This window comes from Ichthyenterobacterium magnum (assembly GCF_003610635.1).
GTDB classification, from domain to species: domain Bacteria; phylum Bacteroidota; class Bacteroidia; order Flavobacteriales; family Flavobacteriaceae; genus Ichthyenterobacterium; species Ichthyenterobacterium magnum.
The window spans coordinates 403,701-634,386 of record NZ_RAQJ01000001.1; the positions used below are offsets into that span (position 1 = coordinate 403,701).

The window sequence follows — 230,686 nt, forward strand, 5'->3', positions numbered from 1 at the left end:
TGAACAATGAGTATGGACCATGGGCAAGAGCAAGCTTTGATCCCGATATTTCTGATGACCCAGAAAACACAAAAGCTTTCTTCAGCAAACGACATAGAAATTTTATAAACCAAAGAGCTGGAGATTTGGATAATAATATAAACACCGTAAAAGAAGAAGGTGTTGTAGCTATGATTAACGATATAATTAGATTAACAGAACCTAAGCAATGAATGATTAAATTCTTTAGACGAATAAGATACAACCTAATGGAAACAGGAAAGACAGCGAAATACTTTAAATACGCTATTGGTGAAATTGTACTTGTGGTTATTGGTATTTTAATTGCACTTCAGATTAACAACTGGAATGAATATAGAAAAGATAGAAATAGAGAACAAGCTATCTTAAAGAGCCTTCAAACAGACTTTAAAACCAATATCATCAACTTAGATAACGCTTATCATAGTTTTTCAAAAGCCTATGAGGCATCAGCAAATTTACTCGAAATTATTAGATCTGATAATAGTATTAATGGCTCAGAAGTAGAAAAATTATTAGATGATATTATTAATAAAACCAAATCATTAGATATAATTACCGGATCATTAGACGAAATGCTCAATACTGGATCCATCAACTTAATAAGAGATACTAATTTAAAAAATCAATTATCTAATTGGTCTTATTTTAAAACCGATACAGAAGATGACATTATAATATATAGAGACTATTTATTCGATTTCTTTATTCCTTCATTAACAAATAAAGCACTTTTAAGAAATATGGAGGTTCCAAATTTTTTTGAAGACGATTTAAATTTAAAAATAATTGCTAAATCTAATTTCAAAATTAATTATACTAATACAATCAGGACAGTTGAATTTGAAAATCAACTTTACAATAACACCTTAAATTATATGTATACGCTTAACTCTTACAAGGTGTTTAAGCATTATTTAACTGACACTTTAAAACTAATTGAATCTAATATAAATGATTAAATGTTTATAAAACAAAAAACCCAACACAATGTGTTGGGTTTTTCAATTCCTAAAAAGATAGGAATTTATTTATTTTCAGAATGACAATCATTGCCAAACGTCACTTAGCTATTAGCCTCCAAAGTCATCAAATCTGATGTTTTCATCATCAATACCAAAGTCTTCTCCCATTTTTTGAACCGCTTGATTCATTAATGGTGGTCCACAGAAATATAGCTCAATATCTTCTGGCGCTTCATGTTTAGATAAATATTGATCGATTACAACTTGGTGGATAAATCCAACAAAACCATCTCCAGCTTCATCATTTATATCTGTTTTAACTTTCCAGTTATCTTGTTCCATTGGTTCTGATAATGCCAAGTAGAATTTAAAGTTTGGAAAATCTTTTTCTAATGCTCTAAAGTAATGTATGTAAAACAATTCAGCTTTAGAACGTCCTCCATACCAATAGGTTACTTTACGTCCAGTTTTTATAGTTCTAAACAACTCGTATAAATGTGAACGCATTGGTGCCATACCTGCACCACCACCAACGTATAACATTTCTGCTTCAGAATCGTTGATAAAGAATTCTCCGTAAGGTCCAGAAATGGTTACTTTATCTCCTGGTTTTTGATTAAAAATATACGATGATGCTACACCTGGATTAACATCCATCCAACCGCCTTTAGCACGATCAAAAGGTGGTGTTGCAATACGAACATTTAACATAATCTTTCTTCCTTCTGCTGGATAAGAAGCCATAGAATAAGCACGCTCAACAGTTTCTGAATTCTTCATTACTAAAGGCCAGAGTCCAAATTTTTCCCAATCTGGTTTAAATTTATCTGGTTCTCCTGGATGGTCTTCAGGATGCGCAGTAACATCCATTTCTGAATATTTAATTTCTGTTTCTGGAATTTCAATCTGGATATAACCTCCAGCTTTATAACCCATATCTTCAGGAATTTCTACTATAAACTCCTTAATAAATGTAGCCACGTTATAGTTAGATACTACAGTTGCTTCCCATTTTTTAATTCCAAAAATTTCTTCTGGAATAGTAACTTCCATATCCTGTTTTACTTTTACTTGACAAGATAAACGTGCTCCGTGTGCTAACTCTTTTCTTGTAAAGTGAGGTGTTTCTGTTGGTAATGCTTCACCACCTCCAGAGGTTACATGGCATTCACATTGAATACATGTTCCACCACCACCACAAGCTGATGGTAAAAATATTTTTTGAGCACCAAGAGTTGATAATAAGGTATCTCCTGAAGCAACTTCAATTTCACGTTCACCATTAATTAAAATCTTTACAGGGCCTGATGGTGATAATTTTTGTTTTACAAACAATAACAAGGCTACCAATAATAAAGTTACTAGTAAAAAGGCTGCTATAGTTGCAATGATTGTTCCTGTTGTACTTGCTGCTAATATCATGTTATTCATTTGCGTTTATTGTGTTAGCTATCACTTTTTCTTCAGACGTTTTAACAGAGTTTACACTGAGCGCAGTCGAAGTGCTCAACGTGACATCTTCTATTGATTCTTTTTCTAACAAAGCTGTTTTCTCTTCAGTTGTAGCTTCTTCATCTCCACCTGTTAACATACCTCCAAAACTCATAAAACCAATGGCCATTAATCCTGTAATGATAAATGTAATTCCTAAACCTCTTAATGCTGGTGGCACATTACTATATCTAATTTTTTCACGAATTGCTGCAATTGCTAAAATTGCTAAAAACCAACCAATTCCCGAACCAACTCCATAATTTAAGGCTAAACCTAAAGTTGCTATTTCACGAGATTGCATAAATAATGAACCTCCTAAAATGGCACAGTTTACTGCAATTAATGGTAAGAAAATACCAAGTGAGTTATATAATGATGGTGAAAATTTCTCAACAATTATTTCTACTAATTGTACCATGGTTGCAATGGTAGCAATAAACATAATAAATGATAAGAAACTCAAGTCGTATGCTGCATACTCTTCTCCAAGCCAAGATAAAGCTCCAGGTTGAAGTATGTATTGATCTAACAACCAGTTTAAAGGTACTGTAATAGCTAATACAAATATTACAGCAGCTCCTAAACCAACAGCTGTTGATACTTTTTTAGATACAGCTAGGTAAGAACACATTCCAAGAAATGTGGCAAATACCATGTTATCTATAAATATTGATTTGAAAAATAATTCTAAATGTTCCATATATTTTTAGTTTTCAGTTTCAGTCTTAGTTTACAGTATTAACTGTTTACTGCAACTGCAAACTGCATCCTGATTAGTCTTCTATTAAAGCTTTATTTCTACTACGTTGTACCCAAATAATGATTCCTACAACTATTAGAGCCATAGGCGATAATAACATAAATCCGTTATTCTCATAACCAATACTGTATAATCCAGTTTTTTCAATTGGATCTCCTAAAACAGGAATACCTAATAATGTACCTGATCCTAATAATTCTCTAAAGAATCCTACTATAATTAATATTACACCATAACCAAAAGCGTTTCCAATTCCATCAAGGAATGAACGCCATGGTCCGTTACCTAAAGCAAAAGCTTCAAAACGTCCCATAATAATACAGTTAGTAATAATTAATCCAACAAATACTGAAAGTGTTTTACTTAGTTCGTAAGCAAAAGCTTTCAATACTAAATCCACAATAATTACTAATGTTGCTACGACAATAAGTTGTACAATAATTCTAATTTTTGAAGGAATTATATTTCTCATTAAAGAAATCACTACGTTTCCTACACCTAATACAAACAATACTGAAATTGCCATTACGATAGATGCTTCTAACTCTGCTGTAATCGCTAAAGCGGAACAAATACCAAGTACTTGAATTGTAATTGGATTATTATCTGCTAATGGATCTTTTATTAAAGCTGCATCTTTTTTTGAAAGTAAGCCCATAGTATTAATTTTTTAAAGTTTTGAAATAAGGTACATAAAGCTTTAAATCGCTTCTAATCATTGCAGACACACCATCACCTGTGATAGTTGCTCCTGCAATAGCGTCAACCTCGTTATCTGTTTTGTCATTATTTTTTGGATCGGCATTTCCTTTAGCTACATTAATACCTTTAAAAGCACCATTGGCCATTAAATGTTCTCCAATAAAATCGTCCATAAAGAAACGTTGCTTAATGTTTGCCCCTAAACCAGGTGTTTCTCCTTTATGATCAAAATAAGCACCTTGAACTACCATATTTTCATCCATAGCAATGTAAGCCCAAATTGCATCCCAAAGCCCTTTACCTCGTATTGGAGCTATGTAAAATGTTTTACCATCTTTTTCTCCTACAAATAAAGGCAACTGCCTAGCTTTACCAGCTTTTGCATTTGCTTGTTCTTTTTTTACATCTATTAAGTAAGCCTCATCGTTAGCTGTTGCTTTTCCGTTTTGGATTACCAATTGTTGCTTAATGTATTTTTTAAACAATTCTGGAGCTGCATCTGTAGACACAAAATTTGCGCTTGTACCTTCATTTTCATTAATACCCATTGCATAAAGAATGTTTTGTTGCTTTTCTAAACGCTCATTCTCAGAAATTCTAGGTTTTAATGACGATGCTAAAAATGCTAATATAAAACCAACAATGATTACCATACCTATGGCAAAGATTATTGTGTACGAATTTTTATCTGTTCTCTTTTCCATCGTTATGCAACTTTAGCTTTTAAACGTTTCATTCTCTTCTTAACATTACCTTGTACAACGTAATGATCGATTGTTGGAGCAAACACATTCATTAATAGAATTGCTAACATTACGCCTTCTGGGTATGCTGGATTAAATACACGAATCATGATAGAAATAAATCCTACTAAGAAACCATATATCCATTTTCCTTTATTTGTTTGTGATGCTGTTACTGGATCTGTAGCCATAAATACAGTACCAAAAGCAAAACCACCAATTAATAGATGCTGCCAAAATTCTGTACTCATTAATCCATAAAACTTACTCGTTTCTGTTATCCAACCTGAGCTTACAACACCATTAAAGATTAATCCCATTACTAAAGCTCCAATAACAGATGAAAGCATAATTCTCCAGCTTCCTATTTTTGTAAAGATTAAAAATAAACCTCCTAATAAGATTAGTAATGTTGATGTTTCTCCTACAGAACCTGGAATGATTCCGTAAAACATATCCATTATCTCATAACCTGCAGCTTTATTTTGTGCCAAGCTTCCTAAAATAGTTTCTCCAGAAATTGCATCAAGATTTTCTCCAGCTGCAATTAATTGGTCTCTCTCAACTGCACCATGAACCCATACTTTATCTCCAGACATCCATGTTGGATACGCGAAAAATAAAAAGGCTCTAATAGTTAATGCAGGATTTAAGATATTCATTCCTGTACCTCCAAAAACTTCTTTACCAATAACAACTCCAAAGGCAACTGCTACTGCAAGCATCCAAAGCGGCGTATCTATTGGTACAATTAAAGGCACTAACATACCTGTTACTAAATAACCTTCTTCTACTTCATGACCTTTTAATATAGCAAATATGAATTCGATTCCCAATCCAACTCCGTAAGACACAATTACCAACGGTAGAACTTTCCATAAACCAATAACTAAGTTATCCCAGTTCCAAAATGCTGAATCAAAAAATCCACTAGCATTCCCTATTTCTCCTAAAGCTAAATGATGTTGGTAACCAGCGTTAAACATACCAAATATTAAACATGGTATTAATGCCATGATTACTGTATTCATTGTACGTTTTAAATCGTCTGCTACTTTTATATGAGTACCATTATGTGTGGTCTCATTTGGCATGTATAAAAATGTAAAGATAGCGTTGAAGCCTGGAAGCCATTTCTTATCTTTATTCTTTTCTTTAAACTTATGTAAGTTACTTTTTAAACCCATCTGTTTTATTTTTCATTTCGTTCCTTAATGAATTATTTATTACATTTTTCAATTTTTCATCTAAAATTGAAAATTATCCAATTTCTTTAAGCATTAAGTCTAAACCTTCTCTAATTATTTTTTGATGTGGTTGTTTAGATACACATACAAATTCTGTTAATGCAAAGTCTTCTGGTGCAACTTCGTACATTCCTAAAGCTTCCATTTCGTCTAAATCTTTATACATACAAGCTTTTAAAATTTGCATTGGATATATATCTAACGGAAACACTTCTTCGTAAGTTCCTGTTGTTACAAAAGCACGATGCTCACCATTTGTATTGGTATTTAAATCGTACTTTTTATTTGGAGACATCCATGAGAATGTTAATGCTCTAGATGTAGATATTTTATTAAAAACTGGTTTATTCCATCCAAAAAACTCATAATCATCTCCTTCTGGTATTACAGAAATTACATTACTATAATAATCTAAGTTTCCATCTGGTTTCACTTGCTTTCCAGACAATACATTACCAGATATAATTCTAGCATTTGCATCTTTGTCTATACCATTATCGTAAACCATTGTAGCGACTTCGCTACCAATTTTTGTTTTAAAGTATCTTGGTTTTTTAACCAAAGACCCTACAAGTGCTACAATGCGTTCTGCATTAAACTTACCTGTAAGTAATAACTCTCCAATAATAACAAGATCTTGGGCATTTACTGTCCAAACAACCTCACCTTTATTTACTGGGTTAATTTTGTTAATTTGCGTACCAACATTTCCTGCAGGATGTGGTCCTGATACATTATGAATTGTTGCATCAGATAATCCAGCTAATGGCGAATTATTTGAGCCAATACTAATATGCACTTGACCTTCTGTTAATTTTGCTAAAGCAGAAACAGCAGCTTGCAACTCTGCTTCTTTACCTTGAAGTGTAAAATCTAAATCTGCAGCTAAAGGTGCAGTAGCATATCCTGAAACAAAAATCGCTTTTGGTGATTTTTCTGGGTTTGCAATGACATCATAAGGCCTTTGCTTAATAAATGGCCAACATCCTGAAGCTAATAAGTGCGCTTTTACATCTTCTGCTTTTGCTGAAGCAATATTAAACTTACCATTATCTACAAAAGATTGTTCTTTATCTGCTTGAATTTTAACAGCATCAATGCGTCGTTTTGGTCCTCTTAAAATTTCTATAACGGTTCCAGAAACTGGTGAAACAAATTTAACATCTTCATGAGACTTGTTGTAAAAAATAGTTTCTCCTGCTTTTACAGATGTGCCTTCTTTGGCTACCAATTTTGGAATTACACTATGGAAATCTTCAGGTCTTATAGTGCAAAAATTACTGATTATCGCTTGTTCAGCGGTTTTTTCAGCTACACCTTTAAGTTTTATATTAAGACCCTTTTTAATCTTAATGTCTTTTGACATAGGTTATATATTGAAATTAGTTGTCTAAAAATCGCTGCAAAAATACAAATTTCTCAAACAGTTTTCACAATAAATAATAGAGAAATTTTAGAGCTACAGCTGCATACAATTTTTAGGCATAAAATTTGTTTATATTTACGACGAAACTTTACATCAAATGCTATTAAAACTTAATACTGTATTACTTCTATGTATAATCCCTTTGTTTGCTTTTTCTCAAGTTGAAGAAGTTAATCCGCCAGATTATATTAAAACTATAACTTTTAAAGGAAGTACTTTAGAAAGCCAACTTCCTATTTTAAAACTCGGTCAGCCGCTTATATTAGAATTTGATGCTTTAAATGGTGATGAAGACGATTTTTATTATAAAATTGAACATTACGATTTTGATTGGACGCGTTCAAAATTAGCTAAAGCCGAATACCTTAGAGGTTTTGATGATCAACGTATACGAGATTATGACAACTCATTAAATACATATCAAATTTTTTCGCATTACAGATTAAGAATCCCTAATGAGCAAACACGAGGCATCTTAAAAAGTGGTAATTATATAATTTCTATTTATGATGATTATGACGAATTAGTATTTACTAGAAAATTTATGGTTTATGAAGACCTAGTAAGTGTTGGCGTAAATATAAAACGCTCCAGAAATGTTAAGTATATTAATGAAGCACAAACTGTCGATTTTAAAATTGTAACAAACAATATTAATTTTAACAATCCATCGCAGACTATAAAAACATTAGTTATTCAAAACAACAATTTACACAATACTATTTCTGACCTAAAGCCTACTTATACTTTAGGTAACGAACTCATTTACAGATATACAAACGAAGCTAATTTTTGGGCTGGAAACGAATATTATTTCTTTGAAAACAAAGATGTAAGAGCAGCCAATGTTGGTGTGCAGTTTACAGACTTAAGAGATATTTATCACACCTTTTTATATACTAACAGAGAACGCGCAACATTACCTTACACTTACAACCCCGATATTAATGGTAACTTTTTAGTTACTGCTCTAGATGCAGACAATGTTTCTATTGAAGCAGATTACACAATGGTTCATTTTTCATTGCAACATCCAGAACTCACAGACGGAAGCACTATTTATGTGTATGGTAACTTTAATAATTATGCATTAGAAGAAACTAATAAATTGACATTTGATTCTGTAAGCGGACTATACAAAACCGCTTTTGAATTAAAACAAGGGTTTTATAATTATAAATATGTAGTTGTAGATGCTAAAGGTAATATTGACGAAGGCTTAATTGGTGGCGATTTTTGGCAAACCGAAAACAATTACAAAGTACTTGTGTATTATAGAGATTTAGGTGCTAGATACGATAAACTTATTGGCTTTGGCGAGGCGTCTTCTGTAGATATTTCTAATTAGAAATCTTACACATTATTATGGTTACTCATAAAATGAGTCATTAATTGTACACAAAGTTAGCATAAGTTTTTTTACTTTAAGTAGTGTACGTTTATTTTGTTAAATGATTTTCCTTTATTAGGGATAAAAATAGAATCCTGTTTTTTCTTTTTCTTTAAATTTTTTCATAATCGTGGTTTTCTGCTTATGTCAAACTATTGCTTAACAATAACTCCTTATACGTGTCATAACTCAATTGCTTAGCAACAAAAGATTGTGTTTGCTCATCAAAAAAAGTACAAGCATCAATTGGTTTTGCATATAAGTGCAAACTTATGGTTCTGCCTTTATAGCTGTTTTTTAATTTATGTAAGCCAATAAGATCGTTAATATAAGAGCTTTCATTTGCACACAGTTTTCGTGTTCCGTTTTTAACTAACTCATCGTTTTCGCCTTTACTATAAAACACTTCTTCTACTTCGCCTTGCAACACATTTACCCAACATTCTTCACCTCCATGACAATGTATAGGTGTTTCTTGACCTGCTTCCCAACACAATAAAATAAGCTCAAAATCAGACTCTCTATGCAAACAATTTCTTGTATATTTTTTTGAAGACCAACTTTCAAAATCTAATAAAGAGACAGCATCAATATTAAAATTTTTAAATATTGAGTTGTAATTCTCTTTATTGTTTTCCGACAATAATGCTATTAATTTTTGTAAAGACATTTTAGATTCCAAAAAGTATTAATTTTAAAACGTTACAATTTAAATTGATTTTCTTTAGCATTCCTTAAAAATAGGAATAAATTTACAAGGTCAATCATTTTCGTGCGACATTAGCCACATGCATAAAGACTTAAAATTATTTATTGAACTTGCTGAAATTCTTTTAGAAGAAGAGGCTAACAATACGGTTGCAAAACCTATTGATACCGACAAACTATATCAAACATTAGACCTTCAACTTAATGACGCTCCAGCTTTAGACGAAGAATTTAAAAGCACATTACTACAAATTGTAAAAAACACACCAAAAACAGCTTCGACCTCTTTTTTTAATCAACTTTTTGGAGGACGAATTGGTAAAGCTACACTTGGAGATTTATTAGCCGTAATGCTAAATAATAGTATGTATACTTATAAAGTTGCTGGACCTCAAGTAGGTATTGAAAAAGTGATTTTAAATAAAATCTGTGACATTATTGGTTACGGAAACGAAAGCGACGGCACCTTTGCGCCTGGTGGTTCTATGAGCAATTATATGGCGATGTTAATGGCTAGAGACAAGTACAATTCGACTATAAGAAATGAAGGCGTTACAAATAAAATGGTGGCTTATACATCTGAAGCATCACACTATTCTATTGCAAAAAATGCTTCATTTATTGGTATTGGAAGAAACCAAGTTAGACGCATTAAAACCAATGCTTTTGGGCAAATGCTTGCTGAAGATTTAGAACACCAAATAAAATTAGACATTAAAAAAGGTTACCAACCATTTTTTGTTAATGCAACTGCAGGAACAACAGTTCTAGGTGCTTTTGATAACACAAAAACTATTAGTAACGTTTGTAAAACCTATGATTTATGGCTACATCTAGATGGCGCATATTGTGGTTCTGTTATTTTTAGCAAAAAATACAAACACTTAGTAGAAGGTATCGAGCATACAGACTCATTTAGTGTTAATGCACACAAAATGTTAAGTACACCTTTAAGTTGTTCAATAATTGTTGTTAAAAACAAAACATACTTGCATCAATCCTTAACTAATGATGCTGAGTATTTATATCAAACAAATGATGATGATTTTAACTTAGGAAAAACATCATTACAATGCGGTAGACGAAATGATGCTTTAAAATTATGGACATTATGGAAATCTGTAGGCAATAAAGGTTTAGAACATATTGTAAACCACCAATTTAAACTAGCCGATATTGCAAGAGATTATATTAATAATCACAGTGATTATAAGCTATACAGTTTTGACGATTCAATTTCTGTATGTTTTAATTACAAAAATATCCCTGCAAATATTTTATGCACAAAACTCTACCAAAGTGCTAAGCTTATGGTTGGTTATGGTAATTTTAATGACACTGAATTTGTAAGAATGGTGACTATAAACTCAGTTCTTAAAGAGGAAGATATTATTGCTTTTTTCAAGACTATTGAAAGTTTTGTAGAAGCTGAAAAGCTTTAAATCAAGTTATTGGCTTTCAATTTTAGCTGTTAAAAATTTGCTTTATTCTAAAAAAGTGCTGAAATTGGTAGAAAAATATGCTATTTTTGCATATTCAATACGAATCCCTACATGGTACAACAAGTTACAAGTGGCATAAAGATTTCTGTGGAAACCACATTTGAAGGTACATTTTATAAAAATTATAAAGTGCACTTTGCTTTTGGCTACAAAATAACTATTGAAAACCAAAGCAAAGATTCTGTTCAGCTTAACTCAAGACACTGGGAAATTCTTGATGCTTTAAATAATATTGAAATCATTGAAGGTGAAGGTGTTATTGGAAAAAAACCTGTTTTAAAGCCTGGTGAATCTCACACTTATAATTCTGGTTGTTTATTAACTTCTCCTTTTGGAGCTATGCAAGGCCATTACAACATGGTTAACTTTACAACAACCAATAAGTTTAAAGTCATTATTCCTTCATTTAAATTAAGTGCTCCTTTTGCGCTTAACTAACTTATTTAAATTCTCGTAAAAAATCAAACCGGTAAACAACATGCTGTTGCTTTACATGAAAAAAATTACAATTTGAATTTTTAATAAAACTGTACTCTTTAGCAATATCAAATCCTAAATTAAAAAGTTTATACACACCATCTACATCCACATTACCAAAAGGTGAAATGCGTCTAAAACGAAACTCTTTGTCATGATTAATATCGTGCAACTCAAACCAAGCGCCTGCTCCTATCCCAGAAAGCCATTGTGCCTTATCTGCAACACCACTAATAGCTATAGGCTCTAAACTACCTTCTAATTTAGGCTCATAGTCTTTTAATCGGTCTAAGAAACATCTTATATTTTCAGACTGTTTTGAGCCTTTAAATTCAGATATATTGCCTTGTTCAGATACACTATATACTTTTTTTTCTGTATTTACTATAAGTACATTACCAATAGTACTTGGCGTAAACCATTTAGACTTAATTAATGCTTTTTTAATCGTTTTATTTGTGACAGATGCAATTAAAGTATCTGTTACAAAACGCGAACAATTTGTTGCTCCTTTTTTAAAAGCGGCATACTTTATAAAATAAAGATCTTGTAAAGTACTAATATATGCTTTAGCTTTTTCATAGTTAATTGATGAACAAACTGAAGCTATTAATTTGCCTTCGCCATGTGTAAGTTGTGGATTTGTTGCTAAGAACACTAAAACCTCATTAAGGTTTTCAATCTTATCTCCTTTAAGCTTAGCTTTCATAGGAAACTCTAATTCATAATCTGTTGTTTTCCCTCTAACTCTTCCGTTAGACTTTGGCGAAATGTAACGTCCAAAATCATGATACTCTAGCTCTCCTGTGCTTTTATCTATAAGTACTAATGCAGCATGACCAGCTCTTATATAATTTTTTTTTCCAACACCAAGAAATCTTAAATAAGACAGATACCATTCGTCAGAAATCATAACAACAGTATCGGGATACGCTAGCGTAAGTATTATTCCGTTATTAATCATTAAAATACTTTTCTTTTTATAAAAACAAACATTGACTTTGTCTTTTTTAACCCAAGCAACTTACAAAAAATACGCAAGAAATCTATCTGCTTTTATTGAACTTGAAAACAATAAATGTTATCAAAAAATTGTACCTTTGCATCTCAAAATTTTTGAACAAACTTTTAAACCAAAACTCTCATGGGAAAAGGATTTTTTAATGTACCAATCGCAACAAACGAACCTGTAAAGTCTTATGCTCCTGGATCTCCAGAGCGTGACGCCGTTTCAAAAGCTTACAAAACAATGTTTAACGGCATGATTGATGTACCAATGTATATTAACGGAAAAGATGTTACTACAGGAAATACCAGAACAATGTCTCCTCCACATGACCACCAACATGTTGTTGGAAGTTATCATCTTGCTGAAAAATCTCATGTTGAAGAAGCGATTTCAACAGCTCTTGAAGCTAGAAAATCTTGGTCGCAATTACCATGGGAACAACGCGCAGGCATCTTTTTAAAAGCTGCTGAATTAATTGCTGGACCTTACAGAGCAAAAATAAATGCTGCAACCATGATTGCGCAATCTAAAACTATACACCAAGCAGAAATAGACGCTTCTTGTGAGTTGATTGATTTTTTACGTTTTAATGTACAATTCATGACAGATATTTATCATGAACAACCTGAAAGCACAAGTGATGCATGGAACAGATTAGAGTATCGCCCTTTAGAAGGATTTGTATATGCCGTTACACCATTTAATTTTACTGCTATTGCTGGAAATTTACCTGCATGTATGGCAATGATGGGAAATGTAGTTGTATGGAAACCTAGCGATAGCCAAATCTATTCAGCTAAAATAATTATGGATGTTTTTAAAGAAGCTGGTGTACCTGATGGCGTAATTAACGTTGTATTTGGAGACCCAGTTATGATTACAGATACTGTTATGGACAGTCCAGATTTTTCAGGCTTACATTTTACAGGATCAACATACATATTTAAAGAACTTTGGAAAAAAATAGGAAACAATATTCATAACTATAAAACGTACCCAAGAATTGTAGGAGAAACTGGTGGAAAAGATTTTATTGTTGCCCATAAATCTGCGAATGCAAAACAAGTAGCTACTGCAATATCAAGAGGTGCTTTTGAATTTCAAGGTCAAAAATGTAGTGCTGCCTCTAGAGCTTATGTGCCATCAAACTTATGGGATGATGTTAAAAAACAAGTTATCGAAGATGTAAAGTCATTTAAAATGGGATCACCAGAAGACATGAGTAATTTTATTACTGCTGTTATACATGAAGGATCTTTTGATAAGCTTGCAAAATTTATTGACCAAGCAAAAGCTGATAATGATGCTGAGATAATTGTTGGAGGAAACTACAACAAGTCTAAAGGTTACTTTATAGAACCAACAGTTATTGTAACAAGCAACCCAAAATACACTACAATGTGCACAGAACTTTTTGGACCTGTAATTACTATTTATGTTTATGATGAAAACAACTTTTCTGAAACATTAAAACTGGTAGACCAAACTAGTGAGTATGCTCTAACTGGAGCCATTTTATCTACTGATAGATACGCAATACAAGAAGCAACAAACGCTTTACAAAACTGCGCAGGTAACTTCTATATTAATGACAAACCAACTGGAGCCGTTGTAGGTCAACAACCATTTGGTGGAGCAAGAGCTTCAGGTACAAATGACAAAGCTGGTAGTGCTCTTAATTTATTGCGTTGGGTATCCCCAAGAATGATTAAAGAAACATTTGTAACACCAACAGATTATCGTTATCCGTTTTTAGGATAAACTATACTAACACATAAAAAAGCCTCAAAACATTTGATTTGAGGCTTTTTTGATTTACAAAATATTCAAAATCAATTTTAGAAAAGCAAAACTTTGTATCTTTAGGAAACAAAATATGTGTCTTATGAAAAAGAAATACTTTTTACTTTTATTCCTTTGCCCCTTTTTAACCTTTTCTCAAATTGTAGAATTTGAATCAACTCGTATTGCAGATTTATCAAACTATACTGGAGCAACAAATTTTGCGGGCTTAGGTGAGTATGAAATATTCTTGGGTAATGATGGTGTACTAGACAAGCCAATAATAGTTATAGACGGTTTTGACCCAGGTGATGGCAGAACTATTTCTGGTCTCTATGATTTATTGGGCTATACAGATTCAAATGGTTCACAAAACCTTGCCGCCTTAGTAAGAGACGAAGGTTTTGATGTTGTAATCTTAAATTTTCCACAATATTTACGTCTAAGTGATAGTTCATTATTAAATATTGACAATGTTACAGATACTAACGGAGACATGATTATAGACGAAATAGACTATCCAGCCGGAAGCACTTTAATTGATGGAGGTGCAGACTTTATAGAACGAAATGCTATGTTACTTGTTGATTTAATCAATATGCTTAATGGACCTGTAGAAGAAGGAGGCAAAGTTGGTAATGAAGAGCTTGTTATAATTGGACCAAGTATGGGCGGATTAATCTCTCGTTATGGGTTAAATTATATGGAAAATGATACTGCAAATAATGGAGCAGCTCCTCATGAAACTAGATTATGGTTATCTTTTGATTCTCCACATCTAGGGGCTAATGTACCTTTAGGGTTTCAACATCAATTTAATTATCTTGCTTTTGGTCTTGGTGATGGTTTAAATGTAACCGCGCTACAGCCAGTAGTTAACGGTTTATTAAAATCTCCAGCTGCAAAACAACTGTTAGTCGATCATTTTGAATCACATCTTGTTGATGGTAATCCAGTAAATTTTGATTCAGCAAAACTATTACCAGAACCTCATCCTTATAGAACTGAGTTTTTAAATACAATTGGAGGCTATCCTCAAAACACAAGAAATGTTTCTATGATTAATGGTAGCGGTATTGGGAATCCATACAAATCAATAGCTAATACAGATGTCACCCCAGGATTTAGTGCTTTTAATGATACTTTTAATGTGCCAGACGCACCTTTACCTACTACTGCAGAAATAAAAATTAATCTAACACCAGCGTCTACAAATAACCCAAACGATGGCGGAGAACTTATTAGTAAAATAAAGGTAATATCTACGCTAATTATTGTTCCAATAACAGTTGTTGATGTTGAAGTTAATGCTAAAGCACATACTTACTCAGATGGTGTTGACGCTGCCTCTGGTGGTCTTTTTGATATAGGAGGTTTTACTGAAGACCTTGGTACAGAAGGTTTAATCGGTCAATTTATTAGCGCACTTACAATTGATAAGTTTTGTTTTATTCCATCTGTTAGCGGTATGGGTTTAGAGGTTAACAATAATGAAATTAATTGGTTTCATGATATAAATCTTGGTGCTCCAAGCAACAATAACGACGTGATAAACAACACGCCATTTGTCAATTGGTACATGCCTGATGAAAACGAAAATCATGTTGAACTAACTGAGGCTAATGTCGCTTTTGCATTAAGTGAAATTATGCCTGAAACATTATCAAATCAATCAATTGATAGTAATGATATATTTAAATTGGGCAAAAACCCTATAACAGACAACTTAGTGATTTTAAGTAACAACGCATATGAAAATGCATCTATTAATATTGTAGACTTCACAGGAAAATTAGTTTATTCTATTAAAGGTTTACCAATTTCTAACCGAACCATAATTCCTGTTAATTTAGAATCAGGAATGTATGTTTTAAACATTAAAACTAAAGACAACCTTAGTTATAAAACAAAACTAATTGTTAGATAAACTATAACTATTTATATAGGCTGAGTGTACAACTTAGCCTTTGTATTTAATTGGTAAATGAACAACTTTTTTAGTTTCAAAAAAATCTTCTTTATAGTAATCTGTTAGCTTATAAATTGTTGCCGATTTATAGGTCTCTAATTCCTCAGTAAGATCACCACCTTTTAAATACAAAACTCCGTTTTTTAATTCGTGGTTTTGCTTTTTTGCTATTTTTCCTTTTATCCAATGTACAAAAGTAGGCATTGCAGCTACAGCTCTACTTACAATAAAGTCATATTGTTCATTAATTTCTTCAACCCTTGTATGAGACGTTTTTACATTTGTAAGTCTTAAGCCTTCAACAACTTCATTTACAACTTTTAACTTTTTTGCTATACTGTCTACCAAATGAAATTGACAATCTGGAAACATAATAGCTAAAGGAATACCAGGAAAACCTCCACCTGTACCAACATCTATAATCTTAGAATTAGGCTTAAAAGAAATCACTTTTGCAATACCTAAAGAATGTAATACATGACGTAAATAAAGTTCATCTATATCTTTACGTGAAACAACATTTATTTTTAAATTCCAATCCTTATACAATTCTTCCAATTGCTTAAATTGATTTACTTGATTCTCAGATAAATCTGGAAAATAATGTTGTATTAACTGCATGTGTTTTAAATTTTCAACAAAAGTATACATTTTTATGTGGATATTTTTAGCATATTATTACCAATATCGCAGCATTTATTAATTATATTTGCCGCTTAATATGATATCTAATTATAAATCGTTATCATACTAAAACATAACTTCATGACAAAGCAAACTTTATCTTTTTCAAGAACTGACTCTGCAAAGTTTTTTAGAACATTAAACAAACGTGTTAATGCCTACTTTAAAGACAATAACATTAAAAAAACTGGAAACTGGAAATTATATATTAAAGCTATAGTAATGTTTACATTATTACTTGGTCCTTTGGTGTTATTATTGACAGTTAATTTACCAACTTGGCTACAAATTATCTGTATGATGATTATTGGAGTTGGAATGGCTGGTGTTGGAATGAACGTAATGCACGATGCAAATCATGGCTCTTTTTCTAGTAAAAAATGGGTAAACAAATTAATGGGAAGCAGTATACACATATTAGCTGGTAATGATTACAATTGGAAGGTGCAGCACAATGTTTTACACCATACGTATACAAATATTCAAGGGCACGATGAAGATATTGATGCTGGGAGAATTATTCGTTTCTCTAAACATTCTAAATGGCTAAAAATTCATCAATACCAAAAATATTACGCCTTTTTATTATATGGTTTATTAACTGTTAATTGGGCTATTACCACCGATTTTAAACAAACATACCTTTACCTAAAAAGAAAATTATCTTACGGTGAGTTTCCAAATCCTGCTACGCAATGGACAAAACTAATCATTGGTAAAATAGTCTATTATTCTATTTGGGTCGCTTTACCTATAATTTTAGGTTATGCTTGGTGGCAAGTTTTAATAGGCTTCCTAATTATGCATTACACAGCCGGAATTATATTAAGTGTTATTTTTCAGTTAGCACACGTAATGCCAAATACAGAAATGCCTGTACCAGACGAAAATGGTAATATGAAAAACACTTGGGCAATTCATCAATTATTTACCACTTCAAATTTCTCACCAAAAAGCTGGATAGTAGAATTTTATACGGGAGGTTTAAACAGACAGGTTGAGCATCATTTGTTTTCAAATATTAGTCATGTTCACTATAAAAAAATTGCAGAAATCGTTAAAGAAACAGCTAAAGAATTTAAATTACCTTATAACGAATACAATACCTTTTGGAAAGCAGTTTCTGAGCATTACAACCAACTAAAAGTTTTAGGTCAAAAACCAACTTTACAAGCTTAATCAGTATTTAATAGATGAATTTACTTTCAGATAGAGTTACAAAAATGTCTACGTCTGCCACATTAGCTATGGCAGCAAAAGCCAGAGAATTAAGAGCCGAAGGAAAAGACATTATAGGCTTAAGTTTAGGTGAACCTGATTTTAACACACCCGATTTTATTAAAGATGCTGCTAAACAAGCTATAGACGATAACTTTAATTCTTACACGCCAGTTGATGGCTATGTAGAACTTAAAGAAGCAATTATTACCAAGTTTAAAAGAGATAATAATCTTAATTATAATTTACCAGAAATTGTAGTGTCTACAGGTGCCAAACAAGCTTTAGCAAATGTAGCTGCTGTATTAATTAATAAAGGAGATGAAGTTATTTTACCTTGTCCTTATTGGGTAAGTTATAGCGATATTGTAAAGCTAAATGAAGGTGTTCCTGTAGAGGTTAAAACATCAATCGAAAACGATTTTAAATTGACGCCTCAACAATTAGAAGCTGCTATAACTCCAAAAACTAAAATGATTTGGTATAGTTCGCCTTGCAACCCAAGTGGTTCTGTTTATAGCAAAAAAGAATTACGTGCTTTAGCAAATGTTTTACAAAAATACCCAAATATCATCGTTGTTTCTGATGAAATTTACGAACATATAAATTTTATTGGAGGTCATGCAAGTATGGCTCAATTTAATGACATGTTTGAGCGTACTGTAACCGTAAATGGTGTGTCTAAAGCATTTGCCATGACTGGCTGGAGAATAGGTTATATTGGAGCTCCAAGCTGGATTGCCCGTGCATGTAACAAAATGCAAGGTCAAGTAACAAGTGGTGCAAATTGTATAGCGCAGCGCGCAGTAATAACAGCTTTAAATGCTTCACCGACTAAAGTGCAATATATGATCGATGAATTTAAAGTAAGACGAGAACTTATCTTGAATTTATTAAATGATATAGAAGGTTTTAAAACCAATGTACCAGAAGGTGCTTTTTATGTATTCCCAGATATCACACATTATTTCGGAAAAACATTAAGAGGAAAAACAATACAAAATGCAACAGATTTCTCTATGTACTTATTAGAAGAAGCTTTAGTAGCAACAGTAACTGGCGACGCTTTTGGCAACCCAGATTGTATACGTATTTCTTATGCTGCATCTCAAAAACAAATTATTGAAGCTATAAAGCGTATAAAAGAAGTTGTTAGCTAAACTAACCCAAACACGCATTAAAAAGCCACTACAATTAGTGGCTTTTTCTTTACTAGCAAGTAACTATTTAACTAGCTCTTAGTAAGTGAGAAAATTATTATTCAAAAATGTAAAAGATAGTTTGAGTTTAACTCAATAAAATCAGTTAAAAAGGCCTGTCTATAAAGTAGCTTATAAAATTACTACTAAGGCAATTACAAAAACAGACAGTTTTAAAACAGTTTCAATGCTTGAAGTGATATTATATTGTCTACTCTTAATATGCTGTCTAATACCAAAAACAGATGTTGAATTTAATGTATTGTAATTACGTTTTACAATACTTTTGTAGTTTGAATTTAATAAGCCTTCTGGCTTGCTAATGTCTTTAATAAATACCTGTTTGGGTAATGGCTCTAAATCTTGTGATGTTAATACTAATTCCATGATGATTAATTTAATTGGTTATACAAGTATGACGTGCAATTAAATAAAATGTTACAACTCGTATTCGTTTAAACAACTAAAAATCAAAGATTAAAATTGAGAAACACCTATAAATATTAATAAATCGAGATACTGAAAATATTTAAAAATATTTTTAAAATAGATAATGAAAATTATCTATTTCTCCAGAAAAAAGGGGTTAAAAGAATCAATACTGTAAATAGTTCTAAACGACCAATAAGCATTAAAAAAGCTGCCCACCATTTACCTAAACTTGGTAGTGCTGCATAATTATCTACTGGTCCAAAATTCCCAAGTGCTGGCCCTACGTTTCCTAAACTAGACGCAGACAATCCTATTGCAGATGTAAAATCAATTTGAAACATAGAAAACACAAGTGCACCTATAATAAATGAAAGCATATATAGAATAAAGAAACCTAGAATATTAAATACAATATCTCCAGATATAGACTTTCTATTATATCTCACAGGTAATATTGCATTAGGATGCAAAGCACGTTTAAACTCTAAAAATCCATTTTTAATCAGTATCAAATGTCTGACAATTTTCACACCTCCAGATGTACTACCAGCTGATCCACCAAGAAACATTATACCAAAAAAGAATACCATTAAAAAAGGGGTCCATAAGGTATAATCTGCAGTTATAAAACCAGTAGTTGTAACTACAGATAATACTTGAAACAACCCATGTCTAAATGAGCTTTCTGCTTTTCCTAAAACCATTGGGTGTGCTATTGAAGACGCAGATGCATCAGCTTTAAAGTATATAATTAGAGCTGCAAGTACAGTAAAAATAGCTATAAATTTAAAGTACAACTTAAACTCTTCGTCTTTAACTATTTTTTGAACTTTTCCTTTAAACGCAAAATAACTTAACACAAAATTTGTTCCTGCTAAAAACATAAATACAATAACAATGTATTGTATTATGGGTTTATTATTCCAAAAAGCTAAACTATCATTTTTTGTTGAAAATCCTCCAGTAGACAAAGTAGACATTGAATGATTAATAGCATCAAAGAAAGACATTCCCGCAAGGTTTAACAAAATAGTTTCTGCTGCTGTGTAACCAAAATAAATAAGCCATAAACGCTTGGCTGTATCTGTAATTCTAGGATGCAATTTGTCTGCATTAGGTCCTGGAGCCTCAGCAGCAAATAATTGCATTCCACCAATCCCTAATAGTGGCAAAATAGCTATTGCAAGCACAATAATTCCCATACCACCAATCCAATGTGTAATACTTCTCCAAAATAAAACTCCTTTTGGTACAGCTTCAATATTGTCTAAAATTGTTGCTCCTGTTGTGGTGTAACCAGACATGGTTTCAAAAAAAGCATTTGTGAAATTTGGTATAGATTCGGTTAACAGATAAGGCAAGGTTCCTGACAAGGCCATAACTACCCAACCAAAAGTAACAACAATATAACCTTCACGTTTGTTTAGTTCTTTTCGGTGATTTCTTGTGCCAATCATCAAAAAAACTCCAACAAGAAGTATAAAAACACCAGACAGAAACAATTTTAATGTTACTCCATCTTTATAGATTAAGCTTATTAGAGAAGATAATAACATAAAGCCTCCATTAAATAATAGCAGCAATCCAAAAAAATGAAAAATGATTTTAAAATTAAGTTTCATATACTAGTTAAAAGAAAAACTTTTCTACTTTAGAAATTGATCTTGGCAAACTACAAACTACTACTTTATCTCCTACTTCAACCTGAAAATCGCCTAAAGGTATAATTCCTTTTTCGTCTCTTATAACACCACCAATAATTGCAGAACGCGGAAAATCTAAATCTTTAATTCTCTTTCGAGTAATTTTTGATTTCGAGGTAACTTCAAATTCTAACAACTCAGCATTCATATTACTAAGCTTTGTCATTGCTACCACTTTTCCTTTTCTTATATATCTAAAAATATTGTTTGCAGCTAGTAGTTTTTTATTAATTAAGGTATCTATACCAATAGAATGTGATAATTGGTAATAATCCATGTTTTCAACCAAAGCAATGGTTTTTTTCACACCTTTAGATTTTGCTACCAGGCATGACATAATGTTGGTTTCAGAGTTTCCTGTTACAGAAATAAAAGCATCCATTTCATTAATATTCTCTTCTTCAAGAAGATCAACATTTCTACCATCTCCATTAATAACTAAAGCGTTTGGTAAATCATCTGCCAAATCAAAAGCTGTTTCTTTATCATTCTCAATGAGTTTTACATTAAACTTATTTTCGCATAAATCTGAAGCTGTTTTTTGTCCAATATTACTACCTCCAAGAATCATTACATTTTTAACTTCAGCTTTAATTTTACCAGACAACTCTATAAGCTCATCATCACCTCCTTTTGAAGTCATGAAAACCACCTTATCACCTTCTTTAAATTGCGTATCGCCTCGAGGAATAATTGTATACTGAGTCCCGAAACGCTGTATTGCTATAGGCACAAAATGAAGTTCTGGAAACACTTGAGCAGCTTCTCTAACTGTTTTATCTATAAAAGTTGCTGTTCTAGATAAGCGCAAACTTAACATGGTTAACGCTCCTTTTTCAAACTCATAACTATCGTTAAAACCATATTGATTAAGCAATAATTCTATTTCTGAAGCAGCTAATAACTCTGGAGAAATTAATTCATCAATACCAAACTTGGTAAATCCTACTTCATCTTTTTGATCTATAAACTCAGAGTTAGAAATTCTGGCTATAGTTCGTTTTGCTCCAAGTTGTTTAGCAAGTACACAAGCTGTAATATTTGTAGTTTCTGAAGATGTTACTGCTATAAACAGTTCGGCAGTATTTATTCTTGCTTCTTTTAAAATAGCAATTGATGTTACATCACCTCGTATTACTCTAATATCTAAATGATCGTTTGCATAACTCAAACTCTCTTTATTAATATCTATGAGTGTAATTTCTTGAGACTCGTAAGACAATAATTTTGCCAAATGAAATCCAACTTCACCAGCTCCAGCAATGATTATTTTCATGTGTTTATATCTATTGTTTTTTTAACGGTCACATGCTGTTCGCAGTTAATATTCCTCATAAAAAAAGAAAAAAATTTAACATGCTCGTTTCATCTATAAATTTATTCAAAAAACATACAAATATACTACAATTATATATGAATGCTTAAGTTTAGATTTGAATATAATAAGTACACTACTAATTATATAAAACTAATCGATTGTCATATATTTGCCAAAAAAATAATGGCTTCAAAAGTTACTCCATATAAAGATAGCGATTTAAACAAAAAGCAACAAGTCACTCAAATGTTTGATAACATTTCTAAAGAGTATGACGGTTTAAATCGTGTTATTTCTTTTGGCATAGATATTAAATGGCGCAATAAGGTTGTAGACATTGTAACTAAAACAAAACCAGAAACCATTTTAGATATTGCTACAGGAACAGGTGATTTAGCTATTAGCTTAATAAAAACTAATGCCAAAGCAATTACTGGGCTAGACATTAGCGATGGTATGCTTGAAGTTGGTAGACAAAAGATTGCTAAAAAAAACCTAGACCATGTTATAAAAATGGTTATTGGAGATTCTGAAAATCTGCCTTTTGAAGATAACACTTTTGATGCTATAACCGTAGCTTTTGGAGTACGTAACTTTGAGAATTTAGAAAAAGGACTTTCAGAAATACATAGAGTATTAAAACCTAACGGAATTTTTGTTATTTTAGAGACCTCTGTACCAACAAAAACACCATTTAAACAAGGTTATACTATGTATACTAAATACATTTTACCAACAATTGGTAGGTTGTTTTCTAAAGATAAGAGTGCTTATCAGTACCTTAGTGATTCTGCTTCTGTTTTTCCTTTTGGCGAAGCTTTAAACAATATTTTAAGAAAAATTGGGTTTAATAACGTTGAAGACAAACCACAAACATTTGGCGTTGCAACAATTTATGCAGCTTATAAATAGTTTTTATGAAAAAAATACTTTTTGCTTTAACCTTATTAATTATAACACAAAGTGCTTCTGCTCAACTTTTTAGTAAGGAAAAAATAAAGAATAATGAAAATTTTGATAAAGCGCGTTTATCTTGGGGTTTTTTTCTGGGATTAAACAACTATGATTTTCAGTTTACATACAAACAAGATTTAGAAGACATATTAGTTGAAACTACTTCTGGATTTAATGTAGGTTTAATTTCTGATCTAAGACTTAACGAATACTTAAATTTAAGATTCGAACCAGGTTTGTTTATCACACAAAGAAATATACAGTATAGTGAAAGTTATTTTAATGGCATTGAACATAACGATTCTGATTTGCTTAGAGAGGTAAAATCTACATACGTCCATTTTCCATTACTTTTAAAAGTATCTACAAAACGTTTTAATAATTTTAAACCGTTTATTGTTGGTGGTTTCTCTACAGCATTAAACTTATCTAGTAATCAAGAAAACCCTGATGATAATAGTGTTGGCCAATTTAGAACCAAAAAAAACATGGTGTTTTATGAACTTGGTTTTGGTATAGATTTCTATTTATACTGGTTTAAGTTTACGCCTTCAATACGTGGTGTATTTGCTTTAAACGACGAGATTGTAAAAGATGTCGACCCTAATAGTCCCTGGACAAGTAATGTTAATACCATGAAAACAAGAGGCTTCTTTATAAACTTTACATTTCAGTAAAACCTCTTTTAAATTCACTTAATGCAATTGCTGTAGCTGTAGCTACATTTAAACTTTCTGTTGCTTGAGTATCTCCAAATCTTGGAATACTTATTCTTTTATCAATAACAGCCTCTACAGATTCTGAAATCCCATTAGCCTCGTTTCCTAAAATTATTACACCTTGCTTTGGCAAATTTTGAATATAGATATTTTTGCCATTCATGAAGGTCCCAAATGTTTCAACTTTTATTTCTTTTAAAAACTGTGGCAAATCTAAGTAACTAATATTGACTCTACTTAACGAGCCCATGGTTGCTTGCACAACTTTTGGGTTATAACAATCTACTGTTGCTGAGTTACAAACTAAATCTTTAATACCAAACCAATCACACAACCTTATAATTGTTCCTAAATTACCTGGATCCCTAACATTATCTAAAGCTACAACTAAAACGTTTTCATTAATTGGTTTAAGTTTTGGCATTTTAAAAATAGCCAACGCTGTATTAGGCGTTTTTAAACTACTTATCTTTTTTAATTCTTGATTAGACACCAAGATTGCTTCTACATTAAATACATTTTCAACGCTAAAGAGTTGATGTAACTCAAAACTAGAATTTAAAAATTCTTTTATTCCTTTTAAACCCTCAACAATAAAGAGTTGATGTTGAGTTCTAAACTTTTTTTGACTTAAACTTGCAATTAATTTTATATGACTCTTTGTTAACATTAAAATGTATTTACTTTTGTTATGTGTAAAATGCATTACAAAGTAATACTTTTTTGGACTAATTTTTGTTATGAAACGAGCATATTAGTTTTATCACTTAAAAAGAAAAAATAATAGCGAACAGCATGTGACCGATTTAATAAAATAATAAAGACACATGACATAACAACTTAAAAAATGTAAATTTGAATTGATTACATATTTAATAATTATTGATTGAAAAACGCACTCTATAACATAACACTAATTGTACTAGTTTCAGGATTAATATCGTCCTGTAATGTTATGAAACGTGTCGCTAAAAATGATTATTTACTTACAGATAATGAAGTTTTAGTAAATAACAAAAAAGATAATAGCGAAACCGTAAGTGATCAAATCAATCAAAAACCTAACGGCAAATTATTAGGATTTCCGCTCAGACTTCACATTTATAATCTAGCTAGACCTAATATTGATTCGATTCTTAAAGCAAAAATTTATGATAACCCAAGAAAAGTATCATGGAAAACAAAACTGCTTTCAAAAAAACAATTAAATAAAGATTTAGAATCAAGAAAAGGTATAAATAAATGGTTAAAAAAAACCGGTGAAGCTCCAGTAATTGTTAATGAAGAAAAAACAAAAAAAACAACAGAAAACTTAAGAAAATACTTTTTCGCTAAAGGCTGGTTTGATGTAAAAACATCTTATAACATTGATAAAACAGAAAACCAAAGAGCATCAATAACATATAATATAGTTACAGGTCAACCACATACATTAGATTCTATAACTGAACAAATAGAATCTCCAATTATTAATTCATTATACCAACAACAATTAAAACAGAACTCTTTACTAAAAAAAGGAGAACAGTATGATGCCTCAAACTTTAAAAATGAACGTGACAGACTAACCTCATCGTTAAGAAACTCTGGTTTATACTATTTTGATCAAGACTATATTTCTTTTAATATAGACACTATAAATGCTACTAAAAAAGTAAACACTGAACTTTTAATAAAAAACAGAGCCATAAGAAACGGAGATTCTACAGTTAGAAAACCTTTCAAGATTTATAAAATAAAAAATGTAAACATTTATACAGACTATCAAAACCGAGGTTCAAAGATTAAAGACTCTACAACATATAATAATTTTAACTTGTACAGTTTTAATAAACTAAACTACAGACCTAAGGCATTAACCGATGCTGTTTTTATTAGCAAAGGTGAGGTTTTTAAAGATATAGATAGAACAAGAACTTATAGGTATTTAAGTGAGTTGCAAGCATTTAGATACCCAAGTATAACTTATGTCGAAAACAAAAATGACACAACACTAACTGCAAATATTTTTCTTGTACCAAAAAAGAAATACGATTTAGGTTTTGATTTTGATGTAACACAAAGTAATATTCAAACCTTAGGGTTTTCATTTAGAACAGGCTTAATAATTAGAAACATTTTTAGAGGTGCAGAAAATTTAGAAATTTCAGTTTTAGGAGCCATTGGGGCATCTAAAGACGCATCTGAAACTAAAGATGCTTTTTTTGATATTAATGAGCTTGGAGCTGATTTAAAGTTAACAATTCCTAGAATTTTCTCTCCATTTAATACAGATAAAATTATACCAAAATACATGTCTCCAACAACACGAATTAGTTTGGGAGCTACAAGCCAGAAAAATATAGGTTTAGACAAACAAACCATTAATGGTCTTTTTAATTACAAATGGAATCCTTCTACTAAAATCACAAATAATTTTGGTTTATTTAATATTCAATTTATTAAAAACGTGAATTCTGCAAATTATTTTAATGTTTACAACAGTTCGTATGATTCACTAAATAGCATTGCTCAAAACATTGGCTATACTACTTCTGGTTTAAGCATCCCTGAAGGTACAAATGCTTTTATAAATGATGTCTTTTCAGGAAACACAACAATTACTCCAGAAAGCGATGATTTTTCAACCATTTTAAGTATCTCAGAAAGGCAATTTAGACTCACACAAGACAATTTAATATTTGCGTCTAACTTTACATTTTCTAAAAACAATCGAGAAAACTTATATGACGAAAACTTCTCTCTTTTTAAAACAAAACTAGAACTTGCAGGTAATTTATTTTCTGCTTTAGCCAAACCTTTAAACTTTAAAAAGAATGACACAGGTAATTATCAAATTTTTGGAGTTGAATATTCACAATATGTTAAAGCTGAAGTTGATTATGTTAAACATTGGAGTTTAGGTGGCACAACCAATAACGTATTAGCATTAAGAACTTTTGGCGGTATTGCAATCCCTTTCGGAAATTCAAAAAACATCCCTTTTTCTAAAAGTTATTATGGTGGCGGAGCTAACGATAATAGAGCTTGGGAAGCTTACAAACTAGGCCCTGGAAAATCCCAAAGCATTTTAGATTTTAATGAAGCAAATTTAAAATTGGCATTAAATGTGGAGTACCGATTTGATTTAGCAGGTAAATTTAAAGGCGCTTTATTTGCAGACACAGGAAATATTTGGAATGTGTTTGATAATATTGGAACTGATGATACAGAATTTAAAGGCATATCATCATTAAAAGATATTGCTATAGGCTCAGGTTTTGGTTTACGTTATGACTTTAGCTTTTTTGTACTTCGAGGCGATATTGGTTTTAAAACCTACGAGCCATCACGAGGTTTAGGTAATCGTTGGTTCAAAAATTACAATTTTGCAAATGCAGTATACAACATTGGCCTTAACTACCCCTTTTAAAGCTTAAATCAACATTTTTAAACCTATATTGTTTTCGTAGTTTTGTAGTTTAACTTCAGTTAAAAATGGCAAGTATATAATCAAAAATTGATTACTTTTGATTTTAGAATTTTAATTAAAAAACATCATGAATCATAGCATAAAACCAGGAGTTGCAACAGGAAAAGAAGTTCAAGACATTTTTAGTCTTGCAAAAGAAAAAGGATTTGCCTTACCAGCAGTTAACGTCATTGGTTCTAACAGTATAAATGGCGTATTAGAAACTGCAGCAGAATTAAACTCTCCAGTAATTATTCAGTTTTCAAACGGTGGCGCAGCCTTTAATGCAGGAAAAGGGCTAAGCAACGAAAACCAAAAAGCAGCTATTGCAGGCTCTATAGCCGGAGCAAAACATGTACATCAAATGGCAGAAGCTTATGGCGTTCCAGTTATTTTACATACAGATCATTGTGCAAAAAAATTATTGCCATGGATTGATGGTTTACTAGATGCAAGTGAAAAGCATTTTGCAGACACTGGTAAGCCTTTATACAGCTCTCATATGATAGATTTGAGTGAAGAACCTATTGAAGAAAACATAGAAATCTGCAAACAATACCTATCACGTATGAGTAAAATGGGTATGACACTAGAAATAGAATTAGGTATAACTGGTGGTGAAGAAGATGGTGTAGACAATACAGATGTAGACGATTCTAAACTATACACACAACCAGAAGAAGTTGCTTACGCTTATGAAGAATTAAGTAAAATTAGCTCACAATTTACAATTGCAGCTGCTTTTGGCAATGTTCATGGTGTTTATAAACCTGGCAATGTAAAGCTCACACCAAAGATTCTTAAAAATTCTCAAGAGTTTTTATCTAAAAAACACAATCTACCTCATAACCATATCGATTTTGTTTTCCATGGTGGTTCTGGCTCAACTATCGAAGAAATTAGAGAAGCTATTGGTTACGGCGTTATTAAAATGAACATTGATACAGACATGCAGTATGCATTTATGAGTGGAGTTCGTGATTACATGGGCGAAAAAGAAGCCTACTTAAAATCTCAAATTGGAAACCCAGATGGTGATGATGTTCCAAATAAAAAGTATTATGATCCAAGAAAATGGTTGCGTGAAGGAGAAAATGCTTTTGTAACACGCTTAAAAAAGGCCTTTGAAGACTTAAATAATGTAAATACACTTTAAAATAAAAACATTAATTTTGCCTAAGATTTAGGTTTTTAATAAAATCTAAAAAATACAATCTAAAATCGGAAATCGATATGTCTTGGTTTAAAAGAAAAGATAAAGGAATACAAACGTCAACAGAAGAAAAAAAAGACACTCCCAAAGGTCTTTGGTATAAGTCTCCAACTGGAAAAGTAGTAGACACTAAAGAATTAGAACAAAACTATTATGTAAGTCCAGAAGACGGATATCATGTTAGAATTGGAAGTAAAGAATATTTTGAAATTCTTTTTGACGATAATAAATTTAAAGAGTTAGATGCTGGTTTAAGCTCAAAAGACCCTTTAAAATTTGAGGACACAAAAAAATACCCAGACCGTTTAAAAGCTGCACAAGAAAAAACAAATCTTACAGATGCTGTTAGAACTGCCGTTGGTAAATCTAAAGGTAACGATTTAGTAATTGCCTGTATGGATTTTAGCTTTATTGGTGGCTCTATGGGTTCTGTTGTAGGAGAAAAAATTGCTCGTGCTGCAGATTATGCGCTAAAGAAAAAAATTCCATTTATGATTATTTCAAAATCAGGTGGAGCGCGTATGATGGAAGCTGCATTATCCTTAATGCAATTAGCAAAAACATCAGTAAAACTTGCACAATTGGCAGACGCCAAAGTCCCTTACATTTCATTATGTACAGACCCAACAACTGGAGGAACAACAGCTTCTTTTGCTATGCTAGGCGATATTAATATTAGTGAACCTGGAGCATTAATTGGTTTTGCTGGCCCAAGGATTGTAAGAGATACAACTGGAAAAGAATTACCTGAAGGTTTTCAAACATCAGAGTTTTTATTAGAACATGGGTTTTTAGATTTTATTACTCATAGAAAACATTTAAAAGATAAAGTAAATCAATACATCGATTTAATCTCAAACCAACCGTTAAGAGCATAAATAAAAAAGGCGAGCCAATTGGCTCGCCTTTTTTATTTCATATCCATAACTTAGTTCAAAGTTACATCAATCATAGTTCCATTGTTAAATGTAAATGTTGCTTGATTATCACAATCGCCATTACCATAATCAAAAGTACCTCCAAAATTTGTACGCTGTACATCTACACTTCCGCTAACAAAATAAAAGCATATTACTTCGCGTCGCAAAGGAATCACTACATCGTAAGTATGTGTGTTTCCATTTACAAATGTGGTTGTCCAATTTCCTGTAATTTCAAATACATTATCACTAAAAATTCCACTCTGAAAACCTTCTACCCATTCTCTAATTTTCAAACCTTCCCTAGAAGCTTCTGCGCCATTTGGCCATATTATCGTTAAATCTAATGTGTGCGTAAATTGAGGATTTCCATTATCATTAGATAATTGCTTAAATAGAGTTTTACTTCCTATTACATTTTTAGCATCAAAATAAAAATCTACCAAAGCATAGCTTATTAATACTTCTTGAGCTTCCGGATTTCTTGTATAAGAAAATACTATTTGCCCTTTTAGCAAATGATTATACACCATACAGCCTTCTGTTCCAAAATCGACCGTTACTTCTCTAAATCCTTGTTGAGCAACAACAGTTATTGTAACACATTCTGGCAAACCAGATATTGTATTACTTGCATTTCTGTCTTCTACATTAGATTCTTCGTTTTCATAAACATTAATAATAACATCACCAACTACAATTGCTGCAGCATCAACTTCTGAAGATAATTCAACTTCAGAAATCTCTAAACTTTGTTCATCAGAATCTACAGATTCTTCATCACTACAACTTGTAAATGTTAACCCTAAAACTATAAATGATAACATTAATACTATACTAGCACCAATCTTAGCGATGTTTTTGTGTTTGTTTCTAAGTAAATTCATAACTCATTTTTTATTGTTAATATAATGTTAAGACCAAAATCTTGCTTAAAGGTTTAAAATGAGTCATCAAAAAACTTAAAACTAAGCTTCAAAATAGTTGCAAATCATAAAAAATAACTATATTTGCCGATCGAAAGAAAAACTTTCGTGTACATAAAAATCATTTACAAAAATATTAGCATGTATTTAGACAAAAAAGAAAAAGAGGCAATCTTTAAAAAACATGGTAAAGATGCAAAGAACACAGGTTCTGCTGAAGGGCAAATTGCATTATTTACTTACAGAATTAATCACTTAACTGAACACTTAAAACAAAATCGTAAAGATTTTAATACTGAGCGCTCACTAGTAAAGTTAGTAGGTAAAAGAAGAAGTTTACTTGACTACTTAACTAAAAAAGATATCTTAAGATATCGTGCGATAGTTAAAGAATTAGGATTAAGAAAATAATAATAAAGAGAGGCTTCGCGCCTCTTTTTTGTTTTATATATAACTCAAACGTAAGAGTTGAAAATTCGTAAATAAGAAGCTAATTACAGTTTTTCATTGGTCACACAACAACTACACAACACAACTACCAATGTTCAATTAGAATTAAAAAATTTATGATTCCAAAAGTATTTAGAGAGGTCATAGACCTTGGTGATGGTAGAGAAATTTCTATCGAAACCGGAAAATTAGCAAAACAAGCGCATGGTAGCGTTGTTGTACAATCTGGAAAATGTATGTTATTATGTACAGTCGTTTCCAATTACAAGCAAAGTCCAGTAGACTTTTTGCCACTTACAGTAGATTACAGAGAGAAATTTGCTGCAGCAGGACGTTATCCTGGAGGTTTCTTTAAAAGAGAAGCAAGACCTAGTGATGGCGAAGTGCTAACAATGCGTTTAGTAGATCGTGTATTACGTCCATTATTCCCAAAAGATTATCACTCAGAAACACAAGTGATGATTCAATTAATGTCTCATGATGAAGATGTTATGCCAGATGCAATGGCTGGATTAGCAGCATCTGCAGCAATTCAATTATCAGATTTCCCATTTGAATGCCCAATTTCTGAAGCCAGAGTTGGTCGTATCAATGGTGAATTCATTATCAATCCAACACGAACACAATTAGAAGCGTCTGACATCGATATGATGATTGGTGCTTCTGCCGATTCAGTAATGATGGTTGAAGGTGAAATGGATGAGATATCTGAGGAAGAAATGGCTGAAGCAATTAAATTTGCACACGAAGCGATTAAAATTCAATGTGCTGCACAAGTAAAATTAGCTGAAGCATTTGGGAAAAAAGAAGTTCGTGAATACGAACCAGAACGCGCAGACGAAGATTTAGCAAAGAAAATTCATGACATGGCTTATGATAAAGTGTATGCAATTGCAAAAGCTGGATCTGCAAAACATGAAAGAAGTACTGCTTTTTCTGAGATAAAAGAAGATATTAAAGCAACATTTTCTGAAGAAGAACAAGAAGATTTTGGAGATTTAATATCAAAATATTATTACAAAGCTGAAAAAGAAGCCATTCGCGATTTAACCTTAAATGAAGGTTTACGTTTAGATGGTCGTAAAACAGATGAGATTAGACCAATTTGGTGTGAAGTAGATTACTTACCATCAACGCATGGTTCGTCCATCTTTACTCGAGGAGAAACGCAAGCTTTAGCTACAGTAACATTAGGAACATCAAGAGAAGCAAACCAAATAGATATGCCATCTTTTGAAGGCGAAGAGCGTTTTTATTTACACTATAACTTCCCTCCTTTTTCAACTGGTGAAGCGAGACCAATTCGTGGAACATCTCGTCGTGAGGTTGGACATGGTAATTTAGCACAACGTGCTTTAAAAGGTATGGTTCCAGAAGATTGTCCTTATACAGTACGTGTTGTGTCTGAAGTATTAGAATCTAATGGTTCGTCTTCTATGGCAACAGTTTGTTCTGGTACAATGGCATTAATGGATGCTGGTGTACAATTAAAGAAACCCGTTTCTGGAATTGCTATGGGATTAATTTCTGATGCTGATTCTGGAAAATATGCAGTATTATCTGATATCTTAGGTGATGAAGACCATTTAGGAGACATGGACTTTAAAGTAACTGGTACTGCCGATGGTATTACCGCTTGTCAAATGGATATTAAAGTAAAGGGATTATCGTACGAGATTTTAGTAAATGCATTAAAGCAAGCTCGTGATGGTCGTTTACATATTTTAGAAAAATTAACCGATACTATTGCACAACCAAATGCTGAAGTTAAGGATCACGCACCAACAATGGTAACAAGACGTATTCCTAATGAATTTATTGGCGCTTTAATTGGTCCTGGTGGAAAAGTAATTCAAGAATTACAAAAAGAAACGGATACAACAATCGTTATTAACGAAGATCCTGTAACCGAAGAAGGTATTGTTGAAGTACTTGGCGTTGGCAGAAAAGGTATTGATGCTGTAATGGCAAAAATAGATGCTTTATTATTTAAACCTGAAGTTGGAAGCGTATATGAAGTAAAAGTAATCAAGATGTTAGATTTTGGTGCTGTTGTTGAGTATATGGATGCACCAGGAAACGAAGTGTTATTACACGTTAGTGAATTAGCTTGGGAACGTACAGAAAATGTATCTGATGTTGTAAATATGGGAGATGTTTTTGATGTGAAGTACTTTGGTGTAGATTCTAGAACGCGTAAAGAGAAAGTATCTCGTAAAGCAATTTTACCAAAACCAGAAGGTTATGTTGCCAGACCTCCAAGAGATAATAACAGTCGCGGTGGACGTGATAACAATAGAGGAAGAGATAATCGTGGACGAGATAATCGTCGTGATGATAGAAAGCCTAGAGAAGATAAGAAAGAAGATTAATTATAGTTAATTAATCTTTCTAAATACAAAACCCACCATAAAACATGGTGGGTTTTGTATTAAAAACGATAAAGGATTTTCGGTATTAATGCTATAGAACCAATATCCTCTCTAACTGATCCCTCTATTTTATAAGGAGAATATTGTAAATCTAGACCTATAATAAAAGTGGCTTCTTTTGAAAACTTACACTTGTATTCAAATCCTGGCAAGACCAAAATGGCACTAACCATTTCATATTTTTTTTGATCTTTTTCGCCTTCAAAAAAAGGGTTTCTTGCATCAGTAGCTATTGTAGAAACACCTAATCCTATATTAAAATTTAAATCCGACTTTAAATTTTGATTTATTCTCTTTTTATAACGTACAAAAAAGTTAAACATATATTGACTTTTTACATCTAAGGTATCTATCGTTCTTATGTAAGTAAAACTCTCTTTTTGATTTGGAATTATAAATTGCAACCCTAAATCGATAGAGGTTTTTTCTTTAATAGGAAAATTAACATCTATCTCAATTACTGGAGCAATCCCAAAGTAGTTGTTCAAATCTCTTTGAGGTAAAAATAATCCTACTCCTCCATTTACTGTTACACCTTTAAAATAATCTATAAATATATCGTCGTTATTTTTTACATATATAGAATCCTTTTGAGAAAACATTGAATTGTATATAGATACTGACAATAGAATAAAAATGTAATGTTTCATAAATATGATTTTAAAATTCAAATCAAAACTATTGCTATAAACGCATACTTATTTATGAAATATAAGAAGATGAAAATAAATTTTTGTGATAATCACAAATTATAATACATTTGAGATATGTACCAAACTGCTCTTCTAAATTATTTAAAACAAGAATTACCACAAAACACGTCAACAATTGATGCTGTTGCTACTGCTTTAGATATTAGCTATGATGCTGCACATAGACGCGTAAGCTCAAAAAGCAAGTTCTCAATTGAAGAAACTATTGTATTAGCCAAATATTACAATTTATCCTTAGACAGATTATTTGAGGTAACAAGTACTGAATTTGTAACTATAGAAAAAACAAAACACATAGAAACAGAAACTGAGTTAAAAATATATTTTGAAGACTCATATAATTCTCTATTACCTTTATTAAAACAGTCTGATAGTTCAATTTGTTATTCTGCTAAAGACATTCCTCTATTTTATAATTTAAATGGAGACACCTTAAGTCATTTTAAATATTATGTTTGGCTTAAATTATTAAACCCAGAATTAGCCAATAAAAGTTTTGAGAATTTCTCTCCAAATACAGCTTTAATAGAAGCTGGAAAAAAATTAGGCAATTTATATTACAATTTAAACACAGTAGAAATATGGGATATTACATCTATAAATAGTACCTTAAAACAAATAAACTTCTACTATCAGGCTGGGCAAATAAAAACTAAAACAGCTTTACATCTGTGTTTATTATTAAAACAATTAATCCAAAATATTTCAAAGAAGTTAATTACTAAAGACATTGAGTTTAAATTGTATTACAATGAGTTACATTTAATGAATAATAATGTTTTAGTAAGCACACCAGAGACACAACTATTATATGTTCCATTCACATTATTATCCTATTATAAAACTAGCGATAAACATACTTGCAAAGAGGCAGAAGTTTTTTTAAACAAGCAACTTCAAAACTCTAAGCTTTTAAATACTGCTGGAGAAAAAGAACGCAACACTTTTTTTAATAAAATTTATGCAAAAATAGATGCATTGTATAACCTAATTGAAGCTACTCAAGTACTAGATTTTGAATAAATAAAAATAAAGTTCAAGCATTTTGTAACATTTTTTGGTGTAATTACGTATAACTAGTTAGTGATGTATATTCACATCAAAATAATAGAATAATATATGAGACAACTAAAAATTACCAAGCAAGTTACCAATAGGGAAACTGCATCATTAGATAAATATTTACAAGAAATTGGAAAAGTTGACTTAATTACTGCCGATGAAGAGGTAGAATTAGCTCAACGTATTAAAGCTGGTGATCAACTTGCATTGGAAAAGTTGACTAAAGCTAATTTACGTTTTGTGGTATCTGTTGCAAAACAATATCAAAATCAAGGATTAACGTTACCAGATTTAATTAATGAAGGTAATTTAGGTTTAATTAAAGCAGCGCAACGTTTTGATGAAACACGTGGTTTTAAATTTATATCGTATGCTGTATGGTGGATTCGTCAATCGATTCTTCAAGCATTAGCTGAGCAATCTCGTATTGTTCGTTTACCACTAAATAAAATTGGTTCTATTAATAAAATTAATAAAACATTTGCCTTTTTAGAGCAAAGTCATGAACGCCCACCAAGTGCAGAAGAAATTGCAAAAGAGCTGGATATGACTATTAATGATGTTAAAGAGTCCATGAAAAATTCTGGCCGTCACGTAAGTATGGATGCGCCTTTAGTAGAAGGTGAAGATTCAAATTTATATGATGTATTACGATCTGGAGAATCTCCAAATCCTGATAGAGATTTATTACATGAATCGTTACGTACAGAAATAGAACGTGCATTAGAAACATTAACACCTCGTGAAGCAGATGTTATTCGTTTATATTTTGGTTTAGGAAATCAACATCCAATGACTCTTGAAGAAATTGGAGAAACATTTGATTTAACTAGAGAACGTGTACGTCAAATTAAAGAAAAAGCAATTCGTAGGTTAAAACACACCTCACGAAGTAAAATATTAAAAACATATTTAGGTTAGTAATTTTTTTACGACTAAATAAAAGTAACAAACAGTTACACATAACTGTTCGTTTTTTGATTGATGAAAGAACCCTCGGCTGATTACCGAGGGTTTGTTTTTTTCATTACTTTTACTGCAAAATTCAACACAACTACAATGAACTCTAAACTCATAGCACCTTCTATTTTAGCTGCAGATTTTGCCAATCTACAACGCGATATAACCATGGTAAATAAAAGTGATGCCGACTGGTTTCATATAGATATTATGGATGGTATTTTTGTTCCAAATATTTCTTTTGGAATGCCTGTACTAAAAGCAATTACCAAACATGCCAAAAAAACTATCGATGTCCATTTAATGATCGTAGATCCAGATAGGTATATTAAAACTTTTGCAGAATTAGGAAGTGATATTCTTACTGTACATTATGAAGCTTGCACACATTTACATCGTACACTTCAAGCAATAAAAAATGAAGGCATGAAAGCTGGAGTAGCACTAAATCCGCATACTAATATTAATGTATTAGAAGATGTTATTAATGATATTGATTTAGTTTGTATTATGAGCGTAAACCCTGGATTTGGTGGACAGAGTTTTATTGAGAACACCTATAATAAAGTAAAACAATTAAAAGAATTAATTTTAAAAAAAGGCGCAAAAACATTAATTGAAATTGATGGTGGTGTTACTAATAAAAATGCAAAACAATTAGCAGATGCTGGAGCAGATGTACTAGTAGCTGGCAGCTATGTCTTTAAAAGTACTACGCAAACAGAAACTATTAAAGATTTAAGAGTTATAGCAAATTCTTAAGATTATGAAAAGAGTACAACTTTTTGAATTTGAAGACTTTAGTTGGTTCCCAACTTGGGTACGATCTAGCATGACCAACTTAATTACTGTGCTTCACAAAATGATTGGAACAAAAGAAGTGCTCGTCGATTTATTAACCAAAATCAACACTAAGCATCCGTTTTCTCAAGTTGTAGATATGGGTTCGGGCTCAGGAGGCATCATGCCAGATGTTATTCAACAATTAAATAAAACAAATAGCGAATCTATTTCATTATTACTAACAGATTTATACCCAAACAAACAATTTATAAACTATATTAATCAACAACATTTAGAAAATGTAACATATAGTGAGCATTCATTAAACGCAACTAACCTAAGTAAAGCACCAAAAGGAATAAAAATAATGGTGAATAGCTTTCACCATATGCCTCCAAATAACGCAAGGCAAATATTAAAGTCTGCTCAAGATAATAAAGAGCCTATTTTAATTTATGAAATGGCCGAAAACAAAATGCCGCTTTTACTATGGTGGATTTTATTACCTATTTCGTTAACTATTCTTTTTATAATGGCTTTATTCATGACTCCTTTTTGTAAGCCTTTATCTTTAAAACAATTAATATTTACATACCTAATACCAATAATTCCTATTTTTTATGCTTGGGATGGACAAGCCTCTATGCCAAGAATGTATGCTTTTGGTGATGTAGAAGAACTACTAAAAGACTTTAAAAACGAATCTTATTCTTGGGAGTTTAAAAGCGCTACTAAACCCAATGGTAAAAATTTGGGTTACTATATTTTAGGTTTGCCAAACAAGGCTTTATCAAAATAATTATTTATTTTGATAAAGTGTTTAATAGCCAGCAAAATTAAAATTCAGCATTTGTTTTGTTTTTTTATAAATATCAGGGAATTGACTTCTAAAATCACTAGGTGTCTCAATAAAAGACTCAATGATAACTGCTAAAAATTCAAACTGATTGGTATACGCATATGCTCTAAAATATTTAGAAGTAATCAGCTTTTTTCTTAGCGACTCATTCTCTGAAAGCAAATCAGTAAGTTCCATAAATGAATCTTTAAATAATATAGAGCTAATATCACGTTGTTTCATACTATTAAAATGTATGGCGTGAGCAAACTCATGGATTCCTAAATTTAAATTATCATTAGCTACATCAAAACCTTCTTTAAAATGTTGCCATGACAAAACAATGGCGCTTAATTGCGGATTAAACTCTCCTTTATGGTGCGTTTCATTAACTGATGAGAAAAATTCTTTTGGATAAATAATAATAACAGATATAATATTAATTAAATAGTTTCTAAACCCTAATGTTAGCATTACTGCTGTAGCAGAAATGAGAATTTTCATATCTTGAGTAACTTCTAAATCTTCTCGTCCAACAAACGTTTTTCTTTTCATAAAAGCAGCTAGACGATGCTCGAATCGAGCTTGATCTTTTTGAGCTAAACTATTATAAAATGAAAAATCACGCTTTAATATTGAACGTTGTTCTGATGTGATTTTTTGTCTAATTAAAAAATAATCTACAAAAAAAGGTTTCTTATATCTATTAACATAAAGCTGTTCAAAATACATATAAAACCTACTTATAACTACAGTAGCCATTCCTATAAAAAAAATAGCTAAAAAAATTATGCGAAGTGTAGGATTAAACTCTTCTTGTTGAATTAGGGCAAATATCATTAGATAAATATAGTGAGTTTCGATATAACAAAAAACACTCTTAGAAAACCTTCTATTCTATAAAACTGTAAAAAAAATCAAGTTAAAGATGTTATAACTAGCTGACTATTAATTGTACCCAATACTAGGGATATTTTCAATTTAAGCTGAAAATATCATTTTAAAATTATTATTGATTAATATTTTAACATATATTTATATCTCCTTAAGGCTATAATAATCTGTATTTAATGAATAAAAACTATTCCAAAGCATTACTATTTATATGCCGTTTTAGTATAATTTTAATAGGGTTATACGCTTCAAAAACTTTAGCCAAAGACTTAAGTTTCAATGAAAAAATGTCGGTCTCAAATAATTATTTTTTTGCACCAGGTGCTACTATATCTGGAACCACTCAAGTTTGTAAAGATGATACACCTTTTCCTCAAATAACCTTTACAGGCTCTGGAGGGACAACGCCTTATACGTTTACATATACTATTAATGGAGGAGCTCCACAAACCATAACTACTAATAGTAATACTGTAACTTTACCAGTTAGCACAAATACTATTGGTACTTTCACATATCAATTAATCTCTGTTGAAGACAATACTGGTGAGGTTACAAATGAAAACGGAACTGCAGTAGTTACTGTTAGTCAGCCAGATATAAGTTTTAGTTTTAATGGAGCTAATGTGTGTTCTGGTGATTTGGTTACGTATACTTCCAGTGTAACTGGCATTGGCCCTTTTACCTATAGTTGGAATTTTGGAGATGGAACGCCAACCTCTGCATTAGAAAATCCAACACATGCATTTACATCATTAGGATGCGGAACCAACACTTTTACAACAACATTAACAGTAACAGATAGTAATGGATGTTCAAACACGGTTTCAAATCCAATCACCATTTTAGAAAGCCCAGAAATTAGCTTTATAGATTTAGACGCTCAATTTACAGAACCATTTAATAATTGCGGCAATAACACTTCAAACCCAGAATATACTATAAATGTTGGTGATACTTCTGTCTCTACATCATGTATTACAAATTATGATATAGATTGGGGAGATGGAAATACAGAAACCAACGTAACATTTCCGTTAGCACATACATATACTCAATTAGGTTCTTACAACATGATTATAACAGCTAGCGGAACTAATGGTTGTAACACTTCTGTAAATTACTTAATAAAAAATTCTAGTAACCCAATTGGTGCTATTGAGATTCCAGGGAATACGGTTAACCTATGTATTCCTGTTTCTCCTATAGATTTTGCTATAGGTTCATGGGGAACAAATCCTCCAGATACAGTATATAATATAGATTATGGAGACGGAACAATATTAGTTTTAACTCAAAACACATTAGAAGCGTCTATTTACTTTAATGCTTCAGATCCAGCAGCTTCGCAAAATTACCCTATTCCTTATACATATACAGAATCTAATTGTCCAAACCCAAACTATACAGTAAACTTAACAATTACCACGTCTTGTGGCGAAACAATACTTACAGCTGGACCAATAATTATACTACAACAACCAGAAGTTGATTTTGATGTTGACCCAATTGCCTGTGTAAATACAGCCGTTCAATTTACTAACACAACTACTGGAGGTTTTAATCAAAACTGTACTACAAACTCACTCTATTTTTGGGACTTTGGAGATGGCAATACCTCAACAGATGAAAATCCAACTCATTTTTATACAACTCCAGGCAACTATACGGTTACGCTTTATGCTGAAAATTTTTGCGGCACTACAGATCCTGTTACAAAACCAATATGTATTGAACCAGAATTAATACCTCTTTTTAATTTAAGCACTAACAATGGCTGTTCGCCTTTACAAGTTACTATAACAAATACTACTGATGTGTCGCAAAGTTGCGGAGGCGATGAATATTTATGGGAAGTAACTTATACACCTAGTTTTTGTGGCACAGTTGAAGATTGGAGTTTCGCTAATGGCACAGATGAAAACTCAGTAAATCCTTCATTTAATTTTATAGCAGCAGGAACATACACATTACAATTAACAGCTACAAACTCTTGCGGAAGCAATACAACTACAGAAGTAATTGAAGTTAAACAACCGCCAACAGCATTGCTAAACCCTATTGCAGATTTTTGTGGCACAGCATCCATTAATCCTGTTGCTACAGTAAACACATGTGCTCCAGCTTCTGAAACTATTATCTATAATTGGGATTTCCCTGGTGGAACACCTTCTAGTTCAAATCAGTTAGACCCAGGAACAATTACCTATGCAACGACAGGAAGTTTTCAAGTTACTTTTAGTATGACTAATAGTTGTGGTACAACCTCTGTAAATGAAAATTTTAATATTAATGAAACCCCAACAATAACAAATACTGATTTAACACAAACCATTTGTTCTGGCACACAAACAAATGAAATTAGTATAACTTCAGATTTTTCTAGTACAACATTTACTTGGGTCGCTAATTCACCTGCTGGAGTTACTGGATTTATCCCTTCAGGAAGTACTAATACAATTCCTGCGCAAAATATTTTCAACGCTAATACTACAGCTAGCAGTTTAATATATACTGTTATTCCAGATTTAGGTGGCTGCCAAGGTGCTCCAGTAAATTTTGAAATTATTATAGATCCTTCGCCTGAGATAACCAGTCATCCTATACCAAGTTCTGTCTGTCAAAACGGAACAGCCAATCAACTAACGGTAAGCTTTCAAGGAACTGGGACACCAACATATCAATGGTATGAAAATACTGTAGATAATACAACAACAGGAACTGCTATTGCTGGTGAAACTTCAGTGAATTTTACACCACATACTAATACAATTGGTACAACTTACTATTATGTAATTATCACGTTTGCAACTGGAGGCTGTAATGAAATCATTTCTAATACAGCTGCAGTAGACGTTTTTGAAGCACCTCAAATAGATACACATCCTATAAATCCACAAACAATTTGTGTTGGTGGAAATTCTGAAGAGTTATCAATAACAATTTCAGGTGGCGCAGGAAACATTTCATACCAATGGTTTTCAAATACTACAAATTCAAATACTGGAGGAACACTTATTGCTGGAGCAACAAACAGTAGTTATACGCCTCCAACATTTAATGCTATAGGCAATTATTATTTTTATGTTGAAGTCACCATAACTGGAAGTGGTTGTAACAACCTTATTAGTGATGTTGCAGAAATTATTGTTATAAACGACCCAACAATTGACATGCAACCTTTAATATCTCAAGAGTTATGTCAGAATGTTACTCCACAAAATTTAATAGTTACTAATTCTGGTGGCTCAGGTAATACTACCTTTCAATGGTATAGTAATACCATAAATAGTAATACAGGTGGAACGCCAATTGCTGGAGCAACAAACAATACGTTTACGCCTCCAACAAATAGTGTAGGCACGTTATATTATTATTGTATTGTTACTCAAGATATTTCTGGTTGTGAGGTTACAAGTACAACTAGTGCTGTTATTGTAACTCCAGCACCTTTGTTTGCTATGCAACCAATTTCTGATACGCTATGTTTAGGAGAAACAACTGCAGTATTGAGTGTTTCTTATACAAACGGAACAGGAACACCATCATATCAATGGTATTCAAATACTATTGATGATACTACGTCAGGAACTGCAATTACTGGAGAAACAACGCCTAATTACAATCCGCCAGTAGCTACAGTTGGGACAACATTTTACTACTGTATTATTACATTTAATTCGGGTGGTTGTAGTCAAATTATTTCTAATACAGCAGAAATCGCAATTAGTGAAACACCAAACATAAGCTCTACTACAATTTTAATATGTAGTGATAATACTTTTGAATATATACCAGATAATTCAAGTGGAGATATTGTTCCTGTAGGAACACTATACACGTGGACTACTCCAACAATAAATCCTGCAGGAAGTATTATTGGAGCAAGCGCGCAAACAACACCTACAACAAATATTTCACAATTATTATTAAATGTAACTACAAGTCCAGCAACAGTTACTTATACGGTTACACCTATCTCTGGAGTGTGTTCTGGCATGCCTTTTAATGTTGTTGTTACTATTAACCCATCAATTAGTGTTATTGCAAATACAACCAATAATAGTTGCTTTCAATCTAATGACAGCTTTATAGACATTACAATTTCTGGAGGTGTTCCTTTTACAACTGGTCCTCCATATCAAATTTCATGGACTGGCCCATTAGGCTTTACAAGTACAAACGAAGACATTTCTAATTTAGATGCTGGCAATTACACTTTAACTATTAATGATAATGGAGGTTGTCCGTTTACAGAAACCTATACCATTACAGAACCTGACGAATTAGTCTTTGACCAAGTTATTTTTGACCCTGAAACTATTTCATGTTTTGGAGCTAATGATGGCAATATTAGTATTACTATAAGTGGCGGAACAGAGCCTTACGCTTACTCTTGGACTAGAGACAATGTCCCATTTTCAAACGATGAAGACCTTATCAATTTAGGTCCTGGCAATTATCAAGTAACAGTTACAGATGCTAACAATTGCGGACCAATAACACAAAATTTCTTAATTATTGAACCTCCTGTTTTAGATGTTAGTTTAGATAATCAAACTAATATCATTTGTTTTGGTGAAAGTACAGGTGAAATTAATGTTATAACTAATGGAGGTCGACCAAACTATACGTATTCTTGGACTGGTCCAAACGGATTTGTAAGTACAGACCAAAACTTAACAAATTTATTTTCTGGAATCTATAATTTATCTGTGGAAGACACATCTGGTTGTATAGACACATTACAAGTTATCCTTATACAAAACGACCAAATAAATATTGATGTCACTACAACAGATATTGTTTGCTATGGCGATAATGATGCCTCAATTACTATAAACAATATCTTTGGAGGCGTTGGTCCTTATACAATTGCATGGAGTAATTTTGGAACAGGAATGATACAGCAAAACTTATCTGCTGGAACTTATACTATAACCATTACAGACACTGAAAACTGTGTACGTACTTTTCCTATTACAATTGATGAACCACCAGAATTTTCAATAGCACCTGATGTTACTCAAATATCATGCTTTGGTGAAAATGATGCTAGAATTGTATTAAATCTCGTTGGAGGAATAGATCCTGTAACTGTAGATTGGGATGATGATGCAACTGCTGGTGTTGAGAGGAATAATTTAGGTCCAGGTACTTATTCTGTAACTATAACAGATGGCACGCCATGTGTGATTCAAGAAACATTTATAATTTTTGACGTACCAGAACTTCAAGTCTCTGCAAATGTTGTTGACGCTCTAGATTGTGATGATACTAATAGTGGATCTATTAATACGTTAATACAAGGTGGTACACCACCATACACCGTATTATGGTCTAATGGAGAAACCACAGAAGATTTATCAGCTATAACACCAGGAACTTATCAAATTACAATTACGGATGCTAATGATTGTCAAGTACAAGCAAGTTGGGACGTTATTAGATTTGAACCTATTGTACTCGATGTCGTAACAGAAACAGAATTTAATTGTGATACACGTTTAGTAAATCAAACATTTATGGCTACTTCAAGTGGTGGTGTTCCGCCGTTTCAGTATACTTGGTCAAGCGGAACAGTTAGTGGTGCCAATAATGAAATCATGAACACACAACAAAATGGCTTGGTTATTCTTGACGTTGTAGATAGCCTTGGCTGTACTGAAACTTTTAATTTTAATGTTGAAATTCCTGTTCTTGGTGAAGCTGGTTTTTCAACAGATTCTTTTGGTTTTAGTACTTTCGGAATTTACTCAATCCAAGACCCAATTCAGTTTACTAATGAAGCCACTGGAGATTATATAAGTATGTCTTGGGATTTTGGAGACGGCAATTTTTCAAGTGAAGAAAACCCAATTCACACCTACCAAATTGAAGGCAATTATATTGTAACGCAAACCGTTACCTATCCTTTTGGATGTGTTTACACAAGTGTTATCACTTTAATCGTTGAGAAAGGCTATAAATTAATTATGCCAAATGCCTTTACGCCTAATGAAGATAATCTCAATGATTATTTCACGCCAGCTTATATTGGTTTAGAAAACATGCAATTAGATATTTATGATACTTGGGGAAGTTTAATTTATTCTGAAGCAGGCGAAACGATAAGAGGTTGGGACGGAAAAATAAACGACTATGAAGCTGAAAACGGCAACTATTACTTTAAATTTTCAGGAGATACATTTTACGGAAAAACAATAAAAAAGCGAGGTGCTTTTGTTTATATCAATTAACACTATATGAGATACAAAGTATTACTTGCTATAATTATATGTTTTTTCCTTTCGGAAGTAAAAGCACAAGACCCTATTTTTACACAATCGTCTTTTATTCTTGAAACCATAAACCCAGGATTCTCAGGGTTTGAAGATAATGGCAGAACACATTTAGGATTATTACATCGTACGCAATGGCCAAGATTAGGTTTGAGAGTCAATACGCATTATGCCTTTTGGAACAAATCCATTGAAAACAGTCAAAGTTCAGCTTTTGGTTTTGGCTTTAGTGCATTACGTCAAGTAGAATCTATAAGCAAGTACAGTTTAAACCAGTTAAATGCAAATTATGCGCATCGCGTGAACCTAAATGGTGGTTGGTTTTTTAGACCAGCAATAGAAGTTGGTGTTGGTTATAAAACCTTTAATTTTCAAAACTTAACGCTAGGCGACCAAATAAACATTAATACAGAAACTATAAACCCAACCTCTGTAGATCCTTTAGTTAGCAATAATGATAATCTCTATTTTTTAGATATTTCTTCTGGTTTGGTTTTAGAAAAGGAAGAGTTTAATGGTATTACCTATTGGTTTGGTGTTTCTGTAAAACATTTAAATCGACCAAATATTTCGTTTGTAGAAGGCGATAATGTGCCGCTCAACATCTTTTATTCTGTACATGGAAATTTTAGGTTTCCTGTTTTAAATGACTATCACCTAATGCTTAGTGCAAATTTTATGAAGCAAGGTGAGTTTAACAGATTAGATATTGGTACTTTATTTCACGTTAACCAGTTTTTATTTGGTATTACTGCAGCAACAAATCCAGCAAAAAACAGTGATAACAGTCATATTTTAACCTCTATAAATAGTTTTATAGGTTTAGAGTACACCGATTTTAGATTTGGTGTGTCTTACGATTTTAACACCTCGCAAATTGGGCGTACAGATGGTGTTTACGAGCTTTCAATCACTTATTTATCACGTTGTAGAAGTTGTAATACAGATCGTGGGCGTAAGCGGTAAGTTATTTGTCTTATTATTTTAGAGAAGGTTGACTCGCTAAGCTCGTCTTTCCTCAAAGCTCCGCTTTGAAAAAAGAAAATCCCTGCTTATAAATTCAAGCACATTTAATCTTAACCATAATAAGTTTGGATTGACTCACTACGCTCGTCTTTCCTCAAAGCTCCGCTTTGAAAAAAGAAAATCCCTGCTTATAAATTCAAGCACATTTAATCTTAACCATAATAAGTTTGGATTGACTCACTACGCTCGTCTTTCCTCAAAGCTCCGCTTTGAAAAAAGAAAATCCCTGCTTATAAATTCAAGCACATTTAATCTTAACCATAATAAGTTTGGATTGACTCGCTAAGCTCGTCTTTCCTCAAAGCTCCGCTTTGAAAAAAGAAAATCCCTGCTTATAAATTCAAGCACGCTTGATTTAACACAGAGATTTTCTTTTTATTCGTGACCATGGAGGGATTCAAACCCACGACCGCTGGAGCCGAAATCCAGTGCTCTATTCAGCTGAGCTACATGGCCTTAACTTCCTGCCGAAGCAGAATTCTAACATTAATTTATGATTATCTATAAAGTGTAACAAAGGACAATCACGTCATTCTGAACTTGTTTCAGAATCTCATTAAATTGAAAACTAATATTATAAAGTGTGACCCTGAAATAAATTTAGGGTGATGCTTAAAAATATGATACTAATTTAATTTTTTATACCAGTTTAGCCTTAACTATAGTAGAGATGGTTTTACCATCAGCCTTTCCTGCTAATTGCTTATTTACTATGCCCATTACTTTACCCATATCTTTCATGCCTTCTGCACCAACAGCTGATATAGCTTCTACAACTGCTTTTTCTATATCTGCCTCGCTTAATTGCTCTGGTAAAAACTGACTAATTACTTTAGCTTGAGCTATTTCTGGATCTGCTAAATCAACTCTATTTTGCTCAGTAAAAATAGCAGCACTATCCTTACGTTGCTTTACTAATTTTGAAAGAATTTTTATTTCTTGCTCTTCGGTTAATTCTTCTTTAGAACCGGATGCGGTTTGCGCTAAAAGAATTTCTGATTTTATTGCTCTTAACGCAGCTAATGCTGTTTGGTCTTTATCTTTCATTGCTGCTTTCATAGCAGTCATTATATCTTGTTGTAAACCCATAATGTTTCTTTTTGTAAATAAAGTGCGAAGATAAAAAAGAAAACCCAAAGCGCGATACTAATGCCCTTTGGGTTTGACTAAAGTGTGAAACACTAAACTAAAATTTGCTATTAATCTACGTTGTCGTGTAAAAATGAATTATTACTTCTCAGTTGAATGTCGTCATTATCGTCAGTCCCGACAGACAATCTTGAAGTTGTTGTTTCAGATGAATGTTGAGATTCATCTAAATTCACACCTTGTCTCTTATATGCTGGCTCTTTTTCGATTTCGTCAATCTTAGCCGTATTAAACTTGTAATTAAAGTCTTTCATTTTGCGTCGTCTTTCATCTGCTCTTTCTTTAAGCAATTCTGAAATAGGACTGTTCATTGGGTCGATTTCATCTGACGCTACTTCTTCTACAGCTTCAGATTCTACAACTCTTTTTTCAAAAACAATCTCTTCTTCTACTTCTGGTTGCACTTTTGTTTTTGCTTCGTTTATAGAAGACTCATATGACATAAAATCGTCTAAAGCATAACGTGTTTCTCCTTCTTCGTTAGCTTCTGTAACTGGAATGATTTCTACATGCTCATTGACTTTTAAATCTTTTACTTCATCTTCTAAATCAAATAGTATCTTATCTTCAGTTTCAGCAACCTCTTCTTCAACTGAAGCTGATAATGGCAAATCAAAAGTTAAAGTAATTTGTTCCTCTTCTTCAATAACCTCATCAATCTCTTCGTTTTTAGTTTCTAAAACTGGAGAGATAATAAAATCTTCATCATTTGCTATTTTGTGATCTAATACTTCGTCATAAACAACATTTATGTTTTTTATAATCTCTGTTGTTTGAATCAAGTCCATCCCTGATTCTTCTTTAACAACAACGTCTTCATCTTCGTCTTCCATAAGTGTATGAATTACAACTTCAGGAGTAGCTTCTTCTTCATTTTCTAAAATAATATCTGGTGTGATAATCGCAGGATCTTGTTCTCTAACATGAACGTCATCATTAGCATCGTCTTCTAAAGCATGAACTACTTTTTTGACTTCTGTATTAGAAATTTCATGTTGTTGATCGATATCAAAACCTGTGGCAATAATTGTTACAGAAATAGACTCTTCAAGAGATTCGTCTTCACCAACACCCATAATAATATTAGCTCCAAAACCAGCTTCGGTTTGAATATGATCATTAATCTCACCAATTTCATCGATAGTAATTTCTTGAGAACCAGAAACGATAAGCAACAACACGTTTTTAGCTCCAGTAATTTTATTATCATTTAATAATGGCGAGTCTAAAGCTTTCATAATAGCCTCTTGAGCTCTAGCTGTACCAGATGCTGTTGACGACCCCATGATTGCCGTTCCGCTATTACTTAAAACCGTTTTAGCGTCACGTAAATCTATATTTTGTGTATAGTGATGTGTTATAACTTCTGCAATACCTCTAGACGCTGTAGATAACACCTCGTCTGCTTTTGAAAACCCTGCTTTAAACCCTAAATTACCATAAACTTCTCTCAGCTTATTGTTATTAATAACAACCAAAGAATCTACATGAGCACGTAATGTTTCGATTCCTTTTTGAGCTTGTTCATTTCGCATTTTACCTTCAAACTGAAATGGCATTGTAACAATACCTACAGTTAAAATATCTAACTCCTTTGCGATTTTAGCAATTATTGGTGCAGCACCAGTACCTGTACCACCACCCATTCCTGCAGTAATAAATACCATTTTTGTATTGGTATCTAACATACGACGAATGTCTTCTAAGCTCTCTACAGCAGCTTGCTCACCAACATCTGGGTTTGCGCCTGCGCCTAAACCTTCGGTTAAGTTAACTCCTAATTGTATTTTGTTTGGGACACCACTATTTTGTAGTGCTTGGGCATCAGTGTTACAAATAACAAAGTCTACACCTTTTATGCCTTGTTGAAACATATGGTTTATAGCATTGCTTCCGCCACCACCAACACCAATCACTTTAATAACGTTTGATTGGTTTTTTGGTAAATCGAAAGAAATATTCCCTAGTTCGATATTGTTGCTCATATAGTTAGTACTTTTTTGGGTTTTATATTTTAATTCTATTCTGCGTTATCTAAAAAATCTTTAACACGTTCTGTTAGTTTATCTAAAAATGACTTGCGCTCTTTTTTAGGTGCACTAACAACGTCTTCTGCTTGCGAATGTTCATCTGAAACATGGTCTTCAACTGTGTTTTCAAATTCTTCTTCGGCTTCTTTTTCTATGCGTCTTCTTTCTTGTCTCTTAAGACCATCCATCACCAAACCTACTGCTGTTGCGTATAATGGGCTTGCAACATCTTCATCACTGTCGCCAGCCAAATGCTCATTAGGATAGCCTATTCTGGTATCCATTCCTGTTATATATTCTACCAATTGCTTTAAGTGTTTTAATTGACTTCCGCCACCTGTTAAAACAATACCTGCAATCAACTTTTTCTTTTGCTCTTCGTGACCGTAATTTTTAATCTCTACATAAACTTGCTCAACAATTTCTACAACGCGAGCATGAATAATTTTTGAGAGGTTTTTTAAAGTGATCTCCTTTGGCTCTCTTCCTCTTAATCCTGGAATAGATACAATTTCATTATCCTTATTTTCTCCTGGCCATGCAGACCCAAATTTTATTTTTAAAAGCTCTGCTTGTTTTTCAATAATTGAACAGCCTTCTTTTATATCTTCTGTCACCACATTTCCTCCAAAAGGAATTACTGCTGTATGACGAATGATACCGTCTTTAAATACTGCTAAATCTGTTGTTCCGCCTCCTATATCTATTAAAGCAACACCTGCTTCTTTCTCTTCTTGGCTTAACACAGCATTAGCAGATGCTAAAGGTTCTAGCGTAATGCCTTCTAACTCTAATCCTGCACTTTTTACACAGCGACCAATGTTTCTAATAGATGATACTTGGCCAACTACAACATGAAAATTAGCTTCAAGTCGTCCGCCATACATTCCAATTGGTTCTTTTATTTCTGCCTGACCATCAACTTTATATTCTTGCGGTAATACATGAATAATTTCTTCGCCCGGAAGCATTACCAATTTATGCACTTGGTTGATTAAACGATCTATATCTTCTTCATCAATAACCAATTCTGAATTTGCTCTCGTGATATAATCACTATGTTGCAAACTTCTTATATGTTGTCCTGCAATACCAACAGTAACGTCTTTTATTTTTAAACCTGCTTCTGCTTCTGCCTCTTGAACTGCTTGTTGGATGGATTGAATGGTTTGCGTAATATTATTTACAACACCTCTATGAACACCTAAGCTTTTAGATTTTCCTATACCTAAAATTTCGGCTTTGCCATATTCATTTTTACGACCAATCATCGCCACAATTTTTGTGGTTCCGATATCTAATCCTACTGAAATTTTATTACTCTCCATAGCTTACTTTTTGGTGCAAATAACTTGGTTGTCAAACTTTAAATTCACTACACTATAATTTCCAATCGTTTTATCTTTTATTGCCTTTTGGCAAAATACTTTTAAGTTATTTATTTTCTTATCTAATAACTTTAATGGTCCTAATTCTATTTTAAAATCATACAATCTAAACTTTAGATCTATGGTTTTATTTTCGTTTTGATGAATCTCAACAACATGCTTTTTTAAAAACTCATCACTCTGAATTTTTTTAGCAATTGTATAAACATTCTTCAGGTCGTTTTTTAATATAATTCCAGTAACAAGTGGTACTCTTGCTGTATAATTTGTTGATAACGGCATAAAAGAACCTTGTTCATCAACATAATAAGACGCATTAGTACTAACTCTGGCTATAGGTTTTTTTTGTTTTATCTCAGCAGTGATTGAGCCATCAACGCTCATAAACACTTGTGCTTCCTTAATCATTGGATTAGAATTTAGGGCAGACTCTAATCCGTTCAAATCTATAATTTCTTTAGCCTTATTTTTAATCCCTTCTTGATTTTGTATTAACAATTTACTAACAGTCTCATGAGTGATAAATAAATTCTCTTCGCCAACAAATTTTATACTTGGATCACCTACAATTCTAGAGGCATTTTTGAATGACGAAAACACATACAAAAACACTACTAGAACTAGCAATACAAACACTTTTATATAGTTGTAATTAACTCGCAATACTTAAAGCTTCTTTTATATGTTTTACTTCTTCTCCAATATCACCTGCTCCAATGGTTAAAATAATTTGAGCATTAGATTGTTTTATTTCTGAAATCAGCTCGTTTTTAAGAACCAATTTTTTGTTTTTATTTTCAATTTTACCAAGAAGCCATTCTGAAGTAACACCTTCAATAGGTAATTCTCTTGCTGGATAAATATCTAACAATAGTAGCTCATCAAATAATGCTAACTTTTGTGCAAACTCATCAACAAAATCTCGTGTTCTACTAAATAAATGTGGTTGAAAAATCGCCAACACTTTTTTTGTTGGGTACATTTCTCTCACAGCTTGATGCACCGCATTAATTTCTTCTGGATGATGTGCATAATCATCAATAAAAACCAAATCGTCAGTTTTTATTTGATATGTAAATCTCCGCTTTACACCTTTGTAAGATGCTAAAGCATTGGCGAGCTGCTGGTGAGGGCAACCAAACTCTACAGCCATCGCCAAGGCTATTAATGCATTCGACAAGTTATGTCTACCAGGTAGGTTAAATTTGAAATTTTCTAGTAATGTATCTGGTGTTTTCACATCAAACACATAGCTTCCATTTATTATTTTTATATGTTTCACAGAATAGTCTGAATTATCTTCAATTCCGTAAGTAATTCCTTTTAATGGTAATCCATTTCTAACAAATAACTTTCCGTTAGGTTTTAATTTTTGTGTAAATTCTACAAATGATTTTTTTAGCTCATCCGTTTCGCCATAGATATCTAAATGATCTGCATCCATTGATGTAATGCATGCCAAATCTGGGGATAAGGTTAAAAACGAACGGTCAAATTCATCAGCTTCTACAACGGTAACTTTTGTTCCGTTAAGAATTAAATTAGAATTATAGTTCTCACTTATTCCTCCTAAAAAAGCTGTAACCTCTACCTCGCATTCGTTTAGTAAATGCCCTAAAATACTTGTCGTTGTTGTTTTACCATGTGTACCTGCAATAGCCAAACAATAGGTGTGTTTAGTAATTTCACCAAGTACTGCTGAACGTTTTAAAACTCTAAAACTATTATCTAAAAAGTGATTTAATTCTGTATGAGTTTTTGGAATTGCTGGCGTATACACAATTAATGTGTTTTCAGGATTTAAAAAGGGTTGCTTAACAAGGCTTACAGAATCTTCAAAATGAATTTCAACTCCTAAAGCTTCAAGACTATCTGTAATTTCAGTTTTAGTTTTATCATAACCACTAACCTGCTTTTTATTTGCAACAAAATAACGTGCCAAAGCACTCATACCTATGCCTCCAATGCCAATAAAATATACGTTATGTATGGTATTTAAATTCACTTACTTTTTTAATAGTTTTTCAACTTCGTTTGCTATATCGTTTGTTGCATTTGCTAATGCCAATTTTTTAATATTCTTGCTTAATTCTTCTCGTTTCTCTGAGGACACTACTAATTGTGAAAACTTATTTTCGAAATCGATATCCAAATCACTTTCTTTAATTAAAACAGCTGCTTGCTTATCTACTATTGCTTTTGCGTTTTTTGTTTGGTGATCTTCTGCCACATTTGGAGACGGAATAAAAATCACTGGTTTCCCTACCACACAAAGCTCAGATACAGAACTTGCTCCTGCTCTAGAAATGATGATGTCTGAAGCCGCATAAGCCATATCCATATTATTTAAATACGGAAACACTTGTACATCTTCTAAATCATTATACCGTTTATATTCATTATAATATAGCTTACCACATTGCCATATAATTTGAACATTTTGAGTTTGAAAAAATTCTAATTCTTTTTCAATTAATTCGTTAATTCGTTTAGAGCCAAGACTACCACCTAAAACAAGTAATGTGTGTTTACCATGTCTTAAAGTAAAAGTATCTTTTGCTTCAATAGTTCTATCTTCTTTATGAAGTAATTCTTTACGTATTGGGTTACCTGTTAGTACTATCTTTTCTTTTGGAAAAAAACGTTCTAAGCCTTGATAAGCCACACATATTTTATTTGCTTTTTTAGCTAATAATTTATTTGTAATTCCTGGATAAGAATTTTGTTCTTGTATTAAACTAGGTATTCCTTTTGATGTTGCTATTTTAAGCAATGGCCCGCTTGCAAAACCTCCAGTACCAATAGCTACATCTGGCTGAAATGTTTTTATAATGTTTCGAGACCTTAATAAGCTCAAGATTAGCTTAAATGGAAATGCAAGATTTTTTAATGTTAACTTTCTTTGAATACCAGATATCCATAAGCCTTCAATCTCATAACCAGCTTGAGGCACTTTTTCCATTTCCATGCGATCCTTAGCACCTACAAACAAAAACTCAGCCTCAGGGAAACGAGATTTCAACTCATCTGCAATAGCAATGGCAGGATAGATGTGTCCTCCTGTTCCGCCTCCAGATAATATGATTTTGTAGTTACTCATTATATAGTTTCACTTAAAATTTCTAATGGATTATCTTCTTTATATTCTTGTTCTTTTAGTTCTTCTCGTTTTGCACTAACACTAAGTATAATGCCTATAGCCAAACAGGTCATCCAAATAGAAGTTCCTCCACTACTAATGAGTGGTAATGTCTGTCCTGTAACTGGAAATAATTCTACAGCCACCGCCATATTAATTAAAGCTTGAAATACTATCGGCAAGCCAACACCTAACACTAATAATTTACCAAATACAGTATCAGATTTTTGAGATACAATTACAATTCTAAATAATAACCATGAGTACATTACTAAAAGGAAAAGACCTCCAATTAATCCGTATTCTTCAACTATAATTGCAAAAATAAAATCTGAAGATGATTGTGGTAAAAAATTTTTTTGAACACTTTTACCTGGGCCAACACCTTGTATTCCTCCTGAAGCTATAGCAATTTTAGCTTTTTCAATTTGGTAATCGGCTTCGGTATCTTCGCCATTAGAAAAGTTTTCTATTCTGCTCATCCAAGTATCAACTCTATTTGGCATAGCATCTGGAAAAGCTTTAGCTACTAATATAAACATAGTTAATGCCACTAGTCCAACCCCAATAATTATAGCTAAATACTTTACAGGATAACCACCTATAAAAGTTAACATCATAACCATAACAAACATAATTGCTGCTGTAGAAAAGTTTGCTGGAAGTATTAGTATAAGCACTAAAAATACTGGAATCCAAAGCGGCACAATAGTTTCAACAAATGAGATTTCCTTATCTTTAATTTTAGACAAATATCTTGCAACATAAACCATTAATACGACTGCTGCCAATGTTGATGTTTGAAAAGACATACCAACTAAGGGTATTTGTATCCAACGGCTCGCATTTGCTCCTTCAATAGTTGTGCCTTGTAACATGGTTACTACCAAAAGCACGAGTACTATGGGTAACATAACCATTGATAAACCTCTAAAGTAACGATACGGAATTTTATGAATGCCGTACATAATTGAAAACCCTAAAAACAAATGCATAAAATGCTTCACAAAATATGCAAAGGTGTTACCAGAACCTCCAACATAAGCCAAATTACTTGCAGCACTATACACAGGAAGGAATGAGAAAATTGCCAACAATGCAGCAATTGCCCATATTAACCGATCTCCTTTTATGTTTTTAAATACTGCTTGCACTTCTTGTTTTTTTACAATACAAAATTCACTTTAATTATTTAATAGATTCCGCATTAAGTGCGGAATGACAACTTCCTTTTATCTGTTAAAGATTTCTAACTGCATCTTTAAATTGACGACCTCTATCTTCATAGTTTTCAAAAAGGTCAAAACTTGCACATGCAGGTGACAATAATACATTATCTCCAGTTTCTGCAATTTTATAAGCTATTTTCACAGCTTCACTCATATATTGTGTTTCAATAATAACATCAACCATATTGCCAAAATTGTGCATCAATTTTTCGTTGTCTACACCTAAACAAATAATTGCTTTCACTTTTTCATTTACAAATTGAAATAGCTCTTTATAGTCATTCCCTTTGTCTTCACCACCAACAATCCACACTGTTGGCGCATCCATACTCTCTAAAGCAAAGTATGTTGCATTAACATTAGTTGCTTTAGAATCGTTGATATATTGCACCTTATTTATTTTTAGCACATGTTCTAATCGATGCTCAACACCTTGAAAGTTCTCTAAACTCTCACGAATAGTCTGCTTTCTTATTTTTAGCAAATGTGCTACTGTTGATGCAGCCATTGCATTTTTAATGTTGTGTTTTCCCTCTAAAGCTAAATTTGCTGTTGGCATAATTATTTGGTTGTTATCTATTGTTATTTTAATATTCTCTTTGTCTAAATACGCTCCATTCTCAATAGGTTTAATTAATGAAAATGGCAATAATTTTGATTGAACTGGATTTGCTTTTAACCAATTTGTAATCACTTCATCATCTGCATCATAAATCAAATAATCATCTTTAGTTTGATTCATTGCAATCCTAAATTTTGAAGCAACATAATTTTCAAACTGATAATTATAGCGATCCAAATGATCTGGCGTAACATTGGTAATTACAGCAATATTTGGTTTAAAATCTATAACACCATCTAACTGAAAACTGCTGATTTCTAAAACATAATTTGAATAATCATGTTCTAAAATTTGCTTAGCAAAACTATCTCCTATGTTACCAGCTAAGCCAACACTTAAATCTTGTTTTAAAAGATGATGTGTTAAAGTTGCTGTTGTTGTTTTACCGTTACTCCCAGTGATTCCTATAATATTTGCTTCAGTATACTTTGAAGCAAACTCAATTTCGGAAATCACAGGAATATCAGCTGCTATTAATAATTGTATTAATGTTACTTTATCAGGAATACCAGGACTCTTCATTACGATATCTGCATTCAATATCTTATCTTCAGAATGCTGTCCTTCTTCCCATTCAATCTCATTATGTATAAGAACGTTTTTATATGTTTTTTTGATTGTTCCTTTATCTGAAACAAATACCTGAAACCCTTTTTCTTTACCTAAAAGCGCAGTGCCAACACCGCTTTCTCCTCCGCCTAATATGACTAACCTTTGCTTTGTCATTTTCTATTTATTGAGATGCTTCGACAAGCTCAGCATGACAATTTGTTATCTAATTTTTAATGTCACAATTGATATAATTGCTAATAGGATTCCTACAATCCAAAACCTAGTTACAATTTTACTCTCGTGATATCCTGATTTTTGATAATGGTGATGTAATGGTGACATTTTAAAAATGCGTCGTCCTTCACCATATTTTTTTCTTGTGTATTTAAACCAACTCACTTGCATAACTACCGATAAGTTTTCGGCTAAAAATATGCCGCATAACACTGGTATTAACCATTCTTTTCTAACCGCAATAGCTATTACAGCAATGATTCCGCCAATAGTTAAACTTCCTGTATCTCCCATAAATACTTGTGCTGGATATGTATTGTACCATAAAAACCCAATAAGTGCTCCAACAAAAGCTGCGATATAAATTGTGATTTCTTCTATACGTGGTATGTACATGATGTTTAAGTAATCTGAAAACACAATGTGTCCAGATACAAAAGCAAAAATCCCAAGTGTAAGTACAATGATTGCGGAAGTCCCTGCAGCGAGACCATCAATTCCGTCGGTTAAATTTGCGCCATTTGATACTGCTGTGATAATAAAAATTGCAGCTAAAATGAATATTACCCAAGCATATTTTTCTAATCCTGGACTAATCCAAGTAATAAGATCCGCATAGTTAAACTCATTTCCTTTAACAAATGGAATAGTTGTTTTAGTTGATTTCTCTTCAGCCTCAAATAATTTTGAAGGTGTAATATTTGGGTTTTTAGCTAATAACTCTTGCTGCTGTGCAACTGGAAGTTTTTCTTTAATAGTGACATCTTGATGAAAAAATAATGTTGCTCCAACTATAACTCCTAATCCTACTTGACCAAGTACTTTAAACCTTCCTTTTAAGCCGTCTTTATCATTTTTAAATTTCTTAATGTAATCATCAATAAACCCAATAACTCCCATCCAGATTGTAGTAACAATAAGTAAGATGATGTATATATTTTCAAGCTTGGCTAATAACAATACTGGGATTAATGTGGCTAGAATAATAATGATTCCTCCCATTGTAGGTGTTCCAGCTTTCTCTACTTGTCCTTCTAATCCTAAATCTCTTACCGTTTCTCCAACTTGTTGTTTTTGTAAAAATCTAATAATGCGTTTACCGAAAATAGTAGAGATGAGCAATGACAAAATAATAGCAACTGCCGCTCTAAATGTTATAAACCCAAAGAGTGACGCTCCAGGAAACTGAAACTGTTTTTCTAAATATTCAAATAGGTAATACAACATATTATTTATTTCATTTTTAAGACCTTTAGACTGTGCTCAAGGTGATACATTTTGTTATTTCTGTAATTGTTTTAAAAATTCTTGTACTATTTTATAATCATCAAAATCGAAACGCTCTCCTTTTATCTCTTGATATGTTTCATGGCCTTTTCCTGCAATTAGTATAATATCACCCGAGTTAGCCATTTGACATGCCGTTTTTATAGCTTGTTTTCTATCTGTTATGGATAGTGTTTTTTTAAAATTTTGTGGCTCTACACCTTTTTCAATAGCTTCTATTATTGTTTTGGGCACTTCTCCTCTTGGGTTATCACTAGTAAAAATCACTTTGGTACTTAAAACCGAAGCAATATGTCCCATTTTTGGTCTTTTGCTAGCATCTCTATCGCCTCCACAACCAACAACAGTAATTAATTCTTCATTTTTTGTACGAATACTATTGATTGTTTCTAATACATTTTTTAATGCATCTGGTGTATGTGCATAATCAACAATAGCAGTAATTTTTTCGTCAGAAATTAAATATTGAAAACGACCGCTAACACTTTCTAATTCGCTTATTAATCTCAGGTTCTCTACCTTTTCTAAGCCAAGAAGTTCTGCTGTACCATAAATGGCTAAAACATTATAAGCATTGAAAGTTCCTATTAAGCGTGTCCAAACTTCGTTTTCGTTAATTTTAAGAAGCAAACCTCCTAACTGATTTTCTAAAATTTGAACCTTATAATCTGCATAAGTCTTTAAGGCATATGTTATTTTTCTTGCTTTGGTATTTTGAAGCATTACCAAGCCATTTTTATCATCAACATTTACCAATGCAAATGCTTTTGATGATAGATTATCGAAAAACTTTTTCTTAACATCTCTATACTCAGCAAATGTGTCATGATAATCTAAATGATCATGAGATAGGTTTGTGAAAATTCCTCCTTCAAAACGCAATCCTTCAGTTCTATTTTGATGAATTCCGTGAGAGCTTACTTCCATAAAACAAAACTCAACACCTTCATCATTCATCTCTTTTAAGTACTTGTTTATCGTTAAAGAATCTGGAGTTGTATGTGTTGCCCTATATGTTTTATTATCAACCATTATTTTTACAGTTGACAATAAGCCTACCTTATAACCTGCTTTTTTAAACAGCTGATACAATAAAGAAGCAACTGTTGTTTTCCCATTAGTTCCTGTTACGCCTACAAGCTTTAAATTTTCTGAAGGGTTTAAATAATAATTTGAAGCCATAAATGCCAGTGCTTGACTTGCACTTTCAACTTCTATATAAGTAATTCCGTTTTGTAAATTCTCAGGTAGTTTTTCACAAACAACTGCAATTGCTCCATTTGTAATAGCTGTGTCTATAAATTTATGACCATCAACAAGATTTCCTTTAACAGCAACAAAAACATCATTTTCACAAATCTGTCTAGAATCAAAATTAATAGTATTCACCAACACACTAGTACTACCTACAACTGCATTGATGGTTACTTTATATAATATGTCTTTTAATTCTTTCATTAAATATCTAAAACAACTACTTGATTTCGTTTTACTTTAATTCCTTTGTTTACAGATTGATTTTTAACAACACCTGCGCCATCCATTTTTACTTTTAAGCCCATGTTTTCTAATAATGCAAGTGCATCCATTGCTGGCATACCAACAACATTTGGCATAATCGTTTTATAGGTTTGAGCCACATCGTAATAGGTTTCAAAATCATTATCGACTATTGAGTTTTTAAAATCAATTACATTAACTTCATCAACTAATGGTGTTTCTGTATATATTTTTTGAGCTATTCTTTTAAACACTGGTCCAGTAACATCTGCGCCATAATAGCCTTTCTTTATACTTGGTTTATGAATTACTACAATACATGAATATTTTGGGTTTTCAGCAGGAAAATAACCTGCGAATGAAGAGATATATCTTTTGTTTTCTTTCCAATCTTTCATCCAGTATTCTGTTTGCGCAGTTCCCGTTTTTCCCGCCATAGAAAAATTTTTAGAATACAATTTTTTACCAGTTCCTCTTACCACTACATTTTTTAATATCTCTTGTATTTCATTAAGTGTTTTATTTGAACATATTTTTTGATTTATCACTTCTTTATCAAAAGTTTCAATATTCTTATCAAACTCTTTAACCGCTTTAATAAATCGTGGTTTTACCATTTCGCCACCATTGGCTATTGCATTATAAAAAGTTAATGTTTGTAAGGGTGTTAAACTTAAATTATAACCATAAGCCATTGATGGCAGTGCATTTTTACTCCACTTTTTATCACCTGGTTCAGGAATATCTGGTTTACCTTCACCCATGATTGAAACACCTAACGGCTCATGAAGGTTCCAACTTTTAATACGATTAATAAACTTTTTAGGCTGTTTAGAGTAATGCTCATCGATTAATGTTGCCAAACCTATATTAGAAGACACCTCTAAAGCTCTAGCAGCAGAAATCTCCCCATAACCACCATGATGTGAATCATAAATATTTCGCCCATAAAAACGTTTTACTCCTTTTTTTGTATCAACAACTGTAGATGTGTCAATCACCTTATCTTCAAGAGCAACCATTAATGCCATTACTTTAAACGTTGACCCAGGCTCATGAGATTCCCAAACCGCATAGTTTCGTTTTTCGTAGTAATGCCCATCTTTAGTTTTTGCTAAATTTGAAATAGCCTTAACCTCGCCAGTTTTAACATCCATTATAATAGCACAACCATGCTCAGCCTCGTAATGCTCTAATTGCCCTAGAAGTGAATGGTGCACGATATCTTGAATATTAACATCTATGGTTGTAAACACATCATAACCGTCTTTTGGTTCTTTTTGATTAGAATCGTAAACTGGTTTCCATTGCCCTTTTCCAATTTTTTGTTTTAAGCGCTCACCGTCGTCACCTCTTAAATACTTTGCTCCAAAAGCACCATCAATTCCTGCTCTAGTGGCATTTCCATCTTCATCAAAACGTTCATAACCAATAGACCTTTGTGCAATTGCTCCCATTGGATGCTCTCGTTTTGTTGTTTGCTCAACAATTAAACCGCCTTTAAAAGCACCAAGATTTAACATCGGGAAGTCTCTTACTCTCAAATAATCTGAGTAGCCAATATCTCTTACAAGCAAATAGTATCTATTTTTATTTGCTCTAGCTTTCCTTATTCCTTTTTGATAATAACTAGATGGTTTCCCTGTATATTTTGACAATGAATCACTAAGTGGCTTTAGGTATTTTTCAAATCTTGCGTTAGATGGTGTTAAAGCATCTATTCTAATATCATACTTAGGAATTGAAGTTGCTAACAAGTTTCCGTTAGCAGAATACACATTACCTCTATTTGCTGGAATAACAACATTTTTAGTTGCACTTTTATCTGCTAGGTCTCTATACTGGTCGCCTTGAATAAATTGAATACTACACAACTTAAATACTACAGCTAAAGCAAAGACAAACATACAGCCTGAGACAAAATACAATCTGTTTAATATGTTGTTTTCTTTTGTTGCCACTTTTAATTTTGAGAGGTTACTTTAATTTTCACAGGAGGATTCTCTGATATTTTTATGCCTTTATCTGCTACTTTTTTAATAATTGATGATTCCATTTTGAGTTGCATCAATTCTTTTCGTCCGTCAACAAATGCCGAACGCCATTCTTTAACTTCATCACCTAAACGTGCAATTTCATGCACTTTTTTATCTGCGCTATGTGAGCTTGCAATCATAACTATAGCCAAACCAGAAATAAAAATGATAACTCTCCAGTTTTTAAAAGAATCATCGCTGATTAAAAATTTCCCTTTTAATATGCTATAGATGTTTTTTTTCATAGTTTTTCAGCAATTCTAAGCTTTGCACTTCTTGCTCTATTGTTTTGCTTTATTTCTTCTTGCGTTGGCACAATTAAACCTCCAACTTTTTTTAACGGAACTTCGTAATTACCAAACACATCTCTCTCTGGTTCTCCTTCAAACATTCCGTTTCTTATAAAACGTTTTACCAAACGATCTTCTAACGAATGGTATGAGATAAAACTTAAACGACCACCTTCTTTTAATACTTCTGGTGTTTGTATTAATAACTTTTTTAAAACTTCAATCTCCTGATTAACCTCAATACGTATAGCTTGATAAATCTGAGCTAAAACTTTATTCTCTTTTTTGTGTTGTAAAAAGCGTTTTAAAACACTTTTGAGCTGATCACTAGTTTTTATATCTTCATCATGACGCGCCTCAACTATAACTCTTGCCATTGCTGGTGCTTGCCTCAACTCTCCATATTGCCAAAGTACTTGACGAATTTGTTCTTCTTCATATTCATTAACCACATGATATGCCGATAATGTGCTTTCTTGATTCATTCGCATATCTAAACTTGCTTCGAATCGCGTTGAAAACCCACGCTCAGCAACATCAAACTGATGAGATGACACTCCAAAATCTGCAAGAATACCATCAACCTGTTTTACACCATGAAATCTCAAAAAACGTTTAACGTATTGAAAATTCTCGTTAATTAGTGTAAACCTATCGTCATCTATAGTATTTAAAAGCGCATCTTGATCTTGATCAAAAGCAAACAGTTTTCCGTTTTCATCAAGATGTTTTAAAATCTCTCTACTATGACCACCGCCTCCAAAAGTGACATCAACATAAATTCCGCTAGGTTTAATATTTAAACCCTCAACTGTTTCTTTTAATAAAACTGGGTTATGATATTTCATGGTCGCCATCATCTTGTCCCATAACTTCTTCAGCTAAATCTGCAAAGTCTCCTGTTGCATCATCAATAGCTTTTTCGTACCTATCTTTATCCCAAATTTCAATAATATTTATGGCCGAAGAGACCACAATATCTTTTGTTATTCCAGAGAAAGTCACTAAGTCTCTCGGAATTAATAAACGCCCAGCACTATCAATCTCTATCATTTTCACTCCCGCAGTAAAACGCCTAATAAAATCATTATTCTTTTTCTTAAATTTATTTAGCTTGTTTATTTTTTGCATTAACAAGCCCCATTCTGACATAGGATACAATTCTAAACAAGGCTGAAATACAGCACGCTTTAAAACAAACCCATTTTGCAATACTGGAGACAACTGCTTTTTTATTGCAGCCGGAAGCAATAGCCTGCCTTTGGCATCTACTTTGCATTCATATGTTCCTATTAAAGCGTTCAAAATGATTGTTTTATAAGACTAACGATTAAGAATCAAATATATTGAAAAAATTCCCACATCTTACCACTTTACTCCACTTTTGTTAATAAATTTTTATTTATGTCAAAAAATCTGTTTCTAGTTTTATCATAAATTAGCGTCAATCATTTTAAAATCAAACCGTTACAATCTCAAAAGAACTCGCCTATTTGTAAATCAAAATTGTGAACAAACTATTAGTAAATAGTTTTGAAATTGAAGCGGATACAAAAACTAAATATTTATTTGAAGCGTTAGAATGGTAATAAAAAAACAAATTAATTATCAGATGAATTACCTATATTTGTTTTAAATGATATTGACTAACTAGTACATGAAGCACCTTTTAAAAAAAGAAAAAAATTACAATTATATTGAGGTAGGAGAAGGCACTCCAATAATCGTTTTGCATGGATTAATGGGAGGATTAAGTAATTTTGATGCAGTAACCAATTTTTTTAGCGACAAAGGATACAAAATTATCATTCCTGAGTTACCTATTTACACAATGTCATTAATTAAAACCAATGTTAAAAGTTTTGCAAAATACCTACATGATTTTATTGAGTTTAAAGGATTTGACGAAGTTATTTTGTTAGGCAATTCTCTTGGTGGTCACATAGGTTTATATCACACTAAGTTATATCCAGAAAAAGTAAAAGCACTTATAATTACAGGTAGTTCAGGGTTATATGAAAGTGCTATGGGTAGCGGTTACACTAAGCGCAGTGATTATGAAGTTATAAAGAAAAAAGCTCAAGATGTTTTTTATGACCCAGATGTTGCAACTAAAGAAATTGTTGATGAAGTTTACGAAACTGTAAACGACAGGAATAAGTTAATTAAAACACTAGCTATTGCAAAAAGTGCCATTAGACATAATATGGCAAAAGATTTACCTAAAATGAAAACACCTTCGTGCATTATTTGGGGAAAGAATGACAATGTTACACCTCCAGAAGTTGCAACAGAGTTTAACGAGCTCTTACCAGATTCTGATTTATTTTGGATTGATAAGTGTGGGCATGCAGCCATGATGGAACATCCTGATGAGTTTAATACAATTCTTAATAATTGGTTAACTAAAAGAAACTTATAATTATAGTATTTGTTTAAATTAAAATTGGGCTCATTTTTATAGTAAATACATATGAAAATTAAAACTGCTGAATTTATAATAAGTAATTCTGAGGTCGACAAATGTCCTAAAGATATACTCCCAGAATATGCGTTTATTGGCCGAAGTAATGTTGGCAAATCTTCATTAATCAACATGATTACTAATCATAAAAACTTAGCAAAAACTTCTGGAAGACCAGGGAAAACACAACTTATAAATCATTTTACAATTAATAAAAATTGGTTTTTAGTTGATTTACCAGGCTATGGTTACGCAAGAGTTTCTAAGACTGCTAAGAAAAAATTTCAGAAATTTATTACTAATTATTTTGAGAAGCGTCAGCAATTGGTTTCAGCCTTTGTTTTAGTTGACATAAGACACGAGCCCCAAAAAATAGACTTAGAATTTATGCACTGGATGGGAGAGCATCAAATTCCTTTTTCTATCGTTTTTACTAAAGCTGATAAATTAAAACCAAAAGCTATAGAAAGAAATGTTAAAGACTACGAAAAAATAATGCTTAACACTTGGGAAGAAATGCCTCAGCATTTTATTACGTCGTCTTCAAAATCTATAGGTAGAGATGAGATTTTACAATATATTGACGAGACAAATATTCAATTTAACTTGGCACAGTCACAAGTTTAGTTTTTTACATCTAAAGCATCTCTAAGCGAATTACCTATTAACATAAAAGCCATTACTAAAATCATAATACACAAACCAGGAATCATTGCTAAATAAGGCTTACCAAGAATTATGTAGTTATAATGATCTTTAATCATTGCTCCCCAACTAGCCATTGGTGGCTGTGCGCCAATACCCAAAAAACTTAAACCACTTTCAATTAATATAGCAGCTGCAAAGTTAGCTGCAGATATCACTATTAAAGGCCCCATAATATTTGGTAAAATATGTTTTACTATAATGCGATAATCTTTAAATCCTAAAGCACGAGCTGCTGTAACGTACTGCATTTCTTTAACACTAATAATCTGACCTCTTACAACTCTAGCAACCTCAACCCACATTGTAAGACCTACTGCAATAAATACTTGCCAAAACCCTTTACCTAATGCCAATGTAATAGCTATGACTAAAAGTAAGGTTGGTATTGACCATGTGACATTAATAATCCACATAATAAATGCGTCTATTTTACCTCCATAATAACCTGCTATACTTCCCATAGAAATTCCAATAAGTAAAGAGATTAGAACAGCAATAAAGCCAATAAAAAAAGAGATTCTAGACCCAATTAAAATTCTACTTAAATAATCTCTTCCATATTTATCGGTTCCAAAAAGAAATGTTTTTTCATTTATAAAATCTTTATATTCTTTATTAGGAAACAATTTTAAATCAATCTCTTTTTCAACACCAAGAAGTCCATCAGAAGCATATTCAGCATACATTAACTTATCATCTTTTACACTAAAATTTGTTATAGGAATCTCTGTATTTGTGTTTTTAACACCATAAAAAATACGGTTAAAAAATGATTGCTCCTTATTAATCTGAGAAGGTATTTCTAACATTTTTACTTTAAATCCTGGACTTTTAGAATGAATAGACAAATGCATCTGATTAGCATTTTGAGAATTATCTGGAGCAATTATATATGCTAAAACCGATATCAAACCAATAATTACAATTAACCACAAACTTAAAACGCCCCAAAAGTTTTTTTTAAACTTTTGAAGCGCTAATTGTGTTAACGAGTTATTAGTTTTACTCATTTAATTTATTCTTTAACTGTAGTAGCCACCTTAGTTTTAATGGCATATGTCATTTTTATATCATTAAGTACATTAAGTGCTTCTTCAATATAAATGTCTTTGCTCAGGTTTGCATGCCAATTAGCTCGTCTATCTTTTAACGCAGAGTCTTGTTCCATTATTCTTAATTCATATGGTAAAGAACTAAAGGTTAAATTAGATTGATAATCTGAGATTTTATCAAAACGTTTAGCTTCATCTTCATTTTTCTCTAATGCCAACTTATAATCATCATACTTAAGAGAAAAGGTATCTCGATCTCTCATTTTTTTAATCCACTTAGCATTATCATCAATTAGTTTTAATTGTTTGCTATTAGTCATTCTTTCATTGCTTCTAGCTATTGTAGCATCATAGTCAAAGTAATTTCCCCAAACATCATAATCTGCAGCATCAATTTTATCATATGCTAAATGGTTTTCGAAATTACGCTCACCAAAATTTAAGTAGCTTCCACGATTAGGTACTACGACATCACTTTTAACACCTTCTAATTGTACAGAACCACCATTAACTCTATAGTACTTTTGTATTGTATACTTAAAAGCGCCTAAACTTCCAGAAGTATTGTTTCTTACAAATCGATTAAGGTCTTGATAGGTTTGCACAGTTCCTTTACCAAAAGTTTGCTTGCTTCCAATAACGACTGCTCTTTTATAATCCTGCATTGCTGCAGCAAGAATTTCTGATGCAGAAGCTGAATTTTCATTTACCATAATCACCAATGGCCCATCCCAAACTATCGAGCGATCTCTATCTTTAAGCACTTCTTTTGGCTCTCCTGTAGTTTTAACTTGTACAATTGGTCCTTCTTTTATAAACAATCCCGCTAAATCAACCACAACTGGTAAAGAACCTCCGCCATTATTTCTTAAATCTACAACAATACCTTCAATGCCTTGTTCTTTTAATCGCTCAATCTCTAATTTCATATCGGATGCAGCATTCCTTTTCTTATGGTCTTCAAAGTTTAAATAAAAGCTTGGTAAGTTAATTACGCCAAACTTTTTTCCGTCTTTCTCAACAATTGAAGATTTTGCATAAGTTTCTTCAATTACCACGACATCTCTAGTAATTGTTATATCCTCAATTGAACCATCTACTTTTTTAAGTGTTAATGTTACATTGGTGCCTTTTGGCCCTTTAATATGCTTAATTGCATCACCTAAACGCATACCAACAATATTAACAGCCTCATCTTCATCTTCTTGTTTTACCTTTAGTATCTGATCACCAACTTCTAAGCCTTTTTGTCTCCAAGCTGGACCGCCGCTTATAATTTCGTTAACTATTGTTGCTTCACCTTTTGGTTGAAGCCTTGCGCCTATGCCTTCAAAATTACCAGACATAGCAACTTCAAAACGATCTTTATCTTCTGGCTCTAAATACGTTGTATGAGGATCAAACTCTCTAGTAATAGAATTTAGGTATACTGCAAATAACTCTTTTCGTTGTCTTCCATCGATATAGAAAAATAATTCATCTAAACTGTTTAACGTTGTTTCTCTAGCTTCTACTTCTAACTCTTGATTTGTCTTTTTTGGGTTTTCATCATCATTTTCTTGCTGAGTAATTAACTCATCATAATTAGCAATAGTAGAAAACTTTAATTGCTTTCTCCAACGCTCTTCCATTTCTTTTTTAGAAGTTACATAACTTAAATTCTCATAGTCTGTAGAATATTCTTCAGCAAGATCAAAATCAAAAGGTTTAGTTAATACGTCTTTATAAATAGCTTTAGACTCTTCAATTCTTTTTAACAAACGGTCATGAGTTAAATTAAAAAAAGTAACATCGTAAGCTTTAAGCTGATCATCTAGTTTTGTTTTATATTTTTCAAATTCCTTAATATCTGAAGCATAAAAATATCGCTTAAGTGGATCGAGTTGATTTAAATACGAATCGAATACCTCTTTAGAAAAATCGTCATTAATCTCTTGAGGACTAAAATGAAATTCACTAAGTAGATAAGTAACTATTTTAATTAGTGTCCTGTCTTTATCATCACCTTCAAAAGACTTTGTAGTAAAGCTACACGATGCAAATGCTAATAAAAGTGTTAGCAATAAAATTTTATAATTCCTTTTCATAATATCTTTCATGTGTATTTAATTATTGTTTTTAGCGGTCACATGTAATTACGATTAATCATTCTATTAAAATTAAAACGCCTTTAACATGCTCATTTTATGCATATTTGGGTTATATGATTTGTAAATACCATATATTTTTCACTAAAGTAAAAGAAAAAATCATGCCAATAAAGTCTAATGCTACTAATTTTTTGTTAAAGCTGTATTTATAGGAAATTCAAGGGTAATTTATGTATTTTAGTAGTCTCAAAAAAGCATCTTTTTATGACCAAAAAACCTCTTATTTTAATTACTAATGATGATGGAATAACCGCTCCAGGAATACGAGCTCTTATTAAAGTTATGAATACTATTGGAGATGTAGTAGTTGTTGCTCCAGATAGTCCGCAAAGCGGAATGGGACACGCCATTACAATTAACTCAACACTTCATGTTCAAAAAATTATTATTGATGATGGTCCTCAACAAGAATATAGTTGTTCTGGAACACCAGCAGATTGTGTAAAACTAGCTATAAATCAAATTCTTGACAAAAAACCAGATTTGTGTGTTTCTGGAATTAATCATGGATCCAACTCCTCTATAAATGTTATTTACTCAGGAACCATGAGTGCTGCCATAGAAGCTGGCATTGAAGGTATACCTGCAATTGGCTTTTCTTTACTTGATTTTGATTGGAATGCCGATTTTAATGCTTCAAAAAGTCATATAAAAAAAATAGTGAATACCGTTTTATCTGAAGGTTTACAAGAAGGTGTTGTTTTAAATGTAAACATACCAAAACTTGCCAAAAAAGATATTAAAGGCATAAAAATTTGTAGGCAAGCAAAAGGAAATTGGAAAGAAAATTTTGACAAAAGAAAAACACCTCAAGGTAAAGACTATTATTGGCTTACTGGTAAATTTGTTAATTTAGACAAAGGTGAAGACACAGATATCTGGGCTTTAAACGAAGGCTATATCTCTATGGTGCCAATTCAATTTGATTTAACAGCACATCATTGTATACAGAATTTAAACACATGGGATTTAAATGAATAAAAAAGATATATTTATTGGGTTTATTGTTGGCTTAATTGCTAATATTATAGGTTTATTATTAGCAATTTATTTCTTTGGAAATGGACAAGGTATAGAAAGCACTATAAAAAAATCAATAGCTGAAGGTTTTTTTACAAAACTAATTAGCCTTGGTGCACTTATAAATTTAGTTGCTTTTTTTATATTTATTAAAAACAAAAAAGACTATCGAGCTGGTGGTGTTCTATTAGCGACTATTTTAGTTGCAGTTACCACATTTATATTGAAGCTAATCTAATTATAAAACATCCATAACTAAATTAACATCTAAAAAAAATGATTAAATAGATGTTACATGTGACCGCTAAAAACAACAGAAATAAATACATGAAATATTACATCATTGCTGGCGAAGCCTCTGGAGACTTACATGGTTCCAATTTAATGAAAGCGTTACAGAAACAAGATGTAAATGCTGAATTTAGATTTTGGGGCGGCGATTTAATGCAAGCAGTTGATGGCACTTTAGTGACGCATTATAAAGATCGTTCTTTTATGGGTTTTGCTGAAGTTATTTTTAATCTTCGGAAAATTTTAGGTCTAATAACTTTCTGCAAAAATGATATTGAAGCCTATCAGCCAGATGTTATCATATTTATAGACAATTCTGGATTTAATCTACGAATTGCAAAGTGGGCAAAAGAGAGAGACTATAAAACACATTATTATATTTCACCACAGGTTTGGGCGTCGAGAGCTGGTCGTGTAGAAAAAATAAAACGCGATGTTGATGCTATGTACGTAATTCTTCCTTTTGAAAAAGAATTTTATAAAAAACATGGTTACAATGTTCATTTTGTTGGTCATCCATTAATTGATGCCATATCAGATAGGCAACAAGTAGATGAAAAAACCTTCAGAAAAGATTATAATCTTAGTGATAAACCTATTATTGCACTTTTACCTGGAAGTCGGAAACAAGAAATTACAAAAATGCTTGGAGTAATGCTAAGTTTGGTTAATGATTTTAAAACCTATCAATTTGTAATTGCTGGAGCACCTAGTCAGGAATTTAGTTTTTACAAACCTTTTATTAAACAAGATAACGTTGCATTTATCTCTAATAAAACTTACGACTTATTAAGTGTTTCACATGCTGCATTAGTAACATCTGGCACCGCAACTTTAGAAGCTGCGTTATTTAAAGTACCACAAGTAGTTTGCTACAAAGCCAATAGCATCTCTTATCAAATTGCAAAACGAATTATCACATTAAAGTTTATATCATTAGTAAACTTAATAATGGATCGTGAGGTTGTTACCGAATTAATTCAAGGTGATTTAAATACAAAACGCCTTAAAAAAGAACTTGAAAAAATTCTTGATGACAATGAGCGTATTAGATTGTTTATAGATTACTACGATTTAGAAAAAGAATTAGGTGGAAAAGGCGCAAGCGATAATACTGCAAAACTAATTTTTAATTCAATAGAAAAGCAAATCTAATTCATGCGAAAAATTACCTACTTTTTACTTTTATGTATTTGTTTTACCAACTGTAAATCTTCAAAAAAAACAGTATCTAAAAAGCCTCGAACCAAAAAGGTTATTACAAAAAAAGACTCAAACACGTCTTCTTCTAAAACAACAAACATTATTGATTACGCCAAAACTTTTGAAGGTGTTAGATATAAATATGGAGGTACTACAAAAAAAGGAATGGATTGTTCTGGACTTGTTGTTACTTCTTATAAAAGCGAAGACGTATTATTACCTAGAACAACTAGAGACTTATCTACAACAGGAAACTGGATTGACTTAAAAAAAGTTAAAGAAGGGGATTTACTATTTTTTGCCACTAAAAAGAATAGTAGAAATGTTAATCACGTTGGCATTGTTACAAAAACTAGAGCTGGACATGTTGAATTTATTCATTCAACCACTAGCAAAGGTGTTATCACTTCATCTTTAGCTGAGCGTTATTGGTATTTAGCATTTGTGCAAGCCAGACGAGTTTTATAAACATGAGTTTTATATAAGCTCATATTATTTATACTAATTTAGGATAAAAAATCAACATTTTGTCAGGTTGAGCGCAGTCGAAACCTATTGAAACTAGACACTTAAGACCTTTCGGCTTCGCTCAAGGTGACACTCAATTATAAATTATGACACAAGTTATAATCTTACACCAAAATTAACTTATAACACTAATTTTTAGTAACTTACATTTATGAAGTTACTGAATTTCACAATTATAAAACTAACATTTTTCTTAATTATTGGCATTAGTATTGCTTCTGTGATTAAAGTTTCTGTTACGGCTTCAATTTTAGTATCTTGTTTTCTTATTTCTATTTTAGGTTTTTCGTTTTTAATAGCAAAAAACAAGTTTCGCAAAACCATCGGGTTTGGTAGTAGTGCTTTTCTAACAACAATTAGTTTGGGTATTTTGGTTTATAATCTTCATAATCAAAGTACGTTTAAAAACCATTATTTAAATTCTATAAACCCAGAATCGCAACACGTTACTTTTAAAGTAAAAAAACAGCTTAAACCAAGTAACTATCATAATAAATACATAATTGAGGTTTTAAAAATTAATAATCAATCTGTTTCTGGAAAATCGTTGCTAAACATTTTAAAAGACTCTACTCAAAATGCGCTTAAGGTTGATGATATTATATTCACATTTTCAGAATTTAAACCTATTAATCACGCATTAAACCCAAACCAGTTTGATTATAAAAATTATTTAGAGAAACAATACATCTACAAACAATTAACAACTAAAACCAATAAACTTTATAAGGTTAAATCTCAAAGAACAACAATATATGGTTTTGCAGAAGCACTAAGAACACAAATAAATAGTAAACTAAAAGCTTATAATTTTAAAGAAAGTGAGCTTTCAATTATAAATGCCTTACTACTCGGCCAGCGTCAAGATATAAGCAAAGATATTTACAACAATTACACAAATGCAGGAGCTGTGCATATTTTAGCCGTTTCTGGTCTTCATGTCGGAATCATTTTATTGCTTTTAAATTTTGTATTAAAGCCAATAGAATGGTTTAAAAATGGTAAGACGTTTAAAGTTATTCTTATTTTAATCTTACTATGGAGTTTTGCAATTATAGCTGGTTTATCTGCTTCTGTTACCAGAGCTGTAACCATGTTTAGTGTTGTAGCTATTGCAATGCATTTAAAACGACCAACTAACATATATAATACGCTTGCCATTTCAATACTAATCTTACTACTATTTAAGCCTATGTTTTTATTTGATGTAGGTTTTCAAATGAGTTATTTAGCAGTAATTGCCATTGTATCTATACAACCTTTACTTTATAAATTATGTAAACCTAAACTATTACTTGTTGATTATTTCTGGAAACTATTTACAGTTACACTAGCCGCTCAATTTGGAGTTATTCCAATTAGCCTATACTATTTTCATCAGTTTCCTGGATTATTCTTTGTTTCTAATCTTGCCATTATTCCTTTTTTAGGATTAATATTAGGCCTAGGTATTTTCATTATTATTTTAGCACTATTAAATTGTCTGCCAGAAATTCTAGCAACTATTTATGGAAGTATTATAAGCTGGATGAATGAAACCGTAGCTTGGATATCTCAACAAGAACAGTTTTTATTTAAAGAGATCGCATTTAACTTACCATTAGTAATTGCAAGCTATTTTTTAATTTTTGCTTCAACAAAGTTCTATACAAAGAGAACATATTCACATTTAAGTTTCTTCCTAATTTCAATACTAACCTTACAAGGTGTTTTTATTTATAATAAAAGGCAAAATTCTACAAATGAGTTTACGGTCTTTCATAAGAGTAGATATAGCTTGTTGGCTCAAAAAACAAATTCTAAATTATCAATATTCAGCAATTTAGATAGTGTAGCTAAGCAAAAAGATAAGGTTATTTCTAATTTTAAAACAGGAAACTTTATATCAGAAGTAGATGAATCTTCAATAGAATCAATCTATACTATTAACAACAAACTACTTTTAGTTATAGACAGTTTAGGAGTTTACAATACAAGGTCGTTTAGACCTCATTATGTTTTATTACGTAATTCTCCAAGGTTGAATTTACAACGTATGATTGATTCATTACAACCAAAACATATTATTGCTGACGGTAGCAATTATAAATCTTATGTTAAACGTTGGAAACAAACTTGTATAAAACAGAAACTCCCTTTTCATCAAACTAATAAAAAAGGAGCTTTTATTATAAGTAACTAGTTTTATTATTCCTGAAATTCAGGTTTAAAAGCAGTGTAATAAGCATTAAATTCTTCTTGAGTTGTTATATTTTCGTGATCGTTACTTTGAAACATCTTTAAATACAACTCTATTTGTTGTGGCTTTTGATAGCCTTTTATAGGAAATATAACTTTTCCTTCTTCATCAAAATACACAATTGTTGGATAAGCACTAACTTTTAAGTAACGCGCAAGTTCGTGAACACTATTTCTTCTATTTACTAATTCTGGTTTAAAATTAGGGTTACTAAAAGCTTTCCCATCATACACTACCGTTGAATCGCCTTCTGCATTAAACTTTACAGCATAGTAATGTTTGTTTACAAATTCAACTACATCTTTGTTATGAAATGTATTTTTATCAAGCATTTTACAAGGTCCACACCAATTGGTATAAACATCCATCATTATCTTTTTAGGCTTTTTCTTTTGAAGCTCTAAAGCCTCCTCGAAGGTTACCCAATTAATCTCTTGAGCCATACTATTAACCGAAGTTAATAGAGCTAAAACAAATATATAAGCTATTTTTTTCATGTCTAATTTGTTGCAATTTCTGTTCCTAACTTACAAAAAATGCTCCAAGTGTGGAGCATTTTACGTTTATTTTAACGATTTACTCGTTATTTTACACCATGCATTAACTTTTTAAGCACGGGATTTAATAATATTGATATAACGCCAACTCCAATAGGAACCAATGTAAATATTAAAAAGAAGGTACTTAACGAGTACTGTTCAGAAATTTTATCAATCATTCCACCCATGTTTCCAGCAGCTTTTTGACCAATAGCAATTGCTAAATACCAGATGCCAAACATAAAACCTATCATTCTACCAGGAACTAATTTACTTAAGTATGATAGACCAACTGGCGAAATACATAACTCTCCCATAGTGTGAAATAAATATGCTAGAATTAAGAAAATCATACTCACAGAGGCTGTTTTAGCTCCTTGAGGTATTCCCATTGTTCCAAAAACTAAGATTCCAAACCCAAGTCCTAAAAGCATGAGTCCGAATCCGTATTTCATACCTACACTCGGATTATATTTACTTTCCCACCATTTAGAAAATAATGGTGCCAATGTAATAATGAAGAACGAATTTAAAATCCCAAACCAAGATGCACCAACTTCAGTAGCATCTTTACTAAATTCATTCATAATTTTATACCCAACTACAAACCAAAGAAATACAAATGTAAGCGCTAACACAATATTTGAAGCTGCTATTTTAGAAAATGTCTTTTTAAATAATAAGAACAATACCCAAGTTATAATTGCTAAAGGCACAATAGTAAGTATAGTATCTATAACTTTAAATATCGTTGCAGATGACCCTGTAAGTAAGCGATCTGTATAATCTCTTGCAAATAAAGTCATCGACCCTAAGGATTGCTCAAATGCAGCAAAAAAGAACACAGTGAAAATTCCGAAAATAGAAACTGCTATAATTTTATCTCTTACTATTTTAGAATATCTACCAATTCTTGTAATTATTAAATATAAAAACAATACTAAAGCCAAAAGTATGGTCACATTAGAACCATCCATACCTGCAATAGTAAAATCTAGCATATTAATATTTCCAATTTTAGACATTGGATCATTAAACAAGTATAAAACACCTCCAATTGAAGATAGTAAAATCAATACTTTATCTACAGAAGTAAATGGGTTTAACTTCTCAGTGACTTCTGTTGTATTATGCTCTTTTGGACTCTCTTCATTAATGTTTTGAGGCAATTCAACTTCATGAACTTTAGATGGTTTTTCTCCAATACTTCCAAACAAATCTTTAGCTAACCAAAACTGAATTAATCCACCAAGCATAAAAATTCCAGCAAGACCAAAACCATAACTCCATCCAATATTTTCAGCTAAGTAACCGCAAAGCATCATGCCAAAAAATGCACCAGCATTAACGCCCATATAATAGATAGTATAAGCACCATCTTTTTTAGATTCCTTTCCTTTATACATTTCAGAAATCATAGACGTCATGTTAGGTTTAAAAAAACCTGTACCAATAACTAATAATGCTAAACCTAAATATAAAGACCACGTTGTTTCAAAAACCATAGCAGCATGACCAAGCATCATAATAAAACAGCCAATGATAACTGCCCACTTATAGCCTGTAATTTTATCTGCAATCCATCCACCAACAATTGGTGTTAAATAGAGCAATGAAGAATAGGTTCCAATTAAGGCCAATGCATTTTCACGAGACCATTCCCAACCTGGATTATCACTTAAAAAAGGTGCAGTTAAAAACAGTACTAAAAGGATTTTCATTCCGTAAAATGAAAAACGCTCCCACATTTCTGTAAAGAAGATTACAAATAAGCCAGCAGGATGCCCAATGACTTTGTCTTTAAATAGATTTTCTATATCTGTATTCATAAAAAGAAAGTTTAATTATAAGAAGAAAACCCTCAAAAAGAGGGTTTATATAGTTTTTTAGTTGTCTGCTAATTCAAAACCTTCAGCTTCGTCAGTATGCATTACACGTTCATTATCTTCAGCACCATGTGTTAATCGCTTTAATGGTTTTAATATCAAAATAAAAATGGTTCCAATAACAACTGTAAAAATTAAGATTCCTAAAAATATAGCATATTCACCAAAATCTGAAGCAGATTCTCCTACAATACCAGCTACTTTACTTCCTAATCCTGTCGCAGCAAAATAAACACCCATCATTAGCGAGGCATATTTTACAGGCGTTAATTTAGTAATAAATGATAATGCTACTGGTGATAAACAAAGTTCTCCAATAGTATGGAAAAGATAAGCCAATACTAGCCAAATCATGCTTGATGTTCCAGATTTTTCAAACTCCATGGCTGCAAATACCATAAAAAGGAATCCGAATCCCATAATAATGATACCCACAGCCATTTTAAATATAGAAGAGCCTTCTTTTCCTTTTAATTTTCGTTTCGCCCAAATTGAAGCGATAAGTGTTGCAAACAAAATTATAAATCCAGCATTTAAACTTTGAAACATTACAGTTGGTATTTCCCATCCAAATAAAACTCTATCTACTTTTGATTCTGTGTATAAATTCATTAGTCCTCCAGCTTGCTCAAAAGCTCCCCAAAACACAATAACCATAATAAAAGACAGTAGTAATACCATAAATCGGTCTTTATATACTTGAGTCTCTAATTCTTTATAAATCATCATTAATAAAGAAATAACTGCTGTTAAAAACACAAACAAGAGTCCGTAACCCCATTCTAAAGTATACCATCCATAAACTGAGATTAATAATAAAATAACTGTAAACGTTAATTGTAATGGCGACTTAAACAATTTAGAATAAAGTTGTCCATAAGATATTTCATTAGGATCATCCTTTTTAGGTGGTACAAAATTTCCAACTTGTGTTAAGTATTTCTGACCTATTAAGTAATTAATTAAACCTAAAAGCATCACAATACCAGCAAGACCAAAACCAGCATGCCAACCCCATTTTGCAACCACTAAACCAACAATCATAGTTGCTAATAAAGACCCTAAATTGATTCCTATATAAAAAATACTGAAGCCTTTGTCTCGACGTATATCTCCTTCTTTATACAAACCTCCTACCATGGTAGAAATATTTGGTTTTAACAATCCAACTCCTAGAATTACAAGCCCTAAACCTGTGTAAAATGCCCAAATATCAGTCATCACTAAAACACCATGTCCTAAGCATAATATAATTGCTCCCCAAAGAACTGCTTTTTTCTGACCAATAAGTTTATCAGCTATCATACCGCCAGGAATAGACATTACATAAACCAGCATAGTATACCAGCCATAAAGTGCTAAAGCCTCTTTACTTGTCCAACCTAAACCAGCACCTCTTTCATCGTCACCTAATGTAGATGTTGTCATATAAAGTACAAGGAGTGCTCGCATTCCATAATAAGAAAAACGTTCCCACATTTCTGTAAGGAATAAAATATATAGCCCGATTGGTTGACCAAAAAGTTCTTTTTGATGTGGTTTTAATGCTGTAGTTGACATAAAAATTTAGTGTTAGTTAGTATTTATTATTCATTTTGTCTTATAAACCTTAAACACTATCAAAAATTATGCTAGGCTTAAAATTTATTTTCCTATAAGGTTATTTTTTTGACAAAATAAAGCCAAGTTTACTAAAAATTATGCAAAAAACACTAACTATTAACAGTTAAATACGCAATAATGAATAAGTAATAAAATTTTAGTAGCAAGAATAGTATCTTTGTGTACTTAATTTCAAGCTGATGACTAAAACTATTAGTGGTTTTTCTAAACTTTCAAAATCTAAAAAAATTGATTGGATAGTTAATACCTATTTTTCTAATAAAGAAGCCGCAAAAACTATATTAGAACAATATTGGAACAATGACAAAAAACTCCAACAACTTCATGATGAGTTTATAGAAAACACCATCACCAACTACTATTTGCCTTTAGGTGTAGCTCCAAATTTTTTAATTAATGGAAAACCTTATACCATACCAATGGCAATTGAAGAAAGCTCAGTTGTAGCAGCAGCTAGTAAAGCTGCAAAATTCTGGTTTGATCGTGGCGGTTTTAAAACCAAAGTGATTTCTACCACAAAAATTGGTCAAGTTCATTTTATGTATCATGGTGATGATTTTAACAAGCTTCAAGAGTTTTTCAACTCGGTTAAACCTAAATTAATTGAAGACACTACATCCATTACCAAAAACATGGAAGCTCGTGGTGGTGGAATTTTAGATATAGAATTACGAGATAAAACCCAAAGCATTAATGGTTATTACCAGTTACACGCTACTTTTGAAACCTTAGATGCAATGGGAGCAAACTTTATAAACTCATGTTTAGAACAGTTTGCAAAAACTTTTAAAAACGAAGCATCTAATTTCAATTTATTTTCTGTTGAAGAAAAGCATATAGAAATAGTGATGAGTATTCTCTCTAATTATGTTCCAGATTGTTTAGTAAGAGCAGAAGTAAATTGCAAGGTTGAAGACTTAACTGAAAATGACTCGGTTTCTCCTGAAGAATTTGCAACAAAATTTATTCAAGCAGTTAATATCGCTGAAATTGAACCTTATAGAGCTGTAACTCACAATAAAGGTATCATGAATGGTATTGACGCTGTTGTTTTAGCTACAGGAAACGATTTTAGAGCTATTGAAGCTGGTGTACATGCTTACGCATCGCGCAATGGAAGTTACAGCAGCTTAACGCATGCTAAAGTTGAAAATGGGGTTTTTACATTTTGGATGGAAATACCATTAGCTTTAGGAACTGTTGGTGGATTAACTGGATTACATCCATTAGTTAAATTAGCTTTAGAACTACTTGGCAAACCTTCTGCCAAGGAACTCATGCAAATTGTTGCGGTAGCAGGTTTGGCACAAAACTTTGCCGCACTTCGCTCGTTAACTACTACTGGTATTCAAGAAGGACACATGAAAATGCATTTAATGAACATTTTAAATCAATGTAATGCTAACGACAACGAAAAATCTACACTTATAGAACACTTTAAAACGAATACAGTAACACATAGTGCAGTTGTTGAAGCTATAGAAAAGCTAAGAAAATAAATGAAGTTTTATAGTAACGGAAAATTATTACTAACTGGAGAATATGTAGTTCTTGATGGTGCATTATCTCTGGCTGTACCTACTAAATTTGGGCAAGCTTTAAATATTGAAGTTATTAATGACCCAAAACTAATTTGGAACAGCTTTGACGAACACAATATACCTTGGTTTGAAGCTGAATTTGAGTTACAAGATAATAAGATTATAAATCAAGCTTCGACTACGCTCAGCGCAAAAACTAAAGATAACAATCCTGTTGCTGAACGCTTGTTACAAATATTGAGTTCTGCTCAAAAACTTAACCCTAAGTTTTTAAACAGTGCTAATGGCTATATAGTAACAACCTCATTAGGCTTTCCTAAAAACTGGGGACTTGGCACATCTTCAACACTAATAAACAACATTGCGAATTGGGCTAAAGTTGATGCTTTTAAATTATTAGAACTTACTTTTGGAGGAAGTGGTTATGATATAGCTTGTGCAAATAACAACTCTCCAATAACGTATCAATTACACAATAACTCAAGAGAAATATCTTCTGTTGAATTTAAACCAAAATTTAAAGACCACTTATACTTTGTGTATTTAAATAAAAAACAAAATAGTAGAGATGGTATTGCTCAATACAAAACTAACACAGCTAATCTTTCAGAAGATATCTCAGCTATAAGTACTATTACTAAAAAAATAATTACTTGTCAATCTTTAAAAGCATTCAATCTACTAATTTCTCAACACGAGCAACTTATTTCTAATATTATAAAACAACCTACAATTAAAGATGCGCTTTTTAATGACTTTAAAGGCTGTATTAAAAGCCTTGGTGCTTGGGGTGGCGATTTTATTTTAGTAGCATCAAAAGAAAATCCTACTAACTATTTTAAAGCTAAAGGTTTCACTACTATTATTAATTATAATGATATGGTACTAAATTAAAAAAGCCTCACAATTGTGAAGCTTTTTTATTTTGTATTTTTTAAGCAGATTAATAAAAATTTGCTCTATTATCTTCAATATCTGCAGCCTCTTTAAGCGCATTAAATATTTTAGTTTGGGCAGATGCAGCTCGTGCAGCACTTAACCTATTTGCAATAGCTTGATAGTTATCTAAACCTGCTACTTCGTTTACTTTAGTAACCTCAACAATAAATACACCTTTTGTACCATTAATTAATTGAGATGTATCACCTTCCTTTAATCCAAAAGCAGTACCAACAACTAAAGGCTCTTTTCCAGCTCCAGACAATGTTGGATTTTTCATGTTAACTGCAGAAGCAATATTAGAACCTACACTTTGGTTTTTAGAAAACTCATCTACAGTTGTTGCAGAGATTTTTTCTCTTATTAATTTAGCTTTTTTCTCGTTTCTTATTTCTGTTAGTGCAGATGCTGATGCATTTTCTACACTCATTAAACCTTCTTTATTAATCTTAACTAATTGAACAATAACATATCCTCCAGAAGGAATTGAGAAACGCTTATAATCACCAACTTTAGTTCCGTCTTCAAAAGCCCAACGTATTATTGGTCTTTGACTTCCTAATCCTGGCATGGTTTCGTCTAATATCTTTACATTATTTACAGGTTTAACTTCTAAATCACGCTCTTTAGCAATATCTTGAAAATCTTCTTTTTGTAATGCCAATTCAAATTTTGAAGCTGTATTAAATACTTGATCTATAGTTTTTTCTGACGGCTCAATTTTACGAGCTATAGTTGCAACTTTTATTGCTTTAGAAAAATTCTTTTGATCTAATATTTCTATAATATGAAAACCAAAAACTGTTTTCACAACATCTATATCTCCTACTTTATTATTAAACTCAAAATCACTAAATGGTTTTACCATTTGAGTTTTTGGATGAAAATCATATTCTCCGCCTTTATTTACACTTCCTTGGTCAGATGATAATGCAGTTACTAATTCAGGAAACTTTGATGGGTTAGCTCTAACAATTGCTAAAACACTATCTGCTGTTTTCTTAGCTTCTGCTTCAGTTTGCACTACTTCTGGTTTTGCACTACTTGCGCCTACATGAGAAATTAATATGTGTCTTACTTTTACTGAATCTGGCATTTGCTTGTTAGCAACAACTCTTGATATTTTAAAAAAGTCTGCATCTTTATAAGGTCCATAAACACCTCCAACATTAAGGTTGTAAAGACTATCAGCAGCAGTTTTTGGCAATGAAGATTTAAATACAAATTCATCTACAAATTTTTCATCAGAATTTAAATTCACAAACTCTTCAGCATTTGCAACATCTTTAAAACCTACTACTGTTTCATCTACTTCTGTAGTTGTAGTATTATCTGTTTTACCTACTAATAAATCTAATAATTCAGTTTTAATATCATTTTCATCATCAACACTAGCAACTTCTTTAAACTCAACAAAAGCAATATCTCTTGAAGCATCTACTTCGTATTTTGATTTATTATTGCTAATAAATTTTGTGATATCTGCTTTAGTAACATCAACTAAACTATCTGCAATTGAAGTATAAGGCACATAAGCAAATTTTAAATCTATAGTTGAGTTCTCTAACATATAATCAACTTCTGCCTCAGCTAAAGTATTATTGAGTCCAGCTTTAACCATACTATAATACTCTTGCTCTAAAGCTCTTGCTGCTATAGACTGTTCATTATTTACCCATTCGTTATAGTTAATTTGAAAATTACCTAAAGGTGCTCTATTAATGTTAGTATTTTGAATACTTTTTAAATTAGCAATAAACTCAGTAAGTTTGTTTTCATCAAAAATACCAGCTTCATTTAAAAACTCAGGATATGAAGAAAAATTTTGTTTTAACAAATCTCTCATTTGATCTTTCTCAATACTTAATCCTAACGCTTCAATTTGTGTTTGCAACACAGCTTTTCTAACTTCTTGGTCATAAACTCTATTCATTGCTTGAGTAGATGTTGCATTAGGACCAAGTTGTCTTTGTATAGCCTCAACTCTATTCATAAAGCCTTCTCTATTAATATCTGTACCATTAATAGTTGCTACTACATCTTGCGAGCCACCAGTTAAGGCATCTGTATTTTTGAATAAATCTGCAAGTACAAAAGAAAATAATGCCATTGCAATTACAGCTATAAGCACTAAAGATTGTTTTCTAATTTTATTTAAAACTGCCATGTTTTTGTATAATTTTATCTAATATAAGTGCGCGAAAATACCATTTTCTATTAAATAATAAAAGGAGAACAACAGATTTTATTAGCGTTATAGCGTTTTAACTCTCTTCTAAGACTTTGAGCGATACTACATCTATTTTTGTTGAAGACACCTCTAAAATTGTAAACACAAAGTTTTCAATAGTAACAACATCATTTAATTGTGGGATTTCTTGTGTTTGGTGTACAATTAATCCGCCTAAAGTTTCATAGTTTTCACTTTCAGGAAGATTTAGTTTAAACGTTTCATTTAAATAATCTACATCTAATCTAGCAGAAAACTTGTAGTTTGACTCATCTATAACGTCTTCAATTAACTCAATAGTATCATGCTCATCTTCAATTTCACCAAACAACTCTTCAACAATATCTTCAACAGTCATAATGCCAGCAGTACCACCATACTCATCAATAACTACAGCTATACTTTTACGTTTTTTTGTAAGGATGTTTAAAACATCTTTAATCAACATAGTTTCTGGCACAAAAACAACAGGTAAGGTTATTGACTTAATAGATTTTGGCTTTTTAAACAACTCAAAGGAGTGTACATATCCCAATATATCATCAATAGACTCTTTATAAACCAATATTTTGGACATCCCAGTTGATGTGAAAAGTGTACTTATGTTTTTAATTGAGTTATTAACTTCGAGAGCTACAATTTCTGTTCTAGGCACCATAACTTCTCTAGCCTTTACATCTGAAAACTCTAGTGCGTTCTGAAAAATTTGAATTTCGCTATCAATTTCATCATGTTCTTCTACAGACTCCATTTGCTCGCTAATATAATTCCCAAGCTCAACTTTTGTCATAGCTAACTGAACATTATCACCTTCTGTTTTAAAAAATTGTTTTAAAACTTTGTCTGATATCCAAATAACAAATGAGGACAAAAACCAAAATACTATATAAAAAATGTACGCAGGAAATGCAAAAATCTTTAAAATGTAATTTGCATAAATTTGAAAAAACACTTTAGGCAAAAACTCAGCAGTAATAAGTATTATAAATGTTGAAATTAATGTTTGCGTTAGCAAACTTAAATCTGTAAGCAGATAGTTTAAAAACAGATACTGTGTTGGTAGTAACGACTGAAACCAATCAACCAACAAATCTCCCATTAAAAACCCATATACAACCAATGCTATATTATTACCAATTAGCATTGTAGCAATAAATTTTGAAGGTTTTGCTGTAAGTTTTGTTAATATTTTTGAAAGAAAATCATCTTGCTTTTTTTCGAGTTCGATGTGAATTTTGTTAGAAGATACATAAGCGATCTCCATACCCGAAAAAAATGCTGACAAAAGTAGCATGATAATGATAATAACAAAACTAAAATCCATGATTTACTGTTTGTTTCTATCTTCTATTTTTTTTCTAAAACGTTTTCTAAAGAAAAACATAAAAATAGCCAAAGCAGCAAGTAAAAATGAAACATATGCTCTATTTGTGCCATCTCCTAAGGCAGTTATACCATCGTAAATAAATAATACTGCAAAAAACAAATAAGCATATTGGAAAAACTGAAGTAACTTCATGTGTAATTGTTTATATACTACAAAGGTAAATAATTATTCGTCTATATAACTAACGCCACTTCCTTCTAAAATTAAATAATTTTCAAATTTAGTGTCTGAATCAAAAATATTACCCTGACCAATGCTACCGCTTGCCGACTTAAAAAATGCAGACTCATTGGTAAAAAGCCACTCTCTTCTTTGATCATAGTACAACTGGTCAGCAAAAAGCGTATCATTAGTATGAGTTGCAAGTATAACATTTCCTTGCAGGTCAATTAAATCTGTTTGAGTGTATACAATTGCATAATCTGAAACAACTACATTTTCATTGTTATTTTCATCATAAAGAATTAGATGAACTCCATCTGGAAACTCTGAAAACGAAAAATTTCTGTTAGAGAAATCTAGCATTTTAGGGCTTAATAAATTTGCTTTTACAATACCTGAATCTGTATACTTTAAATTAATATGCTTTGCTTCACCTATTGGCTTATTTTGAAGCACACCAACTTGCTGAACTTCTTTAAAATTATTTTTACATGAAAAAAACATAGCCACAGTAAAAACTGTAGCTATGATTATATATGTATGTTTTATTCTCATTTAGATATTTGGAACTTTCACGCTTCTTTGTATCCAGCATCCAATCTTAATTGTTTGTCCTGCATTACCTGCAGTGAATATTTCACTTTTAGATGGCGCTCTACCTTCGTAAGCAGCTGCAGCTTTAGAAGATGTTGATTTTAAACTTGCATCAACTCTACCTGCTTTACGAGCTTCTTGAGCTGCTAACCAATATACGGCTCTTTTATTAAAAGTAGTAGACCCACAGTTATTTGCACTTTTAGCATACATTTCAGCTATTTTTATATGTGGTCTTCCGTTTGAAGGATTAAGCTTTAACGCATTGTTATAATATATTCTAGCTTGACCATAGCTTCCTTTAGATTTAAAACTGTTCCCAATTCTTTCTGCTAATCTAGCCTTTTTAAAAGTATCAGACTCTAACTCATAAGACTGTTTTAAGTAGTCTCCAGCTTCTTTATCTTTTCCTTGTTTAAATAATATTGTAGCAACAAAGTATTTTGTATCTGCTGATGGTGCTGTTGCGTCATATGCTTTTACCAACTCAATGTATAATGGATCGTCAGTACATTCTTTGTTATACATTCTACTTACAGCTCTTTTTAACCAAACTGCATCGTTTTTATAGGTTGGAAAATCCTTTTTGTATAATGGGATTAAATTTTCACAATTTGCTAATTGACCTAAGTAGGTATCTATACTTCCAGAAATTTTATCATAGGCTACTAAGTTATCTTGGTAGTATTTTTTATACTTTACTTCTTTTTTAGTTAACGTTTGCTCGGCATCTTCTTTAGCAACTAACTTATTTAACTTTTGAGTGAAATTTTTAGTTTCATCTTCTAACTTATCAGATACATCATCATACTTATTAAATACATCTTGTATTGGTGCTTGACCAGCTTTAAACATATCTACAACTTTAGTAAAGTATACATATAACCCTTTTGCGCTAGTAAAGTTTTTAAGATCATCTGTATATGCTTTATGAAAAGCTTCGTAAACTTGTTTATCTGTAAGACCTAATTCTTTTTGATTATCATACATTAACAAGCCTTTATCTGACAAAACTTCACCTAACTTATATTTGCTAGAAAAATATTGTGTTCCTTCATCCCATACGTTCATTAAGTCATTTATAAAATCAACTTTCTCTGCTCCGTTTGAGTTTTTAATTTTATGCTTTAATATCTTTTCGCCATAAGCATAAATTGCATAATTAAATTTTGGGCATTTTTTTCTAACAGCCATCCATGGTTCATAAGCATCATCATATTTCTTACTTTTTACAGCATCTGTAAAAATAGTAAGGTTATTCATGCACTCTTCATCTTGCTGCGCAAAACTAATGTTTGTTACAAAAAACAGAGCTGCTAATATTAATGTAATTCTAGTCTTCATTTTGTTTTAATTTACGTTAGTTATATTTTCTTTTTTCAAACCATCTATCATTTAATGATAGTCCTATTTGGACGTTGAAAAAGTTTTCTTGTATCAAATTTTGATTCGTAGTTCCTCTTTTTCCGTATTCAAATCCAAGATTGGCATTTGAAAATAAACCTCCAACTGGTAATCCAACTCCAAAAGATATGCCAAACTCATTTATTGTTTCATTATTAATCTCTAAACCTGTGTTTTCAAAATGCAAACCAGCTCTATATGTAGCTCTTTTCCAGTAACTTGAAAAAGAATTGTAATCAGGAACATAAAATCCTCCTATTGAAACATTTGATGAATTTACAAAGTTTGCATTATCAATACTAAAAATAGGGTTAGAAAACTTACTTGTATTTTGCGTTGTATACTCAGCACCTACAAACCATTTTCTTGGTTGACCAATACCAGCTCCAAAAGATAGTCTAGAAGGTAAAGTTAAATCTGTAGTTTTTAAATTTTGAGCTTCAAGATCTGCATCAATAGAATTAACTACAAACTCTTGGTCTGTTAATGGGTTTATTAATATTGTTGAAAATGACCTTACATTTTTGGAGGTTACATTACTCTTTGGTGAGTATGTTAATCCAGTAGTTAATTGCAATTTTTCGTTAAGCATTGTTTTATAAGACAATCCTAAATTGATATTTAAACCACTTAAATCAGACCTGTTATTTTCTCGCGTTTGGTATTGAGCTAACTCATTTTCATCGTTATAAAGAAACTCAACAACACTATTTTGAACATTCCCAAAATTATAGCTTACATCGACTCCAACACTTAACTTATCATTAACTTGGTACCCTAACCCAAGAAAAGCTTTATTCATTCCGCCTTCTCCTCTATATCTGTTAGAAATTAAATCCCCATCAAAAGATTCTAACTTATAACCTACAGATGTGTAAGGCAAAAGTCCAAATCCAGCACCAAACTTACCCATAGGAAATGATAATGCCAAATAATCAAAAGTAGTTGTACTCGTTTCAGCACTTCCAGAATTTGCTTTTAAATCGAGGCTATTATAACTTCCCGCAACTGCAAATTTAACTGGACGATTTTCATTATTAAAAACTTTTAAATTTTTACCAGCATAACCTGCAGGATTTCTTAAGTTAACATGAATACTATCTGTAAAGATGCTCAATCCACCCATACTTCTATTCTCGACAGTTCCTTTAAATTTTAATGTACCAATACCATAAAACGAATACGGTGATGCTGTTCCTTCTTGCGCATAAGTATTTACCGCAATAACTGTAATTAAAACTACAACAAGTTTTTTTATCATTAGTTTGAGTTAAATTCCAAAATAAAGTTCAAACCTTCTAAAAGAAAATTTGAGTTGGCAAATATGCTATTTTTTAATTGGTTTGACAAGAATTTGGTGTCTCCACCTGTTAAAATAACTGTTAAATCTGAATATTTTTCTTTATACTCATCAATATTACCATCAATTTCCTTTAAAACACCATTAATAACACCTGAATGAATTGATTTATGGGTTGAATTACCTACAATATTTTCAGGTTCTTCTGTATCTAATAACGGAAGATTAGCCGTCAAATTATGAAGTGATTTATATCTTAATCTGATTCCTGGCGAAATCGCGCCGCCTAAGTATTCATTTTTAGATGTTATAAAATCATAAGTTATACAGGTTCCAGCATCAATAATTAACACATTATTATTTGGAAACTGATCAACAGAAGCACTAACTAAAGCCATGCGATCTACACCTAAAGTTTTAGGAGTACTGTAAACGTTTTTAAAAGGAAGTTGAGTTTTATAATCTAACATTAAAACATCCAAATCATTTTTTACAGCATCTACCTCTTTTTTACCTAGACTTCCAACAGAAGAAATTATACAGCGTTCTATATCTGTATATTTTTTTAAAACTTTTTTATACGTTTTTAAAAATTCATCTAGTATAACAGACTTTTTAGCCACAATTGTATGCTGCTGAAACACAGCAAATTTCACAAAAGTATTACCCGCATCAATGATTAAGTTCATAACTAAAATTATAGCTGCGAATTTACGAAACGATTTTTTATAAATTTTCCTTTGTGAATAATAAAAATGAATATATATTTGCATCCGCAATTAAGCGACTGGTGCCTTAGCTCAGTTGGTAGAGCAAAGGACTGAAAATCCTTGTGTCCCTGGTTCGATTCCTGGAGGCACCACCACTAAAAACCCAATTCAATTGAATTGGGTTTTTTGGTTTTTATAGCTCACTTTTCTTACCGGAAAATCTATAAAAAATAGTATATTAGCTTGTTTGATTAATTTCTTACTATTAAAAATTCTGCTAGAAAATAATTCTACAAAACAACTATGAATAGCAAAGAACAATATATGAAAGAAGCTGTAAATGCAGCTTTAAAAGGAATGAACAATAACGAAGGTGGACCGTTTGGTTGCGTGATTGTTAAAGATGGTAAAATAATTGGCCGCGGAAATAACAAAGTAACTTCAACCAACGACCCAACTGCTCATGCCGAAGTTACAGCGATTAGAGATGCTTGTAAAAATTTGGATTCATTTCAATTAGATGGTTGTGAAATTTATACCTCTTGTGAGCCTTGCCCAATGTGTTTAGGCGCCATTTATTGGGCACGACCAGATAAGGTTTATTATGGAAGCAACCAAGTAGACGCTGCAAATATTGGTTTTGATGACGAATTTATTTATAAAGAAATCCCATTGCCTTATGCAGAAAGAAGCATTCCTTTTGAACAACTCGCTCGAGAGATTGCGCTAGAGCCTTTTCAAGAATGGACTAAGAAAGAAGATAAAACTGAATATTAATAGATGATAAGATTCATTCTCAATAATAAAATCATTACAACGTCAGAACATTCTGGGATGACGCTTTTAGATTTTGTCCGCTATAAGCAACGCCTTACAGGAACCAAAATTGGCTGCCGTGAAGGTGACTGTGGTGCTTGTACAGTTTTAGTTGGCTCATTAGAGAATGATGTTATAAATTATCAAAGTATTACATCTTGTATTTCGCCCTTAGGAAATGCACATGGCAAACATATTGTAACTGTTGAAGGCACAAATCTTCAAAACAAACTAACAGTAACTCAAGAAGCAATGAAAGCAAATTATGCAACACAATGTGGCTTTTGCACTCCTGGTTTTGTAGTGGCTTTAACTGGTTTTACATTATCAAATTCTGAGAAAAACCATAATAATACTCTTGATGCCATAAGTGGAAACATTTGCAGATGTACTGGTTACAAAGCCATTGAAAAAGCAGCTCTAGAAATTGTTTCTAAATTAAAAACACAAAATAGTATGGACTGGTTAGTTGAAAATGATTTTATTCCAGACTATTTTAAAAGTATTCCTAAACGACTCAAAGAATTAGAAGCCAAAGATATAAACCAACCGAGAGGAAAATATGTCTCTGGTGGAACTGACCTTTACGTGCAACAGGCAGATCAATTAGCAGACAACTTAGTACATCTCATTGCAGAAAAAGACTATTTAAAAGGAATAAGTATTCAAAATAATGCGTGCGTTATAGGAACAAATTCTACAGTTTCAGACCTATGGAATCATCGTAAAATCAACAGCTATTTTTCTAATTTGAAAAAGCATTTAAAACTCGTCTCTTCTGAACAAATTAGAAACATGGCTTCTTTTGGTGGCAACTTAGTAAATGCATCTCCAATAGGTGATATGACAATTTTCTTTTTAGCATTGAATAGCGATATTACAATTACAAATGAAAAAGGAAGCGAACGAAGTATTCCGCTTAAAAATTTCTATCAAGGCTATAAAACTTACGATTTAAAAGAAGGAGAATTATTGAAACAAATTAGTTTTCAACTGCCAACGAAGCACTCATTTTTCAATTTTGAGAAAGTTTGTAAACGCACACATTTAGACATTGCAAGTGTTAATTCTGCAATTCATATTCATATTGAAAACCAAAATATTTCTGAAGCTCATGTATCCATTGGTGGTGTTGCTGCTATTCCAAAATATCTTCATGAAACATCAAAGTTTCTCTCAGGAAAACCTTTGTCTTCAAATACCATAATTGAGGCTAGCAATGTACTACAAAATGAAATTTCACCAATAAGTGATGTTCGTGGTACAAGTGATTATAAACGTTTGTTAGGACGACAATTATTCTTTGCGCATTTTACAGAATTATTTCCGAAGCAATTTACCTTAAACGATTTTGTACAACATGCATAAACACAAAACAAATAGCACTTTAGGTTCTAAATTAGATGCGGTTTCAAAATCTCTGAAACAAAGCATAAAGAATTTAGATTCCTATACACATGTACGTGGTGAATCCTTGTATGTAGATGATGTTAATGTAAGACAAGGTACGTTTCATGCTGTCGTTTTTGATTCACCAAAAGCACATGGTAAAATCAAACATATTGATTATTCTAAAGCCGAAGCCTTAGAAGGTGTCGAACGCATTTTCACCTATAAAGATGTGCCTGGCAAAAATCAAATTGGCGGCATTATACCAGATGAACCTTTATTTGCTGAAAACGACGTTCATTTTTGGGGAATGCCTATTGCTTTAATCGTTGCTGAAACTGAATTTATCGCCAGAAAAGCGAGAAGCCTCATAGACATAGATATCGAAGAATTACCAGTAATAACAACCGCCAAACAAGCCAAAGCCAATGGAAGTTTTATTAATGCACCACGTTCTTTTAGTTTAGGCGATACTGAAAACGCATTCAAAGACTGTGAATATATTTTTGAAGGCGAAACGTTCTCTAACGGACAAGAACATTTGTACATCGAAGCGCAAGGTGCTTATGCTGAACCACTCGAAAACGGAAACATAAAAATCACTTCCTCAACCCAAGGACCAACAGCTGTACAAAAAACAACGGCTCAGGTTTTAGGTTTAGCCATGCATAAAATTGAAGTTGATGTCACACGACTTGGAGGCGGATTTGGAGGAAAAGAAGATCAAGCAACACCTTGGGCTGTCATGGTAGCTTTGGCAACTTTTCACTTAAACCAATCGGTTAAATTAATACTCAATCGTCACGACGATTTACGAATGACAGGTAAACGTCATCCTTACGAGAGTAGTTATAAAATTGGCTTATCCAAAGATTTGAAAATATTAGCCTATGAAGCTGAGTTTCTTCAAAATTCTGGCGCAGCTGCCGATTTATCACCTGCTATTGCTGAACGAACTTTATTTCATGCAACCAATAGTTATTTTGTGCCTAACGTAACAACAACTGTGATAAGTTGTAAAACAAATTTACCTCCAAATACAGCGTTTAGAGGTTTTGGTGGTCCGCAAGGCATGTTTGTTATTGAATCGGCAATTGCAAAAGCGGCACATGAAATAGGTGTTTCTCCCAGACAAATTCAAGAAGCCAATTTACTAGATGAAAATGACACCTTTTCTTATGGCCAAATTGCTAAAAAAGTAGAAGCTAAAAACACATGGCATTCGGCGAAAAAAATATTTAACATTGAAGATTTAGAACAAGAGGTTGAAGACTTCAACAAGAACAATTCGAGCTTCAAAAAAGGATTGGCTTTTATGCCAATCACCTTTGGTATTTCGTTCACCAATACACCTATGAATCATGCACGAGCCTTGGTTCATATTTATCTTGATGGTAGTATTGGCATTAGCACGGCTGCTGTAGAAATGGGACAAGGCGTTAATACCAAAATGATGCAAATTGCTGCAGATGTATTTTCCATTCCTATTGAGAAAATTAAGATAGAAACGACCAATACAACTAGAGTCGCTAACACCTCACCTTCAGCAGCAAGTTCTACGGCAGATTTAAACGGAAAAGCTACTTTAAAGGCATGTAAGGCTTTATTGGAACGTCTAAAAACAGTAGCTTCAGAAGACTTAAATACTTCCGAAGACCAGATAGAATTAAAGGATGAGTTTGTATATGTGAATAATAAAAAATCAAACTTATCTTGGACAGAACTTATCAGTAAAACCATGTTAAAACGTGTGGCTTTAACCGAAAATGCACATTACGCAACTCCAGAAATTCACTTCGATAAAACTAAGGAAAAAGGTCATCCTTTCGCCTATCATGTTTATGGAACAGCGATTATTACAACTACTTTAGACTGCATTCGTGGTACTTACGAATTTGATTCTGTGAAAATTGTTCATGACTACGGAAAAAGTATGAGCGAAGGTATTGATTTAGGTCAAGTTGAAGGCGCATTAGCTCAAGGTATTGGCTGGATGACTATGGAAGAAATTGCTTACAATGATGATGGCAAATTATTATCTAATGCTTTGTCTACATATAAAATTCCTGATATCTTTTCGGTACCAAAAGAGGTAGAAGTCATTCCTGTAGAAACTGATGGAAACGACATGGCTATTTTAAAATCTAAAGCAGTCGGTGAACCACCATTAATGTATGGCATTGGTGCTTACTTTGCGATTCAAAATGCAATAAAAGCTTTTAACCCAAACTACGATTTAAAGTTTCATGCACCAATGACTCCTGAAAAGGTGTTAATGGGATTGTATGAAAATAACTGATTACAATTAAGTTATAAAAGTAGTTGTCTTTCCCACGAAAGTGGGAATCCATAACAAACTAAAATATGATTAAGAATGTACATCAATATTATCTTTATCTTTTAACTAGCAAAAAAATTGGCACATTATATATTGGAGTGACGTATGATTTAGAAAGACGAGTTTTTGAACATAAAAATAAATTAACTAAAGGCTTTACAAGTAAATATGACGTTACCAATTTAGTTTATTTTGAAATTTTCGGACATATTAAAGATGCTATAAAAAGAGAAAAACAATTTAAGAAATGGAATAGAAAATGGAAGATTGAATTAATTGAAAAAGAAAACAAAAACTGGATTGATTTAACAGAAAAATGGTATGACTAACCTTAATTGGATTCCCACTTTCGTGGGAAAGACATCAACATGACTAATAAACAGGGCCATCAGCGTTCCAAAATAAACATGACAGAATATCTAATACATAGCAAACGCTGTTTTATCGATAATCAATTTATCGAGGCGACGCTTCATATTAAAAACGGAAAGATTTTTAAGATATTCAGTGGTTCTTATCACGATAATAACATGCCGTTTCAAGATTATGGAAACTTGATTGTTATGCCAGGTATAATTGATGCGCACGTTCATATTAATGAGCCAGGTCGTGAAGATTGGGAAGGTTTTGATACAGCCACTAAAGCTGCAGCAGTTGGAGGCGTCACCACATTGATAGAAATGCCATTGAATGCCAGTCCAGTAACCACAAATTCTAAAGCATTTAAATTAAAACAAGAGGCTTCAAAAGATAAACTGCACGTGAATTGTGGGTTTTATGGCGGTACTATTCCCTCTAATAGTAATGATATTGAAGACTTAATACAAGATGGCGTTTTTGGTATTAAAGGCTTTTTAACACATTCTGGTATCGATGAATTTCCTAATGTTTCAAAAGAGGACTTAGAAGCCATCGCTCCTATTTTAAAAAAGCATAATATTCCGCTGTTATTACACTGCGAATTGAGTGATGATAAGGTTCCTGAGGTTATCAATCCTAAAAACTATCAAGAGTATTTAAATTCAAGACCGCAACATTGGGAAACCAATGCAATTGATTTAGCATTAGACATTCAAAAACGATTTGACATAAAAGTGCATATTGTTCACTTATCAGCTTCTGAAGGTATTGAACGCATCAAAAAACGTAAGCAGGAAACCAACAAATTAACCGTTGAAACCTGTGCGCATTATTTATATTTTAATGCTGAATCAATTCTGGACGAATCTACCATTTATAAATGTGCGCCACCAATAAGAGAAAAAGAAAATAACAATAAACTTTGGAACTTTTTATTAGAAGACGGCTTTAATTTTCTAGCATCCGACCACTCACCTGCTCCTCCAGAACGCAAACAATTAGAAAGTGGTGACTTTTTTAAAGCTTGGGGCGGAATTTCAGGATTGCAATTCACGCTTCCTATTTTGTTTACTGAAGGCAAAAAAAGAGGATTATCTACTGAAAAATTAATCGTTTTACTCACAAAAAGACCTGCAGAATTTTTAGGAATCGAACATAAAAAAGGAAATTTAATTGCTGGATTTGACGCAGATATTACCGTTTGGGATGACACTGAAACATATAAAATTTCAAAAGACAGTATTCAACATAAACATAAAGCAACACCCTATTTAAACAAAATGGTTTTTGGAAAAGTAATTCATACATTTGTTAATGGCGTTCAAGTCGTTGAGAATTCAAAGTTAAAATCACTTCAACAGGGACAATTATTATTAAAAAGCAGATGATAGAAGACAGATTAAAACAATATACAGATTTAGCATCTGAAAAAATTGGAGGACAAGTACTTTATGCAACCGACGATTTTTTTGCTGAAAAAGAGAACCTTATAAAAGAAGGTCGTGGCATTTTTATTGCCGATAAATATACAGATAGAGGAAAATGGATGGACGGCTGGGAATCTAGACGTAAACGTACCGAAGGACACGATTGGGCTATTTTAAAATTAGGTGCAGAAGGAAAGATTAAAGGGTTTGATATTGATACCAATCACTTTTTAGGAAATCATCCACCTCATGCTTCGGTTGAAGCAATAAATTTAGAAAACGATATTTCAAATTGGGCTAACGCAGACGAATTATCTTGGGAAGAAATCTTACCTAAATCACCTTTAAATCCTGGCAGTCAACATTTTTTTGAAATCGATTCAAATAAAATTTACACGCATGTACGTCTTCATATTTATCCTGATGGTGGCGTTGCGCGTTTTAGAGTATATGGAGACGTTTATAAAGATTGGTCTAAAGTAAACCATGAAGACCTAATTGATTTAGCATTGGTAAACAATTGCGGAAAAGCATTGCATTGTAATGATATGTTTTTTAGTGTGATGGATAATCTCATATCGCCAACTAAAGGTAAAAACATGGGAGATGGCTGGGAAACTAAACGTAACCGAACACCAAATAATGAAGATTATGTAATTCTGAAACTAGGTCATTCGGGAATAATCAAGAAAATAATAGTTGACACAAAACATTTTAAAGGCAACTATCCAGATTCTTGTGCTATTGATGTTTGTAATTGTGATAGTGATGATGCTGTTTTAAATGGAAATCATGAATGGACATCATTATTACCAAATCAAAAATTAGATGCAGATCGAGAGCATCATTTTGAAAAAGAAATTCAGCAAACTAAACAACCAATTACACATGTGAAATTGAAAATATACCCAGATGGTGGCATAAGTAGGTTAAGAATTTTAGGAACTATTAAATAATATATGATTGAAGTAATTTTACTTATTGCTTGGCTTGTTATTTTTTCAGTAATCGTTGCTGCAACCTATCAGTTACATCATTCTATTAAAGAATTAAAAGCTCAAGGAAATGACGAAAAAGCTGATGCGCTTCAAACGTCTCAAAACTGGTTTTATGCTTTAATTGTTATTGCTTCTGTTTGTGGAGTTGGTATTCTATACTTGTTTCTTAAAGGAACAATTTATGAAAGTCACTTTTTTGAATGGCTAAACCTAACCGTAAGGCTTATTCACATTACCTTTGGTATTGCATGGATTGGTGCTTCTTTCTATTTTGTGTTTTTAGAAAATGCCTTAAATAGAACTGAAAACGTAAGAGATGAATTGGCTGGGAATTTATGGGCAGTTCATGGTGGCGGATTTTATTATGTTGAAAAATACAAACTCGCACCAAAAAAAATTCCAAAGCATTTACATTGGTTTAAATACGAAGCCTATTTTACATGGCTTTCTGGTTTTTGTTTACTTTCAATTGTCTATTATTTTAATGCCACGTCGTATTTAATCGATCCTGAAGTTTTAGATATTCTTCCTTCTACAGCGATAACAATTAGTATCTGTTCTTTAATTATTGGATGGATTTTATATGACCAAATTTGTAAACTATTAAGCAATAACAAAGTTGTTTTCACTTTAGCTATAACAGCATTAGTATTTCTTTTTGCATGGTTTTATTCCCAAGTATTTAGTGGTCGTGCAGCCTATATTCACTTTGGTGCTTTTTTAGGAACATTAATGGCTGCTAATGTATTTTTTATCATCATTCCAGGTCAAAAACGAATGGTCGCTGCAGCCAAAAAAGGCTTGCCACCAAATCCCAAAGATGGCAAAGCTGCCGGTTTACGTTCGTATACCAATAACTATTTCACGCTTCCAGTATTATTTGTAATGATAAGTAATCACTTTCCGAGTACTTTTGGAAACTCATATCAATGGTTAGTGCTTATAGGCATTACTTTAGGAACAGTAGGTGTTAAGCATTATTTAAACATTCGTGAAAAGGGAGAATTATCAGTTTGGGTCATGCCAGTTTCAATAATCATTTTGTTTGGCATGGCATTTATGACGGCTCCAACACCTCCAAAATATGAAAATTGCCAAGAAATGGTTTCCTTTACAGAAGTGCAAACCATTATAAATAACAGATGTACAATGTGTCATTCATCAAATCCAACTGATGCCATTTGGAAAGTAGCACCTAATGGTATAAAATATGACACTGCAGAACAGATATATAATTTACGAGACAAGATTTTTCAACGGGTTGTGGTTAGTAAGAATATGCCATTTAATAATAATCAAACCGGAATGACTCAAGAAGAACGTGACATGATTAATTGTTGGATTAATCAAGGTGCACCAAAATAATAATGTCATTCCTACAGAGAGAGGAACGAGCAACAAGGAATCTCACTTTAACAAATAGATTCTTCGCTTCGTAAACTACGCTCAGAATGACAAAAAACTTTAAAAATGACGTTAACAGAATTAAATAACTTATCAGAGAAAGAAGCGTTTACCCAATTAGAACAATGTTGTGTATCCAAAACTTGGGTTAATAAAATGATTGCAAGCAGACCGTTTTCTTCGGAAAATGAACTAATCAAAAAAGCTGCTTCTATTTGGTATAACGATTGTTCTGTTGAAGATTATAAAGAAGCCTTTACTGGTCACCCAAAAATTGGAAATGTAGAAAGCTTAAAAGAAAAATTTGTACATACAGCAGAATGGGCTGGAAACGAACAATCAAAAGTTGCAGAAGCCAATATAAAAACTATTGAAGCTTTAGCCAAAGTAAACGAATTATACGAAGATAAGTTTGACTATATATTCATTGTAAGTGCCAATGATAAATCTGCCAGCGACATGTTAGCCATTGCATATTCTAGATTGAGCCACAATGCCGATGACGAACTATTTGTCGCCATGAACGAACAGCATAAAATTACTGTCATTCGTTTAGCGAAACTTATTGAAGGTTTATCAGAAAACGTAGATTTAAGCAGTCATTTAACAACACATGCTTTAGATACTTCTATTGGTGTTCCTGCAAAGCACATGCTCATTACTTTAAAAGGTTTACGAGACAATCAATGGAAACCCATGAGTGTTGGCATTACTAACAACGATGGCAGAATTTCTGATGTATTACCACCAGGAAGGCTCTTAATTCCAGGAGTCTATACCATGACGTTTAACACAGCAAACTATTATAAAAACAATAACCAAAATGGCTTTTATCCCGAAGCTTCTATTCAATTTGAAGTCACAGACAGTAGCCATTACCATATTCCTTTACTCATAAATCCGTTTGGATATTCGACATACAGAGGAAGTTAAAAATAATTTAAGTTGTCATTCCGACAGAATGAGGGACGAATGACGAGGAATCTCATTTTTAATAAATTTAAAAAGAGGTTCTTCTCTTTGTTCAGAATGACATAAACCAAATAATTACAAGTATGAATTTAAGTATTTCAGAAGATAAAAAAGCAAGCATTTTTGACGATTTAAAAACGGCAAATCAAGCATTTAATAAAATATATAGAGGCGATAGAGAAGATAGGCAACCAATCCATACCGTTTATGGTGGAGCAAACCTTTTTAAATCTAATACAACAGACGTTTTAGGAAGTATTGCTTTAAAATCATTGTTACACTATGCACCAAATTTTATTGAATTTGGTAAGGCTTTTAAATTAAAAGGAAGCAAAAAGCTACCTTCAAAACCTAAGAAGCAAGAAAAACTCATAAAAGAATTAGAAGGTTTATCTGCTGAAGACTTAAAGAATCATCCAGCCGGATTTTCATATAACATCTATCAAAAAGTCATTGCTAAATTAAAAAAAGAAGGTGTTGAAGATTTTAGAATCGATTTTGAAGATGGCTTCGGTAACCGTTCAGATAAAGAGGAAGATGAAACTGCTATTTTCGCAGCACAGCAAGTTGCAACTGGAATGGCTGATGGCACATTATCGCCTTTCATTGGTATTAGAATTAAACCTTTTACTGAAGAATTAAAACATCGCGGACAAAGAACGCTCGATTTATTCTTAACCACATTGCTTATAGAAACTGGTGGAAAGTTACCAGACAACTTTATAGTCATGTTACCAAAAGTGACCATTCCTGAGCAAATCATTGCCTTAGTGTCCTTTTTTGAAGTCATAGAAGAAAAATTCAATTTAGAATCTGGAACACTTAAAATGGAGATGATGGTCGAAACCACACAATCCATAATGGATCATAATGGCACCAATCCATTATTCAGATTTATAGCTGCAAGTAAAGGACGTTGCATTGCCACACATTTTGGCACTTACGATTATACCGCTTCAAATAACATCACAGCATCGTATCAAGAAATGGATCATGATGTTTGCGATTTCGCGCATTATACTACAAAAGTAGCATTAGCACATACAGGTATTTGGTTATCAGACGGCGCGACCAACACGATGCCTATTGGGCCTCATCGTGGTGATTTAACTGAGGTACAAGAACAAGAAAACAAAAAAGTTGTTCATCGTGCTTGGTTAAAAGGGTATAAACATATTCGTCATTCATTATACAAAGGTTTATATCAAGGTTGGGATTTAAATCCAGCGCAATTACCAATGCGTTACACTGCGGTTTATGCCTTCTTTTTAGAGAGTTATGATGATGCTGTTATACGTTTAAAAACCTTTGTTGAAAAAGCAGCGCAAGCCACTTTAATTGGTGATACTTTTGATGATGCAGCAACTGGTCAAGGGCTTTTAAATTATTTCTTAAAAGCATTAAACAGTGGTGCCATTACTATAGACGAAGTATTAGCTACTGGATTAACTTTAGATGAAATTAGAACACGTTCGTTTGCCAAAATATTAAAGGATAGGCGTTCAAAATTGAAGTAATTTTTTTGCCATCCTGAACTTGATTCAGAATCTCATAAATTGTGGATTTGGTATCACACTTCGACTGCGCTCAGTACAAGTGTTCGGAATGACAACTTACACAAGTATTTCTAAATCGTCTTTTTTTAAAACTGAATATTCAGAGATATTATAATGTTTAATAATAGCATCAAGTAGAGATTCACGAACTATTAAAATAAGATGCTGAGATTTGTTATTTTTATACTGAATGATTATACGTTTAGCCGAATCATGCAAGCCTTTATTTTTAAGTTCAAGTTTTCCTAATTCGTCAATAATTAAATAAGAGTAGTCTTTTTTATCATTAACATTAATTAAATACTCATTTGCTTTTTTAAACGATGATTTTAAAAACTGAAACGGTCCAATACTAAGAATATCATTATCGTTTCCAGAATCTACTTCCAGAGGAAATGTCGTTTTAGATTTTACTTTCAGAAAATAACGCTTTCCTTTCTCATTATCTGGGCAAACTAGACCGTCAACATCATTTCGGTTGTTACACCAATCTAAAAGCGCTGTTGTCTTTCCTGTTCGTATATCTCCTGTTAGAATATAAATCATTCTGAAGGCACTTTAAAATGAATACAATTAGAAATACTATTCGCCATAAAATACTTAAATCGCGTATAGCCTTTTAAGTGTTTGGTTTCTTTCCAAGTATATGATATAATATGCCTGAAGTAGGGAAACAAATCCATAGCATTGGCAATATCTTCTTTGTATTGTGACTCTTTTTTATTCAGATATTTACGAACCAACTTCAACAGCAAAGGCCCTAAAACTAAATACCAAAGCATTAAAATTAAAAAGCTTCTTAGCACAATATAAATTGCTTTTTGCCATCCAAATAATGGTCCGCCAAAAAAGTAAAATGCTAATACAATTAAGGCTACAGTAAATAACCACACCCAAATAACTTTTGTTTTAAAAGAGACTTTTTTCGTATTGCCTTCTGAAACCAAATCACTTGGTTGCATCTCAAAAACAGACTGTTCTTTTTGACTAATAATAGTTATCACACTTTTTATAAAAATACCAGTTAAAATTCCGCCAATTCCATAAACCAAAAGATAGGTTGTAACTAAAACGAATGTTGCAGATGCATCAGACATAAAGCTCATTTTATTCTGAATCCAAACTCCATAAATATCTATGGCTTCCCAGAGTTCTGTTCCGTAAACCACAGTAAGTACAATTAATTTTTGAAAGGCAGACTGTAAAAATGTAACAACACCTAAAACAATTAATGTAAAACCTCTCCATGAAAAATTTGAAAACAAAAAGGCTCCTAAAACGGCTTGAAAACTCACAGATATATAAGCCGCAAATGGCGAATAGGGACTTACTGCCATTTTAATAATAAGCACAATGATTAATGCTTTAAAAATTGCTTGCCATTTGTTTTCGGCATAAAATGCAATTAGACTAATAAGTAATATAGCGATTCCGCCAACAATCAACCCTGTAAATGGTGAATTAAACACATGTAAAAAACCGCCGAGACCAGACTCGTTTAAAGCCCAAAGTGCAGTTAATTTATCGATGACAGATTTGTTATTCTTCATGTATTGTAATGCGCTTGAAGTAATTGTGCAACAACACTAATTGCAATTTCTTTTGGTGTATCTCCACCAATTGCTAATCCAATTGGGCAAACTACATTGCTCATGCCTTCTTCAATATTCATCTCCTTAATAAGCATATTGTTGAAACGAACTTTTTTGGTTTTACTTCCTATTAAACCAAGGTATTTAGTTTCGTTTTGAAGTGCCATTGCAATAAGGTCAAAATCAATTCCGTGGTCATGAGTTAATACTAGCACATAACAATTGCTTCCCCATTTTACAGCATCTTTAAACGTTTTAAAATCATTCTGTTTTACCTGAATTGTATTAATTTGCTTATCTAATTTAATATTAGAAAACCAATCTTCACGAGAATCGATTAAATTCACTTTAAAAGGCGTATCAACTAACAGTTTAGAAATTTCAACACCAATATGTCCTGCTCCAAATAAAAATAATTCAGGTGATTGATTCATAGGTTCTATAATAAATTCAACTTTTCCGCCACAGCATTGTTCAAATTCTGGTCCTAAAGTATAGGTAGATTCAATGATTCTATTTTCATTAATAGCAATTATAGCTTCATCAATAGCTTTAAACTCTAGTTTTCCGCCTCCAATGGTTCCAAAAATAGTTTTGTTTTGAGTAACAATCATTCTTGAAGACACCACACAAGGTGTAGACCCTAAACACTTGGTAACCGTTACCAAAGCAATTGGTTCTTGCTTTTCTTTAAAGCCCGATAATAGTTCAACCCAATTCAACATAGAAATAAAATGCCAATAAAAATAAGACTTTTTTTAACGGAATGTATCCTATAATAATACTATGTTTAAACTTGAAATTTTTCTTACTATTATTTAAGTGAAATTAATGTAAACTTTAGTAGATTGTCTCGTCTATTTAATTCATAACAAGAAATTATGTCTAAAACATATTACGATCCTGCCGATTTAAGAAAATTTGGAAACATTACTGAATGGAATGAAGAACTTGGAAATAAGTTTTTTGATTACTATGGAAAAGTTTTTGAAGAAGGTGCACTTACTGCTCGCGAGAAATCTTTAATTGCTTTGGCCGTTGCGCATACAGAACAATGCCCTTATTGTATTGATGCTTATACCAAAGATAGCTTACAACGTGGTGTTACTAAAGAAGAAATGATGGAAGCCATTCATGTTGGCGCTGCAATAAAAAGTGGTGCAACTTTAGTGCATGGTGTGCAAATGATGAATAAAGTGAATAAATTAGAAATGTAATTAATGGCAACCAAGTCCCTACATAAACGTGAAAGTGATTTAGCAAATAGTAATAGGCAATTAGAAATTTTATCTAATGGTATTTTTCAAAATGGAGAACTACCAACCTTTAAAACTAAAATTGCTGAAACAAATCAGTTTCCGTTAAAAGCTAAAAAACTAGAAATACTTCAGATTAACGTTGGTTATATGTGTAACCAAGTATGTGAACATTGTCATGTTGATGCTGGTCCAGACCGAAAAGAAATCATGACGCGCGAAACCATGCAACAATGTTTGGATGTTATTAAAAATACTGGAGCACATACATTAGATTTAACTGGAGGCGCTCCAGAGATGAATCCTGATTTTAGATGGTTTGTTGAAGAAGCAGCCAAAGCTGGCATTAAAGATTTTATAGTGCGTTCTAATCTAACAATAATAAGAGCTAATAAGAAGTATTATGATTTACCAGAATTCTTTAAAAAGCATAACGTACATGTCGTGAGTTCTATGCCACATTGGACTCGTGGAAAAACAGACAAGCAACGAGGCGATGGTGTTTTTGATAAATCTATAAAAGCATTACAAGAATTAAATGCCGTAGGTTACGGAATGCCAGATAGCACATTAAAGCTTGATTTGGTTTATAATCCATCTGGTGCTTTTTTACCTGGAGACCAAATGTCTATGGAAAAGGATTTTAAAAAAGCTTTAAAAGAAGACTTTGACATTCAGTTTCATAACCTATTTGCTATTACCAATTTACCTATAAGTCGTTTTTTAGATTATTTAATTGCTTCAGAAAATTATGAAGATTATATGTATCAATTAGTAGAAGCCTATAATCCAACTGCTGTTGCAAATGTAATGTGTACAAATACCTTATCTATAAGTTGGGATGGATACTTATTTGATTGTGATTTTAATCAGATGCTTGAATTACCTGTAAACAGTAAAGTAAAGCATATTTCAGAATATAATGAAGAACTTCTTGAAGGTCGAAATATTATTATTTCACAACATTGCTATGGCTGTACTGCTGGAGCTGGAAGTAGTTGTCAAGGTGTTGTAGCTTAATTATGAAAAAAATACTTTTATACTTTCTAGTTAGTTTTTCAACTTTTGGTTTCTCTCAAGAATCACTTTCAGAGTTACTCAAAGAATTTAATGAAGAAAGCATTCCATATATAACCGTTCAAGAATTAGTTGTACCAAAAACTAAAGTGATTCTTTTAGATGCTAGAGAAGAGAATGAATTTAATGCTAGTCATTTAAAGGATGCTATTTTTGTAGGTTATGATAACTTTGAAATAGAAACTGTTACTAATTTCATAAAAGACAAAAGCACTAAAATTGTTGTGTATTGCTCACTTGGGATACGCTCTGAAGACATTGCCGAAAAACTCAAAGCTGAAGGCTACACAAATGTTTTTAATCTCTATGGAGGAATTTTTGAATGGAAAAATAACAACTTCAAAATTTACGATATAGACAACAATGAAACCGAAAATATTCATGCTTTTAGTGAAGAATGGAGTAAATGGCTAACAAAAGGCACTAAAGTTTATGAGTAAAAATTTAATTATAGTTTTTACTCGAAATCCTGAATTAGGAAAAGTAAAAACGCGTCTTGCTAAAACCATTGGAGATATATCTGCTCTAAATATTTATAAGTTTCTTTTAGAGCATACAGAAAAAACGATTAGAAATATTAGCTCTGACAAAGCTGTTTATTATTCAGTAAAAATTAGAGATAACGATATTTGGGATACATCTATTTATCAAAAATACCAACAAGAAGGTGAAGATTTAGGCATTAAAATGCTTAATGCTTTTAAAAATGGTTTTGAAAGCAATTATAAAAAAATAATTATAGTTGGTAGTGACTTATTTGATTTAGAACCAAAACATATTGAAGAAGCTTTCCATAAACTAGATAACCACGATGTAGTTATTGGTCCTGCTAAAGATGGTGGTTACTATTTATTAGGAATGAAAAAACTATACTCTGAAGTCTTTAAAAATAAAACTTGGGGAACTGAAACTGTTAGACAAGACACTCTAAACGATTTACAAAACGAAAGTGTATTTTTGCTTGAGGAATTAAATGATGTTGATACATACAACGATATTAAAGATAATAACATATTAAAATCATTAATTACAAGCAATGATTAAACAGATAAACAAAACAACCGAATACTTACAAGAAAAAGGATTCGATAATCCTGAAATAGGAATCATCCTAGGTACAGGATTAGGACAACTTATCAATGAAATAGAGATTATAAAGGAAGCTAGTTATAATCATATTCCTAACTTTCCAACAGCAACTGTAGAGTTTCATAAAGGGAAACTTATCTATGGTATTTTAGCAGGAAAAAAAGTAGTCGTTATGCAAGGTCGCTTTCATTTATATGAAGGCTACACTTTACAAGATGTGACGTATCCTGTTCGCGTAATGGAAAAACTTGGCATAAAAACACTATTAGTTTCAAATGCCTCTGGAGCGATAAACTTAAACTTTAAAAAAGGTGAATTAATGCTTATTGAAGACCATATTAATCTTCAAGGCAGTTCACCATTAGCCTTTAAAGGCGTAGAACAATTAGGCGAACGTTTTACAGATATGAGTGCACCTTATGATGCAGATATTAATGCTAAATTTGAACACATTGCAAAAACTAACAACATTAAATTACACAAAGGTGTATATGCATCTGTTGTTGGACCTCAACTAGAAACTAGAGCAGAATATAGAATGCTTAAAATTATTGGCTCTGATGCTGTTGGTATGAGTACAGTACCAGAAATTATTGTTGCTAATCATTTAAATTTAAAAGTAGCTGCTGTGTCAGTTTTAACCGATGAATGCGACCCAGATAATCTAAAGCCTGTAAATATTGCAGAAATTATTGCTATGGCTGCAAAGGCAGAACCAGAAATGATAACCTTATTTAAAGAACTAATAAAAAGTTTACAGTAAACAGTAAGAGTTTGCAGTCTTTTAAATGACATAGATAACACTGAATACTGAATACTGAATACTGAATACTGAATACTGAAACTATGGATAATTACTTAGAAACCACTCACGACGTATATAAAGAAGCAGCTTTAACACCAGATGTTGGCTTATGTTGTACTACAAATCCAATTTGGGAATTACCAGGATTAAAGATTCCTAGAATCATGCAAGAAATGAATTACGGTTGTGGTTCAACGGTTCATGCTCGTGATTTAACTAACAATCCTAAAATGCTTTATGTTGGTGTTGGAGGCGGAATGGAACTATTACAATTCTCTTATTTCAACAGACAAAAAAGTGGTGTTATTGGTATTGATGTAGTAGACGAAATGTTAGAAGCATCTCGTAAAAACTTTATTGAAGCCGAAGCGCAAAACGATTGGTTTAAGTCTGAATTTGTTGACCTTAAAAAAGGGGACGCGATGAATCTTCCTGTTGAAGACAATAGCATTGATGTTGCAGCTCAAAACTGCTTATTCAATATTTTTAAAGCAGATGATTTAAAGAAAGCGATTGAAGAAATGTATCGTGTTTTAAAACCTCATGGACGTTTAGTCATGAGCGATCCAACTTGTGAGCAACCAATGAATGATGAACTTCGTAATGATGAACGCTTAAGAGCCTTATGTTTAAGTGGAAGTTTACCAATTGCTGAGTACGTTAAGGCCTTAACAGATGCTGGTTTTGGTACTATTGAAATTCGTGCTCGTAAACCATATAGAATTTTAGACCCAAAAAATTATCCAACAGACGAATTAATTTATATTGAATCTATTGAAGTTGCAGCTATAAAAGATCCAATGCCAGCAGATGGACCTTGTATTTTTACAGGTAAAGCAGCAATCTATTATGGTGACGACGATTATTTTGACGATAAAGCTGGTCATGTATTATTAAAAAATCAACCTTTAGCAATTTGCGATAAAACAGCTGGAGCATTACAATCTTTAGGTAGAGACGATATTTATTTTAGCAAGTCTACGTTCCATTATGATGGCGGAGGTTGTTGCTAGGAGATACATTTATAAAATAAAAAAGGAGCATCAAATTGATGCTCCTTTTTTTTAACAATCTTAGAGCGTAAGCAATAGTATTTATCAACGTCAAAGAATAGAAACTAAATCCTCACTATGATTTTAATCCTATTATTTCTTTCTGCATGTTTTTTAGCTTACAGTAATGGTGCCAATGATAACTTTAAAGGTGTTGCCACGCTTTTTGGAAGTGGAACAACAAACTTTAAAAAGGCTATTGGTTGGGCAACAGCTACAACCTTTTCAGGTTCAGTTGCTGCTATATTTCTAGCTAATGAACTAGTGAAGAATTTTTCAGGGAAAGGATTGGTTCCAGACGATTTAATTACAGTTCCTATTTTTGCCATATCTATAGCTTTAGGTGCAGCAATAACGGTATTTATAGCAACAAAAATTGGGATGCCAATTTCAACAACACATAGTTTGGTTGGCGCATTATTTGGAGCTGGTGTAATGGCTGTAGGCATGCAGTTTAATTTCGATAAACTTATAGATAAGTTTTTATTCCCTTTAATTATAAGTCCATTAATGGCTGCAGTTGTTAGTTTACTTGTCTACATAATTTTCAGATTCTTTAGAAAGCGATTAGGTGTTACTAAAACTACTAATCTAAACATCCATAAAAAACAAACGCCTTCTATTCCGTCTATGAATATGGATAATACTATTAACCTAAAAACTTCTAAATCTATTGAGGCTACACTAGAACAAACTATAGAAACTTATGAAGGTCAAATTTTGGGATTAAGTTCTCAAAAGGTTTTAGATTCTTTACATTATTTAAGCGCTGGTATTGTAAGTTTTGCAAGAGGATTAAATGATACACCAAAAATAATTGGGCTTTTAGTTATTATTAATGCTATCGATATAAAATGGAGCATGATTATCATTGCTATTATTATGGCTTTGGGCGGATTAATTAATGCCAAAAAAGTAGGTGTTACCATGAGTAAAAAAATTACACCTATGAATTCTGGGCAAGGATTTACAGCTAACCTAGTTACTGGCTTATTAGTTACAACAGCTAGCTTTCACGGTATGCCAGTTTCTACAACACATGTCTCTGTAGGTTCCATTTTTGGTATTGGTACTGCAACAAAAAAAGCAAATCTAAAAATGGTAAGTAAAATATTATTATCTTGGTTGCTAACACTTCCAATGGCAGCTATTGTTAGTGGTTTATTGTATAAGTTGCTAGAAACTTTATCATAATATTAAGTTATCGAAAAATACATCGACATTATAAAAAATTCCTACTCGGATTATTGGAATTATTTAAAAAACGAAATTCTATTTCAGAATAATTGGGATAACTATTTTTATGGGTTAATTGCCATTTCTTTAATTATTTGGATTTTAGAAATTGCTTTCCCATGGCGTAAAAATCAGGCTGTTTTTAGAAAAGATTTTTGGTTGGATGCCTTTTACATGTTCTTCAATTTCTTTCTTCTAAATTTAATTGTATTCATAGCTTTGTCTAATACTGCTGCCGAGTTTTTGAATGATGTTTTAAGTCTCGCTGGTTTATCTATTTCTAGTTTTCAGTTATTTGATGTTGATGATTTACCAAAATGGCTGGGTCTCTTAATTTTCTTTTTAGTAAGTGATTTTATACAATGGAATACACATCGTTTATTACATCGTATCCCTTTGTTATGGAGCTTTCATAAAGTACATCACTCGGTAAAAGAAATGGGCTTTGCAGCACATTTACGTTACCATTGGATGGAACCTGTTGTTTATAAATCTTTGCTTTATATCCCGATTGCTATTATTGGAGGTTTTGATGCACAAGATGTCGCCATTGTTTATTTCTTTGCCATTGCAATTGGTCATTTAAACCATGCTAACTTGGGCTGGGATTATGGCTTTTTAAAGTATGTGTTTAATAACCCTAAAATGCACATATGGCATCATGCAAAAGAATTACCAAAACATGTAAGCTATGGTGTTAATTACGGACTGACTTTAAGTCTTTGGGACTATATTTTTAAAACCAACTATGTGCCTTATGATGGCACGTATATTGAACTTGGTTTTGAAAATGATGAACAATTTCCAAAAGATTTTATTAGTCAAGAATTGTATCCTTTAAAAAAATGAAATATTTCTATTTTTTATTAATTAGCATTTTTATGTCTTCCTGTTGTAGCACAAAACAAATTGCACAAACTAAGCCTAAAAATACTGAGCTATTAAAACCTCTTACAGTAGAAGAAATCCCTACTATAGAAAAAGACAACATTACACAAACAGTTGAAGTTATTGATAATAATGGTAAAGTAATTGTAGGAGTCGAAACTATTGAAGAAGCAGACGATATATTAAAAGCATTAGAAACAGAAAAACAAACCCAAATATTTAATCATTCTTCTTGGAATAATTTACTACAAAAGCATGTTACCAATCATGGTGTTGTTAATTACAAAGGATTTAAGAAAGATGCCAAAATACTTCGAAATTACATTGCATCTTTGGGTGAGTTAAAGCCAAACGATGATTGGACAAAACAAGAAAAACTTGCTTATTGGATTAATGCTTATAATGCAATGACTATAGATTTAATTCTTCGTAACTATCCCATTAACAGTATTAAAGATATAGATAAACCATGGGAACAACGTTTATGGAAACTTGGTAATAAATGGTACAATCTCGACGAAATTGAACACCAAATTATTAGAAAAATGAATGAGCCACGCATTCATTTTGCATTAGTTTGTGCAGCTAAATCTTGTCCTAAATTACATAACAAAGCATTTACTGGGTTAAGTTTAGAAAATGATTTAACCATGCTTACTAAAGGGTTTCTTGCAGACAAATCAAAAAATGATATCACTCAAAACAATCTTAAATTATCAAAAATATTTAAATGGTTTGCTAAAGATTTTAAAATAGATGGCTCGCTGATTGATTTTTTAAACCAATACACTGATGTGAATATTTCAGACAAAGCAAAAAAGAGTTTTAAAGATTACAACTGGTATTTAAATGAGTAAACTCTCCATAATTATTCCTATTCTCAATGAAGAAAACTACATTGGTAAGCTACTTCAACATCTTATTAGTAATTCTAACAAAAATAACATAGCAGAAATTATTGTTGTTGATTGTGGAAGCACAGATAACTCTCTAAAAATAATAGATAAATATAATGATGTTAAGGTAGTTAACTCACAAAAAGGAAGAGCCAAACAAATGAATACTGGTGCAAATACTTCAACAGGAAGTATTCTATATTTTTTACACGCAGATTCATTTCCGCCAAAAAATTTTGACCAACTAATTATTAACGAAGTCAAAAAAGGTAACCAAGCAGGTTGTTTTAGAATGCAGTTTGATTATAACCATTGGTGGCTACAGCTAGCAAGTTGGTTAACTCAGTTTTCTTGGAGAGCTTGTCGTGGCGGAGACCAAAGTCAGTTTATCACTAGAACTCTATTCGAAGAAATTGGAGGTTACGATGAAAATTATATCATCTATGAAGATAACATTTTAATTAATGAATTGTATACTCGAGGTGAATTTGTTGTAATTCAAGATAAAATTAAAACCTCAGCACGTTGTTATAAGCGTAATGGTATTTGGCGTTTACAATATCACTTTTGGACTATCTATGTAAAGAAATGGTTTGGTGCTTCTGCTGAAGAATTACTTGCTTATTATAGAAAGTATATACATTAAAAATACTGCCCAATACCAAAAACAAATCCATTTGTTGCATTTTGGGTAATGCCAACGCCATAGTCAATTCTAAAAATAGCGTTGAATATTTTTTTATGCATGAACCTTAAGCCTATCCCTGGATATACACGTATATTTTGTGAGTTACTAAAATCTCCTAAGTTTCCTCCTGGATTTCGCCAAGTTCCCGCATCTATAAAAGAATTTCCTTGTAATATAAACCAATCTCTTTCATAAAGTGTATGCCGATATTCTGTATTTAAAACGATAACACCAGTACCTCTATCTATGGTATTACCAACACCTCTTACATTTAGGTTATTATCTACAGAAAATGGCGCAAAAGGTGTATCGTCATTTGTAGAAAACCCTATACGTAATCTACTTGCCCAGTTTCCTTTTTTTCCTAAACGCTTAAAATACGAGAAATCATTCCATCCTATTAAAAATTCTGGTAACGTTTTATTTCTTGAAGTTACATACTGAAAATTAAGCATGCTCTTAAACCCCGAAACATATTGGTAGCTGTAATCTAAGTTATTATGTTCATAAATTACTTTATACAACAATTTGTGAACTTTTAATTCTTGAGGTATTCCAGAATCTATTGCTCCAGATTTGTATGAGTAATTTTCAGTGAAATAATTTACACCAAACTCAAAACGATTTGTGAAATTAAGCTGATATAGGCCTAAAATTTCAAATGAATTATTATTATACCTATAATTTGCTGTTGTATTATTAAAAAATACAGGTTCTTGCGTGGTTAAATCTTGGTGGTTTATAGCTAACCCTAATGTTTTAGAAAACAAATAAGGTGCTCTAAAGTTTAATGCATATGAACTATAAATGTCTTTTTGGTAAAACCCTCCAAATGTAATGTTTTGCCCAAAGAGATTAAATTCGTATAACCCTAAACGATAAGCAAATTCGTTATCATTAGTTGTATAAAAATTTGCCGATGGAATGATCGTAAAGTTCTCTTCTATAGTATAAAATACATTATACTCATTTTCTACTTCTGAAGGAAACACTTGAAAGTACACATGAGCAACTGAAGGCAAACGTTTTAACAGTTTAATATCATCTTTAATTATTGTTGAGTCTAATACTTTGCCTGCTTTTATACTTGCAATTTTTTTTACAAAAGATGTTTTGAGCTTTTTATTACCTTGTACTTTTAAGTCTGCAACTCTGTATTGTTGAGAAAATCCTTGACTCAAAATTCCTAAAAAAATTAAAACAAGTATAGTTCTCATTTAAATGCATATTGTTTTTTAATGATTGCTTCTACTGGCTTGTTTTGAGGCGTAAATTGGTTGTCTTTTTCGCCTCCATTATTTTCATAATCATGAAACCATTTCCAAATAAAGCCTCCAGCAAACCAATCTTCTTCCCAAAAAGTATTAAAAAGTGCTTGCGTAGTATTATTTTGCCCTTGAAAATTAAGCGACGTTATTGTATGATCACTTTGCCAAGGTTCTTTCCCTGTATAATCCATACTCCTATAACCAAACTCTGTAAATAATATTGGTTTATTATAGGTGTCTGAAAGCCCTTTAATAATTGGTTTATGTGATTGCCATCCTTTTAAACATTCTTCAACAGTTGGTGTTTTACTATTGCTTACAGGAAAATAAGCATCAATACCAATATAGTCTAATTCGCTCCAAAATGGTGTACGTTTAAATTCATCCCAATTAGCAGCATAAGTTAATTTGCCATTATATATTGTCTTGATTTTTTTAATCAGGTTATGCCAATACTCTGGTCGTTCTTTCACAAAATTTTCTAACTCTGTTCCTATACAAAATAGCTCCGATTTTGTTTCTTGAGCCAATTCGGCATAGTCTAATATAAATTTAGAATATGAATCTTCAAGTGTTTTCCAATCGGTTTCAGAAGTCATTTTTATATATCCTGTAAATTCACCTTGCCAAACCCATATTTGAGGTTTAACCATAATTTTAATATCCTTTTTTTGTAATTCTTCAATATATTGTTTTGCACCAGCTCTTGTTTCACCAAACCATTGTCTATCTGTATTATGAATAATATCTGGGTGCAATAAATTGCGAATAAATCCAAAAGGCATTATCGCAGCATAATTAGCATTTACATTAATTACTGGATTTACATGCGTTTCATCAATCTCGACAGGAGAAGCCACAAAACTAACGCCATTAATCTTTTGATTTTGTGAAGTACAGGATTGAATAATCAATACAATAAAAACAATTAGGAGCTTATATAATTTCATAACAATACTGTTTATAAAACTCCTAATTTAGTACTTATCTAAAACAAAGCTCTTAAACCTAAGCTAAATGTTTGTCCTAATCCTTGAAAATTATTACCTCTAACAAATTTATCAAAAGACGCTTCAACATTTAAAACATCTGTTAATTGATACTTTCCTCCAAAACCTAAAGATGTTGAGTTTTGAGAAAAATCATTTCCTAAATCAATTAAAAAAGCCTGTTTTGTATTTGCAAATACAGTAGTTTTAGATGAAGGGAAATAACTTAAAAACACACTTAATGGTACAAACAAACTATTATTTGCAAAGCGTTCACCGTTATTAAAATCTAGACTAGATATATCAATGTTATTTTCATTAACTCTTTTCTTTCCAAAGTTAAACCCTAAATCAGCTTCAGTAAAAACTTGCCATTTATTGCTTCCAAAAGTTTTATCGTAAAAGAACTTAGTTTCCCAAAACACACTTCTTTTATCTAAATATGGCGCATTAGCTTTATCTTTAAATATTGGTAAATACACAGAACTTGTAAAAGAAAAATTAGGAACACTAGCAAAAGGTTGTACTCTAATTGAAGGTGCTATGGTAGTTAAACCAAATCTTGCATTGGCATTATCTTCAAACTTAAAAACATCTAAAGCGCCTGCTCCACCAAATGTGTTTGATCTTACCTGAAAAATTAATCCAACATTAATACGAGAATTATTACTAACACCTGTATAAACTTCAGTAGTATTTGTAAAAAATGTTTGTCTCGGTATTGTAACAGATTTGCTACGTTCGTTTGTACTTTCGGTTTGCGTATAAATACTATTAAAAAACTTAATATCCCATTGCCCTTTCTTTAATAGTTTTGAAGGTGTATATTCTTGAATATTACTTTTTGATGTTTCTTCTGTATCGTCTTGTGCAAATCCAGAAAATGTAATGGTAGTTAATACTAGTAATGCAATTATTTTTTTCATAGTGCTATTTTTATTCTCCCAAAAGCGGGAATATGATTATTATTTGGTTACTACTTTATGAGATTCCCATTTCACTCATTAATTATTAAATAATATATTGTATTCATGAATCTACGATTTCGTGGGAATGACAAAATCATTGTTTATTTAAAGTCCAGTTATAAGTAAAGTAGGTAAGTTTATAGTTGTTTGGGATTTTTTCTTTTCTATATCTATTTATGAAATCTATTTCAGAACCGTTTTGAACAAAGTCTTCTTTATACCATTTTAAAATTTCAGAACCAGCAACACGTTTCTTTTTTACATTTACTTTTAGGAAACTCCCATTTAAAGCTTTTATTGTTTGTGCTTCTAGTTGTGCTTCTAATGTATCTGGCAAATACGCTTTATTAATTAAAGGAGGACAACCAATAGCTCCACAAACTAATACAAAATGAAAACGTGCATCTTTAAATTTTGCGCGTAACAATTTATTTTCAATCGTATTCAATGTTACCTCTTTACCAGCTAAACTATATTTAGTCTTATCAAAAAACCCATCATTATCTAAGGGTGAGTTTGTTGGATAATTATCTATGATACCTTTAATAACCGAAAGGTTATATGCGTTAATCCAGAAAGCTTGATACGTTTTAGAATCACTTTCAGAAACTTTAATTCCTTTTGCTAAACTTAATAATTCATTTAAAGCATCTTGTTTGGCATGTATTTTTGAATAGGCCACTTTTCCATTAGATACATTTGTTTCAAAAAAACTATCCGCTTTAGAAAAAAAGGTGTTCATATCTTGAGCAAACCCTAATGATGAAACTAAAAAAACTATAATTAATATATATGATTTCATTTTCTAATAATTTTATGTTACTGCAAATTTAATGTCCATTCTGTCAACTAAATGTTAGCTAACTTACACTCTTCAAAAAAAAATCTAGCGTCTCATTTCTAGATTAAACCTTACATTATATATTTAATTTAAACCTGTTCTAAATTGAAAACCTAAACTTAAGTTCTTACCTTTAGTTGCGACATAAGGCTCAACAACAACCAAAAAGTTTCCCGACTTCTCGGGCATTAAAAATGGAACATATTGTTATTATTGGAAACGGAATTTCTGGTGTCACTACCGCTAGGCATATTAGAAAGCTTTCCAACAAAAAAATTACTATTGTCTCTGCTGAAACCGATTACTTTTTTTCTCGTACAGCACTCATGTACATTTATATGGGGCACATGAAATTTGAACATACGCAACCCTATGAAAATTGGTTCTGGAAAAAGAATCGCATTGAACTAAAGAAAGGTTATGTTAAGTCTATTGAAACAAAATCTAAAACATTGCATTTTGCAGAAGGTGATTCTTTGCAATACGATAAACTCGTAATTGCCACAGGAAGTAAACCTAATAAATTTGGTTGGCCAGGACAAGATTTAGATGGTGTTATGGGCATGTATCACAAACAAGATTTAGAAAACCTTGAAAAACATGCTCCAGATAATAAAACATGCAAACGCGCAGTAATTGTTGGCGGTGGATTAATAGGAATTGAACTAGCCGAAATGTTACATTCTCGTCATATTCCAGTAACTTTTTTGGTAAGAGAAAGTAGTTTCTGGAATGGTGTTTTACCTGCTGGAGAATCTTCGATGATTAACAAAGAAATACTAAATAATGGTATTGATTTACGTTTATCAACCAATTTAAAAGAAATTGTATCTGATGAAAACAGAAAAGTAAAATCTGTTATTATTGAAGAAACGGGAGAAGAAATAGCTTGTAATGTGGTTGGTTTAACAGCTGGTGTATCACCAAATATTAATTTTTTAAAAGATTCTGAAATTGAAATTGGTCGTGGTGTAAAAGTAAATCGCTTTTTAGAAACCAATATCCCAGATGTATACGCTATTGGTGACTGTGCTGAGCAACACGAACCTATTGGGCAACGCAGACCAATTGAAGCCGTTTGGTATACAGGACGCATGATGGGAGAAACTGTTGCACAAACCATATGTAATAACCGTATAGAATACAAGCCAGGTCATTGGTTTAACTCTGCAAAATTTATAGATATTGAATATCAAACTTATGGTTGGGTATTTGGAGAACGTGGACGTCCAGATTATGAAAAACATTTTCATTGGATGCATCCCAATAACAACAAATGCATTACCGTGGCTTATCATAAAGACACAAATTTGTTTTTAGGAATAAATACTTTCGGAATTAGAATGCGTCATGAGTTTTTTGATAAAATTCTAACAGAAAAGCAAACTGTAGCATACGTTTTAGAACATTTAGCTGATGCTAATTTTGATCCTGAGTTTTACAAACTTTATGAAAATGAAATTATAAATCAATTCAATAAAGAAAATAACACCAACATTAAATTGAAAAAGAAAAGCTGGAAACGCATTTTCAGCGTATAGCTGTCATTCCCACGAAATCGTAGATTCATGAATACAATATATTATTTAATAATTAATGAGTAAAATGAGAATCCATATATAGATAACTAAAATCGATTCCTGCTTTCGCAGGAATGCCAAAACAAAATATGAAACATATTCAAAACATAGGACTTGGTTTATTTTTAACTGGTCTTGCCATATTTATCTCACTTATATTTCTTGGAAAATATGAAGTCTCGTCTCAATTATTTGACGAAATAGTAACAAACAAAGGCGTAAAAAGTGAGCTTTTTATAAACGATTTAAAAGCAAATGTTGTTGGAAAAAAATTTTCCAACCCATTTACATTTTCATCTAAAATTACATCTGCTTTAAAAACAGCAAATGAAACTCATAAACAAAATAACGAATGGAATAAAGTGATTTGGAGCAAACCACATAGTTTTGCTTACGAAATTGCAAAAAGTGCAGGTTCAGGACCCATAAAAGAAAACAAAGGTTTATTCTGGTGGCTTACTTTCGGACTTGGAATTATTGGTGCCTTACTATTTATCATTCCGCAAGTAATTACTTTAGGATCAGCTGGTATAAAGAACAATGGCATATTCCATAATGCAGCTACAAATCGTGGTTGGATTGGTTGGTTTGCTTTTATCTTTTTGGTAGGGTTTTATATACTACTCTATTTTAGACCAGATTATATTGTTAATTGGGTATATTTGGTTGACCCAATAAGCGAAAGCTTAAGTGGTAATCCAGCTAGCCAATGGTTTTTATACGGATTTTTATATTGTGTTGTAATGACTGTTATGGCTGTGCGTATGTACATAAAATATCGCCATAACAAATATCAAGTATTACGTACTACCTCTGTTTTATTTTTTCAAATAGTATTTGCTTTTTTAATTCCAGAAATATTAGTTCGTTTTGAAAAACCATGGTACGATTTTAAAAATGCATTCCCATTAGATTATGATTTTTTCTTCAAATGGAATTTAGACGAACTAATTGCTAGTGGTGGTTTTGGGTTATTCATTCTAATTTGGGGAATTATATTAACACTAGTAATTGTACCAGTTATGGTATACTTCTTTGGGAAACGTTGGTATTGTTCTTGGGTTTGTGGCTGTGGTGGTTTAGCTGAAACTTTAGGCGATCCATATAGGCAATTATCTGACAAATCTGTTAAAACATGGAAGTTAGAGCGTTGGTTAGTACATGGTGTTTTAGTTTTTGCATTAGTTATGACAAGCTTTACTTTATATGCGTATTTTTCTGGAGCTGATGCAGTTTTAGGAATTAAAACACAAACTATTCAAGATATTTATGGTTTTCTAATTGGTTCTATTTTCGCTGGTGTAATTGGTACAGGATTCTATCCTATTTTTGGTAATCGTGTTTGGTGTCGTTTTGGTTGCCCATTAGCAGCTTATATGGGAATTGTTCAACGTTTTAAATCACGATTTAGAATTACAACCAATGGTGGTCAATGTATCTCTTGCGGTAACTGTTCTACATATTGTGAACAAGGTATTGATGTTAGAGCTTATGCTCAAAAAGGTGAAAATATTGTAAGAGCAAGTTGTGTTGGTTGCGGTATTTGTTCGGCTGTTTGCCCAAGAGGTGTATTAAAATTAGAAAATGGCCCAGAAAAAGGACGTATTAATCCTACAGATATTTTATTAGGAAATGATGTTAATTTGATGGATTTAGTAAATCAGAAGTAAAAGTCTTCGATAAGCTCAGACCAACAACTGTTTTTCATTATTGTACAACAAAAAAATATCACGTTAATTATTAAAAACAAATTAAAGTTGCAATGCACAAATCCGACAGAAGCTATAAAAATTGAAAAACAGATACAAGGTTGGTCTCGAAAAAAGAAAAAAACTTTAATTGAAGGAAACTGGAAAGACTTCATTGAATTTTCAAAAAACTATACTGAATATGGACATCCAAATAAACGAGAATAGTCCTCGACAAGCTCGGACCGACAAATCGTTTTTAATTTGTCTTTTAAAAAAACATATAACATTATTCCTTTTTATACTATTTTCATGCTTATCAGCTTTTGGTCAAAAAACCTATCAGAAAACCTACTTTGATAATGGTAATTTAAAATCTGAAGGTTGGGTTGAAAACAATCAAAAAACTAAATACTGGAAGTTTTACTATAAAAATGGGACTCTAAAAAAAGAAGGTCGTTTCAATAAAGGCAAAGAAACAAAGTATTGGTATTTTTACCGCGCAGACGGAACCAAAGAAAAAGAAGGACATTTTAATAATGGCGTTAAAAACAAATGGTGGTTATTCTACGATGATATGGAAATGATTATTCACAAATGTCAGCTTAAAAACAATCAAAAAAACGGCTATTGTTTGATGTATGAAAACAAAAAAATAATCTCTGCAAGGAAATATAAAGCTGGAAAGCAAATTAAAGAATGGACAGATTTTAAGTCCTTTAGAAAAGAAAACAATTTAAGAGACCTTCAATGACCAAGACCTGTATTGAGCGTAACCGAAATATAAAAGTCATCATTCCTGCCTATAACGAAGCAGGCTCTATAGCCAATGTCATAAATGATATTCCAGAAATTGTAGATGAAATTATTGTTGTGAGCAACAATTCTACAGATGATACAGAAGCAAATGCCAAAAATGCTGGAGCTACAGTTTTGCAAGAAAACAGAAAAGGTTACGGTTACGCATGTTTAAAAGGTATGGATTACGTTGCCCAGCAAAAGAATGACCCAGATATTATTGTGTTTTTAGATGGCGATTATAGTGACTATCCCGAAGAACTTATAAAAATAGTTAATCCAATAATAAATGATAATATCGATTTTGTAATTGGAGCTCGTGTTAAACGACTACGTGAAAAAGGTTCTATGACTCCTCAACAAGTGTTTGGCAATTGGTTAGCTACTTTTTTAATGAAGATTATATTTAGAGCTAAGTTTACAGACCTTGGCCCTTTTAGAGCCATTAAATATGACAAATTATTAGCCTTAAACATGGAAGACAAAACCTATGGATGGACTGTAGAAATGCAGTTAAAAGCTTTAAAACAAAAATTATTGTATAAAGAAATACCTGTAAACTACAGAAACAGAATAGGCGTCTCAAAAGTTTCAGGAACCTTAAAAGGTAGTATCTTTGCAGGCGTAAAAATTCTAGGTTGGATTTTTAAATACAGTTTTAAGTAATGATTTTTAATATAGCTATTATAGTAATTTATACGATTGCGATTGTACTCATTTTCATGTATGCATTGGCGCAACTAAATCTACTATTTAATTATTTAGCCGCCAAAAAAAACCATAAAGACTGTCCAAAACTAAATCTTTCTAATTCTGAAGAAATCCCTTATGTAACCATTCAGCTTCCTGTGTATAATGAGCTTTATGTTATGGAACGTTTATTAGAAAACATAGCAGATATAGACTATCCAAAAGACAAATTAGAAATACAAGTTTTAGATGATTCAACAGATGAAACTCTTGAAACTACTGCTACTCAAATAAAAAAAATACAGCAAACCGGTTTAGATATTCAGCATATAACACGTAGCAATCGTGAAGGTTTTAAAGCTGGTGCTTTAAAAGAAGGTTTAGAAACTGCAAAAGGTGATTTTATAGCTATTTTTGATGCCGATTTTCTTCCAAAAAAAGATTGGCTAAAACGTACTATTCCATTTTTTAAAGATTCAGAAATAGGTGTTGTACAAACACGATGGGGACATATTAACCGTAACTATTCTTTACTAACCAAAATTCAAGCCTTTGCACTCGATGCACATTTTACACTTGAGCAAGTTGGTAGAAATAGTAAAGGGCATTTTATCAATTTTAATGGCACAGCTGGTGTTTGGCGTAAAGACTGCATTATTGATGCTGGAAATTGGGAAGGTGATACACTTACAGAGGATTTAGATTTAAGCTATAGAGCACAACTTAAAAACTGGAAATTTAAATACCTTGAAGATGTTGAAACTCCTGCTGAATTGCCTGTAGTTATAAGTGCTGCACGATCACAGCAGTTTCGTTGGAATAAAGGCGGAGCCGAGAACTTTAGAAAAATGCTTTGGCGTATTCTAAAATCTAAAAATATTTCGGCTAAAACTAAAATTCATGGCATGCTCCATTTATTAAATAGCTCTATGTTTTTAAGTGTTTTTATTGTTGCTGTTTTAAGTATTCCTATGTTATATATTAAAAACGAATATGCGCATTTACGTTTTTACTTTTACATGATGAGTTTCTTTGTTATTAGCACCGTAATTTTCTTTGTGTGTTATTGGTTTATGTACAAGAAAATCTATGGTAGTGGTTTTAAAAATTTCTTTTCTTATGTAGGCATGTTTTTTACCTTTTTCTCAATTGCCATGGGCTTTTCACTTCATAATTCTATTGCAGTATTAGAAGGTCATATTGGTAAACGTAGTGAGTTTGTACGAACGCCTAAATTTAATATTACAACCTTAAAGGATTCCTGGAAAGGCAATAAATATTTAAGAAAAAAACTATCCTTAAATGTCATTATAGAAGGTGGTTTAATGCTTTATTTTGCCTTTGGTTTATACAGTGCATTTGTAGTTGGTGACCAAGGTGGTGATTTTGGACTTTTCCCATTTCATTTAATGCTCTTTTTAGGTTTTGGGTATGTGTTTTTTAAATCTTTATCATCTAAAGTATAATGCAATTATGGAAGTTTCATAAAACTCCAATTCTTCTAACATTTGTTAGCGCAGTACTTTACTTTTTTTTCGCTTATAATTTAATTAGAACTGAATATAGTAAGTTAATCTTTTTATACTTTGGTTTATGTATTCTGTTTTATTTTGTGATGTATTCAACCAAGATTCCCCTTAGGTTTCTAGTTGTAATTTCCATTTTATTTCGATTAGTATTTTTAATGGCTACGCCAAATTTATCACAAGATTTTTATCGGTTTATTTGGGACGGACGTATGATTTTAGAAGGGATTAACCCTTATTTATTTACTCCAGAATCTTTTATTGCAAGTAACCAATTACCAATTAGTCAAGCCCAAGAATTATATATTGGTATGGGAAAACTTAATGCAAGTCATTTCACCAATTATCCGCCTATAAACCAACTATGCTTTAGTATTGCTGCTCTGTTTTCTGGAAAAAGTATTTTAGGCTCAGCTATGGTCATGCGATTACTCATTATTATGGCTGATATTGGAACCCTTTATTTTGGAAAGAAACTATTAGAAAAATTAAATCTTCCTATTAAAAATATATTCTGGTACATTCTTAACCCCTTTATTATTATTGAACTCACTGGAAATCTTCATTTTGAAGGCGTTATGATTTTCTTTTTAGTATGGAGTTTATACCTGTTACATTCAAATAAATGGAAATTAGCCGCACTTATTTTTGCTTGTTCTATTTCAGTTAAGTTAATTCCTTTAATGTTTTTACCATTATTTTATCAATGGTTTACTTCGACGCAGCTCTGTATAAGCATAAAAAAAGAAAATCTGTTAGATCAAGGCTTGACAAAGCTTATAAGCTTTTACGGTATTGTAGGTATTTCAACATTACTTTTATTTCTTCCTTTTTTTAATTTAGATTTTATAAGTAACTATAGTAAAACTGTTGCATTGTGGTTTAACAATTTTGAATTTAATGCAAGTATATACTATGTAGCACGAGAAATTGGTTATTGGTTTAGAGGTTATAATGAAATAGCAGTTATTGGCAAAACACTTGCAATTATAGTCGTTTTAATTATTTTAGGTTTAGCTTTTTTAAAAAAAATTAAAACGTTACCACAACTAATATCTGCAATGTTATTAGCTATAACTGCATACTTGTTTTTTAGCACAACAGTGCATCCGTGGTATATTGCTACGCCACTAATTTTATCTGTATTTACTAGTTACAAGTTTCCTGTTGTGTGGAGTTTTGTAATTATTCTAAGTTATTTAGCTTATATCAATATTGATAAAGCAGATAAATCTGAAAACCTATGGGTTATAGGTTTAGAGTACCTTATCATTTACAGTTTTTTTATTTGGGAAGTGTTTTTTAAAAAGCCTAAAGCTAATCTTCATCTTCAATAATTTCTGGGTCTTGAACTGCTTTTGGGTCATCTATCTCAAAATCTTCATAATCATCCTCATCATAATTTTGCATTGTAACTTGAAGTTTTGAACTCACTTTCACTAAATATTTAGTGTCATCAGTTACTACTTCTACAGCTTCAATAAGTTCATTATTTATATTAAATGAAATAATGTGATCATCATCATATCCATAAGGATATTTTTCAACTAATAATGCTAAGATTTCTGGAGTCAGCTTTTTAAAATCAACAATAACTCGTTTAAAATTATCTTTCATTTTAAATATAATAAGTTGGTTAATTACAACTCTAATATACAAACGAATTGTTATAATTTTAAAAAATACACAATAAATATTAGTGTATTAAATCATTTTAAGTGTATTAATTTCTTGGTTAGTAAGGTGTTTCCAATGACCTCTTGGTAAGTCTTTTTTAGTTAAATGTGCTATAGCTACACAATCAACTTTAATGATGTCATATTTTAAATGCCCAAAAATAGTGTGTAATATTGTGTTACCTGTATTCTTTATTTTTAAGCCAATTTCTTTTTTGGTGGCTCCATCAATGTAGCTTACTTCTTCAACATTAATAAGTTTGCCATCAATTTTAAGTCCTTCTTGTATTTTTTTAAAATCTTCAAACTTTAAATTTTTATCTAGTTCTATTTGAAATAAGCGTGATACTCCATTTTTTGAATTAGTGAATTTCTTTACAACGGTGTCATCATTAGTAAATAGTAATAAACCAGTAGAGTTTCTTCCTAAACGCCCAATTGGTTTTATTCTTGTAGATGTTGCATTGGCAACTAAATCCATTACAGTACGTCCTTTGTTTTCGCTAGTAGTGGTAGCAAAACCTTTTGGTTTATTTAGTAAAACATAAGTTTTCTTTTCTGGATTTATACGGCTTCCGTCGTAACGTACATCATCATCAATTTTAACCTTAAAGCCCATTTCTGTAACAACTTTTCCATTAACTGTTACTAAGCCAATTGCGATATGCTCATCAGCTTCGCGACGTGAACACATTCCAGAATTAGCTATATATTTGTTTAAGCGAATTTCATCAGGATTACTATTTGCTTTTTGCTGAGTTTTCTTTTTCATAAAAGGTTTTCCTTTTGAAAAATTTCTACCTTTTCCTTTATTACCTTGCTGCTTACTCATTGTAATTTTTTTTGCAAAGATACATAACCTTATTTCAAAACCTATTCTAGTATAGAATTTGTAAAATCGAAGAAATCCTTAATGGTATTGACTTACTTACACTACTACATTTAGAGCTTTGAGCAGATTAACTTTTAAGTCTTTTTTTAAAACTAAAAACCAATTTTAATATATTAAAAAGGAGTAAGATTAAAATGATTTTAACTGCAAAATTTAAAATTTTCAAAACTAACTCTGAAGCTTCTATTGACATGGCATAGCTTTCTAACGTTTCAGGGTGAATCCCTAAAACTATTGAAAATGACACTATAAAGAGTTTGTTGTTAGAAGGCATATCTGTGAATGAAAGCACACCATATACTAAAAAAATTTCCTAAAATTATAACGGCAATGTTCATTCAAATACGTTTTAAAACTAGATTAATATCAATCAACAAAATACAAAAAACACCTGCTACAATAATGACCTTTAAAATATTATGTAGTAACAAATAATGTGTTTTTGTACTTGACTTCCAAAGTAGCAATAGAAAAATAGTAAGTAAAACAACACTTAAATAAAAATAGAGATACATATGTCCAACTTCATATCTATATAGCAATAAATATGTTGGAATTAAAGTTAAAATAGCTAAAACAGTAAGCATTACTTTGCTTGTATTCTCGCCATAAGTAATTGGAATGGTTTTATAATTTAAAGCTAAATCTCCTTTTATATTTTCTAAATCTTTAGTGAGTTCACGCATTGAAATAATTAAGAATAAAAATAATGCATGTACAAAAATAACGGCATCAAAATTTTTATAATACATAAAAATGGCAAAAAAAGGAACAATGGTTAGTATCGCAGACGTAAGGTTGCCAACAAAAGGCATTTTTTTTAATTTATGTGAGTAAAGCCAAATACCAAATATGTATAAAGAAAAGAAAATAACAGCTCTAAACGACACATAACTTGCCATTATTACAGCCAAAAAATTAAGCACAAAATAAAATGACAGCTTTGTGTTTTGACTAACGAGTCTATCAAGCTTAGATTTTTCTGGTCTGTTAATTAAGTCCTTTTCAGAGTCGTAAAAATTATTAATAATATAACCAGCTGCAATAGTTGCTGCAGATGCTAATACGAGTATAAATAAATTACCATCAAACACAACCTGTTTTAATGGCTTATTATGAGCCAAAATATAAATTGATGCAAGATATTGTGCTATTACAATAATTAGAATATTGTAACCTCTAACCACAGAAAACATACTGAAAAATTTTAACAGTACATGCTTTTGTTTACGAGAAAACATAGGTGAATTTTTAGAAGTTATAAACGACTTCTAATTTATAATCTTTAAGAGATTGTTGTGCAATGTCAATATTTTCAGTAAAACCTAAAATATAACCTCCGCCACCAGAACCACACAGCTTTAAGTAATACTCATTGGTTTCAATGCCTTTTTTCCAGAGTTCATGAAATTGCTTCGGAATCATTGGTTTAAAATGATTTAAAACCACTTTAGACAATTGTTTAGTATTACTAAATAACGACTTGATGTCTCCTTTTAAAAAATCATCTACACATGCGTCTGTATGTTTTATAAACTGGTCTTTAAGCATACTACGAAAACCTTCTTGTTTCATATTCTCCATAAAAATACGAACCATAGGAGCTGTTTCTCCAGTAATTCCAGAATCTAATAAAAAGACAGCTCCTTTACCTTCATTTTTTTGAGATGGAATACCAGTTGCTTCAATATTATCTTTTGAATTGATAAGAATTGGAATACTTAAATAACTATTTAAAGGATCTAAACCAGACGATTTTCCATGGAAAAACGATTCCATTTCAGAAAAAATAGATTTTAACTTCAGCAGTTTTTCTCTTGTTAAATTTTCAAGAACTGTAATAGTATCTTGAGCATACTTATCATAAATAGCAGCTACCAAAGCACCACTACTACCAACACCATAACCCTGAGGAATAGACGAATCAAAATACATACCTGCATCAACATCTGCTTGCATTTTTTTAGTATCAAAAGTTACCAAAGCTGCATCAATATCTTGAAGATAGGCTACAAATTGTTTTAAGCTTTTATTAGATTTAATAGCTTCTTCAGATGGATTCTCATCCATCTTTAATGCGCCATTATAAAAACTATAAGGGATAGATAATCCTTTAGAATCTTTAATAATTCCGTACTCACCAAAGAGTAATATTTTTGAGTAAAAAAGTGGTCCTTTCATTTACTATCTTGATTTGGAACGATTAAGTTACAATTGTTTTGCTCCAAAACCTATTCTATCACAAATATAGTGACCATTTTGGCAATACGCAACTAACTCGTTTTTAATGAATTCATAAACCTGCTCAGCTTCATTTTCTGGATATAGAACATGCACATTAGCGCCTGCATCTAAAGTGAAGCAAACATGAGTTCCTGTTTCTTTTCTAAACGCCCAAATTTTATTAATTATTTCAAGCGTATTAGGTTTCATTAAAATAAAATAAGGCATACTTGTCATCATCATTGCATGTAAAGTCAACGCTTCACTTTCTACAATATTAATGAACGTTTTTAGGTCACCTACTTTAAATACGTTGATAAGCTCAGAAAGGTTTTTATGCGCTTGTTTAAATCGCTCTTTAGCAAATGGATGATTGTACATTAAATTATGTCCAACTGTACTACTTACTTGCTTTTCCCCTTTATCTACTAGCAAAATTGTATCGTGAAAATTCTTAAAATTTTCATGAACTTCAAAAGGGTATTTAACACCAAATAAGTCTGAACTTTCATCAATTTCTTCATGCTTTCCCCAAACTACCAAATCACCTTTTAAGCTTCTACATGCACTACCAGAACCTAAACGTGCTAAAAATGATGCCTTTTGTATGAAAAACTCTTCAGGTATATCTGAATCAAGTTCTTTTTCAATACTCATTAAGCATAATGCTAAAGCACTCATACCAGAAGCAGACGAGGCAATACCTGAGCTATGAGGAAATGTATTAGCTGTTTCAATTTTAAAATAATAATCTTTTAAAAATGGTAAATAAGATTCGATTCGCTTGAAAAACGTTTCAATTTTTGGTTTAAAATCGTCTTGCTGCTTTCCGTCTAAAAACACATCAAATGAAAATTCATCTTGATTACTTTTTTTAGAAAATGATAACGTTGTAGTCGTTTTACATGCATCTAACGTAAAACTTACCGATGGATTTTCTGGAATTTGATGTTCTCGTTTTCCCCAATATTTTACTAACGCAATATTACTTGGAGATGACCAAGTAAAACTTCCGCTTTCTAATAAATTGTTACATGCTTTTGGTATAAATTGTTGTTCTAGCATCAATCAATTTTATTCTGACAAAGACTGTTAAAAACAGGTTTGTTATTTATTTAAAAATTCTTCTGCAAAAGTAGGTAAATTTCATGGGTCTTTTCATTTTACATAGACATTGAAAGTAACTTTACCATAGTATTGTAATTTCTAGCTGTACCAATTGTTTTGAGTTTACGTTCGAAAAAACTCATATTAAATTTGGCTTTACCATATCCTTTTTCGCAATAAAAATAAATACAATCGTTGATGATAAAATACTCTTCGCCTTTATAGATTTTTTCTGAAGCAGCTTTTACCAATTCAGAATCTGGAGTTGTATGCAACATCGTAAAATAACTCTTCACTTTTTTTTCTTCAGAAAATGGGCAATCGTTAAAAATGCGTTGCAAATCTTGTCGTATTCTAACCAAAACCGATACTTCAAACCCAAACTTTTCTATAATAGCCTTTTGAATTTTATGTTCTAAATTTTGAAGATTTGTTTCTGCAGATTTTAAAATTATATTACCACTTTGTATGTAGGTTTTAACGTCTTCAAAACCAGATGCAGTTAATAGATTACGTAAATCTGCCATGGGTACTTTTTTGTGACCTCCAACATTTATTCCTTTTAGTAAAACTATATATATGTTCATTTATTTCGACATTGATTTTGCAGCAAGATATGCGCCAGTCCAAGCGTTTTGAAAATTAAAACCTCCTGTTACTGCATCTACATTTAATACTTCGCCAGCAAAGTATAAGTTTTTATGCAGCTTACTTTCAAAAGTTTTAAAATTCACTTCTTTTAAATTAATGCCTCCTGCAGTTACAAACTCTTCTTTAAATGTACTTTTCCCTTCAACCTTAAAAACGGCTTTTGTTAATTGTAATGCCAAAGCGTCTAATTGTTGTTTATTTAGCTCTGCCCAAGTTGTTTTTTCAGAAATATGAGATGCTAAAACCAATTGTTGCCAAAGTCGTTTAGGCAAATCAAATTGCGCAAATTTAAACACGGTTTTCTTATTTAGTTCTTGCTTTAATTCTTTTAAATTATCTAAACAATCGTTAAGTGATTGCCTTATAAAATTAATTTCTATTTCAAATTTATAATCACGTTTTGCCAGTTCTATAGCACCAAAAGCTGACAGTTTTAAAATTGCCGGAGCACTCATACCAACATGTGTAATAAGTAAAGGACCTTCAGATTCTAGATTAGAATCTACAACTTTAATGGCAACATTTTTAGCTACAACTCCAGGAATGGTTTTTATACGTTTGTCTTTAATATCAAAAGTAAACAGAGACGGAATTGGTTGAGAAATCGTATGATTTAAATCTTCGAGCAACTTCCATATTTTTGGGTTACTTCCCGTTGCTATCAATAGTTTTTCTGAAATGAAATCGCCTTGGTTGGTTTGTAGTTTAAAATTATCTAAACCATGAGATGCTTCGACTGCGCTCAGCATGACATTATCATTATTATTTGGGTAAATGGATTTTACCGAGTGGTTATATAAAATGTTAACATTATGCTTTTTTGCTTCATTTAAAAAACAATCAATTATTGTTTGTGATGAATTTGATACTGGAAACATTCTGCCATCGTCTTCAATTTTGAGTTCAACGCCTCTGTTTTCAAACCACTCAATAGTATCGCCTGTCATAAATTGATGAAAAGGGCCTAATAATTCTTTCTCACCTCTTGGATAGTTTTGTACTAGTTCTGAAGGGATAAACTCTGCATGTGTAACATTACAACGTCCACCTCCAGAAATTTTCACTTTTTGCAAACCTTCTTTTCCACGTTCAAGAATAGCAATTTTTAATTCAGGATTAAATTCTGCAATATTAATGGCTGCAAAAAATCCTGCTGCGCCGCCTCCAACAATTATAACGTCGTATTTTTTCATTGTAAAATTAACTGCGTAAATTTAGCATTATAAAAGCGTATCACCTAAATGAATAAATTCCTTTTCTCAATATTATTTCTTGCTACAAGTTGCAATACTGGTAACTTAAAAGTTATAGCAGATTTACCTATAGATTTAAATGAGGTTTCTGGCTTAACAGTTGATCAAAAAAACAATGTTTTTTGGATGATAAATGATAGTGGAAATAAATCAATTCTATATGGATTAGACAAAAATGGAACTATTATAAGAGAGATTTTTATTCATGCAAAAAATAGAGATTGGGAAGATTTAACTACAGATATATATGGCAATATTTATATTGGTGACTTTGGGAATAATGATAATGATAGTAAAGAATTAGCAATCTTAAAAATTGCGAAAGATTCGCTTAACAATAAAACTATTATTCCTGAAAGAATTTCATTCACTTATCCAGAACAAAAAAAATTCCCTCCCAAAAAAAGCAAACGTCATTTTGATTGCGAATCATTTTTCTTCTATAAAGATAGTCTTTACTTATTTACTAAAAGCAGAGTGTCAAAGAAAAAAGGACAAACAAATTTGTATCAGTTACCTTCAAAAAAAGGCCAATATAAAGCCAAATTACTAAGCTCATTTAATACTTGTGAAGAATCAGAATGTTGGGTTACTTCTGCTGACATAAATAAAGAAGGAAACAAAATGGCTTTATTAACTGAAAGCAATGTGTTTATTTTTTCAGACTTCAAAGACAATGATTTTTTTAATGGATATGTAACGAAATATAATTTTAATTTCAACTCACAAAAAGAAAGTGTATTTTTCAAAAATGACAGTACTCTTTATATTGCAGATGAATATTTAGGAATTCATGGTGGCAATTTATACGAGTTTAGCTTAAATGTTAAATCTAAAAATTAACTTTTTAAAGGTCGCATTAAACCTTCTTGTGCTACTGAAGCCACCAACTTACCATCTCTAGTAAAAATGTGTCCTCTAGCAAATCCGCGAGCGTTAGATGTGCTTGGCGTATCTAAAGTATACAACATCCAATCATTAAAATCGAAATCTCTAAAATACCACATACTATGGTCTAGACTTGCTGTTTGTGTATTTCCCCAATGTGCTTTACTCGCATGAGGATGCAGTGCTACACCCAAAATATTATAATCTGATATATACGTTAAAATCTGTTGTTTTGTTGCTAAATCTAAAGTTGAAGAATCTCCTTTTAATTTAAACCAAACTTCTGTATGTGGTTCTAAATCCTTTTTATCAAATGGGTTTATAATATCTACTGGCTTAAATTCTATGGGTCTTGGAATTTCTAAAAACGACTTAGTAGCCTTTGGTAAAAAATCACCAAATTGCTGAAGCATGTCACTCCAACTTGCTAATTCTTCAGGTTGCTTTATATCGTCTTTTATCTTAATTTGATGCTCATAACCATCTTCATTTTTATGAAAAGACGCTGCTATAATAAAAATAATTTTATCGCCCTGATTAGCAGTAACACGTCGTGTAGAAAAACTGCCTCCATCTCTAATTATGTCAACTTGGTAAGTAATTGGTAAAGCTAAATCTCCTGCTTCTAAAAAATAAGAATGCATGGAATGTAATACGCGACCATTTGTAATTGTTCTATTAGCAGCATTTAAAGATTGTGCTAAAACTTGACCACCAAAAACATTTGGGCTACCAACGGTTTTACTTATACCATTAAATTGATTTTCAGCTATTTTTTTTAAGACTAAAACCTTAAGTAAATCATTTACAGAATTCATTAATTACTTTAATTATTAAGACATCAAATATAACTAATTACTCTACTAAATAATCTTTCAATCTCTGTTTAATAAAATAGTCCCAGCCGCCTTGACAGCTTTGGCGAGTAAATTCGGGGATATCTTGAGGCAAGGTTTCTAAACCTTCACAAGTAATGCGCAATATTGATTGATGTTTATGCTCTAAAATCTCAAAAACAGCTATAGACTCACCTTCATATTCCTTGTATTGCCATGTATAAGTTATTTTTTTGTTTGGGATTACCTCAACAATTTTCCATAAGTGCGTGAATTGTCGCCCTTCGTTTTCGATTAAAAATTGGGTTGTAAAACCAACTTCGGGTTTGAAGTCTGGAATGTTTTCAAAATACCACTGTATCATTTGTTGGTGCTCTGTAATGGCTTTCCAAAGGGTTTCTGTAGATGTATTAAACCTTTGTTCTACAATAATTGGTTTTCTCATAACTTAAATACTCTAAAACCCAAAGCCCATCTTAAAAGCTATACGTAAACCATCATCACTATTAAAAGCTGAAATATTAGCAGTAATCATATCTGCTGCATTTGCGAAAATTCCACCTCCAATCGATGTATTCCAATTTCTAGAATTGTCATCTTCAATCCAAACGCGGCCATAATCTAATCCGCCATAAAGCCCAATTTGTAATGGTAGAATTCCTGTTTTAACTTTTCGTAGATTTAATCTTAAGTCTGTGCTTTGTACAAAAGCTCGCTTACCTGTAAAACGCTCATTTCTGTAACCACGTAATCCTTCATTTGCTCCAATATTTGCGGCTTGGTAAAACTCAAAACCATCTCCTAAATTAATTTGACCTTTTAATTTTGTAGCTAATACTAATTGTCCGTTTGGCATTAGTTTATAATTAAAACCAAGCTCTGGAATAAGATATCCATAGCCTTTTGAAGAATCGATGTTATTTTTATAACCTGTTTGTATAGCAACCATCATTCCTAATGTTGGAAATGCTTTGTTATCTAAATTTGCATAGTGATATTTAGCATCGATACCATAAAAATTATTACTAACATCTATATTATCACCTATAAAAACATTAATGAATCGTCCAGCTGTTTCTTCAATTTCATAAGACTCATAAGCTAATCCTATTTTAAAAATTGCACCTAAACGACCTCTCCAAATTAATGAAGGCGCTAACTTTATTGTTCTTAACTTCACACGATTATAGTCTAAATTTACATCAAGACCATCATTCTCGTCAGCTTCTGGATTAGGTGTTTCGTTTCCAAATCCAAAGAAATTAATAGCATAATTTGGACTAGTAAACTTAGCATTTAACTTAAGGTTCATGTTTCCAACCACATTTGCAAATTCTCCTTTGTACCCTAAATCGAAACCTTGAGTAGCAAAATAATATGCGCCAGAGATTGTATGTTGTGACGAAAAAGGATTTCTCTCAAAACCATAATTGGTTATGGTGTTAGTAAACCCAATTTTTAATCCGTCATCAGGATTTGAACCTATAGTTGGAATAAATTGGTTACTATTATTTTTTAGTTTCTTATGGTCATAAACATTAATTTGATAATCATCGGTTAGTTTTTTACTTCCAAGAATAGTAACAAACTTGCTTTCTTTGGTTTTATAATCATACATCTTAACTTTTTTACCATTTTGGATATTGTAAGTATCTCGATTCTGACCTCCAATTAATCGTAGTCTAATTAGCTTATCGCCTTCGCCTGAGACCTTAAACACATCATCATCATCTAAGCCATAAATCCATATTTCTTTAGTGTCATTACTTGTGTACGTACGTTGGTAAAATACATCTGCTTTTTCACCTTTTTTAATTCTATATCCTGTTACTTTTGTATTGCCCTTTGGCATACGCTTAACCTCAAACCAATCGTCTTTATTTGTCCCTTTTATAATAGCAAATTGATTAATATGATTGTAATACTCATCAGATATCTTTTGAAGATTTGCTCTTCTCCCTTGTAGCTTTCGTTTAATCTCTTGTATGGTTTTTTGATTTACTTCTGAAGGAAAATAAGTAAAGGCTTCATCAATAACAGCATCAGTTAAATTCTCGACAATATGCTTTACTTGAGCATCCCAAACACTTCGATTAGATTGATTTATTAAGGCCACATCTAAAGGATAAGGTTCTAAATTAAACCACTTTGGGCTTTTTAAATCTTCATCATAGCTCTTCATTAAACGTAAAGAAGGTATTACTGTTGTAGCAAAACTTAATAAAGCACCATCTGCCATAATAGAGAATGCTTGGTCTCGATCTCTTGGCATTGGTCTATAAATCGTTTTACTTTTTTCTTTAAATTTAGCCCAACGCCATTGATCTTCGTGTCTGTCCCAATCGCCAATAAGCATATCAAATAAACGCGCTCGTATGTATGCAGCTTCATCTAGTTTATGATCTTCATCTTCATGTAATTCTTTTAACAAATCATCTGTACTAATTAATTCATTTGAAAAACCAAAACTTGCCTTATCTCCATGTCCATCTGAGGCACGCTCTTCAATCATATATAACTCATCTCCAAACTCATCATTAAAATGACCTAAAGCATTTTGTTTTGGTATATAATATAAAACTGGATTTGTATGAAAGATGCCCACTGCTTTAGACAGCGTGCCAATAGTAAAAGGCGCATAAGGATGAGAACCTGTAAACACATCTAACAACAAGCCTTCTGTATACGTATCGTTAAATTGCCCTTCAATATATTGATCTTTAAATGCTACAGATTGAAGGTATTGCACGGCATTTTTCCGTAAAGCTCTCATTACATATTCTCTACCATCTTTATCTTTTAAACGTATGGATTTAGATTGGTGTCCACCTCCTTTTCGTACGACTGTTAAACCACCAAATAAAGTGTCTAAGTTAACCGTTGGCACTGTTACTTTTTTACTAAAATCATCACGATAACGTTCTCCCCAAAGCGTCTTATAAAGTCTACCTTTTGTTGTTTCTTTTTCAGAGTATATTGACGTTGTTTTTTTGTTTGAAAAGCTATTTGGGTACGTTGTAAATTTCTTTTTATCGTTTGGTTTTAAAACTTGTGTTTCAAAAACTACTTTATTATCTGCTACTGAATAAAACCGAACATAAGACGAACCATCTTTAAACACATCTAACCTAGCATAGCCTGAAGTTCCGTATGAAAATTGACCGTTACCTACATTTCGTGTTGCTGATACTTTAGATCCAGAACCACTAACAATTTGCGGTAAATTGTCCTGAACAATATACTGTAAATTATGGTCGTGCCCAGAAACAAAAATGGTTTTATTGTTTTCTTGAGATAAAGTAATGATGCGTTTTCTGAACTCGTTATACAGTTTATTTTGAATATCAACTGTGGTTACTCCACCTGTTTTTCTTATTAAATTTTTTAAAGTTCCTAAAACTGGAATAGGAGACATGTGACTCCCAAAAGAATATTGCCCACCATGAGAACCATTGGTAAACATAGGATGATGTACTGCTACAATAGTTGTCTTACCACGTGCCTTTTTTATCTGACTCTCAAATTCATCAAAAAACTTTGTTCGTGTTTTTATCTCACAATCATCATTTATCGTTGGGTGTTTATCCCAATTGGTTAAATACCACTCAGAATCTACAAGAATCAAAACAACATCATCTGAGATATTAACCTTTTCTATTGGGCAGCCATTTTCTGGTAAGAACGTGTTTTTTCCTAACTTATCTTCAACATATTTTTCTTGTCGTTTTAAACCTTTTACACCATCACTATACCAATCATGATTACCAGGAATAAAAATAGTTTCACCTTTAAAATTCTCAACAGCATTTATTTGTGTATTAAGCTGGTGTTCTGCAAATGCTCTTTGTTCATGTGATTTTTTTGGCAACCCATTTTCATAAATATTATCACCTAAAAAAATTACAGTACTGTTTTTAGATGCCTTATTTAATTCTGATTTAAAAGCTTTTATGGTTTGAGAAGAATTACCAATTGGACTATTTCCGCCATCTCCAATTAAGTAGAATGAATATGCTATTTCTTTATCTGGAAAGAATGCGGTAGCATTATAATTACTATACTGTGGCTTATACGTTGCGCAAGAACTTATTAAAAAAGTTATAAGAATGAAAACGAGGGAATATTTATGATGCATTATTTTGGTAGTTAATTATCAAGTTAAAGTTACGTCTTTTTTATAAATTACATCTAACCTAACACCGAAGGATTAAGGTGTTAAGCATTTATAATTTCAGTATTAAAAATTACTTCACTAGCTATAGTTTTATGCACAGGGCAGCGCGATGCAATTTCTTTTAAGCGCTGTTTTTGGGAGTCATCTAAATTTCCAATAAACTTTAACTTTTTATTAATATGATCTAAATAACCTGGTTTTTCTATATCTAATTCTAATGCGTCACTATGTTTTCTAGAATGTGAGACATATACAAACACTTCTTGTAAATCCCATTGTTTGCGTTGCGCATACATTTTTAATGTCATTACTGTACAAGCTGCTAATCCAGCATTTAAATACTCATAAGGCGATGGCCCAAAATCATCTCCTCCAATTGATGCAGGTTCATCTGCTATCATACTATGATTTTTAGTTTGAATTGACGTTGTAAAATTGTCTTCAACTAAATTTAAATGACCAACTAATTGTTCGCCATGGGTTTCTAACATATCATTTTCTTGTTGCGGAAAATAGCGCTGTACCCAAGTACCAATTACATTTCCAGCATAATTACTATCGTTAGAATTAGACAACAAGTGATCTGCGTTATCTAAGGTTACAAAACTTTTTGGATGATGTGCATTCACATACAACTGTTCTGCATTTTTAATACCGACAATGGTATCTGTTGGAGAATGCATTATTAACAGCGGTTTTCGTAAGTTTTTTACAACTGAAGGCAAATCGGTTTTATCAAAATCTGAAACAAATTCAGGGTTTATTTTAAATGGTCGCCCACCAATATTTACTTCGGTTAATTCGCCCTCTCTTATGGAGTCGATATCATGCGAAAACAAATGCTTAACATGGCTTACCGTAGCTGGTGCACCAATTGTTGCAACAGCTTTTATGTTTTCTAGTTTTGAAGCGGCACTAATTACAGCTGCGCCACCAAGCGAATGACCTACAATTAATTCTGGCGCTTTATAATTGTTCGTCATAAAATTGCTTACAGCAATTAAATCTTCAACGTTTCCTGAAAAATGACTTTCGGTAAATTCGCCTTCGCTTTTCCCTAAACCTGTAAAATCAAATCGTACCACACCAAACCCATAATTGGTTAGTGCCCGACTAATATTTTTTACAGCACTTAACGAACTTGTACAGGTAAAACAATGTGCAAAAATGGCATATCGACTAGGTTTTTGGTTTGCTGGAAGCTCTAAATAAGCTTGTAATTTAAGTCCTTTTTTATTTTGAATATTGAGTTTCGTGCTTCTCATTTGTTCTTAAATGATTTAATTTTTCTTGATTTGTATAAACTGAAAATTGTTTTAATAAAAGCTTCAATTTTGGATTGATAAACGCTTTACAAAAAGGTTTATTTGGGTTCTTTTGATAATAGTTTTGAATGGCTTCACGTGAGACTTTAAATTCTGAAAAAGGAAATACTTTAGTTATAATCTTATCATCAAAATCTTTTTGAAGGTTTTTAATTATCTCTTTAGATTCATATTCTTGTTCCTTAGAAAAGGAATATATAGCTGAACGGTATTTTTCTCTCATAGAGTGATTACTTGTGCTTTTATGGGTATGCAAATGAATCTCTATTAATGCTTTTAATGTAATTTCTTTAGGGTTAAAATGAACGATTACTGCTTCTGAAAATGTATTATTTTCATCAATTGAAGCGACGTATCCTTGTTCTACTTTTTCAACACCCTTTAAAGATTGAAACACAGCTTCGGTACACCAATGGCAACCACCACCAAACCCTATTTTAGTTTTTCTATCCATTTGTTTAACTCTAAATCTGATGGATTTCTCAATTTTTTCGTTCCAATAGTAATTGTTGGAAAATTAAGCTTTCTGTTTTTATAAAGACCACGCAGTAGTATTGCGTGGTCTTTATTTTCTTCAACATCCAGAAATATATAATCTAAATGGCGCGTTTCAAAAAACGCTTTATAATGTTGTGTTTTGTGGCATCTTTCGGTGCCATAAAGTTTAATTTTTGTTGCCATTTATTTCAATGTTTTTAAAAACTCAATAGCCGCATCTGGATTTAAGTGAAAATCACTAAACACAACATTGTCATGTTTATCAATAAAAATAAACCATGGTGTGCCTCCAGTTTTATAGTTTGCCATTATGTTAGAATGTGATTTATCATCATTTCCAGCATCATGACCAAATGGTATTTTTAAATTATATTGTTTTTGAGTTTCAACCATCTTTTCAAAAGTATTTACATCATGACCTTCAAAAACGGTTTGAATTGCTAAAAAGGTAATGTTTTCGCTTTCTTTTAAAGCATTAACCATTTTCTTTAAATCTGGCAACCCTTTGCTATGGCAACCTGGGCACCAATGCTGAAAACAATACACAATTTTAAATTGTCCTTTAAAATCTGTAAGTTTTATGGCTTCCGTTTTATTCCCATTAGCATCTACCCAATGCTTCACATTAAATTCTGGAGCTTTAAAAACTTGTGTTTGTTCTGCTTTATTTGACATTATTTTGACTTTCTATTTGGTTTGAATTTACATTGTCAACTTCGAGTGATTTTTCAAAAAAAAATTATATCGAGAAGTAATTATTAAATGTTCTCGATACGATTTCGAAATTTCGAAATCACTCGAACTGACACCATTTTTAGTTATTTTAATTTATCAGCATGTAGTTTTCTCAGTTTTGCCAACTTAGGTGTAATTACAAAACTACAATAGCCTTGCGTTTGATTATTTTTATAATAATCTTGGTGCTCTTTTTCTGCTTCATAAAACACATCTAAAGGAGAAATTTCTGTAACAATTGGGTTTTCATAATAAGGTGTTATTTCTTTTGAAACAAGTTCAGCAATTTCCTTTTGCAAATCGTTATGATAATAAATTACCGAACGATATTGTGTGCCTACATCTGCACCTTGTCGATTCAAAGTTGTTGGATCGTGAGTGGTCATGAAAATCACTAAAACATCTTCATACGAAATGATATTAGCATCAAAAGTTACTTGTACTACCTCGGCATGCCCAGTTAAACCTGAGCAAATCTCTCTGTATGTTGGATGCCCTGGAGCGTTTCCACCAGAATACCCAGAAACTACTTTTTCTACACCTTTTACTTCTTGAAACACAGCTTCTGTACACCAAAAACAGCCACCACCAAATGTGGCTAATTGTAGGTTTTTAGTTGTCATTTGAAATCTCCTTTTCTAGTTGCATCGATTCTGAATTAATACAATAACGCAATCCGCTTGGTTCTGGTCCATCAGGAAATACGTGCCCTAAATGGGCATCGCAAGTATTACACATCACCTCAACGCGCACCATTCCAAAAGCCGTATCTCTTTCATACTTAATAGCGTTTTCTTTTATAGGTTGCGTAAAACTAGGCCAACCTGTACCAGAACTAAATTTAATTGTAGAATCGAACAAAGGTGTATTGCAACACACACAATTATACTTGCCTGCATCGTGAGCACTACAAAGCGCGCCACTATGTGGTCGTTCAGTACCTTTTTGTCTTGTAATTCTAAATTGCTCTGGAGTTAATTGAGCTTGCCATTGGGCTTCTGATTTTTCAACTCGCTTATCTGGAGTTGGATTTCCTTTTACGGAAAAGTTGATGACTTCTTTCCAAGTTAGCATACTTTTTGTCCTTTCTTTCTGTTAATTATTATTGTTTTAATTAGGTCAGAAACAACCTCATTATTGAAGTTAATAAGAATAATCTTATCTTAAGTTATTCGGTTTCTTTTCTAGTTAATAATATGCTTTTTTTAACTTAAAAGTAGTCGAAAAAACGTTTAAAAACTTACAGTTTTACAAAAACGACAAAAGCACATCAATAACTATAAGTATTGATGTGCTTTTTTTATACTCATGAAGGTATAATTTAATTGAAAGTTTTGCTTAATTTTTTCCAATTTTTATTCGCTCCAGCAACAAGTTTGTCATGGTTTTTTTCATTCAACCATAATTGTTGAGCATCTAAATTAAGATCATATAAAAACAAGAAATACTTTCCGCCTTTTACAATAAACTTATTAGGATCTGGTCTAAATTTTGCTCCAGCATAAATTCCAAAAGCACAAAACCCACCATATTGCGGTTTGTACTTATTTGGGTTTTTATCAAACGTAGTTTTTTGTTCTGCTGATGTAAAATAATATGTTATTTTTTCATGTACAGATTTAAATTCTTTTAAGCCTTTTTGAGCAATTCCTAAATCTAAATATGACACTGGACTGTAGCCTTGTAAATGTATTGTACTATTATCTACATTATTTGCCATTCTATCTTGAGCTAATGTTATTGAGCTTACTACTAGAGCAACTACTAAAGTGATTGATTTAATTATATTTTTCATTTTATTTCTGTTGTTTTAATTATTAATCTTTTTATTATTTATTACTGTGCATTGAAGTATTCTTCTTGAATAACTTTTCCGTCATTATTCCATTTACGACGAATAATCTCGTGCCAGTAAATTTTAGTATCGTCTTTCATGTTAAAATCGAAAGTAAACTCTGAAGCAGATACATTTCCGTCTACAATGGTATGATGTAAAGTGATACCATTTACAGCAGCAATTGCTCCAGCAAAGCCTTCCATTTTTTCAATCATTTGCGCTTTATTGGTTGTTGCTAAACCATTATAATCTGAAGTAGTTGCATTATCTGCAAAAAATTCTTTTACAGCATCTACAATTGCACCTTGAGCTACGATGTTGTCCATTTTTGTTGCTTGTTCTTTAATATTCATGTTTTCTATTTTTAGTGATTAAACAAATTGTGTTATGTAATTACACTGCAAATATCTACATGTAAGAGACTAAAAAACGTACAAAAAAAACGCTAAGAATTGTACTTTTTATTTTTTGAATGCAGAAGGTGAAACACCAACATGATTTGTGAAGAATGAAGAAAAATGGTTAGCTTCTTCAAAACCTAAAGCAAAAGCAACTTCTTTAACAGGTTCATCTTCTGCTAACATGGTTTTGGCAGATTGAATGATTTGCGAACGAATTAATTGCCCTAGAGAATTATTCATTTTATGCTTTACTTTTTTAGATAAAGCTTTAACACTCACATTCATTTTATCAGCATAAAACCCAAGTGAATGTTCTTCTTTATGAAATAGATTGATAAGCTCAATTAAATCTTGAGAAAATGCATCTCTATTTTCATAATCAAACGCATCTCTAAATTGTTTTGGCGTTTGACCGACACTATTTTTAAAAACGCGATTAAAATATGCAGGATCTTTATAACCTTGATCGTAAGCAATTTCTTGAATACTTTTATTTGTAAATGCAACTTCCTTTTTATTTTCAGCTAACAGCTTATTATGTATCAGTTTGTTTATGGTAATCCCTAACTTATCTTTCACTAAATGCTGAACATTATTATTAGATGATGATAAATGATGAATTAAAGTCGTTGTGTTTATTTTATTTGTGTATTCTTTATCAATAACGTCTTTAACATCAAAAATAAGTTGGTATTCATCTTTATTTGCATGAAATGGATTTTGCCAAAACCATTGTTCTGTAGATACATCAATAAGATTACTCATGTTATCATTAAACACACCGCTTTTTAAGAAACTCTTACAATCTTTGCATTGGTTAAAGTTTATATAGCCTAACGAAATAAGGTGTTTAAATAGCACACGAACATCTTTAGATTTAAAAATGATATCATCAGGGAAATCAATAAAACGGACTACAAAATCATCAGACAAGAATTTTATATACTGTCCTTTTTCTAAAAAGATAGCTTTGTCTTTCCAATTGTTATAGCTATTAAAATCTACTTGAATACTACCGGTACCATTAAGTATATGAACCAAGGTATACTTGTTAATAAAATAAACTTTATTGATTTCGGCTTTTATCTTATGTACCATATAGAGTTGCAAAGCTATAATACAATAGTTGAAAATATTAAAGCTTCCTTACAATTTGATTTGCAATTGAGCGTTTGAAAGAAATGTCAAAATTTACGACATAAGATAATGTTAATTAAAGTTTAGTATTTTTACTAAATAAACTACAATACAATATGGATACACTTATTGCTAAGACCGAAAGTTATGTTGTTAATTTCTTAAATGAAAACCTAGACAAATCTTTTATTTATCATAATCTAGCACATACAAAACGTGTTGTAGAAAAAGCTCAAGAACTTGCTGATGGAGAACAGATAGAGCCTTCTCAAAAAGACCTTTTAATTTTAGCTTCTTGGTTTCATGATGTTGGTTTTGCACAAAACCTAAAAAAACATGAAACACATAGTGTTGCTATTGCCAAAGATTTTTTAAAATCTCAAAATCAATCTGAAGCTGATATTAAAACAGTTTCAGATTTAATTATGGCAACTCAAATGGGTCATGAGCCCCAAAATATTTTAGAAAAAATTATTCAAGATGCAGATTGCTCTCATATTGGCAGCAAAAATTTTAGTGATTTAACCGAACTACTTCGCAAAGAATGGGAATTAACTTGCGATAAAACATTAACTGAGTCTGAATGGTTAAAAGAAAATATTGATTTTTTATCTAATCATCATCGATTCTATACAGATTTTGCTTCATCTAATTGGGAAAAAACAAAAGGCAAAAACTTAGCTCGATTATTAAAATCTCAAAAAAAGCTGACTCAAGACTCTATTAAATTAAAGCAAAAAAAAGAAGAATTAGCTTTTAAAAAAACCAAAGTAGAATTACCAGAACGTGGCATAGAAACCATGTTTAGAGTAGCTTTAAGAAACCACATAACCCTAAGTGATATTGCCGATACTAAAGCTAATATTTTATTATCTGTAAACGCAATTATTATATCGTTGGTGCTTTCTAATTTAGTATCAAAGCTAGATAATCCATCAAACGATTATTTAATATGGCCTACTGTTATTTTTACATTATTTACTGTAGCATCTATTGTGCTTTCAGTTTTGGCAACACGACCAAACGTAACTCAAGGAAAATTTAACAAACAAGATGTAGCAGATAAAAAAGTAAATCTTCTATTTTTTGGGAATTTTCATAAAATGAACCTTGACGAGTTTGAATGGGCAATGCACGAAATGATGAAAGATAGAGATTACCTTTATGGCTCTTTAACTAAAGATTTATACTTTTTAGGGTTAGTATTAAACAGAAAATATAATTTACTTCGCTTAACTTATACTGTTTTTATGATTGGTATTGTTATTAGTGTATTATCCTTTGCTGTAGCTTTTTATTTGCAGAGTCTTTAATTACTTAAACTCTTCCATCAATTCATCTATAGTCATTGAAGATTTTTCACAAAAATTATCTTTATAAATCACTTCAACTCGTAACGCTTTTAAACCAGAAACACCTTGTAAGTCTTCAAGTATTAACTCTTCTAGCTTACCTAAACAACCTTTAGATTGAAGGTACTTAATATACTTTCTATATTCTCGTGCATCTTTATCTTGAGAATAGACAATAGCTATTTTTCCAGGTACTGTTAATCGCTCGTCTGTGTTTTTAATATGTGCTTTATCTATTCGTTTTTTAATAATCTCGTAACGAATATTATAAGCACCATCTACATCAAATTGCTTTTCATCCATACGAAATTTAATAGCCATAGGATTACTATGCACTAAAATTAAAGAGGCTACTTGTAAATCATGTTCCAATTGCTTTCTGGTATTAAAAGCCACTTGTTCCATTTCGTAAGTATTCTGTAATTGCCAAAGGCGAAGATTGTATAAATACAAATCGTCAAAGGTTTTGTTTTTAACCAAAGACTGACCTATATACATATTGTATTCTACACCATCCGTTTTATAGCGTTCAAAATAATGAGGAAACATAGCTTGCGCTTCTTCTTGTTTCTTGTCAATAAAGTTTGCTAATTTTTCATTAAGCAACATAACACTATATTCATAAGCTTTACGTTTTTCATAAACCACATGAAGATCTTTATCTAGTCTATTCATATAGACTTCTACCAATTCCTTTAGTTCATTATTTATCACTTTTATATGGCTAAATACAGGGTAAATGTCACGTTTAAGAAAATCTAAAATTCCAATTTCATCACCAGCTTTAAGCCCTTCTTTTACGTCGACTATATATTCTTCTACTCTGAACATTAACTCTTTGTAAATTGGCAATTTTTCAGTCTGACAAGCTTCTTTAAGCACCTTAATTGCTAAGGTTAACTGTGTTGTTAAATCTTCTTTTATTGCTGTATTTCTAGCTAAAGAGGAGCCTTTAATATCACTTTGCCCAAATAAAGGATACACGTCGTTAAAGACGATATCATCTATTTGCGGATTCTCCTCTTTGTTATATAAATCTGTTTGGTATTTTTCTGCTGCTTCATAAAAACGCCATTTAACTGTAGGATGAATAGATGTATAATGTTCTTGAATTGTTGCTTCAAGCGTGTTTAAATACTCTTCAGAACTTCGCTCAACAGCAGCTTCAAATACAGGAATAATATCTACTAACTTTTGTTGGTTTACTGAGTTAAGCTCATAAGGTCTAGGAGATGCAATTTCTAAAAGTGCTAAATCATTATGTTTAGAAGCTTTAATAGGAATTAAGATAATGCTACCAATACCTTTCTCTTTTAAACGCTTATAAAACGTATTGTGTCCAGAAGATTCACCATAAGCATCGACATTAGATATCGCTACAGGTTCTATTTTATTAAATACTTTATCTATAATATGTAAACAAAAAAACGTTCTGCAAGACACCATTTGTTCATTATCTAATATTAAACTTTCAGATTTTTTAATTCTTGTAGACTCTAAACTTTTATTTGCGATTTCAAAAAGTGAAAACCCTAGTTTTAAATCACTAATTCTATAAAATTCACTTAAGCTTAAACGTAATTTTTGTACGATGCTACCATCATCTTTTTTAAGAAGGTCTGAACGAATTTCTGAAATAGTTTGATCCTGAGTAACATCAAATAAGTTCATAATTCCAAACCCTTTCAAGACATAACTGTTTGGCGGAAACTTTTCTTTCCAAATATCGATATTGTGAAAATTGTCTAACAATAATTTAATATCTTCATCTGTAATTTCTGGTGCAGCATCTGTTTTAACAATATCCATAAAATCACCATTAAGCGCAACACGATAATGATGTGTGATACCGTTATTTTTATTTGGAAAATCAAAGAAAAATGGACGTTTAAAGTCAATTGGCTTGTTATAAACTGACATTAAAATTATGGTACAAGCTGCAATATACATTTGGCTTTCTTCCATGTTTCTAACCTTAAAATCAAAGTCCTTGCCTGCATTTTCTAAAATAGATTCAAAACGTTTAGAAAATTTAAACGATGTAAAAGAAAATGGTACGCTAGCTGCTTTTATCTCATTATCTGTTAAGATTTCAGGAAACAATCCTTCTAGCATTAAATCTATCTGATCGGCATATTTATCTAATAATGAAAAATCATCAAAGCCTTCTACCAGTTCTGGAAATTGCCCTAAATATTCTGATACTTGTTTAGCAGACTTATGGTAAGGATGATTTACATCTTCAGCATATTTTTTATAAAAATCGAATACCTTTGCAAAACTTACAAAAAGCTGCATTGGTAATTCTGGTGTTTTATGTTTAGAATGAATAATTTTCATTTTGTCGCTTCTGTAATTCATAAAGATACAAATTGTAGATTTAGTCGTAAAATATATGACGAGTTAACACGCGTTTTGTTACAGAAATTAATAGTGTAATTATAGTTAAAACCAATGTATCTCTTATATAAACAAGAAAAGCTTCTCAAAATTGAGAAGCTTTTTTAAGTACAGGCGGCGAGACTCGAACTCGCACACCTCGCGGCACTAGATCCTAAGTCTAGCGTGTCTACCAATTCCACCACGCCTGCATTAACCTAAGTTTTGGGGTGCAAATATAAACAATAGTTTCAATATTCAAATAACTTTAAATAAGAAAAAAGTTCTTTTCAATTTTGTATTTTTGGATCAAATACAATTCACTCCATGAAAAACACAAAATCATACATTGATCAGCATAAAAATCGTTTTTTAAACGAATTAATTGAGCTTCTTAAAATTCCATCTGTAAGCGCAGATTCTACTTATAAAAATGATGTTTTAAAAACAGCCGAAGTGGTAAAAGACAGCTTAAAAGCTGCTGGCTGTGACACTGTAGAAATTTGTAAGACAGAAGGTTTTCCAATTGTTTATGGCGAAAAAATTATTGATTCTAATTTACCAACCGTATTAGTATATGGTCATTATGATGTGCAACCTGCAGATCCTATTGAATTGTGGGATTCACCACCTTACGAACCCATTATAAAAACTACAGACATACATCCTGAAGGTGCTATTTTTGCTCGTGGTGCTTGCGATGATAAAGGTCAAATGTACATGCATGTTAAAGCCTTAGAGTTTATGACATCTACAAACCAATTGCCTTGTAATGTAAAATTTATGATTGAAGGCGAAGAAGAAGTTGGTAGCGTGAGTCTTTCAAAATTTGTTGAAGAGAATCACGAAAAACTAAAAAACGATGTTATTCTTATTTCTGACACGGGAATGATTGCTAAAGACGTACCATCAATCACAACTGGTTTACGTGGTTTAAGCTACGTTGAAGTAGAAGTTACTGGACCAAATAGAGATTTACATTCAGGATTATATGGAGGCGCAGTTGCAAACCCAATAAATATTTTAACCAAAATGATTGCTTCTCTTCATGATGAAAATAATCATATCACCATTCCTGGTTTTTATGATAGAGTTGAAGAGCTTTCTAAAGATGAAAGAGCGCAAATGGCAAAGGCTCCTTTTTCAATAGAAGCATATCAAAAAGCTATAGATATCGATTCGGTTTATGGAGAAGAAGGTTATACTACAAATGAGCGAAATTCAATACGTCCAACTTTAGATGTTAATGGTATTTGGGGTGGATATATTGGTGAAGGTGCTAAAACTGTAATTGCTAGTAAAGCTTATGCTAAAATTTCAATGCGTTTGGTACCAAATCAAGATTGGGAAGATATTACACAATTGTTTAAAACACATTTTGAAAACATAGCTCCAAAAGGTGTGAGAGTAAAAGTAACGCCTCATCATGGTGGGCAAGGTTACGTTACACCTATAGATAGTATTGGTTATCAAGCTGCTTCTAAAGCTTATGAAGATACTTTTGGAAAAACACCTATTCCGCAACGTAGTGGTGGAAGTATTCCAATTGTATCTCTTTTTGAAAAAGAATTAAAAAGTAAAACTATTTTAATGGGCTTTGGTTTAAATAGCGATGCAATACATTCTCCAAACGAACATTTTGGAGTTTGGAATTACTTAAAAGGCATTGAAACTATTCCGTTATTTTACAAGTACTTTACTGAACTTAAAAAGTAAGCTATTCTTTAATAACCTTATACGTTCTGGATTTTTGAGATGTAGAAATATTTAAAAAATAAACACCTTTAGCTAAGTGATTTACATCTAAAGACGTTTTCTTTTTATCAGATTGTTCTTGTAATATTAATTTACCAGACACATCATATAAATTATAAGAGAAGTTAGCTTTAAAAGCTATTTCAATATTAAGCTTGTTTTTTACAGGATTAGGATAGATAGTGATTTCTGTTTGAGAAAACGTATCTAAATTTAATGTATCAAATAGTATACACTCACTACGTTCTGTACACGTACCTGAAGTTATCTCAACAGCATAATTTCCATTTACCGTAGGCATAAATGATTGATTAACAGCTCCAGATATTGCAGTATCTGTATCACAGTTTATCCATTGGTATAAACCACTTGTCTCGTTTGAGGTTAGCGTAGTTATTGTTTGTGTAACCGTATTATCAATAGCAATCAAACCAGCTTTAGTTACCATATAGCCCATAATTAGCTTAGCCATTTCGTGATAATAAGGTAAGTTAAAATTACTTATACGATCATCCATAGAATGATATTCGTTATTTTCGTCACCTTCAGACCAAGCTTCTCCAACTAAAACAGCAGGAAATCCCCTATTCCAAAAACTAGAATGATCACTTAATTCTGTACCTGGATTAATAATATTTATATTAAGATCAAATGTGTAAGTATTAAACACACTAACAATATCGTTAGACATAGCTAAAGAAGCAGCATCATTTTGATGAATATCAATATCTATACTCTTATCTCCATCACCATCATATGCCATCATATCAATATTTAAAACACCTAAAATGTTATCGCCATTTGTTACAGCTTCAATAGCATAAGCACGAGAACCATTTAAGCCATTTTCTTCTTCATCCCAAAGTGCATAAACTATAGTATTGTCTAAGCATTGCGTAGATAATATTCTAGCTATTTCTATTATAGTAGCTGTTCCGCTTGCATTATCATCTGCACAATAATCTGCTACAGTATCATAATGTGCACAAATAATATAAATATTATTGGGATTAGTTTTACCTATTTGAGTTGCAATTATATTACGTCCATTACCATCAAATTGTTGGGCAGTTACTGTAATATTATCTAATTGATTAAAACGTTGCACCAAATAATCGGCTGCTAAATTATTATTAGCTTGTTGCCTATTTATTATGGTTTCCGTCATTCCATTTACAACAACAGATTGTTCGCCAGAAAATTCATTTACAGTTAATACTAAAGCATCTAAATTTACTTGATTGATTATATCTTGAATAGTTTGTCCATAAGAGTTTATAGCAAACACAAGGAAACATAATATGGTGATTTTAAGGTTTTTCATTTGGGTAAAAACAGTACATTTTAAACCAAATATACTTCATTTTAATGATTTTAGAATATAGTAATTATAGGAAACTAAAAATGTAGCATCTAAGCTATCAGAAATGCATTAAACAAAACTCGTCAAAAAGCTAAAACTACTTCTGGTCATTCAATCTAAATTTTAGAGATTTTAATGTAACAAATTATCAAGTTTTGCGTTCTAATAGACATCCATCAATCAAAATCGAACGCTTTATGTTAAAAAAATTCTTCATCATCTGTTCTGGTTCAGACACAGATATTCTAAACGACTGCTCTATTGGTGAGCAAAACAAATATGCTGGCATTGGAGCCACAGTTTTTTTTACTGCTGTAATGGCATTTATTGCAGCTAGCTACGCTCTATACACAGTATTTGATAATTACTTTACAGCTATAGCTTTTGGCTTTGTTTGGGGTCTTCTTATCTTTAATCTAGACCGCTTTATTGTATCTACAATTAAAAAGAGAAATAGCATTATAGATGAATTGATACAAGCTTCACCAAGAATTATATTAGCAGTAATTATTGCTGTTGTCATCTCTAAACCATTAGAGTTGAAAATCTTTGAAAAAGAAATTAACCAAGTTTTATTAGAACAAAAAAATGACTTAACACTTGCAAATCAAAATCAAATAGCACAGCAATTTTCTCCAAATATTGAAGGTTTAAAAAATGAAATCACAATACTTCAAAATGAAATTAATACCAAAGAAACAGAAGTCAACACACTTTATGACACTTATATATCTGAAGCCGAAGGTACAGCAGGCACAAAATTATTAGGAAAAGGCCCTGTTTACAAAGAAAAAAGAGACAAGCATGATGCAGCACTTTTAGAGTTACAACAACTAAAAACGGATAACAAAACTAAAATTGCTCAAATTGAAACTCAAATAGCACAATTAAAAACAAACTACAACACACAAGTTATAACAACGCAGCCAATAATTGATGGTTTCGATGGTTTAATGGCTCGTGTGAACGCATTAGGAACACTACCTTGGTTACCATCATTTTTTATATTCTTATTGTTTTTGGCTATTGAAACATCTCCAATATTTGCAAAATTATTATCACCTAAAGGTGAGTACGATTTTAAATTAGAAGATACTGAAACTGCAGTTAAAACTTGGGTAGACCAAAAAGTATACGAACGTCAAGTTTTGTTGCAAACAGATAGAACGCTTAATAATAAGATATATAACGATATTGCCGAAGAAGATGAATTATATAACTACAAAAGAAAAAAAGCAAGAGAGCTCATGCAATTACAAGCAGACGCTTTCTTTAAACATCAAAAAAATGCCTTGTAATTTTTTTAAGCAGCAGCTTCTTCAGATTTAAAATGCTGATACAAATCTTTACAACCCATACCAATAATTGATAAGCGTTTATTTTTGATTAAAGATTCGTTATGTAATTGCGCTAAAGCGTTTACACCGTAACGATCTATGCTATCTAAAGCTTCTATACTTATAGTTATTGCTTCAGCATTTTCAAAAACATGTTTAAATTCACTTTTAAATTGATGAACATTGTTTCGATTTAAATCACCTTTAATCTTAAAATAGTTGTTGTAATTTGTAATTTCTAGTCTCATAATACATAGCATTTGGTTAACAATACATTTAGGGCTACTAATCGCTTGAATGCTAGATAAATATCTTAAAATATTTTAAGAAGCAAGCACTTTTTCGATTAAATGTATAATTGGTAAGATTAGACTTGTAGATGGTAATTTTTTATCGATAAACTGCAGGTGTTAAAATATTAAAACACTCATTTTTTTAACTACTTTTCACTTTATTAATATACGCATTTACTCTATCTTCTAAAATTGAAAGCGTAACAGTACCTTGACCTAAAATAACTTCGTGAAAGTCTCTTATATCAAATTTAGAACCTAATTCTTTTTTGGCTTTTTTTAGTAGTTCTCTAATTTTTAACTCTCCAATTTTATACGATAATGCTTGTCCTGGCCATGAAATATAACGGTCTGTTTCAGTATTGATTTCATGAATTGACAACGCTGTATTTGCCGCCATATAGTCTACAACTTGCTGTCTCGTCCATTCCTTAGCATGAATACCTGTATCGACAACCAATCGGCAAGCTCGCCACATTTCGTAAGTTAGCTTTCCAAATTGTTCATAAGGCGTTGTATACATTCCCATATCTTCTGCCAAGAACTCACAGTATAATCCCCAACCTTCTCCATAAGCAGATAAGTATAAATCTTTTCTAAATTGCGGAATACTATCTCCTAATTCATTATTTAAACTGCCTTGTAAATGATGCCCAGGAACCGCTTCATGAACGGTTAAAGATGGCATAGTATATAAAGTTCTACTAGGCAAGTTGTAGGTATTAACCCAATAATAACCAGGATCTGTACTTCCTTTTTCTGTTCCAATATATCTTCCAGTTGTATATTTAGGAGCAATAGCATCAGGTACTGGAGCTACACCATAAGGCTTACGAGGTAAGGTTTTAAAAAAACGTGGTAATTGCGCATCTGCTCGTTTAGCCATATCTCTAGCAATCATTAAAAGCTCTTCAGGAGATTTAGCATAAAACTGCTCGTCTGTTCTTAAAAACTGTAAGAAATCTGCAAAACTACCTTTAAAGTCTAAATCTTTAATAATTTGCTCCATTTCAGACTTTATACGAGCGACTTCATTTAAACCGATTTGATGTATATCGTCAGCTGTGTATTGCTCACTTGTTGTATAAAAATTAATTCGGTTTTGATATTTTTCTTTACCATTTGGTGTTTGAGAAACACCAAGTGTGGTTCTAGTTTTAGGCAAATATTCGGTTTCAAAAAATGTTTTTATTTTTTGAAACTCAGGTGTAACATTAGTTTCTATAGCAATTTTTGCCGCTTGTAAAACAGAATCTTTTTGAGTTTGCGTTAAATCATTTGGCAAGTTTTTAAATGGCGAATAGTAGAAGCTATCTTCAAAATTATCAACAATATGTGTATCATAAGACGACTCATAACCTTTAAAAATAACTCTTGGTTGAGACACACCTTTTTCTAAACCTTCACGAAGGTTTACAAGATTCTGACTTACAAATTCTGGAATTGCATTTAGTTTGTTAAGATACGTTTTAACTTGCTCGTAATTAGCTAAAGGTCTTACTTCATATGTTAAGTTACTATGAAATCCAGAGTCTGATAATAATGGATTTAAATAGCTTTCAAATTCGTAAAAATCAATTTGATCTTGTAATACAAATTTTAATAGATCTAGAGATATTTGTTCTGTTTCACTTAAATCTTCAGTATTAATTTCTGCAAGCTGCTTAAGGGCTGTTTTAGCATATTCGGCTTCACTTTTATAATACTCCTTGGTAAAAAATCCTAATGGATACTCTTTTTCATCATATCCTTTATGGTCTTGGTAATTGGTTATTATAGCTTCTAAATTCAAGGTTGAGCTTTTTGTTTCAGCTTTATTACAACTTAAAACTGATACTACAACTAGAACTAAAATTATATTCAAATGAGTCTTCATTAATTTCTATTTATATTAATTACAATACGCTGTCAACAAACTTACAACAAGTATTACTAAGAATAAAGTAAGTCTAAAATCTTCTATCCGGATTAAAAACATCTAGCGACATCGAAGACTTTTTTTGCATGACTTCTTCTGAAACTAATTTACCAGTTGCTGTAGCCATACTCCAACCCATCATGGCATGACCTGTTGCAATAGTTAGGTTATTACATTTAGATGATTTACCAATAAAAGGCAGACCATCTGGAGAAACTGGTCGTAATCCCGAAGCTGCATTTTGTTTTTCAGTTTCTGATATTTTGATATTAGAATAAAACTCCTGAACACCTTGAGCAATTGCTTCTACTCTAACCTTATTAATATCGTGATTGATTCCTGCAATTTCCATAGTTCCTGCAAAACGTGTAAACCCATTCATAGGTGTTATGGCAACTTTTCGTTCTGTTAAAATTGCTGGAATTGTAATTCCTGTTTTTTGTTTCGTGTTAATTCGATACCCTTTTCCTGCTTGTAGCAATAAGTTTATTCCTAATTTTTTACTTAAGATTGATGACCAAGAGCCAGCAGCTAAAATAAATTCGTCTGCTTTTAATGTTGCTTTATTTGTTTTAATTGAAGTGATTTTTTCACCAACCACTTCAACATCAATAACTTTTTCGTGTAAACGAAAAACAACTCCAGATTTTTTTAAATGTGTTTTCATATCCTCCATAAATTCATGAGGCGTTGTATGAGAATCACATAAATAATACGTCGCTCCAATTGAATTTATCGTTGCATTGGGTTCTAATTTATTTATCTCATCTGAAGATAATGTAGATACATCTAAACCTTCATTTTTTGCTACAGCTGCAATTTTTATTTCTTCTTCCAAGGCCTTTTCTGTCTGACATAGCATTAAAAGCCCTTTCTTTTCATAATGAAATCTAAAACCTTCAGAATCTTTAATATCGTCGTACAACTCCTGACTTAATAAAGCTATGTCTTTTATAGTTGGAATTGCTTTAGCAACATGTTTTGCATTACAAGATTTATTAAAAGCTAAAGTCCATTTTAAGAAGTCTAAATCTAAACGTGGTTTTATATATAAAGGACTCGACTTATCGAACATCCATTTGAGTCCTTTTTTCATCACGCCTGGAGCAGACAAAGGAATGATATGACTTGGCGATAGATATCCTGCATTAACATAAGAAGCTCCAGAATCCATATTAGATTGGTCTATAACCGTTACTTTACAGCCTTCTTTTTGAAGGTAATATGCAGAACATAAGCCTATAATTCCGCCTCCAATAACAATGACTTCTTTACTCATTTTTGTCATACTGAACTTGTTTCAGTATCTCATCATTTATTAATTTCTATTAAAAAGATTCCCAATCAAGACTTCGACAAGCTCAGTCTGACAGTTGGGAATGATTTGATTTATAAAATCAAATCACCTGAAATCCATAAGCATAAGGGTCATCTTCATCATCAATCGTTATGGTGTTATGCCCAAATACTTTTGCCCAACCTTGAATGCTTGGGATAATGGCTTTTATATTATCTAATCGCGTCTCTTCTTCTACACGACCAATAAATTTGCTTCCTATAAAACTCTCATGAACAAAAGGCTCTCCAATTTTTAGTTTGCCTTTAGCATATAGTTGAGCTAAACGTGCAGATGTCCCAGTACCACAAGGACTTCTGTCGATGGCTTTATCGCCATAAAAAACAGCATTTCTTCCTGAAGAGCTCGCATCTAATGGATTTCCTGTCCACAACATATGCGACACATCTCTTATAGTTTCATTTTCAGGATGCACAAAAAGATTACGATATTTTATATTAATTCTATCTCTTACTACTTGTGAATATTGAGTAATTTTTGAAGCTGTAAAATCATGAACTCCAGAAAAATTATCTTGTGGATCAACTATTGCATAGTAATTTCCGCCATATGCAACATCAAAAGTAATCTCACCTAATTCTGGGCATTCAACAGTTAATCCTTCAGCTGCTAAATAACTTTTTACGTTAGTCAATTTTACCCAATCGACTTTATTTCCTGTTTGTTGATATTCGATTTCAACCAATCCAGCAGGTGCTTCCATTCTAATTTTTCCTGGAACCTTCGGAATTACTAAACCTTCTTCAATAACAATGGTTATTGTTCCTATTGTTCCGTGTCCACACATTGGCAAACAACCAGAAGTTTCAATAAATAAAATGGCAAAATCGTTGTCTGGATTATGTGGCGGATATAAAATGCTTCCACTCATCATATCATGGCCTCGTGGTTCAAACATCAACCCTTTACGAATCCAATCGTATTCTTTCAAAAAATGTTGTCGCTTTTCACTCATAGTATTACCAATGAGGTTTGGACCGCCTTCTTTAATAACTCTTACAGGATTTCCACAAGTGTGTGCATCAATACAAACAAAAGTTGATTTCATTCTTATAGAGCTTTAGTTGTTTGCGCATTATTAACTAATCTTGAAATACCTAGCGGATTTTCATTTTTCAATTCATTTGGAAGCAAATCATTTGGCCAATCTTGATAACTAAAAGGTCTTACCCAACGTTTTATGGAATGAATCCCAACTGCCGTAAAACGACTATCTGTTGAAGACGGATAAGGTCCTCCATGAACCATCGATGGACACACCTCAACTCCTGTTGGAACGCCATTGTAAATAATTCGTCCAACACGGTTTTGCATAGCTGAAATTATTTCAGGATAGTTTGCAACTTCGTTATCATCTGCAATTAGAGTTCCTGTTAATTGGCCTTCTAATTGTGAAATTATTTCTTCTAATTGATTTTTATCTTCGCATTGTACAACCACCGAGAAAGGTCCAAATACTTCTTGATGAAGCGTTGGATTTTCTAAAAATGTTTTCCCTTCAACTGTTGCAATGGTTTGCCTTGCATAATTTGTTTGTACATCAGATTCGTAATCTGCTACAACAGTTAAATTGGGTTGAGAAATAGCATTTTTCTTATGGTTTTCATATGCTCCAATAATGTTTGGGTGCAACATACAAGACGGTTCTATTTTCACAATCTCATTAGACAAGTCTTGAATAAAGCTTGATAGTGCATCTCCTTTAATTCCCAATAATAATCCTGGATTAGTGCAGAACTGTCCAGTTCCTAATGTGATTGAGCCAGCGTATGTTTTCGCTAGAGCTTTACCTCTATTATTTAAAGCTTTAGGAAGAATAACTACAGGATTAATACTTCCCATTTCTGCAAATACAGGAATAGGTTCTTCGCGTTGCGCTGCTAAATCGTATAATGCTCGTCCGCCTTTAATACTACCTGTAAAACCAACCGCTTTTACGCCAGCATGTTTTACCAATTGAGCTCCTACTTCTATTCCACTTGAATTTATATTTGAAAACACACCATTTGGCATTCCTGTTTTTTCTGCTGCTTTTACAATTGCAGAAGCTACTAATTCACCAGTTCCTGCATGCATTGGATGCGACTTAACGATTATTGGGCAACCTGAAGCTAAAGCTGCTGCTGTGTCTCCGCCTGCTGTTGAATAAGCCAACGGGAAGTTACTTGCTCCAAACACGACAACTGGTCCTAAAGGAATGAGCATTTTACGAATATCTGATTTTGGCATAGGTTCTCTATCGGGTTGTGCAGTATCAATTGTTGCTTCTACCCAAGACCCTTCTGCAATTAATTCGGCAAAACTTCGTAATTGTCCAACAGTTCTACCACGTTCTCCTTTGGCTCGTCCTTCTGGCAATCCCGTTTCTGAACAATAGGTTTTAATCAATTTGTCATCTAGTGCTAAAATTTCATCTGCAATCGCATTTAAAAATTCTGCCTTTCGTTTTCCTGAAAGTGTTCTAAATGTTTTAAAAGCAGTAGAAGCAAGATTAACTGCTTCATTTATTTCTTCAGAAGTTGCTTCTGTAAAAATGTTTGAGTTTTCAATATTCAACTTTGGATTAAAGGTCTTATAAACCTTAGTTCCTTTAGCAGACAATTGATTTCCTATATAATTTTTTCCTGTTATCATGATGTTTACATCATTCCCATGAAAATGGGAACCTTAAAGTTTTTACTCAAAATGTGGATTCCGCATCTCACTTCGACTACGCTCAGTGGGACAGTGCGGAATGACAAATCAATATTAATTGTTATTCTTAATTCTCTCTTTATGCTTTTCCAAATCAACTGGTTTATGAACAATTTTGGTTGATACTGGATATTTTTCTAACAAACGCTCTGGACGAATTGGCCGTTTTTCAAATCCACCACCACAATTAGGACAAATCTCATGCAGAATATTCTCTACACAATCTTTGCAATAGGTACATTCGAACGTACAAATCATTGCTTCTTTAGAATTGAAAGGCAAATCTTTATTACAATGTTCGCAAGTTGGTCTTATTTCTAGCATATTTTATTTGTGATAAACCTTTCGACTACGCTCAAGGTGGCATTTCATATTAATTATAAATTTTTATAATCCGGTAATGTTGGTCTATTTTTTAAACCATCTTCAATAACTTTTAAAACATGTTTTCGCTCTTCGCCATGTAAATTTAGACGAGGTGCACGAACGTTTTCGGTTCCAATTCCTGTGGCTACTTCTGCTAATTTAATGTTCTGTACTAATTTAGGGTTAATATCTAACTCTAACAATGGTAAAAACCATCTGTAGATTTCTAGTGCTTCTTGAATTCGTCCTGCTTTTTGCAACTCATAAATAGCAACCGTTTCTGCTGGAAATGCGCAGACTAATCCAGCAATCCATCCATCTGCTCCCATCAGTAAACTCTCTAAAGCCAAGGTATCAACTCCAGTCATAATTTTTAAGCGATTTCCAAAACGATTTTTAATTCTGGTTACATTAGAGATATCTCTTGTCGATTCTTTTACAGCTTCAATATTATTACATTTTAATAACTCATCAAACATATCTAAAGTCACCTCAACTTTATAATCTACTGGATTATTATACACCATTATTGGCAATGACGTGTTGTTGGCAACGGCTTTAAAATACTCAACCGTTTCTCTATCTCCAGATTTATAACGCATTGGTGGTAACATCATGAGACCTTTTGCACCATCTTCTTCTGCTTTTTGAGCTGCCGCAATTGCACCTTTTGTGGTTTGTTCAGCAATATTAATAAGCACAGGAACTTTGTCTTTAACGATGTCAACTGAGGTTCTTGTTAGTATGCGTTTTTCGTCATCACTTAAGGTGCTTGCTTCACCTAAAGTTCCTCCTAAAACAATACCATGCACACCTGCTTCTAATTGCGCTTCGATATTATGTTCAAACATATGCAAGTCTAAAGTATCTTTATCTGTAAACTTGGTTGTTACTGCTGGCATTACGCCTTTCCATTTAATACTCATAAGTTATTTTTTGATGAAGTAAAATTACTTTATGAAAACGAATATAATTGTTATAGATTTATCCAAATAGAATACTATATTATCCTTATTATTTGTTTAATATATAAAAACGAATAGTATTTGCGTAATTTTGAAGCACTGAATCAAGTTCAGCATAAAATGAAAGTTCTTCCTTTTAAAATACCGAAACCAGAATTTGATACACTTATCTTTCAAGAAGACAAGGATGACTTCTTTTTTGACAAACTGCATCAGCACGAAGAAATTCAGTTAAGTTATATTATTGAAGGTGAAGGCACATTAATTGTTGGAGACACTATAAATTATTATAAGCCTGATGATGTTTTAGTTATTGGTAGTCATATTCCGCATGTTTTTAAAAGTGATATGCAATCCAATAAGAGTTCTCATATGCTGACTCTCTTTTTCACGGAATCCTCATTTGGAGATGTTTTTTTTCAACTTGAAGAATTAAAAGAATCTAATAACTTCTTTAAACGCAGCAAACAAGGTTTTAAAGTGATGTCTCATAAAAAATCATTGAAAGCACTTTTTTTTCAACTTAAATCTGCTTCTAAAATGAGGCAATTTATTCTATTATTAGAGTTGCTTCAAACTATAAGTAAAGCCAATTACAAAAGCTTGTCGTCTTTTATTTATGATAAAACATACACTGACATTGAAGGGAACAGAATGCGTGATGTGTTTGATTATACCATGGATAATTATAACTTCAATATTTCTTTAAACACCATCGCAGAAGTTGCTAATATGACTAAAAATGCCTTCTGTAAATACTTTAAAAAACGAACCAATAAAACCTATGTTCAATTTTTAAACGAATTACGAATAGACCATGCGTGCAAACTATTATTAACTCAAAAAGAATTGTCCGTTATAGAAATTGCTGAACGTACTGGATTTAACAATCTATCTAACTTTAATAGACAATTTAAAACGATAAAAAGAATGAATCCTTCTGAGTTTAGGAAACAAAAGAGGCTGTTTTAAAAGTGTCATTCAAAATAGAAATGAAGAATCTCAATAAAATAAAATTTTGATTTATAACTATTTGAGATTTTTCGACTCCGCTCAAAATGACAATTTAATGGAAGTTTTGACAAATGCCAAGATCTACTTTTATATCTTTTTTACGTAATCTGTAATAATAACCGTTAGCGTAGGACCAACTTTACCTTCGATATATTTTTCGTTTTCATGATCTAAACGAATGTTTCGTACAGCTGTTCCTTGTTTAGCAATCATGCTTGAACCTTTCACTTTTAAATCTTTAATCAATACTACAGAATCTCCAACTTGTAGAACGACGCCATTAACATCGCGATGAATTAATTTTTCAGGGTCGGCTTCGCCTTCGCCTGTGGCTTTAGCAAATTCTAGAACCTCATCTTCCATATACATCATATCTAACAAGTCTTGCGGCCAACCTTCATTTCGCAATCTAGAAAGCATTCTCCAAGCTGCTACTTGTACAGCTTGATGCTCGCTCCACATACTATCGTTTAAACAGCGCCAATGGTTTACATCTGTAGTCTCTTTGTCTTCAATTTGGCCCACACAAGTTTTACAAGCAAGTAAAGATTTATCTAAGCTTTCTTCTTTTGCTGGAGCAAGTGTATATACTTGCAAATGTTCGTCATTACTACATAATTCGCATTTATGGTCTGCTCTCTTTTTTAATTCTCTTTCTAAACTCATTATCTCAATTTTATTTTGCAAAAGTACATTTATTATTATAAGCTTGCTCTTATCTTTTTTGGTAAACTTTTAACAACCAAATCATACGAATGGTCTATTAATTCTGATAATAGTTTAGGTGAAATCTCTCCTTTATAAACCCTAACAGTGTTCCAGTGTTTTTTACTCATATGATAACCTGGCTCGACACTTTCGTAGGTTTCACGAAGTTCTAATGCATAATCTGGATCACATTTTAAATTAATTGCGGCTTCACCTTTTTCCCAAGTATCTAACCCTGTTAACAAAAACATTTTTCCAAGCACCTTAAACACGAGAACATTATCATCAAACGGAAAATGTTCTGTGACAGCCTTTTTATTGAGGCAATACTCGTAAAGTTGTTCTATATTCATTTAATGAGTTTTTGCGGCTTTTCTTCAATCTTTAAAGCGGAAAAGTCTAGCTCCCAGCCTAACGTTTGTACAATGCTTTCCATCAAACCAATAGTTTGTAATGCTTCTTTTTGAGCAGCTTGAATTAAACCACTTTCAGGAATTTTATCATGAATATGTTTCTTTGCTTCTTGGTGTAACTCTGTAAGGTCAGATGCTTCAAATTTGTTGAAATACCCATCTTTTTTATCGTAGTAATTAAGGTTAGTTTCTACACTTAGCACTTCAGGTTGAGGAAAATGATTCAGAAAAATCTTCTTTGAATCTTTATCTGCCTGTAATTGGATCTTAGACAAATCATAGCCAACATGAGCTTTAGCATTTACAACAACTAACGCCTTTTTTTTGCTGCTTATCATCTTTAAAAACTTTTCTTTTACATCTTCATAATGATAAATTTCTGCAAAATCTCCTTCAACGGTAATAAATTTACAAACGGTTTTTATTTTATCTAAAAGCAATACAGATTGTGCTTTAACTAAACTTTTTTTCTTGAGCGATTTAACATAAGTTACTACAACTAAGCTTAGCAATATTCCAATTACAATTCCTAAAAAGGCTTCCATTATTTTGTTGGTTTATTTTATTATCATAACTCCTAAAGCAATTAGTATTCCAAAATTTAATCTTCTTCTATTTTGTACAAAATAGGCTTACTTGGTGAAGCGTCATTCTCAAAAGGCGCTATTTGTAAGTTTAAAAAATAACAGCCATCATCTATATTATTAGGTACAAAAATAAACTCAGTTATTGTTGCATCTAATCGTAATTTCCCTTTAGTATTCCAAAATGCGTTGTGTGATAAAAGTTCGCCATTATCTTTCTCTTTATCTACACTTGGTAAGTCTATTAATAAATGCTTTATCCCTTTCTTTTTAAGGTACTCTGCAGCTTCTTCTAACACATAGGTTGGATTAGTATTTGAATATTGTTTAGACAATTTTTCAGTTGTATTTGGTATTGTACGAATAATAATAGCATCTCGCTTTTTGTTGCCTAAAGCAAATTGAAGTTGTTTTTTAGAAATTACAAAATCGTCTTCATGTTTTTCTGGAGCAACTGTAACAACTTCTGCCAAAAAGAAAAACTGCTTTAAATTTTTATTTATAGAGTGTACTTTTTCTGTAATATGACCAGCACATTCTGTATGTGTTCCGTGTGCATGAGGATTAAACTGAATACTATTAAAATTAACAGATGCACCTTCTTTTACAGCTACTGTTAAATCATCAAATACAACAGGTTTAATACTTGGCTCGTCTAAATACCATGCATTTACATTATTTTTTGAAGCTTTAAGCGGAATAGAAATATCTAATGGTTTTGATAAATCTATTTTAAGTTTTTTAGAATTGTATTGAATGGTTGCGAGCACTTTTTAGTCGTCAGTTTACAGTATTTAGTTGTCAGTCAAACAAAACACCAAATTAGTATTGCTTTTTAGTAAAAATAAGAATTTCAATTAGTTTATCATAAATAAGTTTGAGGCAATTCCATCAATTAAAAATTGACCTTTTTGCGTTGTTTTTAATGTATTATCTGTATTAGAAACTTCAAGCAATCCTTGTGATATATACTCTTTAGCAGTGCTTAATAAATGTGTTTTATAACTAGCTCCAAACACTTGCTCAATAGTTGTTAAAGAAATACCCCAAATGGTTCTCAAACCTATCATTATCGATTCGTTAAAGCTGTCATTTTTTGATAAGGTTTCTATCTCATTTGGTAAAATTCCTACAGCAATACTTCTAATGTATTTAGAATTGTTTCTAACATTCCAGCTGCGTTGCTTGCCATTAAATGAATGTGCAGATGGACCGATTCCTAAATACGGTTTTCCTAACCAATAACTCGTATTGTGTTTAGAAAAATAGTTAGGCTTTCCAAAGTTTGAAATCTCATAATGTACAAAGCCTTGCTTTTGGGTTTCGACAACTAAAATATCAAATTGTTCCTGAGCTTGTTGCTCATCTAAACTTGGGTATTTGCCTTGTTTTATAAATGCATCTAAAGCTGTTTTTGGTTCTACAGTTAGTGCATAGCTTGAGATGTGATTAATGTCAAAACCAAAAGCAACATTCAAATTTTCTCGCCATTGTTGATTGCTTAAATTAGGGATTCCGTAAATTAAATCGATTGTGATATTATCAAAGTAACGAGTTGCCGTTGATAAACATGCTTTAGCCTCAACAGCATTGTGCGCTCGATTCATGAGTTTTAAATCGTCTTCAAAAAATGATTGAACACCTATGCTTAAACGGTTTATTGGTGTATTTGCTAAATCGTTTATTCGTTGATTGGTTAAATCGTCAGGATTCGCTTCTAAAGTGATTTCTGGAGTATCAATTACTTGATAATTCTTGTAAACTGAATTAATTATTAATTCTATTTCATCGTTAGATAATAATGAAGGTGTTCCGCCACCAAAATAGATGGTTTCTATAGTATGGTTTTCAAGTTCATCTTTGCGTAATTCTAATTCTTTTATTAGCGCATGTATTAACTCATTTTTCTTTTTAAAAGATGTTGAAAAATGAAAATCACAGTAGTGACATGCTTGTTTACAAAATGGTATGTGAATGTAGATTCCTGCCATTATACAGATTTAAGCCATACTATTAGAAAAGAAATTCCATAACCTAAAAACATATAAAGTACAATAGCGAAAAAATAAACTAAAAAGGTTTTTATAATAGTCAATAAGCTTTTCTTCTGAAAAAATGACGAAAGCGCATACAGAACATAAACAAGTAGTAATATAAAAGGCAACATTTTATATTGAGGATTTCCAAACTTGAGTCCAAATATCATAAGTGTAGTAATTATGATATAGAAACCAACTATATAGAATGAAACGGCTAAATATTCAGGTAAAGAATATTTTTTAAAGAAAAAAACTTTCATCATAATGGCAAAAGAAAACACAAAAGTAAAAATGATATTATTAATGTTTTTTGCCATAAACACACCTGCTTTATTAAACAGACTTATGTCTAAAGATTCATGTTGAACCTGTGCAATGTTTTGCATAGGATCATAGTTTAAAAGCGTTTTAACAATTACATAAATAATAGTTGTTAATATAAAAAATGAAACTGGCTTATAATAAGTTTTTCGTTTACCACATAAAAAATCTCTAAAAAGCTTTCCTGGATTTACAATCAATGTTTTTATTGTTCTCCATAAAGGAGCATCAAGAGAAAACATTGCATCAATAATATCATTAAATGTTTCAGAAAAAGTAACTTTGTTTATGGAAGTACGTTGCCCACAATTTTCACAGTAATTACTAGTAATTTTTGAATCACAGTTTTTACAAGTTTTAAGATTATCCATAAAAATTATTTCTTAATGCGATTTTCGTTTTGCTTTACAAAAGCACTCCATCCAGAATAACTCTTACCAACCTCAACGCGACCTTCATTATAAAAATGACATACAGCAGCTGCTAAACCATCCATAGAATCTAAGTTTTTAGGCAAGGTTTTTAAGCCTAATAAACTCTGAAGCATCTTAGCTACTTGCTCTTTACTCGCATTACCATTTCCTGTAATTGCCATTTTTATTTTTTTTGGCGCATACTCTGTAATTGGTACTTCTCGGCTTAAACCTGCTGCCATAGCAACACCTTGAGCTCTTCCTAATTTTAACATAGATTGTACATTCTTTCCAAAGAAAGGTGCTTCAATGGCTATTTCATCTGGATGATGAGTATCTATAAGTTCAACAGTACGTTCAAAAATAAGCTTGAGTTTTAAGTAATGATTGTTGTACTTTTTTAAATCTAGCTCGTTTAATTGTATAAATTGCATCTTCTTTCCAACTACTTTTATGAGTCCGAAACCCATTATGGTAGTTCCTGGATCGATGCCTAGTATAATTTTTTCTTTGCTCATTAATCGCAATATTGACAGCCACTTAACGAAAACGTAACACCAAAGGTTACATTAAGTAAATTACCATTAAACGAACCATAACCTTTAGTAATTGGATCAAAATCTTTTCCGAGACCTAAAATATAAGATACATCTGTATAAATAGACATACGTTTGGTTATACCATAATGCACTTCAAATCCAGCCATAACATTTAAAAACGACAGCTTATTTGCACCGTAATTTCCTAAAGGTTTTACAAATGAAAATCCTGGTCCTGCATGTGCTTCTACACCTAAGCGTTCTGGTAAAAATGTAATTGATTGTGTTGGATCATAAACAAATTGTGCATTAATACGAGAATAATTAGCTTTAAACTCTGCAGTATTATCTGCGTTTGAAAAACGATTAAAACCAAAATCTAATTTTGCACCAAACTGTGGTTTAAACATACGTTGAAAACCTAAATTAACTGTAGGAAAGTTAACTGATTTACCTTCAAACCCATCAACAAAACCAGATTGTGATGGTCCATTTAAACCAATTGCTATTTGAGCTTTCCATTTATTTATATCTCTTTGCGCAAATGCAAATGTTGATACAAACAATAGCAAAGCCATTATTTTATACGTTTCGTTTTTAAAATTTGAGGTCATGTTATAATAATGATTTATTTTGTACTATGCATTTTGGAAGCCTTCCTTACAAAACTAAACAATTCTTTTTTGTGCTTATTAAATTAAGTATTGTTGTTGGTGCTTTTTATTTTATCTATCAAAAACTTCTTGATAATGAGAACTTAGATTTTAGAACATTTATTGAGTTTTTATCTAAAAATGATGTGCTTTCGTTAAAAAACGTTGGGTTTTTATTGATTTTAACCTTTTTAAATTGGTTTTTTGAAATTGTAAAATGGAAAACACTAGTTGGCTCATTTAAAAGAATAGCATTCAAAAATGCATTAGAACAAAGTTTAGGTGCTTTAACAGCATCTCTATTTACACCAAATAGAGTTGGTGAATATGGTGCGAAAGCTATTTATTATCCTTCAAAAAACAGAAAACAAATTCTCTTACTCAATTTACTTAGCAATATTATGCAAATGAGTGTTACTGTTTTATTTGGTATAGTAGGCTTGTATTTTTTTAAAACGCAATATGAATTGGACATCAATTATTACAAAGTCTCTCAGTTTTTAATTATTATTTTAGTAGTTAGTGCATTTGCTATTCTAGGATTAAAACAGACTAAGTTTAAACTTAAAGGGTTTTTAATTGAAACCATTAAAGCTTTTTTTAAACACCTGCCAAGAAAAATTCATGTTCTTGGGTTTCTATTTTCCTTAATTCGTTATTTAATTTTTTCATTTCAGTTTTATTATTTACTTCGCATTTTTGGAGTAGATGTTTATTACGGTAATGCTATGATTGTTATTACAACTATGTATTTATTAGCATCTATAATTCCGTCCATTTTTATTTTTGACGTTGTTGTAAAAGGCAGTGTTGCTGTATATTTGTTTTCTATGGTTGATGTTAATGAGTTTACAATACTTAGTATTGTTATGCTTATGTGGTTGCTAAATTTTGTATTGCCAAGCATTTTTGGTAGTTATCATGTGCTCAATTTTAATCTCTCGAAAAACAATACTAAATGATAACAACCTTAATTATTATCATATCTATTTTATACTTGATTTTAATAGGACGTTTTATTATAGGATTTGATAAAGTTTCTCATTTTATTATTGAAGATATTGAGTCAAAAACAAGGTTTTCTATTATTATTCCGTTTAGAAATGAAGCTGAAAATTTACCTAATCTTTTAAAATCTATTTCTGAACTTAATTACCCTAAACACTTGTACGAAGTTCTTTTTATTAATGATAAATCTGATGATAAATCACACAAACTAGTAACAAGATTTAGAGATTCGCATCATAACATCAAACTCTTTAATAATATTAGACTTACTAATTCACCAAAAAAGGATGCCATTACATTAGCCATCAATCAATCGCAATTTAACTGGATTGTTACTACAGATGCTGATTGCATTTTGCCTAAATACTGGTTAGATAGTTTTGATTATTTTATTCAAAAAAACGATAGTGCTTTTATTGTCGCTCCAGTTACTTACACAGGTTTAGATTCATTTATAAACCGTTTTCAATTACTTGATTTTTTAAGCCTGCAAGGTGCTACCATTGGTGGTTTTGGCATAAAAAAACCTTTTTTATGCAATGGTGCCAACCTAGCGTATACAAAGCAATTATTTGAAACCATTAATGGCTTTGAAGGAAACACAAAAATTGCAAGTGGTGATGATATATTCATGCTAGAAAAGGCACTTAAACAAATGCCTAAAAAAGTTCACTATTTAAAAAACAAACATTCGGTTGTTTTAACTAAACCACAAAAAAACTTAAAAGGTTTAATTGCTCAACGCATACGTTGGGCTGCAAAAACATCAAATTATAACAACTTATTTGCTAAAGCTGTTGGGCTTCTTGTTTTGTTTTTAAACGCGACACTAATTTGCACTTTAATACTATCTATAGTAGATATTGTATCACTTAAATTTTTAATGTACATATGGGTAATTAAATTTAGTGTCGACTTTCTACTTTTATTTAAAACAGCTCGTTTTTTTAATCAAGAACATGTTTTAGCCTCTTATTTTTTTGCAAGTATATTGTATCCCTTTTTTAGTATATATATTGCTTTTGTTTCTGTATTTAAAGGCTATAAATGGAAAGGAAGAGCTTACAACAAATAATGCTACTATCATTTATTTTTGTTAGATTTACAAGAATTGTAATCTCAATTTCTGATGAAAAAAATTGTCTTCTTTTTATGTTTTTTGTTTAGCCTTACATCTATAAACGCTCAAGATGTCTATATAGTCAATGAAAAAAAAATTCAGCTAAAAACAGCTGTTAATGGCAATCTTGACCTTCTTTGGAATATTATTGATAATGAATATCGCTATTTTGTAAAAAACGAAAGTAATACTATTATAGAGCTTAAAAACACAAAAAAAGACAAAAAATATCAAGAAGAATATAAAGACTTATTAGGCGAACTCACTAATGGCTCGATGCCTACAAACAAATTACGATTTACACTATATGACTTAACAAATTTTGTTGATGATTACAACTCAAAGGTTAATCCAGACTATCAATCATTAATAAGTAGAAGTAAAATTCTATTGAGATTAAGTGTTTTTGGAGGCATTACAAATAGTCCTTTTATTACCAATATAGATAATGTAAAAACACCTTTGTTTGGTACCGAACTAGAAGTTGTAGAAGGTAATAGAATTTCTAGACATGCAGTTTTTATGCAATTAAAACATGTTCTAGAGCATGATGACCTTAATTATTCTACAACAGAATTAGCTCTAGGTTATAGATTTAGATTTGTTAATGCTGAAACGTTTAGTTTATATGGAAACGTAAAATTTGCAACCTTAAATTTCTCTAAAGCAACTATTATTGTCAATAATAATGGAACTTTAAATTCTCAAGACATTAGTGAAACAGCATTTGATGTGCCTTTTATTTTTGGTATTGGAGCAGATATACGGGTTTCTGAAAACAGTTTTATAACACTTGCTTACAATGAACTTTTTGCATTATTACTAGATAATCAAGGTAATTTTTCTACCGATTTCTCGGTTGGTTATAAGTTTAATTTATAATGAGTTTATTAAATTTTAAATCATCTAATCCTGTATTTACAGGCTATTTTTGGGATAACCCTAAAAGTGTTTCAAAAAAAATGACAGTTACTGGCATTTTTATAAAATCGCTAATTTCTATTCTTGTAATAGCAGCAATAACTGGCTACATCTGGAAAATAAATGAAGGCGGAATGCCTGTTAGGTGGTTTACTCTTGGTGGAATGTTAGGCGCTATTATTATTAGTGTTGTAATTTCTGTACGCAAAAATTGGGCGCATATTTTGGTACCTCTTTATGTAATTGCAAAAGGTTGTTTTTTAGGAGGTTTTTCGTCTTATGCTCATGCCAAATTTCCTGAGATGCCATATCAAGCTATTGGTGTTACTATTGTAACATTTTTTATAATGCTTGTTTTTTATCAAACACGAATTATTGTTGTAACAAAAAAATTGAGAAGTGTAATTATTACTGCAACAGTAAGTATCATGGTCGTTTACATTATTTCATTTATACTAAGCATTTTTGGCATTAAATCTTACCTTTGGGGAACGTCTTGGTTTGCTATTGTATTTAACTGTATAGCCGCAATTGTAGCTTCTTTTGCACTGCTTCTAGATTTTGAATATATAGAACGTTATAAAAACCGAGCTCCTAAACATAATGAATGGCTGGCAACTTGGGGTCTTTTAGCAACTCTTATCTGGCTATATGTAGAAATACTTAGATTGATGCAGAAATTAGCAATTAGGTTTTAATCAATTTTTACAACTATTGGTAGGCTAAACTGAGTTGCAACTTGTTGGCTTCTTTTAATAGCAGGATAAATTTTTGGAAGTGTATCTAAACAGCTAATTACCAAACTATCTAACTGTGGAATTTGTGCTTTTGTAACTGCTTTACTAATAATATTATCAATTGAAAACTTACCTGTGTTGCTAATCGTAATTTTTAATTGAATGGTGTCGTCAACATTGTCATTAACAATAATTTTATACTTAGATAAATTAGTATTTAAAATGTTTCTTAATGTATTTTCAAAACACACTTTTTTATTAGATTTCCCTAAAGTAGAATCACATATTGCAAAAGTGGGATATTCATCAACATCATTCCAATTAAACGTTTGTAATTCTTCTTCTAAAAGGTCTTCTGTATATACTTTTTTTGTATTAAAATAGTTGCATGAACTTAACAACACCAAACAAAAAATAAGAAGTAATTGCTTCATTTATATTAATCTGAAGCTGAAAAGTACAATTTTTTTAGGTTCAGACTTAGTCTTGATCTAAAAATTGTTGTTGTTTTAGTTCTGAGATTCTATGTTCGGCATATTTTATAAACAAGTTATTAGGGTATTTCTTTTTAAAATCTTCATAAACCTTAATTTTTGCATCGTAATCTTTATAATATTCCTCTTTGGTTCTTGCTAAAAAAAATGGCGTGCTTATATTATTTGGGTTTTCTTTTAACGCAATATTAAACGCTTCAATAGCATCTTTATGCCTTTTTTGATGATTGTATACAACCCCTAACCGTTGATACTCGTGATCCAATGGCGTATTTAAAAGTTTTAATGCTTTCTCCATAAATTTTTCAGCATTAATAAAGTCTTCAATTTTTTGATAATATGTGCCTATTACAAACATTGCCGAAGCATCATACGGATTAAATTTTAAAGCTATTTTTCTATGTTTAATTGCTTTTTTAAATTCATACTCTTGAGCATAACATAGGCTAAGTTTTTCGTGAATAAACTCTGTTGACTGACCTAGTTCTAACAACTTTTCAAACCACTTAGATGCTATCAAGTATTTTTCTTGCCAATAATAGTTTAAAGCCTTAAGATTAATTAACTCTGCATTGTTTTCGTAGCTTTCTAAACCTTTGTTAATATAATTTTCAGCTATTTCATGATGTCGCTTTTTTACATGATGTTTAGCTACTTTATAAATTGCTTTTTGATGCTCTTGGTCTAAATTAAATGCTGTTTTATAATAGCTTAAAGCTGTAGAATCTTTTTGTTTCTCTAATACTAAACCTAACTCATAATGATAGTTTGGATTAAGGCTATCTGTTTTTATTAAGGTTTTAAATGTTTTTGAAGCAGCTTTAAATTTTTTAGTTTTAGACAATAATTTAGCATATTCATACTTTACAAGCATATCATCTGCATTTGCATTTATAGCAGCTTCGTAATTTTGTAATGCTAAATCGTAGTTACCAATAGCTACATAAGCTTTGGCAATTTTATCATAAACTTCTGACTGATTATCATACGTTTTATAATGCTCAATGGCTTTACTAAAATTTCCGTTTACATATAAAGAATCTGCAAAATTTAAAACTGAAGTTTGAGCTTCAGTTTTAAATATGACTAATAATATAACTACAAATAAAAATTTACGCATTTAAATAATTTACATTTTAATGAACTTGAAATAGAATTGGTAAACTATAAGGCACAACTACAGCTTTACCTTTATGTTTTCCTGAGATAAATGTTGGCAACGTTTGTATAACACGTATTGCTTCTTTTTCTAACTCTGGATGCGGTGCTCTTGCTCTTATACCAAATACTTTTCCGTTAGTATCAATTTTAAAAATAACGCTGATACGTTGTCTTCCTTCTAATCCAAGTGTTTTAGCTAAGTCTAGATTAAAATTCTTGTTAACGTGTTTAGCGATATTCTCAGTTAAACACACTTTTTTTCTTTCATTTGTTTCGTTTTTACAAAATGAAAATGTTGGCGACTCGTCAACAACTGCTATTGGAACTTCTACATTATCGAAACTAACTCCTGCATCTTCAACAACTTCTATTAACTCATTTAATGTCTCTTTAGAATTAACTTTTTTATCTTGCTCCCTTACTTCTTCTAAATTCATATAGAGTGTATAACTTAATCCATTGTTAGTGTTAATCTCAATTTCATTATATCCATTTGGAACTTTCTCATCGATTGAGTGCACCGAGTAAGTCATTTCATCTGTTATACGATTAAGTTCTGCCCAACCTACATACTTTGGGTTGTTGTTTAAAAATGCTTCGAAACGGTTACAAACTTCTTTTGTAGCTGCATCTATCATATTACCTGCTTTTAAGGTATAAGTGTATTGACTCTGATTGTTTATGCTTTCTGCATATGCTTCTTTTTCACAAGAAGTATAGATTAACATCCCAAAAACTAACGGAAGTAATAGTGTATACTTAATTAAATGAGTTTGTTTAGATTCTGACCTATTTAACATGAGTATTCGTTTTTTAATTAATGATTGTTTGAAAAATGGATTCACAAATGAAAACTGTTTTGTTTCGAAAATTTGAGTTAATAGGCTTTCATAATATTCTGTCTTGCTCTCATGTTTTACTGCTTTTTCATCTACAATAAATTCGTGCAATTCTGTTATTCGTTTTTGGTACATGTATCGATTCATGCTTTAAAATAGATGCTTGTTCTTCACTTTTAATCTGATCACCCAAGAACACATAGTGAAAAAACGAAAATGCAGCATTACTTTTAAGTAGCTTAACAATAAGAAGGTTGCCTTCCCAGCGTTTGGGGTTTTTAACCAATAACGTAAAAAGCTTTATCATTTTAATTGCTAAAATGAGTGCAGCTACACATGCACCTATAATTAAAAACAACTCCCAAGTCCATACATTTGATGACTCAGAAACTATTCCTGCTTGTATGGCTATTGGATCAGTAACTTGAGGCACTGCATTACCAATAATAACTTCTGGTAATCGAATAACTAGTTGGTCTGAAACAATAGACTTAAAACTGCTTATTTTTATAAAAGGAAGAATAATAGAACTTATTGCAGCAATTAATAAGTAAGCTCTATTATAGTTAAAAAAGGTCTCTTTTTTTAAAACAACATCGTATATAATCAAAAAGACTAATTGAAATGCTATAGTTTGTAAAATATAATGCAACATACTACTTTTCTTTTTTATTAATTTCTTTTAAAACAGATTCTAGGTCTTTCATACTAATATCATTTTTCTTCACAAAAAATGATACCATACTTTTAAAAGACCCTTGAAAATAACCATCTACTAACTTGTTTATAGATTGATTGCTGTATTCTTGTTTTGTAACAACAGGAAAATACACATGACCTTTACCAAGTTTTTCGTAATCTACAAAGCCTTTATTTTCTAATATTCTAACAATTGTAGAGACCGTATTATAAGCCGGTTTTGGGTTTGGCAATACATCAATAATACTTTTTACATTAGCTTTATTAAGTTGCCATAAGACTTGCATAATTTCTTCTTCGGCTTTGGTCAATTGCTTCATAATACTGTTTATTAATTAATTCCTCGAATTAAATATATAACTAAATATTTAGTTGAACTAATTTTTTAGTTTAAAATGTAACAAAAGCCGCTCTATAACGTCTAATTTTATGAATACTATATACATTAAATGGATATTTTTTTAATTATTGTTGCAGCTCTATTTATAATTTTAGGAATTATAGGCAGCTTTTTACCCATCTTACCTGGACCTTTAACAAGCTGGGTTGGATTACTGATTATTCATTTCACAGATATTGTCCCAATGAATTGGACATTTTTAACCATAACATTAATTATAGCTTTAGCAATATGGATATTAGATTATATAATTCCAGCAATGGGAACCAAACGTTTTGGTGGAAGTAAATACGGAATGATTGGTACTTCTATAGGCTTAATTGTTGGTTTGCTAGCGCCAATTCCTGGAGGAATTATTATTGGCCCTTTTTTTGGAGCTCTAATAGGTGAACTATTAAATAAGAGTGAATTTGACAAAGCTATAAAAGCGGCATTTGGTTCATTTTTAGGATTCATTGCCTCAACTTTTGTAAAATTTATGGTAGCTATGATTTTTTTGGTTCTCTTTATAGAAAAAATTATTTAAGACTCGACTTTACTTATATAAAAAGAGAAAACCTAACAATTATAAACTGTTAGGTTTTTTTCTTTGCTATTAATTCAACAAATTTACTTAGAGGGATTAATTAATTCTGTTGACTATCCAAATATATGTTTTAGCAATAACTTTTTGTTACGGAAAAACCGTAAACTTGATGCGGAAAAACCGTAGTTTTCAGTAATAACAATAGATACAAGGCATTTAAAAATGGTAAAAAAGTGAAATTTTAACACTTTTTTTATAGAAATCCTTTTTTTTTGGCTTCATTAATTAGTGTTTCGTCCTTTCCATCTTCAATAGAAAACAAAAGTTTAAGTTGCTTTTTTCGTTTTTCAATAGCACTCATAGATAAATCTATGTACTCTATTAAGCTTCTTGTTTTTATGCCTTGAGATAATAAGTGAAGTATTTTACGGTTAACCTCATCGACATAAATTTCGTTAACGACTGCTTTATTTAAAAAGTTGCTTACTGTACTACTATAATATGGTGGGTCTACTAAAATATGGTGAAATGCTTCAGCCAATTCCATAGAGGTTAAATCACTTTTAATTAAAAAGCCATCTGGATTAATTTCTTTAACAATACTATGTATACGGTAAGATTCGTTAAACATAGTTAAGATAATAACTTTAGAGTTTGGCAATATTTTACGTGCTATTTTTGCTAAATCTTCACCAGAAGTAATCTTTCCATCAGCAGAAGCTGGAAGGCTAATATCAAAAAAACACACATCGTACGGCTCACCATTTGCGGCTTTCTGCATCAATAAATTAGCCGCATCACAATTGTTTGCTGTATCGATGTTTAATGTTTGATTTTCTTTTTTTGTAGCCATCAATGTATTTTGATAACCTTCAATTATGATAGGGTGATCGTCAACCATTAAAATATTGATGTGCTGCATGATTATTTAATTTGAGTATGGAATTTTAATTTCTACAGTTGTTCCTTCATCTAATTTAGAATTGAACTCAACCTTACCTTCTAGTTCATCAACTCTAGAATTTATGTTTTTAAGCCCGATTCCTTTTTTGCTTTTAGTAACATCAAAGCCTTCTCCATCATCTGTAATTGCTAAGCAAATTACATTATTTTTTAATTGAAAACTAATTTTTACTTGCTTTGCATTAGCATGTTTATAAATATTTTGGAGCGACTCTTGTATCACTCTGTAAATGTTGATCTTAGTTTTATTTGGTACAAACTCCCAATTAATGTCATCTGTAAAATTAAAGTCATATTTAAGTTGATATGCTTTAGCTTGTTTTTCAATAAGCTCAGAAACGATATCCATAAAACCAGATCCTGAAACAAAATCTGTATTTAAATCATGTGAAATTTGCCTGATGTCTTGCTCAATAATCTTTAACTCGCCAATATAATTTGCTCTATTTGTTATGGCTTCTTTTCCTTCGCTAAAATTTAAGCTGTCTAAACTTAATCGTGTACCAAACAAACGTCCTAAAATACCATCGTGAAGTTCTTCTGAAATACGTTTTTTCTCATTTGCTCGAGCTTCATCAACTTTATCTTGTTGAGATAACATTAAATTATATATCTCTTCATTTGCTTTTTGTTGATCTTGTATAAATTTTAATTCTTTGTTTTTTGCACGTTGTGTAATGATAATATATACAAGTGTAAGTGTTATTAATAATGCTATTGAAACTGCAGACAACCAAAGCTTTTGCTGAGAGATACGTTCGTTTTCTTGTTCTAATTCTTCAGTTTCTAGCTCTATTCTTGCGTATTTATTTCGCACATTGCGCTCAACATTTAATAAACTATCACTTAATTTAATATGCATATTAAGGTAGTCGTTACTTTTTTCAGCGTCTTCTAACTTAGAAAGCAGTAAAAGAGATTCTAACACTAAATCGTTAGAAGATAATTCTTTAGATAGTTTATACGAGAGATTAGCATAGTGTAAAGCTGAATCTTTTTTTTCTATAGCCAAATAAAATCTTGAATAGTCTATCGCTACACCTAGTTTTGTTAAAGGGTCTTGTATTGTATCACTAATTTTATAAGCTAACTTAAATATATCATTAACCTCCTTAATGTCTTTATCCTTTTTTAGTGATTTAGCGTAGGCTAGATTACCCAAAGTTAAAGCATAAAAAGAAGGGTCATTAACATCTAAGTCGTTCTCATCTATAACACTTTGATATAATTCAATAGACTTATCTAAATCTTCTATTTTTCTATAAACAATAGCTTGATTATTTTTTGAATAAAGTGTATTGTAATAGCCTACTTCTCCATCCATTTTTTCACTAATTTCTAAAGCTTTATTATAGTACTCTAAAGCTTTTTCATAATTATTTAATTTAAAAGAAATAATACCTATTTGATTATATAATATCCATAACTGGTCTAATACGGCTTCACTTTCAGGTAAACTGGTAAATATTTTTATGGCTCTTACCGTATTCTCTTCACTTCCAAAATAATCTTTATCATATTGTTGCAAGTATGAAATATTAACAAGTATTTGGGCCTCTTTTTCAAATTGACCTTGCTTGTTATATAATTTTAATGCTTTAGAGTAATAATAATAAGCACTGTCATTTTGTGAACTTGCATCATGATATATTGCCAAGTTATGATACGCTATTACAATAGAAGATGAATCTTTTAACTTATTTGCAAGTTCTAAATTTTGATGGTTAATTTCTTTAAATGCATTGTAGTTTTCAGTCAAATAATATAAAACTGAAAGACGTTTATCTGAATTCAAAATAGTAGTGTCTACTCTGCTATGATGGGCTAGACGTGAAGATTTAATGCTATATGTTAATTTCTCTTCTAAGGGTAAGTTAGGATCTTTTGATAAACTTCGATAAAAAAGAATACTATCTAATTCTGAAGTAGAATTATTTTCTTGTGCAAGTGACTTAATTGCTAAGCATAGAAAAATAAAAAAGATTAGTAATCGCATTAAGCAGGCTTAATAAATAATTCTAATCCAAATTTAGGCTAAAATTTAACCTAAACAAATAAACAGTAGTAATATATATAGCTCTTACCTATAAAGAATAAGAGCTATATATTAAATAAGTTAATATATTCTAACCTTGAGGTTGCAAGGTTTTTTTAGACTTATTAAGAGCTATTAAATCATAAGTTGTTGTAGCCTCATAAGTATCTACTTCATTTTGTTTGATAGTATCACTACTCTGTCCTGAAACAGTTAGTACTAATACTGCTAATAATAGAAATGTAATTTTTAGAGCTTTCATGGTCATTTAATTTAGGGATTATACAATAGTCAATAATATGTTTGTTTATGTTAATTAATAATTATTAAGCATTACAACAATGCCACTTGAGGGAAGAATGGATTATTAATTATTGAGCATAAAAAGGCTCAATCTTGTATAAAATTGAGGGATAGTATAAGACACATAAATGCATCTAAAAGTAAAATGGATTAAAGTTTTCTTGAATAAGTGATTTAGGGGCTTATTTAAGAACTACGAATATAGGCTAAAATTATTTCGAAATAAAAATAAATCGGATTAAACGTTAGTTATTATCGATAAAATGCGTTTTTGCAATCAATTTTTGTTGATTAACTGTTAATATCTCACTTTTATGGAGCTACAAAACACTATAATAAAAATTATGTAATTTAATGGTGATTATAAATTTTAAGTCATAGTATATGTCATTCTTCAATAGAGATTTAAGTAAAGAGCAAATTATAAGCGAGTACCTAAATGACTTATACTATGACTTAAAACTAAACTTTATTAGAAATAAGGATTTAGATTTACAACTTAAAGGCGTTGATCTTATATACCAGCATAAAGGAACAGATTTTTTTATTGACGAAAAAGCTCAATTAGATTATATTAATATTGAGTTACCTACATTTACTTTTGAGTTGTCTTACTTAAAAAATGGTGAAAATAAATTAGGCTGGCTTATTGACCAAACTAAAATCACAACGCATTATTTTTTAATAACTAGTATTTATGCTAAAGATAAAAATGACTTATTAAAAGGGTTTACATCATGTAAAATAACGAGTGTTAACAGAAATAAACTTAACACTTATTTAAATACGATTGGATTAACTATTGAGCAATTAAATTGTTACCAAAACAACATTAGAAAAGCCGATAACAAAAAGACTAAAATAAAAATTGACGAATTGAATGCTAAAACACAAGGGCTTCTCTATTATTCTAATCATTTAAGTGAAAAACCTATAAACTTACAATTGCGGTTAGATTTTCTTATAAAGAAAAAAATAGCAAAACAAATCTATCCTAAAGCTACTTAATTCTTTTAAGTAATGTTTCTCCTATTTTTTCGATAACACCAACAACCAAAGCGTTACCCATAAAAAAGGCTCTTTTAGTATCTGTAATACTTTCTAACTTTGTGTGATTATCTGGAAACATATTTAAACGTTCTAATTCTTGTGGCACTAATCGTCTATAACCACGCTTGGTTTTAACCACATGTTTAAATCTAGATGCAGATTTACCGCCTTCGCCAGTAATTATTGTTCTTGAAGAATTATCTAATGCATCTGGAAACACCATACTACCTTCACTATACTTATACTTAAAACCCTCTTTAGTTTCTCTAACTTCGCTTTTAGCTCCTTTAAGATATTTCCATTTATGTAATTCATCTTCAGAAATAAAATATGCTTCTGGAACACCTTTATCTTTAATCAGTATGTCTTTTAAATGTGTGTAGCTGCCATTATATATTGACTTTGTTTTCATAGTAAAAACGTCGCCATTAATAAACACACCATTTGTTTCAAAAGGAGACAACTTACCTCCTATATTGAAATTATCTGATATGTGTTTAACGTCTTTATTTAAAACAAAAGTAGCTTCACTTTTATCAAATTGAACTGGAAAACTTTCAGCTAAAACACCATCATTTAAAATCCAATCTTCTTTATTAGACTTGCTAAATGTTTTATAAATATTAGTTGATTTATGATATGCTAAAATAAACACACGTCGTCTTCTCTGAGGCATTCCGTAATCTGCAGCGTTAATAACGCGCCACTCAACAGCATATCCTAACTCATCTAAACTCTTTAACATGATGGCAAAATCTCGACCTCTTTGTGTTGACGGCGATTTTAAAAGGCGGTCTACGTTTTCTAGAAACAGATACTTGGGTTTGTTTGTTTTTTCTTCTAGAATTCTGTAAATCTGCCACCATAAAACACCTTTTTTACCTTGTAATCCTTTTGAGTTTTTTAGTGTAGTTGCAACTGAGTAATCTTGACAAGGAAATCCGCCAACCAACATATCATGGTCGGGAATATCATTAGTTTTAACTTGAGCAATATCATTATTAGAATGGTTACTTGCTCCAAAACGTGCTTCGTAAACTAACGAAGCATGCTGCATTTTTGTAGAAGGCTCCCATTGGTTACTCCAAACCACATCAAACTTATTTTTAACACTTTCTTTATTGGCTTTTTCCAACCCTAATCTAAAGCCACCAACACCCGCAAATAATTCTATAACTTTAATACGTTTTGTTTTACTCATACATAAAATGATGTCACAAAAATAGGGTAATTAGTTAAAAGAAAAACAGCAATTTCATTTCGTTTGTAAACACCAAACTATTTATTAAAATGCAAATAAGCTTTGCCTAGAGACTACATAATCTCACTAAAATTAATTCTTGAAAAGTTTAATTACCTCTATACTTTCTTCAGCTTCTAAAACTAAAAAATAAATTCCTGAAAGCAAATAGCTAATGTCAACTTTAGTTTCATTTCTTGATAATTGTATTTTATTTATTTCTTGTCCTGCAATGTTTATTATTTTGGCTTTTGTTTTTTGAAAACTATCTGTTTTTATAGTTATTTCATTATTAGCAGGGTTTGGATAAACATTAAAAGATTGTTTATCATCAATATTATTTAAAGACAAAGTGCCATTAAAACCTGGTTCTGTAACATGCAAATCCCAAAATAATGTAAATAGCTTATTGCCACAATTAAAGAAAAATGGCAAATAAGTATTGGTTATTCCTGTTGGTAAACCACTTGTATTTCCTAGGCTAAAGTTTGGGGTTTCAGTATTAGAAAAAATAAATGAAGGTGGATCATTAAAATTTGCTAGTTCAGGTTTAATCGAAGCAAAAACATAATTTTCTATAGCAAAAATAGATTGCACCCAAGGATTTGAATAAGAATAAAAGCCTGATGAATTTGTTAGTGTCCAACTTACTCCTCCATCTTCAGAAATATAAATATCATCACCACCATTTGCTGGAGCATTAGACATATATAAACGATCAACTCCATTACTTGCCATTATACTTCCTTGAAAATTAGTGGGCAAACCAGATGTAGAAATTTCTGACCAACTATTACCATTATCTGTACTCTCTAATAATTTAGCTATCCCAATAGCTAACCACTTATTTGATGTAGCAGCTATATCATTAATAACAAAATCTATACTTGTTTCAATCCAAGTGGCATCTCCTAATTGCTTATAATAGGCTTTCTGCCCATTGTGAGCAATAACATATCCATTACCCATATCTTTTACTATCATTGCTGGTTTTCCTGTATTTGTGATATTTTGAGGTAATCCGTCAATATCTAGAACCCATGACATTCCGTTATCTAAAGAGTAGTATAATTCATAATCATATGTGTTAATCTTTGTAGAAGCATAAAGCCTATCCCCAACTCCTCTTAAATATTGAAAAACACCATTAGGAGGTGTTATTGAAGGTGCAGACCAAGTCTCTCCTTGATCAGGCGAATGTACAAATACATTATTCATTCCGCCAACTGCATAAACATTATTACCTAAACTTGTTGCAGCAACTAAATATGAGGATCCAGATACTGTTAGCGCATCTGTTTGAGACCATTGCCCAAACATATGTATTGATATTACAAATAATAATAAAGTGTATTTTACTTTCATAGCATAATTTTTAGTATTAAAAAATAAAATTACTCTATGGCTTAAAAAAAATCAATACGACAAATTACGTATATTTTAAAGTTACTTTACTAGCTTTTAAAATACTCTTTAAAACAAAAAAGCATCCCAATTTTCTATACAGAAAAAAGGAAAGCTTTCCATCGGTTTAACTACTTAAACCATTGACAGACTACAACATCTGCCAAACAACACAACTAAATTTTATTGCCAAAAAAAAGCTCCAACTTGGTTGAAGCTTTTAAGCAATTTTTGCGGTCTGGACGGGACTCGAACCCGCGACCCCCTGCGTGACAGGCAGATATTCTAACCAACTGAACTACCAAACCGTTGCATTATTGCGGTTGCAAATATACACCCCATTTTTCATTACACAAACATTTTTTTAAGATTTTTGAAAAATATTTTAAATAAATCGATGACGCTCTACCATATAAGTCGTCAGTATTTTATTAAAGTCTTTTGTAATGTCTGCTTCGACATACTTAATTTGATATTGACCACACTTAAGACGTAACTCGTTAAAGTACTTTTTTACTGAGGTTTTGTAACCTTCTTTTATAGTGTCTGGGTACAAATTAATATACTCATTAGTTTCTACATCTATAAATCGTTTTGGTGTATTATCAAAATCAAATTTTAACTCTTTCTCTTTATCAAATACATGAAACAAAACAACTTCATGTTTATTATGTTTTAGGTGACGTAAGGCTTCAAATAACTTTACTTCATCTGTTGATGTTTGAAACATATCTGTAAAAAAGAAAATTAAAGAACGTCTATGTATATTCTCTGCTATTTGATGCAAATAGGTATAAGTTTCTGTTTGTTTATTGAGAGGTTTTGAAACTACTGTGTTACTTAACTGACTTAATAGCATTTGATGATGTCTTTCACTTCCTTTTTCTGGTGCATAATAATCGTAAGCATCACTATAAATACTCAAACCAACAGCATCACGTTGTTTTTTAAAAATATGCATTAAAGACGCAGAAGCTAAAGCCGAAAATGCAATTTTATTTAGCTTACTTATTGAAAAATGATTCATAGCTGGATAATGCATCGAGCTACTATTATCTATAATTAGATGGCAGCGTAAATTAGTTTCTTCGTCGTAACGTTTAGTATATAGCTTATCTGTTTTTGCATATAGTTTCCAATCTATATGACGTGTACTTTCTCCTTGGTTGTATATTTTATGTTCGGCAAACTCAGCAGAAAACCCATGAAACGGACTTTTATGCATCCCAGAAATAAACCCTTCAACAACTTGCTTGGCAAGCAATTCTAGGTTTTTAAATCCTCCTGCTTTATTAAGTTCTGCTTGTAAATTCATTTATTATATGATTCCATCTACTATTCCGTAAGCAACAGATTCTTCAGCTCCCATCCAATGATCACGGTTAAAATCTTTCATTACTTTATCAAAATCTTGTCCGCAATTATCTGCCAATATTTGTGCACTCAATTCTTTAGTTTTTAAAATTTCTTGAGCTGTAATTTCTATATCACTTGCTTGCCCTCTTGCACCGCCACTAGGTTGATGAATCATTACTCTAGCATGAGGTTGTATAAAGCGTTTTCCTTTAGCGCCTACAGATAATAAAATTGAACCCATTGAAGCAGCTAATCCTGTACAAATTGTAGACACATCACTATTAAGTGATTTAATACAGTCGTACATTGCAAAACCAGAAGTAACATAACCACCAGGACTATTTATATATAAATGAATGTCTTTTGTTTCTAATGCATCTAAATACATCAAACGGTCTATTACGTGCTTTGCAGATGCATCATCTACTTGTCCCCAAAGAAACACTTTTCGTTCTGCTAATAATTTACTATCAATTAAGTCTTGTGTTTTTGGTGTCTTGCTCATAGTTTTAATTTTTATCTAAAATAAAAAAAGGTTTGCCATTATGACAAACCTTTTATCATTTCTTTCACTTTATATATTATAAAAGAGAATCTATAGCTTCTGTGTAAGCATTTTTTGGAGCAACACCTACTTGTCTTCCAACAACTTCTCCGTTTTTAAATACTAAAACAGTTGGTATGTTACGTACACCGTATTTTGCAGCAAACTCTTGATTAGCATCTACATCTACTTTACCTACTACAGCTTTGTCTGCATATTCACTACTAATTTCATCAATAATTGGTCCAACCATACGACATGGTCCACACCAAGCTGCCCAAAAATCAACCATTACTGGTTTATCGCTATTTAATACTGTTTCTTCAAATGTTGCATCTGTTATTTCTAATGCCATAATATTTATTTTTAATTGTGTTTAATTCTATTTAATATGCAAAATTAGTCAAAAATTTTGCCAAACCTTACAATGGCAGTATTTGTTTTAGTTATTGGGAAATTGAGAGTTCTTATATAGTGATTTTAATAACATTTTATTGTGAAAAACAAATAAGCAACCAAAAAGTTGCATATTAAAATAATTACACTTAATTTAGCAACCATAAAGTTGCATATTAATTTTAAAAACCATTATTATGAATGACACAATTTCAAAAGAAAAAGTATTTAATCATCCTATAGAAAAAGTTTGGGATGCAATTTCTAAAGCCGAAGAAATTTCTGCTTGGTTTATTAAAGCAGATTTTAAAGCAGAACAAGGCTATAATTACACTTTCACTTCTGAACCTAATGAGAAAGGATGTACTACTATTAGTGGCGAAGTAAAGAATGCTAATCCTTATGTATTGATTTATACATGGATTGTTGCTGATACTAAAGTTGAAACAACTGTTTCATGGACATTAGAATCTGTTGAAGGAGGCACAAAACTACATTTAGAACATTCTGGCATTTCTAATTACTCAGGAGAAACAGCTATAGCTATGTTTGAAAGCTTTAATGGCGGTTGGGATAATTGTATTAGTGAATTATCAAGCTACCTAAAAAACCTTATAAATGCAGGATAAAATCACAACCTTATTTAAAGCCATTGCAGATCCAACAAGGCGTGAAATTTTTCATGCCTTAGTGATTGCAACTTCAGCTTTATCTATTACTCAAATTTCTAATCAATTTGAGATTAGCAGACAAGGTGTTACAAAACACATTAAAACACTTGAACATGCCGGATTAGTTCATATTGACTCTATGGGAAGAGAACGTTTTTGCAATGCCAATGCAAAACCTCTTGAAGAAGTTAATAAATGGATTAAGTTCTACGAACAATTCTGGGATAACTCACTACAAGGTTTAGGCGATTATTTAGATACTAAAAAGGCTTAATTAATTCAACTTATAAAAAATATCGTTATTCTTTAGCTCAGTTAATAGTTCTTGTGAGATTTTTACTTTTTGTTTACGACTTGGCATTTGAAGTTTTATTTCTTCCTTATTATCGTATACAACAAAATTTAATGCATGATTACCTGGATGCATTTTAAACAAATCTTGTAAATATGTAATACGCTTTTCTTGAAGTGTATCGATATTTAATTGAACTGATAACTTTCTTGCATAGGTATCCATAACATCATGCAATAATTGAAAGCTATTAAATTGAGTACGTGGATCGCTCTTTTTTCCTGTTTCTCTATTCACCCAACCTTCTCTTACAAAGGTCTTAACATACACAAATGAATTTTTTACTAAAAAGTGTCTGTATTTTAAATACTCTTCTCCAAAAATTCTAAACTCAAAACTATCTGTGTAATCTTCAATAGTAAATAAAGCCCAGCCTTTTCCTTGTTTACTAACACGATGTTGTATATCTGTAACTACACCACCGAAGGTTAGCTCACGATTAACATAAGTTTCTAAATCATTAAACATGGCTAAATTGGCATTGCAGAATGTTTTCATTTCTACTTTAAAATCATCTAAGGGATGGCCAGAAATATAGATACCAACCACTTCTCTTTCTTGAGCTAGTTTTTCCATAGTTCCCCATTCTTCACAAGGAGGAACTTCGGGTTCTGCAATCTGAACCTCACTTGTAGCTCCAAATAAACTTACTTGAGCAGAGTTTTCATTGTCTTGATGCCTATTACCATATTTAATTGCCTTTTCTAAAAAGGTTACATCATCTCCTTCTTTATGAAAGTATTGCGCACGATGTGTATCTCCAAAACCATCAAAACCTCCAGCTAAAGCTAAATTTTCGAATGCTTTTTTATTTGCTGCACGTAAATCAATACGTTTAGCTAAATCAAAAATAGATTTATAATGACCATCTTTTTTTCTGTTTTCAACTATAGTCATTACGGCACCATGACCAACACCTTTAATAGCTCCCATACCAAAACGCACAGCATTATCTTGATTAACTGAGAACTTGTAATACGATTCATTAACATCTGGTCCAAGCACATCTAATCGCATACGTTTACACTCTTCCATAAAGAATGTAACTTGCTTAATATCGTTCATATTATTAGATAGAACGGCTGCCATATATTCTGCTGGGTAATGCGCTTTTAAATATGCAGTTTGATAAGCAATCCAAGCATAACAGGTTGAGTGCGATTTATTAAAGGCATAACTAGCAAAAGCTTCCCAATCTTTCCAGACTTTTTCTAAAACTTTAGCATCATGCCCATTTGCACTAGCTTGCTCTACAAATTTAGGTTTCATTTTATCGAGTACCGCAATTTGCTTTTTCCCCATTGCTTTACGCAAAACATCAGCTTCACCTTTTGTAAAACCAGCCAATTTTTGGGAAAGCAACATCACTTGCTCTTGATATACTGTAATACCATAAGTTTCTTTAAGATACTCTTCCATGGCTGGCAAATCATACTCAATATCTTCATCACCGTGCTTTCTACGAACAAAACTTGGAATATATTCCATTGGTCCTGGACGATAGAGTGCGTTCATTGCAATTAAATCTTCAAAAACTGTTGGTTTTAAATCTTTAAGATGCTTTTGCATTCCAGGAGATTCATATTGAAATACACCTACAGTTTCTCCTTTTTGGAACAACTCATAAGTTTTTTCATCATCTAAAGGAAAACTATCTGGGTCGAGTTGAATGTTATGTTTTGCCTTAACAATTTTTACAGTATCTTTTATTAAAGTTAAAGTCTTTAATCCTAAGAAATCCATCTTTAACAAACCAGCGTCTTCAACTACTGAGTTATCAAATTGTGTTACATATAAATCTGAATCTTTTGCAGTTGCTACAGGTACAAACTTTGTAATATCATCTGGTGTAATAATTACACCACAGGCATGTATTCCGGTATTACGAACAGAACCTTCTAGTGTTCTAGCTAAGTTTACTGTTTCAGCTTCGAGGTCATCTCCTTCAGAAATATTAAGTAGTTGATTTACTTTTTCTAAATCTTCAGCTCTAAACTTCTTGCTTAATTCCTTTTCATCATAACCAAAAATCTTTCCGAGTTTAGACATCGTTGGAATTAATTTTGCAATACGATCGGCATCAAAAAGTGGTAAATCTAAAACTCTGGCTGTATCTCTAATAGACGATTTTGCAGCCATTGTGCCATAAGTAATAATCTGAGCTACTTGATTACTTCCATACTTATCAATTACATAATCCATTACACGACTACGTCCTTCATCATCAAAATCGATATCAATATCTGGCATACTAATACGGTCTGGATTTAAAAAACGCTCAAAAAGCAAGTCGTATTTTAAAGGATCTATATTAGTAATCCATAAGCAATACGCAACTACAGATCCTGCGGCAGAACCTCGTCCTGGCCCGACAGAAACATCCATATTACGTGCTTCGCGAATAAAATCTTCAACAATTAAAAAGTAACCTGGATAACCAGTGTTTTCAATAACACTTAGCTCAAAGTCTAGACGCTCTTTAATCTCATCTGTTAATTCTGCATATCGTTTTTCTGCACCTTGATAAGTTAAATGGCGTAAGTATTTATTTTCTCCTCGCTTGCCGCCATCTCTTAAATCTTCTTCGGTTTTAAATTCATCAGGAATATCAAAAGCTGGCAATAAAACATCACGTGCTAATTGAAATGCTTCTATTTTATCTACAACTTCCTGAATATTTGAAATCGCCTCAGGGATATCTTTAAACAAAGACTTCATTTCATCTGAAGACTTAAAGTAATATTCCTGATTTGGTAACCCATAACGATAACCTCGACCGCGTCCTATTGGAGTTGCTTGTTTTTCGCCTTCTTTAACACATAGCAAAATATCATGTGCATTAGCGTCTTCTTGCTTACAATAGTATGTGTTATTTGATGCGACTAATTTAACTTGATGCTTCTTAGCTAGTTTAATTAATGTTGGATTAACTCGATTTTCATCTTCTTGATTATGCCTAACAAGTTCTACATACAAGTCATCTGCAAACTGTTCTTTCCACCATATTAAAGCATCTTCAGCTTGGTTTTCACCAATATTTAAAACCTTACTTGGTACTTCACCATATAAATTACCTGTAAGCACAATAAGGTCATCTTTGTACTTCAGAATCAATTCTCTATCAATTCTTGGTACATAATAAAACCCTGCTGTGTAAGCTATTGATGATAGTTTAGCTAGATTATGATATCCGTTTTTGTTTTTTGCTATTAGTACAATTTGATAACCATTATCTTTTCTAGTCTTATCAAGATGGTTTTCACATACAAAAAACTCGCAACCAAGTATTGGTTTTATTTCTGTTGCAGAAGGCGTTTCTCCTTTTTCTTTAGCGTCTTCATTTTTAGCTTTAACTGCTTTATTATGATTGTTTACTTCTTTTACAAAATGAAAAGCACCCATCATATTTGCATGATCAGTTAAAGCAACTGCTGGCATATTATGCTCTGCTGCCGAAGCAACTAAATTTTTAATACTTATTGTTGATTGTAAGATTGAAAACTGCGAATGATTATGTAAATGGACAAAATCTACATCTACTAATCCAGAAATGTTTTCATTAATCTCGGTATCTGAAACTTCTACAGTTTGGGATTGCTGTATACGCTCATTTATTTTGGCACTTTCTTGTTTAAGATTAATATGCTTTAATCCTATAAGTTGAATAGTTTTAGGATTTGCTTTAGAGAAATTTTGAAAATAATCTGGCTGAACATCTAACTGTTCTTTTGTGTATTCTCCTAAACGAACCAATTCAAAAAAGCAGCGCGTAGTTGCTTCAACATCTGCAGTAGCATTATGAGCTTCGGCAAATGGCTTGTTGAATAAAAACTGATGTAACTCTGTTAGTGTAGGTAGTTTAAATTTTCCGTAACGTCCGCCAGGAATTTGACACAAACTAGCCGTATGCTCAGTACAAGTATCTAGAACAGGTAACTCTTGAAGTTGATTTGCTATATCACCTCTTACAAATTCGGCTCCCATAATATTGAGGTCGAACTTTACATTTTGACCAACAACAAATTTGGTTTTTTGTAATGCTTCATTAAATTTTTCTAAAACTTCTGATAAAGGAATCCCTTGTTCTTGTGCTAATTCTGTAGAAATACCATGAATTTTCTCAGCGTCATAAGGAATATTAAATCCTTCTGGTTGTACTAAATAATCTTGATGCTCAATACATTTACCCAACTCGTCATGCAATTGCCATGCAATTTGAATACACCTTGGCCAATTATCTGTATCCGTAATTGGAGCATCCCAACGCTTAGGTAAACCAGTAGTTTCAGTATCAAAAATTAAGTACATAAATGTGTTTTATTCTAAAAAAATAAGAGGGTTAAAAATAAGAAATATAAAACCTTTTTTCATTAAGAACTTATAAACAGTTGTAAACAAAAAAGCGCCGCCAAATTGGCAGCACTTTTTTAATTATTTGCTTTTTGTTATGCCTGTAAATAATCAGGAATTCCATTCATATCTGTATCTAAAGCATCTGCTGGATTACCATCTCCATTAGGATCTGCATTTTCATCTACAGTAGGCATGCCATCACCATCATCATCATTGTCTAAATAGTTTAATACACCATTCATATCTGTATCTCCTAGCTCAAAAATAGTAAAAACACCGTCACCATCATCGTCATTATCAATGTGGTCAGGAACTCCGTCACCATCTGTATCTCCAGTCTCATTGATTGTTATAATGCCATCACCATCATCATCTGTATCTAAATAGTCTACATCGCCATCACCATCTGTATCTATAGGATTTCCGTCTGCATCTTTTGCTTCATCTATTGTTAAAACACCATCACCATCATCGTCGTTATCTAAATAGTTAAAAATACCATCTGCATCTGTATCATCATCAAAGACACCATCACCATCAAAATCTTCAAAAATGTTTGGCACACCATCACTATCATCATCTCCGCAATCTGTAGCATCTATTAGGGCTTGAATTGAACCATCATCATCTCCACAAAAATCAATTTGTTGTTGTAAATATGCTTTATAAGCTGTACATGCTTCAATATAATTACCTATAGTTGCAGTTTCTAAATTTGCTTGTGCAGCATTACTATTTGCTACTGCAAAATTACAAGGGAATACACAATCATTTAAATCATTTATAGCAGATTGAATATCTCCGCTAACATCGCCGCAGTAAGTCATCTGCGTTTCTAAAGCTGTTTTATATGCAGCGCATGATGCTAAATATGCTGCACTATCGATAAATTCTAATTCTGGAGCAAAGGTTGATTGATAAGCTGCTAATGCTAATGCTGCATCGTCTTGAGCATCAACACATGTATAAACTGCTGCTGGTATTGCTCCTGAGATTAATGGCACTCTAAAAAATATACCTTCATTAAATCCTACAGAGTTTAACCCTGAAGTATCAAATGCTAAAAACTCAAAAGTACCAGTAAATGTATTGTCTATAATTTCGTCAAGCTTAATAAATCCATATTCTGGATAAATAGAAACGCTTGGATCAGGTCTGTTATTTGTAGAGTATACTGTTCCGTCAGCTGCAGTAAATTTAGCTGCCATAGAACTAACGTCTCCTAAGGTATAAGTTCCAACTGCAACAGATGGTATTGTAAGCTCAACGGTTTCTATATTATTTCCTCCTGTGATGGTTAAATAACCATTATCATCAATAGCTGCGTTAAAAAACTCTGCTCTCCAAAGCACATAATCTTTATTTCCTTGAAATGCTGGTGTGTTGAATTCAACTTCATCACCACAACTTACTAAGGTTAAAAAAGTAATTAGAAGTACTGCTAATTTTTTCATTTGCTTATCTTTTGTTCCTCTAAATAAATATGAGGCTAAATTTAGGTTTAATATAACGTTTTAGAATTCCCAAAAGTATAATAAAATTTCAATATTACTTAATTTCAAATAAAATGTTCATAATTAAATAATTGTATTATCTTTGCGCTCTCATTAATAATAGAGGTCGTGAACCTCACTAATTAATTTATATGTCAGTTAAAATTAGATTACAAAGACACGGTAAAAAAGGTAAACCTTATTACTGGATTGTAGCAGCAGATGCTAGATCAAAAAGAGATGGTAAATACTTAGAGAAATTAGGTGCTTACAATCCAAACACAAACCCAGCTACTATCGATTTAAATGTTGATGGCGCAGTACAATGGCTACAGAATGGTGCACAACCAACTGATACAGCTAGAGCAATTTTATCTTATAAAGGGGTAATGCTTAAAAATCACCTTGCAGGTGGTGTTAGAAAAGGCGCTCTTACTGAAGAACAAGCTGAGGCTAAATTTACTGCTTGGTTAGATGAAAAATCTAACAAAGTAGGAGCAAAAGTAGATGGTTTAGCAAAAGCGGAAGCTGATGCAAAAGCAAAAGCTTTTGAAGCAGAAAAAGCAGTTAACGAAGCTAGAATAGCTGCAGCTGCTCCAGTTGTAGAAGAAGCGACCGAAGACGTTGTTGCTTCAAACGAAGAAGAATAGTCAACTATTTTTTTATACTTTTAAACTCCGATAAATGTTTATCGGAGTTTTTTTATTTTTAATTCTTATGCAAAAAAAAGACTGCTTCTTTTTAGGTAAAATTGTAAAAAAATACAGCTTTAAAGGTGAACTCTTAATAAAGTTAGACACCGATGAGCCTGAACTATATGAGCAATTAGAGTCTGTTTTTATAGAACTTAAAAACAATCTTGTTCCTTTTTTTATTGAATCTTCTCAACTCCATAAATCGGAACTATTGCGTGTTAAATTTGAAGAAGTTGATACAGAACAAGATGCAGATTCTCTTTTAAAATGCGGCATATACTTACCTCTTGAGTTTCTTCCTAAACTTGAAGATGATAAATTCTATTTTCATGAAATTATAGGCTTTAAGGTTGAAGATATAAACCACGGAAATGTTGGTGTTATAAAATCTGTTAATGATTCAACTGCACAATCTCTTTTTGAGATTGACAGAAATGGTATTGAAATTCTTATCCCTATGAATGATGAGTTTATAGAAAAGATAGACAAACAAAACAAAACCATTTACGTTAAAACTCCTGAAGGTCTAATTGATTTATATTTAGAAGACGATTAGCTTTTCGTCATGCTGAATTTATTTCAGCATCACACGCAAATAATGAGATTCTGAAACAAGTTCAGGAAGACACTATATGGAAAAACCATTTCAATTCAAACAATTTAGCATCAATCAAAATCGCTGCGCAATGAAAATAGGTACTGATGGTGTTTTACTTGGCGCATGGTCTTCTCTTAAAAACAATCCGTTTTCTGTTTTAGATATTGGCTCAGGAACTGGAGTACTTTCTTTAATGTTAGCACAACGAAGTCATGCAGAACTTATTGATGCTTTAGAAATTGACGAGAATGCTTACGAGCAATGTGTTGATAATTTTGAACAATCACCTTGGAGTGATCGACTTTTTTGTTATCATGCATCGTTAGAAGAATTTGCTGAAGAGATTGATGACACTTATGATTTAATAATTTCTAATCCACCTTTTTATTCTGAAGATTATAAAACAAAAAATGACCAACGAGACTTAGCTCGCTTTAATGATGCTATGCCTTTTAACCATTTAATTGAAAGCGTTGCTAAACTACTCTCTAAAGACGGAACATTTAATGTTGTTATTCCGTTTAAAGAAGAGGACAACTTTGTTGATTTAGCATCAAAAATAAACTTATTTGCAAATAGAATTTTACATGTAAAAGGCAACCCAAATACAGAAATTAAGCGCAGCCTTATTGAATTCTCTTTTCAAGAAAAAAAGCTAGAAGTTTCTGAATTAATCATTGAAACTTCTCGACATGAGTACACACTAGACTACATAAACCTTACTAAAGCTTTTTATTTAAAAATGTAAGCTTCGCTAATTACTTCTATAAAGTATTATATTTTTATCACTAAATAATTCAATTAAAAATGAGGTTTTTCGGTTGCATTAATTAAATTTGACAACAAAATTTTTTACAATGAAACCAGATTTATTTGAAGCTCCAGATTACTACAACTTAGATGAGCTTTTAACTGAAGAACATAAATTAGTACGTGATGCAGCAAGAGAATGGGTAAAGCGTGATGTTTCTCCTATTATTGAAGAAGCCGCACAAAAAGCTGAATTCCCAAAATCTATTGTAGGAGGATTAGCAGAAATTGGTGCTTTTGGTCCCTATATCCCTGAAAAATATGGAGGCGCAGGATTAGACCAAATTAGCTATGGTTTAATTATGCAAGAAATAGAACGTGGAGATTCTGGTGTACGTAGTACAGCCTCTGTACAATCGTCACTAGTTATGTATCCAATCTGGAAATACGGAAACGAAGAACAACGTCAAAAATACTTACCAAAATTAGCATCTGGTGAATGGATAGGCTCTTTTGGTTTAACGGAACCTGACCATGGGTCTAATCCAGGAGGAATGGTAACCAATTTTAAAGATATGGGAGACCATTATCTTTTAAATGGAGCCAAAATGTGGATTTCAAATTCCCCTTTTTGTCAGATTGCCGTTGTTTGGGCTAAAAATGAAGAAGGCCGTATTCATGGACTAATTGTTGAACGTGGCATGGAAGGTTTTTCTACTCCTGAAACTCACAACAAATGGTCATTACGTGCATCAGCTACTGGTGAGCTTATTTTTGATAATGTAAAAGTTCCTAAAGAGAATTTATTACCTAATAAATCTGGATTAGGAGCACCTTTAGGATGTTTAGATTCGGCTCGTTTTGGTATTGCTTGGGGAGCAATTGGTGCAGCAATGGATTGTTACGATACTGCTTTACGTTATAGTAAAGAACGCATGCAATTTGGTAAGCCAATTGGACAGTTTCAATTACAACAAAAAAAGCTAGCTGAAATGATTACCGAAATCACCAAAGCACAATTATTAGCTTGGAGACTTGGCGTTATGCGTGAAGCTGGCACTGCAACTTCAGCACAAATCTCTATGGCAAAACGTAATAATGTAGAAATGGCTATTAACATAGCTCGTGACGCAAGACAGATGCTTGGTGGCATGGGAATTTCTGGCGAATATAGTATTATGCGTCACTCTATGAATTTAGAAAGTGTTATTACCTATGAAGGTACTCACGATATTCATTTACTAATTACAGGATTAGATGTTACTGGTTTAAATGCTTTTAAATAAAGCCTAAGGCTTATTTGGTTACTATCATATTATAGCATTGTGTCATTTTGAGCGAAGTCGAAAAATCTCTTTTAAGATTCTTCACTTCATTTAGAATGACATTTTTTATTTACATTTACTTTATGTCTTCAAAAACGAGATTAGATCGTGCTTACAAAAATGCTAAGATTATCAACTTTGATAACTCTAGTAAATTTGTTCTGTTTAGTGATTGTCATCGAGGCGACAACAGTTTTGCAGATGATTTTGCCAACAATAGAAATATTTATTTTCACGCATTAAAGTATTATTATGCTGAAGGTTTTAGTTACTGTGAACTTGGTGATGGTGATGAACTCTGGGAAAACCTATCTTTTGATTCTATTTTAAATGCTCATAAAAACGTGTACATGCTTATGAAACTATTTCATAAGCAAAATCGTTTACATATGATTTGGGGAAATCATGATATGGTCTATCGTAATCCTAAATATGTAGAGAAACACTTATCTACTTATTTTGACCCAAAAATTGGTGAAGAAGTAGAATTGTTTTGCGATCTTAAATATCATGAAGCTGTTGTTTTAAAACATTCTGGTACTGGTCAAGAACTGTTTTTAACTCATGGACATCAAGCCGATTGGTGGAACTATATCTTCTGGAAATGGAGTCGTTTTTTAGTTCGAATTCTTTGGAAACCACTAAATGTTATGGGTATTGCAGATCCTACTAGTCCTGCAAAAAATTACAAGGAATTGATTAAAGTTGAGCGCAGAACAAAAAAATGGATTATCGAAAACAAAAACCTTTTAACTATTGTTGGTCATACACACAGACCTCGTTTTCCAGAACCTGGTGATATTGCTTTTTTTAATGACGGAAGTTGTGTCCATCCTAGAAGTATAACTGGTATTGAAATTGAAAATGGCAAAATTTCGCTTATTAAATGGCAAATTGCTACCACTGATGATGGGACTTTAAAAATTGTAAGAGTTTTGTTAGAAGGTCCAAGAAAGTTGTTTGACTACAAGACCAATTAACCCTCAGGAGCTAATTCAACCTCTAAACCTTCCATTTCTGGAGTGATTTGAATTTGACAACCTAAACGTGAGTTATCTTTTACATAGAAAGCTTCGCTAAGCATCGCTTCTTCATCGTCTTGCATTTCTGGAAGTTCATGATTTGAATTCACATAACATTGACAAGATGCACACATAGCCATGCCGCCACAAACACCAATAGTTCCTTCTGGAGCTAATTCATAAGATCGAACTACTTCCATTAAATTCATTGCCATATCTGTTGGTGCAAGTACTTCGTGTGTTACACCATCTCGATCTGTTATTTTTATGTTTATATCTTGTTCCATGTTTACTTTCCACGAAAGTGGGAATCCAATATTTAATCATTTTTTAAAACCTTTCGACTACGCTCAAGGTGACATTATATTTAAATTTATTCTATTTTCTTAACCACAGCTTTAGGTGCTTCTTTTCGAGTACCATCAAAACCATCAATACCACTAACTGTAGTATATTTTAACACATAACGTTTTCCTGGATTAATAATCTTATAAGCCGCTTGACACATTAATGTAGCTTCATGAAAACCACATAAAATTAATTTCAATTTTCCTGGATATGTATTAACATCTCCAATTGCAAAAATTCCTGGTATGTTAGTTTGATAATCTAAAGCATTATTAACTACAATGGCATTTTTCTCAATCTCTAATCCCCAATTTGCAATAGGACCTAGCTTTGGAGATAAACCAAACAAAGGCACAAAATGATCACACTCTAAAATAGATTCTTCATTAATATTTTTAGATTGATGTACCACAACCCCTTCAACTTTTGTATGACCAATAACATTAATTACTTCTGCTGGCGTAATTAAATTTATTTTGCCGCTATTTTTTAATTCCTGTACTTTATCTACTGAATCTAATGCTCCACGAAATTCATTTCTTCTATGTATAAGCGTTACTTCACTTGCAATATCACTTAAAAATATACTCCAATCTAAGGCAGAGTCACCACCACCAGCAATTACAACGCGTTTATTTCTATAAATTTCTGGGTCTTTTATAAAATATTCAACACCTTTATCTTCAAAAGAACTAATATTATCTATCAATGGTTTTCGCGGTTCAAAACTCCCTAAACCTCCAGCAATTGCTACAACAGGAGCTTGGTGTTGTGTTCCTTTATTTGTAGTAACAACAAATGTACCATCGTCTTGTTTTTCTATAGTCTCAGCACGTTCGCCTAATGTAAATCCAGGTTCAAACTGTTTACATTGCTCCAATAACTTTTCGGTAAGGTCACCAGCTAAAATTTCTGGATAAGCTGGAATATCATAAATAGGTTTTTTAGGATAAATCTCAGAACATTGTCCGCCAGCTTGCGGTAAAGCATCAATTAAATGGCATTTTAGTTTAAGTAAGCCTGCCTCAAAAACAGTAAATAAACCTGTTGGTCCAGCGCCAATTATTAGTATATCAGTTTTAATCATGAATTGTAAATTTCGGAAACAAAATTACTATTGATTATGCTTAGTTTCTATGATAAAAATCATTTTTAAGCTTCAATATTAATAACTTGTTCTATTTGAGGCGCGTACTTTTTTATAGTCATTTCAACTCCAGACTTAAGTGTCATTTGATTTACACTACAACCCACACAAGCGCCTTCTAGTTGAACTTTTACAAGTTTATCTCCTTCAATAGATAGCAACGAAATGTCGCCTCCATCACTTTGTAAAAAAGGACGGATTTCTTCTAATGCTTTTTCTACATTAAGTCTTAGTTCTTCTGTACTCATGTGTTATTTTTTAACTGCTGAACATCCAGCCATTGTTGTAATTTTAATTGCTTCTGTTGGTGGTAATGCGTCATTACGTTTTACCACTTCTTGAACCACATTTTGAGTTATCTTCTCAAAAGCTTGTTCTATAGGTGTAGCTGTTTGTAATGCTGCAGGGCGACCAATGTCTCCAGCTTCTCTTATACTTTGTACTAAAGGTATTTCGCCTAAGAAAGGGGTTTTTAAATCTTCAGCTAGATTTTTTGCTCCTTCTTGTCCGAAAATATAATATTTATTATCTGGTAATTCTGCTGGAGTAAAATATGCCATATTTTCAATAATACCCAAAACAGGTACATTAATACTTTCTTGTTGAAACATAGCAACACCTTTTTTAGCATCAGCTAATGCAACATTTTGAGGTGTACTTACCACAACTGCACCAGTAATTGGAAGTGATTGCATAATACTTAAATGTATATCTCCTGTTCCTGGAGGCAAGTCAATTAACATAAAATCAAGTTCTCCCCAAGCTGCATCAAAAATCATTTGATTTAAAGCTTTTGCTGCCATTGGACCTCTCCAAACTACTGCTTGGTCAGGTTTTGTAAAAAACCCAATTGACAAAACTTTTACGCCATAATTCTCTACGGGTTTCATTTTAGATTTTCCATCAACATTAACAGCTAAAGGCCTTTCGCTTTCTACATCAAACATAATTGGTATAGATGGTCCATAAATATCGGCATCTAATATCCCAACCTTAAATCCCATTTTAGCTAAAGTAGTTGCAATATTAGCAGTTACTGTAGATTTACCAACACCACCTTTACCAGATGCAATAGCAATTATATTTTGAATACCTGCTATTGGTTTTCCTTTAATCTCGTTAGTTGGTTTGGTTGTAGGCGCATCAACTTTTACATTAACTGTTATTTTAGCTTTTTCATAAACTAACTCATGAATAGTTTTCATGATGTCTACTTCTGTACGTTTTTTAGCCTGTAAACTTGGGTTAGTAATTGTAATATCAACTATAACTTCGTCAGCAAAAGTAACCACGTTTTTTACAGCGCCACTTTCAACCATATTTTGACCTTCACCAGGTGCAGAAATGGTTTCTAATGCTTTTAATATATTTTGTTTATCTAATTTCATATTTAAACTTGCTATTGCAAGCGACTATTTATTAAGAATCATTCTAAAGTGCAAATATACAGCGAATTGTTTGGATTTTGAAACCCTTTCATTGAAATGATTTATGAAAGAATTTAGTTTAATTATTTAAACTGAATATTTATTATATATAAGAAACAAAGAAGTATTACTATTCTTTTGAAGGATCCCAATACACTTTCTCTAAGTCTTGAATTTGATTGTCGACAACAATTATACCTTCGCTTTCTAAAAGCTGTTGCATTAAATTTGTTCCATCAAAATGATGTTTACCTGTTAACAAGCCTTTTCTGTTAACCACACGATGTGCAGGTACATCTTTACCAACAGAACCATTCATAGCATAACCAACCATACGTGCACTACGTGCTGCTCCTAAATAATTTGCAATAGCACCATAACTTGTAACACGTCCAAACGGAATAAGCTTAGCTACTTCATAAACCTTTTCAAAAAAATTAAGTGTTTCTGGTTTCATATTAGTAATTACATATCCATTAAAATATTACAAAGTGTCGCTATAGAAATAGCTCCTGTAATGCTACCAATGATGTAATTCATATTTTTTTGTGATGTAAACTTTTTATTTTTGATTTTATCGAAAAAGAAGATATAAACATACAGCATTACAAATGTTCCCATTGCTGCACCTGTAACATAAGTAAGCATACTTACTACATCAAATGTAAACCAACCAAACGATGCAATTGTAATAGTCATATAAGCTTGATAAGGAATCGGAAACACATTTATACTAGACAAAAACATACCTTGAAAAAAACGACTATGCTTACTTTTAGCATGAGGTTCTACATCTGGTTTTATATCTGATTTAGCTATTAGTAAAAAATAAATTGTAATGAGTACAAAAAGCACAAAAGCTACACGTTGTAAGATTTCTACAACATCTTGATGATTGCTCAAATAACGTGCAAACATAGATGCTATATAAGTTTGTATAAATACAATAACACAAACACCTATAGAAAATATAATACCACGACTATAGCCTTCTTTTAAGCTTATTTTTGCTGCTGTCATGTTTAGCAAACCAGGAGGAATAACTCCTACTAAAGCAATAATTAACCCTAAAAAAAAGACTACAGTAATATTCAATACTATTTAATTTTGAACCTAATATACGTAATTGGTTTGTTTTGCTCTAAGTATTGCGACTCGTAATAGGTTTGAATACTTGTAACTTCTTCTGGGCTTCCTTCTTGTTTATACACATTATGATTTGCATATAGTACTTCGTGGCCACCACCATGCAATAACCCAAGCGTATAACCGTGCATAAACTCACTATCGGTTTTTAAGTTAACAACACCTTCTGATTTTAAAATAGTTTTATAGCGTTTTAAAAACTCAGAATTTGTCATTCTGTGTTTAGTACGCTTATACTTAATTTGTGGGTCTGGAAATGTAATCCAAATTTCATCTACTTCTGCTTTACCAAAAGCATGGTCGATAAGCTCAATCTGTGTGCGTAAAAATGCTACATTAGGAATACTTTCTTCTATAGCTGTTTTTGCTCCTCTCCAAAATCGTGCACCTTTAATATCTATGCCTATAAAGTTTTTTTCAGGGTATTTTTTTGCTAATTCAACTGAATATTCACCTTTTCCGCAACCTAATTCTAAAACCAATGGATTATTATTTTTAAAAACAATTTCGTTCCAAAGTCCTTTAAGATTAAATTGTGAATCAACTAATTCTTCACGTGTAGGCTGAAACACATTGCTAAAGGTTTCGTTTTCTCTAAAACGTTTTAATTTATTTTTACTTCCCACAATACTAATTTAATGATGCAGCAAAATTAAGGAAACATTTTAGCTTTATCTTTGTTTTTGTGAAACATCCTTAACGAAATATTGATACCAAAAAGAAATAATTAAAATGGATGTAACATGTATCCAATTTAGAGTAATAATATAAGTACATGAAATGAGAATGATAAAGTTTCAAATTGATAAATTTTATTACAAATTCAAATTGCATCAGACCTCTAAAACAATATTAGCTATCTAATGAATTTGAAAAAACGAATTTTAATTGCCCCTTTAAATTGGGGTTTAGGCCATGCTACTAGATGCATTCCTCTAATTAACGCTTTAATAAATCATAACTTCGAACCTGTTATTGCTAGTGACGGAATTGCATTAGCGCTTTTGCAAAAAGAATTTCCTCATCTTAAAACTATTGAGCTGCCTTCATATAAAATAAGCTATCCAAAAAAAGGACGCTTGTTTAAACTGAAACTCATTCAAGGTTCTCCTAAAATGATTAAAGCAATCAATAAAGAGAAAAAAGAAATTTCAAAAATCATTAAGGAGTATACTATTGAAGGCATTATTTCTGACAATAGATTAGGCGTTCACAGCAAACATGTGCCAAGTGTATTTATAACACATCAATTACAAGTTTTAAGTGGATCAACTACATGGCTAAGTACAAAATTGCATCAAAAAATAATAAAGCGATTTGATGAATGTTGGGTTCCAGATAATATTGGTGAAGAAAATCTGAGCGGAAAATTAGGGCATATACAAATACATGAAATCCCAGTTAAATATATTGGTCCATTAAGCAGGTTTAATAAAATAGATATAAAACCAAAATATGATGTAATGGTTTTACTTTCTGGCCCAGAACCTCAACGCTCTTTACTTGAAACTAAACTGCTAAATGAATTTAAAGAGTGTAATAAAAAAGTACTTTTTGTAAAAGGAATCGTTGAAAACAAACAAGTAAAAACTGAAACCAATAACTTAACTAGTTATAATTTTATGACAAGTAGTATGCTAGAAAAAGCCTTAAACGAAAGTAAGCTTATTGTATGCCGTTCTGGCTACACAACTATTATGGATTTAGCTAAACTAGAAAAGAATGCTTTTTTTATTCCTACTCCTGGGCAATTTGAGCAAGAGTATTTGGCTAAACGACTATCACAACTAAACTATATAGCAAGCTGTAAGCAAGAAGAGTTTACTGTTGAAAAACTAAATGACGCAAACCAATATAAAGGACTTAAAAATCTTGAATACGAAGTAAATTACAAACGGCTATTTAGCCTTTTCTAAAGTGAATGAAAATTCACTACCAACATCTAATTCGCTTTCTACATAAATTTTCTCTTCGTGAGCTTCAATAATATGCTTAACGATAGATAAGCCTAATCCAGAACCACCTTCTTTACGAGAACCACTTTTATCAACTCTAAAAAAGCGTTCAAAAAGTCTTGGCAAATTAGTATCAGATATTCCTTCGCCATTATCTGTTACACGAATTATAACTTTATTTTTAATAAGATTCTCTATACTAACTTCTGTGGTTCCTTTTTCTCTTCCGTACTTAATTGAGTTTACAATTAAATTGGTTAATACTTGTTGAATACGTTCTTTGTCTGCATTTACATAAACAGGAGAATTATAATCCATATCAAACATGAGCGTAATTTTCTTTTTTGAAGCCTTCATTTCTAGCAAATCAAAAACGCTTTGCACTAACTCGACAATATTAAAAGTTTCTAAATTCAGACTTAAATCACCAACTTCTAATTTTGTAATCATATCTAAATCTTTCACAATATAAATGAGTCTTTCTAACCCTTTATTTGCTCTATTTAAATATTTCTCACTAACATTTTTATCATCTATAGCACCATCAAGAAGCGTTAATAAATAACCTTGTACTGTAAATAGTGGTGTTTTTAATTCATGAGAGACATTCCCTAAAAATTCCTTTCTATATTCCTCTCTTACTTTTAAGGTTTCAATTTCTAATTTTTTATCTCTAGCGTATTTGTCTATTTCCTCAGTAAGTGTTGCCATATCTGTAGTAATAGGCTGTTTACTAAGGGATGTAGATTCTAAAAGTGTTAAGTCGTCATATATTTTTTTAACACGCCGGTAAATAAAACGCTCAACTCTGTATTGTATAATTATAAATGATAATATGTAAGTAATTAGCGCAAATGAAACTATATACGCAATATTAATTGAGTGCAATACATATAAAAAAACACTCGATAGGAGTGTTAGAAAAAGTGTAATGTACAACGATGTTTTAATCGCAAACTTGTACGTTTTTTTTAATCTTTTTTGCATTAATCTACAAACTTATAGCCAACACCTTTAACGGTCTTAAAGCTTTTGTCTCCAATCTTTTCACGAAGTTTTCTTATGTGTACATCGATAGTTCTTCCTCCTACAACAACTTCATTTCCCCAAACTTTGTCAAGAATCTCTTCTCGCTTAAAAACTTTTCCAGGCTTTGTGGCAAGCAAAGATAATAATTCAAACTCTTTTCTAGGTAAAACAATCTCTTTACCTTTATTTGTGATTTTATATTCTTCTCTATTAATCACTAGACTTCCAATTTTAATAACTGTATCTGACAGCTCTTCTTCTTTTAAGCGTCTTAAAAGTGCCTTAACTTTACTTACCAACACTTTTGGCTTAATAGGCTTAGTTATATAGTCATCTGCACCAGCATCAAACCCTGCCATTTGCGAATAATCTTCACCTCTTGCTGTTAAAAATGCGATAATTGTATTACTTAAATCTGGTACTTTTCTAATTAACTCACATGCTTCAATACCATCCATTTCTGGCATCATTACATCTAAAATTATTAATTGAGGCTTTTCTTTTTTAGCTTTTTTTACAGCTTCAACGCCATTTTCAGCAGTTATAATATGATAACCTTCAGAAGACAGATTATAACCAACAATTTCAAGAATATCTGGCTCATCATCAACTAAAAGAATTTTAATATCTCTTTTTTTCATGTACTTGTTTTAAACAAATTCTATGGTAAAGATAAAATATATAACAAAAAATAGTAGTGCTAAATAATTAATAACAATTAATTAACCTTGAATCTACTTTAAGATAACAATTGAGTATGGTATTCATGCTTTTAACAGTTTTTTGGTATAGCTTTTGAAGTATTTTTATTAAATTTATAATAAGCATAAGTGTTTTATGATAAAAAAATACATATATATCATCTTTGTTTTTAGCTGTTTAAGTTATTCTTATATGGGGTTTTCTCAAACAAAAGACTCAAGTTTCACTATAGCTTCTTCTACTAATTCAAGTAACATTGAAGGCTTATCTATATTCCCAAATCCAGTTACAAATGGTAAGTTATATATTACTACTAAAAACAACTTAACTAAAGACATTGAGATTTTTGATGTATTAGGCAAAAAAGTATTTACAGCTTCTCTTTTTGATAAAGAACTTAATATCTCTAAGCTAACTTCTGGTGTATATATTCTAAAAATTAAAGAAAACAACATTACTGCTACTAGAAAATTAGTAATTAGATAACATTAATTTTTAATGTTATTTTATTGTAAAATACCTTATTAGACTTCCCTTTTTTCTGTTTTACACGAAATTCTCACTATATTTGTTGTCCTTATTTTTAATATTTAAAATTTAATTATGAAAAAACTTTACACTTTTCTTTTTGCTTTATTAATTTCCGTTGCTTCTTTTGGGCAGGTAATTATTACGGAAATTGCAGATCCTAACGGTAGTGGCGCTAGTGGATCTGAAGCTCGTTTTGTTGAACTTTATGTTATTGGACCTGCTTCAGTAGACTTTACTGGTTGGGAGCTAATAAGATATACAAATGCTAATCCTGCTAGTACAAGTTCAATTGATCTTACAAGCTTAGGGACTTTAGCTCCTGACACTTATGTTTTAATTGCAGCAAATGGTGCATCATTTCAAGCTACTTATGGTTTTGCTGCAGATATTTTAGCAAGTACTGGTGGTCCTGCAGATAGTAATGGGGATGATAAAATTGCTATTACTGATGATATGGGAACTATTATTGACATATTTGGTACTCCAGGCGTAGATTCTAACAACCAAAATAATGCAATGAATTTTGAAGATGGTAGAACAGAACGTGCTGCTACGGTTACAGGCCCAAATGCAACTTGGACTGATACAGAATGGAATACAGATAATGACCAAGGATTTGGAGATGGTGCACGAACTGCTCCTGGCGATTTTGACCCAGGTCAATGGATAGGTGATGCTACGTCTTGCCCAGTAGCTTTAAGTGCTGCTACATATACTTGCTCTACAAATACTGCAGGAGACAATAATGATGGTGTAACAATTAACATACCTTATACTGGGTCTGATGCTGGAATTACCTCAGTTACTTCTTTAACTGGAACAGTTGGAGGTGATGATCCTGATTCTGTTGCAGATGGAACAATAACAATTACTGGTTTGTCTGAAGGAGATGCTTGGGATATTACTTTAAATGGAGGTAATTGTGATGGAACTATAGCTTCAGGAACTGTTCCTGCTGCAGAATGTGATCCAACACCTAATACCTGTTTTGACTTAAGCGGTGGTCCTGAATCCTTTGAGCTTGTTTCAATAGTAACTAATAGTAGTGGAACTGGTGGTGCTTGGGAAAATAATGCAGGTAGTTATGAAGTAAATGCCTTTTGTGGTGGTGGTTGTAATGAGCCTGTAGATTCTTGGTTAGTTTTTGGACCATTAGATATGACAGGTGTTACAGACTTAGAGCTTATATTTGATGCTGTAGAAGCATTTTCAAACACAGATTTAGTTGTAAACTATGCAAGTTCATATTCAGGTTGTCCTACAGGAACAACATGGACAGCTGCTCAAACTTTAACTGGTTCTGGTTCTTATAGCATAGATTTATCTGCTGCAACTGGTACCGCTGTTTATATTGGTATAGCATATACCGATGATGGTGGCTATTCTGGTTGGACATTATCTAATGTTTCTCTTGGTGCTTTTGGTAATTGCCCTACTTTAGGAGCAATTACACCATCAGATTGTGTTGTATGTGATGTTACTTTACAAACTGAAACTTTTACTTGTGCTACAAACAACCCAGGAGCAGATAATGATGCTGTTACTGTGGAAATCCCTTATACTGGATCTGACAATACTATTACTTCTGTTACAACAACAACAGGTACTGTTGCTGGTGATGATCCTGCTTCAGTTGCAGACGGAACAATTCAAATTACTGGATTATCTGAAGGTGATGCATGGAATGTTACAATTAATGGTGGCGGTTGTGATGGAACAACAGTATCTGGAACAATCCCTTCTACAAATTGTGACCCTCAAGTTCTTGTTATAAACGAAATTCATTCTGACCCTAGTAATGCACCTGGAGAAGTAGGAGATGCTAATGGAGATGGTACTGCTGTATTTAATGAAGATGAATTTGTAGAAATATATAATACTGGTGTTGCTGCTGTTGATATGACAGGATATACTTTAGAAGATGCTTCTGTGCGTCATACATTCCCTAATGGAACAATACTTCAGCCAAATAGTTTCATTACTGTTTTTGGAGGAGGTACACCAACAGGTATTCCTGGACAATCTCAAGTAGCAGATACTGGAGATTTAGGATTAAGCAATAGTGGAGATACTGTAACTCTTAAAGACGATAATGGAACTGTAATAGATACTTATACATATTCTGGGGCTGAAGGTGGTGCTAATCAATCTATTGGTCGTTCTCCAGATTTTACTGGACCATTTGTATTACATACTACCATTGGTACAGCTAATGCTTTATTTTCTCCTGGTTTAGAAAATGATGACCCAACACTTTCTGTAACTCAATTTGAAGCTGGTTCTTTTAGTGTTTATCCAAACCCAACTAATACTGGTTTTGTAAACATTAGAACTAATAATAACGAAGCTATATCTGTTTCTGTATTCGATATCTTAGGTAAAGAAGTCGTTAATCAAACAGTAAGTAATAATCGTTTAAATGTTTCAACTTTAAACGCAGGAGTTTACATTATGAAAATTTCTCAAAATGAAACTTCTATAACTAAAAAATTAGTGATTAAGTAATTTATCACTTTTAGTATATTTAAAAGCGTTGCCATTTGGCAACGCTTTTTTATTTTCTCTATTTTTGCTGGAATGATAAACACAAGAGATATTTTTAATATTCAAAACGAAAAAGAGTTTGAAGCCATGGCTTTAAAAGTCTTTAAGTTTCAGTTTGAAAACAACCTTGTGTATCGTTCATTTTGTGATTTACTATACAAACATCCAAGTGATGTAAAGTCTATTTTTGAAATTCCCTTTTTACCCATACAATTTTTTAAAACACATTCTATTGTAAGTGATATTAAACCAATTACTAAAACATTTACAAGTTCTGGCACAACTGGAAGTACAACTAGCAAACATCATATAACCGATTTAAAGATTTATAATGATAGTTTTAAAAAAGGGTTTAATTCATTTTATGGTAATATTAAAGACTATGTTATACTAGCCTTACTACCATCATATTTAGAGCGAGAAGGTTCTTCTTTAATCTACATGGTTAAAGATTTGATACAACAATCTAATCAACCAGAAAGTGGGTTTTATCTCAATAATATTTCTGAATTAAAAGAAACCTTAACCAGATTAGATGCTAATGGAAAAAAAGTGCTTCTAATAGGAGTTTCTTTTGCTTTATTAGATGTAGTAGAAACATACTCATTTAATCTTAAAAACACCTTTATAATGGAAACTGGCGGCATGAAAGGGAGACGAAAAGAGTTAATCCGCGAGGAACTTCATGAAACTCTAAAACAAGGCTTTGGTGTTAATACAATACATAGCGAATATGGAATGACAGAGTTATTAAGTCAAGCATATTCTAATGGCAAAGGTGTTTTTAAATGCCCAAATTGGATGAAAGTTTTAACTCGTGATACTGAAGATGCTTTAACCATTCAAAGCAAAGAGAAAACAGGCGGAATTAATGTTATAGATTTAGCAAATATTAATTCTTGTGCTTTTATTGCAACTCAAGATTTGGGTCGTGTTTATAAAGATGACTCGTTTGAAGTTATAGGCCGATTTGATAATTCAGACATTAGAGGCTGCAACTTAATGGCTTTATAATAAAAAGAAAAATAAATGAAAGGTTTACAAATAAAAGCCGACAAAAAACAGGAAGCTATTGAATTAGAATAATCTTAAATTCTATGAAAAAGAAAAATTAGCTTCTAATAGTTGGTTGGTTAATTACAAAAGCCTGATGTTAAACATCAGGCTTTTGGTTTTATATAACTTTTATTATAAAGGTACTTTTCTTGCCGCGATTTAAAATAATGTATCTATCATTAATTAAATCTTCTGCAGATAATTGATAATCTTCTTTTACTTTTTCTTTATTAACAGAAACTGAGTTTTCTTTTAAAGCACGTCTTGCTTCTCCATTAGAAGTTAAAAACTTTGTTGTTGCAGACAAAGCTGCAATCATATCTACACCATTAGTAAAATCAGATTGTGATATTTCTGCTTGAGGTACGCCTTCAAAAACATCTAAAAACGTTGCTTCATCTAATGTTTTAATATCTTCTTTAAAAGATTTACTATATAAAATATTTGAAGCTTTCTCAGCATTTTCAAAATCTGCTCTTGAATGTACCATCGAGGTAATCTCTTCTGCTAATCGCTTTTGTAAGCCTCTTAAATGAGGTGCTTCTTGGTGCGATTTCACAATACCATCAATTTCTTCTTTAGTTAAAAAAGTAAAAATCTTGATATACTTTTCGGCATCCTCATCACTAGAATTTAACCAATATTGGTAAAATTTATATGGTGAAGTACGATTAGCATCTAACCAAACATTACCGCCTTCACTTTTCCCAAATTTAGAACCATCACTTTTAGTAATTAATGGACACGTAATGGCGTAACCTTTTCCGTTTCCTATACGCCTAATCAATTCGGTTCCTGTTGTGATATTTCCCCATTGATCACTTCCTCCCATTTGAATTGTACACTTATTTTCTTTATATAAATGCAAGAAATCATATCCTTGTACCAATTGGTAAGTAAACTCTGTAAAGCTCATTCCGTCTGAAGATTCTGAAGAAATTCTATTCTTTACAGAATCTTTAGCCATCATATAATTAACTGTAATATGTTTACCAACATCACGAATAAAGTCTAAAAAAGAAAACTCTTTCATCCAATCGTAATTATTAACTAAAACTGCAGCATTTGCTGCTTCACTCTCAAAATCTAAAAAATGTGCTAGTTGACTCTTTATTGCATCTTGATTATGACGTAATGTTTTTTCATCTAATAAATTTCGTTCACTAGATTTTCCAGATGGATCACCAATCATTCCTGTTGCACCTCCAACCAAAGCAAAAGGTTTATGACCACAACGTTGATAATGCGCTAGTAACATAATAGGAACTAAATTACCAATATGTAAAGAATCTGCCGTTGGATCAAAACCTACATAAGCAGAGCGCATCGCTTCCATTAAATGTTCTTCTGCTCCAGGCATTGTATCATGTATCATGCCTCTCCAACTCAATTCTTCTACAAAATTTTTAATCATCATTTTGGTTTTTATAAACTTTAGCAAAGATATGTTTATAAGCCAAATCACAAAAGACAATTAGAAAAAAGACTACATTAGCATTATGATTTTAGTAACAGGAGGAACAGGATTAGTTGGCTCACACCTACTTTATAAACTTGTAAGTAATAATGAGCCTGTAAGAGCTATTTATAGGAGAAAACATAAGCTTGATACGGTAAAAAAAGTGTTTTCTTACTATTCAGATAACGCTGAGAGTCTATACAACAAAATAGAATGGATGGAAGCCAACTTAACAGACATTACCTCTTTAGAGCCTGTTTTCAAAAATGTTGAACATGTTTATCATTGCGCAGCATTTGTTTCTTTTGAACCAGATAGGTATCATGAGCTTAGAAAAATTAACATTATTGGCACTGCAAACATTGTTAATTTATGTATTGATAACGCGATTAAAAAATTGTGCTATGTAAGCTCTATAGCAGCAATTGGTCATAACGAAAATCCTGAAAAACTAATTACAGAAAATACGGAATGGAACCCTGAAGACGACAATAGTGTTTACGCTATTACAAAGTATGGTGCTGAGATTGAAGTTTGGCGTGGTACTCAAGAAGGCGTAAATGCTGTTATTGTAAACCCAGGAATAATTCTAGGTCCTGGTTTTTGGAAAGGAGGCGGAAGCAGTAGCCTTTTTAAGCAAATTTACAAAGGCTTTAAATATTATACCCATGGTATTACTGGTTATGTAGATGTTTGGGATGTTATTAACATAATGCATCAACTAATGCGTAGTGAAATTACTAATGAGCGTTATATATTAGTATCAGAAAACTTATCATTTAAAGATTTTCAAGAAAAAACAGCTAAAGCATTAGGTGTTAATCCAGCAAAAAAAGAAGCAAGTAAATTAATTTTAGAAATAGGTTGGCGTCTCGACTGGCTTAATCATAAACTATTTGGGAAACGCAGAAAACTATCAAAACAAGTTGCCCAAACAGCTAGGCATAAAACCGTTTATGATAACTCTAAAATAAAAACTGATATAAAATTTGAGTTTAATTTAATAGAAACTTCTATACAGAAAGTGAGTACCTATTTTTTAGATGATTTAAAAAACAAATAAATGTTATTGCTTTTGATTTTTTTGCCTTTTTCTTTTTAATAATTTAGGATTCAGCTTCATAGTTTCTTTTTGTACTGCAGCCATAGAATCTTTTTTTACTATCTTAATCTGAGCTAAAGAATCTCTTTTCTTTTCTTCTATTTTTTTTTGAGTTTGATAGATTTTTTTTTCATTTTCTATCCTAGATGATAAATCATTAATAATACTTTGGTAGACTTCAGTATTGTAAGCATAATACTCGTTACTTAATGCAAATTGCAAACTATCTATATTATATTTTTCGAAAATGTATGATTTTGGAAGTATCCCATTTTTCTCTAACACTTGCTTTTGAGTTCCTTTTGCGGCGTTTAATACAAACGTATCGAATAAAATATCTACCATTTTATCTTTAGAAATTAAATTTTCAGGCTTTTTAGGTTTATCAATTTTATTACACCCTAAAAAAAGAAATCCTAAAACTAATATGCAGTATACGTATTTCATTATCTACTAAATGTTAATCGTTTTGAAGCTTTAACGTTTAAAAATTTAAAATTGTTATACACCAATTCACCATTAACAAGAGTATGTGTAACTCTCGATTTAAATGTTGAACCTTCAAATGGAGACCATGCGCATTTATATAATATATTATCTTTATTAACGGTCCATGGACTATTAATATCTACAATAACTAAATCTGCAAAATAACCTTCTTTTATATAACCTCTTTTTTCTACTTGAAATAAAATTGCAGGATTATGACACATTTTTTCTACAATTTTTTCTATAGAAATAACTCCTCGATGATGCATCTCTAGCATAGCTACCAAAGCATGCTGTACTAATGGCCCGCCAGAAGGTGCTTTTGTATATACATTTTGTTTCTCTTCAATAGTATGAGGTGCATGATCTGTTGCTATAACATCAATTCTATCGTCTAGTAAAGCTTTCCATAGTTGGTCTCTATCTTTTGCTGTTTTTACCGCTGGATTCCATTTTATATATGTGCCTTTTTTTGCATAGTCTTCATCACTAAACCATAAATGATGTACACAAACCTCAGCAGTAATCTTTTTATCTTTTAACAGAATTTTATTTGAAAACAGCTTAGTTTCTTTTCCAGTTGATAAATGAAAAACATGCAGCCTTGCTCCAGTTTTCTTTGCCAATTCAATTGCTCTAGAAGAAGAAATATAACAAGCATCTTCGCTTCTTATTATTGGATGCTTTTCTATAGGAATATTATCTCCAAACTCTTTTATATGCGCTTCGAGATTCTTTTTTATTGTTGCTTCATCTTCGCAATGCACAGAGATTAGCAAATCTGTGCTTTTAAAGATAGTCTCTAGTACATTTAAATCATCGACTAACATATTACCTGTAGATGAACCTAAAAACAACTTTAATCCTGCTACGTTTTTTGAATCTACTTTTAAAACTTCATCAAGATTATCGTTTGTTCCTCCAAACATAAACGAATAATTTGCATGCGATGTTTTTGCTGCAATCTCAAATTTTTCTTCTAATTTTTCAATGGTTGTTGTTTGCGGATTGGTATTTGGCATCTCAATAAAACTCGTAATGCCTCCAGCAATTGCTGCTCTAGATTCTGAGGCAATGTTTGCTTTATGTGTTAATCCTGGTTCTCTAAAATGAACCTGATCATCTATTACTCCTGGTAAAACATAATTACCTTCTGCATCAATAACTACTACATCAGCAGACTTTACACTAATTGAGTTAGACACTTCTTTTATATACTCGTTTTCGATAAGAATATCACCTTCAAACACATTGCCTTCATTAACAATCTTAGCATTTTTAATTAAAACCGTTTTTGTTTTCATCTGTTTATAATTATTCTTTTATGTCGGTCAGATGTAATATTCATTTAATCATTCTCTTGTGTTTTGAAAATTTGTTATGAATGTTTCATCATATTAACTCAATAAGCTTTTAAGCTTCATATTTATAACTCCAAAAATAGCTTCAGAAATAATACTGCCACTCATTTTTGATTTTCCTTTGGTACGATCAGTAAAAATTACTGGAACTTCAACAATCTTGAACTGTTTTAAATATGCTTTAAATTTCATTTCTATTTGAAATGCATAACCAACAAATTTAACAGCGTCTAAATTTATAGTTTCTAAAACTTGTTTTTTATAACAAACAAAACCCGCCGTAGTATCATGTATTTTCATTCTCGTAATCAACCTAACATATTTTGAAGCACAATACGACAATAAAACTCTAGCCATTGGCCAATTTACCACATTTACGCCATCAACATATCGAGAACCAATAGACACGTCTGCACCATCATTATGACAAGCTTTATATAGTTTTATTAAGTCATTTGGATTATGTGAGAAATCGGCATCCATTTCAAAAATATAATTGTAACTATTATTTAAACACCATTTAAAACCTTCAATATACGCGGTTCCTAGACCTGTTTTACTTTCTCTTTGTAATAAAAATAAGCGCTCACTAAATTCAGCCTGCAATTCTTTAACTTTTAAAGCCGTTAAATCTGGAGAATTATCATCAACAACTAAAACATCAAATTTTTTTTCTTGAGCAAAAACGGCTCTTAAAATAGCTTCAATATTTTCTATTTCGTTATATGTTGGTATGATGACAATTGCGTCTCTCATGCTTAAAATTTTAACAAAAGTAAGTTTTTTAGTGGATTATCGTGATAGTAAAAAGCATAAACAATGTTAATCTTTTAGATTCTAAATATTACATAATTTAAATCTTATATTTTGCTAAATTATATGTTTAAAATAAAATCTTAATAGATGAGAATTTCTTTATAATTTTGCATTATGCTCAGAAACTTTGTTACTAACGAGTGGTTTACGGTTTTTATAGTTTTAGGCTTGGTATTTATTACTTTGTCTAAATTTCTATACGCCTATAGGTTTAAAGACTTTTTAGCAGTAATAGGAAATTCTAAATATTTAAAAATATATACTAGAGACCAAAAATTTGTTGATGGTTTTGACATGCTCATGTTTTTTAATTTAATAATATCTGTCTCTTTATTTTCATATATAGCATACTCATCATTTATTCCGTCTTCAGAGTTTGACCTTCAAGATTTTTTTAAACTCTTATTTGGTATTGGTGTTTTATTTTTAATTAAAGTTCTTTTTGAACGTTTAATTGGTAGTTTGTTTGAAATTGACGGATTAATTGATTCCTATTTATTTCAAAAAACAACATATAAAAACTATTCTGGTTTTATACTATTACCAATTAACGCCTTACTTATCTATAGCATAACGCCTTCAAAACCTATTATTTATGCAATAATTGGATTGATTGTATTAATTAATTTAATTGGTTTTATAACTTCGTTTAAAAATCATCAAAAGTTATTATTCAACAACTTATTCTATTTTATTTTGTATCTTTGCGCTCTCGAAATTGGACCTTATCTAATTTTGTATAAGTTAATTACAAATTATAAAGTTTAAAACTACAACTTGGCCTATGACAAAAGTGAAAACAATTTTAGTGTCCCAACCAGAACCTAAAATAGAAAATTCGCCTTACTTTGATCTTCAAGAAAAGCAAAAAGTAAAAATTGATTTCAGACCATTTATTCATGTAGAAGGTGTTGAAGCTAAAGACATTAGACAACAAAAGATTGATTTATCTCAATACACAGCTATTATATTAACTAGTAGAAATTCTGTTGATCACTTTTTTAGAGTTGCAGATGAAATGCGTTTTAAAGTTCCAGATACAATGAAATATTTTTGTCAATCTGAAGCAGTAGCTTTTTACTTGCAAAAATATGTGGTTTACAGAAAACGTAAAATATATGTTGGTAAACGCACATTTGATGATTTATCGCCTCTCATTAAAAAATATAAAGACGAGAAATTCTTATTACCAACTACAGATAAATTAAAACCTAGAGTTCCTGAATTGTTGGACGGCTTAAATGTAGAATGGAAACAAGCTGTATTTTATAAAACCGTAATTAGTGACTTATCTGATTTGGCAAATGTATACTATGATATTTTAGTATTCTTTAGTCCTTCTGGTATTGAGTCGTTATTTCATAATTTCCCTGAGTTTAAACAAAAAGATACACGAATTGCTGTATTTGGAAACACTACAATTAAAGCTGTTGAGTCTCATGGACTACGAGTAGATATTGCTGCTCCTACTCCTGAAACACCATCAATGACAATGGCTTTAAAAAAATATATAGACAAAGTAAATAAAGGAAAGTAAACCTTTTATACTTTAATAAAAATAAAAAATGCGATGTTTAAAACATCGCATTTTTTATTCAATTAAATTGTAATTTCTTTATTTTACATTTGGTGCGCCATCAAGAATGTCTTGATTTGCATACTCTTCAAATTGCTTAAAGTTTTCTCTAAACGATTCAGATAATTTATAAGCTGCTTTATAATACCCTTCATCATTATTCCAAGTTGTTCTTGGGCTTAAAACTTCAGTTGGTACATTAGGGCATGTTCTAGGTTGTTTAACACCAAATACAGAGTGTACATGATAATTATCTTTATTTGCAGCCTCTAAACTTCCGTCAATTGCAGCAGTTATCATCGCTCTAGTATACTTTAATTTCATTCTTGTTCCTATACCATAAGGCCCACCAGTCCAGCCAGTATTAACTAACCATACATTAACTCCAGCATCTTGCATTTTAGCACTTAACATCTCAGCATATTTTGTTGGATGCAATGGCATAAATGGTGCTCCAAAACAAGCTGAGAAACTTGGTAATGGCTCGTTAATTCCTGCTTCAGTTCCAGCAACTTTTGCAGTATATCCAGAAATAAAATGATATGCAGCTTGACCTGGCGTTAACTTAGATATTGGAGGCAAAACTCCAAAAGCATCTGCTGTTAAAAAAAATATATTTTTAGGGTTTTTTCCTATTGATGGTACTTTAATATTTTCAATATGGTGAATAGGATAACTTACTCTCGTATTCTGTGTAATAGAAGTGTCTTTAAAATCAACATTACCATTAGCATCCATAATTACATTTTCTAGGATTGCTCCTTTCTTTATAGCATCATAGATTTCTGGTTCTTGATCTCTAGATAAGTTAATGACCTTAGCATAACAACCGCCTTCAAAATTAAAAACGGTGTTTTCGTTAGTCCAACCATGTTCATCATCTCCAATCAAACTTCTGTCTGGGTCTGTAGATAATGTTGTTTTTCCTGTTCCTGATAATCCAAAGAAAATTGCAGTATCTCCATCTTCACCAACATTTGCACTACAATGCATTGGTAAAGTGTTTTTAAATACAGGAAGCACAAAATTTAAAGCAGAAAAAATTCCTTTTTTAATTTCACCCGTATAACCAGTTCCGCCAATTAAAGCAATTTTTCTTGTAAAATCTAAAATGGCGAAATTATGTTGTCGTGTTCCATCTATTTCAGGATCTGCCATAAAACCTGGCGCATTTACAATAGTCCATTCTGGCGAGAAGTTTTTTAATTCTTCTTCATCAGGACGTAAAAACATATTGTATGCAAATTGATTACTCCATGGATATTCGTTAATTACTCGAATATTTAATTTGTAATTCTCATCAGCACATGCATAACTATCTCTCACAAAAACCTCTCTATCAGAAAGATAATCTACAACTTTAGCATACAGTTTTTCAAATTTATCAGACGCGAACGGAATATTTATATTTCCCCACCAAACACGATCTTTTGTAATATCATCTTTTACAATAAATCTGTCTTTTGGTGAACGCCCTGTAAACTCTCCTGTATTAACTGCAATAGCTCCAGAAGAGGCTTCTACGCCTTGCTCTTTAGCTATTGTTAAATCATGAAGTTGTTCTGGTGATAATTGATAACGCACTTTAGCATTCTTGATTCCGTATTGATCTAGCGAAATCGTTTTCGTTGCTTGGGTATGGTCTACCATAATTTGTTTATGTTGTTTAAGATGCAAAATTAAAACTTTATTTTAAAGTACACACCTAAAATCATCATTTATAAGCTTTGAGTTTTAAAAAGTTTATTAACAATATAGCCCAAGAAATAAGAAGCAACAAACCTCCGATTGGTGTTACAAAACCAATAGTTTTAAAATCAAAACCCGTTAAAGAATTAGTTGACAAACCATAAATAGATCCAGAAAAAAGCAATATCCCAAAAAGTATAAGATAAAAGATGATTTGTTTTGATTTTTCTGATACAAGTACTGTATTGCCAACAAACAAAAGCACAATAGCGTGATACATTTGATAACGCACACCTGTTTCAAAAGTTTGAATAGATTCTGATGAAATTAGGGCTTTCAATCCATGTGCTCCAAAAGCACCAAGAATCACACTTATAACACCCAATAAAGCTGCTGTAATTAATATTTTTTTGTTCATAGATAATTATGATTTTGGTTTTTATAACCCATTGTATTTATTAAATTCGCCTGCAAACACAAAATTACTCAACAAATCTCATTATGCGAAAGATTTTAGTTATTGGTTCAGGAAAATCTGCATCATACCTTATAAAATATTTATTAGACAAATCACAAAGCGAAGCTCTACATGTTATCGTTGGTGACATTAATATACATAACGCCAAAAAATTAATTGGAAATCACGAAAATGCTCAAGCTATTACGCTTGACGTTTTTGACAAAAGCTCTAGACAAAAAGCCATTGAAAACGCAGACATTATTGTTTCTATGCTTCCTGCGCGTTTTCATATAGACGTTGCCAAAGATTGTATTACTTATGGTAAAAACATGGTAACGGCTTCATATGTTAGTGAAGACATGCAAAAGCTTGACAAAGCAGCAAAAGAAAAAGGCTTGATTTTTATGAACGAAATTGGTGTAGATCCAGGAATCGATCATATGAGTGCTATGCAAGTGATAGATTCTATTCGTGACAAAGGTGGCAAAATGATTTTATTTGAATCTTTTACAGGAGGTCTTGTAGCTCCAGAAAGCGACAACAACCTTTGGAACTATAAATTTACATGGAACCCAAGAAACGTGGTTGTTGCTGGTCAAGGTGGCGCAGCAAAATTTCTTCAAGAAGGTACTTACAAATACATTCCTTACAATAGATTATTTAGGCGAACTGAATTTCTTGAAGTAGATGGTTACGGTCGTTTTGAAGCTTATGCAAACAGAGATTCTTTAAAATATCAAAGTGTTTATGGATTAGACGCTATTAAAACATTATATAGAGGAACCATGCGTCGCGTAGGTTTTAGTCGTGCGTGGAATATGTTTGTTCAATTAGGAATGACTGACGATAGTTACACCATAGACGATAGTGAAAACATGAGTTATCGTGATTTTATAAATGCCTTTTTACCTTACAGCCCAACAGATTCTGTTGAGCTTAAATTTAGACATGCATTAAAAGTTGACCAAGATGATATTGTTTGGGATAAATTAGAAGAGCTAGACATTTTTAATCATCAAAAAATGGTCGAGCTTAAAAAAGCAACACCAGCTCAAATTCTTCAAAAGATATTAATGGATAGTTGGACACTTGCTGAAGATGATAAAGACATGATTGTTATGTATCATAAATTTGGTTATGAATTACATGGCGAAATGCATCAAATAGATGCAACAATGGTAACACTTGGCGAAGACCAAACTTATACTGCAATGGCAAAAACTGTTGGTTTACCTGTAGCTATTGCAACTTTAGCAATTTTAAACGAAAAAATTAAAACGCCAGGCGTTCAAATCCCTATTACAAAAGAAGTTTATAAACCTATTTTAAAGGAACTAGAAGATTTTGGCGTAGTGTTTAATGAAAAAGAAGTGCCTTATTTAGGATATAATCCTTTAAATGCTTGAAGAGCAGAAGACATTAGTAAAAATTGTAATTCATTAGAACCGGAGTTACAGTTTTAAATCAATTGATTACTTTTATCTTTTATATTGAAAACATTTAGCTTATGAAAATTGTAAATCAAAGCCTGCAGATTGATGGAATTGATAAAAAGATACTTAGAGCTTTGATGCAAGATGCTAGAACTCCAATTTTAGAAATTGCGCGTCAAGTAGGAATCTCTGGAGCAGCTATTCATCAACGTTTAAGAAAACTAGAAAAATCAAAATTAATTTCTGGGTCTAAGTTTGTTATTAATCCAAAAGTTTTAGGCTATACAACAATGGCTTTTATTGGTGTATACTTAGATAAAGCAATGAGTAATCCTGATGCTGTAAAACAGCTCAAAAAAATACCTGAAGTTTTAGAGTGTCATTATACAACTGGAGATTGGAGTATTTTTATTAAAATTTTGTGTAAAGACAATGAACACTTAATGTATCTACTCAATAATGACATACAATCTATAACAGGTGTGTCCCGAACCGAAACATTTATTTCGTTGGCTCAACAAATAGATAGACAGATTAAGATATAAAAAAAGCTCCTTAAAGGAGCTTTTTTTATATGTATGCATTTTTTTAATCTCTACCACCAAAAACTTGAAATGCCCAATATAATAGTGAAGCAAGTGCTCCAATAGCCGCTACTAAATACGTTCTTGCAGCCCATTTTAAGGCATCTTCAGATCCTTTATATTCTTCTTGAGAAACTATATTTTTATTTTTTAACCATGCTAAAGCTCTATTACTTGCATCATATTCTACTGGTAAAGTAATAAAACTAAATAAAGTTGCGGCGGCCATAAACACTAAGCCTGCAACTGCAACCCAATAACCCATACCAACTCCAGCAGCAGCTCCAAGTACTAATCCGCCAATAACTAACCATTGAGACATTCCTGAAGTTACACTAACCATTGGCACTAAAGTCGAACGTGTTTGTAACCAACTATATGCCTGCGCATGTTGTACTGCGTGACCACATTCGTGAGCAGCAACAGCAGCTGCAGCAGCGTTGCGTTGATTATATACAGCTTCACTTAAGTTTACCGTTTTATTTTTAGGATTGTAATGATCTGTTAATTGACCAGCTACAGAAATAACCTCAACATCATTAATACCATGATCTGCTAACATTTTTTCTGCTATTTCTTTACCACTCATACCATTACGAAGTTGCACTTTAGAGTAATATGCAAACTTCTTTTTTAGTTGATTACTAACTAACCAACTCACTAGAGCAATAGCTCCTATTAATATATAATATCCAAACATGTTTTTAAATTTTAGTTCTATAAATGTATAACTTAAATAGCAAAAAATACGCCAAACATAAGTTAAGAAATTTTGTCAGTTATTCATGAGAATGAATCACTTTGGTCACCAAATTATTTTCAAAAATGACTACCAACTTAGCAGCGTGTTCATCAAAAAAACTAGGTGGTTTTCCTAAGGCATAAATCACATGCTCTTTACCTTGAAGATTAGACGTTTCAGAAGTTCCCAAAAGCATTATAATTTCATCTTTTGTTTTGCCAATTAGCATATTACTTTCAATAATATCCTTAGACATTTTATAACGCATTAGTGGATTTGAAGTCCAGTCTTCTTGATTAAATTGTTTTTCATTAGCTTCTAATAGAAAACAGCTAATAATAGCTGCTAAAACTAAAACACCTAGTATTACACTTATTTTCTTGATTATTCTAGCCAACAATATTTACAATTTTTCCTGGAACTACAATAACCTTTTTAGGTTCACGACCGTCGAGTTGCGCTTTGGTTTTATCATGAGCCATAACTGCTGCTTCAATATCATCTTTACTCATATCTAATGGCAACTCTAAGGTAAAACGCATTTTACCGTTAAATGATATTGGATAATTTTTGCTACTCTCTACCAAATGCTTTTCTTCAAACTTAGGAAACATTGCTGTAGAAATAGATTGGTTATTACCTAATTGGCTCCATAACTCTTCAGTAATATGTGGTGCATAAGGTGACAATACAATTAATAAAGGTTCTAGTATGGCTTTGCTTGTACATTTTTGAGCTGTTAACTCATTAACAGCAATCATAAATGTAGAAACCGATGTATTAAACGAGAAGTTCTCAATATCGTCTTCTACTTTTTTTATGGTTTTATGCAATGTTTTTAAGTTGTCTTTTGTTGGTTCTGCATCATTAACACGTAAGCCGTTTTCTCCAACATAGAGTTTCCATAGTTTTTTAAGAAAACCATGAACGCCCGTAATACCAGCAGTATTCCAAGGTTTAGCTTGCTCTAAAGGGCCAAGAAACATTTCGTAAAGACGTAAGCTGTCTGCTCCATATTGCTCGCAAATATTGTCTGGGTTTACAACATTGTATTTAGATTTAGACATTTTTTCAACTTCACGTTTTACTTTAAACGTTCCATCTTCTTCTGCAATAAACTCTGCATCTTTAAATTCTGCTCTCCAATTTTTAAAATCTTCGGTGTCTAATTCATCTGAGGAATTTACCATTGATACATCTGCATGAAGTTTTACATATTGGAATTCTATTTTCCCTTTTAAGAAATCTAATATTTCATTATTGGATAAAGAATTTAAACTATCAACTAATAAATCATCACCAATTAATTGTTTTAATTTTAATTGATGTAAAGGTGGTAACTCAAATTTCAACCAATTTAAAAATTTATTTTCAGCTTGCTCATCTTTAAATGATTTATCGGTAAAAAGGTTTTCATTAAAAGATTTAAAAATTGGAACATGCTTTACAGGTATCCATCTTATTAATCCATTATTAACTACATTTATATATGTAATTCTTCTATAAACAAAAGCACTCGTTCCTAAAATCATTCCTTGGTTAATCAGCTTTTTAAAAGGTTCTTCTACACCAACAAATCCCCTGTCTTTTAAAAACTTCACCCAAAAACGTGAGTACAATAAATGTCCTGTAGCATGCTCGCTTCCACCAATATATAAATCTACATTTTCCCAATACTTAAGTGCAGTTTCACTTGCAAATGCTTCATCACGCATAGCATCTTCCATATACCTAAAAAAGTACCATGAGCTTCCCGCCCAACCTGGCATTGTGTTTAGTTCTAAAGGATAAATTCCGTTGTCTTCAATAGATTCCGCATCAAGTGCGGAATGACAAAGACTATTTGAAACTACTGTATTTGTATTTGTGTCCCAAGCCCAAACATCGGCACGACCTAAAGGTGGCTCTCCAGTTTCGGTTGGTAAATATTTTTCAACTTCTGGCAAACGAATTGGCAAATGCTTAGCCTCTATCATTTGTGGCATTCCGTTAACGTAATACACTGGAAATGGTTCTCCCCAATAACGTTGACGAGAAAATACTGCATCACGCAATCTGTAGTTTGTTTTTCCTTCGCCTTGCCCTAATTTTTCTAATTCGTAAATAGCAGTTTTAACCGCTTTTTTATATTTAAGGCCGTTTAAGAAATCACTATTAGCAATAACTGTATTGTCTTTATCAGCAAAGGCTTCTTCACTTATATCAACACCTTCAAAAATATTTGGAATTGGGATATTAAAATGCTTAGCAAAATCATAATCACGTTGATCACCACAAGGCACAGACATTACTGCTCCAGTACCATAACCAGCTAATACATAATCGCCAATCCAAATAGGAATTGGTTCTTTTGTAAAAGGATGCTCGGCATAAGCGCCTGTAAAAACACCAGAAATGGTTTTTACATCTGCCATACGATCACGCTCACTACGTTTAGACGTTGCCAAAATATAAGCTTCAACCTCTGATTTTTGCTCATCAGTAGTAATTTTTGATACTAACTCATGTTCTGGAGCCAGCGTCATAAAACTTGCTCCAAAAATAGTATCTGGTCTGGTAGTGAAGACTTCAATTGTGTGATGAGATTCCGAATCAAGTTCGGAATGACGCTCACTTTTGTCATGCTGAACTTGTTTCAGCATCTCACTAGACATCACATTAAACGTTACTGAAGCTCCAACAGATTTTCCTATCCAATTACGTTGGCTTTCTTTAAGAGAATCTGTCCAATCTATAGTTTCTAAACCTTGAAGCAAACGTTCTGCATAAGCGGAAATACGCATACTCCATTGTGTCATTTTTTTACGAATTACGGGATGTCCTCCACGTTCTGAAACCCCATTTACAATCTCATCATTTGCTAAAACGGTTCCTAAAGCTGGACACCAATTCACTTCGGTTTCAGCTAAATACGTTAATCTATATTGTAGTAAAATGGCTTGCTGTTCTTCTGAAGTATAAGCGTTCCAATCTTCAGCAGAAAATGAATAAACAGTATCATCACAAACAGCGTTTATGTTTGCGTTTCCTTCGGCTTTAAATATTTTAATTAGTTCTGAAATATTTTCAGCTTTATTAGAATTGTTATTATACCAAGAATTAAAGAGTTGAATAAAAATCCACTGTGTCCATTTATAATATTCTGGATTGCTCGTTCGTACTTCTCGAGACCAATCGAATGAAAAACCAATTTGATCTAATTGTCTACGATATGTTTTTATATTGGTTTCTGTAGTAATTGCTGGATGCTGCCCTGTTTGAATTGCATATTGCTCTGCAGGCAAACCAAAACTATCATAACCTTGAGGATGCAATACATTAAATCCTTTATGACGTTTATATCGCGCATAAATATCTGAAGCTATATAACCTAAAGGATGACCAACATGCAAACCTGCTCCACTTGGATAAGGAAACATATCAAGCACATAATACTTTGGTTTATCACTTGTATTTGAGGCTTTAAATGTTTGGTTTTCTGCCCAGTATTTTTGCCATTTGGCTTCTATATCGTTAAAATGGTAACTCATTATCTTATTTGTAATAAAAGCGCAAATTTAAACTTATTACAACACTATTAAAAGTTTAAGCGTTGTAAACCTTATACAAACAGAATTGTTTTTTATTTTTACAGCATTAATCCAATTTATATATGAGCGCATCTTTTGACAGATACCAAAAACGAAAGTTAATTTCTTCCTATTTTTCTGTAGTTATAAGTATTGCTTTAGTACTTTTTTTACTGGGATGTTTGGGCTTATTGGTGTTAAATGCAAAAAAAGTGGCCGATCATTTTAGAGAACAAGTAGTGGTTACCATTTACTTAAATGACTCTGCTAAAGATGTTGAAATTAATCAATTAGAAAAAAGTTTGGCTATGGCAGATTATACCAAAGCCACCAAATTTGTATCTAAAGAAGAAGCGGTAGACATTGTAAAAGCAGATATAGGTGAGGATTTTATGGAGTTTTTAGGCTCTAATCCGCTACAGCGTTCTATAGATGTGTATTTAAAAGCAGATTATGTTACTAACGAAACATTAGATGGTATTACTGAAGAGTTAGCCAACAAAAAGTTTATTGAAGACATCACCTACGATAATGATTTGGTAGAACTCATGAATAATAACGTGAAAAAAATCACATTTTGGGTATTAATACTAAGTGCATTATTTACATTAATTGCGGTATTATTAATTAACAGCTCAATTAGGTTAGCGGTGTACTCTAAACGATTTATTATTAAAACTATGCAAATGGTTGGTGCAACTAAACGCTTTATTAGACGTCCTTTTGTTTTTAAAAGTGTACAACTAGGTGTTATAGGAGCAATTGTAGCGCTTATAGGAATGGCTATTGTTTTATACTATCTCAATAGTACTTTCCCAGAATTAGAATTACTACAAAAACCTATATTGCTTGCAGCTTTGTTTGTTGGTATTTTTCTATTAGGTATTCTTATTACTTGGATAAGTACTTTTATTGCTACACAACGTTTCTTGAATTTAAAAACGGATCAGTTGTATTATTAGCTGTTAGCACGAAATACTAAACATCCATACAAAACGTTATTATTTTATAACCAACCTATTGCTAATCAATGAAAAAGCCATTCCCTTTTTTTGTCCTAGCCCTTAGTCTTTTTTTAAATTCGTGTTTAATTGAAAATCCTAAACCAGAAGACTGTGTTATTGAAACCGAAACAATCATTAATATTAAAGAAGGTACTTCTAACGATATTGTTTTTAGTGATACAGATGGCGACCACTATTATATTAATAGAGGTTTAGAACGCGGATTAATTTTAGATTCTCTTAACGCAAAAGTTTTAAATAAAACTGTTACTTTGCACTTACCAAAATTATTTTTTGGAACTTCAGAACATATTGCTCAACTTGCAGTAGCAAACGAAGTTATTTTTACAGAGTTTTAAATATTATGGGAGAACAAAAACGTAAAGAAACAGCAAAAAACGAATTTATCTTCGGGAAGAAAAACTACAAGTTTATGCTAATTGGTTTAGCATGCATAGCTATTGGTTTTATTTTAATGTCTGGTGGCGGAAGCGATGATCCAAATGTTTGGAATCCTGATGTCTTTAGCTGGAGACGTATTAGACTTGCTCCAACTCTGGTTTTAATTGGCTTTGGTTTTCAGGTGTATGCTATTTTATTGAACCCTAATAAAACGAGCTCCAAAAAATAAAAACACAAATTTTATTCTTTTTATCCTTTGGTCATTCAATTTTGATACTTTTGCCAAATGGAAATTATTGACGCAATTATTTTAGGTGTAATTCAAGGGCTTACTGAGTTTCTTCCTGTGTCATCTAGTGGTCATTTAGAGTTAGGTAAAGCCATACTTGGTAACGAATCTATTCCTAAAGAAAGTTTGTTGTTTACAGTTGTACTTCATTTTGCAACTGCCTTAAGTACTATTGTTGTATTTAGAAAAGACATATGGGTAATTTTAAAAGGCATCTTAAAGTTTGAATGGAATGAAGATATGCAGTTTGCTGCTAAAATTGCCGTATCTATGTTACCTGCTGCAATAATTGGTTACACATACGAATCTGAATTATCCGAATTATTTGGAGGCAGTATCAAGCTTGTAGGTTTTATGCTTATACTTACAGCTTTACTTTTGTATTTAGCCGATAAAGCCAAAGACACCTCTAAAGATATCTCATTTAAAAACGCTATTGTTATAGGTTTTTCTCAGGCCATTGCTATGCTACCTGGCATCTCTCGTTCTGGTGCTACAATATCTACGTCTGTTTTACTAGGAAATGATAAAACTAAAGCAGCACGTTTTTCCTTTTTAATGGTTGTACCACTAATTTTTGGTAAAATTGCTAAAGACCTTATTGGAGGCGAATTAACTTATGATAGTTCTAACTTTACAACATTAAGTGTTGGTTTTGTCGCTGCTTTTATTTCTGGTTTATTTGCCTGTACTTGGATGATAAGTATTGTTAAAAAAAGTAAGCTTGTTTATTTTTCTATATACTGTTTAATAGTAGGTTTAATAGCGATTGCAATCGCATCAATATAAAAAAATGACTGCTGAAGATTTTCTTTCCGGACAAGTTTTACTTATAGATAAGCCTTTAACTTGGACCTCATTTCAAGCTGTAAACAAATTGCGTTGGGAAATACGCCAAGCTTTCAACATTAAAAAAATAAAAGTTGGTCATGCTGGCACATTAGATCCTTTAGCTACTGGCTTATTGGTAATTTGCACAGGTAAAATGACCAAGCAAATAAATACATTTCAAGGTCAGATAAAAGAATATACTGGTACATTTACTTTAGGTAGTACAACACCTTCTTATGATTTAGAAACCGAAGTAGATAACACCTTTGCAACTGACCATATTACACCTGAATTAATTTATGAAACTACAAAGCAATTTATTGGAGATATAGAACAGTTTCCTCCTGTGTTTTCTGCATTAAAAAAAGATGGTAAACGCTTATACGAATATGCTAGAGCTGGTGAAACTGTTGAAATTAAGCCTAGAACTGTATCTATTTTAGAGTTTGAAATCACAAAAATTGATACTTCAACTGCGCTCAGCACAAGCTCAATACATCTAGATTTTAGAGTGGTTTGTAGCAAAGGCACTTATATCCGTTCTTTAGCTCACGATTTTGGGAAGGCACTAAACTCTGGAGCGCATCTTTCTGCTTTACGACGCACAAAAATTGGTGATTTTAATGTTGCTAATGCAACATCACCAGAGCAGTTTATAGAAAGTCTTAACAACTAATTTCTTCTATTTTACGTATATTGATTACACAATCAGTTATATATACATCGATTTTGAATTTTATTAAACAACATAAAGCCCTAATCTTAACAATTCTTATTACAGGAATTATTGTTTTTGGTATGTTTAGTTTTCATATTACAAAGCAAAACAAATTAATAGCAGAAAGCTACTACGAGATTGAGCCTCAAACTGTTGAAGAATTAAAAAAACTTGAAGAATTAAAAGCTTTAGAAGAGTCTCTATCTAAAACCAATCAAGCATTTAATGAAGACAAAGCATTTAAAGATATGATGAAAAACTTTAAATCGGTAAATGCTAATGACTTTGAAAAAACAACAAAAGCTCTTGAAGAAAAAGCTGAACAAGACGTAGAAGATGTTGTAACATCTAGCCCTTCATATAACAACTCTAAAGACTATGCAATTAATAATGATGAACGTTCATCATTTAAAAAAGCAAATGATATTTTAGCCTTGCGTTCGTCAGAAAAAAGAAAAGAGTCTACAAATGCTAATAGTACTCTAACCTATTCTTTAAAAGACAGAGACATTATAAATTATGATACGCCTCGTTATTTATGTGAAGAAAGTGGTAAAATTGTAGTTAATATTACTGTAAATGCTTCTGGAGAAGTTACAAACTCTTATATAAACACATCTTCAACAACAAACAATGAATGCTTAACAGAACACGCTTTAGAATATGCAAAAGCAGTTTTGTTTAATTCGGCTTCAAATGCATCACAATTAGGTTCTATCACCTTTTATTTTAAAGGAAAAAATTAAGCTTTATAATAGCTGTAATAAATCTTCAATTGCAGATTGCCCTTTATCTTTATTATACCAACGCTGTAAGTCTTCTTTAAATTCTGGTGTTAATTTGCCGTGAGCTTCTTTATAGTCATTTACAAGCTTAGTTGCAGCTGTTGGTCGAGGTCCATATGTATTTACAACATCGCCTGTAGTATTATCAATCATAATTAATTTTGGAATTGCTTTTCCGCCATTAGTTAAAAACTGATTCATTAAAGCTTCGTTTTCATCTCTAAATAAAAACTTTAAATCTATACCATCATTTAGTTCGGCAATTTTATTAATTACAGGAATGACATGCGCGGCATCACCACACCAACTCTCAGTTAAAACAACCCATGTTACATCGCCTTTAAATTGTGAAACTTTTTGTTGTGCTTCTTCTGAAACTTTTACAGTTTTATCCCAACGTTTCATACGTCTGTCATTCAACATTGTGTATTCAACTAAAGCTTCAGTTTTTTCGTTACCTGTTGTAGATTTATCTTCGACTAACTGTTTTACCAAATCTCTATAATCTTGGTATGAGATAGTCTTTTCTTTATTGTATTCTATTATATTGTTTACCATGCTCAAATGTAAGCTCTTAAATTGTTAAAAAAGATGATTTTTATCATAACTATGTCTATATTTAAAACGAAAACTTACAATGTATGAATTGGATAAAATTTTTGAATTATTCTAAATTAATAGCTATAATAACTTTTGCAATTTTATATTTGGGTAAACGATTAGCCCTTTTTGAAGACTATCAAATAACTGAATCCATTTCTTTATTTGATTTTAACCTTGTACTGGTTCTCTTATACTTTGTATTATATTTAAAGGAATCTCGTTTAGAGTTAAAACAAAAAATCGAGGAAATTGAAGATTTAAAATCACAATTAAAAACAAACTCATAATGACAAAACATAAATGTGGTTGGTGCGTTGGAGATGATTTATATGAAGCTTATCATGACCAAGAATGGGGCGTTCCTGTTTTTGATGACAATACACTTTTTGAATTTTTAATTCTAGAGACTTTTCAAGCAGGATTAAGTTGGATTACCATATTACGTAAGCGAGAAAACTTTAGAAATGCTTTTGACAATTTTGACTACAAAAAAATTGCAGATTATAAACAAGACAAGATTGATAGTTTACTTCAAGACACTGGTATAATTAGAAATAAACTTAAAGTAAAAGCAACCATTACCAATGCTCGTGCATTTATGAAAATACAAGATGAGTTTGGTTCGTTTTCAAAATACATTTGGGGATTTACTGACGGAAAACCAATTAAAAACAAACTTAAAAACTATAAAGATGCTCCTGCAAATACATCTTTAAGTGATGCGCTTAGCAAAGATTTAAAAAAACGAGGGTTTAAATTTGTTGGCTCAACCGTAGTCTACGCTCATATGCAAGCCACAGGAATGGTTAACGATCACGAAGTTGATTGTTTTAGATATAATGAAGTTTAAGTAATTATTTTAAATAATTTAAAAACTTACTTCTAGAAATATCTTTAGCTCCCAAAGTTTCTAGGTGACTCGTATGTACTTGGCAATCTATAATTTTGTAATTACTGTTATGAATAAAAGTTATAAAACCTACTTTACTAGCATTACTCACTTTACTAAACATACTCTCACCACAAAAAACACCATTGCTTAAATCGATGCCATAAAAACCACCAACAAGTTTTTGATCTAACCAAACTTCTATAGATTTTGCGTAACCTAATTGATGAAGTTCTATATATGCATCAATCATGTTACTAGTAATCCAAGTACTTGATTGTCCATCACGTTTAATCTCTGCACATTGCTTAATTACACCTTCAAAATCTTTATTTATAGTTACTACAAAATCTGTATTTCGTAATACTTGCCTCATGCTTTTTGATACTTTTAAGTCTTCAGGAAATAATACAAAACGAGGATCTGGTGACCACCATATAATAGGCTCTTTGGCTTCAAACCAAGGAAATATTCCACTTTTATAAGCTAATAGAAGACGCTCTGGAGACAAATCTCCTCCAAATGCTAAAATCCCTTCTTTAGATGCTAAAGACACATCTGGAAATTCTATTTTATTAGTTAGTAGCTTCATATAATCAATACCAATATAAATCAAAAAACCTCGACACAAATTGTATCGAGGTTAAATTTTTTAGATTTTTGCTTAGGCAAAATTATTTAAAAAGGAAGGTCGTCGTGCTCTTCAGTATTTAAATTAGTTGCTGGCTCAAAAGCTTCAGCTGGAGCAACAGGAGGCATATTACCTACTTCTGCTTGTAGATTTTCTATTCTCCATCCTTGAATTGAGTTAAAGTATTTTGTTTCTCCTTGTGGATTAACCCATTCTCTACCTCTTAAATTAATACTTATTTTTACAGCTTGTCCAACTTGATAGTTATTTAATAAATCTGTTTTATCTTGAACAAACTCAACCATAATATGTTGAGGATATTGCTCCTCTGTTGTTACAACTATTTCTCTTTTTCTAAACCCATTACTTCCAAAAGTTTGAGTTTCTCCTATCATTTTAATTTTTCCTTGTACTTCCATCACTTTAATTTATATGTATTCTTGTTTTAACTTAATAATAATTTCCATGCGCTATTTACATCGCCATAACTTAAATAATTGCGCGCTATTTTGTGTTTCTCTCTATGAGACATATTTTTAATATTTGGATAACGCTCACTTACATCATCAACAAAACTTTCTATTTCTGTTTTGTTTGGTAAGGCTTCAATATTACCCAACATTCCTAAATCGTTTCCTGTTAAAATCATACTGTTTTTAACTTCAGATGGCATAGCATCTACTCCAATTCCTAATGTTTGTAATGGTTTAGGTATTTCAAAAAAGCCTTTTTTTGCTCTGTTGTAATAACTTCCACCAGCTCTAGCAACAAGATCTAATTTTTCTTGAATTATTTTTTCATCATCATCTAAAACATCTTGAGCTATATGTAATTTAACCACTTCACATATCACTAGATTTCCTGCGCCACCTTCGGTTCCTAATTCAATAATATCATTTACCTTACATTCAAACTGCACTGGAGATTCTGCAACTCTAAATGGTTTTACAACATCTGAAGCCAACATTGTTAATCCAGACTTATCAAACTCATTTATACCTTTTGCATAATCCGTACTACTTAAAGACATTTGTTGTACAATGTCATAATTAACAACATTAACAACCACTTCTTTAACAGCCTTTGCGTTTTCTAATGTGTGTTTGGTTGTATTATCTCTCACACGTCGTGCAGGAGAAAAAATCATGATTGGCGGATTAGCACTAAATACATTAAAAAAACTAAACGGTGATAAATTAGGGTTTCCTTCTTCATCAATCGTACTAGCAAAAGCAATTGGTCTAGGCGCAACTGCACTAAGTAAATACCCATGAAGTTTTCCTGTTGAAATATCTCTAGGATTAAAAGAAACCATTTAATCAATTTAGTTTTAGTGCTTTTACCTTAAAAGCAACACAATTTTAAAGATGCAAATGTAACCATATTACTAAAGTTATAAAAATGAATTGATAGCTTGTAACACAATATTATTAACATAATTCCATTATATTTAAAACTCAAAAATTACTTAATGGCAATAACATTAACTCGAAATATGACGCGTTGGATTATTATCATCGCCTCTTTTATTATTATTTCATTGATTCTTTGGAATACTTATGTGTTTTTTCAAAATTTTAAAGCCGAAGAACGTACCAAAATGCAAAATTGGTCTGAAGCTCAAAAAGAAATAGCTAGAACAGACAATTTAGATGTTAATATGAGTGATTTACCGTTGCTTATTCAACAAAGTAATAAAACAACACCTATGATTTTAGTCAATTCTAAAGAAGAAATTACTGGTTCGTTAAATATTTTGGAGGAAACCATGCTAGACTCGATTAAAGCAGACAGGTTGCTTAAAAAATTTAAGTCTGAGAACGACCCAATTATATTAAAATCAAAAGGAGAAGTTTTATCAAAACTGTATTACGGTAATTCACCTTTATTAAACAAGCTAAAATATTACCCTTTAGCATTATTGCTCATCATTTTTTTATTTGCCGCTGTTGCTTTTTTCTTTTATAAAAGTTCAAAAAATGCTGCTCAAAATAAATTATGGACAGGAATGGCTAAAGAGACTGCTCACCAAATAGGAACACCATTATCATCTTTAGTTGGTTGGACAGAGATTTTGCGTTCAGAACATGTAAACCCTGATTATCTGGTAGAAATAGAAAAAGACATTACAAGGCTACAAACCATAACAGATCGTTTTAGTAAAATTGGGTCTGTACCAACGCTCAAAAAAGTAGATATTGTAAAAGAAACCTTAGATTCTTATGAGTATTTAAAAACGCGTACCTCAAAATTAATTGACTTTGATATTAAAGTTCCAAACCAAGAGATAAATGTAAGTTTGAACACACAGCTTTATAGTTGGACTATTGAAAATTTAGTTAAGAATGCTATCGATGCCATGAAAGGTAAAGGTGAATTAAAAATAGCTATTACTCATGATGATAAATTTGTAAAAATAAATATCACAGATACAGGTAAAGGAATTTCAAAACAGCAATTCAATACTATTTTTGAGCCTGGTTATACAAGTAAAAAAAGAGGTTGGGGATTAGGTTTATCTTTGGCAAAACGAATTATTGAAGATTATCATAACGGAAAAATAAAAGTATTAAAATCTGAAATAGACAAAGGCACAACAATGCAAGTTGCTTTAAAATTAGTTTAGTAATTTATCCATAATTAGGTATTCGTTAGACTTTGGCAAGTACAACCCAAAAGAATTATAATACTGATTAATATTGTTTTCTAAATTTAAATAAAATGAAAACCAAACAGTTTTTTACACTTAAAGAGGTTAAGCTCAACAACAATTGTCCTGAGTGCTACTCTAATGAAGGTTTAAAATTAACCTTTAAACAAAAAATTGCTGACACCCTATTTTACAAAGCTATAACAGAACACACAACGCTAGCAATGTATTGTACAATATGCAAAACCGATATTTTTCCTGTACGATGGACAAACGAAATAGAGCAAGTTGTAGCTTACCAACAACGTGCTATAAAACCGAAATCAAAATCGATAAAACTCAAGAAACTAGCTTGGATTTTAATTGTGATAATAACAGCTTCAATTATTGGAGTGATATTATTTATAAGTGGTGTTTTTGAGTAATACTACAAAAAAGAATTTATATGCTTGGCTAGAGCTTCAAATTCTTCTTTTTCTAAACTAACTTTATTAATAAAGCGTGCGTCTTCCATCGTGTTTAAAGGAATTAAATGCACATGCACATGAGGCACTTCTAAGCCAATAACCGAAACGCCAATTCGTTTACAAGTAATAGCCTTTTCTAAGGCTAAAGCAACTTCTCTAGAAAATGCCATTAGTTTAGTATAGGTGGTTTTGTCTAAATCAAAAAGTTTATTAACTTCTTTTTTAGGAATACATAATGTATGACCTTTAGCATTTGGGTTAACATCTAAAAAAGCCAAAAACTCTTCAGTTTCTGCTACTTTATAACAAGGAATTTCTCCGTTAACAATTTTTGTGAAAATAGATGCCATTTGTATAATACGTATATCTGTAAATATAAAGATTCCTAACAAAGTAGGAATCTTTTAATTAAACTTTATTGTAAATTATTGATTATCTAGTAATTTCTAAAACATCAAATTTAATAACACCATTAGGCACTTGTACTTCAGCAACTTCGCCAACAGATTTACCAAGTAAACCTTTACCAATTGGAGAATTTACAGATAATCTACCTGTAGCTAAATCTGCTTCACCATCTGCAACTAAAGTATAAGTCATCTCCATGTCATTAGCTTGATTTTTTATTCTAACCGTAGATAACACTAATACTTTTGAATTGTCTAATTGAGACTCATCAATAACTCGTGCTCCAGCTAAAGTTTCTTCAAGTTTAGAGATTTTCATCTCTAACATACCTTGTGCTTCTTTTGCTGCATCATACTCTGCATTTTCGCTTAAATCTCCTTTATCTCTTGCTTCTGCAATTGCTTTAGACGCGTTAGGACGCTCTATATCTTTTAATTGTCTTAGTTCGGCTCTTAACTTTTTTAGTCCTTCTTCAGTATAATAAGATACTTTACTCATAACTTCATCGTTTATATTGTAACATATTATGTGTTTAAATTAATACGATTCTGAATAATTTCAGAATAAAACACAAAAAATCTCGCTCACACGAGATTTAAGTTACAAATATACAAAATATTTATTTCAACATTTATTTTGTTTACATTGCAAAAGAAATTTATTAACTCTATGAAACGTTTTTTACTAGGTTTTTCCTTAATAATACTTACCGCTTGCAGCAGTGACAACTCTGTTAATAATTGTAATTTTTTATTAGATTTAAATGTCAATGCTAGTCTAAACCTAAGCTTACCACAATATGCACCATTATTAGTTACTAGTGGTGTTTATTTTGAACCTAGCCAAGGTAACAAAGGCATTTATATTATAAATACTGGTAATGACACCTATAGAGCTTGGGATGCAACAGACCCAAACCATGTTGTAAGTAGTTGTTCATTTTTACAACGCGATGGCGTGAATGTAACTTGTGGTTGCGATGACCAAAACGAGTACAGTTTATTTACAGGACAAAATTTTGGCGACCCTTTGCCTTGTGGTTTATTTGAATACAGAGCTACGTTATCTGGGAATACTGTTGTTGTTAGTAATTAGATTTTATCCTAAATTTAAAGTAAAAATAGCAGTTAAGAGCTTAGTGTTCTTAACTGCTGTTTTTACTAATTTTCTTTAAACTTCTTTTTTATTAAGATTTTTTTTACAATTTTTACAATAATATATATTAGAATTAATATTAATATCCAAAATAAAAATTGCCATAAAATAATACCATTATTTGGTTCAATAATTTTTGTTTCCATAAATTTTAACTAATTATCACCTATTGCAGTTATGTCAATAGGTTCGCCTGTGGTTTTATTATAAGTTATAGTTATTACATAACTATCGGAATAAGATATATCAAAACCTTGAATACTAATACCAATATTAAAGTGCCCAATAACAGTAACTATATTTTCATTTATTGAATGTTCATATGAATCCTGTTCCCATTCTAGAAAAGGAGTAACTCCACTTTCAAATGAAATAACCTCAAGTAAATCAAATTCATTTATGTTTTCTGTAATAGAATTATCTAAAATTGATTTAGCATGAACGTTTAAATATACAGGAGGTATTATATATGCAAACTTAGCTTTAAATTTAGTAATCTTAGTTCCATTTTGTAAATTTTCTAAATTGATTTCTTCTAATTCAAATGTGTTTTCAAAGTCATCTAAAAACTCTTCAAAATCGGCTACAGAATCAAAAGAATAAGGACTATTAGTATCTCCAAAATTTGTATTTATAAAAGAATCTCCTTGACCTAATAAATCAGTTAACTGGCTATTTATTATTGATGAATTATTTCCACCACCAAAACCACCAGAACCTGAAGACCCACTAGAAATATCATTCCCAGAAGTTGGAATGTGGTAATTATATATAAAAATCTCTTGAAACGAATTGTTACTATGTTGGGCAGGAGCGGTTACAACAACCTCCTCTAACTGGTTATCATCAGGTAGGTTGTCAGTATTCCAACAATTATGATCGCCAAAATTTTGAAAAAACATTGTTAGAAAAAAACCTGATTGTTGGGTAATATTATTTAAAACAAATCGTTTAGTTGTTAAGCCATTTTGGATTTTATATGCGTCCAAAAAATTCCCATCAAAATCGTTATAATAAACTAGACCTTCCTTTAAATCACCATTAGTGTATCTGCCAAAAGCGTATTGAGTCTCTAAGGCAAATACCACAACATCATTAACTTCAATAAATATAGCTTTAGATGAATAATTGCCTTCTCTATTTATTAAAGTATTTACTTCAGTCATTAAAGCATCAGTAAAATTTAATTCATTCTGTTCAACTGTTTCCCATTGAGGAGAAAGGACAAGTTCGTTACTTTCACTTGTTCTAAATATAAGGTTTAATGGTTTCGTCTTTTTTTTAAAAAATACTTGTTTAGCTTGTTTGACAGAAACAGTCCTATAGTTTAATTCTTCTTTTTGTACAATTGAAATTTCATCCCTTTGACAATTGAAGATAAATATAGAAACCCCTACAATTAAGGCAACAAGCCACAATTTGCTTTTAAGTTTTTTTGTCATAGTGTAGTATAATATAAATTAATAATAGATAGTGTTTAAGCAGTCATTTCAAATACTGTTCTATAAAAGGAAAAAACTAGCACAAGTTATATTCGAACATTTATGTTGTCCACTTATTTTGGAAGACTTCTTAAATAACCCAAAACTTTGCTTTAAACCGTTCAAGCCTACAAAAAAAAAGCATTAGAGACAAAGCATTTTATTCATTATTTATCATAACCTATTGTTAATAAGTTTTTTATGTGATTTTACACTTGAAAGCAATTACCATACTTACAGAGTACGGAAAAACCGTAACTTATAAATACTTTTTAGCCTGTTTTTAACAGTTTAGAGCTTGGTTTTAACATCCTGTTTTACAGGTAAGTTATTGTTAATAGGCCCTCAACTAAGATTAGCTTGGCATTTAGTCTAAAAAACTAAAACTTTAATGTAGCACCAATTAAAAAATTAGTGGTTGCTTGTGGATAATAGTAAATATAACCGCCGCCATAATCTGCACCATTAGACACATATTCTTTATTAAAAATATTATTTACTAAACCAGAAAGTACGATAGATTTAAATATTGATTTTGGTTTTACCTCATAAGTCACATTAAAATCATTCACAAAATAACTATCTAACTTTGATGCTTTATCATCTGTATTAACCATAAATTGTTCGCCTACATATTTACTTAATAAAGATAATTGTAAGTTCTTTTTAGGTT

General features: G+C 31.6%; 221 protein-coding genes and 4 tRNA genes (2 of these 225 only partly in view). 96 read left to right on the forward strand and 129 right to left on the reverse strand.

The window, feature by feature from the left end:
* Both BXY80_RS01985 and BXY80_RS01990 read left to right on the forward strand, forming a co-directional pair.
* Window positions 1–212, forward strand: the 3' portion of a protein-coding gene (locus BXY80_RS01985; protein ID WP_147376092.1) for a hypothetical protein. It extends 187 nt beyond the left edge of the window; only the last 212 of its 399 coding nucleotides appear in the window; its start codon lies beyond the left edge, outside the window; it ends in the stop codon at window positions 210–212.
* A gap of 36 nt (window positions 213–248) precedes the next feature.
* On the forward strand, window positions 249–983 hold the full coding sequence (locus BXY80_RS01990) for a DUF6090 family protein (RefSeq protein WP_162843248.1): 735 nt from the start codon (window positions 249–251) through the stop codon (window positions 981–983).
* Between the two features lie 111 nt (window positions 984–1,094).
* On the opposite strand, the gene nqrF is transcribed toward BXY80_RS01990, so the two are convergent.
* From nqrF to BXY80_RS02020, 6 genes are all read right to left on the reverse strand, one after another.
* Entirely contained in the window at window positions 1,095–2,408 is a 1,314-nt protein-coding gene (gene nqrF / locus BXY80_RS01995) for an NADH:ubiquinone reductase (Na(+)-transporting) subunit F (protein WP_120200324.1), read from the reverse strand.
* 1 nt (window position 2,409) lies between these two features.
* The gene (nqrE, locus tag BXY80_RS02000; protein ID WP_120199543.1) at window positions 2,410–3,180 is read right to left on the reverse strand and encodes an NADH:ubiquinone reductase (Na(+)-transporting) subunit E; all 771 of its coding nucleotides are present in this window, start codon (window positions 3,178–3,180) and stop codon (window positions 2,410–2,412) included.
* 73 nt (window positions 3,181–3,253) lie between these two features.
* Window positions 3,254–3,898, reverse strand: coding sequence for an NADH:ubiquinone reductase (Na(+)-transporting) subunit D (locus tag BXY80_RS02005; protein ID WP_120199544.1), 645 nt, complete (start codon window positions 3,896–3,898; stop codon window positions 3,254–3,256).
* Between the two features lie 4 nt (window positions 3,899–3,902).
* Window positions 3,903–4,646 carry a Na(+)-translocating NADH-quinone reductase subunit C gene (locus tag BXY80_RS02010; protein ID WP_120199545.1) on the reverse strand — a complete coding sequence of 248 codons (744 nt, stop codon included), beginning with the start codon at window positions 4,644–4,646 and terminating at the stop codon, window positions 3,903–3,905.
* 2 nt (window positions 4,647–4,648) lie between these two features.
* Window positions 4,649–5,872, reverse strand: a complete 1,224-nt coding sequence (locus tag BXY80_RS02015) for an NADH:ubiquinone reductase (Na(+)-transporting) subunit B (RefSeq protein ID WP_120199546.1) — start codon at window positions 5,870–5,872, stop codon at window positions 4,649–4,651.
* A gap of 73 nt (window positions 5,873–5,945) precedes the next feature.
* Entirely contained in the window at window positions 5,946–7,298 is a 1,353-nt protein-coding gene (locus BXY80_RS02020; RefSeq protein ID WP_120199547.1) for a Na(+)-translocating NADH-quinone reductase subunit A, read from the reverse strand.
* 157 nt (window positions 7,299–7,455) lie between these two features.
* Here BXY80_RS02020 and BXY80_RS02025 point away from each other — a divergent pair, with 157 nt between their 5' ends.
* Window positions 7,456–8,706 carry a type IX secretion system plug protein gene (locus tag BXY80_RS02025; RefSeq protein ID WP_120199548.1) on the forward strand — a complete coding sequence of 417 codons (1,251 nt, stop codon included), beginning with the start codon at window positions 7,456–7,458 and terminating at the stop codon, window positions 8,704–8,706.
* 184 nt (window positions 8,707–8,890) lie between these two features.
* On the opposite strand, the gene BXY80_RS02030 is transcribed toward BXY80_RS02025, so the two are convergent.
* Window positions 8,891–9,418: a cysteine dioxygenase gene (locus BXY80_RS02030; protein WP_120199549.1), complete on the reverse strand. Its 528-nt coding sequence runs from the start codon at window positions 9,416–9,418 to the stop codon at window positions 8,891–8,893.
* 118 nt (window positions 9,419–9,536) lie between these two features.
* Here BXY80_RS02030 and BXY80_RS02035 point away from each other — a divergent pair, with 118 nt between their 5' ends.
* Window positions 9,537–10,898 (forward strand): pyridoxal phosphate-dependent decarboxylase family protein, encoded by a 1,362-nt coding sequence (locus tag BXY80_RS02035; protein WP_120199550.1) that lies wholly within the window; start codon window positions 9,537–9,539, stop codon window positions 10,896–10,898.
* Between the two features lie 111 nt (window positions 10,899–11,009).
* Entirely contained in the window at window positions 11,010–11,396 is a 387-nt protein-coding gene (gene apaG, locus BXY80_RS02040) for a Co2+/Mg2+ efflux protein ApaG (protein ID WP_120199551.1), read from the forward strand.
* A 1-nt stretch (window position 11,397) separates the two neighbouring features.
* On the opposite strand, the gene BXY80_RS02045 is transcribed toward apaG, so the two are convergent.
* Window positions 11,398–12,399, reverse strand: a complete 1,002-nt coding sequence (locus BXY80_RS02045) for a DUF6695 family protein (protein ID WP_120199552.1) — start codon at window positions 12,397–12,399, stop codon at window positions 11,398–11,400.
* Window positions 12,400–12,579: 180 nt separating this feature from the next.
* Here BXY80_RS02045 and pruA point away from each other — a divergent pair, with 180 nt between their 5' ends.
* Both pruA and BXY80_RS02055 read left to right on the forward strand, forming a co-directional pair.
* On the forward strand, window positions 12,580–14,205 hold the full coding sequence (gene pruA / locus BXY80_RS02050; protein ID WP_120199553.1) for an L-glutamate gamma-semialdehyde dehydrogenase: 1,626 nt from the start codon (window positions 12,580–12,582) through the stop codon (window positions 14,203–14,205).
* 124 nt (window positions 14,206–14,329) lie between these two features.
* The gene (locus BXY80_RS02055) at window positions 14,330–16,153 is read left to right on the forward strand and encodes a T9SS type A sorting domain-containing protein (RefSeq protein ID WP_162843259.1); all 1,824 of its coding nucleotides are present in this window, start codon (window positions 14,330–14,332) and stop codon (window positions 16,151–16,153) included.
* Window positions 16,154–16,186: 33 nt separating this feature from the next.
* Here BXY80_RS02055 and rsmG read toward each other — a convergent pair whose 3' ends face one another.
* On the reverse strand, window positions 16,187–16,816 hold the full coding sequence (gene rsmG / locus BXY80_RS02060; protein WP_120199555.1) for a 16S rRNA (guanine(527)-N(7))-methyltransferase RsmG: 630 nt from the start codon (window positions 16,814–16,816) through the stop codon (window positions 16,187–16,189).
* 144 nt (window positions 16,817–16,960) lie between these two features.
* Here rsmG and BXY80_RS02065 point away from each other — a divergent pair, with 144 nt between their 5' ends.
* A complete protein-coding gene (locus tag BXY80_RS02065; RefSeq protein WP_120199556.1) occupies window positions 16,961–18,058 on the forward strand; it encodes a fatty acid desaturase family protein in 1,098 nt (365 codons plus the stop codon).
* 14 nt (window positions 18,059–18,072) lie between these two features.
* Window positions 18,073–19,257 (forward strand): pyridoxal phosphate-dependent aminotransferase, encoded by a 1,185-nt coding sequence (locus tag BXY80_RS02070; RefSeq protein WP_120199557.1) that lies wholly within the window; start codon window positions 18,073–18,075, stop codon window positions 19,255–19,257.
* 171 nt (window positions 19,258–19,428) lie between these two features.
* Here the strand turns inward: BXY80_RS02070 and BXY80_RS02075 are convergent, their stop codons facing one another.
* The 3 genes from BXY80_RS02075 to trkA all read right to left on the reverse strand — a co-directional run bounded on the left by BXY80_RS02075 (window position 19,429) and on the right by trkA (window position 22,707).
* Complete coding sequence (locus BXY80_RS02075; RefSeq protein ID WP_120199558.1) at window positions 19,429–19,683, reverse strand: hypothetical protein; 255 nt, start codon at window positions 19,681–19,683, stop codon at window positions 19,429–19,431.
* A 173-nt stretch (window positions 19,684–19,856) separates the two neighbouring features.
* Entirely contained in the window at window positions 19,857–21,350 is a 1,494-nt protein-coding gene (locus BXY80_RS02080) for a TrkH family potassium uptake protein (protein WP_120199559.1), read from the reverse strand.
* Between the two features lie 7 nt (window positions 21,351–21,357).
* On the reverse strand, window positions 21,358–22,707 hold the full coding sequence (trkA, locus tag BXY80_RS02085; protein ID WP_120199560.1) for a Trk system potassium transporter TrkA: 1,350 nt from the start codon (window positions 22,705–22,707) through the stop codon (window positions 21,358–21,360).
* A 225-nt stretch (window positions 22,708–22,932) separates the two neighbouring features.
* Between trkA and ubiE the strand changes: the two genes are divergently transcribed.
* Window positions 22,933–23,661, forward strand: a complete 729-nt coding sequence (ubiE, locus tag BXY80_RS02090; protein WP_120199561.1) for a bifunctional demethylmenaquinone methyltransferase/2-methoxy-6-polyprenyl-1,4-benzoquinol methylase UbiE — start codon at window positions 22,933–22,935, stop codon at window positions 23,659–23,661.
* A 5-nt stretch (window positions 23,662–23,666) separates the two neighbouring features.
* Window positions 23,667–24,380 carry a type IX secretion/gliding motility protein PorT/SprT gene (porT, locus tag BXY80_RS02095; RefSeq protein ID WP_120199562.1) on the forward strand — a complete coding sequence of 238 codons (714 nt, stop codon included), beginning with the start codon at window positions 23,667–23,669 and terminating at the stop codon, window positions 24,378–24,380.
* Here the strand turns inward: porT and BXY80_RS02100 are convergent.
* On the reverse strand, window positions 24,367–25,092 hold the full coding sequence (locus tag BXY80_RS02100) for a TrmH family RNA methyltransferase (protein ID WP_120200325.1): 726 nt from the start codon (window positions 25,090–25,092) through the stop codon (window positions 24,367–24,369). The two genes, porT and BXY80_RS02100, sit on opposite strands and share 14 nt — an antisense overlap.
* 216 nt (window positions 25,093–25,308) lie before the next feature.
* Here BXY80_RS02100 and tamL point away from each other — a divergent pair, with 216 nt between their 5' ends.
* The 3 genes from tamL to accD all read left to right on the forward strand — a co-directional run bounded on the left by tamL (window position 25,309) and on the right by accD (window position 29,964).
* Window positions 25,309–27,834 carry a translocation and assembly module lipoprotein TamL gene (gene tamL / locus BXY80_RS02105; RefSeq protein ID WP_317124925.1) on the forward strand — a complete coding sequence of 842 codons (2,526 nt, stop codon included), beginning with the start codon at window positions 25,309–25,311 and terminating at the stop codon, window positions 27,832–27,834.
* A gap of 127 nt (window positions 27,835–27,961) precedes the next feature.
* Entirely contained in the window at window positions 27,962–29,029 is a 1,068-nt protein-coding gene (gene fbaA, locus BXY80_RS02110) for a class II fructose-bisphosphate aldolase (RefSeq protein WP_120199564.1), read from the forward strand.
* A 77-nt stretch (window positions 29,030–29,106) separates the two neighbouring features.
* Entirely contained in the window at window positions 29,107–29,964 is an 858-nt protein-coding gene (gene accD / locus BXY80_RS02115) for an acetyl-CoA carboxylase, carboxyltransferase subunit beta (protein WP_120199565.1), read from the forward strand.
* A gap of 50 nt (window positions 29,965–30,014) precedes the next feature.
* On the opposite strand, the gene BXY80_RS02120 is transcribed toward accD, so the two are convergent.
* Entirely contained in the window at window positions 30,015–30,893 is an 879-nt protein-coding gene (locus tag BXY80_RS02120) for a hypothetical protein (RefSeq protein WP_245977141.1), read from the reverse strand.
* A 180-nt stretch (window positions 30,894–31,073) separates the two neighbouring features.
* Here BXY80_RS02120 and rpsO point away from each other — a divergent pair, with 180 nt between their 5' ends.
* Window positions 31,074–31,343, forward strand: a complete 270-nt coding sequence (rpsO, locus tag BXY80_RS02125; RefSeq protein WP_120199566.1) for a 30S ribosomal protein S15 — start codon at window positions 31,074–31,076, stop codon at window positions 31,341–31,343.
* A 155-nt stretch (window positions 31,344–31,498) separates the two neighbouring features.
* Entirely contained in the window at window positions 31,499–33,754 is a 2,256-nt protein-coding gene (locus tag BXY80_RS02130) for a polyribonucleotide nucleotidyltransferase (protein WP_120199567.1), read from the forward strand.
* Window positions 33,755–33,813: 59 nt separating this feature from the next.
* Here BXY80_RS02130 and BXY80_RS02135 read toward each other — a convergent pair whose 3' ends face one another.
* Window positions 33,814–34,464 carry a hypothetical protein gene (locus BXY80_RS02135; RefSeq protein WP_147376093.1) on the reverse strand — a complete coding sequence of 217 codons (651 nt, stop codon included), beginning with the start codon at window positions 34,462–34,464 and terminating at the stop codon, window positions 33,814–33,816.
* Window positions 34,465–34,581: 117 nt separating this feature from the next.
* On the opposite strand from BXY80_RS02135, the gene BXY80_RS02140 reads away from it, so the two are divergent.
* From BXY80_RS02140 to BXY80_RS02155, 4 genes are all read left to right on the forward strand, one after another.
* Window positions 34,582–35,550, forward strand: a complete 969-nt coding sequence (locus BXY80_RS02140; RefSeq protein WP_120199569.1) for a helix-turn-helix domain-containing protein — start codon at window positions 34,582–34,584, stop codon at window positions 35,548–35,550.
* A gap of 96 nt (window positions 35,551–35,646) precedes the next feature.
* A complete protein-coding gene (locus BXY80_RS02145; protein ID WP_026755111.1) occupies window positions 35,647–36,510 on the forward strand; it encodes a sigma-70 family RNA polymerase sigma factor in 864 nt (287 codons plus the stop codon).
* Between the two features lie 138 nt (window positions 36,511–36,648).
* A complete protein-coding gene (rpe, locus tag BXY80_RS02150) occupies window positions 36,649–37,311 on the forward strand; it encodes a ribulose-phosphate 3-epimerase (protein ID WP_120200327.1) in 663 nt (220 codons plus the stop codon).
* Window positions 37,312–37,315: 4 nt separating this feature from the next.
* Window positions 37,316–38,131, forward strand: a complete 816-nt coding sequence (locus BXY80_RS02155; RefSeq protein ID WP_120199570.1) for a hypothetical protein — start codon at window positions 37,316–37,318, stop codon at window positions 38,129–38,131.
* A gap of 21 nt (window positions 38,132–38,152) precedes the next feature.
* Here the strand turns inward: BXY80_RS02155 and BXY80_RS02160 are convergent, their stop codons facing one another.
* A complete protein-coding gene (locus BXY80_RS02160) occupies window positions 38,153–39,010 on the reverse strand; it encodes a zinc-dependent peptidase (protein WP_120199571.1) in 858 nt (285 codons plus the stop codon).
* A gap of 230 nt (window positions 39,011–39,240) precedes the next feature.
* Here BXY80_RS02160 and BXY80_RS02165 point away from each other — a divergent pair, with 230 nt between their 5' ends.
* Window positions 39,241–45,303, forward strand: a complete 6,063-nt coding sequence (locus BXY80_RS02165; protein WP_120199572.1) for a PKD domain-containing protein — start codon at window positions 39,241–39,243, stop codon at window positions 45,301–45,303.
* Window positions 45,304–45,309: 6 nt separating this feature from the next.
* Window positions 45,310–46,311: a PorP/SprF family type IX secretion system membrane protein gene (locus BXY80_RS02170; RefSeq protein ID WP_120199573.1), complete on the forward strand. Its 1,002-nt coding sequence runs from the start codon at window positions 45,310–45,312 to the stop codon at window positions 46,309–46,311.
* Window positions 46,312–46,753: 442 nt separating this feature from the next.
* Here the strand turns inward: BXY80_RS02170 and BXY80_RS02175 are convergent.
* From BXY80_RS02175 to mraZ, 15 genes are all read right to left on the reverse strand, one after another.
* Window positions 46,754–46,827 (reverse strand) — tRNA-Arg (locus BXY80_RS02175).
* 183 nt (window positions 46,828–47,010) lie between these two features.
* Complete coding sequence (locus BXY80_RS02180) at window positions 47,011–47,460, reverse strand: GatB/YqeY domain-containing protein (RefSeq protein ID WP_120199574.1); 450 nt, start codon at window positions 47,458–47,460, stop codon at window positions 47,011–47,013.
* 110 nt (window positions 47,461–47,570) lie between these two features.
* The gene (gene ftsZ / locus BXY80_RS02185) at window positions 47,571–49,505 is read right to left on the reverse strand and encodes a cell division protein FtsZ (protein ID WP_120199575.1); all 1,935 of its coding nucleotides are present in this window, start codon (window positions 49,503–49,505) and stop codon (window positions 47,571–47,573) included.
* A 35-nt stretch (window positions 49,506–49,540) separates the two neighbouring features.
* Entirely contained in the window at window positions 49,541–50,878 is a 1,338-nt protein-coding gene (ftsA, locus tag BXY80_RS02190; protein ID WP_120199576.1) for a cell division protein FtsA, read from the reverse strand.
* A gap of 3 nt (window positions 50,879–50,881) precedes the next feature.
* Window positions 50,882–51,574: a cell division protein FtsQ/DivIB gene (locus BXY80_RS02195; RefSeq protein ID WP_245977169.1), complete on the reverse strand. Its 693-nt coding sequence runs from the start codon at window positions 51,572–51,574 to the stop codon at window positions 50,882–50,884.
* Between the two features lie 16 nt (window positions 51,575–51,590).
* Complete coding sequence (murC, locus tag BXY80_RS02200) at window positions 51,591–52,943, reverse strand: UDP-N-acetylmuramate--L-alanine ligase (protein ID WP_120199578.1); 1,353 nt, start codon at window positions 52,941–52,943, stop codon at window positions 51,591–51,593.
* Window positions 52,944–54,038, reverse strand: coding sequence for an undecaprenyldiphospho-muramoylpentapeptide beta-N-acetylglucosaminyltransferase (murG, locus tag BXY80_RS02205; protein ID WP_120199579.1), 1,095 nt, complete (start codon window positions 54,036–54,038; stop codon window positions 52,944–52,946). It abuts the gene before it with no gap.
* Complete coding sequence (locus tag BXY80_RS02210) at window positions 54,038–55,231, reverse strand: FtsW/RodA/SpoVE family cell cycle protein (protein WP_120199580.1); 1,194 nt, start codon at window positions 55,229–55,231, stop codon at window positions 54,038–54,040. Before BXY80_RS02210 ends, murG begins: the two co-directional genes overlap by 1 nt.
* 85 nt (window positions 55,232–55,316) lie before the next feature.
* Window positions 55,317–56,654 (reverse strand): UDP-N-acetylmuramoyl-L-alanine--D-glutamate ligase, encoded by a 1,338-nt coding sequence (gene murD / locus BXY80_RS02215; RefSeq protein WP_120199581.1) that lies wholly within the window; start codon window positions 56,652–56,654, stop codon window positions 55,317–55,319.
* 45 nt (window positions 56,655–56,699) lie between these two features.
* Window positions 56,700–57,941 (reverse strand): phospho-N-acetylmuramoyl-pentapeptide-transferase, encoded by a 1,242-nt coding sequence (mraY, locus tag BXY80_RS02220; protein ID WP_120199582.1) that lies wholly within the window; start codon window positions 57,939–57,941, stop codon window positions 56,700–56,702.
* A gap of 54 nt (window positions 57,942–57,995) precedes the next feature.
* A complete protein-coding gene (locus BXY80_RS02225) occupies window positions 57,996–59,459 on the reverse strand; it encodes a UDP-N-acetylmuramoyl-L-alanyl-D-glutamate--2,6-diaminopimelate ligase (RefSeq protein WP_120199583.1) in 1,464 nt (487 codons plus the stop codon).
* Complete coding sequence (locus BXY80_RS02230; protein WP_120199584.1) at window positions 59,459–61,408, reverse strand: penicillin-binding protein; 1,950 nt, start codon at window positions 61,406–61,408, stop codon at window positions 59,459–59,461. Before BXY80_RS02230 ends, BXY80_RS02225 begins: the two co-directional genes overlap by 1 nt.
* Before the next feature lie 56 nt (window positions 61,409–61,464).
* Complete coding sequence (locus BXY80_RS02235) at window positions 61,465–61,782, reverse strand: FtsL-like putative cell division protein (protein ID WP_120199585.1); 318 nt, start codon at window positions 61,780–61,782, stop codon at window positions 61,465–61,467.
* Window positions 61,779–62,687 carry a 16S rRNA (cytosine(1402)-N(4))-methyltransferase RsmH gene (rsmH, locus tag BXY80_RS02240; protein WP_120199586.1) on the reverse strand — a complete coding sequence of 303 codons (909 nt, stop codon included), beginning with the start codon at window positions 62,685–62,687 and terminating at the stop codon, window positions 61,779–61,781. Before rsmH ends, BXY80_RS02235 begins: the two co-directional genes overlap by 4 nt.
* Window positions 62,662–63,132, reverse strand: coding sequence for a division/cell wall cluster transcriptional repressor MraZ (gene mraZ / locus BXY80_RS02245; RefSeq protein WP_120199587.1), 471 nt, complete (start codon window positions 63,130–63,132; stop codon window positions 62,662–62,664). The genes rsmH and mraZ overlap by 26 nt, the downstream gene beginning before the upstream one ends.
* Before the next feature lie 352 nt (window positions 63,133–63,484).
* Between mraZ and BXY80_RS02250 the strand changes: the two genes are divergently transcribed.
* Both BXY80_RS02250 and yihA read left to right on the forward strand, forming a co-directional pair.
* On the forward strand, window positions 63,485–64,249 hold the full coding sequence (locus tag BXY80_RS02250) for an alpha/beta fold hydrolase (RefSeq protein ID WP_120199588.1): 765 nt from the start codon (window positions 63,485–63,487) through the stop codon (window positions 64,247–64,249).
* Window positions 64,250–64,300: 51 nt separating this feature from the next.
* Window positions 64,301–64,918 (forward strand): ribosome biogenesis GTP-binding protein YihA/YsxC, encoded by a 618-nt coding sequence (gene yihA / locus BXY80_RS02255; protein WP_120199589.1) that lies wholly within the window; start codon window positions 64,301–64,303, stop codon window positions 64,916–64,918.
* Here yihA and BXY80_RS02260 read toward each other — a convergent pair.
* A complete protein-coding gene (locus BXY80_RS02260; protein ID WP_120199590.1) occupies window positions 64,915–66,009 on the reverse strand; it encodes an ABC transporter permease in 1,095 nt (364 codons plus the stop codon). The two genes, yihA and BXY80_RS02260, sit on opposite strands and share 4 nt — an antisense overlap.
* A 5-nt stretch (window positions 66,010–66,014) precedes the next feature.
* Complete coding sequence (locus BXY80_RS02265; protein WP_120200328.1) at window positions 66,015–68,138, reverse strand: carboxy terminal-processing peptidase; 2,124 nt, start codon at window positions 68,136–68,138, stop codon at window positions 66,015–66,017.
* A 267-nt stretch (window positions 68,139–68,405) separates the two neighbouring features.
* Here BXY80_RS02265 and surE point away from each other — a divergent pair, with 267 nt between their 5' ends.
* The 5 genes from surE to BXY80_RS02290 all read left to right on the forward strand — a co-directional run bounded on the left by surE (window position 68,406) and on the right by BXY80_RS02290 (window position 73,425).
* Window positions 68,406–69,182, forward strand: a complete 777-nt coding sequence (surE, locus tag BXY80_RS02270; RefSeq protein WP_120199591.1) for a 5'/3'-nucleotidase SurE — start codon at window positions 68,406–68,408, stop codon at window positions 69,180–69,182.
* The gene (locus BXY80_RS02275) at window positions 69,175–69,459 is read left to right on the forward strand and encodes a hypothetical protein (protein WP_120199592.1); all 285 of its coding nucleotides are present in this window, start codon (window positions 69,175–69,177) and stop codon (window positions 69,457–69,459) included. The genes surE and BXY80_RS02275 overlap by 8 nt, the downstream gene beginning before the upstream one ends.
* 89 nt (window positions 69,460–69,548) lie before the next feature.
* Window positions 69,549–70,667, forward strand: a complete 1,119-nt coding sequence (lpxB, locus tag BXY80_RS02280) for a lipid-A-disaccharide synthase (protein ID WP_120199593.1) — start codon at window positions 69,549–69,551, stop codon at window positions 70,665–70,667.
* A 3-nt stretch (window positions 70,668–70,670) separates the two neighbouring features.
* Window positions 70,671–71,183 carry a C40 family peptidase gene (locus BXY80_RS02285; RefSeq protein ID WP_120199594.1) on the forward strand — a complete coding sequence of 171 codons (513 nt, stop codon included), beginning with the start codon at window positions 70,671–70,673 and terminating at the stop codon, window positions 71,181–71,183.
* A gap of 211 nt (window positions 71,184–71,394) precedes the next feature.
* Window positions 71,395–73,425 (forward strand): ComEC/Rec2 family competence protein, encoded by a 2,031-nt coding sequence (locus tag BXY80_RS02290; protein WP_120199595.1) that lies wholly within the window; start codon window positions 71,395–71,397, stop codon window positions 73,423–73,425.
* 5 nt (window positions 73,426–73,430) lie between these two features.
* On the opposite strand, the gene BXY80_RS02295 is transcribed toward BXY80_RS02290, so the two are convergent.
* The 3 genes from BXY80_RS02295 to BXY80_RS02305 all read right to left on the reverse strand — a co-directional run bounded on the left by BXY80_RS02295 (window position 73,431) and on the right by BXY80_RS02305 (window position 77,467).
* On the reverse strand, window positions 73,431–73,979 hold the full coding sequence (locus BXY80_RS02295; protein ID WP_120199596.1) for a thioredoxin family protein: 549 nt from the start codon (window positions 73,977–73,979) through the stop codon (window positions 73,431–73,433).
* Between the two features lie 86 nt (window positions 73,980–74,065).
* Complete coding sequence (locus BXY80_RS02300; RefSeq protein WP_120199597.1) at window positions 74,066–75,850, reverse strand: peptide MFS transporter; 1,785 nt, start codon at window positions 75,848–75,850, stop codon at window positions 74,066–74,068.
* Between the two features lie 57 nt (window positions 75,851–75,907).
* Window positions 75,908–77,467 (reverse strand): peptide MFS transporter, encoded by a 1,560-nt coding sequence (locus BXY80_RS02305; protein WP_120199598.1) that lies wholly within the window; start codon window positions 77,465–77,467, stop codon window positions 75,908–75,910.
* Between the two features lie 242 nt (window positions 77,468–77,709).
* Between BXY80_RS02305 and BXY80_RS02310 the strand changes: the two genes are divergently transcribed.
* Window positions 77,710–79,029, forward strand: a complete 1,320-nt coding sequence (locus tag BXY80_RS02310; protein WP_120199599.1) for a hydroxymethylglutaryl-CoA reductase, degradative — start codon at window positions 77,710–77,712, stop codon at window positions 79,027–79,029.
* Window positions 79,030–79,965, forward strand: coding sequence for a GYDIA family GHMP kinase (locus BXY80_RS02315; protein ID WP_120199600.1), 936 nt, complete (start codon window positions 79,030–79,032; stop codon window positions 79,963–79,965).
* A gap of 49 nt (window positions 79,966–80,014) precedes the next feature.
* Here BXY80_RS02315 and BXY80_RS02320 read toward each other — a convergent pair whose 3' ends face one another.
* The 7 genes from BXY80_RS02320 to BXY80_RS02350 form a co-directional block, all read right to left on the reverse strand.
* A complete protein-coding gene (locus BXY80_RS02320) occupies window positions 80,015–82,177 on the reverse strand; it encodes a peptidylprolyl isomerase (RefSeq protein ID WP_120199601.1) in 2,163 nt (720 codons plus the stop codon).
* A gap of 97 nt (window positions 82,178–82,274) precedes the next feature.
* A complete protein-coding gene (locus BXY80_RS02325; RefSeq protein WP_120199602.1) occupies window positions 82,275–83,564 on the reverse strand; it encodes a hemolysin family protein in 1,290 nt (429 codons plus the stop codon).
* Between the two features lie 3 nt (window positions 83,565–83,567).
* Window positions 83,568–83,759: a hypothetical protein gene (locus BXY80_RS02330; protein ID WP_120199603.1), complete on the reverse strand. Its 192-nt coding sequence runs from the start codon at window positions 83,757–83,759 to the stop codon at window positions 83,568–83,570.
* Between the two features lie 33 nt (window positions 83,760–83,792).
* The gene (gene lptC / locus BXY80_RS02335; RefSeq protein WP_120199604.1) at window positions 83,793–84,344 is read right to left on the reverse strand and encodes an LPS export ABC transporter periplasmic protein LptC; all 552 of its coding nucleotides are present in this window, start codon (window positions 84,342–84,344) and stop codon (window positions 83,793–83,795) included.
* Window positions 84,345–85,727 carry a tetratricopeptide repeat protein gene (locus tag BXY80_RS02340; protein ID WP_120199605.1) on the reverse strand — a complete coding sequence of 461 codons (1,383 nt, stop codon included), beginning with the start codon at window positions 85,725–85,727 and terminating at the stop codon, window positions 84,345–84,347.
* A 16-nt stretch (window positions 85,728–85,743) separates the two neighbouring features.
* Window positions 85,744–87,048: a hypothetical protein gene (locus tag BXY80_RS02345; RefSeq protein ID WP_120199606.1), complete on the reverse strand. Its 1,305-nt coding sequence runs from the start codon at window positions 87,046–87,048 to the stop codon at window positions 85,744–85,746.
* Window positions 87,048–87,776, reverse strand: coding sequence for a type III pantothenate kinase (locus tag BXY80_RS02350; RefSeq protein ID WP_120199607.1), 729 nt, complete (start codon window positions 87,774–87,776; stop codon window positions 87,048–87,050). Before BXY80_RS02350 ends, BXY80_RS02345 begins: the two co-directional genes overlap by 1 nt.
* 100 nt (window positions 87,777–87,876) lie before the next feature.
* Between BXY80_RS02350 and BXY80_RS02355 the strand changes: the two genes are divergently transcribed.
* From BXY80_RS02355 to BXY80_RS02400, 10 genes are all read left to right on the forward strand, one after another.
* Window positions 87,877–87,952, forward strand: a tRNA-Phe gene (locus tag BXY80_RS02355).
* Between the two features lie 148 nt (window positions 87,953–88,100).
* The gene (locus BXY80_RS02360; RefSeq protein ID WP_120199608.1) at window positions 88,101–88,574 is read left to right on the forward strand and encodes a nucleoside deaminase; all 474 of its coding nucleotides are present in this window, start codon (window positions 88,101–88,103) and stop codon (window positions 88,572–88,574) included.
* 3 nt (window positions 88,575–88,577) lie between these two features.
* Window positions 88,578–89,981 (forward strand): FAD binding domain-containing protein, encoded by a 1,404-nt coding sequence (locus BXY80_RS02365; RefSeq protein WP_120199609.1) that lies wholly within the window; start codon window positions 88,578–88,580, stop codon window positions 89,979–89,981.
* On the forward strand, window positions 89,974–92,301 hold the full coding sequence (locus BXY80_RS02370; RefSeq protein ID WP_120199610.1) for a xanthine dehydrogenase molybdopterin binding subunit: 2,328 nt from the start codon (window positions 89,974–89,976) through the stop codon (window positions 92,299–92,301). Before BXY80_RS02365 ends, BXY80_RS02370 begins: the two co-directional genes overlap by 8 nt.
* Before the next feature lie 65 nt (window positions 92,302–92,366).
* Entirely contained in the window at window positions 92,367–92,669 is a 303-nt protein-coding gene (locus BXY80_RS02375) for a GIY-YIG nuclease family protein (protein WP_120199611.1), read from the forward strand.
* 78 nt (window positions 92,670–92,747) lie between these two features.
* On the forward strand, window positions 92,748–94,088 hold the full coding sequence (gene allB / locus BXY80_RS02380; protein ID WP_120200329.1) for an allantoinase AllB: 1,341 nt from the start codon (window positions 92,748–92,750) through the stop codon (window positions 94,086–94,088).
* Window positions 94,085–95,083 (forward strand): allantoicase, encoded by a 999-nt coding sequence (alc, locus tag BXY80_RS02385; RefSeq protein ID WP_120199612.1) that lies wholly within the window; start codon window positions 94,085–94,087, stop codon window positions 95,081–95,083. The genes allB and alc overlap by 4 nt, the downstream gene beginning before the upstream one ends.
* 3 nt (window positions 95,084–95,086) lie before the next feature.
* A complete protein-coding gene (locus BXY80_RS02390) occupies window positions 95,087–96,490 on the forward strand; it encodes a urate hydroxylase PuuD (RefSeq protein WP_120199613.1) in 1,404 nt (467 codons plus the stop codon).
* A gap of 105 nt (window positions 96,491–96,595) precedes the next feature.
* Window positions 96,596–97,462, forward strand: a complete 867-nt coding sequence (gene uraD / locus BXY80_RS14000) for a 2-oxo-4-hydroxy-4-carboxy-5-ureidoimidazoline decarboxylase (RefSeq protein ID WP_120199614.1) — start codon at window positions 96,596–96,598, stop codon at window positions 97,460–97,462.
* A 122-nt stretch (window positions 97,463–97,584) separates the two neighbouring features.
* On the forward strand, window positions 97,585–99,018 hold the full coding sequence (locus BXY80_RS02400) for a DUF6986 family protein (RefSeq protein WP_120199615.1): 1,434 nt from the start codon (window positions 97,585–97,587) through the stop codon (window positions 99,016–99,018).
* 96 nt (window positions 99,019–99,114) lie between these two features.
* Here BXY80_RS02400 and BXY80_RS02405 read toward each other — a convergent pair whose 3' ends face one another.
* The 3 genes from BXY80_RS02405 to xdhC are packed head-to-tail and all read right to left on the reverse strand — an operon-like array spanning window position 99,115 to window position 101,374.
* On the reverse strand, window positions 99,115–99,603 hold the full coding sequence (locus BXY80_RS02405; RefSeq protein WP_120199616.1) for a nucleoside-triphosphatase: 489 nt from the start codon (window positions 99,601–99,603) through the stop codon (window positions 99,115–99,117).
* Window positions 99,600–100,607 (reverse strand): hypothetical protein, encoded by a 1,008-nt coding sequence (locus tag BXY80_RS02410; protein WP_120199617.1) that lies wholly within the window; start codon window positions 100,605–100,607, stop codon window positions 99,600–99,602. Before BXY80_RS02410 ends, BXY80_RS02405 begins: the two co-directional genes overlap by 4 nt.
* Window positions 100,604–101,374 (reverse strand): xanthine dehydrogenase accessory protein XdhC, encoded by a 771-nt coding sequence (xdhC, locus tag BXY80_RS02415; protein ID WP_120199618.1) that lies wholly within the window; start codon window positions 101,372–101,374, stop codon window positions 100,604–100,606. Before xdhC ends, BXY80_RS02410 begins: the two co-directional genes overlap by 4 nt.
* A gap of 156 nt (window positions 101,375–101,530) precedes the next feature.
* Between xdhC and BXY80_RS02420 the strand changes: the two genes are divergently transcribed.
* From BXY80_RS02420 to BXY80_RS02465, 10 genes are all read left to right on the forward strand, one after another.
* Window positions 101,531–101,866, forward strand: a complete 336-nt coding sequence (locus tag BXY80_RS02420; protein ID WP_120199619.1) for an arsenosugar biosynthesis-associated peroxidase-like protein — start codon at window positions 101,531–101,533, stop codon at window positions 101,864–101,866.
* Between the two features lie 3 nt (window positions 101,867–101,869).
* Window positions 101,870–102,925 carry an arsenosugar biosynthesis radical SAM (seleno)protein ArsS gene (gene arsS, locus BXY80_RS02425; protein WP_120199620.1) on the forward strand — a complete coding sequence of 352 codons (1,056 nt, stop codon included), beginning with the start codon at window positions 101,870–101,872 and terminating at the stop codon, window positions 102,923–102,925.
* 2 nt (window positions 102,926–102,927) lie between these two features.
* Window positions 102,928–103,422, forward strand: coding sequence for a rhodanese-like domain-containing protein (locus BXY80_RS02430; protein WP_120199621.1), 495 nt, complete (start codon window positions 102,928–102,930; stop codon window positions 103,420–103,422).
* Window positions 103,415–104,026 carry a TIGR04282 family arsenosugar biosynthesis glycosyltransferase gene (locus BXY80_RS02435; protein ID WP_120199622.1) on the forward strand — a complete coding sequence of 204 codons (612 nt, stop codon included), beginning with the start codon at window positions 103,415–103,417 and terminating at the stop codon, window positions 104,024–104,026. Before BXY80_RS02430 ends, BXY80_RS02435 begins: the two co-directional genes overlap by 8 nt.
* Window positions 104,019–104,834 carry a purine-nucleoside phosphorylase gene (locus BXY80_RS02440; protein ID WP_120199623.1) on the forward strand — a complete coding sequence of 272 codons (816 nt, stop codon included), beginning with the start codon at window positions 104,019–104,021 and terminating at the stop codon, window positions 104,832–104,834. Before BXY80_RS02435 ends, BXY80_RS02440 begins: the two co-directional genes overlap by 8 nt.
* Window positions 104,835–104,917: 83 nt before the next feature.
* A complete protein-coding gene (gene arsM / locus BXY80_RS02445) occupies window positions 104,918–105,889 on the forward strand; it encodes an arsenosugar biosynthesis arsenite methyltransferase ArsM (protein WP_120199624.1) in 972 nt (323 codons plus the stop codon).
* A gap of 117 nt (window positions 105,890–106,006) precedes the next feature.
* Entirely contained in the window at window positions 106,007–107,122 is a 1,116-nt protein-coding gene (locus BXY80_RS02450; protein ID WP_120199625.1) for an inorganic phosphate transporter, read from the forward strand.
* Between the two features lie 9 nt (window positions 107,123–107,131).
* Window positions 107,132–108,013: a sterol desaturase family protein gene (locus tag BXY80_RS02455; RefSeq protein WP_120199626.1), complete on the forward strand. Its 882-nt coding sequence runs from the start codon at window positions 107,132–107,134 to the stop codon at window positions 108,011–108,013.
* Window positions 108,010–108,909, forward strand: a complete 900-nt coding sequence (locus BXY80_RS02460) for a DUF547 domain-containing protein (RefSeq protein ID WP_245977143.1) — start codon at window positions 108,010–108,012, stop codon at window positions 108,907–108,909. Before BXY80_RS02455 ends, BXY80_RS02460 begins: the two co-directional genes overlap by 4 nt.
* Entirely contained in the window at window positions 108,902–109,594 is a 693-nt protein-coding gene (locus BXY80_RS02465) for a TIGR04283 family arsenosugar biosynthesis glycosyltransferase (RefSeq protein WP_120199627.1), read from the forward strand. The genes BXY80_RS02460 and BXY80_RS02465 overlap by 8 nt, the downstream gene beginning before the upstream one ends.
* Here the strand turns inward: BXY80_RS02465 and BXY80_RS02470 are convergent.
* The 4 genes from BXY80_RS02470 to BXY80_RS02485 form a co-directional block, all read right to left on the reverse strand.
* Window positions 109,591–110,853, reverse strand: a complete 1,263-nt coding sequence (locus tag BXY80_RS02470) for a POTRA domain-containing protein (protein WP_120199628.1) — start codon at window positions 110,851–110,853, stop codon at window positions 109,591–109,593. The genes BXY80_RS02465 and BXY80_RS02470 overlap by 4 nt on opposite strands.
* Window positions 110,850–111,854 carry a glycoside hydrolase family 113 gene (locus BXY80_RS02475; RefSeq protein ID WP_120199629.1) on the reverse strand — a complete coding sequence of 335 codons (1,005 nt, stop codon included), beginning with the start codon at window positions 111,852–111,854 and terminating at the stop codon, window positions 110,850–110,852. Before BXY80_RS02475 ends, BXY80_RS02470 begins: the two co-directional genes overlap by 4 nt.
* A gap of 38 nt (window positions 111,855–111,892) precedes the next feature.
* Window positions 111,893–112,819 carry a hypothetical protein gene (locus BXY80_RS02480; RefSeq protein WP_120199630.1) on the reverse strand — a complete coding sequence of 309 codons (927 nt, stop codon included), beginning with the start codon at window positions 112,817–112,819 and terminating at the stop codon, window positions 111,893–111,895.
* Window positions 112,820–112,955: 136 nt separating this feature from the next.
* On the reverse strand, window positions 112,956–113,663 hold the full coding sequence (locus tag BXY80_RS02485) for a DUF547 domain-containing protein (RefSeq protein ID WP_120199631.1): 708 nt from the start codon (window positions 113,661–113,663) through the stop codon (window positions 112,956–112,958).
* Window positions 113,664–113,896: 233 nt separating this feature from the next.
* On the opposite strand from BXY80_RS02485, the gene BXY80_RS02490 reads away from it, so the two are divergent.
* The 7 genes from BXY80_RS02490 to BXY80_RS02515 all read left to right on the forward strand — a co-directional run bounded on the left by BXY80_RS02490 (window position 113,897) and on the right by BXY80_RS02515 (window position 121,321).
* The gene (locus BXY80_RS02490; protein WP_120199632.1) at window positions 113,897–115,243 is read left to right on the forward strand and encodes an NAD(P)/FAD-dependent oxidoreductase; all 1,347 of its coding nucleotides are present in this window, start codon (window positions 113,897–113,899) and stop codon (window positions 115,241–115,243) included.
* Between the two features lie 128 nt (window positions 115,244–115,371).
* The gene (locus BXY80_RS02495; RefSeq protein WP_120200331.1) at window positions 115,372–116,952 is read left to right on the forward strand and encodes a 4Fe-4S binding protein; all 1,581 of its coding nucleotides are present in this window, start codon (window positions 115,372–115,374) and stop codon (window positions 116,950–116,952) included.
* Window positions 116,953–117,039: 87 nt separating this feature from the next.
* On the forward strand, window positions 117,040–117,198 hold the full coding sequence (locus BXY80_RS13880; protein ID WP_162843260.1) for a GIY-YIG nuclease family protein: 159 nt from the start codon (window positions 117,040–117,042) through the stop codon (window positions 117,196–117,198).
* A complete protein-coding gene (locus BXY80_RS02500) occupies window positions 117,173–117,724 on the forward strand; it encodes a toxin-antitoxin system YwqK family antitoxin (protein WP_245977146.1) in 552 nt (183 codons plus the stop codon). Before BXY80_RS13880 ends, BXY80_RS02500 begins: the two co-directional genes overlap by 26 nt.
* The gene (locus BXY80_RS02505) at window positions 117,721–118,434 is read left to right on the forward strand and encodes a glycosyltransferase family 2 protein (protein ID WP_120199633.1); all 714 of its coding nucleotides are present in this window, start codon (window positions 117,721–117,723) and stop codon (window positions 118,432–118,434) included. The genes BXY80_RS02500 and BXY80_RS02505 overlap by 4 nt, the downstream gene beginning before the upstream one ends.
* Window positions 118,434–119,924 (forward strand): cellulose synthase family protein, encoded by a 1,491-nt coding sequence (locus BXY80_RS02510; protein WP_120199634.1) that lies wholly within the window; start codon window positions 118,434–118,436, stop codon window positions 119,922–119,924. The genes BXY80_RS02505 and BXY80_RS02510 overlap by 1 nt, the downstream gene beginning before the upstream one ends.
* A complete protein-coding gene (locus BXY80_RS02515; protein WP_120199635.1) occupies window positions 119,924–121,321 on the forward strand; it encodes a mannosyltransferase in 1,398 nt (465 codons plus the stop codon). The genes BXY80_RS02510 and BXY80_RS02515 overlap by 1 nt, the downstream gene beginning before the upstream one ends.
* Here BXY80_RS02515 and BXY80_RS02520 read toward each other — a convergent pair.
* The 7 genes from BXY80_RS02520 to BXY80_RS02555 all read right to left on the reverse strand — a co-directional run bounded on the left by BXY80_RS02520 (window position 121,302) and on the right by BXY80_RS02555 (window position 127,726).
* Window positions 121,302–121,601 (reverse strand): hypothetical protein, encoded by a 300-nt coding sequence (locus tag BXY80_RS02520; protein ID WP_120199636.1) that lies wholly within the window; start codon window positions 121,599–121,601, stop codon window positions 121,302–121,304. The two genes, BXY80_RS02515 and BXY80_RS02520, sit on opposite strands and share 20 nt — an antisense overlap.
* Window positions 121,602–121,688: 87 nt before the next feature.
* Window positions 121,689–122,492 (reverse strand): pseudouridine synthase, encoded by an 804-nt coding sequence (locus tag BXY80_RS02525; RefSeq protein WP_120199637.1) that lies wholly within the window; start codon window positions 122,490–122,492, stop codon window positions 121,689–121,691.
* A gap of 398 nt (window positions 122,493–122,890) precedes the next feature.
* A complete protein-coding gene (locus BXY80_RS02535; protein WP_120199639.1) occupies window positions 122,891–123,793 on the reverse strand; it encodes a geranylgeranylglycerol-phosphate geranylgeranyltransferase in 903 nt (300 codons plus the stop codon).
* Window positions 123,794–123,803: 10 nt separating this feature from the next.
* Window positions 123,804–124,733 carry a mevalonate kinase family protein gene (locus tag BXY80_RS02540; protein ID WP_120199640.1) on the reverse strand — a complete coding sequence of 310 codons (930 nt, stop codon included), beginning with the start codon at window positions 124,731–124,733 and terminating at the stop codon, window positions 123,804–123,806.
* A gap of 27 nt (window positions 124,734–124,760) precedes the next feature.
* A complete protein-coding gene (gene mvaD, locus BXY80_RS02545; protein ID WP_120199641.1) occupies window positions 124,761–125,840 on the reverse strand; it encodes a diphosphomevalonate decarboxylase in 1,080 nt (359 codons plus the stop codon).
* Window positions 125,841–125,938: 98 nt separating this feature from the next.
* Window positions 125,939–126,469, reverse strand: a complete 531-nt coding sequence (locus tag BXY80_RS02550; RefSeq protein ID WP_120199642.1) for a DUF1697 domain-containing protein — start codon at window positions 126,467–126,469, stop codon at window positions 125,939–125,941.
* A complete protein-coding gene (locus BXY80_RS02555) occupies window positions 126,470–127,726 on the reverse strand; it encodes a BaiN/RdsA family NAD(P)/FAD-dependent oxidoreductase (RefSeq protein ID WP_120199643.1) in 1,257 nt (418 codons plus the stop codon).
* A gap of 48 nt (window positions 127,727–127,774) precedes the next feature.
* Between BXY80_RS02555 and BXY80_RS02560 the strand changes: the two genes are divergently transcribed.
* Window positions 127,775–128,629: an NHL repeat-containing protein gene (locus BXY80_RS02560; protein ID WP_120199644.1), complete on the forward strand. Its 855-nt coding sequence runs from the start codon at window positions 127,775–127,777 to the stop codon at window positions 128,627–128,629.
* Here BXY80_RS02560 and BXY80_RS02565 read toward each other — a convergent pair.
* The 12 genes from BXY80_RS02565 to BXY80_RS02620 form a co-directional block, all read right to left on the reverse strand.
* Window positions 128,626–129,492, reverse strand: a complete 867-nt coding sequence (locus tag BXY80_RS02565; RefSeq protein WP_120199645.1) for an acyl-CoA thioesterase — start codon at window positions 129,490–129,492, stop codon at window positions 128,626–128,628. The two genes, BXY80_RS02560 and BXY80_RS02565, sit on opposite strands and share 4 nt — an antisense overlap.
* A 37-nt stretch (window positions 129,493–129,529) precedes the next feature.
* Complete coding sequence (locus tag BXY80_RS02570) at window positions 129,530–129,955, reverse strand: SRPBCC family protein (RefSeq protein WP_120199646.1); 426 nt, start codon at window positions 129,953–129,955, stop codon at window positions 129,530–129,532.
* Window positions 129,956–129,967: 12 nt separating this feature from the next.
* Entirely contained in the window at window positions 129,968–133,645 is a 3,678-nt protein-coding gene (locus BXY80_RS02575) for a metallophosphoesterase (RefSeq protein ID WP_120199647.1), read from the reverse strand.
* An 80-nt stretch (window positions 133,646–133,725) separates the two neighbouring features.
* A complete protein-coding gene (locus BXY80_RS02580; protein ID WP_120199648.1) occupies window positions 133,726–134,949 on the reverse strand; it encodes a bifunctional alpha/beta hydrolase/OsmC family protein in 1,224 nt (407 codons plus the stop codon).
* Window positions 134,918–135,463, reverse strand: coding sequence for a peptide-methionine (S)-S-oxide reductase (locus BXY80_RS02585; RefSeq protein ID WP_120199649.1), 546 nt, complete (start codon window positions 135,461–135,463; stop codon window positions 134,918–134,920). Before BXY80_RS02585 ends, BXY80_RS02580 begins: the two co-directional genes overlap by 32 nt.
* The gene (locus BXY80_RS02590) at window positions 135,442–135,690 is read right to left on the reverse strand and encodes a glutaredoxin family protein (RefSeq protein ID WP_120199650.1); all 249 of its coding nucleotides are present in this window, start codon (window positions 135,688–135,690) and stop codon (window positions 135,442–135,444) included. The genes BXY80_RS02585 and BXY80_RS02590 overlap by 22 nt, the downstream gene beginning before the upstream one ends.
* Entirely contained in the window at window positions 135,691–136,182 is a 492-nt protein-coding gene (locus BXY80_RS02595) for a peroxiredoxin family protein (protein WP_120199651.1), read from the reverse strand.
* Window positions 136,183–136,325: 143 nt separating this feature from the next.
* A complete protein-coding gene (msrA, locus tag BXY80_RS02600; protein ID WP_120199652.1) occupies window positions 136,326–136,865 on the reverse strand; it encodes a peptide-methionine (S)-S-oxide reductase MsrA in 540 nt (179 codons plus the stop codon).
* Window positions 136,855–137,316, reverse strand: coding sequence for a peptide-methionine (R)-S-oxide reductase MsrB (msrB, locus tag BXY80_RS02605; protein WP_120199653.1), 462 nt, complete (start codon window positions 137,314–137,316; stop codon window positions 136,855–136,857). The genes msrA and msrB overlap by 11 nt, the downstream gene beginning before the upstream one ends.
* A gap of 247 nt (window positions 137,317–137,563) precedes the next feature.
* Window positions 137,564–138,037, reverse strand: coding sequence for a YHS domain-containing (seleno)protein (locus BXY80_RS02610; protein ID WP_120199654.1), 474 nt, complete (start codon window positions 138,035–138,037; stop codon window positions 137,564–137,566).
* 41 nt (window positions 138,038–138,078) lie between these two features.
* A complete protein-coding gene (locus tag BXY80_RS02615) occupies window positions 138,079–138,432 on the reverse strand; it encodes a nuclear transport factor 2-like protein (protein WP_120199655.1) in 354 nt (117 codons plus the stop codon).
* 108 nt (window positions 138,433–138,540) lie between these two features.
* Window positions 138,541–139,578, reverse strand: a complete 1,038-nt coding sequence (locus BXY80_RS02620; protein WP_120199656.1) for a helix-turn-helix transcriptional regulator — start codon at window positions 139,576–139,578, stop codon at window positions 138,541–138,543.
* 155 nt (window positions 139,579–139,733) lie between these two features.
* Here BXY80_RS02620 and BXY80_RS02625 point away from each other — a divergent pair, with 155 nt between their 5' ends.
* Window positions 139,734–140,930 carry a Pycsar system effector family protein gene (locus BXY80_RS02625; RefSeq protein ID WP_120199657.1) on the forward strand — a complete coding sequence of 399 codons (1,197 nt, stop codon included), beginning with the start codon at window positions 139,734–139,736 and terminating at the stop codon, window positions 140,928–140,930.
* Here BXY80_RS02625 and BXY80_RS02630 read toward each other — a convergent pair whose 3' ends face one another.
* Together BXY80_RS02630 and BXY80_RS02635 are read right to left on the reverse strand one after the other, a co-directional pair.
* Window positions 140,931–143,330, reverse strand: coding sequence for a GAF domain-containing protein (locus tag BXY80_RS02630; RefSeq protein WP_245977147.1), 2,400 nt, complete (start codon window positions 143,328–143,330; stop codon window positions 140,931–140,933).
* Window positions 143,331–143,478: 148 nt separating this feature from the next.
* A tRNA-Leu gene (locus tag BXY80_RS02635) sits at window positions 143,479–143,560 on the reverse strand.
* A gap of 115 nt (window positions 143,561–143,675) precedes the next feature.
* Between BXY80_RS02635 and BXY80_RS02640 the strand changes: the two genes are divergently transcribed.
* Window positions 143,676–145,064, forward strand: coding sequence for a dipeptidase (locus BXY80_RS02640; protein WP_120199658.1), 1,389 nt, complete (start codon window positions 143,676–143,678; stop codon window positions 145,062–145,064).
* A gap of 1 nt (window position 145,065) precedes the next feature.
* On the opposite strand, the gene BXY80_RS02645 is transcribed toward BXY80_RS02640, so the two are convergent.
* Window positions 145,066–146,427: a M28 family peptidase gene (locus BXY80_RS02645; RefSeq protein WP_120199659.1), complete on the reverse strand. Its 1,362-nt coding sequence runs from the start codon at window positions 146,425–146,427 to the stop codon at window positions 145,066–145,068.
* Between the two features lie 236 nt (window positions 146,428–146,663).
* On the opposite strand from BXY80_RS02645, the gene BXY80_RS02650 reads away from it, so the two are divergent.
* Complete coding sequence (locus BXY80_RS02650) at window positions 146,664–147,764, forward strand: DUF4407 domain-containing protein (RefSeq protein ID WP_120200334.1); 1,101 nt, start codon at window positions 146,664–146,666, stop codon at window positions 147,762–147,764.
* A 5-nt stretch (window positions 147,765–147,769) separates the two neighbouring features.
* Here the strand turns inward: BXY80_RS02650 and BXY80_RS02655 are convergent, their stop codons facing one another.
* The 7 genes from BXY80_RS02655 to BXY80_RS02685 form a co-directional block, all read right to left on the reverse strand.
* Window positions 147,770–148,051 carry an STAS domain-containing protein gene (locus tag BXY80_RS02655; RefSeq protein ID WP_120199660.1) on the reverse strand — a complete coding sequence of 94 codons (282 nt, stop codon included), beginning with the start codon at window positions 148,049–148,051 and terminating at the stop codon, window positions 147,770–147,772.
* Between the two features lie 187 nt (window positions 148,052–148,238).
* On the reverse strand, window positions 148,239–149,972 hold the full coding sequence (locus BXY80_RS02660) for a DUF885 domain-containing protein (protein WP_120199661.1): 1,734 nt from the start codon (window positions 149,970–149,972) through the stop codon (window positions 148,239–148,241).
* 73 nt (window positions 149,973–150,045) lie between these two features.
* The gene (locus tag BXY80_RS02665; protein WP_120200335.1) at window positions 150,046–151,293 is read right to left on the reverse strand and encodes an NAD(P)/FAD-dependent oxidoreductase; all 1,248 of its coding nucleotides are present in this window, start codon (window positions 151,291–151,293) and stop codon (window positions 150,046–150,048) included.
* Between the two features lie 118 nt (window positions 151,294–151,411).
* Window positions 151,412–152,419, reverse strand: a complete 1,008-nt coding sequence (locus BXY80_RS02670; protein WP_120199662.1) for a 4-hydroxyproline epimerase — start codon at window positions 152,417–152,419, stop codon at window positions 151,412–151,414.
* A gap of 2 nt (window positions 152,420–152,421) precedes the next feature.
* On the reverse strand, window positions 152,422–154,005 hold the full coding sequence (locus tag BXY80_RS02675) for an aldehyde dehydrogenase (NADP(+)) (protein ID WP_120199663.1): 1,584 nt from the start codon (window positions 154,003–154,005) through the stop codon (window positions 152,422–152,424).
* 114 nt (window positions 154,006–154,119) lie between these two features.
* Window positions 154,120–154,389, reverse strand: coding sequence for a DUF1272 domain-containing protein (locus BXY80_RS02680; protein WP_120199664.1), 270 nt, complete (start codon window positions 154,387–154,389; stop codon window positions 154,120–154,122).
* Window positions 154,390–154,442: 53 nt separating this feature from the next.
* Window positions 154,443–155,357, reverse strand: a complete 915-nt coding sequence (locus tag BXY80_RS02685) for a dihydrodipicolinate synthase family protein (RefSeq protein ID WP_120199665.1) — start codon at window positions 155,355–155,357, stop codon at window positions 154,443–154,445.
* Between the two features lie 159 nt (window positions 155,358–155,516).
* Here BXY80_RS02685 and BXY80_RS02690 point away from each other — a divergent pair, with 159 nt between their 5' ends.
* Window positions 155,517–156,368 carry an AraC family transcriptional regulator gene (locus tag BXY80_RS02690; protein ID WP_120200336.1) on the forward strand — a complete coding sequence of 284 codons (852 nt, stop codon included), beginning with the start codon at window positions 155,517–155,519 and terminating at the stop codon, window positions 156,366–156,368.
* Between the two features lie 129 nt (window positions 156,369–156,497).
* Here the strand turns inward: BXY80_RS02690 and BXY80_RS02695 are convergent, their stop codons facing one another.
* From BXY80_RS02695 to BXY80_RS02730, 8 genes are all read right to left on the reverse strand, one after another.
* On the reverse strand, window positions 156,498–157,076 hold the full coding sequence (locus tag BXY80_RS02695) for a PhnA domain-containing protein (protein WP_120199666.1): 579 nt from the start codon (window positions 157,074–157,076) through the stop codon (window positions 156,498–156,500).
* A 35-nt stretch (window positions 157,077–157,111) separates the two neighbouring features.
* Window positions 157,112–157,471, reverse strand: a complete 360-nt coding sequence (locus tag BXY80_RS02700; RefSeq protein ID WP_120199667.1) for an MmcQ/YjbR family DNA-binding protein — start codon at window positions 157,469–157,471, stop codon at window positions 157,112–157,114.
* Window positions 157,468–158,076, reverse strand: a complete 609-nt coding sequence (locus tag BXY80_RS02705; RefSeq protein ID WP_120199668.1) for a DUF4230 domain-containing protein — start codon at window positions 158,074–158,076, stop codon at window positions 157,468–157,470. The genes BXY80_RS02700 and BXY80_RS02705 overlap by 4 nt, the downstream gene beginning before the upstream one ends.
* 56 nt (window positions 158,077–158,132) lie before the next feature.
* On the reverse strand, window positions 158,133–158,885 hold the full coding sequence (locus BXY80_RS02710) for a cyclase family protein (RefSeq protein ID WP_120199669.1): 753 nt from the start codon (window positions 158,883–158,885) through the stop codon (window positions 158,133–158,135).
* Window positions 158,886–158,972: 87 nt separating this feature from the next.
* Window positions 158,973–160,106, reverse strand: coding sequence for a radical SAM family heme chaperone HemW (gene hemW, locus BXY80_RS02715; protein ID WP_120199670.1), 1,134 nt, complete (start codon window positions 160,104–160,106; stop codon window positions 158,973–158,975).
* The gene (locus BXY80_RS02720) at window positions 160,106–160,846 is read right to left on the reverse strand and encodes a DUF3667 domain-containing protein (protein ID WP_120199671.1); all 741 of its coding nucleotides are present in this window, start codon (window positions 160,844–160,846) and stop codon (window positions 160,106–160,108) included. The genes hemW and BXY80_RS02720 overlap by 1 nt, the downstream gene beginning before the upstream one ends.
* A gap of 5 nt (window positions 160,847–160,851) precedes the next feature.
* Window positions 160,852–161,406: a crossover junction endodeoxyribonuclease RuvC gene (ruvC, locus tag BXY80_RS02725; protein WP_120199672.1), complete on the reverse strand. Its 555-nt coding sequence runs from the start codon at window positions 161,404–161,406 to the stop codon at window positions 160,852–160,854.
* Window positions 161,406–162,041 carry a cell envelope biogenesis protein OmpA gene (locus BXY80_RS02730; protein ID WP_120199673.1) on the reverse strand — a complete coding sequence of 212 codons (636 nt, stop codon included), beginning with the start codon at window positions 162,039–162,041 and terminating at the stop codon, window positions 161,406–161,408. The genes ruvC and BXY80_RS02730 overlap by 1 nt, the downstream gene beginning before the upstream one ends.
* 26 nt (window positions 162,042–162,067) lie before the next feature.
* Between BXY80_RS02730 and BXY80_RS02735 the strand changes: the two genes are divergently transcribed.
* Genes BXY80_RS02735 through BXY80_RS02750 form a run of 4 tightly spaced genes read left to right on the forward strand, consistent with a single transcriptional unit; the run spans window position 162,068 to window position 165,827 of the window.
* The gene (locus BXY80_RS02735; protein WP_120199674.1) at window positions 162,068–163,042 is read left to right on the forward strand and encodes a lysylphosphatidylglycerol synthase domain-containing protein; all 975 of its coding nucleotides are present in this window, start codon (window positions 162,068–162,070) and stop codon (window positions 163,040–163,042) included.
* Window positions 163,039–164,163, forward strand: a complete 1,125-nt coding sequence (locus BXY80_RS02740; RefSeq protein WP_120199675.1) for a glycosyltransferase family 2 protein — start codon at window positions 163,039–163,041, stop codon at window positions 164,161–164,163. Before BXY80_RS02735 ends, BXY80_RS02740 begins: the two co-directional genes overlap by 4 nt.
* Before the next feature lie 54 nt (window positions 164,164–164,217).
* The gene (locus tag BXY80_RS02745) at window positions 164,218–165,090 is read left to right on the forward strand and encodes an outer membrane beta-barrel protein (protein ID WP_120199676.1); all 873 of its coding nucleotides are present in this window, start codon (window positions 164,218–164,220) and stop codon (window positions 165,088–165,090) included.
* Entirely contained in the window at window positions 165,090–165,827 is a 738-nt protein-coding gene (locus tag BXY80_RS02750; RefSeq protein ID WP_120199677.1) for a Bax inhibitor-1/YccA family protein, read from the forward strand. The genes BXY80_RS02745 and BXY80_RS02750 overlap by 1 nt, the downstream gene beginning before the upstream one ends.
* Here the strand turns inward: BXY80_RS02750 and BXY80_RS02755 are convergent.
* The 5 genes from BXY80_RS02755 to BXY80_RS02775 are packed head-to-tail and all read right to left on the reverse strand — an operon-like array spanning window position 165,824 to window position 169,379.
* Window positions 165,824–166,300 carry a hypothetical protein gene (locus tag BXY80_RS02755; protein ID WP_120199678.1) on the reverse strand — a complete coding sequence of 159 codons (477 nt, stop codon included), beginning with the start codon at window positions 166,298–166,300 and terminating at the stop codon, window positions 165,824–165,826. The two genes, BXY80_RS02750 and BXY80_RS02755, sit on opposite strands and share 4 nt — an antisense overlap.
* Before the next feature lie 46 nt (window positions 166,301–166,346).
* Complete coding sequence (locus BXY80_RS02760; RefSeq protein ID WP_120199679.1) at window positions 166,347–167,480, reverse strand: tetratricopeptide repeat protein; 1,134 nt, start codon at window positions 167,478–167,480, stop codon at window positions 166,347–166,349.
* A gap of 16 nt (window positions 167,481–167,496) precedes the next feature.
* Window positions 167,497–168,507: an energy transducer TonB gene (locus BXY80_RS02765; RefSeq protein ID WP_120199680.1), complete on the reverse strand. Its 1,011-nt coding sequence runs from the start codon at window positions 168,505–168,507 to the stop codon at window positions 167,497–167,499.
* Window positions 168,449–169,015, reverse strand: coding sequence for a hypothetical protein (locus BXY80_RS02770; RefSeq protein WP_120199681.1), 567 nt, complete (start codon window positions 169,013–169,015; stop codon window positions 168,449–168,451). Before BXY80_RS02770 ends, BXY80_RS02765 begins: the two co-directional genes overlap by 59 nt.
* A gap of 1 nt (window position 169,016) precedes the next feature.
* Window positions 169,017–169,379: a BlaI/MecI/CopY family transcriptional regulator gene (locus BXY80_RS02775; protein WP_120199682.1), complete on the reverse strand. Its 363-nt coding sequence runs from the start codon at window positions 169,377–169,379 to the stop codon at window positions 169,017–169,019.
* 129 nt (window positions 169,380–169,508) lie between these two features.
* Here BXY80_RS02775 and BXY80_RS02780 point away from each other — a divergent pair, with 129 nt between their 5' ends.
* The gene (locus BXY80_RS02780; protein ID WP_120199683.1) at window positions 169,509–169,985 is read left to right on the forward strand and encodes a DUF456 domain-containing protein; all 477 of its coding nucleotides are present in this window, start codon (window positions 169,509–169,511) and stop codon (window positions 169,983–169,985) included.
* A 253-nt stretch (window positions 169,986–170,238) separates the two neighbouring features.
* Here the strand turns inward: BXY80_RS02780 and BXY80_RS02785 are convergent, their stop codons facing one another.
* The 3 genes from BXY80_RS02785 to BXY80_RS13885 form a co-directional block, all read right to left on the reverse strand.
* Window positions 170,239–170,907, reverse strand: coding sequence for a response regulator (locus BXY80_RS02785; protein WP_120199684.1), 669 nt, complete (start codon window positions 170,905–170,907; stop codon window positions 170,239–170,241).
* A gap of 6 nt (window positions 170,908–170,913) precedes the next feature.
* Window positions 170,914–172,944 (reverse strand): tetratricopeptide repeat-containing sensor histidine kinase, encoded by a 2,031-nt coding sequence (locus tag BXY80_RS02790; RefSeq protein ID WP_120199685.1) that lies wholly within the window; start codon window positions 172,942–172,944, stop codon window positions 170,914–170,916.
* Between the two features lie 130 nt (window positions 172,945–173,074).
* Window positions 173,075–173,245 carry a hypothetical protein gene (locus BXY80_RS13885; protein ID WP_162843261.1) on the reverse strand — a complete coding sequence of 57 codons (171 nt, stop codon included), beginning with the start codon at window positions 173,243–173,245 and terminating at the stop codon, window positions 173,075–173,077.
* 425 nt (window positions 173,246–173,670) lie between these two features.
* Here BXY80_RS13885 and BXY80_RS02795 point away from each other — a divergent pair, with 425 nt between their 5' ends.
* The gene (locus BXY80_RS02795; RefSeq protein ID WP_120199686.1) at window positions 173,671–174,294 is read left to right on the forward strand and encodes a hypothetical protein; all 624 of its coding nucleotides are present in this window, start codon (window positions 173,671–173,673) and stop codon (window positions 174,292–174,294) included.
* Here BXY80_RS02795 and dcm read toward each other — a convergent pair.
* The 6 genes from dcm to trxA form a co-directional block, all read right to left on the reverse strand.
* A complete protein-coding gene (gene dcm, locus BXY80_RS02800; protein ID WP_120199687.1) occupies window positions 174,287–175,537 on the reverse strand; it encodes a DNA (cytosine-5-)-methyltransferase in 1,251 nt (416 codons plus the stop codon). The two genes, BXY80_RS02795 and dcm, sit on opposite strands and share 8 nt — an antisense overlap.
* Window positions 175,538–175,669: 132 nt before the next feature.
* The gene (locus BXY80_RS02805; protein ID WP_120199688.1) at window positions 175,670–176,941 is read right to left on the reverse strand and encodes a T9SS type A sorting domain-containing protein; all 1,272 of its coding nucleotides are present in this window, start codon (window positions 176,939–176,941) and stop codon (window positions 175,670–175,672) included.
* A gap of 273 nt (window positions 176,942–177,214) precedes the next feature.
* Window positions 177,215–177,288 (reverse strand) — tRNA-Asp (locus tag BXY80_RS02810).
* Window positions 177,289–177,365: 77 nt separating this feature from the next.
* Window positions 177,366–178,295 (reverse strand): DUF58 domain-containing protein, encoded by a 930-nt coding sequence (locus BXY80_RS02815; RefSeq protein WP_120199689.1) that lies wholly within the window; start codon window positions 178,293–178,295, stop codon window positions 177,366–177,368.
* 3 nt (window positions 178,296–178,298) lie between these two features.
* Window positions 178,299–178,841, reverse strand: a complete 543-nt coding sequence (locus BXY80_RS02820) for a ClpP family protease (protein WP_120199690.1) — start codon at window positions 178,839–178,841, stop codon at window positions 178,299–178,301.
* A 76-nt stretch (window positions 178,842–178,917) separates the two neighbouring features.
* Window positions 178,918–179,235 carry a thioredoxin gene (gene trxA / locus BXY80_RS02825; RefSeq protein WP_120199691.1) on the reverse strand — a complete coding sequence of 106 codons (318 nt, stop codon included), beginning with the start codon at window positions 179,233–179,235 and terminating at the stop codon, window positions 178,918–178,920.
* A gap of 238 nt (window positions 179,236–179,473) precedes the next feature.
* On the opposite strand from trxA, the gene BXY80_RS02830 reads away from it, so the two are divergent.
* Window positions 179,474–179,905, forward strand: coding sequence for an SRPBCC family protein (locus BXY80_RS02830; protein WP_120199692.1), 432 nt, complete (start codon window positions 179,474–179,476; stop codon window positions 179,903–179,905).
* A complete protein-coding gene (locus BXY80_RS02835; protein WP_120199693.1) occupies window positions 179,895–180,221 on the forward strand; it encodes an ArsR/SmtB family transcription factor in 327 nt (108 codons plus the stop codon). Before BXY80_RS02830 ends, BXY80_RS02835 begins: the two co-directional genes overlap by 11 nt.
* Here the strand turns inward: BXY80_RS02835 and dnaE are convergent, their stop codons facing one another.
* Together dnaE and BXY80_RS02845 are read right to left on the reverse strand one after the other, a co-directional pair.
* Complete coding sequence (gene dnaE, locus BXY80_RS02840; RefSeq protein WP_120199694.1) at window positions 180,222–184,607, reverse strand: DNA polymerase III subunit alpha; 4,386 nt, start codon at window positions 184,605–184,607, stop codon at window positions 180,222–180,224.
* A gap of 137 nt (window positions 184,608–184,744) precedes the next feature.
* Complete coding sequence (locus BXY80_RS02845; protein ID WP_120199695.1) at window positions 184,745–186,106, reverse strand: DUF6252 family protein; 1,362 nt, start codon at window positions 186,104–186,106, stop codon at window positions 184,745–184,747.
* Window positions 186,107–186,297: 191 nt separating this feature from the next.
* Between BXY80_RS02845 and BXY80_RS02850 the strand changes: the two genes are divergently transcribed.
* The 5 genes from BXY80_RS02850 to BXY80_RS02870 all read left to right on the forward strand — a co-directional run bounded on the left by BXY80_RS02850 (window position 186,298) and on the right by BXY80_RS02870 (window position 190,493).
* On the forward strand, window positions 186,298–186,795 hold the full coding sequence (locus BXY80_RS02850; protein WP_120199696.1) for a 30S ribosomal protein S16: 498 nt from the start codon (window positions 186,298–186,300) through the stop codon (window positions 186,793–186,795).
* 67 nt (window positions 186,796–186,862) lie between these two features.
* Window positions 186,863–187,396, forward strand: coding sequence for a ribosome maturation factor RimM (rimM, locus tag BXY80_RS02855; RefSeq protein WP_120200337.1), 534 nt, complete (start codon window positions 186,863–186,865; stop codon window positions 187,394–187,396).
* A gap of 76 nt (window positions 187,397–187,472) precedes the next feature.
* Complete coding sequence (locus tag BXY80_RS02860; protein WP_120199697.1) at window positions 187,473–188,186, forward strand: tRNA1(Val) (adenine(37)-N6)-methyltransferase; 714 nt, start codon at window positions 187,473–187,475, stop codon at window positions 188,184–188,186.
* 109 nt (window positions 188,187–188,295) lie between these two features.
* On the forward strand, window positions 188,296–189,474 hold the full coding sequence (locus BXY80_RS02865) for an acyl-CoA dehydrogenase family protein (RefSeq protein WP_120199698.1): 1,179 nt from the start codon (window positions 188,296–188,298) through the stop codon (window positions 189,472–189,474).
* A gap of 122 nt (window positions 189,475–189,596) precedes the next feature.
* Complete coding sequence (locus tag BXY80_RS02870) at window positions 189,597–190,493, forward strand: metallophosphoesterase family protein (RefSeq protein ID WP_120199699.1); 897 nt, start codon at window positions 189,597–189,599, stop codon at window positions 190,491–190,493.
* On the opposite strand, the gene BXY80_RS02875 is transcribed toward BXY80_RS02870, so the two are convergent.
* The 7 genes from BXY80_RS02875 to trmB all read right to left on the reverse strand — a co-directional run bounded on the left by BXY80_RS02875 (window position 190,490) and on the right by trmB (window position 195,229).
* Window positions 190,490–190,822, reverse strand: a complete 333-nt coding sequence (locus BXY80_RS02875; protein WP_120199700.1) for a 2Fe-2S iron-sulfur cluster-binding family protein — start codon at window positions 190,820–190,822, stop codon at window positions 190,490–190,492. The genes BXY80_RS02870 and BXY80_RS02875 overlap by 4 nt on opposite strands.
* Before the next feature lie 86 nt (window positions 190,823–190,908).
* Window positions 190,909–191,970, reverse strand: a complete 1,062-nt coding sequence (locus BXY80_RS02880) for an NAD(P)/FAD-dependent oxidoreductase (RefSeq protein ID WP_120199701.1) — start codon at window positions 191,968–191,970, stop codon at window positions 190,909–190,911.
* Between the two features lie 65 nt (window positions 191,971–192,035).
* Window positions 192,036–192,278, reverse strand: a complete 243-nt coding sequence (locus tag BXY80_RS02885) for a NifU family protein (RefSeq protein WP_120199702.1) — start codon at window positions 192,276–192,278, stop codon at window positions 192,036–192,038.
* A 3-nt stretch (window positions 192,279–192,281) separates the two neighbouring features.
* Window positions 192,282–193,418, reverse strand: coding sequence for an Mrp/NBP35 family ATP-binding protein (locus tag BXY80_RS02890; RefSeq protein ID WP_120199703.1), 1,137 nt, complete (start codon window positions 193,416–193,418; stop codon window positions 192,282–192,284).
* 169 nt (window positions 193,419–193,587) lie between these two features.
* Complete coding sequence (locus BXY80_RS02895; RefSeq protein ID WP_120199704.1) at window positions 193,588–193,914, reverse strand: MGMT family protein; 327 nt, start codon at window positions 193,912–193,914, stop codon at window positions 193,588–193,590.
* Window positions 193,915–193,922: 8 nt separating this feature from the next.
* The gene (locus BXY80_RS02900; RefSeq protein ID WP_120199705.1) at window positions 193,923–194,552 is read right to left on the reverse strand and encodes a lysine transporter LysE; all 630 of its coding nucleotides are present in this window, start codon (window positions 194,550–194,552) and stop codon (window positions 193,923–193,925) included.
* Window positions 194,553–194,554: 2 nt separating this feature from the next.
* Window positions 194,555–195,229 (reverse strand): tRNA (guanosine(46)-N7)-methyltransferase TrmB, encoded by a 675-nt coding sequence (gene trmB / locus BXY80_RS02905; protein ID WP_120199706.1) that lies wholly within the window; start codon window positions 195,227–195,229, stop codon window positions 194,555–194,557.
* Between the two features lie 237 nt (window positions 195,230–195,466).
* On the opposite strand from trmB, the gene BXY80_RS02910 reads away from it, so the two are divergent.
* Window positions 195,467–196,519 (forward strand): glycosyltransferase, encoded by a 1,053-nt coding sequence (locus BXY80_RS02910; RefSeq protein WP_162843262.1) that lies wholly within the window; start codon window positions 195,467–195,469, stop codon window positions 196,517–196,519.
* On the opposite strand, the gene BXY80_RS02915 is transcribed toward BXY80_RS02910, so the two are convergent.
* Both BXY80_RS02915 and BXY80_RS02920 read right to left on the reverse strand, forming a co-directional pair.
* Complete coding sequence (locus BXY80_RS02915; RefSeq protein WP_120199707.1) at window positions 196,502–197,545, reverse strand: sensor histidine kinase; 1,044 nt, start codon at window positions 197,543–197,545, stop codon at window positions 196,502–196,504. The genes BXY80_RS02910 and BXY80_RS02915 overlap by 18 nt on opposite strands.
* On the reverse strand, window positions 197,545–198,228 hold the full coding sequence (locus tag BXY80_RS02920) for a response regulator transcription factor (protein WP_120199708.1): 684 nt from the start codon (window positions 198,226–198,228) through the stop codon (window positions 197,545–197,547). Before BXY80_RS02920 ends, BXY80_RS02915 begins: the two co-directional genes overlap by 1 nt.
* Before the next feature lie 196 nt (window positions 198,229–198,424).
* Here BXY80_RS02920 and BXY80_RS02925 point away from each other — a divergent pair, with 196 nt between their 5' ends.
* The 3 genes from BXY80_RS02925 to BXY80_RS02935 all read left to right on the forward strand — a co-directional run bounded on the left by BXY80_RS02925 (window position 198,425) and on the right by BXY80_RS02935 (window position 202,378).
* Window positions 198,425–198,775 carry a T9SS type A sorting domain-containing protein gene (locus BXY80_RS02925; protein ID WP_120199709.1) on the forward strand — a complete coding sequence of 117 codons (351 nt, stop codon included), beginning with the start codon at window positions 198,425–198,427 and terminating at the stop codon, window positions 198,773–198,775.
* Window positions 198,776–198,892: 117 nt separating this feature from the next.
* On the forward strand, window positions 198,893–201,325 hold the full coding sequence (locus BXY80_RS02930; RefSeq protein ID WP_120199710.1) for a lamin tail domain-containing protein: 2,433 nt from the start codon (window positions 198,893–198,895) through the stop codon (window positions 201,323–201,325).
* Window positions 201,326–201,397: 72 nt separating this feature from the next.
* Complete coding sequence (locus BXY80_RS02935; protein WP_120199711.1) at window positions 201,398–202,378, forward strand: LuxE/PaaK family acyltransferase; 981 nt, start codon at window positions 201,398–201,400, stop codon at window positions 202,376–202,378.
* A gap of 160 nt (window positions 202,379–202,538) precedes the next feature.
* On the opposite strand, the gene tyrS is transcribed toward BXY80_RS02935, so the two are convergent.
* Window positions 202,539–203,834 (reverse strand): tyrosine--tRNA ligase, encoded by a 1,296-nt coding sequence (gene tyrS, locus BXY80_RS02940; protein ID WP_120199712.1) that lies wholly within the window; start codon window positions 203,832–203,834, stop codon window positions 202,539–202,541.
* A gap of 85 nt (window positions 203,835–203,919) precedes the next feature.
* On the opposite strand from tyrS, the gene BXY80_RS02945 reads away from it, so the two are divergent.
* Window positions 203,920–204,942, forward strand: a complete 1,023-nt coding sequence (locus BXY80_RS02945) for an NAD-dependent epimerase/dehydratase family protein (RefSeq protein ID WP_120199713.1) — start codon at window positions 203,920–203,922, stop codon at window positions 204,940–204,942.
* Between the two features lie 3 nt (window positions 204,943–204,945).
* Here BXY80_RS02945 and BXY80_RS02950 read toward each other — a convergent pair whose 3' ends face one another.
* From BXY80_RS02950 to BXY80_RS02960, 3 genes are all read right to left on the reverse strand, one after another.
* Window positions 204,946–205,428, reverse strand: coding sequence for a DUF4296 domain-containing protein (locus BXY80_RS02950; RefSeq protein WP_120199714.1), 483 nt, complete (start codon window positions 205,426–205,428; stop codon window positions 204,946–204,948).
* Window positions 205,428–206,774: a dihydroorotase gene (locus tag BXY80_RS02955; protein ID WP_120199715.1), complete on the reverse strand. Its 1,347-nt coding sequence runs from the start codon at window positions 206,772–206,774 to the stop codon at window positions 205,428–205,430. Before BXY80_RS02955 ends, BXY80_RS02950 begins: the two co-directional genes overlap by 1 nt.
* 93 nt (window positions 206,775–206,867) lie before the next feature.
* Window positions 206,868–207,587, reverse strand: a complete 720-nt coding sequence (locus BXY80_RS02960) for a polyprenol monophosphomannose synthase (protein ID WP_120199716.1) — start codon at window positions 207,585–207,587, stop codon at window positions 206,868–206,870.
* A gap of 174 nt (window positions 207,588–207,761) precedes the next feature.
* Here BXY80_RS02960 and BXY80_RS02965 point away from each other — a divergent pair, with 174 nt between their 5' ends.
* Both BXY80_RS02965 and BXY80_RS02970 read left to right on the forward strand, forming a co-directional pair.
* The gene (locus BXY80_RS02965) at window positions 207,762–208,415 is read left to right on the forward strand and encodes a DUF4271 domain-containing protein (RefSeq protein ID WP_120199717.1); all 654 of its coding nucleotides are present in this window, start codon (window positions 207,762–207,764) and stop codon (window positions 208,413–208,415) included.
* A gap of 16 nt (window positions 208,416–208,431) precedes the next feature.
* Window positions 208,432–209,184: a uroporphyrinogen-III synthase gene (locus BXY80_RS02970; protein WP_120199718.1), complete on the forward strand. Its 753-nt coding sequence runs from the start codon at window positions 208,432–208,434 to the stop codon at window positions 209,182–209,184.
* Window positions 209,185–209,262: 78 nt separating this feature from the next.
* Here the strand turns inward: BXY80_RS02970 and pckA are convergent, their stop codons facing one another.
* Together pckA and BXY80_RS02980 are read right to left on the reverse strand one after the other, a co-directional pair.
* Window positions 209,263–210,873: a phosphoenolpyruvate carboxykinase (ATP) gene (gene pckA / locus BXY80_RS02975; protein ID WP_120199719.1), complete on the reverse strand. Its 1,611-nt coding sequence runs from the start codon at window positions 210,871–210,873 to the stop codon at window positions 209,263–209,265.
* A 64-nt stretch (window positions 210,874–210,937) separates the two neighbouring features.
* Window positions 210,938–211,330, reverse strand: coding sequence for a DUF423 domain-containing protein (locus tag BXY80_RS02980; RefSeq protein ID WP_120199720.1), 393 nt, complete (start codon window positions 211,328–211,330; stop codon window positions 210,938–210,940).
* Between the two features lie 83 nt (window positions 211,331–211,413).
* Between BXY80_RS02980 and BXY80_RS02985 the strand changes: the two genes are divergently transcribed.
* Together BXY80_RS02985 and BXY80_RS02990 are read left to right on the forward strand one after the other, a co-directional pair.
* Window positions 211,414–212,778, forward strand: coding sequence for a saccharopine dehydrogenase family protein (locus tag BXY80_RS02985; RefSeq protein ID WP_120199721.1), 1,365 nt, complete (start codon window positions 211,414–211,416; stop codon window positions 212,776–212,778).
* A gap of 101 nt (window positions 212,779–212,879) precedes the next feature.
* A complete protein-coding gene (locus BXY80_RS02990; RefSeq protein ID WP_120199722.1) occupies window positions 212,880–213,350 on the forward strand; it encodes an Lrp/AsnC ligand binding domain-containing protein in 471 nt (156 codons plus the stop codon).
* Window positions 213,351–213,393: 43 nt separating this feature from the next.
* Here BXY80_RS02990 and BXY80_RS02995 read toward each other — a convergent pair whose 3' ends face one another.
* The 3 genes from BXY80_RS02995 to BXY80_RS03005 all read right to left on the reverse strand — a co-directional run bounded on the left by BXY80_RS02995 (window position 213,394) and on the right by BXY80_RS03005 (window position 217,661).
* The gene (locus BXY80_RS02995) at window positions 213,394–214,089 is read right to left on the reverse strand and encodes a zinc metallopeptidase (protein ID WP_120199723.1); all 696 of its coding nucleotides are present in this window, start codon (window positions 214,087–214,089) and stop codon (window positions 213,394–213,396) included.
* A gap of 79 nt (window positions 214,090–214,168) precedes the next feature.
* Complete coding sequence (locus tag BXY80_RS03000) at window positions 214,169–214,528, reverse strand: hypothetical protein (protein ID WP_120199724.1); 360 nt, start codon at window positions 214,526–214,528, stop codon at window positions 214,169–214,171.
* Window positions 214,521–217,661, reverse strand: a complete 3,141-nt coding sequence (locus tag BXY80_RS03005; RefSeq protein WP_120199725.1) for a leucine--tRNA ligase — start codon at window positions 217,659–217,661, stop codon at window positions 214,521–214,523. The genes BXY80_RS03000 and BXY80_RS03005 overlap by 8 nt, the downstream gene beginning before the upstream one ends.
* 122 nt (window positions 217,662–217,783) lie before the next feature.
* Here BXY80_RS03005 and BXY80_RS03010 point away from each other — a divergent pair, with 122 nt between their 5' ends.
* The 6 genes from BXY80_RS03010 to BXY80_RS03035 all read left to right on the forward strand — a co-directional run bounded on the left by BXY80_RS03010 (window position 217,784) and on the right by BXY80_RS03035 (window position 221,690).
* Entirely contained in the window at window positions 217,784–218,662 is an 879-nt protein-coding gene (locus BXY80_RS03010) for a cell division protein FtsX (protein WP_120199726.1), read from the forward strand.
* Between the two features lie 68 nt (window positions 218,663–218,730).
* Window positions 218,731–219,063: a hypothetical protein gene (locus BXY80_RS03015; RefSeq protein ID WP_120199727.1), complete on the forward strand. Its 333-nt coding sequence runs from the start codon at window positions 218,731–218,733 to the stop codon at window positions 219,061–219,063.
* A gap of 5 nt (window positions 219,064–219,068) precedes the next feature.
* Window positions 219,069–219,335: a DUF3098 domain-containing protein gene (locus BXY80_RS03020; protein WP_120199728.1), complete on the forward strand. Its 267-nt coding sequence runs from the start codon at window positions 219,069–219,071 to the stop codon at window positions 219,333–219,335.
* Between the two features lie 57 nt (window positions 219,336–219,392).
* Entirely contained in the window at window positions 219,393–220,184 is a 792-nt protein-coding gene (locus tag BXY80_RS03025) for an undecaprenyl-diphosphate phosphatase (protein WP_120199729.1), read from the forward strand.
* Window positions 220,185–220,188: 4 nt separating this feature from the next.
* Complete coding sequence (truB, locus tag BXY80_RS03030) at window positions 220,189–220,902, forward strand: tRNA pseudouridine(55) synthase TruB (protein ID WP_120199730.1); 714 nt, start codon at window positions 220,189–220,191, stop codon at window positions 220,900–220,902.
* Between the two features lie 53 nt (window positions 220,903–220,955).
* Window positions 220,956–221,690 carry a TonB family protein gene (locus BXY80_RS03035; RefSeq protein WP_147376094.1) on the forward strand — a complete coding sequence of 245 codons (735 nt, stop codon included), beginning with the start codon at window positions 220,956–220,958 and terminating at the stop codon, window positions 221,688–221,690.
* A 3-nt stretch (window positions 221,691–221,693) separates the two neighbouring features.
* Here the strand turns inward: BXY80_RS03035 and BXY80_RS03040 are convergent, their stop codons facing one another.
* Window positions 221,694–222,287, reverse strand: coding sequence for a thioredoxin family protein (locus BXY80_RS03040; protein ID WP_120199732.1), 594 nt, complete (start codon window positions 222,285–222,287; stop codon window positions 221,694–221,696).
* Window positions 222,288–222,370: 83 nt separating this feature from the next.
* On the opposite strand from BXY80_RS03040, the gene BXY80_RS03045 reads away from it, so the two are divergent.
* Both BXY80_RS03045 and BXY80_RS03050 read left to right on the forward strand, forming a co-directional pair.
* Window positions 222,371–222,619 (forward strand): hypothetical protein, encoded by a 249-nt coding sequence (locus BXY80_RS03045; protein ID WP_120199733.1) that lies wholly within the window; start codon window positions 222,371–222,373, stop codon window positions 222,617–222,619.
* Window positions 222,619–223,182, forward strand: a complete 564-nt coding sequence (locus BXY80_RS03050) for a DNA-3-methyladenine glycosylase I (RefSeq protein WP_120199734.1) — start codon at window positions 222,619–222,621, stop codon at window positions 223,180–223,182. Before BXY80_RS03045 ends, BXY80_RS03050 begins: the two co-directional genes overlap by 1 nt.
* Before the next feature lie 4 nt (window positions 223,183–223,186).
* On the opposite strand, the gene aat is transcribed toward BXY80_RS03050, so the two are convergent.
* The 3 genes from aat to BXY80_RS03065 all read right to left on the reverse strand — a co-directional run bounded on the left by aat (window position 223,187) and on the right by BXY80_RS03065 (window position 225,167).
* Complete coding sequence (gene aat, locus BXY80_RS03055; protein WP_120199735.1) at window positions 223,187–223,813, reverse strand: leucyl/phenylalanyl-tRNA--protein transferase; 627 nt, start codon at window positions 223,811–223,813, stop codon at window positions 223,187–223,189.
* Window positions 223,814–223,899: 86 nt separating this feature from the next.
* Window positions 223,900–224,271, reverse strand: a complete 372-nt coding sequence (locus BXY80_RS03060; RefSeq protein ID WP_120199736.1) for a DUF3127 domain-containing protein — start codon at window positions 224,269–224,271, stop codon at window positions 223,900–223,902.
* 26 nt (window positions 224,272–224,297) lie between these two features.
* Window positions 224,298–225,167: a flavin reductase family protein gene (locus tag BXY80_RS03065; protein WP_120199737.1), complete on the reverse strand. Its 870-nt coding sequence runs from the start codon at window positions 225,165–225,167 to the stop codon at window positions 224,298–224,300.
* 156 nt (window positions 225,168–225,323) lie between these two features.
* Here BXY80_RS03065 and BXY80_RS03070 point away from each other — a divergent pair, with 156 nt between their 5' ends.
* Both BXY80_RS03070 and BXY80_RS03075 read left to right on the forward strand, forming a co-directional pair.
* Window positions 225,324–226,478 carry a sensor histidine kinase gene (locus BXY80_RS03070; protein ID WP_120199738.1) on the forward strand — a complete coding sequence of 385 codons (1,155 nt, stop codon included), beginning with the start codon at window positions 225,324–225,326 and terminating at the stop codon, window positions 226,476–226,478.
* Between the two features lie 95 nt (window positions 226,479–226,573).
* Window positions 226,574–226,927: a hypothetical protein gene (locus BXY80_RS03075; RefSeq protein ID WP_120199739.1), complete on the forward strand. Its 354-nt coding sequence runs from the start codon at window positions 226,574–226,576 to the stop codon at window positions 226,925–226,927.
* A 2-nt stretch (window positions 226,928–226,929) separates the two neighbouring features.
* Here BXY80_RS03075 and BXY80_RS03080 read toward each other — a convergent pair whose 3' ends face one another.
* On the reverse strand, window positions 226,930–227,319 hold the full coding sequence (locus BXY80_RS03080; RefSeq protein ID WP_120199740.1) for an HIT family protein: 390 nt from the start codon (window positions 227,317–227,319) through the stop codon (window positions 226,930–226,932).
* An 82-nt stretch (window positions 227,320–227,401) separates the two neighbouring features.
* Entirely contained in the window at window positions 227,402–227,875 is a 474-nt protein-coding gene (gene greA / locus BXY80_RS03085; RefSeq protein WP_120199741.1) for a transcription elongation factor GreA, read from the reverse strand.
* Between the two features lie 171 nt (window positions 227,876–228,046).
* Here greA and BXY80_RS03090 point away from each other — a divergent pair, with 171 nt between their 5' ends.
* Window positions 228,047–228,472 carry a Rieske (2Fe-2S) protein gene (locus BXY80_RS03090; RefSeq protein ID WP_120199742.1) on the forward strand — a complete coding sequence of 142 codons (426 nt, stop codon included), beginning with the start codon at window positions 228,047–228,049 and terminating at the stop codon, window positions 228,470–228,472.
* Between the two features lie 215 nt (window positions 228,473–228,687).
* Here the strand turns inward: BXY80_RS03090 and BXY80_RS03095 are convergent, their stop codons facing one another.
* Together BXY80_RS03095 and BXY80_RS03100 are read right to left on the reverse strand one after the other, a co-directional pair.
* A complete protein-coding gene (locus tag BXY80_RS03095) occupies window positions 228,688–229,974 on the reverse strand; it encodes a hypothetical protein (RefSeq protein WP_120199743.1) in 1,287 nt (428 codons plus the stop codon).
* 419 nt (window positions 229,975–230,393) lie between these two features.
* Window positions 230,394–230,686, reverse strand: partial view of a TonB-dependent receptor gene (locus BXY80_RS03100; protein ID WP_120199744.1) — the 3' end only. 1,867 nt of this gene lie beyond the right edge of the window; the window shows 293 of its 2,160 coding nt (coding positions 1,868–2,160); the start codon falls outside the window, past its right edge; it ends in the stop codon at window positions 230,394–230,396.

Coding starts and splice junctions, on each gene's coding strand:
- BXY80_RS01990 (WP_162843248.1), top strand. CDS start 249: ATGGAAACAGGAAAGACAGCGAAATACTTTAAATACGCTATTGGTGAA.
- nqrF (WP_120200324.1), bottom strand. CDS start 2,408: ATGATATTAGCAGCAAGTACAACAGGAACAATCATTGCAACTATAGCA.
- nqrE (WP_120199543.1), bottom strand. CDS start 3,180: ATGGAACATTTAGAATTATTTTTCAAATCAATATTTATAGATAACATG.
- BXY80_RS02005 (WP_120199544.1), bottom strand. CDS start 3,898: ATGGGCTTACTTTCAAAAAAAGATGCAGCTTTAATAAAAGATCCATTA.
- BXY80_RS02010 (WP_120199545.1), bottom strand. CDS start 4,646: ATGGAAAAGAGAACAGATAAAAATTCGTACACAATAATCTTTGCCATA.
- BXY80_RS02015 (WP_120199546.1), bottom strand. CDS start 5,872: ATGGGTTTAAAAAGTAACTTACATAAGTTTAAAGAAAAGAATAAAGAT.
- BXY80_RS02020 (WP_120199547.1), bottom strand. CDS start 7,298: ATGTCAAAAGACATTAAGATTAAAAAGGGTCTTAATATAAAACTTAAA.
- BXY80_RS02025 (WP_120199548.1), top strand. CDS start 7,456: ATGCTATTAAAACTTAATACTGTATTACTTCTATGTATAATCCCTTTG.
- BXY80_RS02030 (WP_120199549.1), bottom strand. CDS start 9,418: ATGTCTTTACAAAAATTAATAGCATTATTGTCGGAAAACAATAAAGAG.
- BXY80_RS02035 (WP_120199550.1), top strand. CDS start 9,537: ATGCATAAAGACTTAAAATTATTTATTGAACTTGCTGAAATTCTTTTA.
- apaG (WP_120199551.1), top strand. CDS start 11,010: ATGGTACAACAAGTTACAAGTGGCATAAAGATTTCTGTGGAAACCACA.
- BXY80_RS02045 (WP_120199552.1), bottom strand. CDS start 12,399: ATGATTAATAACGGAATAATACTTACGCTAGCGTATCCCGATACTGTT.
- pruA (WP_120199553.1), top strand. CDS start 12,580: ATGGGAAAAGGATTTTTTAATGTACCAATCGCAACAAACGAACCTGTA.
- BXY80_RS02055 (WP_162843259.1), top strand. CDS start 14,330: ATGAAAAAGAAATACTTTTTACTTTTATTCCTTTGCCCCTTTTTAACC.
- rsmG (WP_120199555.1), bottom strand. CDS start 16,816: ATGCAGTTAATACAACATTATTTTCCAGATTTATCTGAGAATCAAGTA.
- BXY80_RS02065 (WP_120199556.1), top strand. CDS start 16,961: ATGACAAAGCAAACTTTATCTTTTTCAAGAACTGACTCTGCAAAGTTT.
- BXY80_RS02070 (WP_120199557.1), top strand. CDS start 18,073: ATGAATTTACTTTCAGATAGAGTTACAAAAATGTCTACGTCTGCCACA.
- BXY80_RS02075 (WP_120199558.1), bottom strand. CDS start 19,683: ATGGAATTAGTATTAACATCACAAGATTTAGAGCCATTACCCAAACAG.
- BXY80_RS02080 (WP_120199559.1), bottom strand. CDS start 21,350: ATGAAACTTAATTTTAAAATCATTTTTCATTTTTTTGGATTGCTGCTA.
- trkA (WP_120199560.1), bottom strand. CDS start 22,707: ATGAAAATAATCATTGCTGGAGCTGGTGAAGTTGGATTTCATTTGGCA.
- ubiE (WP_120199561.1), top strand. CDS start 22,933: ATGGCTTCAAAAGTTACTCCATATAAAGATAGCGATTTAAACAAAAAG.
- porT (WP_120199562.1), top strand. CDS start 23,667: ATGAAAAAAATACTTTTTGCTTTAACCTTATTAATTATAACACAAAGT.
- BXY80_RS02100 (WP_120200325.1), bottom strand. CDS start 25,092: ATGTTAACAAAGAGTCATATAAAATTAATTGCAAGTTTAAGTCAAAAA.
- fbaA (WP_120199564.1), top strand. CDS start 27,962: ATGAATCATAGCATAAAACCAGGAGTTGCAACAGGAAAAGAAGTTCAA.
- accD (WP_120199565.1), top strand. CDS start 29,107: ATGTCTTGGTTTAAAAGAAAAGATAAAGGAATACAAACGTCAACAGAA.
- BXY80_RS02120 (WP_245977141.1), bottom strand. CDS start 30,893: ATGAATTTACTTAGAAACAAACACAAAAACATCGCTAAGATTGGTGCT.
- rpsO (WP_120199566.1), top strand. CDS start 31,074: ATGTATTTAGACAAAAAAGAAAAAGAGGCAATCTTTAAAAAACATGGT.
- BXY80_RS02130 (WP_120199567.1), top strand. CDS start 31,499: ATGATTCCAAAAGTATTTAGAGAGGTCATAGACCTTGGTGATGGTAGA.
- BXY80_RS02135 (WP_147376093.1), bottom strand. CDS start 34,464: ATGAAACATTACATTTTTATTCTATTGTCAGTATCTATATACAATTCA.
- BXY80_RS02140 (WP_120199569.1), top strand. CDS start 34,582: ATGTACCAAACTGCTCTTCTAAATTATTTAAAACAAGAATTACCACAA.
- BXY80_RS02145 (WP_026755111.1), top strand. CDS start 35,647: ATGAGACAACTAAAAATTACCAAGCAAGTTACCAATAGGGAAACTGCA.
- rpe (WP_120200327.1), top strand. CDS start 36,649: ATGAACTCTAAACTCATAGCACCTTCTATTTTAGCTGCAGATTTTGCC.
- BXY80_RS02155 (WP_120199570.1), top strand. CDS start 37,316: ATGAAAAGAGTACAACTTTTTGAATTTGAAGACTTTAGTTGGTTCCCA.
- BXY80_RS02160 (WP_120199571.1), bottom strand. CDS start 39,010: ATGATATTTGCCCTAATTCAACAAGAAGAGTTTAATCCTACACTTCGC.
- BXY80_RS02165 (WP_120199572.1), top strand. CDS start 39,241: ATGAATAAAAACTATTCCAAAGCATTACTATTTATATGCCGTTTTAGT.
- BXY80_RS02170 (WP_120199573.1), top strand. CDS start 45,310: ATGAGATACAAAGTATTACTTGCTATAATTATATGTTTTTTCCTTTCG.
- BXY80_RS02180 (WP_120199574.1), bottom strand. CDS start 47,460: ATGGGTTTACAACAAGATATAATGACTGCTATGAAAGCAGCAATGAAA.
- ftsZ (WP_120199575.1), bottom strand. CDS start 49,505: ATGAGCAACAATATCGAACTAGGGAATATTTCTTTCGATTTACCAAAA.
- ftsA (WP_120199576.1), bottom strand. CDS start 50,878: ATGGAGAGTAATAAAATTTCAGTAGGATTAGATATCGGAACCACAAAA.
- murG (WP_120199579.1), bottom strand. CDS start 54,038: ATGAGTAACTACAAAATCATATTATCTGGAGGCGGAACAGGAGGACAC.
- murD (WP_120199581.1), bottom strand. CDS start 56,654: ATGACAAAGCAAAGGTTAGTCATATTAGGCGGAGGAGAAAGCGGTGTT.
- mraY (WP_120199582.1), bottom strand. CDS start 57,941: ATGTTGTATTACCTATTTGAATATTTAGAAAAACAGTTTCAGTTTCCT.
- BXY80_RS02225 (WP_120199583.1), bottom strand. CDS start 59,459: ATGAAAGAATTAAAAGACATATTATATAAAGTAACCATCAATGCAGTT.
- BXY80_RS02230 (WP_120199584.1), bottom strand. CDS start 61,408: ATGTTTGTCTTTGCTTTAGCTGTAGTATTTAAGTTGTGTAGTATTCAA.
- BXY80_RS02235 (WP_120199585.1), bottom strand. CDS start 61,782: ATGAAAAAAAACATCTATAGCATATTAAAAGGGAAATTTTTAATCAGC.
- rsmH (WP_120199586.1), bottom strand. CDS start 62,687: ATGATGGCGACCATGAAATATCATAACCCAGTTTTATTAAAAGAAACA.
- BXY80_RS02250 (WP_120199588.1), top strand. CDS start 63,485: ATGAAGCACCTTTTAAAAAAAGAAAAAAATTACAATTATATTGAGGTA.
- yihA (WP_120199589.1), top strand. CDS start 64,301: ATGAAAATTAAAACTGCTGAATTTATAATAAGTAATTCTGAGGTCGAC.
- BXY80_RS02260 (WP_120199590.1), bottom strand. CDS start 66,009: ATGAGTAAAACTAATAACTCGTTAACACAATTAGCGCTTCAAAAGTTT.
- BXY80_RS02265 (WP_120200328.1), bottom strand. CDS start 68,138: ATGAAAAGGAATTATAAAATTTTATTGCTAACACTTTTATTAGCATTT.
- surE (WP_120199591.1), top strand. CDS start 68,406: ATGACCAAAAAACCTCTTATTTTAATTACTAATGATGATGGAATAACC.
- BXY80_RS02275 (WP_120199592.1), top strand. CDS start 69,175: ATGAATAAAAAAGATATATTTATTGGGTTTATTGTTGGCTTAATTGCT.
- lpxB (WP_120199593.1), top strand. CDS start 69,549: ATGAAATATTACATCATTGCTGGCGAAGCCTCTGGAGACTTACATGGT.
- BXY80_RS02285 (WP_120199594.1), top strand. CDS start 70,671: ATGCGAAAAATTACCTACTTTTTACTTTTATGTATTTGTTTTACCAAC.
- BXY80_RS02290 (WP_120199595.1), top strand. CDS start 71,395: ATGAAGTTACTGAATTTCACAATTATAAAACTAACATTTTTCTTAATT.
- BXY80_RS02295 (WP_120199596.1), bottom strand. CDS start 73,979: ATGAAAAAAATAGCTTATATATTTGTTTTAGCTCTATTAACTTCGGTT.
- BXY80_RS02300 (WP_120199597.1), bottom strand. CDS start 75,850: ATGAATACAGATATAGAAAATCTATTTAAAGACAAAGTCATTGGGCAT.
- BXY80_RS02305 (WP_120199598.1), bottom strand. CDS start 77,467: ATGTCAACTACAGCATTAAAACCACATCAAAAAGAACTTTTTGGTCAA.
- BXY80_RS02310 (WP_120199599.1), top strand. CDS start 77,710: ATGACTAAAACTATTAGTGGTTTTTCTAAACTTTCAAAATCTAAAAAA.
- BXY80_RS02315 (WP_120199600.1), top strand. CDS start 79,030: ATGAAGTTTTATAGTAACGGAAAATTATTACTAACTGGAGAATATGTA.
- BXY80_RS02320 (WP_120199601.1), bottom strand. CDS start 82,177: ATGGCAGTTTTAAATAAAATTAGAAAACAATCTTTAGTGCTTATAGCT.
- BXY80_RS02325 (WP_120199602.1), bottom strand. CDS start 83,564: ATGGATTTTAGTTTTGTTATTATCATTATCATGCTACTTTTGTCAGCA.
- BXY80_RS02330 (WP_120199603.1), bottom strand. CDS start 83,759: ATGAAGTTACTTCAGTTTTTCCAATATGCTTATTTGTTTTTTGCAGTA.
- lptC (WP_120199604.1), bottom strand. CDS start 84,344: ATGAGAATAAAACATACATATATAATCATAGCTACAGTTTTTACTGTG.
- BXY80_RS02340 (WP_120199605.1), bottom strand. CDS start 85,727: ATGAAGACTAGAATTACATTAATATTAGCAGCTCTGTTTTTTGTAACA.
- BXY80_RS02345 (WP_120199606.1), bottom strand. CDS start 87,048: ATGATAAAAAAACTTGTTGTAGTTTTAATTACAGTTATTGCGGTAAAT.
- BXY80_RS02350 (WP_120199607.1), bottom strand. CDS start 87,776: ATGAACTTAATCATTGATGCGGGTAATACTTTTGTGAAATTTGCTGTG.
- BXY80_RS02360 (WP_120199608.1), top strand. CDS start 88,101: ATGAATAGCAAAGAACAATATATGAAAGAAGCTGTAAATGCAGCTTTA.
- BXY80_RS02365 (WP_120199609.1), top strand. CDS start 88,578: ATGATAAGATTCATTCTCAATAATAAAATCATTACAACGTCAGAACAT.
- BXY80_RS02370 (WP_120199610.1), top strand. CDS start 89,974: ATGCATAAACACAAAACAAATAGCACTTTAGGTTCTAAATTAGATGCG.
- BXY80_RS02375 (WP_120199611.1), top strand. CDS start 92,367: ATGATTAAGAATGTACATCAATATTATCTTTATCTTTTAACTAGCAAA.
- allB (WP_120200329.1), top strand. CDS start 92,748: ATGACAGAATATCTAATACATAGCAAACGCTGTTTTATCGATAATCAA.
- alc (WP_120199612.1), top strand. CDS start 94,085: ATGATAGAAGACAGATTAAAACAATATACAGATTTAGCATCTGAAAAA.
- BXY80_RS02390 (WP_120199613.1), top strand. CDS start 95,087: ATGATTGAAGTAATTTTACTTATTGCTTGGCTTGTTATTTTTTCAGTA.
- uraD (WP_120199614.1), top strand. CDS start 96,596: ATGACGTTAACAGAATTAAATAACTTATCAGAGAAAGAAGCGTTTACC.
- BXY80_RS02400 (WP_120199615.1), top strand. CDS start 97,585: ATGAATTTAAGTATTTCAGAAGATAAAAAAGCAAGCATTTTTGACGAT.
- BXY80_RS02405 (WP_120199616.1), bottom strand. CDS start 99,603: ATGATTTATATTCTAACAGGAGATATACGAACAGGAAAGACAACAGCG.
- BXY80_RS02410 (WP_120199617.1), bottom strand. CDS start 100,607: ATGAAGAATAACAAATCTGTCATCGATAAATTAACTGCACTTTGGGCT.
- xdhC (WP_120199618.1), bottom strand. CDS start 101,374: ATGTTGAATTGGGTTGAACTATTATCGGGCTTTAAAGAAAAGCAAGAA.
- BXY80_RS02420 (WP_120199619.1), top strand. CDS start 101,531: ATGTCTAAAACATATTACGATCCTGCCGATTTAAGAAAATTTGGAAAC.
- arsS (WP_120199620.1), top strand. CDS start 101,870: ATGGCAACCAAGTCCCTACATAAACGTGAAAGTGATTTAGCAAATAGT.
- BXY80_RS02430 (WP_120199621.1), top strand. CDS start 102,928: ATGAAAAAAATACTTTTATACTTTCTAGTTAGTTTTTCAACTTTTGGT.
- BXY80_RS02435 (WP_120199622.1), top strand. CDS start 103,415: ATGAGTAAAAATTTAATTATAGTTTTTACTCGAAATCCTGAATTAGGA.
- BXY80_RS02440 (WP_120199623.1), top strand. CDS start 104,019: ATGATTAAACAGATAAACAAAACAACCGAATACTTACAAGAAAAAGGA.
- arsM (WP_120199624.1), top strand. CDS start 104,918: ATGGATAATTACTTAGAAACCACTCACGACGTATATAAAGAAGCAGCT.
- BXY80_RS02450 (WP_120199625.1), top strand. CDS start 106,007: ATGATTTTAATCCTATTATTTCTTTCTGCATGTTTTTTAGCTTACAGT.
- BXY80_RS02460 (WP_245977143.1), top strand. CDS start 108,010: ATGAAATATTTCTATTTTTTATTAATTAGCATTTTTATGTCTTCCTGT.
- BXY80_RS02465 (WP_120199627.1), top strand. CDS start 108,902: ATGAGTAAACTCTCCATAATTATTCCTATTCTCAATGAAGAAAACTAC.
- BXY80_RS02470 (WP_120199628.1), bottom strand. CDS start 110,853: ATGAGAACTATACTTGTTTTAATTTTTTTAGGAATTTTGAGTCAAGGA.
- BXY80_RS02475 (WP_120199629.1), bottom strand. CDS start 111,854: ATGAAATTATATAAGCTCCTAATTGTTTTTATTGTATTGATTATTCAA.
- BXY80_RS02480 (WP_120199630.1), bottom strand. CDS start 112,819: ATGAAAAAAATAATTGCATTACTAGTATTAACTACCATTACATTTTCT.
- BXY80_RS02485 (WP_120199631.1), bottom strand. CDS start 113,663: ATGAAATCATATATATTAATTATAGTTTTTTTAGTTTCATCATTAGGG.
- BXY80_RS02490 (WP_120199632.1), top strand. CDS start 113,897: ATGGAACATATTGTTATTATTGGAAACGGAATTTCTGGTGTCACTACC.
- BXY80_RS02495 (WP_120200331.1), top strand. CDS start 115,372: ATGAAACATATTCAAAACATAGGACTTGGTTTATTTTTAACTGGTCTT.
- BXY80_RS02500 (WP_245977146.1), top strand. CDS start 117,173: ATGGACATCCAAATAAACGAGAATAGTCCTCGACAAGCTCGGACCGAC.
- BXY80_RS02505 (WP_120199633.1), top strand. CDS start 117,721: ATGACCAAGACCTGTATTGAGCGTAACCGAAATATAAAAGTCATCATT.
- BXY80_RS02510 (WP_120199634.1), top strand. CDS start 118,434: ATGATTTTTAATATAGCTATTATAGTAATTTATACGATTGCGATTGTA.
- BXY80_RS02515 (WP_120199635.1), top strand. CDS start 119,924: ATGCAATTATGGAAGTTTCATAAAACTCCAATTCTTCTAACATTTGTT.
- BXY80_RS02520 (WP_120199636.1), bottom strand. CDS start 121,601: ATGAAAGATAATTTTAAACGAGTTATTGTTGATTTTAAAAAGCTGACT.
- BXY80_RS02525 (WP_120199637.1), bottom strand. CDS start 122,492: ATGAGTAAGCAGCAAGGTAATAAAGGAAAAGGTAGAAATTTTTCAAAA.
- BXY80_RS02535 (WP_120199639.1), bottom strand. CDS start 123,793: ATGTTTTCTCGTAAACAAAAGCATGTACTGTTAAAATTTTTCAGTATG.
- BXY80_RS02540 (WP_120199640.1), bottom strand. CDS start 124,733: ATGAAAGGACCACTTTTTTACTCAAAAATATTACTCTTTGGTGAGTAC.
- mvaD (WP_120199641.1), bottom strand. CDS start 125,840: ATGCTAGAACAACAATTTATACCAAAAGCATGTAACAATTTATTAGAA.
- BXY80_RS02550 (WP_120199642.1), bottom strand. CDS start 126,469: ATGAACATATATATAGTTTTACTAAAAGGAATAAATGTTGGAGGTCAC.
- BXY80_RS02555 (WP_120199643.1), bottom strand. CDS start 127,726: ATGAAAAAATACGACGTTATAATTGTTGGAGGCGGCGCAGCAGGATTT.
- BXY80_RS02560 (WP_120199644.1), top strand. CDS start 127,775: ATGAATAAATTCCTTTTCTCAATATTATTTCTTGCTACAAGTTGCAAT.
- BXY80_RS02565 (WP_120199645.1), bottom strand. CDS start 129,492: ATGAATTCTGTAAATGATTTACTTAAGGTTTTAGTCTTAAAAAAAATA.
- BXY80_RS02570 (WP_120199646.1), bottom strand. CDS start 129,955: ATGAGAAAACCAATTATTGTAGAACAAAGGTTTAATACATCTACAGAA.
- BXY80_RS02575 (WP_120199647.1), bottom strand. CDS start 133,645: ATGCATCATAAATATTCCCTCGTTTTCATTCTTATAACTTTTTTAATA.
- BXY80_RS02580 (WP_120199648.1), bottom strand. CDS start 134,949: ATGAGAAGCACGAAACTCAATATTCAAAATAAAAAAGGACTTAAATTA.
- BXY80_RS02585 (WP_120199649.1), bottom strand. CDS start 135,463: ATGGATAGAAAAACTAAAATAGGGTTTGGTGGTGGTTGCCATTGGTGT.
- BXY80_RS02590 (WP_120199650.1), bottom strand. CDS start 135,690: ATGGCAACAAAAATTAAACTTTATGGCACCGAAAGATGCCACAAAACA.
- BXY80_RS02595 (WP_120199651.1), bottom strand. CDS start 136,182: ATGTCAAATAAAGCAGAACAAACACAAGTTTTTAAAGCTCCAGAATTT.
- msrA (WP_120199652.1), bottom strand. CDS start 136,865: ATGACAACTAAAAACCTACAATTAGCCACATTTGGTGGTGGCTGTTTT.
- msrB (WP_120199653.1), bottom strand. CDS start 137,316: ATGCTAACTTGGAAAGAAGTCATCAACTTTTCCGTAAAAGGAAATCCA.
- BXY80_RS02610 (WP_120199654.1), bottom strand. CDS start 138,037: ATGAAAAATATAATTAAATCAATCACTTTAGTAGTTGCTCTAGTAGTA.
- BXY80_RS02615 (WP_120199655.1), bottom strand. CDS start 138,432: ATGAATATTAAAGAACAAGCAACAAAAATGGACAACATCGTAGCTCAA.
- BXY80_RS02620 (WP_120199656.1), bottom strand. CDS start 139,578: ATGGTACATAAGATAAAAGCCGAAATCAATAAAGTTTATTTTATTAAC.
- BXY80_RS02625 (WP_120199657.1), top strand. CDS start 139,734: ATGGATACACTTATTGCTAAGACCGAAAGTTATGTTGTTAATTTCTTA.
- BXY80_RS02630 (WP_245977147.1), bottom strand. CDS start 143,330: ATGAATTACAGAAGCGACAAAATGAAAATTATTCATTCTAAACATAAA.
- BXY80_RS02640 (WP_120199658.1), top strand. CDS start 143,676: ATGAAAAACACAAAATCATACATTGATCAGCATAAAAATCGTTTTTTA.
- BXY80_RS02645 (WP_120199659.1), bottom strand. CDS start 146,427: ATGAAAAACCTTAAAATCACCATATTATGTTTCCTTGTGTTTGCTATA.
- BXY80_RS02650 (WP_120200334.1), top strand. CDS start 146,664: ATGTTAAAAAAATTCTTCATCATCTGTTCTGGTTCAGACACAGATATT.
- BXY80_RS02655 (WP_120199660.1), bottom strand. CDS start 148,051: ATGAGACTAGAAATTACAAATTACAACAACTATTTTAAGATTAAAGGT.
- BXY80_RS02660 (WP_120199661.1), bottom strand. CDS start 149,972: ATGAAGACTCATTTGAATATAATTTTAGTTCTAGTTGTAGTATCAGTT.
- BXY80_RS02665 (WP_120200335.1), bottom strand. CDS start 151,293: ATGAGTAAAGAAGTCATTGTTATTGGAGGCGGAATTATAGGCTTATGT.
- BXY80_RS02670 (WP_120199662.1), bottom strand. CDS start 152,419: ATGAAATCAACTTTTGTTTGTATTGATGCACACACTTGTGGAAATCCT.
- BXY80_RS02675 (WP_120199663.1), bottom strand. CDS start 154,005: ATGATAACAGGAAAAAATTATATAGGAAATCAATTGTCTGCTAAAGGA.
- BXY80_RS02680 (WP_120199664.1), bottom strand. CDS start 154,389: ATGCTAGAAATAAGACCAACTTGCGAACATTGTAATAAAGATTTGCCT.
- BXY80_RS02685 (WP_120199665.1), bottom strand. CDS start 155,357: ATGAGTATTAAATGGAAAGGCGTAATGCCAGCAGTAACAACCAAGTTT.
- BXY80_RS02690 (WP_120200336.1), top strand. CDS start 155,517: ATGAAAGTTCTTCCTTTTAAAATACCGAAACCAGAATTTGATACACTT.
- BXY80_RS02695 (WP_120199666.1), bottom strand. CDS start 157,076: ATGAGTTTAGAAAGAGAATTAAAAAAGAGAGCAGACCATAAATGCGAA.
- BXY80_RS02700 (WP_120199667.1), bottom strand. CDS start 157,471: ATGAATATAGAACAACTTTACGAGTATTGCCTCAATAAAAAGGCTGTC.
- BXY80_RS02705 (WP_120199668.1), bottom strand. CDS start 158,076: ATGGAAGCCTTTTTAGGAATTGTAATTGGAATATTGCTAAGCTTAGTT.
- hemW (WP_120199670.1), bottom strand. CDS start 160,106: ATGGCAGGAATCTACATTCACATACCATTTTGTAAACAAGCATGTCAC.
- BXY80_RS02720 (WP_120199671.1), bottom strand. CDS start 160,846: ATGGATAATCTTAAAACTTGTAAAAACTGTGATTCAAAAATTACTAGT.
- ruvC (WP_120199672.1), bottom strand. CDS start 161,406: ATGAGCAAAGAAAAAATTATACTAGGCATCGATCCAGGAACTACCATA.
- BXY80_RS02730 (WP_120199673.1), bottom strand. CDS start 162,041: ATGACCTCAAATTTTAAAAACGAAACGTATAAAATAATGGCTTTGCTA.
- BXY80_RS02735 (WP_120199674.1), top strand. CDS start 162,068: ATGCATTTTGGAAGCCTTCCTTACAAAACTAAACAATTCTTTTTTGTG.
- BXY80_RS02740 (WP_120199675.1), top strand. CDS start 163,039: ATGATAACAACCTTAATTATTATCATATCTATTTTATACTTGATTTTA.
- BXY80_RS02745 (WP_120199676.1), top strand. CDS start 164,218: ATGAAAAAAATTGTCTTCTTTTTATGTTTTTTGTTTAGCCTTACATCT.
- BXY80_RS02750 (WP_120199677.1), top strand. CDS start 165,090: ATGAGTTTATTAAATTTTAAATCATCTAATCCTGTATTTACAGGCTAT.
- BXY80_RS02755 (WP_120199678.1), bottom strand. CDS start 166,300: ATGAAGCAATTACTTCTTATTTTTTGTTTGGTGTTGTTAAGTTCATGC.
- BXY80_RS02760 (WP_120199679.1), bottom strand. CDS start 167,480: ATGCGTAAATTTTTATTTGTAGTTATATTATTAGTCATATTTAAAACT.
- BXY80_RS02765 (WP_120199680.1), bottom strand. CDS start 168,507: ATGAATCGATACATGTACCAAAAACGAATAACAGAATTGCACGAATTT.
- BXY80_RS02770 (WP_120199681.1), bottom strand. CDS start 169,015: ATGTTGCATTATATTTTACAAACTATAGCATTTCAATTAGTCTTTTTG.
- BXY80_RS02775 (WP_120199682.1), bottom strand. CDS start 169,379: ATGAAGCAATTGACCAAAGCCGAAGAAGAAATTATGCAAGTCTTATGG.
- BXY80_RS02780 (WP_120199683.1), top strand. CDS start 169,509: ATGGATATTTTTTTAATTATTGTTGCAGCTCTATTTATAATTTTAGGA.
- BXY80_RS02785 (WP_120199684.1), bottom strand. CDS start 170,907: ATGCAGCACATCAATATTTTAATGGTTGACGATCACCCTATCATAATT.
- BXY80_RS02790 (WP_120199685.1), bottom strand. CDS start 172,944: ATGCGATTACTAATCTTTTTTATTTTTCTATGCTTAGCAATTAAGTCA.
- BXY80_RS13885 (WP_162843261.1), bottom strand. CDS start 173,245: ATGAAAGCTCTAAAAATTACATTTCTATTATTAGCAGTATTAGTACTA.
- BXY80_RS02795 (WP_120199686.1), top strand. CDS start 173,671: ATGTCATTCTTCAATAGAGATTTAAGTAAAGAGCAAATTATAAGCGAG.
- dcm (WP_120199687.1), bottom strand. CDS start 175,537: ATGAGTAAAACAAAACGTATTAAAGTTATAGAATTATTTGCGGGTGTT.
- BXY80_RS02805 (WP_120199688.1), bottom strand. CDS start 176,941: ATGAAAGTAAAATACACTTTATTATTATTTGTAATATCAATACATATG.
- BXY80_RS02815 (WP_120199689.1), bottom strand. CDS start 178,295: ATGAATTTACAAGCAGAACTTAATAAAGCAGGAGGATTTAAAAACCTA.
- BXY80_RS02820 (WP_120199690.1), bottom strand. CDS start 178,841: ATGAGCAAGACACCAAAAACACAAGACTTAATTGATAGTAAATTATTA.
- trxA (WP_120199691.1), bottom strand. CDS start 179,235: ATGGCATTAGAAATAACAGATGCAACATTTGAAGAAACAGTATTAAAT.
- BXY80_RS02830 (WP_120199692.1), top strand. CDS start 179,474: ATGAATGACACAATTTCAAAAGAAAAAGTATTTAATCATCCTATAGAA.
- BXY80_RS02835 (WP_120199693.1), top strand. CDS start 179,895: ATGCAGGATAAAATCACAACCTTATTTAAAGCCATTGCAGATCCAACA.
- dnaE (WP_120199694.1), bottom strand. CDS start 184,607: ATGTACTTAATTTTTGATACTGAAACTACTGGTTTACCTAAGCGTTGG.
- BXY80_RS02845 (WP_120199695.1), bottom strand. CDS start 186,106: ATGAAAAAATTAGCAGTACTTCTAATTACTTTTTTAACCTTAGTAAGT.
- BXY80_RS02850 (WP_120199696.1), top strand. CDS start 186,298: ATGTCAGTTAAAATTAGATTACAAAGACACGGTAAAAAAGGTAAACCT.
- rimM (WP_120200337.1), top strand. CDS start 186,863: ATGCAAAAAAAAGACTGCTTCTTTTTAGGTAAAATTGTAAAAAAATAC.
- BXY80_RS02860 (WP_120199697.1), top strand. CDS start 187,473: ATGGAAAAACCATTTCAATTCAAACAATTTAGCATCAATCAAAATCGC.
- BXY80_RS02865 (WP_120199698.1), top strand. CDS start 188,296: ATGAAACCAGATTTATTTGAAGCTCCAGATTACTACAACTTAGATGAG.
- BXY80_RS02870 (WP_120199699.1), top strand. CDS start 189,597: ATGTCTTCAAAAACGAGATTAGATCGTGCTTACAAAAATGCTAAGATT.
- BXY80_RS02875 (WP_120199700.1), bottom strand. CDS start 190,822: ATGGAACAAGATATAAACATAAAAATAACAGATCGAGATGGTGTAACA.
- BXY80_RS02880 (WP_120199701.1), bottom strand. CDS start 191,970: ATGATTAAAACTGATATACTAATAATTGGCGCTGGACCAACAGGTTTA.
- BXY80_RS02885 (WP_120199702.1), bottom strand. CDS start 192,278: ATGAGTACAGAAGAACTAAGACTTAATGTAGAAAAAGCATTAGAAGAA.
- BXY80_RS02890 (WP_120199703.1), bottom strand. CDS start 193,418: ATGAAATTAGATAAACAAAATATATTAAAAGCATTAGAAACCATTTCT.
- BXY80_RS02895 (WP_120199704.1), bottom strand. CDS start 193,914: ATGAAACCAGAAACACTTAATTTTTTTGAAAAGGTTTATGAAGTAGCT.
- BXY80_RS02910 (WP_162843262.1), top strand. CDS start 195,467: ATGAATTTGAAAAAACGAATTTTAATTGCCCCTTTAAATTGGGGTTTA.
- BXY80_RS02915 (WP_120199707.1), bottom strand. CDS start 197,545: ATGCAAAAAAGATTAAAAAAAACGTACAAGTTTGCGATTAAAACATCG.
- BXY80_RS02920 (WP_120199708.1), bottom strand. CDS start 198,228: ATGAAAAAAAGAGATATTAAAATTCTTTTAGTTGATGATGAGCCAGAT.
- BXY80_RS02925 (WP_120199709.1), top strand. CDS start 198,425: ATGATAAAAAAATACATATATATCATCTTTGTTTTTAGCTGTTTAAGT.
- BXY80_RS02930 (WP_120199710.1), top strand. CDS start 198,893: ATGAAAAAACTTTACACTTTTCTTTTTGCTTTATTAATTTCCGTTGCT.
- BXY80_RS02935 (WP_120199711.1), top strand. CDS start 201,398: ATGATAAACACAAGAGATATTTTTAATATTCAAAACGAAAAAGAGTTT.
- tyrS (WP_120199712.1), bottom strand. CDS start 203,834: ATGATTAAAAATTTTGTAGAAGAATTGAGTTGGAGAGGCATGATACAT.
- BXY80_RS02945 (WP_120199713.1), top strand. CDS start 203,920: ATGATTTTAGTAACAGGAGGAACAGGATTAGTTGGCTCACACCTACTT.
- BXY80_RS02950 (WP_120199714.1), bottom strand. CDS start 205,428: ATGAAATACGTATACTGCATATTAGTTTTAGGATTTCTTTTTTTAGGG.
- BXY80_RS02955 (WP_120199715.1), bottom strand. CDS start 206,774: ATGAAAACAAAAACGGTTTTAATTAAAAATGCTAAGATTGTTAATGAA.
- BXY80_RS02960 (WP_120199716.1), bottom strand. CDS start 207,587: ATGAGAGACGCAATTGTCATCATACCAACATATAACGAAATAGAAAAT.
- BXY80_RS02965 (WP_120199717.1), top strand. CDS start 207,762: ATGCTCAGAAACTTTGTTACTAACGAGTGGTTTACGGTTTTTATAGTT.
- BXY80_RS02970 (WP_120199718.1), top strand. CDS start 208,432: ATGACAAAAGTGAAAACAATTTTAGTGTCCCAACCAGAACCTAAAATA.
- pckA (WP_120199719.1), bottom strand. CDS start 210,873: ATGGTAGACCATACCCAAGCAACGAAAACGATTTCGCTAGATCAATAC.
- BXY80_RS02980 (WP_120199720.1), bottom strand. CDS start 211,330: ATGAACAAAAAAATATTAATTACAGCAGCTTTATTGGGTGTTATAAGT.
- BXY80_RS02985 (WP_120199721.1), top strand. CDS start 211,414: ATGCGAAAGATTTTAGTTATTGGTTCAGGAAAATCTGCATCATACCTT.
- BXY80_RS02990 (WP_120199722.1), top strand. CDS start 212,880: ATGAAAATTGTAAATCAAAGCCTGCAGATTGATGGAATTGATAAAAAG.
- BXY80_RS02995 (WP_120199723.1), bottom strand. CDS start 214,089: ATGTTTGGATATTATATATTAATAGGAGCTATTGCTCTAGTGAGTTGG.
- BXY80_RS03005 (WP_120199725.1), bottom strand. CDS start 217,661: ATGAGTTACCATTTTAACGATATAGAAGCCAAATGGCAAAAATACTGG.
- BXY80_RS03010 (WP_120199726.1), top strand. CDS start 217,784: ATGAGCGCATCTTTTGACAGATACCAAAAACGAAAGTTAATTTCTTCC.
- BXY80_RS03015 (WP_120199727.1), top strand. CDS start 218,731: ATGAAAAAGCCATTCCCTTTTTTTGTCCTAGCCCTTAGTCTTTTTTTA.
- BXY80_RS03020 (WP_120199728.1), top strand. CDS start 219,069: ATGGGAGAACAAAAACGTAAAGAAACAGCAAAAAACGAATTTATCTTC.
- BXY80_RS03025 (WP_120199729.1), top strand. CDS start 219,393: ATGGAAATTATTGACGCAATTATTTTAGGTGTAATTCAAGGGCTTACT.
- truB (WP_120199730.1), top strand. CDS start 220,189: ATGACTGCTGAAGATTTTCTTTCCGGACAAGTTTTACTTATAGATAAG.
- BXY80_RS03040 (WP_120199732.1), bottom strand. CDS start 222,287: ATGGTAAACAATATAATAGAATACAATAAAGAAAAGACTATCTCATAC.
- BXY80_RS03045 (WP_120199733.1), top strand. CDS start 222,371: ATGAATTGGATAAAATTTTTGAATTATTCTAAATTAATAGCTATAATA.
- BXY80_RS03050 (WP_120199734.1), top strand. CDS start 222,619: ATGACAAAACATAAATGTGGTTGGTGCGTTGGAGATGATTTATATGAA.
- aat (WP_120199735.1), bottom strand. CDS start 223,813: ATGAAGCTACTAACTAATAAAATAGAATTTCCAGATGTGTCTTTAGCA.
- BXY80_RS03060 (WP_120199736.1), bottom strand. CDS start 224,271: ATGGAAGTACAAGGAAAAATTAAAATGATAGGAGAAACTCAAACTTTT.
- BXY80_RS03065 (WP_120199737.1), bottom strand. CDS start 225,167: ATGGTTTCTTTTAATCCTAGAGATATTTCAACAGGAAAACTTCATGGG.
- BXY80_RS03070 (WP_120199738.1), top strand. CDS start 225,324: ATGGCAATAACATTAACTCGAAATATGACGCGTTGGATTATTATCATC.
- BXY80_RS03075 (WP_120199739.1), top strand. CDS start 226,574: ATGAAAACCAAACAGTTTTTTACACTTAAAGAGGTTAAGCTCAACAAC.
- BXY80_RS03080 (WP_120199740.1), bottom strand. CDS start 227,319: ATGGCATCTATTTTCACAAAAATTGTTAACGGAGAAATTCCTTGTTAT.
- greA (WP_120199741.1), bottom strand. CDS start 227,875: ATGAGTAAAGTATCTTATTATACTGAAGAAGGACTAAAAAAGTTAAGA.
- BXY80_RS03090 (WP_120199742.1), top strand. CDS start 228,047: ATGAAACGTTTTTTACTAGGTTTTTCCTTAATAATACTTACCGCTTGC.
- BXY80_RS03095 (WP_120199743.1), bottom strand. CDS start 229,974: ATGACAAAAAAACTTAAAAGCAAATTGTGGCTTGTTGCCTTAATTGTA.